Below are 230686 nucleotides of genomic sequence, written 5' to 3' on the forward strand. Positions count from 1 at the left end.
AGCAGCGGCATGATCTGCTCGTTGGACTGCGCCAGGGCGGACAGCAGCAGGCCGAGCATGGCCGAGGCCACACAGGTGCCCGCGACGGTGACGAACAGCGAGAAGGTGGAGTTGCCGAAGAACTGCGGGTGCGCGGTCGGCGCGCCCTTCCCCAGCCGCACGATGATGGTCGCGATCGCCGCCTGGCCCGTGGCGAAGACGCAGAACACCGCGATCTTGGCCAACAGATAGGCGGTGGTCGACAGGCCGACGGCCTGCTCCCGCTTGAAGATGGCGCGCTCGCCGATGAGATCCCGGATGGTCAGCGCGGTGCCCATGAAGACGGCGCCGATGTTGAGCAGCACCATGATGTACTGCGGCTGGGTGGGTGCGGGGCCCATCGGGTCGGCCGGCCCGAGGCCGGGGTGCGGGCCCTTAACCGTCAGCGACAACGCGCCGATGAGGAACGGCAGGATCGCCAGGAAGATCGTGTAGCCACGGTCGGACACGACGAGGCGAACCTGGCGGCGCGCGATCGTGGACAGCTGCCGCCACAGGTTGGTTTGGGGTGGTTCGCCCAGGTCCGCCGGGCTCTGCGGGGTCGGCGGCTGCGACGACTGCTGATTGCGCTCCTTGAAGCGCCGGTTGGCCTCGTCCGGGTCGGCGCCCACCTTGGCGAAGATGTCGGCCCAATTGCGGGTGCCCATGGCCGCCTCGACCTGGTCGGGTGGCCCGCAGAACGCGGTCTTGCCGCCGGGCGCGACCAGCAGGATCTGGTCGCACACGTCCAGGTAGGACACCGAGTGGGTCACCACCAGCACCACGCGGCCCGCGTCGGCGAGCTGGCGCAGCATCAGCATGACCTGGCGGTCCAGCGCCGGGTCCAGCCCGGACGTCGGCTCGTCGAGCAGCAGCAGCGACGGCTGGGTGAGCAGCTCGAGCGCGACCGAGGCGCGCTTGCGCTGGCCGCCCGAGAGCTTGTCGACCCGCGTCTCGGCGTGCTGGGTCATGTCGAGTTCCTCGAGCACCTGGGCGACGACGCGGGCGCGTTCCTCTTTGCTGGTGTCGGGCGGCAGGCGCAGTTCGGCGGCGTAGTTGAGGGCCTGGTTGACCGTGAGCTGGCGGTGCACGACGTCGTCCTGGGGGACCATCCCGATCCTGCTGCGCATGGACGCGTACTCGGTGTGGATGTTGTGGCCCTCGAAGGTCACCGTGCCCGACGTGGGGCTGGTGTAGCCGACGATCAGCCGCGACAGCGTGGTCTTCCCGGCGCCCGAACCGCCGATGATGGCCGTGAGTGTCCCGGGCCGGGCGGTCAGTGAGATGTGGTCGAGCAACTGCTTGCCGTGGTCGACGGTGTAGCAGACGGAGTTGACCTCCAGGCCGCCGGTCCGCGTCGCCGCCTCGGTGCGCCGGACCAGGCCGTCGCCCGTGAACACCAGGTCGACGTTGCCGATGGTGACCACGTCGCCCTCGGTCAACACCGCGGACCCGACCCGGACGCCGTTGACGAAGGTGCCGTTCACGCTGTGCGCGTCGCGGATCTCGGTGCCCAGCGGCGTCTGGATCAAGAACGCGTGATGGCGCGAGGCGAGCACGTCCTGGATGACGATGTCGTTGTCGGTGGCCCGCCCGATGGTTTGCGACCCGGCCGGTTTCTGGATCGCGCCGGACCGCGACGGCCGCAGCGCCTGGAACATCTTGGTCGCCAGGTTCGCCACCTCGGGCGGCTTGGCGTTGGCGGGTGCGGCCCGGGTGGGCGCGGGGATGTGCTGCGCCGGCGGGGGGCTGTGGACGGGTGCTTGCAGGGGGGAATTGTGCGGCGGGGGTGGCGCGGCGGGCGGGTAGGCGGGCGGTCGCCCACCGCCGGCGCCGTACATGGTTTGGCCCGCCGGGCCGGGCCGGGGAGCGGGCTGCGGCCGCCGCGGCGGCGCCGCCCAGTTGGGCGTGCGCCCGGCTGGAGGCGGCGGCGGCCCGGGTGGAGCGGCGACGGGCGGGCCCGGTTGCGCCGACCACGCCGCCGGCTGCGGCGGGGCCGCCACCGGGATGTTCATCGATTCGGTCTTGGGCGGGCGCCCGGCCATGCCTTGGTGGCGGCCGACGTCGAACGTCAGCAGCGGCCCGTCGGGGTTGCCGATGTTGAGGGTCTGCCCGTCGTGGATCTCGACGACGGGCACGCGCCGGCCGTTAACGAAAGTTCCGTTGAGCGAACCGTTGTCGATGGCCAGCCACTTGCCCTGGTCGAAACGCAGCAACAGGTGGGCCCGCGAAATCAGCGGATGCGTGATGCGCATGTCGGCCCGCAGATCGCGCCCGACGACCACATCGTGGCCGGCTGCGAAGGTACGTTCGGACCCTTCGTGATGGACGGTTAGCGCTGGCGGGGCTGGTGCTGACATCGCCACAACTGTAGCTTGCGGCCCTGTGGATCAGCGTGGAGCGGCCGCGGCGTCGGGCGCGCCGGTCACGACGCAGTGCGTCCGGCTGTAGATCGTCGGCATGCACTGATTGCAGTGCGTGCAGGCGGAGTGCACCCGGTGCTGGGCGTCCTCGGCGGCGATCCGGTTGATCAGGTCAGGCTCGGCGAGCAGCGCGCGGGCCATCGCGACGAACTCGAAACCCTCGGCCATCGCCAGGTCCATCGTCTCGCGGTTGGTGATGCCGCCGAGCAGGATCAACGGCATCTTCAACTCGGCGCGAAACAGCTTGGCGTCGCGCAATAAATAGGCCTCGCGGTAGGGGTATTCGCGCAGGAACTTCTTGCCCGTCATGCGCATGCCCCAGCGCAGCGGCGGCTTGAACGCGCCAGCGAACTGCTTGAGCGGCGCGTCGCCGCGGAACAGGTACATCGGATTGACCAGCGAGCTGCCCGCGGTCAGTTCGATCGCGTCGAGCCCACCGTCCTCTTCCAGCCACTTGGCGGTGGTCAGCGATTCGTCGGTGCTGATGCCGCCGCGAACGCCGTCGGCCATGTTCAGCTTGGCGGTCACCGCGATCGGCGTGCCTTCCTTTTCGACCGCGCGGCGGACGGCCATCACCATCCCGCGGGCGACCTTCGCCCGGTTCTGCAGCGATCCGCCGAATTCGTCGTCGCGGCGATTGATCAGCGGGGACAGGAACGAACTCGCCAAGTAGTTGTGGCCCAGGTGGATTTCGACGGCGTCGAAGCCCGCTTCGATGGCCAGCCGGGCGGCGTTCGCGTGGCCTTCGATGACGTCGTCGATATCCTCACGGGTGGCCTTCTTGGCGAACCGCATACCGATCGGGTTGAAGAATCGGACCGGCGCCAGCGCCTTCGCCTTGTTGGACTTGGCGTTGGCGACCGGGCCGGCGTGGCCGATCTGCGCGCTGACCGCCGCGCCCTCGGCGTGGATCGCGTCGGTGAGCCGCCGGAACCCGGGCACGGCCTCGGGCCGCATCCAGATGCCGTTGCCCTCGGTGCGACCGCCGGGGGAGACGGCGCAGTAGGCGACGGTCGTCATGCCGACCCCGCCGGCGGCCGGCAGCCGGTGGTATTCGATGAGGTCGTCGGTCACCAGCGCCTCGGGCGTGCGCGCCTCGAACGTGGCTGACTTGATGGTGCGGTTACGCAGCGTTATCGGACCGAGCTTCGCGGGGCTGAAGACGTCCGGAGGGGTAGACATACCGGGAGCCTAATGGCGATCGCGAGCGCGGCGTAGCCGGGCGCGGCGGGTCGCCATCATCGAGATCTGCCAGACTGTCAGCGTGGGAGCAATCACGCTGGACGGCAAGGCCACCCGGGACGAGATCTTCGTCGACCTCAAGCAGCGCGTGGCCGTATTGACCGCATCGGGACGCACCCCCGGTTTGGGCACCATCCTGGTGGGCGACGACCCGGGCTCCCAGGCGTACGTGCGGGGTAAACACGCCGACTGCGCCAAGGTCGGGATCACCTCGATCCGCCGCGACCTGCCCGCCGACATCAGCACCGCCACGCTCAACGAGACCATCGACGAGCTCAACGCTAACCCCGACTGCACCGGCTACATCGTGCAGTTGCCGCTGCCCAAGCACCTGGACGAGAACGCGGCGCTGGAGCGCGTCGACCCGAACAAGGACGCCGACGGGCTGCACCCGACCAATCTGGGCCGGCTGGTGCTCAACAACCCTGCCCCGCTGCCGTGCACGCCGCGCGGCATCGTGCACCTGCTGCGCCGCTACGACGTCGAGATCGCCGGGGCGCACGTGGTCGTCATCGGCCGCGGTGTGACTGTCGGTCGCCCGTTGGGGCTGCTGCTGACCCGCCGTTCGGAGAACGCGACGGTGACGTTGTGCCACACCGGAACTCGCGACCTGCAGGCGTTGACCAAACAGGCCGACATCATCGTGGCCGCCGTCGGGGTCCCGCACCTGCTGACCGCCGACATGGTGCGTCCCGGCGCCGCGGTGCTCGACGTCGGGGTGAGCCGGACCGACGACGGACTCGTCGGCGACGTGCATCCCGACGTGTGGGACGTGGCCGGGCACGTATCGCCCAACCCGGGCGGCGTGGGCCCCTTGACCCGGGCGTTCCTGCTGACCAACGTCGTCGAGCTGGCCGAACGGGAATGACCGCGCGGACCGTGCTGCGAGCCCAGTGGCCGATTCTGTTGGTGGGCTTGATCTTTGCCGCGGCACTGGTATTGGTGGGAGCCAACTTCTGGCGGCGGGGCTCGCTGTTGATCGGCATCGGTGTGGGCGTGGCCGCGCTGCTGCGATTGGTGCTATCCGAGGAGCGGGCCGGCCTATTGGTGGTGCGCGGCAAGGGAATCGACTTCATCACCACCGCGGCGGTCGGGGCGGCGATGGATTACATCGCCTGGACGATCGACCCGCTGGGCACCGTCTAGTAACTCGGCAGCGCCGGAATCTGTCCCGGCATCTGGCCGGCCATGCCCGGGATTTGGCCCGTCATTCCGGGGACCTGGCCACCCATGCCCGGGATCTGGCCCCCCATGCCCGGGATCTGGCCCCCCATTCCCGGGATCTGGCCGGGCATTCCCGGAACCTGCGGCATGGCGCCGGACAGGTTGCCGCTGGCGATGTTCGCCATCTCCTGGGGGCAGTACGTCTGGATCGCGATCGTGGTGAACATGCTCGCCATCTGCGGGGACATGCCACGGCCGGAGATGCTGGACGCTGCCCCGGCGAAGCTGCCGCCCGGCTGCGCGAGCATCGGGCAGATCGACTCGCCTACGGCCATCGCGTTTCCGGGTTCGCCGAAGTCGATGCCGGCGTGATTGAGCGCGTCGATGAAGTCGTCGCCGTTGCCCTCCGCTTCGGCCGGCGCCGCAAAGGCCGAGGCCACGGTGAGCAGGCCGGCGGCCGCGGCGAGCAGGCGAATGGTGAGGGGCTGTTGGCGCAAGACCCAGATCCATTGATGAGTTCGTGCAAGTGCCTTCACGCCAGCCTCCCCGTCCGCATGGAGTGCACCGACGGCACTCGAATCACGCCTACGAACTCTGATCTATCACTGTCACGTTTACGAAACGGTGGGGTAAAGGTTCGCACAATAAGCGTTTCGTGAGGTCGTTGTGTTCGCGATGTGGCTTATTGAGCAGCCGGAGGATCGGCCTTGTTCTCGGGATGGGATTTTTCGAAACCAATTGCGCGAGTGTGAATCTAGGGCGGCCTCAGAGCCGATTTTTGTCGGTGTGTGTCGATAGTTTGGCGGTGTGAGTTCCACTGGTCTGCCCGATGTCGACGCGGTGTTCGACGCGCTCGATGCTGAGGTGGACCGCGCGTGTGCGTTGGTGCTCGACGCGTTGACCGTGCAGCAGCAGCTGGCGGTGTTGGAGCGCTGTGAGAGGCTGCGCCGGCGCATTCCGGTCATCGAGTATCCGCTGCTCAATTCGCTGGCCCGCCAAGTCCCGTCCCAGGATCTGGGCGGCGGCTTGTCCCATGCTTTGACGGAACGCACCCTGATCAGCCGTCACGAAGCGTCTCGGCGTATCCAGGAAGCCCGCGACCTGGGACCCCGCCATGGACTGACCGGTGAACCCTTGCCGCCCGCCTTGGCCGCGACGGCCGCCGCCCAGCGCGCCGGAGACCTGGGCGCGGGTCAGGTGGCCGTGATCCGCAAGTTCTACCACCAACTTCCCGGCTGGGTGAGCGCTGCGGCCCGTGAGTTCGCCGAAGCCCAACTGGCCGGGTTCGGCACCCAGTTCGGTCCCGAACACCTCAAAGAATTGGCCCGCGGGCTCACCGATGCGCTTAACCCCGATGGCACGTTCACCGACGAGGACCGCGCCCGTAGCCGCGGGGTGACCCTGGGCAACCAACAAGCCGACGGCATGTCGGAGCTGCGGGGCCTGATCACCCCCGAACTACGCGCCACGCTGGAGGCCGTGGAAGCCAAACTCGGTGCGCCGGGCATGTGCAACCCTCTCGACGACATCCCGTGCGTGGAGGGGACGCCCAGCCAAGAGGCCATCGATCGTGATACCCGCTCGGCTGCTCAGCGCGGCCACGACGCCCTGCTGGCCGGGCTGCGTGGGCTGTTGGCCTCCGGGGAGTTGGGTCAGCACAACGGGTTACCGGCCTCGATCATCGTCACCACTACCCTGGCCGAGTTGGAGGCCGCCGCCGGGCGGGCCCTGACCGGTGGGGCACCATCCTGCCGATGAGTGAGGTGATCCGCCTGGGCCGCCACGCGCATCACTACTTGGCGATTTTCGATAAGGGCAAGGCCCTGGCGTTGTATCACACCAAGCGGCTGGCCTCCCCGGGGCAGCGAATTGTGTTGTATGCGAAGGACCGCGGCTGCACCGCCCCGGGCTGCACCGTGTCGGGCTATTACTGCGAAGTCCACCACACCACCGACTACGCCACCTGCCACAGCACCGACATCAACGACCTCACCTTCGCCTGCGGCCCGCATCACCGCATGCTCGACCCCGGCGGCTGGACCACCCGCAAGAACGCCAAGGGCGAGACCGAATGGAAACCACCACCCCACCTCGAGCGTAATCGGCCACGCACCAACACCTTCCACCATCCGGAGAAACTACTGCGTGACGACGACGATGACGGGTGGTAACCGGGCTGGGGTACTTGAACGACGGATCAGGCTTCCGAGAAGTCGGGCACTGTGATCGCGCCGTCGTCGGCTAGCGCGAACCCGGGGTTGTGGGCGATCTCCCATGCGTGACCATCGGGATCGCGGAACGCGCCCGCATACCCGCCGTAGAACGTTTCGGCAGCGGCGCGGGTGATGGTGGCTCCGGCATCTGTTGCCGCGGCCAGGATCTCGTCCACTTCGGCGCGCGACCGCACGTTGTGAGCCAAGGCGATGCCGCCGAAACCGTCATCGCCTTGATCGGCGATGCCGAGATCGGCCGAAAGCTTCTCTCGCGCCCACAGACTCACCGCGATGCCGCCCGCCTGAAAGAAGACGGTCTCCTGCACCACTTGACCGTGCCAGCCCAGGCGCTCATAGAAGCGGCGGGCGCGGTCCAGATCGGCAACGCCCAGGGTGATGAGACTCAGTCGCTGCTCCATGCGACGAGACACTACGCGGGCGCTCAGCCGGCCAGCGTCGCCCGGGTGCACATGGTGATATAGGGCAGCGCCAGCCCGGTCGCATTCGCCAGGGCCGGATGGGTGGCCAGCAACTGGCGCACCTCGTCGAGCGTTCTGGAGCGAACCTCGGTCGGCGAGGTGATGCAGTAGCTGCGCGACGCGACGAGGTCGATCAATGCTTGCGGCGTAAGGTAACTCGTCCACTCGACCCGATGCTGCGCGAGGTCGGTGAACGGCTCGGGCAGCTGCACCTGGGTGCGGCCGCCGTCGCCGTCGCTGCCGATGATCCGGCCCAGTTCGCGCACCCAGCCGAGCCGTTCGTCGCGGGTGTTCCACACCAGGCCCAGCCGCCCGCCCGGCCGTAGCACGCGGGCCACCTCGGGTATCGCGCGCTCGGGGTCCACCCAATGCCAGGCCTGGGCCACCAGCACCACGTCAACGCTGTTGTCTTCCAACGGAATCTCTTCGGCCGTGCCCAGCAGGGCGCGGGTCTCGGGCAGCGAGGTCCGCAGCACCTCCAGCATGTCCGGGATCGGATCGACGGCCACGACGTCCAGGCCGCGCTCCACCAGCCGGGTCGTCAGCTTGCCGGTGCCCGCCCCCAGGTCGAGCACCTGGCGCGCGCCGACCGGCAACAGCCAGTCGATCGCTTCCGGGGGATAGGACGGGCGGCCACGCTCATAGGCCGCGGCCGCCGAGCCGAATGACAAGGAGCGGTCGTGCCGCGAGCGGGTCACCGTTGCGACGTGCCTTCCCTGCTGTCCGCGCCGGCCAAAACCAGTGTCTTGCGGATCAATTCGCCCACCGCGTCGGATTCCACCAGGAAGCCGTCGTGCCCGCAGAGGGAGTCGACCACCTGCAAAGCGGTGCAGCCCGGCAGGTGCTCGGCCAACTCCTCCTGCAGACGCAGCGGGTAGAGCCGGTCGGATGTGATGCCGCCCACCACCGCCGGCACCGGGCAGCCGCGCAGCGCCTTGGCCACCCCGCCGCGGCCACGGCCGACGTCGTGAGTGTTCAGCGCCTCGGTCAATACCACGTAGCTGCCCGCGTCGAAGCGCTCGAGCAGCTTGTCGCCCTGGTACTCCAGGTAGCTCTGCACCGCGTAGCGGCCGCCGGCGGCGGGATCCTCGTCGCCCTGCGCGTCATTGGCGAACCGGGTGTCCAGGTCCACCTCGCCGCGGTAGGTCAGGTGCGCGAAGCGCCGCGCGATCGCCAGCCCGGTGTCGGGCGCCAGCCCGGTGTCGTGATAGTCGCCGCCCTGCCAGTTCGGGTCGGCCTCGATCACCGCGATCTGCGTGGACTGGGTACCGATCTGATCGGCGGTGGCGCGCGCGCCCACCGCCAGCAGCAGCCCGGACCGGACCCGGTCCGGGTGACCGACCATCCACTCCAAAGCCCTTGCGCCGCCCATGGATCCACCGACCACCGCGGCGACCTCGTCGATCCCCAGCGCGGCCAGCGCGGCGATGTCGGCCTCCACCTGGTCGCGGATCGAAATCCGCGGGAACCTTGAGCCCCAAGGCTTTCCGTCCCGGGTCCGCGAGCTGGGCCCGGTGGAGCCGCGGCAACCGCCGAGCACGTTGGTGGCCACCGCGCACCACCGGTCGGTGTCGATCGGGGCTCCCGGCCCGACCATGCCGTCCCACCAGCCGCCGGTGGGATGTCCTGGTCCGGCCGGGCCGGTGACGTGCGAGTCACCGGTCAGCGCGTGCAGCACCACCACCACGTTGTCGCGCGTGGGCGACAACTCGCCCCAGCGCTGCACGGCGATGTGCACGTCGTCGATCACCGCGCCGCTTTCGGTGGTCAGCGAGCCGATGTGGACAAAGCCGATTTCGCCTTCGTCGGGCAGCGTTTGGGTGGGCGCGTCGGGGATCGTCATCGGGGCGGTCTCCTTCAGAACGCCGCCACGGCGTGCGGATCGGTGCCCGAGGCTCCGGCGGTCGCGCCGAATTTGGCCGCCGCGGCGAAGCCGAGCTCCAGGTCGGCCAGGATGTCGTCGATCCCCTCGATGCCGACCGCCAGCCGCACCAGGCCCGGGCTGACCCCGGTGCTCAGCTGCTCCTGCGGGGACAGCTGGGCGTGCGTCGTGGAGGCCGGGTGGATCACCAGGGAACGCACGTCGCCGATGTTGGCGACGTGGCTGTGCAACTTGAGCGCGTTCACGAAGGCCTTGCCGGCCTCGATGCCGCCGGCCAGCTCGAACGACAGCACCGCCCCGGTTCCCTTGGGCGCCAGCTTCTTTGCCCGCTCGTGCCAGGGCGAGCTGGGCAGTCCCGCATAGTTCACCGAGAGCACGCCGTCGTGGCCGGACAAGAACTCGGCCACGCGCTGGGCGTTGGCGACGTGACGCTCGACGCGCAGGCTCAGCGTCTCGATGCCCTGGGCGACCAGGAACGCGTTGAACGGCGCGGCGGCCGAACCGAGGTCGCGCAGCAGCTGCACGCGCGCCTTGAGCGCGTAGGCCGGCGGACCGAGCTCGGCGAACACCACCCCGTGGTAGCTCGGGTCCGGGGTGGTGAACCCCGGGAAACGGCCCTGCGTCCAGTCGAACGTGCCGCCGTCGACGACGACCCCGGCGATCGCCGAGCCGTGGCCGCCGAGGTACTTGGTGGCCGAGTGCACGACGATGTCCGCGCCGTGCTTCAGCGGCTGGATCAGGTAGGGCGTGGCGATCGTGTTGTCGACGATCAGCGGGACGCCCGTGTCGTGGGCGACCCCGCCGACACCGGGGATGTCCAGGATGTCGATCTGCGGATTGGAGATGGTCTCGGCGAAGAACGCCTTGGTGTTCGGCCGCGCCGCGGCCCGCCACGAATCCAGATCGTCGGGGTCCTCCACGAAGCTGACCTCGATGCCGAGCTTGGCCAGCGAGTAGTGAAACAGGTTGTAGGTCCCGCCGTAGAGCCTGGGGCTCGAGACGATGTGATCTCCGGCACACGCGATGTTCAAGATGGCGAACGTGGCCGCCGCCTGGCCGGAGCTCAGGAACAGCGCCGCCACACCGCCCTCGAGCGCGGCGATGCGCTGCTCGACGACGTCGGTGGTCGGGTTGCCGATCCGGGTGTAGATGTTGCCCGGCACCTCCAGCCCGAACAGGGCGGCGGCGTGCGTGGTGTCGTCGAAGACGTACGAGGTGGTCTGGTAGATCGGCAGGGCGCGGGCGTTGGTGGCCGGGTCCGGCTGCTGCCCGGCGTGCACCTGCTTGGTCTCGAACGACCAATGCGCGGTCGGATCGGTGTTCTCGCTGGTGGTGCCGTTGGAAGAAGAACTGTCGGAACTCACGTGGGTTGGCTTTCTCCTGAAATATGGGCTCGGGTCTTCAGCGGGGCCTTACGGCCGGCCGGCTAGCAGCGGCGCACGGTCGCGCACATCAGCGGCTCCACCAAGGCGAGCCGATGATCGCAAGGAGCTGGACAGAAGCACATCACGTGTCCCCTCTAGTCAGGGGTCCGTTATGGCGGACCCGCGCTTGCCGCGCAGCCTGTGGCTACTAGACCTGGTCATCACCCGGGGCACCCCACCGCGGTTGGAGGGTTGCCGGCCAGCAAGCCGGGGCTTGTCGCTGGCGCTCATGACCAATACGAAGACTATCTTACTGTGCCGACCCGCTGCCAACTGTCGCGGTGCAGACGCAGGTCGACACCTGTCCAAACACCCTTGATAACGTGGCAGTTAGATTGCTGAGCCCCCCACAGATCTGACCATAATCACGCCGGGAGAGGGACCGTGAGCGCCGAAAAGCCGACCGTCATCTACACGCTGACCGACGAGGCGCCGCTGCTGGCGACCTACGCGTTCCTGCCGATCGTGCGTGCCTTCGCCGAACCCGCGGGCATCGAGATCAAGACCAGCGACATCTCCGTGGCCGCCCGGATCCTCGCCGAGTTCCCCGAACACCTGACCGAAGAGCAGCGGGTCCCGGACAACCTCGCGGAGTTGGGCCGGCTGACCAAGCTGGCCGACACCAACATCATCAAGCTGCCCAACATCAGCGCCTCGGTGCCCCAGCTGATCGCCGCCGTCAAGGAACTGCAGGGCAAGGGATTCAAGATTCCGGACTTTCCGCAGAGCCCGAAGACCGACGAGGACAAAGAAATTCGCGACCGCTACGCCAAGTGCCTGGGCAGCGCCGTGAATCCCGTACTGCGGCAAGGCAACTCGGACCGACGCGCACCCAAGGCCGTCAAGGAGTATGCGCGCAAGCATCCGCACAGCATGGCGCCCTGGTCGCCGGCGTCGCGCACCCATGTCGCGACCATGCGCGGCGGCGACTTCTATCACGGCGAGAAGTCGATGACGCTGGACCGCGCGCGCAACGTGAAGATGGAGCTGGAGACCGAAAGCGGCGAGACGATCGTGCTCAAGCCGATGGTGTCGCTGCGCAACGCCGACGTCATCGACTCCATGTTCATGAGCAAGAAGGCCCTCGTCGAGTTCTACGAGGAGCAGATGCAGGACGCCTACGAGACCGGCGTGATGTTCTCGCTGCACGTCAAGGCGACGATGATGAAGGTCTCCCACCCCATCGTCTTCGGCCACGCCGTGAAGATCTTCTACAAGGAGGCCTTCGCCAAGCACCAGGAGCTCTTCGACGAACTCGGCGTCGACGTCAACAACGGATTGGTCGATCTGTACAGCAAGATCGAGTCGCTGCCGGCGTCGCTGCACGAGGAGATCATCCGCGACCTGCACGCCTGCCACGAGCACCGGCCCGAGCTCGCGATGGTCGATTCGGCCAAGGGCATCACCAACTTTCATTCGCCCAGCGACGTGATCGTCGACGCGTCGATGCCGGCGATGATCCGCGCAGGCGGCAAGATGTGGGGCGCCGACGGTCGGCAGAAGGACACCAAGGCCGTCAACCCCGAGTCCACCTTTTCCCGGATCTACCAAGAGATCATCAACTTCTGCAAGACCCACGGGCAGTTCGATCCGACGACGATGGGCACGGTCCCCAACGTCGGGCTGATGGCGCAGCAGGCCGAGGAGTACGGCTCGCATGACAAGACCTTCGAGATCCCCGAGGGCGGCGTCGCCAACATCGTCGACCTCGACACCGGGGAGGTCCTGCTCACCCAGAACGTGGAGGCCGGCGACATCTGGCGCATGCCCATCGTGCGGGACGAAGCGATCCGGGACTGGGTCAAGCTGGCCGTCACCCGGGCGCGCAACTCGGGCATGACCGTGGTGTTCTGGCTCGACACCGAACGCCCGCACGAGGTCGAGCTGCGCAAGAAGGTCAAGGAGTACCTCAAGGAACACGACACCGAGGGCCTGGACATCAACATCATGCCGCAGGTGTGGGCCATGAGGTACACGCTGGAGCGCGCGATGCGCGGCCAGGACACGATCGCCGCCACCGGAAACATCCTGCGCGACTACCTCACCGACCTGTTCCCGATCCTGGAGCTGGGCACCAGCGCCAAGATGCTGTCCATCGTGCCGTTGATGGCCGGCGGCGGAATGTACGAAACCGGCGCGGGCGGTTCGGCGCCCAAGCACGTCCACCAGCTCGTCGAGGAGAACCACCTGCGCTGGGACTCCCTCGGTGAATTCCTGGCTCTGGGAGCGTGTTTCGAGGACATCGGCATCAAGACCGACAACGAGCGCGCCAAGCTCTTGGGCAAGACGCTGGATGCCGCGATCGGAAAGCTGTTGGACAACAACAAGAGTCCGTCGCGCAAGACCGGTGAACTCGACAACCGCGGCAGCCAGTTCTACCTGGCGCTGTACTGGGCCCAGGAACTCGCCGCGCAAAACGACGACGAGGATTTGCGCGAGCGCTTCGCCGCGCTGGCTGACTCGTTGGCCGAGAACGAGGACACCATCGTGGGCGAACTCGCTGAGGTGCAGGGTGAGTCGGTCGACATCGGTGGGTACTACTACCCGGACAGCGAGAAGACGACGGCGGTGATGCGGCCGAGCAAGACGTTCAACGAAGTGCTGGCCGCCGCACAAGGCTGACGCCGCAGGAAAGGCACCGATGTCGAGCCCGGGTTCCAAAGAAGCCAAGATCAAGGTCAAGGGCCGCGTGGTCGAGCTCGACGGCGACGAGATGACCCGCGTCATCTGGAAGCTGATCAAGGACCAGCTGATCCTTCCGCACCTCGACATCGATCTGGACTACTACGACCTGGGCATCGAGCACCGCGACCGCACCGACGACCAGGTGACGATCGACGCGGCCTACGCCATCAAGAAGCACGGCGTGGGCGTCAAGTGCGCGACGATCACCCCCGACGAGGCTCGCGTCTCGGAGTTCAACCTCAAGAAGATGTGGCTCTCGCCGAACGGGACGATCCGGAACATCTTGGGCGGCACCATCTTCCGCGAACCGATCGTCATCTCCAACGTGCCGCGCCTGGTTCCGGGCTGGACCAAACCGATCGTCATCGGCCGCCACGCGTTCGGCGACCAGTACCGGGCGACCAACTTCAAGGTCGACAAGCCCGGCACCGTCGCCATCACGTTCACCCCGGCCGACGGCAGCGAGCCGATGGTCCACGAGATGGTGTCCCTGCCCGACGACGGCGGCGTGGTGATGGGGATGTACAACTTCAAGGACTCCGTGCGCGACTTCGCGCGCGCGTCGTTCAAGTACGGCCTGAACGCCAAGTGGCCGGTGTACCTGTCCACCAAGAACACCATCCTCAAGGCCTACGACGGCATGTTCAAAGACGAGTTCCAGCGCATCTACGACGAGGAATTCAAGGAGCAGTTCGAGGCCGAGGGCCTGACCTACGAGCACCGGCTGATCGACGACATGGTCGCCGCCTGCCTCAAGTGGGAGGGCGGCTACGTGTGGGCGTGCAAGAACTACGACGGCGACGTGCAATCCGACGCCATCGCCCAGGGCTACGGCTCGCTGGGGCTGATGACCTCGGTGCTGATGACGGCCGACGGCAAGACGGTCGAGGCCGAGGCCGCGCACGGCACCGTCACCCGGCACTTCCGCCAGTACCAGGCCGGCAAGCCGACCTCGACCAACCCGATCGCCTCGATCTTCGCCTGGACGCGGGGACTGGCGCACCGCGGCAAGCTGGACGACACCCCCGAGGTGGTCGAGTTCGCGCAGACGCTGGAAAACGTCGTCGTCTCCACCGTCGAGAGCGGGAAGATGACCAAGGACCTCGCCATCCTGATCGGGCCCGACCAGGAGTGGCAGCAGAGCGAGGAATTCCTCGACTCGATCGCGGAGAACCTGGAAAAGGAACTGGCTAGCTAGCCGGCGGCCGGTGCCGGTCGGAAAGCCGGTCCGGGCCCGCGGTGCACTCGTCGATGAAGTCGGCGATGGCCGCGGTGATCCGCTCCGGCGCCTCGAACATCGGCACGTGCCCGACGCCGTCGAGCTTGGTGATCTTCGTTCCCTCCGGCAAAAAGTCGGTGAAATGCCGGCTGAACCTGCTGGGCGGCACCACCCGGTCCTTCTCGCACAGCACCAGCTGCACGGGCACCGCGGTCTGCGCCAGCTCCAGCAGGCCGGGCTGCAGCAGCGACTTGATCAGCAGCTGGAAGTACGCCGGGCAGTGCGCGGCGTCGTCGACCACACCGCGCAGTTGCTCGTCGCTGACCCCTTCCGGGGTGGCGCTCAGCGGCAGGGTGGCCAGGCGGCGGCTCAGCGGCAGCCGCAGCGCGCGCGGGCCCAGCAGCCGGGCCAGTCCCAGGATCGGCATCCCGGCGATGAACTTGCTGATGACCTCGAATTTGACCGGGCTCCAGCGCGTCCACCCGCCCGCGGCGCCGACGCCGGTGACGCTGCGCGCCCGCCCGCGTCGCTCGAGCTCGAAGGCCACCCAGCCGCCCAGCGAGTTGCCCACCAGGTGCGCGCTCTCCCAGCCGAGCTGGTCGAGCTGGCGTTCGACGTGGTCGGCCAGCACCGACGAGCTCAGCAGCCAGGTGCCCGCGTAGGGGCCGCCGTTGTGCCCGGCCATGGTCGGGGCGAAGACCTCGTAGCGGCCGGTGTCGGCCAGCCGCGGCGCCACCGGATCCCACACCGTCTGCGACATCAAAAACCCGTGGAGCAGCACGACCGGCTCGCCGGAACCGAGATGAATCGGGGGACGGGCCGAGTGCGACGCCGAGTGAGCGGGGCTCACGAGCGAGGAGCCAAGCAGACGAGGTTGTGCATAGCCCGACATTAAAGGCGGTACCGCCGGTATCGCAAGGCGGGCCGATCGCGAGCGGCCGGCACGCCGCACATTCGGCATCGAGGGTGAGGCTGGCCGCACACCGGGCGGGGCGGCCGCGCGTGAAAAGATCGGTGCATCATGAGCACCGCTACCGGATCCAGCCGCATTTTCTCCGGCGTGCAGCCCACGTCCGATTCGCTTCACCTGGGTAACGCGTTGGGCGCCGTCACCCACTGGGTCGAACTGCAGGACGACCATGACGCGTTCTTCTGCGTGGTCGACCTCCATGCCATCACCGTCGCCCAGGATCCCGAGGCGCTGCGGCGACGGACCCTGGTCACCGCCGCCCAATACCTGGCGCTGGGCATCGACCCGGCGCGCAGCACCGTGTTCGTGCAGAGCCACGTGCCCGCCCACTCCCAGTTGGCGTGGGTGCTGGGCTGCTTCACCGGCTTCGGGCAGGCGTCGCGGATGACGCAGTTCAAGGACAAGTCGCTGCGCCAGGGCGCCGACTCCACCACCGTGGGTTTGTTCACCTATCCGGTGCTGCAGGCCGCCGACGTGCTGGCCTACGACACCGACCTGGTGCCGGTGGGCGAAGACCAGCGCCAGCACCTCGAGCTGGCCCGCGACGTGGCGCAGCGGTTCAACGCCCGATTCCCGGACACGTTCGTGGTGCCCGACGTGCTCATCCCCAAGGCGACCGCGAAGATCTACGACCTACAAGACCCCACGTCGAAGATGAGCAAATCCGCGGCCACCGACGCCGGGCTGATCAACCTGCTCGACGATCCGGCGTTGTCGGCCAAGAAGATTCGGTCGGCGGTGACCGACAGCGAGCGCGAGATCCGCTTCGACACCGACGCCAAGCCCGGCGTGTCCAACCTGCTGACCATCCAGTCGGCGGTCAGCGGCGTCGGCGTCGACAAGCTCGTCGAGGGCTATGCCGGAAAGGGTTACGGCGATCTGAAGAAGGACACCGCCGAGGCGGTGGTCGAGTTCGTCGCCCCGATCAAGGCCCGCGTCGACGAACTGACGGCCGACTTGGCCGAATTGGAGGCCGTTTTGGCGGCCGGCGCCGAACGGGCCCAGGATGTCGCCGGGAAGACGGTCCAGCGGGTTTACGATCGGCTTGGGTTCCTTCCGCAACGGAGGTAAGACGTTTCACCATGAGCGAGCCGGCCGAGGAGGGGTTTCTTGATCGGCTGCGGTCCCGGCACGGGTGGCTCGACCATGTCATCCGCGCCTACCAGCGTTTCGACGAGCGCAACGGCGGGTTCTTCGCCGCCGGCCTCACGTATTACACGATTTTCGCGTTGTTCCCGTTGCTCATGGTCGGTTTCGCGGTGTTCGGCTTCGTGCTGGCCCGGCGGCCGCACCTGCTGAGCACGATCGACGACCACATCCGGTCCCAGGTGTCGGGCACGCTGGGTAATCAGCTGCAGGAGTTGATGAACTCGGCCATCGACGCCCGGACTTCGGTCGGTGTCATCGGTCTGGTCACCGCGGTGTGGGCGGGGCTGGGCTGGATATCGCACCTGCGGCAGGCGCTGACCGAGATGTGGTGGGACTCGCACGTGGAGTCGCCGGGCTTCGTGCGGAGCAAGTTCTCCGATCTGCTGGCGATGGTGGGGACGTTCGCGGTGATCCTGGCCACCGTCGCGCTGACCACCGTCGGCCACGCCGCGCCGATGGCCGCGTTGCTGAAATGGCTTGGCGTGCCGCAATTCGCGGTGTTCGATTGGCTGTTCTGGCTTTTCTCGATCCTGATCGCGACCTTGGTGTCGTGGCTGCTGTTCACGTGGATGATCGCGCGCCTGCCCCGGGAGAAGGTCAGCTTCGTCGATTCGATGCGGGCCGGGCTGATCGCGGCCGTCGGCTTCGAAGTGTTCAAGCAGGTGGGGTCGATCTATTTGAAGACGGTGTTGCGCAGCCCCGCGGGCGCGGCGTTCGGCCCGGTGCTGGGGTTGATGGTGTTCGCTTACATCACCGCCTATCTCGTGTTGTTCTGCACTGCGTGGGGGGCGACGGCATCCACCGACCCGCGCGACCGCCCTGTGGAGCCCCCGGCCCCGGCGATCATCGCGCCGCGGGTGCACATGGACGAAGGTCTGAGCACCCGCCAGACGCTGACCGCAATGGGGCTGGGAGCCGTTGGGGCGCTGGCACTTTCGCGGATCGCAGGGTTGGCCCGCCGTGGCCGCTAGCTGACCAACTTCAAGCCCGCGATGCAGGCCACGATGCCGCCGATCAGCAACAGCTTGGTCAACGACGCCGGTTCCTCGCCGATCAGCGCCGCGTAGCCCACCGTCAGCACGGCCCCGACGCCGACCCAGACCGCGTAACTGGTTCCGACCGGCAGCGTGCGCATCGCGGTCGCCAGCCCGGCCATCGAAAGCGCCAGTGCGACAACGAAGACCAGCGAAGGGCCGAGCCGGGAGAAGCCGTCGGACTTGTTCAGGGCGGTCGCCCACACCGCCTCCAGGACGCCCGACGCGATCAAGACGAGCCATGCCATTGCGCACCTCCACGGCGCCCGTCTTGTCGCTGGCCGGGTACGGGGCCCCTCGTCCGGTGTCAGGTGCTGACGTCTCCGATGTTAACGCTCAGAGCCAGTCGCCGCGCACCATGACGTCGCTCACCCGCAGATCACGGTCGAGCACCACAAGATTGGCGTCGTAGCCGGGCCGCAGGCTACCGACCCGTTCGAGCCCGAGCGCGCGCGCCGGGGTCGCCGACGTCACCTGAACCGCCGCGGCCAGCCCGGCGTCGCGGTTCGCGCCGAACCCGGCCACGGCGCGAAAGAGCCGATCCATGGTGGCCGTGCTGCCCGCGATGGTCGACGTCCCCTGCACCCGCGCGACGCCGGAGACCACGTCGATGCGTACCGCGCCGAGCCGATACGCGCCGTCGGCGCGGCCCGCCGCGGCGATCGCGTCGGTGATCACGGCGACGCGGTCCGCGCCGGCGGCCTCGATCACCGCGCGCGCCACGTCCGGGTGTAGGTGCACGCCGTCGGCGATGAGCTCGACGGTCACCCGTGGGTCCCGCAGCAGCGCGAGCGCCGGGCCGGGCTCCCGATGGTGCAGCGGCGGCATCGCGTTGAACAGATGCGTGCCGAGCGTGGCGCCCAGCTCGATGGCGCGGCGGGTCTGCTCGTAGGTCGCGTCGGTATGGCCCACCGCCACAACGACTCCCGCGTCCAGGAAACGCCGGATGGCGGCGTCGGCACCGGGCAGCTCCGGCGCCAGGGTGACCATCTTGATCGCGTCGCCGGCGGCGGTCAGCAGCGCGTCGATCTCGTCGGGGTCCGGGTCGCGCATCTGGGTGTGGTCGTGGGCCCCGCACCGTGCCCGGTTCAGCCAGGGGCCTTCGAGGTGGATGCCCGCGATCGTGCCACTCCTGGTGGCGTCGGTGAGCGCGCGCACCCCACTGAGCAATTCCGGGGGAGCGGCGGTCACCAGGCTGGCCAGCGTCGTGGTGGTGCCGTGACGCAGGTGGAAGGCGGCGGCCTCGCCGATGCCGTCGGCGTCGGTGTAGGAAGCGCCCCCGCCGCCGTGCACGTGCATGTCGATAAATCCCGGCACCACAGTGCAATCGGGGTAGTCGCGGTCGGGCGGGCGCGGCGGCGGCCCGGGCGCGGCGGCCGCGATCCGCCCGCCAGCGGTCTCGAGCCAGCCCGGTCGGCAGAGTCGCCCGTCCACGACCATGGTTCCCGCGGCGATCAGTCCCACCGGCCGCCATTCTCCCAGAAGTGGCGGATGTCCTCGAGCTGGCGGCCCTTGGTCTCCGGCGCATACCGATAGACGAAGACGAACGCGATCAACGCGAACGCGGCGAACGCCGCGAAAGTCCCTGCGCCGCCCAAGGAATGCAGCATGGTCAGGAAGACGGCGGCGATGATGGCGTTGGCCACCAGGTTGGAGGTCAGCATGGTGCTCGACCCGATGGAGCGCAGCCGGGACGGGAAGCTTTCGCTGGCGTACACCCAGCCCAGGGAGCCGAAACCCATGGTGTAGCCGAAGATGAACAGCAACACGCCGGCGAACCCGGCGACCGCGCCGCCGATCCCACGGCCGAACACGGCCATCAGCACGACATCGGCGCCGATCATCATCGCGGTGCCGCACAACAGGATTGGCCGCCGGCCCACCCGGTCGACCAGCAGCAGCGCCGTGCCGACGGCGGCCAATCCGGCCACCTGGACCAGCGCCGGCAGACCCAGCAGCGCGAAATTTCCGGTGAAGCCCATGGCCTCGAAGATCCGGGGGCTGTAGTAGATGATCGCGTTGATGCCCGTGATCTGGATCAGGAAGCCGAGAACGACGACGAAGACAGTCGCCCGAAGATAGGGCCTGCGAACCATTTCCGGCAGCATCTCGGAGAGCCGGCCGCCACCTTCGCTGACCGCCCGGCCGATATCGGCCAGCTCGTCGTCCACCCGCGCGTCGGGCTCCACCCGCAGCAGCGCCCGCCGGGCGTCGTCGACCCGGCCTTTGAGCACGTACCACCGGGCCGTATCGGGCATCCGAATCACCAACGGCGCCAACAGCAGTGCGGGCACGCACGCCAACCCCAGCATCCACCGCCAGCTGTGCGTGCCGGCCAGCAGGTAGCCGGTCACGTATCCGACAATGAGCCCGCTGACGATCGCCAGCTGGTAAGCCGTCAGCAGCGAGCCACGCACCGCCGTCGGCGCCGATTCCGCCACGTACACCGGGACGACCACGACCGTCACGCCGATGGTCAGCCCGACGAGCAGGCGCGCCCCCAGCAGCATCGTCAGCGACACCGAGAACGCGGCCAGCAGCGCGAAAGCCGCGTAGGCGAACAGGATCAGCACGACCGAGCGTTTGCGGCCGATCACGTTGGCCAGCACACCGGCGCCGAGCGCCCCGATGATCTGGCCGATCACCACCATCGTCGTCAGCAGTTCCTGTTGCCGCGTGGACAGCCCGAAATCCTCGGTGACGAACAACTGCGCACCGGCGATGATGGACAGGTCATAGCCATAGATGACGCCCACGCTGGCGGCGGTCAGCCCGACCAGCAGGCCGCGCCGCGATCCGGTGCCCACCGGCGCTCAGCGGTGTTGGGGTCGGCGGTTCATCGAGCGTGCGGCCATGATCAAGCTAAACACGATGATGGCGCCGATGACAGCGACGCCCACCCGGACCGGCATGGCGTCCGCCGAGCCGATGATCGCGCCGGCCGCAGCGTTATTGGCGAGCCGGTCGGCGGCGGTGTCGCTCTTGGCGGGCGCCAGCGACGGGTCGGGAGCGACCAGCGAGCCGACCTGCGTGCCCTGCGGGGTGGCGAACCCGTAGTCCAGCAGATGGGCGGCCTGTTCCCACGGCGCGATCGGTTGCCGCGTCCCGTGCAGCAGCACCGCCACCAGCCGCCGCCCGTCATGGTTGGCCGCGCCCACGAACGTCTGGCCCGCGTCGTCGGTGTAGCCGGTCTTGCCGCCCAGGGCGCCGGGATACTTGTAGAGCAGCTGGTTGTCGTTCTCCAGCTCGTAGCCGGGGTGGTCGCCGTGGCCGGGGAAGTCGAACGTCCGGGTCGCGACGATGTTGGCGAACGTGGGGTTCTGCCACGCGTAGCGATAGAACAGCCCGATGTCGTAGGCCGAGGTGCTCATGCCGGGCGCGTCCAGCCCGGACGGCGTCGCCACCCGGGTGTCCTGGCCGCCGAGCTTGGCGGCCAGCACGTTGATCTTCTCCAGCGCTTGCTGCATGCCGCCGAGCTGCATGGCCAGCGCGTGGGCGGCGTCGTTGCCGGAGTGCATCAGCAGCCCGTGCAGCAGCTGGTTGACGGTGAACACGCCGCCTTCCTGGACGCCGACCTTGGTGCCCTCGGCGGCCGCGTCGTCGGCGGTTCCGGCGACCGACTTGTTCAGGTTGAGCGTGTTGATGGCGGCCATTGCCACCAACACCTTGATGATGCTGGCCGGGCGGTGCCGGCCGTGCGGGTCTTTGGCGGCGATGACCGCGCCGCTGTCCAGGTCGGCCACCAGCCAGGCCTCGGCGGACACATCGCCCGGGAGCGGCGGCGTGTTGGGTGCGGCGACAATGCCGCAACTGGCCAGGGCGTCACCCCCCACCGGCTTGGCGGGCACCGCCAGCGGGATCGGGGGATCCCCGGCCGTGGGGACCTCCGACGAGTCCACCGCCGGCGGGGTGTTCACCTTGTACGGGCAGCTCGCGGGCGCGGCGTTGGGTTCGGCGCCGGGTTCGGCCTTGGCGAGTGGCAAGGCAATCGTGGCGGGAGCCCAGGCCACGAAACCCGCTGCGACCAGGCACGACATCGAACGTAGGAAGCTCATCGTCTGTGCACATTAAGCGATCGGGGGCCCGAATTCGGGGAGCCGCGCTGTGACTGATGAGACGGAAGTTACTCAGCCGGGGCGGCGGCCCCGGGATACGCTGGGCGCGCGGTCCGCGGGAAGCGCCCGCCCGCACCGACTTCAGAGGATTCGCCATTCCCGACGACCGATTGTGGGCCAGGCTGCGGCGCCGGCGCGACGGCGCGGCCGGTGTCGTCCCGCGCGCGCTGAAGGATCTGCTCAAACAGGTGGAGAAGGCGACCCAGGTGCGGCGTTCCGGGCTCGATCAGGTGCTGGCGGAACTCACGCTGCATCGTGACGCCGCCACCGAGCCGGAGCTGCGCTCGGCGCTGGCATGGTTGTGCAATGCCGTCTCGCGGTTCGGGCGCAACCCGAGCGCCCCGCACGCCCGCGAGGTGATGCTGGCCGCCGACGCGGTCAGGCGCGCGGGCTAGTGTCTAGTGGCGATCGCAAGCGCGGCGAAGCCGGGCGCAGCGGGTCGCCACCATCCGGCTAGAGCCGCGCCGACTCCTCGTGCAGCACCTCGCGCAGGATGGCCTCGATGGTGTCGAACTCGGCCTGGCCGCTGATCAGCGGCGGCGCCAGTTGAATGACCGAATCGCCACGGTCGTCGGTGCGGCAATACAACCCGGCATCGAACAGTGCCGAGCCCACCCGCGCCAGCAGCGGCCGGCGCTCATCGTCGCTGAACGTCTGCTTGGTCGCCTTTTCCTTGACCAGTTCCACGCCGTAGAAAAACCCCTCGCCGCGCACGTCGCCGACGATCGGCAGGTCGTAGAGCTTTTCCAGGGTGGCGCGCAAGGCCGGCGCGTTGGCCCGGACGTGATCGTTGAGCCCCTCGCGCTCGAAGATGTCGAGGTTGGCCAGCCCGACGGCCGCCGAAACCGGGTGGCCGCCAAAGGTATAGCCGTGCGGGAACATCGTCGCGCCGTCGTTGAACGGCTCGAACAGGCGCTCGCTGGCGATCATCGCGCCGATCGGTGAGTAGCCCGACGTCATTCCCTTGGCGCAGGTGATCATGTCGGGCACGTAGCCGAAGTCGTCACAGGCGAACATCGACCCGATGCGGCCGAACGCGCAGATCACCTCGTCGGAGACCAGCAGCACGTCGTATTCGTCGCAGATTTCCCGCACGCGCTCGAAATAGCCTGGGGGAGGCGGGATGCTGCCACCGGCGTTCTGCACCGGTTCCAGGAATACCGCCGCCACGGTGTCGGGGCCCTCGAACTCGATGGCCTCGGCGATGCGGTCCGCGGCCCACTGCCCGAAGGCTTTCGGGTCGGTGCGCAGCGGTTCCGGTGCCCGATAGAAGTTGGTGTTGGGCACCCGGAAGCCGCCGGGCGTCACCGGCTCGAAGGGCGCCTTGTACCGGGGCAGCCCGGTGATCGCCAGGGCGCCCTGGGTGGTGCCGTGGTAGGCGACCGATCGCGAAATCACCTTGTGCTTACCGGGTTTGCCGGTGAGCTTGAAGTACTGCTTGGCCAGTTTCCACGCGGTCTCGACGGCCTCGGTGCCGCCGGTGGTGAAGAAGACGCGGTTGAGGTCACCCGGGGTGTAGCCGGCGAGGCGCTCGGCGAGCTCGATCGCCGTCGGGGTGGCGTATCCCCACAGCGGAAAGAACGCCAGCGTGCCCGCCTGCCGGACGGCGGCCTCGGCGAGCTCGGCGCGGCCGTGACCGACCTGCACGGTGAACAGCCCGGATAGGCCGTCGAGGTAACTCTTGCCGCGGTCGTCGAAGATGGTGACGCCCTCACCGCGGGTGATGATCGGCGGCGTGATTCCCGGGCCGTGCCGGGAGAAGTGCAGCCACAGGTTGTCGGTCATTGGTGGTGAGCGTAGCGCCCGCTTCGGGCTCGGTTGGATTGCCCGACTCCTCACTCGCGCCGTTTCGGTGCTCGCCGTCGCCGGGCTTGGTTGGATTGCCCGGCTCCTCACTCGCGCCGTTTCGGCGCTCGCCGTCGCCGGGCTTGGTTGGATTGCCCGGCTCCTCACTCGCGCCGTTTCGGTGCTCGCCGTCGCCGGGCTTGGTTGGATTGCCCGGCTCCTCACTCGCGCCGTTTCGGCGCTCGCCGTCGCCGGGCTAGGCTCGGCGATATGACCTCAGCGCAACAGGTCAGCGAATTCGAGTCGTTGCGACCGCATCTCATGTCGGTCGCCTACCGGCTGACCGGCACGGTCGCCGACGCCGAGGACATCGTCCAAGATGCCTGGCTGCGCTGGCACCGCCAGGACCCCGACAAGGGAACGCAGATCACCGACCTGCGGGCGTGGTTGACCACGGTGGTGAGCCGGCTTGGTCTGGACAGGCTGCGCTCGGCGGCGCACCGGCGCGAGACCTACACCGGAAACTGGCTGCCCGAGCCCGTCGTCACCGGATTCGGCCCGCCTGCTTCCGAAGCCGACCCGCTGTCCGCGGTGGTGGCCGGCGAGGACGCCCGGTTCGCGGCGATGGTGGTGCTGGAGCGCCTCTCGCCTGACCAGCGGGTCGCGTTCGTCTTGCACGACGGGTTCGACGTGCCGTTCGCGGAGGTTGCGGAGGCGCTGGGTACCAGCGAGGCCGCCGCCCGGCAGCTGGCCTCGCGGGCCCGCAAGGCCGTCGCGGCCGAGCCACCGCCCGAACCCGACCCATCGCACAACGAGGTGGTGGGAAAGTTGTTGGCCGCCATGGCCGCCGGCGATCTGGAGGCCGTGGTCTCCTTGCTGCACCCGGACGTCATCTTCACCGGCGATTCAAATGGCAAGGCGCCCACGGCCGTTCACGTCATCCACGGCCCGGACAAGGTGGTCCGGTTCATGCTCGGCCTGGCAAACCGCTACGGGCCCGCCTTCTACACGTCCTATCAAGCAGGACTGGTCAACGGCGAGCTGGGCATCTACACCGCCGGCTTCCCCGCTGCCGACGGCTACCGCGAGATGTGCCCGCGGATCATGGCGATGACGGTGCGCGACGGAAAGGTTTGCGCCTTATGGGATGTCGCCAATCCCGAGAAGTTCACCGGCTCTCCGCTGCGGCGCGAGCAGCCGTAAGTCAGTCGAGTCAGGCGCAGATTGGAGAGAGCACATGGGCAGCAGCGTCACCGAAACGATGGGCAAATTGATGTTCCGCGGTATGGACATGATGCGCCACCGCAGCGCCTTCGACGTCGGCGCTGCGACCCCGCAAGGTAAGGACTTCACCGGTTTCGACAAAACGCGGCAAATCTTGTTGGTGACGTTCAAGCGTTCCGGCGAGGCGATGCCGAGCCCGATCAACCACGGTGTCGCCGACGGAAAGATCTACGTGCGAACGGATGCGTCCACCGGAAAGGTGAAGCGGATCAACAACAATCCGCGTGTCGTAGTGGTGCCCAGCAGTCTTCGCGGCAAGCCAAAAGGGCAAGCGGTCGCCGGGAAGGCCAGGATCTTGCCCGAGTCCGAACACGCCCACGCGTACAAGGTGATTGCGGCGAACTGGAGCCTGCCGATGAAGTTATTCGAGCGCGGTCTGGACAAGGGCAGCGCGGCGCTCAGTATTCCGACCACCTACATCGAGATCGAACTCGCCCAAGAGGGCTGATCAGCCCACGCCCTGGTTTGCTAGCCAACGGGCGACGACCCGCTGCGCCCGGCTACGCCGCGCTTGCGATCGTCGCTAGCCAACGGGCGACGACCCGCTGCGCCCGGCTACGCCGCGCTTGCGATCGTCGCTAGCCAACGGGCGACGACCCGCTGCGCCCGGCTACGCCGCGCTTGCGATCGTCGCTAGCCAACGGGCGACGACCCGCTGCGCCCGGCTACGCCGCGCTTGCGATCGTCGCTAGCCCAGGGAATCCGGCACGCGTCACCCGAATTGAAGCCTTGCTCGGTGATGCCCAGCGCGGTGTTCACCCGCGCCCGCATGTTCTCCAACCCAATTTGATAGGTCAGCTCGAATACCCCGGCGTCGCCGAAGCGGGCCCGCAGGTCGTCGACCTGCTCGTCGGTGACGGTGTGCGGATCGGTGGTCATCGCGTCGGCATAGGCGATGGCGGCGCGCTCGTCGTCGGTATAGGCCGGCGAGGTGGCGTAGTTGTCGATCTCCTTGAGCCGCTCCACGTCCAGGCCGTCCAGGCGCTGCAGCATCGATCCGAAGTCGACGCACCACGAGCAGCCGATCTGGCGCGCGGTCCACAACACCGCCAGCTCACGCACGCTGGCCGGAAGGGTTTTCGACGCCCGCTCGACCATCGTCTCGTGCATGGCGCTCGCGGTCATCAGCTTGCGATGATGCGCGGCCACGGCGAACGGTTCGGGAACTTGGCCGTAGCGACGCTTGGCTATCCGGTACATGGCCCGGATCAGCAATCCGGCGCGCTTGGGGGGCAGGGGCTCGATGCGGGTTTTCTGTGTCATACCCCTCAGACGAGACAGCCCGGCGATGTGTGACGAGCAGACGCGGCAGGTCAGCGCGAGAACATGATCGCGCGCTTGACCTCCTGGATCGCCTTGGTGATCTGGATGCCGCGCGGGCAGGCCTCGGTGCAGTTGAACGTGGTGCGGCACCGCCACACGCCGTCGACCTCGTTGAGGATGTCCAGGCGCTCGGCGGCGGCCTCGTCGCGGCTGTCGAAGATGAACCGGTGGGCGTTGACGATCGCGGCCGGGCCGTAGTAGCTGCCCTCGTGCCAGAAGATCGGGCAGCTGGTGGTGCACGCCGCGCACAGGATGCACTTGGTGGTGTCGTCGTAGCGGGCGCGGTCGGTCGGGCTCTGAATGCGTTCGCGCGTCGGCGGGTTGCCGGTGGTGATCAGGTACGGCTTGACCGCGCGGTAGGCGTCGAAGAACGGCTCCATGTCGACCACGAGGTCCTTCTCGACCGGCAGCCCGCGGATCGGCTCGACCGTGATGGTCAGCGGTTTGCCCGCCTTCTTGGGGAGCAGGTCGCGCATCAGCACCTTGCAGGCCAACCGATTGACACCGTTGATCCGCATGGCATCCGACCCGCACACCCCGTGCGCGCAGGAGCGCCGGAAGGTCAGCGTCCCGTCCAGGTAGCTCTTGATGTAGATCAGCAGGTTGAGCATCCTGTCGCTGGGCAGGCAGGGCACCCGAAAGCTTTGCCAGCCACCGGTTTCCGCGTAGGCATCGGGCTGGTCGGGGTTGAACCGGGCGATCTTGACGGTCACCATCACCGCCTCGTCGGGAACCGGCGGAAGGGGCGGTTCCAGACTTTCGGCCTGCGGCTCTGCAACGTCCGTCATCAGTACTTCCGTTCCTTGGGTTCGTAGCGCGTCTGCACCACGGGCTTGAAGTCCAGCGCGATGTCGCTCAAAAGGTCGGTGCCCTGCTTATAGGCCATGGTGTGGCGCATGTAGTTGACGTCGTCGCGGTTGGGGTAGTCCTCGCGGGCGTGCCCGCCGCGGGACTCCTTGCGGTTCAGCGCGCCGACCACGGTGACCTCGGCCAGCTCGAGCAAGAAGCCCAGCTCGATGGCCTCCAGCAGGTCGCTGTTGAATCGCTTCCCCTTGTCGTGCACGGTGATTCGCGAATAGCGCTCCTTCAGGGCGTGGATGTCGGTCAGCGCCTGCTTGAGCGTCTCCTCGGTGCGGAACACTGCGGCGTTGTTGTCCATCGACTGCTGCAACGCGTTGCGGATGTCGGCGACGCGCTCGTTGCCGTGCTCGGAGAGGATGTCGCCCACCCAGCCGACGACCATCGCCGCCGGATCCGGCGGCATGTCCACGAAGTCGTGTCCCCGTGCGTAATTGGCGGCGGCGATGCCGGCCCGGCGGCCGAACACGTTGATGTCCAGCAGCGAGTTGGTGCCCAGCCGGTTGGCGCCGTGCACCGACACGCACGCGCATTCGCCCGCCGCGTACAGGCCTGGGACCGTCGAGGTGTTGTCCCGCAACACCTGTCCGGTGACGGTGGTCGGGATGCCGCCCATCACGTAGTGACACGTCGGGTACACCGGGACCAGCTCCTTGACCGGGTCCACGCCCAGATAGGTGCGGGCGAACTCGGTGATGTCGGGCAGCTTGGCCTCGAGTACGTCCTCGCCGAGGTGGCGGACGTCGATGTAGACGTAGTCCTTGTGCGGGCCGGCGCCGCGGCCCTCCAGGACTTCCAAAACCATTGAGCGAGCGACGATGTCGCGCGGTGCCAGGTCGACGATCGTCGGTGCGTAGCGTTCCATGAACCGCTCACCCTCGCCGTTGAGCAGCCGGCCACCCTCGCCGCGCACGGCCTCGGAAATCAGGATGCCCAAACCGGCCAGGCCGGTCGGATGAAATTGGTGAAACTCCATGTCCTCCAAGGGAAGTCCCTTACGGAAGACGATGCCTATGCCGTCGCCGGTCAGCGTGTGCGCGTTGGAGGTGGTCTTGTACATGCGGCCCGAACCGCCGGTCGCGAGCACGATCGCCTTCCCGTGGAAGACGTGGATCTCGCCGGTGGCCAGTTCGTAGGCGACCACGCCGGTGGCCACCGGCCCGCTCGGCGTCTGCGTCAAAACCAGGTCCAGCGCGTAGAACTCGTTGAAGAACTGCACGTCGTGCTTTACGCAGTTCTGGTACAGCGTCTGCAGGATCATGTGGCCGGTGCGATCGGCGGCGTAACAGGACCGGCGCACCGGGGCCTTGCCGTGGTCGCGGGTGTGTCCGCCGAACCGGCGCTGGTCGATGCGGCCCTCGGGGGTGCGGTTGAACGGCATCCCCATCTTTTCCAGGTCGAGCACCGCGTCGATGGCTTCCTTGCACATGATCTCCACCGCGTCCTGGTCGGCGAGGTAGTCGCCGCCCTTGACGGTGTCGAAGGTGTGCCATTCCCAGTTGTCCTCTTCGACGTTGGCCAGCGCCGCGCACATGCCGCCCTGGGCGGCGCCGGTGTGGCTGCGGGTGGGGTAGAGCTTGGTCAGCACCGCGGTGCGCACCCGGGGACCCGCTTCCACCGCGGCGCGCATCCCTGCGCCGCCCGCGCCGACGATCACCACGTCGTACCGGTGTTGCTGGATCACGGGTCAGCCTCCCTCCGTCAGGCGTGAATGTTGGGGTCGAACGTCAGCAGCACGTAGGTGCCCAGCACCAACGTGAACCCCATCGACAGCAACAGCAGGCTGTTGAGCCAGAACCGGGTGCTGTCCTTGCGGCTGTAGTCGTCGATGATCGTGCGCAGGCCGTTGCCGCCGTGCAGCTGCGCAAGCCACAGCAGCGCGAGGTCCCAGAATTGCCAGAACGGCGACGCCCAGCGCTGCGCCACATAGTTGAAGTCGATGCGGTACACGCCGTTGTCCCACATCAGCATGATGAACAGGTGGCCGATCGCCAGCACGAACAGCGCGATGCCCGAGAACCGCATGAACAGCCAGGCGAACTTCTCGAAGTTGGGGATGCCGGCCCGGCGCCGCGGCGAGCGGGGATTGTCCAGGCTGGCGGGCCGGTCGTAGCTGCGTTGTTTGACCGGCGCCGTCTGGCCGCGGGTCAGCTGAAGGTCGGGGCTGCTCATCGGAAGTGCTCCATCATGTGGATGACGGTCACGACGCCGGCCGGGACCATCAGCAGCAGGAACACGACGCCGACGACCCAGAACATCAGGCGCTGGTAGCGCGGGCCCTCGGACCAGAAGTCGATCAGGATCACCCGGATCCCGTTCAGGCCGTGGAAGAGCACCGCGGCGATCAGGCCGTATTCCATCAGGCCGACGATGGGCATCTGATAGTCGTGGATCACCGCGTTGTAGGTCTGCGGGCTGACCCGCAGCATCGCCGCGTCCAGGACGTGCACGAACAGGAAAAAGAAAATGGTCGCGCCGCTGATGCGATGCAGCACCCACGACCACATTCCGGGATCGCCCCGGTAGAGGGTCCGCGGCGGCCTGCGTTTGCGCGAGGTCGCCGGTGCGGGTGCCGCCGGATCCGCGGTTGTCGGTTGTGTAGTCACCCCAGTCCTCACCAGCCTTCTTGCGACCTTCTTGCGACGTTGCGCGACAGTCACGCCGGGCACTTGAGCTTAGCTCGCGCACGGTGTGGCTTGCGTCAATGTCCGTCAAGCGAAATGCCGTTTTGCGGCTAGGGTGACTGTCGGAAACGGCCACCGACGAGCGGGGTTGCGCGATGCCGGAGATCGACTGGAAAACGTTGCGGGACAAGGCAATCCAGGCATCCGAAGGGGCCTATGCGCCGTACTCGCGGTTCGCAGTGGGTGCGGCCGCGCTGGTCGACGATCACCGCGTGGTCACCGGGTGCAATGTGGAGAACATCTCATATGGCCTTGGTCTCTGTGCCGAGTGCGCCGTGGTGTGCGCCCTGCATTCCACCGGCGGCGGCCGGCTGGTCGCGCTGGCGTGCGTGGACCAGCGCGGATCGGTGCTCATGCCGTGCGGGCGATGCCGCCAGGTGCTGCTCGAACACGGCGGTCCCGAGTTGCTGATCGACCATCCGCGCGGGCCGCGCCGGCTCGGCGACCTCCTGCCGGATGCCTTCGGTCCCGACGACGTGGCCGCAGGGCGCCGCTGATGCCGCCCGCCTTCGACGCGCCCACGGTGATCAGGACCAAGCGCGACGGCGGCCGGTTGTCCGACGCCGCCATCGACTGGGTCGTCGACGCCTACACCGCCGGCCGGGTGGCCGAGGAGCAGATGGCGGCCCTGCTGATGGCGATCCTGTTGCGGGGCATGGATCGCGGCGAGACGGCCCGGTGGACGTCGGCGATGCTGGCCTCGGGCGAGCGGCTCGACTTCAGCGACCTCGGCGTGCCCACGGTCGACAAGCACTCCACCGGCGGGGTGGGGGACAAGATCACCCTGCCCCTGGTGCCCGTCGTCGCCGCGTGCGGCGCCGCGGTGCCGCAGGCGTCGGGCCGCGGGCTCGGCCACACCGGCGGCACGCTGGACAAGCTGGAATCCATCGCCGGATTCACCGCCGCGCTGTCCAACCGGCGGGTGCGCGACCAACTGCGCGACCTCGGCGCGGCCATCTTCGCCGCCGGTGACCTGGCCCCGGCCGACGCCAAGCTGTACGCGCTGCGCGACATCACCGCCACCGTCGAGTCGCTGCCGCTGATCGCGAGCTCGGTGATGAGCAAGAAGCTGGCCGAGGGGGCCGGCGCGCTGGTGCTCGACGTGAAGGTCGGTTCCGGGGCGTTCACCGACTCGGAAGCGCAGTCCCGCGACCTGGCGAGCGCCATGGTCGCGCTGGGCGCCGCGCACGGGGTGCCCACCCGCGCGCTGCTGACGGACATGAACACCCCGCTGGGCGCGACCGTCGGCAACGCCCTCGAGGTCGCCGAGTCGCTCGAGGTGCTGGCCGGGGGCGGGCCGCCCGACGTCGTCGAGCTGACGCTGCGGCTGGCCTCCGAGATGCTCGAGCTGGCCGGGGTCGACGGCCGCGATCCCGCCGAGACACTGCGGGATGGCACCGCGATGGACCGGTTTCGCCAGCTCGTCGCCGCCCAGGGCGGCGATTTGTCGGTGCCGCTGCCGATCGCTCGGCATGCCGAGACCGTGACCGCCACCCGGGGCGGCACAATGGGCGATATCGACGCGATGGCAGTGGGGCTGGCGGCTTGGCGGCTCGGAGCGGGCAGATCCCGTCCGGGCGATCGCGTGCAGTTCGGCGCCGGCATCCGGCTGCATCGCCGCCCCGGCGAGCCGGTCACGGCCGGTGAGCCGCTGTTCACCCTGTACACCGACACCCCGGGGCGCTTCGGCGCGGCGCTCGCCGAGCTGGACGGCGCCTTCGGCGTCGGCGACGCCGCCCCAGCTTCGCGTCCGCTGATCATCGATCGGATCGCGCAATGACCGCGCCGCTGGGCCTTGAGCAGATCCGCAAGGCCCCCAAGGCCCTGCTGCACGACCACCTCGACGGCGGGCTGCGCCCGTCGACCGTGCTGGAGATCGCCGGGCAGACCGGCTACGACGAGCTGCCCGCCACCGACGTCGACGAGCTGGCGACGTGGTTTCGCACGCGTTCGCACAGCGGCTCGCTGGAGCGCTACCTGGAGCCGTTCTCCCACACCGTCGCGGTGATGCAGACCCCCGAGGCGCTGCACCGCGTCGCCTACGAGTGCGTGGAAGACCTGGCCGCCGACTCGGTGGTCTACGCCGAGGTGCGGTTCGCGCCCGAGCTGCACATCGACCGCGGGATGTCCTTCGACGCGATCGTCGATGCCGTGCTGGCCGGATTCGCCGACGGCGAGAAGGCCTGTGCCGGTGCGGGCCGTCCGATCGTGGTGCGCCTACTGGTCACCGCGATGCGGCACGCCGCGGTGTCCCGCGAGATCGCCGAGCTGGCAATCCGGTTCCGGGACAAGGGCGTTGTCGGCTTCGACATCGCCGGCGCCGAGGCCGGCAACCCGCCGACGCGCCACCTGGACGCCTTCGAGTACATGCGAGACCACAACGCGCGCTTCACCATTCACGCCGGCGAGGCGTTCGGCCTGCCGTCCATCCACGAGGCGATCGCGTTCTGCGGCGCCGACCGGCTGGGCCACGGGGTGCGGATCGTCGACGACATCGACGTGCTGCCCGACGGACAGGTCCGGTTGGGTCAGCAGGCGGCGATCCTGCGGGACAAGCGAATTCCGCTGGAACTGTGTCCGAGCTCGAACGTGCAGACCGGCGCCGTCAAGAGCATCGCCGAGCATCCGTTCGACCTGCTGGCCCGCGCCCGGTTCCGGGTGACCGTCAACACCGACAACCGGTTGATGAGCGATACCTTCATGAGCCGCGAGATGCTCCGCCTGGTGGAGGCGTTCGGCTACGGCTGGAGCGACCTCGAACGGTTCACCATCAACGCGATGAAGTCCGCGTTCATCCCGTTCGACGAGCGGCTGGCCATCATCGACGAGGTGATCAAGCCGCGATACGCGGTGCTGATCGGCTGAGCCGCCGGTGCGACGTTCTCAGATGTGCCCGGGCATCCCCATCGACGGGTCGGCCGCCGGCATGGGTGGTGGCTCCACCATCGGCGGCGGGGCCATCGGCGGTGGTTCTACGGGGGCCGCGGCCATGGGCGCCAGCGGTTCCGGTGGCGGCGCGATGGGCGGCGGGGGTGGCGGCGGGGCGTACGGGCCACCCGCGCACACCGGGTCGCTGGGCATGCTGATGCAGCTCAAATCCGCGGGGCCGGTGGGCGCCCCGCCCATGGCGTACGGGCCGCCCTGGCACTGCGCCAGCCCCGGCATCCCCGCACATCGGGGATCCGACGGATTGGTGGGAAGGCCGGGATCGGGATCGTCGAGCGGCGCGGCGGGTGTGCGCGCGAAGCCGGGTGCCGCGTTCGCCGGGATCGTCGCACCCGCCGTGGCCGCCCCCAAAATCGACAGGGCCACAACCGTTTTCGTCATCGTGCCGCGCAACCTCGATGCCGTTACCCAGGTCATCGTTCCCCCCGATACATGCGGACCGGGAGCGCTGCGCCCCCGCGTTATTCGATCAGTCTGCTCCATCGCGGCCAAATCCGTTAGCCCAGAACGGATCCGGGTCGACGGTCAGGCCGATGGCGCGCACCGTGCCGGCCAGGTGGGTCTGCACCGCGGTCGCCGCCCGCGCGCGATCGCCGTCGCGCAGGGCTTCGGCGATACCCCGATGCTCCTCGAGAATCGTGGCCACCCGGTCGGGGTCGCGCAGCGTCGATTCGCCGATCATCCGCATCTGGCGGTCGCGCAGGGACGCGTAGAAGCCGGACAGGATGGCGTTGCCCGACTCCTGCAGCGTGATGGCGTGGAAGGCGCGGTCGGCCTCCACGAATTCTCGCCAGTCCGCCGCGGCGGCCGCGTCGCGTTGCCGAGCAAGCTCGCCGGATAGGCGCCCGAACACGGCGGCGCATGCGGCGCCGCCGCGCCCGATCACCTTGCCCGCCGCGAACTGCTCGAGCACCAGCCGCGCCTCCATCACCGCGCGCACCTCGTCGGGCGACACCGGAACCACCAGGGCCCCCCGCTGGGGATACAGGCGCAGCAGTCCCTCGGCCTCCAGCCGCAAAAACGCCTCGCGCACCGGCGTGCGCGACATCCCCAGCGCGCTGGCCACGTCGCCCTCGCTGATCAGCTCGCCGCCGGGGAACTCGCCGGTGAGCACCCGCGTCTTGACGTAGTCCAGCGCGCGGTCCTTGGCCGTCGCCGTCCGCCTGTCCTTCGCAGCCACGCCCGGCCTCTTCTCTGGTAGCTAAGTCGTATCTCAACCGACCAATTGACCGTACACCGGCCGTGTCTAGCTGCGACGTTTGACGCTTAGATACAAGATAAATACTATTTAGATACCAGATCCACCTGAGCGGCAAGGGAGACCGATATGCAGCAACTAGTGACCCCGAACCTGGACCCGACGGTCCCCGCGCCGATGGTCAACGTCGCCGAGTACGCGTTCGAGGGGCGGTTCGAAGAGTGGGCCGAGCAGGCCGAATACTTCGAGTACTCCAGGGCCGCCAACCCGATCGGCTCGGGGCTGACCCCGCGGGTGCCGATCCGGCGGTTCGGTCCCGAGCTCTACCTCGACGCGCCGACCGGCGTGATCGCGCTGGACCTGTCGGCCGAGCTGGGTGGCCCGGCCAGCGCGGCGACCAGCCCCGCGCTGCTGGCCAACTTCGTGTCCATTCGTGCGAACGAGCACGTCGACACCCACCCCAACGCCACCTCGCAGCTGTATTACGTGCTCTACGGGCGGGGGTTCGCGGCGGTCAACGGCCGCCTGATCGAGTGGGAGAAGGGCGACTTCGTGACGCTGCCCGCCGGCGCGCACTCGGTGTTCTACGCCGGCGCGGACACGGTCATGTACTGGGTGCACGACGAGCCCCTGATGCGTTACCTCGGGGCCGACGCGACCCGGCCCCGCTTCCGGGCGACCAAGTTCCGCCGCGCCGACGCCGTCGCCAAGCTGACCGAGATCGCGTCGCGCCCCGGCGCCAACGAGAAGAGCCGTGTCAGCGTCCTGCTGGCCAACGCCGAGCAGGAGCAGACCCTCACCATCACGCACGTGCTGTGGGCCATGTTCGGCGTGCTTCCGCCCCATCAGGTCCAGCGCCCGCACCGGCACCAGTCGGTCGCGCTGGACCTCATCCTGGACGCGCCCGCGGCCGGCTGCTACACGCTGCTGGGCACGCGTCTCGACGAGCGGGGCGACATCGTCGATCCCATCCGGGTGGACTGGCAGGCCGGTGGCGCCTTCACCACCCCGCCGGGCATGTGGCACGCCCACTACAACGAGACCGACGAACCGGCCCACCTGATCCCGGTCCAGGACGCCGGGCTGCAGACCCACCTGCGCAGCCTCGACATCAAGTTCACCCAGCGCCGCGATCTCGCCGCGGGCTGAGCCGGGGCCCGATGCGGGGCCCGGATTCGACGCCTAGTGTGGCTCGACATGAAGGTGCCGCTGCTGGGCCCGGTGTCGCTGACTGGATTCCAGAACCCCTGGTTCTTCCTCGCGCTGCTGGCCGTGCTGCTGGTGATCGGCCTTTATGTCGTGCAGCAATTCGCCCGCCGTCGCCGGGTGCTGCGGTTCGCCAACATGGAGGTGCTGGAGCGCGTGGCCCCGCCGCACCCGAGCCGGTGGCGGCACGTGCCGACCATCCTGCTGGCCACGTCGCTGGTGCTGCTGACCACGGCGATGGCCGGGCCGACGTCGGATGTCCGGATCCCGCTCAACCGCGCGGTCGTGATGCTCGTCATCGACGTCTCGGAATCGATGGCCTCCAACGATGTTCCGCCCAACCGCCTGGCCGCGGCGAAGGAGGCCGGCAAGCAGTTCGCCGATCAGCTGACGCCGGCCATCAACCTGGGGCTGGTGGAATTCGCGGCCAACGCCACGCTGCTGGTGCCCCCGACGACGAACCGCGGCGCGGTGAAGTCGGGCATCGACAGTCTGCAGCCCGCCCCGAAAACCGCTACGGGAGAAGGCATTTTCACCGCGCTGCAGGCGATCGCGACGGTCGGCTCGGTGATGGGCGGCGGCGAAGGCCCGCCGCCGGCGCGGATCGTGCTGGAGTCCGACGGCGCCGAGAACGTGCCGCTGGACCCCAACGCCCCGCAGGGGGCGTTCACCGCCGCCCGAGCCGCCAAGGGCCAAGGCGTGCAGATCTCGACGATCTCGTTCGGCACCCCGTACGGGACCGTCGACTACGAGGGCGCCACCATTCCGGTCCCGGTGGACGATCAGACCCTGCAGAAGATCTGCGAGATCACCGACGGTGAGGCGTTCCACGCCGACAGCCTGGACTCGCTGAAGAACGTGTACACGACGCTGCAGCGCCAGATCGGCTACGAAACCGTCAAGGGCGACGCGAGCCTGGCGTGGATGCTGCTCGGTGCCGTCGTGATGGCCGGCGCCGTGCTGGCCGGCCTGCTCCTGAACCGCAGGCTGCCCGCCTGACCCGCCGGGCGGGCTCGGTCGGTGGACGGGCGCTAGGCCGGCAGGCGCCGGTTGATCAAGAGCGCCAACGCCGTCGCGATCAGCGCCGCGAGCACCCCCAGGCGCAGCCAGCCGGAACTGCCGGGTCCCGGCACGGTGCGGTAGCCGATCTCGTTCTCGATCGCGTTGTAGCTCTTGTTGAGCTCGCCGATGTTGGTGGCGGTGTAGGGCTGCCCGCCGGAGAGCCGGGCGATCGTCTTCATCTGGTCGGTCGACACCGGGACCGCGACGCGCTGCCCGTCCATCTCGATCTCGCCGCCCTTGGTGCCGAACGAGATCGTCGAGATGGGCACGCCCTCGTCCTTGGCCAGGCGGGCCACGGTGTAGACACCGTCGTGCGGATCGCTGGGGTTGGACGGCTTGTTCTCGCGGCCGTCGGAGAGCAGCACGATGCGGGCCGGCGGCGGATTGTCGCCCCCGGTGACCGCCGTGGCGCCGATCGCGTGCAGGGCGGTGAAGATGGCCTGGCCGGTGGCCGTGCTGTCGGCGAAGTCCAGCTTCTTGAGTGCGTCGATGGTCGCCTGGTGCTGCGGCGTGGGCGGGACCAGCAAGTAGGGCGTGCCGGCGAAGCCGACCAGCCCGAGGTTGATGCCGGGTGTCAGCTGGCTGGCGAATTGGCTGGCCGCTTGTTCGGCGGCCTTGAGCCGGTTGGGTTCGACGTCGGTCGCCCGCATTGACTGCGACATGTCGATGACGAGCATGATGACGGCGCGGTTGCGCGGGATGCGCATGTCGTGGGTGGGGGTGGCCAGCGCGATCGTCAGCAACGCCAGGCTGAGTAGCGACGCGGCGATCGGCAGGTGCCGCCACGGCGACTGCGCCACGGGGGCGTCGGTGTAGCGGTGCAGCCGTCGGTTGCGACGGGCCTGCACCACGACGTAGACGGCCAGCAAGGCCAGGGGCACCAAACCGAACAGCAACATGGCCGGGCGCTGGAACCCGTACAGCGGCAGCGGGCCGATTCCGGGAAGCGACACGTCACCAACCTAGCCCGTGAAACGCCCTACTCGCGGCGGAGCCGGCCCTCGACGAATTGCTCCAGCTTCTCCCACTCGCGCACCGCCGCGGCGTACGGCGGCGACGGCTTGGTGACCGAGCCGGGTTCGAGCACGGCGGCCACCAATTTGCCCAGCGGCCGGTTGGTTTCGAGCGCCTTGTCCACCGCGGGATCCTCGGAGTAGTCGCCGATGTCGCGGAGCACCTCGACGGCCAGTTCCAGTTGCTCCCGGTCCACGGCCTCGGGCCCGTCGGCCAGGTCGTCGGCCAGGCCGGTGAGCACGTAGATGTTGTCGTCGGTGACCTCGACCGTGAGCGACCCGTCGGTGGCGGCGGTGCGGATGTCGTCGTAGGTGCTCAGATCGGACAGGTCGTGGTCGTGCTCGTCGGCCAGGTAGCGGGCCAGCGCGCGCTCGGACGGGAACACGCTGATCCGTCCGTTGCGGCCCAGGAAGATCGGCTCGTCGTCGAGGTAGCAGCGCAGGGTGAAGAAGGTGCCCGAGCTCGTCATGATCCGGATCGGATCGATGCCGACCTGCAGCCAGAAGTCCTTGTCGCCGCCGAGCACCGCGGTGTCGCCGGCCGCCCGGGCTTCGGTGTCGTCGTCCTCGTCGTCTTCGTCAACTTCGTCGTCAACGTCGTCGTCAATGTCGTCGGCCGCGGATTCCTCGACGGCGTCTTCGGTCTCGTCCTCTTCGCGCTCCTCGGCCAGTTCGTCTTCGGCCTTGGCCGACAACTTGGCGTCGACGTCGGGGGTGGTGGCGATGTCATCGATCGCGCCCAGCACGTCGTCCCAGCTGCGCCCGATGACCTCGGCGATCGCATGCCAGCGTTTGGCGCCGGCCTTGCCGGTGAAGTGCTCGACCCCGCCCGACACCGTGCCCAGGCTGGGGTTGCCGTTGAAGAACTTCGACACCGCCGCCAGCTCGCACACCGATCCGATGGACGACACGATGGCCAGCGTGCCCGCCAGCGCGGACACCGATTCCGCGGTGGGCTTCTCGGAGACCAGCTCCTCGACCGCGACCAGATCGAACTGCTTGTCCTCGGCGGGCTCGAAGTCATGCGCGTGCGCCGACGTCAGGGCCTTCCACGCCGGGTGGTCGGTCAGGTCGTTGTCGGTGTCGGACCGCACGAACGCCACCAGGTCGGCGACGGAGGAGAAGACGAACAGGTCCTCGTCCTTGCCCAGGAAGGCCTCCCACTCGTCGCCGGAGTCACGCCAGCGGGGCGCCCACACGGTGTAGCGGTCGCCGGCGGACAGGCTCAGGCGAATGGGCACGAGGTCAGCAGCCATGCGGCACAGAATAGCGACGACCGGCCAAGGCGCCGCCGGGCAGTGGTCTAGTCCCAGATGTCGGTGATGGGCGCGGCGCTGGCGGCATAGCCCGTCTTGGGTAGCCCGTACATCTGCTCCACCGTGGAAAGCACGTTGTAGTGGTTGATCTGCTCGCTGTAGTTGCCGGGGCGGACGTGCGCGCCGTAGAACACCGTGGGGATTTGGTTGTGGCTGCCGTTGTCGTCCTCGTCGAACGTCAGGATCAGCAGGCTGTTGTTGGCCACCGCCCAATTGGCGTAACCGGACAGCTGGCGATTCAGCCAGGCGTCGGCCTGCGCGATGGACCCGTCGTGCATGTTGTTGTCGTTGTTGGGGATGACGAACGACACGGTCGGCAGGCTGGCGTAGTTGCCCATCGGGAACGCGGAGAACGGCATCGAGTTCGCCGCCGGCACGTTGGTGAAGTTGGCCCACGGCACGTGCTTGCGCGCGTACTTGCCCGCGGTGCACACCGGCGAGCCGACGGTTGGCAGGCCTTCGGCGAAGCCGACGAACGTGTGGCCCGCGGCCAGCAATTCGGAACCGAGATTGGGGGCCGCGCCGGCGTTGATCGGGCACAGGTCCTTGGTCACCCCGAAGGTGTTGCCCGCGAACAGCGCCAGGTAATTCGGTTCGCTGGGGTGTGTTTCGGCGTATGACTGCGTCATATTGGCGCCATTGGCGGCCAGAAAGGTGATGAAGGGCGCCGACTTGTTGCCGATGATGCCGTTCTCGGAACGGTTTTCCTCCACCACGATCACGATGTGCGCCGGTTGCGGAATGGCCGCTGCCGCAAGGCCTATGCGCGGGGTCAGCGGACTTGCCGCCAGTGCCACCAATGCGACCACCCCGAGCGCCGGCAGGAGGCGATGCGCCCTGCCGAGTAGGCTTCTCGGACTTCGATTTTCGCGCGACACCCCGGGAGTATACGAACGTGCGTGCGGCGTTGCCGGGACGAACGCAAGCGTGTCAGAAGGGCTTTGCCCGATCGTTATATACCCTTCATGGGATGGACGTGCGCGTGATCGACCACCCGCTGGCCGCGGCCCGGCTGACGGTGCTGCGCGACGAACGCACCGACAATGCCGGGTTTCGGGCCGCGCTGCGCGAGCTCACGCTGATGCTGGTGTACGAGGCCAGCCGGGAGGCGCCGCGAAAGTCGGTCAGGATCCGCACCCCGGTGGCCGCGACGGCCGGGACGCGACTGGTCAACCCGCCGCTGCTGGTTCCGGTGCTGCGGGCCGGGTTGGGCATGGTCGAGGCCGCCCAGGCCGCGATACCCGAGGCGGAAGTGGGTTTCGTCGGTGTCGCCCGCGACGAGGAAACCCACCTGCCGGTCCCGTATCTCGAGGCGCTGCCCGACAAACTCGCGCGCCGGCCGGTGATGGTCCTCGACCCCATGCTGGCCACCGGCGGGTCGATGGCCCACACCATAGGCCTGCTGCAGCGCCGCGGCGCCACCGACATCACTGCGCTGTGCGTGGTGGCCGCGCCGGAAGGCCTTGCGGCCGTGCAGAAAGCGGCGCCGGACGCGCGAGTGTTCACCGCCGCGGTCGACAAGGGCCTCAACAAGTCGGCCTATATCGTGCCTGGCCTTGGCGACGCGGGGGATCGCCAGTTCGGGCCGAACCTGTTCACCAGCCCCGCATCGCAGCGACCAGCTCGGCGCGCAGGGCACCGGCGCGCCGCCGCGAAGAATCCAGATCGTCGCTAGGCGCGCAGCGAATCTCCAAGTAGCACTTCAGTTTCGGCTCGGTCCCGGAGGGCCGCACCACCACCCTGACCGACGTGTGGTCGTCACCGCCGGTGAAGATCAGCGCATCGGTGACGTCGGTGAGCTCGGCGGGGAACCCGGCCAGCGTGTCCGGCGGGGTGGTCCGCAGCCGGTGCATCAGCGCGGCCGTCTCGGCGGGGTCGGCGACCCGGCGCGAGACCGCGGCGACGTCGTGCACGCCGTATCGGCGCGCCAGCTCGTCGAGCAGGTCGACGACCGAACGGCCTTGGCGCAGCAGCGTGGCCACCAGGTCGCACACCAGCACCGCGGCGCTGATGCCGTCCTTGTCGCGCACGGCGTCCGGGTCGACGCAGTGCCCGATCGCTTCCTCGTAGGCGTATACCAGGGTGCCGCCGGGGACCTCGGCATCGGCGCGCGCCAGCCATTTGAAGCCGGTGAGGGTTTCGACGTGGACGGCGCCGCGGTGCGCGGCGATGGCCGACAGCATCCGCGAGGACACCAGGGTGCTGGCCACCACCGGAGTTTCGGCGCGCTGCGGCTGGGAAAGAATGTAATCGCCCAGCAGCCAACCGGTTTCGTCGCCGGACAGCATCCGCCACCCCGCTTTGTCGGGGATGCCGACGGCGCACCGGTCGGCGTCGGGATCCAGCGCGATCGCCACGTCGGCGCGCACGTCGGAGGCCAGGGCCAACAGCGCGTCGGCGGCACCCGGCTCCTCGGGGTTGGGGAACGCGACGGTGGGGAAGTCCGGGTCAGGAGCGAATTGCGCTGCGACGGTGTGCACTTGGGCGAAGCCGGCGCGGCGCAGCGTCTCCACGGCCACCGCGCCGCCCACCCCGTGCAGGGCCGTCAGGGCGACCCGCGCCGAGCCGGCCCCGCGCCGCAGCCCGGACGCGCGCTCGACGTAGCGCTCGACCAGATCGGCCTGGCCCGGTTCGACGGGGGCCCTGCCGATCTGGTCGGCGGGCGGGGCGTCGGCCATCGCGGCCTCGATCTCGCGGTCGGTGGGGGAGACGAGCTGGATGCCGCCGTCGACGTACACCTTGTAGCCGTTGTCGGCCGGCGGGTTGTGCGACGCCGTGATCTGGATCCCGGCCAGCGCGCCGGTGTGGCGCACCGCGAACGCGACCACCGGGGTCGGCACCGGACCGGGCAGCAACAGCACCGAAAACCCTTGATCGGCAAGCACTTCGGCGGCCACCGTGGCGAATACCGCCGAACCGTGCCGGGCGTCGCGCCCCACGATCACCCGCGCACCGGCCGGGGCGCGCCGCTTGAGCACCTGCGCCACCGCCCAGGTGGCGCGCGACACCACCGCGACGTTCATCGCGTCGGGGCCGCCGCGCACCGGGCCGCGCAGGCCCGCGGTGCCGAACCTCAGGGGACGGGCGAACCGCGCGGCTAATTCTCCCGCGTCGCACGCGGCGAGCTCGGCGGCCGTCCGCGGGTCGGGGTCGTGGGCGATCCACTCCTCGGGCGTCATGGCCCTAAAACCGGGGCAGCCGCTCGAGGATCAGGGCCAGGAGGGCGCCCATCCGGCTGGCGGACGCGGCCCCCGCGGAGAGCACCTCGGCGTGGCTGAGCGGCTCGCCGCCGATGCCGGCGGCCAGGTTGGTCACCAGCGACACCCCGAGCACCTCGGCGCCGGCCGCCCGCGCCGCGATGGTCTCGTGCACCGTCGACATGCCGACCAGGTCGGCGCCCAGCGTGCGCAGCATCCGGATTTCCGCGGGGGTCTCGTAGTGCGGGCCGGGCAGGCCGGCGTAGACGCCCTCGGTCAGCGTCGGGTCGGCCTGGCGGGCGAATTCGCGCAGCCGCGGGGAGTAGGCGTCGGTCAGGTCCACGAATTGCGGGCCGACCAGCGGGGAACGCGCGGTCAGGTTCAGGTGGTCGCTGATCAACACCGGTTCGCCGACGGCCATGTCCGGGCGCAGTCCGCCCGCCGCATTGGTGAGCACGACCGCGCGCACGCCGGCCGCGCAGGCCGCCCGCACCGGGTGCACGACGTGGCACAGGTCGTGGCCCTCGTAGGCGTGGATGCGGCCGACGAGCACCAGCACCCGGTGTGCGCCGATGCGCATCGACAACAGCTCGCCGGTGTGCCCGATCGCGGTGGGCGGCCGGAAGCCGGGCAGGTCGGCCTGGGGCAGCACGGCGGTCTTCCCGATCGCCTCGGTGCCGAGCGCGGCGACCGCCGGCGACCATCCCGAGCCGAGCACGATGGCGACGTCATGCTCGTCGATTCCGGTGCGCTCGGCGATGACCGCGGCGGCGCGGCGCGCGAGGTCGCCTGGGTCGGACGAGGTTTGGGTCACAGCGGGAGCCTAGCCCGGGGACGGCGAGCGCAGGTGAGGCGCGAGTGAGGAGCCGGGCGATCGAACCTGGCCCGGCGACGGTGTCGCCGGTATGTGTCAAGATCTGGCGTATGAGTCTTCGTAGGTGGCCGGTGGTTGGCCCGGTCATTGCAATCGCCGTTGGTGTTGTGCTGTCAGTGGTTTCGGTCACATTCGGCCCGGCGCCGTCGGCCAAGGCGGACTGTCCGAACGTCCAACTGATCTTCGCCCGCGGCACCGCCGAGCCGCCGGGCCTGGGTGTGGTGGGCGACGCGCTGTTCGCCGCCCTGCAGCCCGCGCTGGGGTCGCGCACCGTCGATTCCTATGCGGTGAATTATCCGGCCAGCTACAACTTCCTGACGACCGCCGACGCCGCCAACGACGCACGCGACCACATCGCGGAGATGGTCGACCAGTGCCCGTCCACGCGGCTGGTGCTCGGCGGCTTCTCGCAGGGCGCCGCCGCGATCTCGATGCTCGCCGGGGTGCCGCCCGTCGGCCAGCGCATCGGGAACTTCGGATCGGCGCCCCCGCTGGATCCCGCCCTGGCCAACAAGATCAGGGCCGTCGCGGTGTTCGGCAATCCCGGCAACCGATTCGACACACCCCTGTCGTCGACGGGCGCGTTCGCCGGCCGCACCATCGACCTGTGCAGCGAAGGCGATCCCGTCTGCGTCGTCGGCGGTCGCGACCGGGATGCGCACCACGACTACTCCGCCCCGCCCTACCCGGGCCAGGCGGCGAGTTTCATCGCCGGGCTGGTGTAGCCCTCAGGGCCTCAGGGCCGTAGGCCGGTGAGTGACATACTGCGAGAGTGCCCACCGCCCCGTTAGACAGCCTGCTGGACAGCGTCGAAGCTGTCGTGCGGCGGCGCGGCGGCGACCTCGTCGAGTTGTCGCACGCCATCCACGCCGAGCCCGAGCTGGCGTTCGCCGAGCACCGCAGCTGCGCCAAGGCGCAGGCACTCGTCGCCGAGCGTGGCTTCGAGATCACCGCCGCCCCCGGCGGTCTGGACACCGCCTTCCGCGCCGACTACGGCAGCGGGCCGCTGACCGTCGGGGTGTGCGCCGAATACGACGCGCTGCCCGAGATCGGGCACGCCTGCGGCCACAACATCATCGCCGCCTCGGCGGTGGGCACCGCGCTGGCGCTGGCCGAGGTCGCCGACGAGCTGGGCCTGCGGGTGGCGCTGCTGGGGACTCCCGCCGAGGAGGCCGGCGGCGGCAAGGCGCTGTTGTTGCGGGCGGGGGTGTTCGATGACATCGCCGCCGCCGTCATGCTCCATCCCGGGCCGACGGATATCGCCGCGGCCCGCTCGCTGGCCCTGTCCGAGGCGACCATCACGTACCGCGGCACGGAATCCCACGCCGCCGTCGCGCCGCACCTCGGGATCAACGCCGCCGACGCCGTGACCGTCGCGCAGGTGGCCGTCGGGCTGCTGCGCCAGCAACTGGCGCCCGGGCAGCTGGTGCACGGGATCGTCACCGACGGCGGGCAGGCGGTCAACGTCATCCCCGGGCGCGCGACGCTTCAGTACGCGATGCGCGCGGTCGAAGCCGACTCGCTCCGGGAACTCGAGGGCAGGATGTACGCCTGCTTCGCCGCGGGCGCGCTGGCCACCGGCTGCGAATACGACATCGACAACCCGGCACCCGCCTACGACGAACTCACCCCCGACCAATGGCTGGCCGACGTCTTTCGCGAGGAGATGCGCCGGCTCGGCCGCGAGCCGGTGGCCCGCGAGTACGAGGCGGCGCTGCCCATGGGCAGCACCGACATGGGCAACGTGACCAAGGCGCTGCCGGGGATCCACCCGGTGATCGGGCTCGACTCCGGCGGGGCCATGGTGCACCAGCGCGGCTTCGCCAAGGCCGCCACCAACCCCAGCGCCGACCGCGCCGTGATCGAGGGCGCGATCATGCTGGCACGCACGGTGGTCCAGCTGGCCCAGACGCCCGCCGAACGCGACCGGGTGATGGCGGCGCACGAACGCAGACGCGGCGAGGGGCGCGCATGAGACTCGCCGACGCCGCCGAATCCTGGCTGGCCGCGCATCACGCAGACCTGGTCGAATGGCGCCGGCACATCCACCGCTACCCCGAGCTGGGCCGCCAGGAGTACGCCACCACCCAGTTCGTCGCCGAGCGGCTGGCCGAAGCGGGGCTCAACCCGAAGGTGTTGCCCGGCGGCACGGGACTGGTCTGCGACATCGGCCCCGAGCACGAGCCCCGGATCGCGCTGCGGGCCGACATGGACGCCCTGCCGATGGCCGAACGCACTGGCGCCCCCTACACGTCCACCATGCCCAACGTCGCGCACGCCTGCGGCCACGACGCGCACACCGCCATCCTGCTGGGCACGGCCCTGGTGCTGGCGTCGGTCCCCGAGCTGCCGATCGGGGTGCGGTTGCTCTTCCAGGCCGCCGAGGAACTCATGCCCGGCGGGGCGATCGACGCCATCGCGGCCGGTGCCATCAGCGGGGTGTCCCGGATCTTCGCGCTGCACTGTGATCCCCGGCTGGAGGTCGGCAAGATCGCGGTCCGGCACGGCCCCATCACCTCGGCCGCCGACCAGATCGAGATCACGCTGTACTCACCCGGCGGCCACACCTCGCGCCCCCACCTGACCGCCGACCTGGTGTATGGGCTGGGCACGCTGATCACCGGCCTGCCCGGGGTGTTGTCGCGGCGCATCGACCCGCGCAACGGCACCGTGCTGGTGTGGGGCGCGGTCAACGCCGGCGTGGCCGCCAACGCCATCCCGCAGACCGGCGTGCTGGCCGGCACCGTGCGCACCGCCAGCCGGCAGACCTGGGTGGGGCTCGAGGAGATCATCCGCGAGACCGTGGCCGGGCTGCTGGCGCCGCTGGCCATCGAGCACACGCTGCAATACCGCCGCGGCGTGCCGCCGGTGGTCAACGAGGACGTCTCGACGCGCATCCTCACCCACGCGATCGAGGCCGTCGGCCCCGACGCGCTGGCCGACACCCGCCAGTCCGGGGGCGGCGAGGACTTCTCCTGGTACCTGGAGGAGATCCCCGGCGCAATGGCGCGGCTGGGGGTGTGGCCCGGGGTGGGGCCGCAGCTGGACCTGCACCAGCCGACGTTCAATCTCGACGAGCGGGCCCTGGCGATCGGGGTGCGGGTGCTGGCCAACATCGTCGAGCAGTCGGCGGCGTTCGAGCGGTCTTAGCGGGCGCCACCGCGGTTGGTGGCGCGCACGACGTGGCCGGCGATGTGGGCGTACGCGCGGCGCGTGACCTCGCCGGCCCGGCTCATGATGTTGTATCCGTGGTCGACGCCGGCCACCTCGTAGTACTCCGCCAACGCGCCTGCCGCGTCCAGCTTCTCCGCGTACCGGCGGGCCTCGCCGCAAAGGCGGTCGTGCTCGGCCGTCACGACCAGCGCCGGCGCGATGCCGGCGATGTCGTCGGCGTTGTTCCCCCAGGCGGGAGAGGCCAGGTGGTCGCGCCGCTGCGCCCGCTCGGGTATGTACGCGGTGTCGAAGACCTCGCCCATCCACGGCTTCATGATCGCCCGGCGGCCTAGCGTGGACGGCTTGTCGCGGGTGGGCGTGACCAGGTCAAGCGGGGCGTAGTGCAACACCTGCAACGCGATCGGCGGGCCGCCGTTCTCCCACGCGAGCCGGGCCGCCGCGGCGGACAGGTTGCCGCCCGCGCTCTGGCCGCCGACGCACAGCCGGGCACCGTCCCAGTCGGGGTGCGGGCCGGCCGCCCAGCGCACCACGTCATAGACCTGGTGCACCGCGGCGGGAAAGCGGTGACGCGGCGCCAGCACGTAGTCGGGGTTGATCACCACCACGCCCGCGCTGGCGGCCAGGTAGCGGCACCACGGGTCGTCCTGTTCGGGGTGCCCGACCACGAACCCGCCGCCGTGCACGTTGACATAGACGGGCGGGTCGGTGGTGCCGGCCGGCGGGTGATAGACGGTCGCGCGGGTGGGGCCGTGCCGGGTGGGGACGGTGATTTCGCTCGTGCGGCCCGAAACCTCGGGGAAGCGCACGGCGGCCCTGGGGGCCGGGTTGACCGCGGCGGCGAACGCTCGCGCCAGTGCGTCGGCGACCGGCGGTGCGGACAGGATTGACAGTCGAATTTCCTTCCGTGGAAGTATGCGTAGGTTTTCGGTCTGTCTGTTTACACTCCTGATCGCCCAGAGGCGAGTGATTTTTCAAGCGCTGGTGCCCGGGCCGATGTTGCGGGCCGGGCGAGTGCGCAGACTGTGCACGTAATCGCTTGGCGCGCCGGCGATTTCGGCGGCGTCCGCCATGACCCCGAGGTACCGGGCCGACGGAAGTCCGCCCTCCCACGCGTCCAGCACGTACAGCCACGCCAGGACCGGGTCGGTGGTGGTGTCCGACGAGATGCGCTCGACCCGGCAGCGGATCTTCTGGTGGACGCCGAACTCCGAGCCCTCCCAGCGGTCCAGGTTGACCTCGTCGGCCGGTGTCATGTCGTAGAGGACGACGAACACCTTGGAGTCCGGATCCTCGACCACGGTCGCCAGCGCGCCCTCCCAGCCGATGTCCTCGCCGCCGAACGTCAACCGCCACCCGTGCAGCCAGCCCGTTCCGGCCATCGGCGAATGGGGTGCGCGCTTCAGCATCTGTTCGGGGTCCATGTTCGACCCGTACGCGGCGTAGAGCGGCACGGGGAAAGCTTAGACGTCCGAGCTGGCCCGGTCTTCCCCCGAGCGTTGGGCGGCGTGCGCCCCGCTTCGTTAGGTTAGGGCTGTGGCGACGCGCATCGTGATCCTCGGTGGCGGCCCGGCCGGTTACGAAGCCGCGCTGGTGGCCGCCACTTCCCACCCCGACACGACGCACGTCACCGTCATCGAGTCCGAGGGCATCGGCGGGGCCGCCGTCCTGGACGACTGCGTGCCGTCCAAGACGTTCATCGCGTCGACCTGGCTGCGCACGGAGCTGCGCCGCGCGCCGCGGCTGGGCTTCGAGATCGACATCGACGACGCCAAGCTCTCGCTGCGGCAGATCCACTCCCGCGTCAAGCAACTCGCCACCGATCAGTCGGCCGACATCGCCGATCAGCTGCTCGGCGTGGGCGTGCACGTGGTGGCCGGCCGCGGCGAGCTGATCGACCCCACGCCCGGGCTGGCCCGCCACAACATCAAGGCAACCGCCCGGGACGGCACCACCAGCGAGTACGAGGCCGACGTGGTGCTGATCGCCACCGGCGCCAGCCCGCGGGTGCTGCCGTCGGCCCAGCCCGACGGCGAGCGCATCCTGACCTGGCGCCAGCTCTACGACCTGGAGGCGCTGCCCGAGCACCTCATCGTGGTCGGGTCGGGGGTCACCGGGGCGGAGTTCGTGCACGCCTACACCGAATTGGGTGTGCCGGTGACGGTCGTCGCCAGCCGCGACCGGGTGCTGCCGTATGAGGACGCCGACGCCGCCCGGGTGCTGGAGGCCGCGTTCTCCGAGCGCGGCGTGAAGCTGGTGAAGAATGCCCGCGCCGCGTCGGTCACCCGCACCGCGGACGGCGTGCTGGTCACCCTGGCCGACGGGCGCACCGTGGAGGGCAGCCACGCGCTGATGACCATCGGTTCGGTGCCCAACACCGACGGCCTGGGCCTCGAACGGGTCGGCATCGAGCTGGGCCGCGGCGGCTACCTGACCGTGGACCGGGTGTCGCGGACCTCGGTGTCCGGCATCTACGCCGCCGGCGACTGCACCGGCCTGCTGCCGCTGGCCTCGGTCGCGGCCATGCAGGGCCGCATCGCGATGTATCACGCGCTGGGCGAGGGCGTCAGCCCGATCCGGTTGCGCACGGTGGCGGCGACGGTGTTCACCCGGCCCGAGATCGCCGCCGTCGGGGTGCCGCAGACGATGATCGACGACGGTTCGGTGTCCGCGCGCACGATCATGCTGCCGCTGCGCACCAACGCGCGCGCGAAGATGTCCGGGCTGCGGCAGGGCTTCGTGAAGGTGTTCTGCCGCAAGTCCACCGGCGTGGTGATCGGCGGCGTGGTGGTGGCGCCGATCGCCTCCGAGCTGATCCTGCCGATCGCCGTGGCAGTGCAGAACCGCATCACGGTCAACGAGCTGGCGCAGACGCTGGCGGTGTATCCGTCGCTGTCCGGCTCGATCACCGAGGCGGCGCGGCGGCTGATGGCGCACGACGATCTGGACTAGCGGTTAGCCTTGGTGCAGCACGCCCCTACTGACGAGTAACCCAGTGAGGAGTCCAGGTCGTGACTGATTCCATCCACGCGTCCACCCAGCGAAGCTCGCCGGTGTCCGTGCTGGGTCCGGAACAGCGACAGGCGGCCTGGGACCGGCTGGGCGCCGAGCAGTTCGACGTGGTCGTGATCGGCGGCGGCGTGGTGGGTTCGGGCTGCGCGCTGGACGCCGCGACCCGCGGGCTCAAGGTGGCGCTGGTGGAAGCGCGCGACTTCGCCTCGGGCACCTCGAGCCGCTCGTCGAAGATGTTCCACGGCGGCCTGCGCTACCTCGAGCAACTGGAGTTCGGCCTGGTCCGCGAGGCGCTCTACGAGCGCGAGCTGTCGCTGACCACGCTGGCACCGCACCTGGTCAAGCCGATGCCGTTCCTGTTCCCGCTGACCAACCGCGTGTGGGAACGGCCCTACATCGCAGCCGGCATCTTTCTCTACGACCGGATGGGTGGCGCGAAATCCGTTCCGGCGCAAAAGCATTTGACCCGTGCAGGCGCGTTGCGATTGAGTCCGGGCCTCAAGCGCAGCTCGTTGATCGGCGGAATCCGTTACTACGACACGGTCGTCGACGACGCCCGGCACACCATGACCGTCGCGCGCACCGCAGCGCATTACGGCGCGGTGGTGCGTACCTCTACCCAGGTCGTCGCCCTGCTGCGCGAGGGCGATCGTGTGACCGGGGTGCGGGTCCGCGACTCCGAGGACGGCGCGGTCACCGAAGTCCGCGGCCACGTGGTGGTCAACGCGACCGGGGTGTGGACCGACGAAATCCAGGCATTGTCCAAGCAGCGCGGGCGATTTCAGGTGCGGGCCTCCAAGGGCGTGCACATCGTGGTGCCGCGCGACCGCATCGTCAGCGACGTCGCGATCATCCTGCGCACCGAGAAGTCGGTGATGTTCGTCATCCCGTGGGGCAGCCACTGGATCATCGGCACCACCGACACCGACTGGAATCTCGACCTGGCCCATCCCGCGGCCACCAAGGCCGACATCGACTACATCCTCACCACGGTCAACACGGTGCTGGCCATCCCGCTGACCCACGCCGACATCGACGGGGTGTACGCCGGGCTGCGGCCGCTGCTGGCCGGGGAGAGCGAGGAAACCTCGAAGCTGTCCCGCGAGCACGCCGTGGCGGTGCCCGCGCCGGGATTGGTGGCCATCGCGGGCGGCAAGTACACCACCTACCGGGTGATGGCCGCGGACGCGATTGACGCTGCGGCCCAATTCATTCCGGCGCGGGTGGCACCGTCGATCACCGAGAAGGTCAGCCTGCTGGGCGCCGACGGCTACTTCGCGCTCATCAACCAGGCCGAGCACGTCGCCGAGCTGCAGGGGCTGCACCCCTACCGGGTGCGCCACCTGCTGGACCGCTACGGCTCGCTGATCGGTGACGTGCTGGCGTTGGCGGACGACCGCCCCGACCTGCTCGACCCGATCAAGGAGGCGCCGGGCTACCTGCGGGTCGAGGCGCTCTATGCCGTGACCGCCGAGGGGGCCTTGCATCTGGAGGACGTCCTGGCCCGCCGGATGCGCATCTCCATCGAATACTCACACCGCGGTGTCGACTGCGCCCGCGAGGTCGCGGATGTGGTTGCGCCGGTGCTGAATTGGTCCGCGGCGGACATCGACCGCGAGGTCGCCAACTACACCGCCCGGGTGGAGGCCGAGGTGCTGTCCCAGGCCCAGCCCGACGACGTGTCGGCCGACGAATTGCGGGCCAGCGCGCCCGAGGCCCGCGCCGAGATCCTCGAGCCGGTCCCGCTCAAGTGAGGCCCGCCCCGCTTCCCGTGCGTGACGGGCTCGGCCCGGCGCGGGTGCGGCTGCGGGGCGGACCGGTGCTGGCCGAGCTGAGCGCCCGGTTCGGCGCGCCGGCCCGCGCCAAGGTGCTGGCCGGGGAGGTGGTGGGCGCCGACGGCGCGGTGATCGATGCCAAGACCGTGCTGCCCGCCGGGGCCAGCGTCTACCTCTACCGCGAGCTGCCCGACGAGGTGCCGGTGCCGTTCGAGATCCCGGTGCTCTATCGCGACGACGACATCGTGGTCGTCGACAAGCCCCACTTCGTGGCCACCATGCCGCGGGGACGACACGTCGCGCAGAGCGCGCTGGTGCGGCTGCGCCGGGAGCTGGAGCTGCCCGAGCTGAGCCCGGCGCACCGGCTGGACCGGCTGACCGCCGGCGTGCTGGTGTTCACCGCGCGCCGCGAAATGCGGGGCGCGTTCCAGACGCTGTTCTCGCGGGGCCTGGTGGACAAGACGTATCTGGCCCGCGCCGCCGTGGACCCGGCGCTGCGGTTGCCCCGCGTGGTGAAAAGCCGCATCGTCAAGCGCCGGGGTCAGCTGCAGGCGGTCTGCGAGCCGGGAGCGGCTAACGCCGAGACGCTGGTGGAGCTGGTGAGCGCGGACGGCCTCTACCGGCTGACCCCGCGCACCGGGCGTACCCACCAGTTGCGCGTGCACATGGCCTCGCTGGGGATACCGATCGAGGGGGATCCGTTGTACCCCAACGTGATTGACGTTGCGCCCGACGACTTCAGCACACCGCTGCGGTTGTTGGCACGGCGCATCGAGTTCACCGACCCGCTCTCGGGCGTGCGGCGCGAGTTCGTCAGCCGCCGTGATCCCTACGCGGACAGGGTGCGCAAGCGGTAGCGTCACAAGCAGTCGGCAACGCCGCAGGGCCCCAGGGGCGAGGTGACGGGAGGCGACCATGAAGCGCGGCATCGTGTCGGGATCGGCGGCCCTGCTGACGGCCGCCGGGCTCATAGCCTGGGCACCGCCGGTGAGCGCCGGCTGCCAGTACGGGGGAGGCGTGCTCAGCAAGTGCGACGGGCCCGTCCAGCCCGACGGCACCTGGCAACGCTGCGTGGCCGTCACCCGCCTGATTCCCAACGGCGCCAGTTCCTACCTCGTGCCCGACGGGCACTGCGACGTGATGGGTCCCGACCAGCGCCCGTCGGACCTCGCGTTCGCCGACCCCCCGTCGCACATCGACTGAGGCGGGCAACCCGCGGCGTGGACCGCCCGGGATCGGGTAGCCCGCGCGTATGGACATCGCCGTCACGTTCGTCGGCAACGCCACCACGCTGATTTCCGTCGGCGGGCTGACGCTGCTGACCGACCCGAATTTCCTGCACCGCGGGCAACGCGCCTACCTCGGCCACGGGCTGGTGTCCAAGCGCCTGAAGGAGCCGGCGTTGGGCATCGACGAACTTCCGCGCCTCGACGCCGTCGTGCTCTCCCATCTGCACGGCGACCACTGGGACAGGGTGTCGCAGCGGGGTCTCGACCACGACCTGCCCATCATCACGACGCCGCACGCCGCCAAACGCCTGCACCACCGCGGTTTCGCGCACGCGCGCGGCCTGCAAACCTGGCAACAGCACACGATCACCAAGGGCGACACCACCGTGACCCTCACGTCGCTGCCCGGGCGCCACGCGCCGGGGTGGAGCCGGCGCCTGCTGCCGCCGGTGATGGGCACCATGCTCGAAATCGGCTCCGCCGACCGCTCACCCCGGCGCCGGCTCTACATCTCCGGGGACACCCTGCTGATCCAGGAGCTCGACGAGATCCCGGCGCGGTTCGACCCGATCGACGTCGGCATGCTGCACCTCGGCGGCACCCGGCTGCCGGCCGGCCGGCGGCTTCCGTTCGGGCTGACCGTAACCATGGACGGTCGCCAGGGGGCCGAACTCGTCGCGATGCTGGGCCTGCCGAAGGCCATCCCGGTGCACTTCGACGACTACGCGGTGTTCGCGTCGCCGCTGTCCGACTTCACCCGGCAAATGCAGCGTCGCGGGCTGGGCGACCGGATCGTCACGGTGAACCGCGGCGACTCGGTGACCGTCTGATAGACGGCCCCGCTCCCGACCAGCGGCGGGTGCCAAGTCCCCGGCTCGATTAAATGGGAAGAGGAGGCCGTTGCTGGGGGTATAGGGTGTCCTAGCGGCTTGCGGTCGAACTGGGAGGTACCGACGGCAGGTAGCAGGCATCGACGTACAGAGTTTGGGGCTTTTTCGCGGCCTGGTTAACGGAAATTTGCTGAGGCGTTCTCAGCGTGGGCATTGTGAGACGAGATGGATCTACTAGCACCCCCCGAGGTCACCTCGACACTCATCCACACCGGGCCCGGAGCGGGCTCGCTGATCGAGGCCGCCGGCGCCTGGCAGCGCCTGGCCGTCGAACTGGAGAATTCCGTCTCCACCTATACCTCCACGTTGACCTCGCTCATCGAATCGTGGGACGGCCCGTCCGCGACGGCCATGCTGCAGTCCGTCCAGCCTTACCTGCTGTGGTTGCGCGAGACCGCGCTGCAGTCCGCGCAGATGGCCACCTCGGCGGAGGCGGCGGCCTCGGCCTTCAGCGCCACTCGCGCCACGGTGGTCCACCCCTCGGTCGTCACCGCCAACCGGACGCGCCTGCGGCAGTTGCTGGCGACCAACCGGTTCGGGACCAACACCGCGGCGATCGCCGAGGCCGAAAACGAATACCAGACCATGTGGGCGAACAACGCCGCGGCGATGACCCGCTATCAGGCGACGACGTCGCAGGCGACGGGGCAACTGTCCCGGTTCACCTCGCCGGTTCCCGACACCAATCCGGACGGGACGGCCAACCAAGAGGCGGCGGTGATGAACGCCAACCTTTTGGACGCCGGCTCGGGCGGCGGTACGAACCTTCTGGACAGCGTCACCGGCTTCGACCCCAACGCCAGCTGGTTCGGCTGGGCGAGCACCTGGGGCAACCAGTTCATCTCGTCGGGTTTCCCCATCAATCTGCTCGGTGTGTGGGCGCAGTTGGCGACCGCGCAAGGGGTCGCGTCCGTGGGCGGTGACATCGGCTCCGGCCTGTCGGAGGGCCTGGGACTGACCTCGGCCACCCTGGCCAACGCGATCAAGGGCATCGGCGCGGGAGCGTCGGCGCCGACCGGCGCGCTGGGCGTCGGCGTCTCGCTGGGCAAGTTGACCGCGCCCCCCGCCGTGGTGGGCCTGCTGCCGGGCACGCAGACCGGGGTGCAACTCGCGTCCGCGGCGTCCCCGCTGCCCGCCGCGGAATCCGGATTTCCCATGATGCCGATGATGGTGCCGCCGCCGACCGCCTCGGCGGGCACCGGCTGGCGAAAACGCAAACAGCAAAAGTACGAGGACGTTGCCGTGGGCCGGGAGGTCAAAGGCAAAGTGATGCCTCGAAACCCGTCGGCCGGATGACATTGACGGTGGCGCCGCACGACTGCCGGCGCCGATCGCATTCACCGGGTAGGCCGGGTCTGTCAGGTCCCTCAGCGGCCACCAGCACCAGCGCCGACGCGCGGCGTTCGCCCCACCCACTTCTTCCCCAAGGTAAAGGTTCATGGATTTTGGGATACTGCCGCCCGAGATAATCTCGGCGCTGATCCACTCCGGACCCGGCGCTTGGTCACTTATCGAAGCCGCCGGCTTCTGGCAGGAATTGAGCGCCGAGCTGGAGCAATCGGCGAGTAGCTACACCGCGGAGCTGTCGTGGCTGTCCACGACGTGGCACGGTCCGTCGTCGATGGCGATGGCCCAGGCGCTAGAACCCTATCTCGCCTGGCTGCGCCTGACCGCGCAGCAGTGCCAGCAGACCGCGGCGTCGGTGCAAGTCGTTGCCGCGGCGTTCGAATGGACCCACTGGACGGTCGTTCATCCCTCGCTGGTCGCCGCCAACCGGGCGCGCCTGGCGATGTTGTTGGCCACCAACTTCTTCGGGGTCAATTACCCGGCCATCGCCGAAACCGAGGCCGAGTACCACACCATGTGGGTGAACAACTCCGCCGCAATGTATCGCTACGCCGCGACCTCGGCGGGCGCGGTCAAGCTGCCCCAGTTCTCGCCGCCGCCCCAGGTGACCAACCCGTCGGGGGCCACGGCGCAGGCCACCATGATGCACGCGGCGACCACGGGAAATTCCGGGGCGCAGCTCCTGGCCGCCGACTCGATCGGCCAAGGGTCAAGCGCCGCAGACGCTTTCGACCCAAACGAGGGCTGGTTCGGGTATTGGAGCACCTGGGGGAACCAGACCATCGCGGGTGGGATGCCCGTCAACATCCTGGGTGTGTGCGCGCAATTGGCCACCGCGCACGCGTTTGCGTCGCTGGGGGAGGACATCGGTCCGGGTTTGGCGGACGGCGCCGCGGCGCTTGCGTCGGCCGAGACGCGGCTCGTCAGCGCGGTCGGCGCCGCGGGGTCGTCACTGGCGCCCCGAGCGGCGCTGGGTGTGGGAATTTCGCTGGGCCACCTGACCATGCCGCCCGCGACGGTGGGAATGCTGGGAACCTCGCAGGCGCCGGTGCAGCTCGCCACGGCGGTGTCGCCGCTCCCCCCGGGCGGCGCGGAGCCGCCCATGCTCCCGATGGCCCCGGTGCGCCCCGGCCTGGGTGCGAGCGGCGCTCGCCGCCGCAAGGGCCGCGACTACGACGACATCGAGTACGGCGCGGAGCTTCCGGGCACGGTGATGCACCGTCCGCCGTCCGCGGGCTGAGAAGATCGCGTGGTGCAGACCGCTCCGCAGATCCAGGGCCGCGTGTGGCGCGGTGGCAACGCGCAGGACGACTTCGAGTTCGGCAAGATATCGGACTACCTCGCCGAGCCCGACACCCTGGTGTGGGCCGACCTGTGCAATCCCGACCACGACACCCTGGGCGGCCTGGCCGGCGAGCTCGGCCTGAACCGCTGGGCGGTGGAAGACGCCGTGGCGGCGGCCGAACGGGTCAAAGCCACCGGCTACGAGACCCACACCTTCTTCACCGTGTACGCCGCCGAGATCGCCGGCGCCGCAACGAACGTCGTCGACGCCCCCGGTCGCACGCTGTCGATGCGCCGCATCTCGGCGTTCGTGCTGCCGCAGGGGTTGATCACCGTGCGCCTGACGCCCGACTTCGACATGGCGCTGGTGACCCGGCGGTGGGAGGAGATCGGCGGCCAGGCCTACGGCGTCGGCGCCCTGGTGCACGGCCTGCTCGACGTCGTGGTCGACAGCCATTTTGCCGCCGTCGAGGCCCTCGACGACGGCATCGAGGCCATCGAGGACGAGTTGTTCGACGGCACGTCGCGCAAGGGCGACTTTGCGCGCCGCACCTTCGGGTTGCGCCGGGACCTGGTGAACCTGCGGCGGGTGGCGTTACCGATGCGCGAGGTGGTCAATTCGATTCAGCACCACCGCATTTCGGACGGCGCCGACCGCCAGCTCGATCCGCTGTACGCCGACCTCTACGACCACGTGCTGCGGGTGTCCGAATGGACGGAGTCGCTGCGCGACATGGTCACCACGATTTTCGAGACCAACCTGTCGCTGCAGGACGCCCGGCTGAACACCGTCATGAAGAAGTTGACGGGATGGGCGGCCATCATCGCCGTGCCGACGGCGATCACCGGGTTCTACGGGCAGAACGTTCCCTACCCGGGCTTCGGTACGGCGGCCGGATTCGCCGCCAGCACCAGCGTGATAGCCGTCCTGATGGTGGTGCTGTACGTGATGTTCAAACGTCGCGACTGGCTCTAGACCGCGCTCACTGTGCGACCGGGGGTGCGGCGGAAAGACCGTGCTGGATGCCCTGGCTGATTTTGTCCCGCTGGGCGGAGCCGCCCGGTGGATCCAACTCCTTGCAGGCGCAGCTGAGATGACTGAAGGGATTAGGGTCGGTGCTGGCCGATGCTGCGGTCCAACCGGAAGCGCCAAGAACGATGGCAACACCCGCAACACCGACCAAAAGTTTCGGAATCATTTTGGCCTTGTGGTCGTCACATTAGTTTCGGATGTTCCAACTTTAGCCGCGAATTGGTCACCAGTCTGTCAACCGGCTGTAAATTTCAGGACCCGGATGCCGCCGCCGCGTACTTGGGGCAGTACGCCTTGATGCTGACGCCGACGAAGTAACCGGCGTGATAGCTGTCCAGCGAACTGCTGGACAGCACGTTGTTGGCAACCTGTTCCGGCGTTTGGCCCGAATCGAGTTCGTGGCACACGGTATGACCGGAGTTGACCACCGCCTCGGGCGACTCGAAATTGATCCCCTTGGCTTTCAGCGCGGCGAGAAACGCGTCATCGGCGGAGGTGGCGTGCGCGCTCGCCGGTGCCGTCATCGCGCTGAGTAGGCCGGCAACCGGCACGGCGCCGATAGCCAGGAGCGACCGCGCCCGGCCGGGCTTGCGGATCTGGGTGCTCGTCATTTGTGATACTCCCGTGGAACAGAAGAGCCGTAGCTTGCTGAGGGCGGGGCCAGTTCGAATGCTCGCACGCCGCGGCGTTACCCGATGGAGGATCGCCGATAATGCGGTCCGTGCCACATCAATGTTTGCTCTGTCTTCGGCGGCGCGTAACCGTTCGTTGTCCGTCGCTGCGCCGTCGGCGACCTGACAACATGCCGTACGCGCGATGGCTTTGGCTGGCTGTGGTGGCGATATGCGTGCTCGGCTGCGGGGTGCGGCACGTGTCGGCGGCAAGCGCTCGAGACGTTTCCGGTACGTTCCGATCCGGCGGCATGGACCGAACCTACATGTTGCACGTGCCGGCGGGCGACCCCATCGGCCTGGTGCTCAGTTTGCACGGCGGCGGCGGAACCGGGATCGCGCAGCGCGCGCTGACGGGGTTCAACTCCGTTGCTGACGCCCACGACCTGTTGGTCGTCTACCCCGACGGGTACGACAAGAGCTGGGCCGACGGGCGCGGCGCGTCACCCGCGGATCGCCGCCACATCGACGACGTGGCCTTCCTCGTCGGGCTCGTGGGCAAGCTGCGCAACGACTTCAACATCGCGCCCGGACACGTTTTCGTCACGGGGATGTCCAATGGGGGCTTCATGTCCAACCGGCTGGCCTGCGACCGGGCCGACGTCTTCGCCGCCGCGGCGCCGGTGGCCGGCACCCTGGGCGTGGGTGTGGCCTGCAACCCGTCGCGGCCGGTGTCGGTGTGGGAGGCGCACGGGACCGCCGACCCGCTGGTGCCGTTCAAGGGTGGCGCGGTCCGCGGCCGTGGCGGGCTCAGCCATTCCATCTCGGCGGATGCCATGGTGGCCAAGTGGCGCGCGGCGGACGGGTGCGCCGGCGAACCGTCGATGGAGCTGCTGCCCGACGTCCGCGACGGCACGGTCGTCCGCCGGTTTGTCTCCGCGGCGTGTGCGGCGTCCACCGAGGTGGTGTTCTACAAGATCGACAAGGGCGGGCACACCTGGCCGGGCGGCAAGCAATATCTGCCCGCCGCCGTCATCGGGCCCACCACGCACGCGCTCGACGGGTCGGAGGCCATCGCCCAGTTTTTCCTCGCGCACGCACGGGACTAGCGCTGACACGACGGGCACCAGTAGGCCACCCGCTCTTTCGTGTCGTCGACGTCGATGGGGGTGGCGCAGCGACGGCAGCGCTGCCCGGCGCGCCCGTATACCCAGAGCTGGCGCCCGCTGCGGGTGTCACCGGTGGTGCACCGATTCCAGCGAAAGCGGTTGAGCCACAGCATTTCTCGTGCGCGGGAGACCACCCGGAGCGGATCGGCGATCGCGCTTACCGGCGCGGTGGGCAGATGCCCGCTGACAAAACACAATTCGTTGCAATAGACGTTGCCGATCCCGGCCAGCACCCGCTGGTCCAGGAGCGCCTCGGCGATCGGCCGGTGCGGGTCGGCCGTCAGGTTGGCCGCGGCACGCGCGGCGTCCCAATCCTCGCCCAGCAGATCGGGACCCAGGTGCGCGACGGCCTCGCCGTCCCGGTCGCGGTCCAGGATCTCCAGCACGCCCAGGTCGACGCCGACGGCCCGGACGGTGCCGGTCTCCAAGACGATGCGCGCCCGATGGTCGACCCGCACCGGGCGCTCGCCGACCCGCCAGCTGCCCTCCATCTTCAGATGCGAGTGAATGCTGGCGCGTCCCACCCGGATGAACAGGTGCTTGCCGCGGCTGACGACCTCGTCGACCACCTCGCCGGTGAGGTCGACGGTGGCGAACCGCGGCACCCGAACGTCGCATCGGGTCAGCGTCGCGCCGACCAGGTGCTCGCGCAGCACGGCGGCGGTGTGCCAGACGGTGTCACCTTCGGGCATCTCAGCGCAGCCGCAGTCCGCGTGGCGTCGTGTGGAATCCGGCCTCGGTGAGCGCGCCCAGCGGGCCGGACGCGTCCGCGCGGCGCGCCAGGGCCGGCACCCCGTCGATGCGCTCCACCAGCATCCCCGCCACGCGGCGGGAGGCGACCAGGTCGGCCAGGGCCGACGCCGCGGCGTGGTGGGCCCCGGGATCGTCGGTGAAGGTCAGCAGCGAGCGCCCACCGCGTTCCAGGAACCAGGCCAGCTCGCCGTCGACCAGCACGACGAGCGCGCCGGCCTTGCGGCCGGGGCGCGCGCCCTCGCCGCCGGAGGTGGGCCAGGGCAGCGCCGCGCCGTAGGGGTTGGCCGGGTCCGCGGCGGCCAGCACGACCGCCCGGTACTGCGGTCGTTCCGGATCGACCCCCTCGCTGAAGTTGCGCAGCCGATCGACCGTCGACGCGACGGCGAACTGCGCCCCGCCCAGCGACTCGATGAAGTAGCCGCGCTGGCAGCGGCCCGCGTCCTCGAAGGCGCTTAGCACCTTGTACAGGGTGGCGAACCCGCCGGGGACGCCCTCGGTGGCCACGGCGCCCCGGGTCAGCACGCCGTGGCGGCCCAGCAACAGCTCGGCCTGGTAGTGGGCGCGCAGCGTGGAATCCGGCTCGGGGGCCGCCAGGATGGACCAGCGGCCGGCGACGGTGGGGTCGGCGGGCCGGGACTGCGCGTGCGCGACGCTGTACCGGCTCAGCCGGGGCGGGCGTTGCGAGCGGTGCGCGGGCGCCGAGCGCTTGCGGGCGCCGGCGCCGCCGAGGACGGCGCGCACCGGGGCGAACGTGTCGCCGGTGATCCAGCCGGCCCAGATCAGTTCCCACAGCGCGGTTTTGAGCGCGGCGTCGGGCACCCCGCTGTGCGCGAGTTGGCGGAAGAAGTAGGCGCCGCCCCCGGCGAGCGTGTCCAGGATGGCGCGGTGGGCGTCGCCGAGCTCGATGTCGGCGGGCCCGGCCAGTGTCAGCGGCGCGGATTCGCCGGCGTGCAGCGCGATCCAGCCGTCGCTACCCGAGATCGACCCGGCGCCCGACCAGGTGACCTCGCCGGTGGCCAGCAATTCGTCGAGCATCGCGGGGGAGTAGTCGCGGACCCGGGGGGCCAGCACCAGCGGCTCGATCGCCGATGCGGGGATCCGCACGCCGGCCAGCTGATCGATCACCGACATCAGCCCGTCCAGCCCGGAATGGCCGGGGGCGCGCGGGGATTCGGCCGCCCCCACGTGATGCCAGGCGGGCAGGAAGCGCCCGTAGGCGGCGGTGCTGACCGGCTCGACCTGGGCCCGCAGCGCCGCCAGCGATCGCCGCCGCAGGATGCGCAGCACGTCGGCATCGCACCACTGCTCGGCCCCGGCGACACCGCCGGACGGCCCCGGGGTCTCGGCGACGAAGTCGCCGCGCACCAGCCTCCCGTCGGCGGCCAGCCGGCCCAGGACATCGGAGGTCACCCGCAGCCCCAGGCCGAATCGGGCCGCCACTTCGGCCGTGGTGAACGGGGTGTGGGTGCGCGCGTAGCGGCCCAGCAATTCGCCCAGGGGATCGGCGACCTCCCCGGTGAAGGCCGTCGGCACGCCCAGCGGAACCGGGATGCCGATGCCGTCGCGCAGCCGCCCGATGTCCTCGATGGCCACCCACCAGCCGCGGCCGGCGAACGACACCGTCAGCGCGCGCCGCGCCGCGCGCAGGCCCTCCAGCCAGCCCCCCACGTCGGCGCCACCCGCGCGGGCGGCCACCTCCTCCTCGGTCAGCGGGCCCAACAGCCGCAGCAGGTCGGCGACGCCCTCGGCGTCGCGCGCGGCCCGTTCCGCAGAGAGGTGCTGCAGCTGGCGGGCGGTGGCGGCGATGACCTCGGGGTCGAGCAGGTCGCGCAGTTCCACCCGGCCCAGCAGCTCGGCCAGCAGCGTGCTGTCCAGCGAGAGCGCGGCGGCGCGGCGCTCGGCCAGCGGGCTGTCGCCCTCGTACATGAACGCGCCGACGTAGCCGAACAGCAGCGAGGCCGCGAACGGCGAGGGCCGCGCCGTTTCCACCTCGACAACCCGCACCCTGCGCTGGGCGATGCCGGTCATCAGCGCCACCAGGGCGGGGACGTCGTAGACGTCCTGCAGGCATTCGCGGATGGTCTCCAACACGACGGGGAAGTCGGGGTATTTGCGGGCCACCTCGAGCAACTGGGCCGCGCGCTGGCGCTGCTGCCACAGGGGCGAGCGGCGGCCCGGGTGCCGGCGCGGCAACAACAGGGCGCGCGCCGCGCATTCGCGGAACCGCGATGCGAACAGCGCCGAGCCGCCCACCTCGTCGGTGACGATGGGGTCGATCTCGTCGGCGTCGAAGACGAAAAGGTCCGCGCCGGGCGGGGTTTCGATCCCCGTGTCCGACGCGAAATCGGACACGGTGTCGGGCAGGCGCACCACGACGCCGTCGTCGGAGGCGGTGGGCTTCTCGTCGATGCCGTAGCGTTCCCGCAGCCGCCGTCCCACCGCCAGCGCCAGCGGACCGTTCACCGGCAGCCCGTAGGGCGAGTGCAGGATCACCCGCCAGTCGCCGAGCTCGTCGCGGAACCGCTCGACGAGCAGGGTGGTGTCGGTGGGCACCACCCCGGCGGCGGTACGCTGCTCGTCGAGCAGGCGGGCCAGGTTGTCGGTGGCGTAGGCATCGAAACCCAGTCCGGCGCAGCGGGTTTCGAATTCCTCCCGGGTGAGCCCGGCCAGCTCACCGGTGAACGCGCCCAGCGCGGCGCCCAGCTCGGCCGGGCGGCCGACCCCGTCGCCGCGCCAGAACGGCAACCGGGCCGGCTGGCCGGGCGCCGGGATCACCAGCACCCGGTCGTGGGTGATCTCGGTGATGCGCCAGCTGGTGGCGCCCAGCGAGATGACGTCGCCGGGGCGGGACTCGTAGACCATTTCCTCTTCGAGTTCGCCGACCCGCGAAGGCTTTTCGGCCTCGGAGGCCAGATACACCGTGAACAGCCCCCGGTCGGGGATGGCGCCGCCGGAGGTCACCGCCAGGCGTTGCGCGCCGGGGCGCGCGGTCAGCGTGCCGGTATCGCGGTCGTAGACCAGCCGCGGACGCAGCTCGGCGAAATCGGTGGAGGGGTACTTGCCGCTCAACAAGTCCAGGGTGGCCTCGTACACGCTGCGCGGCAGCGTCGCGAACGGGGCGGCCCGGCGCACCGTGTCGAACCATTTGTCGGCGTCCAGCGGCTCGAGCGCGGCGGCCGCCACGGTCTGCTGCGCCAGGATGTCGAGCGGATTGGCCGGCACCCGCATCGTCTCGATCTGGCCGGCCAGCATGCGCTGCACGCTGACCGCACAGCCGATCAGGTCGGTGCGGTGCTTGGGGAACAGCACCCCCTGGGAGACCTCGCCGACCTGGTGCCCGGCCCGGCCGATGCGTTGCAGCCCGCTGGCCACCGACGGCGGCGCCTCCACCTGGATCACCAGATCGACGGCGCCCATGTCGATGCCGAGCTCCAGGCTGGAGGTCGCCACCACCGCCTTGAGCAGTCCGCGTTTGAGGTCCTCCTCGACCAGGGCGCGTTGTTCCTTGCTGACCGAACCGTGGTGGGCGCGCGCCAGTATCGCCTCGGCCCCGTAGGTCTGGCCGGAGCCCATGATGTGGGCCGGGGCGCCGCCCGCCACCTTCGGGTTGGCCTCCGTGGATAGCTCGACGCCGCTGCGCTCGGCATGAATCTCGTTGAGGCGGGCGGTAAGTCGTTCGGCCAGCCGACGCGAATTGGCGAACACGATCGTCGAGTTGTGCGCCTCGATCAGGTCGACCAGGCGGTTCTCCACGTCGGGCCAGATCGTGTTGTTCGCCAGGTTCGCCATGTCAGGCACCGGCACGGCCACGGTGAGCTCGACGGTCTTGGCCGACGCCGGCGCGACGATCGTGGTCGGCTGCCCCCCGGACAGGAACCGGGCGAGTTCCTCGGGTGGCCGCACCGTCGCCGACAGCCCGATCCGCTGGGCGGGTTTGTCCTCCCGCAGCGCGTCGAGGCGCTCCAGCGACACCGCCAGGTGCGCGCCGCGCTTGCCCGCGGCGATGGCGTGGATCTCGTCGACGATCACCGTCTGCACCCCGGCCAGGGTCTCGCGCGCCGCGGAGGTGAGCATCAAAAACAGCGACTCCGGTGTGGTGATCAGCACGTCGGGAGGCCGGTTGATGAGCTGGCGGCGGGTGGCGGGCGGGGTGTCGCCGGAGCGCACGCCGACGCTGATGTCCGGCGGCGGCAGGCCCCGGCGTTCGGCGATGCGGGTGAGCCCGGCCAGCGGGGTGCGCAGGTTGCGCTCGACGTCGACGGCCAGCGCCTTGAGCGGGGACACGTAGAGCACCCGGGTGCCCGGCGGGCGGCCGGCCGCGCCGGCGAGGCTGTCCAGCGCCCACAGGAACGCCGCCAGCGTCTTGCCGGACCCGGTGGGGGCGATCACCAAAGTGTGGTGACCGTCGGCGATGGCCTCCCAGGCCTCGGCCTGCGCCGTGGTCGGCGCGTCGAAGGTGCCGGTGAACCACTCTCGGGTGACGGCGCTGAACCGGCCCAGCGGGTCGGCGGGGCCGGGCGGCCCGGAATCAGCGCGAGTGCTCACCCATCCATGGTGCCAACGGGGACCGACATGCCGCGCCTAGAGCCGCGAGGTGGACATCGCCTCGCCGAGCTTCTCCGGGATCTCGGGCACCCGCGCGATCGCGTCGAGCAGCGCGTGCGCGCAGGCGTCGGCGAGCTTGTCGGCGTCGGTGGTGGGGTCGATGATCCGTTGCCGGCAGATCTCGAAGGTCAGCGCCAGCCAGCCGTGCAGGATCACCCGCAGATGCCGCTCGACGTCGGGTTCCATGCCCGTGTTCAGCTCGGTGAGCAGCTGGTTGATCCGGGACATGATGTGTTCCATCTGGCGGTTCTTGGCGTCGTCCTCGACGCCCAGCAGCACCGGGTCGGACCGGCCCAGCCCGACGTACGCCGCCCAGGCGGCCTCCGGGTTCTGCTCGTGGTAGGCCATGTAGGCCAGCACGCCGACTCGGATCTCCTCGTACATGGTCAGACCGGTGACGTCGTCCATGTTGGTGTTCTCGTACAGGCGGTCGGCCTCGTCCTTGACCACCGCTGCGAAGAACGCTCGCTTGTCGGGGAAATAGTGGTACATCAGGGCCCGCGACACCCCGGCGCGTTCCGCGATCTCATCGATGCGGACCTCGTCGTAAGGTCGCTTCCCAAAAACCTCTGCCCCTAAAGCGAGCAGCTCAGCGCGCCGATCCTCGGGGGATAGACGCCTTCGGGCTGTCGGCATGTGTCAGATAGTACTCACACGACATGAGACGACCGCCACAATGGATTCACAGGCTTCATCCGAACTCCACGCCCTGGGCCAGCGGCAACTCACCGGAATAATTGACGGTATTGGTACTTTGGCGCATGTAGGCCTTCCACGAGTCCGTGCCGGATTCCCGCCCGCCGCCGGTTTCCTTCTCGCCGCCGAACGCGCCGCCGATCTCGGCGCCCGAGGTGCCGATGTTGACATTGGCGATTCCGCAGTCGGATTCGGCCAGGAACCGTTCGGCCTCGCGCAGGTCCGTGGTGAAGATGGACGACGAAAGCCCCTGTGGCACGGCGTTATTGAGGGCGATCGCGTCGCCCAGCCGGTCGTAGGTCAGCACGTAGAGGATGGGCGCGAAGGTCTCGGTCGCCACGACGGCGGTCTGAGCGGGCATGCGCACCACGGCCGGCGCGACGTAGTAGGCGCTCGGCTGCTCGCGACCCTGCGGGTGCCTGCGGTCGCCGTCGATGACCTCGCCGCCGTCGGCGCGCGCGGATTCCAGCGCCCCCACCATGTCGCGGTAGGCGGTCTCGTGGATCAGCGGCCCGACGAGCGTGCCCGGTGCGGACGGGTCGCCGATGGGCAGTCGCCGGAAGGCGGACACGACGCGGTCCACCACCTCGTCGGCCACCGATTCGTGGACGATGAGCCGGCGCAGGCTGGTGCAGCGCTGGCCGGCGGTGCCGGCGGCGGCGAACACCACGGCGCGCACCGCGAGGTCCAGGTCGGCCGACGGGGTCACGATGGCGGCGTTGTTGCCGCCCAGCTCCAGCAGCACCCGGCCGAACCGCGCGGCGACGCGGGGGCCCACCTCGCGGCCCATCCGCACCGAACCGGTCGCGGACACCAGCGCGACCCGGGGGTCGTCGACCAGCAGCCCGCCGAGGTCGCGGTCGCCGAGCACCAGGGAGCTCACCGCGGGCGGGGCGCCGACGTCGGCCGCGGCGCGGGCGATCAGCGCCTGGGTGGCCAGCGCCGTCAACGGCGTCAGCTCCGAGGGCTTCCACACCACGGGGTCCCCGCACACCAGGGCCAGCGCGGCGTTCCACGCCCACACGGCGACCGGGAAGTTGAACGCGGTGATCACCCCGACCACGCCGAGCGGGTGCCAGGTCTCCAGCAGCCGGTGCCCGGGCCGTTCCGACGCGATGGTGCGCCCGTACAGCTGGCGCGACAGGCCGACGGCGAACTGGCAGACGTCGATCATCTCCTGCACCTCGCCGGCCGCCTCGGAGGTGATCTTGCCGACCTCGACGGTCACCAGGGTGGCCAGTTCGCGCTTGTGTTCGGTCAGCAACTCGGCCAGCCGCGCCACCAGCGCGCCGCGCACCGGCGCGGGCGTGGTTCGCCACACCGAAAACGCTTGGGCCGCTTCGGCGATCGCCCGCTCGGCGCGCTCGGGCGTGGTGGGGGCGACGGTGAAGAGCACCTCGCCGGTGATCGGCGTGCTGGCCGGCAGCCCATGAGCGTCCGGCTCGCCGAGGCTCGCGGTGACGCCGATCGCGTCGAATGCCCCCAGCACCCGGGCGCGTAACTGTTCGGTGGTCATCTGCAGGCCTCCTCGTAGAGCGCGTAGGGGTCGGCGATGTCGCGGCCGATCGCCCCGGCCAGGCACTGCGCGTCGTAGCCGGATTCGTCTGGCGCGTCGGCGGTTTCGGCGTCGCTGTCCAGGTTCGACCGGAAGATGCCCGCCGCCGACGCCGGCAGGAAGTCCTCGTAGACGATCGGCGCCGACGGGTCACCGCCGCGGTAGTAGCCCAGCCCCTCGGCGGCCATCTGCTCGTCGGTGGGCGGAAAGTGCTCCGCCCACACCGCGGCCGGGTCGGCGGCGCTCATCGCGGCGTCGTAGCGCGCGCGGCCCTTCGGGGTCAGCGCGACACCGCGGGCCTCCACCTCGCCGAAGCGCACCCGCAGCGCCCCCTCGGTGATCCGGCCGTCGGCGCCGCGGAACCGGCGGGGTTCGGCCAGGGCGCGAAAAGAGGTCTGGCGCAACAGAACCGCCGGCCCGTCGGTGCGCGGCGGCCCCTGGATGGCGTCGATCATCGTGATGCCCCGCCCGGTCATCCGCCGGTACAGATCGTCGATGTCGAGGACGCGCGGCGTCAGGTGGTTGAGGTGGGTGGAGCCGACGCCGGCGATGTCGGCGGCCACCGCGGACACCCGCGACAACTCGTCGTACCAGGACTTGTCGATGGGCTCGGCCGACAAGGCGAACGCCGCCACCGCCGCCGCGACGAACTCGTGCGCGCAGTCGCGGGCGCAGCCGCCGTCGGCGGCGATGGTGCGCGCGCCGGCGAGCAACGCGGGATCGAACAGCCGGCGGCGCGCCAGGAAGGCCTCGACGCGGCGGCGCAGGTCATGGTCGAAGAAGCGCGCGTCGCGCGTGGCCAGCATCGAGGTGAACACTCGAAAAGGGTTGAGCGACAGCTCGTTTGCATCGACGGGCCGGAAGGCGGTCGACACCACCGGGACGGGGGAGGCCGCGCAGCGCAGGTCGTAATAGCCGACCGGGAGCATGCCGAACGCGGCGAACAGGTCGGCGACCGCGGCCAAATCGGCCGGGCTGCCGACACGGATGGCGCCGTGCCGCTCGGCGGTGACGCGCCGCAGCGAGCCGAACCGTTCGGCGTCGGGCTGGCGCGCCACGACATCGGCGTTGACCTGCTCGCTCACCGCGACCAGGGTGCCGTAAGCGGGCACCTCGGCGGCGTACATCGCCGAGAGGCCCGCCGCGAACAACGCGCGAAGCTGCCACGCCGGCAGCCATTTCGCGCGGGTCACGGCGCGCCGTTCCTGCGATAGTCTCCGGCCATGAGTGAGACGCTCGACGATGTCGACCGGATCCTGGTGCGCGAACTGGTCGCCGACGGGCGCGCGACGCTGGCGGAGCTGGCGGCCAGCGCCCGGCTGTCGGTGTCGGCGGTCCAGTCGAGGGTGCGCCGCCTCGAGGCCCGCGGCGTGATCGCCGGATACTCGGCGCGCGTCGACCCGGAGGCCGTCGGGCACCTGCTGTCGGCGTTCGTGGCCATCACTCCTCTGGATCCCTCTCAACCCGATGATGCGCCCGCCCGCCTCGAGCACATCGAGGAAATCGAATCGTGTCACTCGGTGGCCGGCGAAGAAAGCTACGTCCTGCTGGTGCGCGTCGCGTCCGCCCGGGCGCTCGAGGACCTGCTGCAGCGGATCCGGACGGCCGCGAACGTCAAGACCCGCAGCACCATCATCCTGAATACTTTTTACGCGGATAGGCAGCATATTCCATAAATTATCCTGGCACAGCGCCATAATAGTGTAAAAATACGTCGTCATGCCCGTAGCATGGGCGTCATGACGGCCGCCCTGGAACGTTTCGCCCGCGCCGGTCGCCGCCCGGACGGCGACCGCGATCCCGGCCGCGTCCATGAGGTGCTGGCGCGCAGCATGCTGATCGACGGCTTCGACTTCGTCCTGGATCTGGACCGCTCGCGCGGCTCCTACCTCTATGACGCCCGCGACGGCCGGCGCTACCTCGACATGTTCTCGTTCTTCGCCTCCTCGGCTTTGGGCATGAACCACCCGGCGCTGGCCGGCGACGACGCATTCCGGGCGGAGCTCGTCGCCGCCGCGCTGAACAAGCCCAGCAATTCCGACGTGTACTCGGTGGCGATGGCCCGTTTCGTCGAGACGTTCGCCCGGGTGCTGGGCGACCCGGCGCTGCCGCACCTGTTCTTCGTCGACGGCGGGGCGCTCGCGGTGGAGAACGCGCTCAAGGTGGCGTTCGACTGGAAGAGCCGGTTCAACGAGGCGCGCGGCCTCGACCCCGCGCTGGGCACCCGGGTGCTGCACCTGCGCGGCGCCTTCCACGGCCGCAGCGGCTACACGCTGTCGCTGACCAACACCAACCCGGTCACCGTGGATCGCTTCCCCACGTTCGACTGGCCGCGCATCGACGCCCCCTATATCCGGCCGGGGGCCGACGTGGCCGCGCTCGAGGCCGCGTCGCTGGCCCAGGCCCGCGCGGCCTTCGAGGCCCACCCGCACGACATCGCCTGCTTTGTGGCCGAACCGATCCAGGGCGAAGGCGGGGACCGCCACTTCCGGCCGGAGTTCTTCGCCGCCATGCGCGAGCTGTGCGACCGGCACGATGCGCTGCTGATCTTCGACGAGGTTCAGACCGGTTGCGGCCTGACCGGAACCGCTTGGGCCTACCGGCAATTCGGCGTGCAACCCGACGTGGTCGCATTCGGCAAGAAGACCCAGGTGTGCGGCATCATGGCGGGCCGCCGCGTCGACGAGGTCGCCGACAACGTGTTCGCGGTGCCGTCCCGGCTGAACTCCACGTGGGGCGGCAACCTGGCCGACATGGTGCGCGCCCGCCGCATCCTGGAGGTGATCGAGGCCGACGAACTCTTCGATCGCGCCGCCGCCCAGGGCGCCTACCTGCTGGGCTGCCTCGAGCAACTCGCCGCCGAGTTCCCCGGCGTCGTCCTCGAGCCCCGCGGCCGCGGGCTGATGTGCGCGTTCAGCCTGCCGAGCGCCGCCGACCGCGACGAGCTGATCCGCCGGCTGTGGCGGCGCGCGGTGATCGTGTTGCCCTCGGGCCGCGACGGCGTCCGGTTCCGCCCGGCGCTGACCGTCACGCGCGCCGAGATCGACGCCGCGATGCGGGCCATTCGCGGCGCCCTGACCGACCGGCCCTGACGGCCTGACCAGAGCCCCGGGCCGTTTGCCCCGGTTTGTCCGGGGGTATTTCTTAGACCCGCCGCCGGGGGGCGTCGCCGCGAGGGTTGTAACCAAAACGACGCGGCTAGCGATGAACGTAGGCGGGGCCGAATCCGGGGAGGTGAGGACGATGCAGAAAGCAGGCCAGCGACCAGGCGGTGACCGCCTGGGACAGGAAGACCGCGAGGTGCTCGCCGCCGTCCGGTTCGCCGCCGCGGCGACGGCCGGCGCCGTCGGCTTCCTGCTGATCGCCGCGGTGTGGGTGAGCACGTGTCCGGCCGGGGGCGTCGACACGGTGGCCTGCGGCCCGCCGCAGCGCACCCTGCTGGCGATCGGCGGTCCGATGATCGCGCTGGCCGGCGGGATCTGGGCGTTCGTGCGCACCTACCGCGTGTGGAAGGCCCGCGGAACCTGGTGGGGGTGGCAGGGCGCCGGGTGGTTCCTGCTGACCGTCATGGCGCTGATGGTCGCCATGGGCGTCGCCCCGATCGCCGGTCCGGTGCTGGCTCTTTAGGTTTGCCTCCCCGGGATCTAACGTTGATGGTGCGCTGAGGAGCAGGGAGCAGCCATGGGAGACACCTATCACGACCCCGTCGACCATCTCAGGACCACGCGGCCGCTCGCCGGCGAGTCGCTGATCGACGTCCTGCACTGGCCGGGGTACCTGTTGGTGGTCGCGGGGGTGATCGGCACCTGCGGGAGCCTGGCGGCCTTCGCGACCGGACACCACCATGAGGGCATGACCGCGGGCGTCACCGCCGTCGTCGCCGCGGTGCTGGGTCTGATCTGGCTGGGCTTGGAGCACCGGCGGATACGCAGGCTCGCGGATCGCTGGTACTCCGAACATCCCGAGGTGCTGCGGCAAAGGCCCGCCAGCTAGGGGGCCGTCCGCGCATGCGGCGCCCCGCTTTTCCCGGGTGACCTGCCACGACGTCGCCCGCGGTCAGATCCTGCCGGAAACCCGAATCCGAGATTACGGGCGCCGTCGAGTGGGTATCAGGTGTGCACCATGATGAGTGCCGAAACGGTTGCGTTTGCTTGGACAAAAATGGCGTCACCCCATCATGGGGGACAGAAACACGAGCACATCGACATAAATGCCCACTGCGACCACCAGCAAGACGATCAGCGTGACCCCGGCGATTACTGCGACGCGCCTAAGCCGGCGCGTCCGGTCTGTATCGGTCGCGTCAGGCCCGTCCATGGCGGGCCGGATACCCGGCGGCGATCATGACTGACCGGCTCGAACGCACGGTCCACGGCGGGCTGCGGAGCAGTAGTAGTGTCAGTCAAACCATGCCGGGAGACCATATGAACGATGCTGGATCGCACGCTAACAAGCGTCCGCGCGGCCATCGCGCCGTCGAACTTCACGTCGCAGCTCGGCTGGAGAACCTCGCGATGCTGCGCACCCTGGTCGGCGCGATCGGCACCTTCGAGGACCTGGATTTCGATGCGGTGGCGGACCTGCGACTCGCGGTCGATGAGGTGTGCACCAGGTTGATTCGCTCGGCCACTCCCGACGCGACGCTGAGCGTCGTGGTCGATCCGCAGGACGACCAATTGGTGGTGGAGGCTTCCGCGGCATGCGACACCCACGATGTGGTGTCGCCCGGCAGCTTCAGTTGGCATGTGCTGACGTCGTTGGCCGACGACGTGCAGACTTTTCACGATGGTCGCGAACCCAATGAAACCGGCAGTGTTTTCGGCATCACACTGACGGCGCGACGGGCGGCCTCCAGCAGGTGACACCGCGAGCTGCCGGCGGTTCGGTCTCGCGTCCGAACGAGTACGCCGATGTTCCGGACATGTTCCGTGAGTTGGCCTCCGTCGCGGCCGATTCCATGGAACTTCAGCGCCAACGGGACAAGATCGTCGAGCGCTGCCTTCCGCTGGCCGACCACATCGCGCGCCGCTTCGAGGGCCGCGGCGAGCCGCGCGACGACCTCGTCCAGGTGGCGCGCGTCGGGTTGGTCAACGCGGTGGTGCGTTTCGACGTCGACGCCGGCTCCGACTTCGTTTCGTTCGCGGTGCCCACGATCATGGGCGAGGTCCGCCGCCACTTCCGCGACAACAGCTGGTCGGTCAAGGTGCCACGGCGCCTCAAGGAACTGCACTTGCGGCTCGGCACCGCCACCGCCGATCTGTCCCAACGGCTGGGCCGTGCGCCCACCGCGACCGAACTCGCCGCCGAGCTCGAGATGGACCGCGAAGAGGTGGTCGAGGGCCTGGTCGCCGGCAGCTCCTACAACACCTTGTCGATCGACAGTGGGGGCGGGGGCGAGGAAGAGGAAGCTCGCGCGATCGCCGACACCCTCGGCGACGTGGACACCGGCCTGGACCGCATCGAAGACCAGGAATCGTTGCGCCCGTTGCTCGAGGCGCTGCCCGAGCGGGAACGAACGGTGTTGGTGCTGCGGTTCTTCGAGTCGATGACGCAGACGCAGATCGCCGAGCGGGTCGGCATCTCACAGATGCACGTCTCGCGCCTACTGGCGAAATCGCTAACGCGGCTGCGGGACCAATTGCAATAGCGGCCGGGGGTTTTCGCCCTCATCGACCCGCAGCGGCTCGAGCAGCGGCTCGGCCTTCGGCGTCGTCACCGGGAGCGTGCCGTCCGGATCGCAGACGCGCAGCAACCTCGACACCGCCGGGCTCGGCGCCATGGCCCACGACACCTGCGCGGCCGAGCACACCACGTTGATCCGGTGCAGGGTCGAAAAGCCCGCGGTGCCAATGAACTTCAGGCCGCGCAGGTCGAGGATCACCCGCCGGGAGCGGTTGACGCTCTGTTGGACGTACGCGGCGAGCTGATCCGCATTGGCCGCGTCGAGCTCACCGTCGACCGTGATCAGGGTGCCCGTCGGGCCCCACCGGGCGGTGAACTGCGCCGTGCGGCTTTGTTGCCACGATTGCGCCACAGACATTGCTGACTCCATCCGTGCGGAGGATTCCTGCTGTGGAATACGTCAGCCGACTGCAAAAAGTTCGCAGAAGCAGGGAGTTTCGCCTGTCCCCACGCCAACAACGTACCCCGGGCGGCGGCTGTGAACTCAACCTTGCCCGCCACCCTACTCGTGGTGGCCAGGGGCGACAACGCTCCCGGTGATCCCGGTGAAGTCCGTCGGGCCGCTACTTGATCTCGGCCAGCACCGTGCCCTGCGTGATGGCCGCACCGGGCTCGACCGCGAGCCCGGTGATGACGCCGTCCTTGTGCGCGGTGACCGGGTTCTCCATCTTCATCGCCTCGAGGACCACCACCAGGTCGCCGGCGGCAACCTCCTGGCCCTCCTCGACGGCGACCTTGACCACGGTGCCCTGCATGGGCGCGGTGACCGCGTCGCCGGAGGCGGCCGCACCGGCGTGCGCCCCCCGCTTACGGGCCTTGGGCTTCTTGCGGATGACACCCGCCTCGCCGCCGCCGGAGCCCCCGCCCGACAGCGCCAGGTCACCGGGCAGCGACACCTCGAGCCGGCGGCCGCCGACCTCCACGACGACCTTCTGGCGGGGCCGGGCGTCGGCTTCGTCGTCCAGGGGCTCGCCGGCGGTGAACGGTTCGATGGTGTTGTCCCACTCGGTCTCGATCCAGCGCGTGTGGACCGAGAAGCTCTCGCCGTCACCGATGAACGCCGGGTCACTCACGACGGCGCGGTGGAACGGGATGACCGTGGCGAGCCCCTCGACGTGGAATTCGTCCAGGGCGCGACGGGAGCGGGCCAGCGCCTCCTCGCGGGTGGCGCCGTACACGATCAGCTTGGACAGCATGGAGTCGAACTGCCCGCCGATGACCGAACCGGCCTCGACGCCCGAATCCAGCCGGACCCCGGGCCCGGTCGGGATGTCGTAGCGGGTGACCGGGCCGGGCGCCGGCAGGAAGCCTCGCCCGGCGTCCTCGCCGTTGATCCGGAACTCGATGGCGTGCCCGCGCGGGGTGGGGTCCTCGGTGAGGTCCAGCTTCTCGCCGTTGGCGATCTTGAACTGCTGCAGCACCAGGTCGATGCCGGCGGTCTCCTCGGTGACCGGGTGCTCGACCTGCAGGCGCGTGTTGACCTCCAGGAAGGAGATCAGGCCGTCCTGGCCGACCAGGTATTCGACGGTCCCGGCGCCGTAGTAGTGGGCCTCCTTGCAGATCCGCTTGGCCGACTCGTGGATCTCCTTGCGCTGCGCGTCGGTCAGGAACGGCGCGGGCGCCTCTTCCACCAGCTTCTGGAACCGGCGCTGCAGCGAGCAGTCGCGGGTGCCGGCGACGATGACGTTGCCGTGCTGGTCGGCGATCACCTGCGCCTCCACGTGGCGCGGCTTGTCCAGGTAGCGCTCGACGAAGCACTCGCCGCGGCCGAACGCCGCGACGGCCTCACGCACGGCCGACTCGTAGAGGTGCGGGATCTCCTCGATGGTGCGGGCCACCTTCATGCCGCGGCCGCCGCCGCCGAAGGCGGCCTTGATCGCGATCGGCACGCCGTACTCCTTGGCGAATGCCACCACCTCGTCGGCGTCCTTGACGGGGTCGGGGGTGCCGGGCACCAGCGGCGCCTGGGCGCGGGCGGCGATGTGGCGGGCGGTGACCTTGTCACCGAGGTCGCGGATGGACTGCGGGCTGGGGCCGATCCAGATCAGGCCCGCGTCGAGCACAGCCTGAGCGAAATCGGCGTTCTCCGAGAGGAATCCGTAGCCGGGGTGCACGGCGTTGGCGCCGGACTTGGCCGCCGCGTCGAGGAGCTTGCCGAAGTCCAGGTAGGACTCCGCGGACGTCTGACCGCCCAACGCGAACGCCTCGTCGGCCAGCCGCACGTGCGGCGCGTCGGCGTCGGGTTCGGCGTACACCGCCACGCTGGACAGGCCCGCGTCGCGGGCCGCGCGGATCACCCGGACAGCGATCTCGCCGCGGTTGGCGACGAGGACTTTGGAGATCCTCGAGCTGGCGTGACTGGCCACAGCGCCTCCTGTATGGCATCGGTCGCAGACGTATTTCTGCGGGGCTTCTCTAAGAGAATTTCTTACAACGAGTTCTCGGGAAGTCTAAGCGCCGCGCCGTTGGGCCGACGAGGCGGTCCGGGTTTATCCGGTCGACTCGCGCAGCCTGCGCTTGATGCGCGCGAGCATCGCCGACAGGCCGCGCAATCGCAGCGGGCTGATCAGCGCGGCCAACCCGAGGTCGTCGTAGAAATCCTCGGGCACCGCCAGGATTTCGGCGGCGGGCTGCTCATCCAGGCCGGTGGCCAGGATCGACGCGAAACCCCGGGTGGTCGGCGATTCGGCGGGCGCGCTGAAGTGCAACCGCACCCGGTTCGGGTCGCTGGCGTCGACGTGCAGAAACAGCGGCGTCTGGCACTCGGGCACCGGCTCCATGGCCCGCTCTTCGAGCTCGGGCGGCAGGTCCGGCAGCTCGTCGGCGAATTCCAGCAGCAGCTTCAGCTTGTCCTGGCCCTCGACCTCGGCGAAGTCGGAGACCACCTCGGCCAGCGGCGCGGGCATGCTCATGACGAACCCATCAAACGGAGACGGGCCCCGGTGCCGGTCCCGGTTCGGGGCCCGCGACGATCGGGGTGCGCACGGTGTTGCCCCACTCGGTCCACGACCCGTCGTAGTTGCGCACGCCGGGCTTGCCCAGCAGGTGCGTCAGGACGAACCACGTGTGGCTGGACCGTTCGCCGATGCGGCAGTACACGACGGTCTTGTCGTCGGGCTCGAGGAAGCCATAGAGCTCCTCGAGTTCCTCGCGGCTGCGGAAGCGGCCGCTCTCGTCGACCGCCTTGGCCCACGGGATCGACCGGGCGGTGGGGATGTGGCCGCCGCGCAGCACGCCCTCCTCGGGGTACTCGGGCATGTGCGTGCGTTTGCCGGTGTACTCGTCGGGCGAGCGCACGTCGATCAGCGGCTGGCTGCCGAGGATCCCCAGCACGTCGTCCTTGAAGGCGCGGATGGGCTCGTCGTTGCGCGTGACGACGGGGTAGCCGGTGGACGTCTTGGTGGGGACGTCCAGCGTGGTCTCCCGGCGTTCGGCCAGCCACAGGTCGCGGCCGCCGTTGAGTAGGCGCACGTCCGGGTGGCCGAACAACGTGAACACCCACAGCGCATAGGCGGCCCACCAGTTGCTCTTGTCGCCGTAGATCACCACGGTGTCGTCGCGGGCGATGCCCTTGCGGTCCATCAACTCCGCGAACTGCGCACCGTCGATGTAGTCGCGGACCCGCGGGTCGTTGAGATCGGTGTGCCAGTCGACTTTCACCGCACCGGGGATGTGGCCCACGTCATAGAGCAGCACGTCCTCGTCGGACTCGACGATCACCAGGCCGGGGGTGCCCAGGTGGGCCGACAGCCAGTCGGCCGTGACCAGTCGCTCGGGGTGGGCGTAGTTCGACAGTGTCGGGCTTGGATCGGGGGGTAATGCCACGCTGCCGAGCCTACTCATCCCGGGATTTCGTCACCAACCTCGACTAGTTGCCGCGGTTGGAGCGGGATTCGCCCCACAAGTCGGCGCTCGGGGTCAATCGCCGGCCCACAGCGCGGCCACCGACAGCCCGGCCCGCCCCAGCAGGCGCCGCAGCAGCGGCAGGCTCACGCCGATCACGTTCGACGGGTCGCCGTCGATGCCGTCGACGAACCAGCCGCCCAGCCCGTCGAGGGTGAAGCCGCCAGCCACGTGCCACGGTTCGCCGCCGGCCACGTAGGCGCGCAGATCGGTCTCCGTCGGTTCGGCGAAATAGACTGTGGTGCAAGCGGATTCGACCTCGCAATGGGTGATCGCGCCGTCGGACATCCGCAGCAGGCAGTGCCCGGTGTGCAGCCCGCCGGAGCGCCCGCCCATGCGGCGCCACTGGCTCGCCGCGGCGTCGGCCGACCCGGGCTTGCCGCACAGCCGGCCGTCGAGGGAAAGCATCGAATCACAGCCAAGGACAACGCAATCGGCCGCGACGGCGCCGTCCAGCCCGCCGGCGACCTGTTCGGCCTTGGCCCGGGCCAGGGCGCACACCACGTCGGGCGGCTCCGCGCCGGGTCCCAGCGCGGCCGCGACCGCGTCCTCGTCGACGCCGGACACCACGACCAGCGGGTCGACGCCGGCCTGACGCAACACCTTGAGCCGGCCGGCCGAGGCCGACGCCAGCGCCAGGCGGGTCAACGCCTCATGTGGGTCATTTGCTGGAACGTGAGCCGCTGGTAGTTCGACATCGCGAACCGCAGCCGGTCGACCGGCAGGCCCCAGCGGGTCTCCTCGGGCTGTTCGGGCTCGGGCGCACCGCCGACGCTGCCCAGCACCGCGACCAGCGCGGCCACCTCCTCGACGGTGGGTTCGCCCTTGAGGATCTGGATGTGCGGCTCATGCGCCTCGGGCGCGGCTTCGGTTGCCGCAGAACCGTTTTCGTCACTCACAGCGGCCGAATTGTTCGTCTCGTTCCCGTCGCTCACTCGACTCACAGCGGAATGTTCCCGTGCTTCTTGGGGGGCAGGTGGGCGATCTTGCGTTCCAGCAGGCGCAGCGCCGTGCCAATGTAGCCGCGGGTGTGCGACGGCGGGATCACCGCGTCGACGTATCCGCGCTCGGCGGCGACGTACGGGTTGACCAGGGTGTCCTCGTACTCCTGCTGCAGCTGCAGGCGCAGCGCGTCGACGTCCTTGCCCTCCTTGGCCGCCTCGGAAAGCTGCTTGCGGTAGACGAATCCGACGGCGCCGGAGGCCCCCATCACGGCGATCTGCGCCGACGGCCAGGCGATATTGACGTCGCAGCCCATGTCCTTGGAGCCCATGACGCAGTAGGCGCCGCCGTAGGCCTTGCGGGTGATGACGGTGATCTTGGGGACGGTGGCCTCGCCGTAGGCGTACAGCAGCTTGGCGCCGCGCCGGATGATGCCGTTGTACTCCTGGCCGGTGCCCGGCAAAAAGCCCGGCACGTCGACCAGCATGATGATCGGGATGTTGAAGCAGTCGCAGGTCCGCACGAACCGGGCCGCCTTCTCCGAGGCGTTGATGTCCAGGCAGCCGGCGAACTGCGTCGGCTGGTTGGCCACGATCCCGACCGGGCGGCCGTCGATGCGGCCGAACCCGACGACGATGTTCTGCGCGTAACCCCCCTGGACTTCCAGGAATTCGTCGTCGTCGAGGATGCGGGTGATCACCTCGTGCATGTCGTAGGGCTGGTTGGGCGAGTCCGGGATCAGCGTGTCCAGCTCGAGGTCCTCCTCGGTGAGGTTGTCCTCGATGGCGCCGGGCGGGTGCGGCTCGGCGTAGCGGGGCGGGTCGGTCGCGTTGTTGGGCGGCAGGTAGCTCAGCAGATCGCGGACCCAGTCGAAGGCGTCCTGCTCACCGGAGGCGACGTAGTGCAGCGTGCCCGACTTGGCCATGTGGGTGTGGGCGCCGCCCAGCTCCTCCATGGTGACGTCCTCGCCGGTCACGGTCTTGATGACGTCGGGCCCGGTGATGAACATCTGGCTGGTCTGGTCGACCATGACCACGAAGTCGGTCAGCGCGGGGGAGTAGACGTGCCCACCGGCGGCGGCCCCCATGATCAGCGAGATCTGCGGGATGACGCCGGAGGCCAGGATGTTGTTGCGGAAGATGCGGCTGTAGAGGCCGAGCGAGACGACGCCCTCCTGGATGCGCGCCCCCGCGCCGTCGTTGATGCCGATCAGCGGGCGCCCGGTCTTGATCGCCAGCTCCTGGACCTTGACGATCTTCTCGCCGTACACCTCGCCGAGGCTGCCGCCGAACACCGTGGCGTCCTGGCTGAAGATGCACACGTCGCGCCCGTCGATGGTGCCGTAGCCGGTGATCACGCCGTCGCCGAGCGGGCGGTTGTTCTCCAGGCCGAAGTTCTTGCTCCGGTGCCGGGCCAGCGCGTCGAGCTCGACGAACGAGTCCTCGTCGAGCAGGGCGAGGATGCGCTCGCGGGCGGTCAGCTTGCCCTTGGCGTGCACCTTCTCGACGGCCTCTTCACCCACCGGGTGCAGCGACTCCTCGCGGCGCTTGTGCAGTTCGGCCAGCTTGCCCGCGGTGGTGTGGATGTCGATGGTGTGTTCGGCAGCGGGTTCCGCGGTGTGGTCGGTAACGCTCGTCATGGGAGTCGAGCTTAGCGTGGCTGGTAGCCCGTCCCTTTCATGGGCTTTAAAGGGGTTTGAAGGGCTTTGACGGTAACCTCCGCTGATGAACGCCGATCCGGCGCGCATGTCGCAACTGGGTTCCGATTCCGCCTCTGTGCTGCGGATCATCTCCCACTTCGACCGGCTCCACGAGTCGGCGGCCGACGCCGACACCGTGGTGCGCTGCGCGGCGTTGCTGGCCGAGTGCCCGATCGGCGCGCGGTGGGCGTCGGGCACCGTGATTCGTTACGACGCGACGGGCGGCCTGGAACCGGGCAGGGATGTGCCGCCGCCGGCACCGGCGGACGAGCCGAGCGTGTGGCTGGAGCGCGACGGTCCCGGGCACGCCCTCGATCCGGTGCTGCTCGATCGGTTGGCCCACACGCTGCGCGCGGTGCCGGCGCGCGCCGGGGCGTCGGGCGAGTTGCACATCGGGGACCCGGCGCTGCTCGAAGTCGTGCTGTCCGGCAAGGAGCGCCGGGAGGATCGGGTGCGGGCGGTCCGCCTGCTCGGGCTGGACGAGAAGCGCAACATCTGCGTGCTGGCGGTGTCGGCGCACTCGCCGCCCGAGGCGCTGCGGATCATCGCCCGCCAGCTTCCGGGCTCGTCGGTGCGCTCGACCGCCATCGGGAACGCGACGGCCGTGCTGTGCCAGGGGCCCATCGACACCCGGGCGCTCTCCGACGGGCTGGAGGGCGCGATCACCACCGCGTTCCCGGGACGGCGCACCGAGGGGGCGAACCGGGGTCCCTGGGTCGGCATCGGTGCCAGCGTCGAAGCGCTGGCCGCGGCCACCTCCTGGCAGCAGGCGCTGGGCGCGCTGCGCTTCGCGTCGTCGACCGGTTACGGCAGGCGCGCCGTGGCCTACGAGCGGCTCAGCGCGCTGGAGCTGTTGGCCGACATCCCCCTGGAACGTGTGCGCCGGCAACGAGATGTGTTGCGGATCAACGAGATTGCCGCGACACCTACGGGTGCGCTCGACGTCGACACCGTGGAGGCCTTCCTCGTATTCGGGTCGCTGCGGCGCACGGCCGCCGAACTGCATCTGCATCACAGCACCGTCGCGGCGCGGCTCGCGCATGTGGGGTCGCAGATGGGGTGGGATCTCAACGATCCGATGGACCGGTTCATCGCCACGCTGGTGCTCATGATCCGGCGGATCGCGCTGTCCTCGACCGAACTCGACGAACCGGAACAGGCCTGACCGACGATCGTCGGGCGGATCGGCGAATACGGGCGACGGCTGGCGGATGACCGCGGGCCGGCGGATTCGTGATGATGACCGCATGGCGATCATCGACCCCAACCGGACCTGGGAACCGCTGGAGAGGCGGTTGGCCGAAACCACCAACGAGCGGCACCGGGCGGTGCTGAGCGTGGTGATCGAACATATGAAGGCCGAGGCCGCACCGGATTTGGAGCGGTTGATGGCGACGCTGAGCCCCGATCCCGCCTACCACTTTTGGCACGGGGCCCAGGATGTGGGCGCGAAAACCACCGACGGGGTGCGCAGCTACTACGTCGACTTCCTGGCGACCCGCACCAACATTCTCGAGTTCGAGGTGCAGCGGCTCGTCGTCGACGACGACTGCCTGGTGACCGAGGGTCTGCTCAAGCAGCTCTACCCGGCGGCGGAGCTGACGCGCATCCTCGGGATGCCGGTCGACGACCCCGACGGGGATTACCTGGTGGTGTTCCGGCAGCTGCTGCTGTGGCCAATCGACAAGAGCGGCAAGATCATTGGTGAGGACTCCTACAACCCCGGTGTGGTCAGCGTGACCAAGCTGTCCCGCGACGAGCTGCCGCAGGAGTACCTGGACCTCGTGCACGCGTCGGCCTGAGATGGCCGCCGACATCGCGACGATGCTCCTCGATCGCCTCGGTGACGAACACGTCGGGCTGCGCACCCGCGACCGCGACTGGACGTGGGACGAGGTGGTCCGCGAATCCGCCGCGCGCGCCGCGCTGGCCCGATCGATGCGCCGTGACGGCCCGTTTCACATCGGGGTGCTGCTGGACAACGTGCCCGACTTCGTCTTCTGGCTCGGCGGCGCGGCGCTGGCGGGGGCGACCGTGGTGGGCATCAACCCGACCCGCGGCGCCGCCGAGCTGGCCGAAGAGATCCGGCACACCGATTGCCAGATGATCGTCACCGACGCCGCGGGCGCGGAGCGACTGCGCGGGCTCGGCCTGGAACTGGCGGCGGACCGTTTTCTGCAGGTCGACGACCCCGGCTACCGCGAGCGCGTGGACCCCCTTCGCGGCCAACCCGACGTCGCGCCCGGGGTCGGCCCGGAGTCGTTGTTCCTGCTGCTGTTCACCTCGGGGACGACGGGCGCGTCGAAGGCGGTCAAATGCAGCCAGGGGCGGCTGGCCTTAATCGCGCACACGGCCACCGAGAAGTTCGGGCATGTCCGCGACGACGTCGACTACTGCTGCATGCCGCTGTTCCACGGCAACGCGATCATGGCGCTGTGGGCGCCGGCGCTGGCCAACGGCGCCACGGTGTGCCTGACGCCGGTGTTCTCGGCGTCCCGGTTCCTGCCCGACGTGCGCTACTTCGGCGCGACGTTCTTCACCTACGTGGGCAAGGCGCTCGCCTATCTGATGGCCACACCCGAGCGGCCCGACGACGCCGACAACGCGCTGGTCCGCGGCTTCGGCACTGAGGCGTCACCGGACGACCAGGCGCAGTTCCGGCGCCGCTTCGGCGCGGAGCTGCTGGAGGGCTACGGCTCGAGCGAGGGTGGCGGCGCCGTCGCGCACGCCCCGGACGCACCGCCGGGGGCGCTGGGCCGGCCGGCCCACCCCGGTGTCGCGGTGGTCGATCCGGAGACGCTGACCGACTGCCCGCCCGCGCTCCTCGACGAGCACGGCCGGGTGCTCAACCCCGACGAGGCCGTGGGCGAAATCGTCGACAAGGCCGGCACCCGGACGTTCGAGGGCTACTACAAAAACGACGACGCCGACGCCGAGCGGATCCGCAACGGCTGGTATTGGACCGGCGACCTCGGGTACCGGGACGAGGCGGGGTTCCTGTACTTCGCCGGCCGCCGCGGCGACTGGATCCGGGTCGACGGCGAGAACACGTCCGCGCTGACCATCGAGCGCGTGCTGCGCCGGCACCCGGACGTGGTGGCGGCCGGGGTCTACGCGGTGCCCGATCCGCGCTCGGGCGATCAGGTGATGGCGGCCCTCGAGGTGGCCGATCCCGAGAGTTTCGACGCCGCCGGGTTCGCCGCCTACCTGTCCGCCCAGCAAGATTTGGGCAGCAAGGGCGCTCCCCGGTTCCTGCGGCTGTCGACGAGCCTGCCCGTCACCGGCTCCAACAAGGTGCTCAAGCGCGTGCTGCAACGACAGCGCTGGCATACCGACGAACCGGTGTATCGGTGGGCCGGGCGGGGAGCGCCCGCGTACCACCGGATGAGCGCCGACGAAAAGCGCTCGCTCGACGCGGAATTCGCGTCGCACGGCCGGCAGCGCTACCTGTGAACGCGGCGAGGTAGTCTCCGCTGATGGACGCCCGCCTCTTGGGACCCGCGGACTGGACGGCCGAATGCGACGTACTGGTCGCGGGATCGGGCGGCGGCGGCGTGACCGGCGCGTACACCGCGGCGCGCGAAGGCCTCAACGTGCTCCTGGTCGAGGCCACCGCGAAATTCGGTGGCACCACGGCGTATTCCGGCGGTGGCGGCGTGTGGTTCCCGTGCAATCCGGTGCTGCTGCGCGCCGGCACCGACGACACCATCGAGGACGCGCTCACCTACTACCGCGCCGTGGTCGGCGATCGCACCCCGCGCGAGCTGCAGGAAACCTACGTCCGCGGCGGCGCGCCGCTGATCGAGTACCTGGAGGCCGACCCGAACCTGAAGTTCGTGCCGCTGCCGTGGCCCGACTACTACGGCAAGGCGCCCAAGGCGCGCCTCGACGGCCAGCGCCACATCGCGGCCAAGCCGCTGGCGGTGGCCGCCGCCCCCGAGTTCCGCGACGCGATCCGCGGGCCGCTGGACACCGACCGGCTCGGCGCCGAACCGCCGTCGGACTACTACGTCGGGGGCCGCGCGCTGATCGCCCGCTTCCTCAAGGCCATCGGCGAGTACCCGGGCGCGTCGCTGCAGCGCGACACCGCGCTGGTCGACCTCGTGGTAGACGACGGCCGGGTCACCGGCGCGATCGTCGAGACCGGCGGGCAGCGCCGCGCCGTCCGCACCCGCCGGGGCGTGCTGCTGGCCGCCGGCGGCTTCGAGGGCAACGACGAGCTGCGGCGGAAGTACGGGGTGCCGGGCAGCGCGCGAGACACCATGGGGGGCCCGGGAAGTCGCGGTCTGGCGCTGCAGGCCGGCATCGCCGCGGGCGCGGACACCGACCTGCTGGACCAGGCCTGGTGGTCGCCGGGCATGACCCATCCCGACGGCCGGTCCGCCTTCGCGCTGTGGTTCACCGGCGGCATCTTCGTCAACCAGGACGGCGACCGGTTCGTCAACGAGTCCCGGGCCTACGACCGGGCCGGCCGCGAGATCATCGCGCAACTGCAGGACGGCTCAATCACGTTGCCGTACTGGATGATCTACGACGACTCCGAGGGCGAGGTGCCGCCGGTCAAGGCGGCCAACGTCTCCATCGTCGAGACCGAGAAGTACGTCGCCGCCGGCCTGTGGCACTCCGCGGACACCCTCGAGGAGCTGGCCGCCAAGATCGGGGTTCCGGGCGAGCGGCTCGCGGCAACGGTGAAGCGGTTCAACGGTTTTGCCGCCTCCGGCGTCGACGAGGACTTCGGCCGCGGCGACGAGGCGTTCGATCGCGCGTTCTCGGCGGGCGCCTCGCCGCTGGTGCCCATCGACTCGCCGCCCTATCACGCCGCCGCGTTCGGCATCTCGGACCTGGGCACCAAAGGCGGCCTGCGCACCGACGCCGCGGCGCGGGTGCTCGACACGTCCGGCCACCCGATTCCGGGCCTGTACGCGGCGGGCAACACGATGGCCGCGCCCAGCGGCACCGCGTATCCCGGTGGGGGCAACCCGATCGGAACCAGCATGCTGTTCAGCCACCTGGCCGTCCTGGACATGCGCGACCGTCGGTCCTGAGTTCTAGGCTGGGTCCGGTGACAGACCGAGATCAACTTCGAGCACCACTGGACGCCGCCGCGCTGCGCGCCGAGTTGATCGGCACCGGGCTGGGCTGGCGTCAGCTCGACGTCGTCGAGCAGACCGGATCCACCAACGCCGACCTGCTGGCGCGGGCGGCGTCGGGCGCCGACGTCGCCGGCGCCGTGCTGATCGCCGAGCACCAGACCGCCGGCCGCGGGCGGCACGGCCGCGGCTGGTCGGCCACCCCGCGCGCCCAGATCACCATGTCGGTCGGCGTCAGCGTCGTCGACGTCCCCAGCACCGGGTGGGGCTGGCTGCCGCTGGCCACCGGGGTGGCGGTCGTTGACACCGTCGCGCCGCTGCTGGAAGGGTCCGCGGCCCGGGTGGGGCTCAAGTGGCCCAACGACGTGCTGGCCGGGCCGGGCGATTCGCCGGGCAAGCTGGCCGGGATTCTCGCCGAGGTGGCAAAGCCGGTGGTGGTTATCGGCTTGGGGCTCAACGTGACTCAGTCCGCCGAGGAGATCGACGGCCCTGGCGCGACGTCGCTGCTCGATCTCGGCGTGGCCGAACCCGACCGCACGCGGTTGGTGTCGGACCTGCTGCGGGAGCTGGGGCGGCGGATCGTGGCCTGGCGCGCCGCGCGCGGCGCCGACTGGGCGCTGGCCGCCGACTACCGGGCGCGCAGCCTGACCCTCGGCAACCGGGTGCGCGCGCACCTGCCCGGCGGCAAGCAGATCGACGGCACCGCGACCGCCATCGACGATCAGGGCCGGTTGTGCCTGGACAGTGGCGGGCAGACCGCCGTCGTCGCGGCCGGCGATGTGGTGCATTTGCGCTAGTTAGTCGCGCCGCGCGGCTAAGGTCGGCGGGCATGGGCTATCCGGACAACGTGCTGGCCGCCGGCGAGCACGTCATCGTGCATCGGCACCCGCACTGGAAGCGGTTGATCTGGCCGGTGCTGGTTCTCATCGTGGTGACCGGGCTGGCGGCGTTCGGCTCGGGATACCTCAACTCGACGCACTGGGAGCAGCTCGCCAAGAACATCATCCACGGCGTCATCTGGGGGATCTGGCTGGTGATCGTCGGGTGGCTGACGTTGTGGCCCTTCGGAAGCTGGCTGACGACCCATTTCGTGGTGACGAACCGGCGGGTGATGTTCCGGCACGGGGTGTTGACGCGCACCGGGATCGACATCCCGCTGGCCCGGATCAACAGCGTGGAATTCCGCGACCGGATCACCGAGCGAATGTTTCGCACCGGGACGCTGATCATCGAATCGGCGTCACAGGATCCGTTGGAGTTCTACGACATTCCGCGGCTGCGCGAGGTGCACGCGCTGCTGTATCACGAAGTCTTCGACACCCTCGGTTCCGAGGAATCGCCGAGCTGACCCAGGCGGCCGGCCCGATTGCGCCAGGCGCGCAGCAGGGTGACGTTTCCGCCCTCGATCTCGTCTTCGAAGATCTCGGCAATACCGCCGGCGGTGAGGGCGGATTCCAGGGCCTTGTCGGGGGTGCGGGCAAACTGGTCCGGAAATACCCAGCGGCGGAACGCCCAGAAGCGGAACGCCATCTGCAGCAGGTTTCCGATGATGTAGGCCGAGATGAAGTCGGCGAGGTTTTCCACCGCCAGCGACACCGTCGGCACGCGCAGTTGCAGCACGTAGCTGGAGAACCACAGCGGCGCCATGGACAGCAGCACCCCCACGCCGCTGAACGCGAAGAACAGCAGGGCCTCGTGGTGGCGCTCGCGGCCGCCGCGGTTGCGGAAGCTCCATTCCCGGTTCAGCACGTAGGAGGCGATGACCGCCACGATCCCGGCGATCACCTTCGCGGTGACCGGTTTGGGTTCAAGAATTGTCAGCTTGAGCGTGTAGAAAATCGCCGAGTCGATGACGAACGTGGTGCCGCCGACAATGGCGAATTTGATCAGTTCGTGGTGGCGTAGCAAATAGGGCTGCAAAACCCTTGGCAGACGCGCGATCGTGGCTTCGGCGAAGGACACAACACGTCAGTGTACGGACGGACACAAATTCGACGCAAAATCGTACATAACAATTCAGTGTCAGCGCCGGTCACACGCCTTGGCGGCGGTGTGCGCGGCCGTGACACGATGATGGCCGTGCCGAGTACACGCCCCCCGGGCGCAGCCCCCCTCGAAACGCGCCCCCCGGCCGCCCGAGCCGTTCCCCGGGTCATCCCCGTCGTCGCGATGGTCGGAGGCGGTCAGCTCGCCCGGATGACCCACCAGGCGGCGATCGCCCTGGGGCAGACGCTGCGGGTGCTGGCCACCGACGCCGACGAATCGGCCGCGCTGGTCGCCCCCGACGTGGTGATCGGTTCGCACACCGATCTCGAGGACCTGCGCCGGGTGGCCGAGGGTGCCGACGTGCTGACGTTCGACCACGAGCACGTGCCGACCGAACTGCTGGACAAGCTCGTCGCCGAGGGCATCAACGTGGCGCCACCGCCGCAGGCGCTGGTGCACGCGCAGGACAAGCTCGTGATGCGGCGGCGGTTGGAGGCCCTCGGCGTGCCGGTGCCCCGCTACGCCGAGATCCGCAGCGTCGACGAACTCGACGAGTTCGCGCGGGGGATCGCCGGGCCCGTGGTGGTCAAGGCGATCCGCGGCGGTTACGACGGGCGCGGGGTGCGGATGGCCCGCGACCCGGTGCACGCCCGCGAGATCGCGGCCGCCTTCCTGGCCGACGGCGTGCCGGTGATGGCCGAGGAGCAGGTGAACCTGCGCCGCGAGCTCTCCGCGCTGGTGGCCCGGTCGCCGTTCGGGCAGGGGGCGGCGTGGCCGGTCGTCGAGACCGTGCAGCGCGACGGGATCTGCGTGCAGGTGATCGCCCCCGCGCCGGACCTGCCCGGCGACGTCTCCGCCGAGGCGCAGCGGCTGGCGTTGCGGCTCGCCGGCGAACTCGGGGTGGTCGGCGTGCTCGCGGTCGAGCTGTTCGAGACCGGTGACGGGTCGCTGCTCGTCAACGAGCTGGCGATGCGGCCGCACAACTCGGGGCACTGGACCATGGACGGGTCGCGCACCAGCCAGTTCGAGCAGCATCTGCGCGCGGTGCTCGACTACCCGCTCGGCGACACCGACGCGCTGGCGCCGGTGACCGTGATGGCCAACGTGCTGGGCGCCGCGACGCCCCCGCAGATGAGCGTCGACGAGCGGCTGCACCACCTGTTCGCGCGGATGCCCGACGCGCGGGTGCACCTGTACGGCAAGCAGGAGCGCCCCGGCCGCAAGGTCGGCCACATCAACTTCGTCGGCCTGGACCCGGCCCGCGAAAGCGTGGCGAAGCTGCGGGAACGCGCCCACCTGGCGGCACACTGGTTGTCACACGGGCAGTGGACGGACGGATGGGATCCACACGCCGGCGACGATGCGGAGCGCAGTCGATGAGGAGCGGCGCAAATGACCATGACCATGAGTGAGCAGGAGGCTCGCGTCGGCGTGATCATGGGCAGCGACAGCGACTGGTCGGTGATGCAGGACGCCGCGGCGGCGCTGGCCGAGTTCGACGTGCCGGCCGAGGTCCGGGTCGTCTCGGCGCACCGCACCCCGCAGGTGATGTTCGACTACGCCCGCGACGCGGCCGGGCGCGGCATCGAGGTGATCATCGCCGGCGCCGGCGGGGCGGCGCACCTGCCCGGCATGGTCGCGTCCGCGACGCCGCTGCCGGTGATCGGCGTGCCGGTGCCGCTCGCGCGGCTCGACGGCCTGGACTCGTTGCTGTCGATCGTGCAGATGCCCGCCGGTGTCCCGGTGGCCACGGTCTCCATCGGCGGCGCCCGCAACGCCGGCCTGCTCGCCGTGCGCATCCTCGGATCGTCGGACCCGGCGCTGCGTGCCCGGATCGTCGACTTCCAGCAGCAGCTGGCCGAGACCGTGCGGGCCAAGGATGAGGCGCTGCAGCAGCGCCGGGGTAAAGTTACCGACTAGTAGCTTGGCGACGAGGCGCGCCGCGCCCGCGCAGGAGTCGGGCGGTTCGGCAGGGCGCCACAGGAGAGCGTAGGAGGCTCGAGATGGCTGGATGGGCCGGAAATCCCACCTTTGATCTGTTCCAGTTGCCCGAGGAACACACCGAATTGCGGGCGGCGATCCGCGCGCTGGCGGAAAAGGAAATCGCCCCGCACGCCGCCGACGTCGACGAGAACTCGCGCTTCCCGCAGGAGGCGCTGGAGGCCCTGAACGCGTCGGGCTTCAACGCCGTGCACGTGCCCGAGGAGTACGGCGGGCAGGGCGCCGACTCGGTGGCCGCGTGCATCGTCATCGAAGAGGTCGCCCGCGTCGACGCCTCGGCGTCACTGATTCCCGCGGTCAACAAGCTCGGGACGATGGGGCTGATCCTGCGCGGCTCCGACGAGCTGAAAAAGCAGGTGCTGCCCTCGATCGCGGACGGCTCGGCGATGGCGTCCTACGCGCTGTCCGAGCGCGAGGCCGGCAGCGACGCCGGATCGATGCGGACCCGGGCCAAGGCCGACGGGGACGACTGGATCCTCAACGGCGCCAAATGCTGGATCACCAACGGCGGCAAGTCCAGCTGGTACACGGTGATGGCGGTGACCGATCCGGACAAGGGCGCCAATGGGATTTCGTCGTTCATGGTGCACAAGGACGACGAGGGATTCAGCGTCGGGCCCAAGGAAAAGAAGCTGGGTATCAAGGGTTCGCCGACCACCGAGCTGTACTTCGAGAACTGCCGGATCCCCGGCGACCGGATCATCGGCGAGCCGGGCACCGGGTTCAAGACGGCGCTGGCGACGCTGGACCACACCCGGCCCACCATCGGCGCGCAGGCGGTCGGCATCGCCCAGGGCGCGCTGGACGCGGCCATCGCCTACACCAAGGACCGCAAGCAGTTCGGCCGCCCGGTCAGCGACAACCAGGGCGTGCAGTTCATGCTCGCCGACATGGCGATGAAGGTGGAGTCCGCCCGGCTGATGGTGTACCACGCCGCCGCCCGCGCCGAGCGCGGCGAATCGCACCTGGGCTTCATCTCGGCGGCGTCGAAGTGCCTGGCGTCCGACGTCGCGATGGAGGTCACCACGGACGCGGTGCAGCTCTTCGGCGGCGCCGGCTACACCGTCGATTTCCCCGTCGAGCGGATGATGCGTGACGCCAAGATCACCCAGATCTACGAGGGCACCAATCAGATTCAGCGCGTGGTGATGTCGCGGGCGCTGCTGCGCTGATTCGTTCCGCGGGTCCGTTGGGAAAACCCCGCCCGCACCGCATAGGATCTCCACGGCGCGTGAAGTCCAAGCCGACGGTCGGTAAACAGGCACCGGCAATCCCGTCCGACCACCGCCAACGAGCAAGGGTCTTATCGCGGCCAGGGGGTCTGCAAGTGCAGAACGTGACTTCCCACACCCGTCCACAGATGGCCGGGAATTGATTCCGGCACGTGCTCCGGTCACGCCGACGGCGAGTTGGCAATCCTTGTCGTTGCTCTTGGTCGAGGACGACCGCGCCGACGCGGTGCTCGTGGAAGACCTGATCTCCGACGCGGCCGCCGACATCCGGGTGGTGTGGGCCAAGTCGATGGCGGACGCCGAACGCGAGCTGGAATCCGCCCGCCCCGATTGCGTGCTGCTGGATCTGCACCTGCCCGACGCCAGCGGGATCGACGCGTTGGACCGCGTGGCCAAGCTGGACGCCACCGTGCCGATCGTCGTGCTGACCGGGCTCAACGACGAGTATTTCGGGGCGTCGGCAGTCGCCGCCGGCGCCCAGGACTACCTGGTCAAGGGCCGCGTCGAGCCGGAAATGCTGCGTCGCGCGCTGCTGTACGCGATCGAGCGCAAGCGCGCCGAGCTGATCGCCGCCGACCTGCACGCGACCCAGCTGCGGGCCCGGGAGAACGCGCTGCTGGAACGCGGACTGCTGCCCTCCCCGCTGCTGCTGGACGACCCGGGCGTCGACATCGTCGCCCGCTACCGCCCCAGCCGCGAAGGCGCTTTGCTCTGTGGCGACTTCTACGACGTCGTCCAGACGCCCGACCGGATCGTGCACGTCCTGATCGGCGACGTCGCCGGGCACGGCCCGCACGAGGCGGCCCTGGGCGCGGCGCTGCGGATCGCGTTTCGCACGCTCACCTTCGCCGGCGTGCACGGCGTCGACCTGATGCGCCAGCTCGAGCGGGTGCTGTATTCGGAACGCACCGGCACCGGCATCTTCGCGACCGTGCTCAGCCTCGAGATCTGCCCGGAGCGCCCGGAGGTCAGCGTCATCCGCGCCGGGCATCCGGGGATGTTGCTGCAGGGCGGCGGCGCGGTCCAGTGGGTGGAGCCGCCGGGCGGCCCGGCGCTGGGCCTGCGCGCCGACGGCTGGCCGCGCCACGAGCTGGAGGTGCCCGCCGGCCACGGCCTGCTGTTGCTGACCGACGGTCTCTACGAAGGCTATTCGGGGCAGGGGACCGAGCGGCTCGGCGAGGACGGTCTGCTCGAGCTGGCCCGCTCGCACGCCAACCGACCCGGCCCGGCGTTCGTCGACGCCCTCATCGACGGCGCCCAGGAACTCGCCGAGCCGCGCGGCGGCCTCACCGACGACATCGCCGTGCTCCGCATCGAGAGGACCACCACGTGACGGCACCGGCTCCGCTTCGGCTCGCGCAGCTCACCGTGCGGGGGTGGCTGGCCCTCGTCCTGTGGATCATGGGTGCGACGGTGCTCCTCGGCGCGGTCGTCGGCGGGGTGCTGCTGGATCGCACCGACCAGGTGTCGCGCCAGGTGGGCGAGGACATCCAGCCGGCGCGCGTCGCCGCGACCCATTTGCAGGCGGCCCTGCGGGACCAGGAAACGGGTGTGCGCGGTTACCTGATCACCGCCGACCGGCAGTTCCTCGCGCCGTATTACGACGGGCAACGCGCCGAACGGGCCGCCGCCGACGAGATTCGGCGGCTGGTGGGCGGGCGCGCGGAGCTGATCGCCGACCTGGAGGCGGTCGAAACCGCCGCCGCGGACTGGCGCACCAGCTACGCCGAACCCGTCATCGCGGCCGTGACCCCCAAGGTTCCCAGCGTCGTCAGCACCTCGATGGCCGACCTCGGCAAAGCCAAATTCGACCGTCTGCGAGTGCTTTTCGACACGCAGAACACGCACCTGGCCGACGCGGCGGCCAGCGCCGTCGACGAGCTCAACGACATCAACGGCTGGCGCGACTGGGTGCTGGGCGCGATGGTGCTGATCGTTTTGGGCGCGGCCGTGCTGTTGGGGTTGCTGAGTCGCGCGGCGATCACCCGGCCGATCGCGAGCCTGGCCGCGGCCTGCCGCCGGATCACCCAGGGCAACTTCGACGAAGTGATCTCGGCGCCCAAGCGGCCCAAGGACATTCGCAACATGGCCATCGACGTCGAGAACATGCGCAAGCGCATGGTCGAAGAGCTCGACGTGTCCCGTTCGGCCCAAACCCTGCTCGATGAGCAGACCGCCGAATTGCGCCGGTCCAACACCGAACTCGAGCAGTTCGCCTATGTCGCCTCGCACGATCTGCAGGAGCCGCTGCGCAAGGTGGCCTCCTTCTGTCAGCTGCTCGAGAAACGCTACGCCGACAAGCTCGACGAACGCGGCATCGAATACATCGGGTTCGCGGTCGACGGCGCCAAACGCATGCAGGCGCTGATCAACGACCTGCTCACCTTCTCCCGGGTCGGCCGGCTGGGCACCACGGAGACCGAGGTGCAGCTCGACGCGACGCTCGACGCCGGCCTGGCCAACCTGGCCGTCGCGATCGAGGAGACCGAAGCCCAGATCGTGCGCCCGACGGAGCCGCTGCCGGAGATCGTGGGGGATCCGACGCTGCTGACGATGCTGTGGCAGAACCTGATCGGCAACGCGATCAAGTTCCGGCACAAGGATCGCCCGCCCCGCGTCGTCATCGAATGCGCGCCCGGCGAGGGCACCCACGACGGCGAATGGTTGTTCAGCGTGTCGGACAACGGCATCGGCATCCCGGAGGAATTCTCCGACAAGGTCTTCGTCATCTTCCAGCGGCTGCACGGCCGGGAGGTGTACGCGGGAACCGGCGTGGGTCTCGCGTTGGTCAAGAAGATCGTCGAGCACCACGGCGGCACCGTGCGGATCGACACGTCCTACACCGAGGGGACGCGATTCGAATTCACGTTGCCCATGCCCGGGCCCGTCGAGGAAGAGGACTCAGTCGCTTTGGAAGGAGCGCATCAGTGACACTCGAAGGAAGAGCGATCGACATCCTGCTGGTCGAAGACGACCCGGGGGACGAGCTCATCACGCGAGAAGCGTTCGAGCACAACAAACTCAAGAACCGGCTGCACGTCGCGCACGACGGGGAGGAGGGACTCAACTACCTGTACCGGCGCGGCGAGTTCGCCGACGCGCCGCGGCCCGACCTGATCCTGCTGGATTTGAACCTGCCCAAATACGACGGCCGCCAGCTTTTGGAGAAGATCAAGTCCGACCCCGAGCTCGCCCAGATCCCGGTCGTCGTGCTGACCACCTCCTCGGCCGAGGAGGACATCCTCAAGAGCTACAAGCTGCACGCCAACGCCTACGTCACCAAACCCGTCGACCTGGACCAGTTCATGAAGGCGGTCCGGCAGATCGACGAGTTCTTCGTTCAGGTGGTGCGGCTGCCGACCGCCTGAACGAGGCTGTGGCGCAACCGAATCGGGCTACCCGGATTCCGAGTGCCGCCGCGCGAACCAGGTGATCATCCGCCCGAGGATGATCAGCAGGAACACGAACACGATCAGCAGGAACGCGGCGTCGTAGGACAGGTCGCGGGCCGCCTTCGACGGCAGGTTGTAGAACGTCCAGATCGGGTAGGTCAGGTAGCCCACCGGTGAGTCGGTGAGCTTGCCGGTCGGGGCCGAGTTCGACCAGCCCGCCGTGTACAGCATCGGCGCCGTCTCGCCCACCGCCAGCGCGAGCGCCACCAGCAGCCCGGTGACGATGCCGGGGATCGCCGACTTGAGCACGATCTTGCGCAGGGTCCAGCCGAGCGGCAACCCGAGCGCTTCGGCCCCCTCCCGGTAGGCCGTGGGCACCTGCGCCAGCGCGGACTCGGTGGCCTTGGCGATGTACGGAATGCTCATCGCCGAGAGCGTCAGCACCCCGGCCGCCAGGGAGAAGCCCCAGTGGAATTTCACCACCAGGGCCAGGTAGCCGACGTAGCCGAGCACGATCGACGGGATGCCGGACAGGATCTCGTAGGCGCCGCGCAGGATGGAACGCGTTCTGCCGCCGGCGAATTCGGAGAGATAGATCCCGGTCAGCACGCTGACGGTGCCCCCGACCAGCATGACGCCGACGCCGATGACCACGGTGCCGATGATGGCGTTGCGCAGCCCGCCGCCGTTGCCGCGGGTGTTCTCGGTGAGCACGCTCCATTTGAAGACCGGCAGGGCGCGCCCGACGACCTCGACCAGCATCCACAGCGTCGGCACGACCACCACCGCCAGGCAGCACACGCAGCCGATCCAGAACAGCGCGTTGACGATCTTGCGTCGGGTACCGACCATGTCAGACACCCCGTCCCACCGGCAGCGCCGTGCCCGACACCCGGCGCACCATCGCGCGGGCCGCGACGTTCGTGAGCAACGTGATCACCATCAACACCAGGGACACCTCGGCGAGGGTCTTCACGGCGAAGTCGGTGAAGTCCGTCATCGCCGAATCCAGCTGCGACACAACGGTGGCCGCGATGGTGGTCATCGTCGCGTAGATGTTGGCGGGTATCGCGCCCAACACCGCACCCGACACCATGGCGACGGCCATCGTCTCTCCCAACGCGCGGCCGAGCCCGAGCACCACCGCTCCGACGATGCCGCTCGACACCCACGGCAGGGTGACCCGCCGCGCGCACTCCCAGTCGGTCATCCCCAGCGCGACCGCGCCCTCGCGGGGCAGCACCGGCACCTGGCGGATCAGGTCGCGGGTGGTGCTGGCGATGATGGGAATGACCATCACCGCCAGCACCAGCCCGGACACCAACAGGCCCTCCCCGTTACCGGTGTTGCCGCGCAAGTAGCTGAGCACCGGCACGTCGGGCGCGTTGCGGGCGATCACCGGGGCCACGTAGTGGGCGATGAACGGCCCGAATGTCATTGCGCCCCAAAGGCCGACGATGACGCTGGGGATGCCGGCGAGCAATTCGAGCACCATCCCGATGGCCGACGCGAGACGCTTCGGCAACCGCTCCACGATCACCAGCGCCGCCCCGATCGACACCGGCACCGCGATGACCAGGGCGATCGCCGAGGTCGCCAGGGTGCCCACGATCAGCGGCAGCGCCCCGTAGTAGGCGCCGACGGGATGGCGGACGCCGCGGGTGACGACGGCGTCGCCGTAGGTGTTGCCGGGGTTCCACTCGGTGGCGGTGAAAAAGTGCAGCCCGTTGACCCTGATCGCGGGCAGCGCCTCGAGAAGCAGGGTCGCGAGGACGAACACGAGCGCGAGCAGCGGAACCACCGCGCCCGCCGCACCCAGGGAACGGATGGCCAGGCCCGGGCGGCGCGCGCCGCGGATCCGCGCCCGCGCGCCGCCCATCGCGATGTCGGTCACCAAACCCCTACTGGCCGCTGATCTTGGCGATCTGGGCGTCCGACAGCTTCGCCACGTCGGCCGGCAGCGGCTGGAAGTGAACCTTGTCCAGGAACGAGGCGTTGTTGCCGTCGCTGATCGCCCAGTGCAGGAAGGCCTGCAGGGTCTGGGCGGTGGCGGCGTCCTTCTGACCGCTGTTGACGATGGCGTACTCGTAGTTGACGATCGGATAGCCGTCCGGCGCCGGGCCGTTGATCAGCGAGATCGCTTGGTTCGCCGGGGTTTTCGAGGCGAATCCGGCGGCCGCGGCCTGAATGCTCTTGGCGTCGGGCAGCAGGTACTTGTCGGAGGCGTTGGCCAGCTGCGCCTCGCCGAGCCCCTTGCCCTGCGCCTGGTCGAGGAAGCTGATGCCGATGTAGGCCACGCAACCCGGGGTGTCCGCGCAGCCGGTCACCATGCCGCCGTTGCCGTTCTCCCCGAGCGCGCCGGGCACCGTCGGGAAGGCGACGGTGGTGCCGAAGCCGGGCGATTTGCCCCAGCCGTCGGGGTCCTGCTTGGACAGGTACTGGGTGAACAGGAAGGTGTCACCGGAGCCGTCGGAGCGGTGCAGCGGAACCACCGGTGTGGCAGGCAGATTCACGCCGGGGTTCAGCCCGGCGATCTGCGGGTCGTTCCAGGTCTTGACGGAGCCGTTGTACATGCCGGCCAGCACCTTGCCGTTGAGCTTGATGTGTTCGGTGACACCGGGCAGGTTGTAGTTGACCTGCTGCGCGGAAATGGCCAGCGCGATGTTCATCAGTCCCTTGTGCGCGGCCATGTCGCCCTCGGACAGGTAGGCGTCGGAGGCGCCGATCTCGACCGCCCCGGCCGCGGCCTGGGAGATCCCGGTCCCGGAGCCGGTGCCCTGGGTGGTGATCGTGACGTTCGAGTACTTGTCGTGATAGGCGGGGCCCCACAGGTTGAACAGCGGGTACAGCAGCGTGCTGCCGGTCTCCGACAACGTCACCGGCGATGACGCCGGCGTCGTCGCGACCGGGCCGCCGCCGCCCTGACTCGGCGCACCGGTCTGCGAGTTCGAACCACACGCAGCCGCGGCGAAAACCAGGGGCGCGGTCGCGGCCATCGCCAGCAACCTACTCATACGAACTTTCACGGCCTTCTCCCTTTCTCTTTCCTTTAGGTCCCTTGCGTCCCTTTGCTTTTCTGCGCTCATCCGCCGATCTTGGCGATCTGGGCGTCCGACAGCGTCACCACCTCGGCAGGCAGCGGCTGGAAGTGAACCTTGTCCAGAAACGACGGGCCGTTGCCCTCGGTGATCGCCCAGTGCAGGAACGCCTGCAGCGTCTGGGCGGTGGCGTCGTCGCGCTGGTCCGCGTTGACGATCGCGTACTCGTAGTTGACGATCGGGTACCCATCCGTGGCCGGGCCGTTGATCAGCGAGATCGCCTGGTTCGCCGGGGTTTTCGAGGCGACGCCGGCGGCCGCGGCCTGAATGCTCTTGGCATTGGGCAGCAGGTATTTGCCGGAGGCGTTGCCCAGCTTGGCCTCGCCGAGGCCGTGCTGGTCGGCCTCGTCGAGCGAGCCGATGCTGGTGTAGGCCACACAGCCCGGGTTCGCGGCGCAGCCGGTCACCATGGCGCCGTCGCCGTTCTCGCCCAGCGCTTCGGGCACGGCCGGGAAGGAGACGGTGGTGCCGAACCCGGGCGAGCGGCCCCAGCCGTCGGGGTCCTGCTTGGACAGGTACTGGGTGAACTGAAACGTGCTGCCGGACCCATCGGAGCGGTGCAGCGGCACCACCGGGGTCGCGGGGAGCTGCAGGCCGGGGTTGATGCCGGCGATCTGCGGGTCGTTCCAGGTCTTGATCGTGCCCCGGTACATGCCGGCCAGCACCTTGCCGTTGAGCTTGAGGTGCTGATGCACCCCGGGCAGGTTGTAGTTGACCTGCTGCGCCGAGATGGCCAGCGCGATGTTCATCAGTCCCTTGTGCGCGGCCATGTCGCCCTCGGACAGGTAGGCGTCGGAGGCGCCGATGACGACCGCCCCGGCGGCGGCCTGGGAGATCCCGGCGCCCGAGCCGCTGCCCTGTGTGGTGATGGTGACGTTCGGGTGCTTGGCGCGGTAGGCGGCGCCCCACTCGCTGAACAGCGGGTAGAGCAGCGTGCTGCCGGTCTCGGAGAGCTCGATCGTGGACGTCGCCGGGGCGGTGGCGACGCTGCCGGCGGCCGGCCCGGTGCTCGGCGCCCCCCGCGTGGCGTGCGCACCGCAAGCCGCGATCCCGAGGACCGGCGGCGCGATGGCCACCAGACCCAGCAGCGTACCCAGACGACTCTTCACGTCCCCGCTTCCTCTTCCCGGCGAGACCCTTTCCCGCTATTGGCTTTCCGCGACCCCGGCCGTTTGCGAGGAGCCCCGATCCGAGCCCTGTGCCGGCCGGAACGGCGCGAAGTAGCGGACGGTCTCCTCGTGCTGCGGCGACAGGAACAACTGCTTGGTCGGCCCCTCCTCGACCAGCCTGCCCTCGAAAAAGAAGGCGGTCCGGTCGCCGGTGCGGGCGGCCTGCGCGAGATCGTGGGTGACCATGATCACGGTCAGTCGGTCGGCGAGGGAGCGGATGAGTCCCTCGATCTTCTCGGTGGTGGTCGGGTCCAGCGACGAGGTGGGCTCGTCGAGCAACAGCACGTCCGGGTTGACCGCGAGCGCGCGGGCCAGGCACAACAACTGCTGCTGGCCACCGGAGAGCCGGAACGGCGAATCCCCGAGGCGATCCTTGACCGCGTCCCAGAGGCCGACCTCGGTGAGCCGGGCCTCGGCGACGGTTTTGAATTGCTTGCGCGGCGCCATTTTGTGCGCGCGCACGCCGGCCACCACGTTGTCCATGATCGACATCGGGAACGGGTTGGGACGCTGGAACAGCATGCCCACGCTGCGGCGGAACTCCATCAGGTCGCGGTCGGCGAAGATGGTGCGCCCGCCCAACAGGACGTCACCGCTGTGCCGGAATCCGGAGACCTTGTCGTTCATCCGGTTCAGGGTGCGCAGGAAGGTGGTCTTGCCCGAGCCGGTCGGCCCCAGCAGGGTGGTGACGGAACGGGCGGGGAAGTCGAGGCTGACCTGCTCGAGGACCGTTTTGGGGCCGAACCCCAAAGTGAGGTCGACGGCCCGCATGAGCTGGCCACCATCGGCGACAGGAGCCGCAACTGCGGCCGGTAACTGTTGTTCGCGACGCATTGACAACCGATGCTACGTGTTTGCGCCCGGCACGCGGTCACCGGCCATTAACCTCTTATTCTTTGTCAAGGGTTTGTATATTCGCGATTGGTTAACTTTTGTTGACGATCGAAGGAGTTTCGTGAGGTTCGCTCGATCTGGCGTCGCCCTGAGCGTGGTGGCCGCCGTCGCCCTGGCGCTGGCGGGATGCGGCGACAACAACTCGTCGTCGGGATCGAGCGGCAAGCAGGCGTCGGTGGACTGCGGCGGTAAGAAGGTCCTCAAAGACAGCGGCTCGACCGCGCAGCAAAACGCCATCGAGCAGTTCGTCTACGCCTACGTTCGGGCCTGCCCGGGTTACACGCTCGATTACGACGCCAACGGCTCCGGCGCCGGCGTGACCGAATTCCTGAACAACCAAACGGATCTCGCCGGTTCCGATGTCCCGCTGGACCCGTCCACCGGTCAAAATGACCGGGCGGCGCAGCGGTGCGGTTCGCAGGCCTGGGATCTGCCCACGGTGTTCGGACCGATCGCGGTCACCTATCACCTGACCGGGGTGAGCGGGCTGAAACTGGACGGGCCCACCGTGGCGAAGATCTTCAACGGCACCATCACCAAGTGGGACGATCCGGCGCTGAAGGCGATCAACTCGGGCCTCAACCTTCCGTCGACGCCCATCACGGTCATCTTCCGCAGCGACAAATCCGGCACCACCGCCAACTTCCAGAAGTACCTCGACGGCGCGTCGGACGGCGCCTGGGGCAAGGGCGACAGCGAGGTGTTCAACGGCGGCGTCGGGCAGGGCGCCAGCGGGAACAACGGCACATCGGCGCTGCTGCAGAACACCGAGGGGTCGATCACCTACAACGAGTGGTCGTTCGCGGTGGGCAAGCAGCTGAACATGGCGTCGATCATCACGTCGGCGGGCCCGGACGCGGTGCCGATCACCAAGGACAGCGTCGAGAAGACGATCGCCGGGGCGACCTTCAAGGGGCAGGGCAACGACCTGGTGCTGGACACCTCGTCGTTCTACAAGCCGACACAGTCCGGCGCGTACCCGATCGTGCTGGCGACCTATGAAATCGTCTGTTCGAAGTATCCGGACGCGGCGACGGGCAAGGCGGTGAAGGCGTTCATGCAGGCCGCGATCGGGCCGGGCCAGGAGGGGCTGGACCAGTACGGTTCCATCCCGCTGCCCAGCTCGTTCACGGCGAAGCTGTCGGGCGCGGTCAATGCGATTTCGTGACATGGAGACTCGACGGTGAGCGATAGCGGACCGGCCTCGCGGGCCGGGTCCTGGTTCGGGCCCTATCGGCTGGTGCGCCTGCTGCGCCAGGGCGGCATGGGCGAGGTGTACGAGGCCGAGGACACCCGCAAGCACCGCATGGTGGCCCTGAAACTGATCTCACAACAGTTCTCCGGCAACTCGGAGTTCCGTGCGCGCCTGCAGCGCGAGGCCGATATCGCCGGACGGCTGACCGAACCGCATGTGGTGCCGATCCACGACTACGGCGAGATCGACGGGCGTTTCTATGTGGACATGCGCCTCGTCGACGGCGTCGATCTGGGCACACTGTTGCGCCGGGACGGGCCGCTGGCCGCGCCGCGGGCGATCGCGATCATCAGCCAGGTCGCCGCCGCCCTGGACGCGGCGCACGCCATCGGGGTGACGCACCGCGACGTCACACCGGGCAACATCCTGATCACCGGCAGCGACTTCGCGTACCTGGCGGATTTCGGAATCGCCCGGGCCGCAACCGATCCGGGGTTGACCCAGTTCGGGACCGCGATCGGCACGTATTACTACATGGCGCCGGAACGCTTCACCGACGACACCGTCACCCACAGCGCCGACATCTATTCGCTCGCATGCGTTTTGAGTGAGTGCCTGACCGGCTCGCCGCCGTATCGGGCCGACACGATCGAACGGCTGGTCGCCGCGCACCTGACGAAGGCACCCCCGTCGCCCAGCCAACTGCGCCCCGGGGCGTTTCCGCCCGCCCTGGATCAGGTGATCGCCAAGGGCATGGCCAAACGTCCCGAGGAGCGCTATCGCACCGCGGGCGAATTCGCCGCCGCCGCGCATGACGCGCTGACCACGTCCGAGCAGCGCAAGGCGACCACGATCCTGCGCGAAGGGGAGGACGCGGTCCAGCGTGCGGAGGCGTCGGCCCAGCTCCCGGAGCGCGAGCCGCAGTCCTGGCCCGCCGCCGAGACCATGGCCGGTCCGGTGGCCCCGAGGCCCGGCGGCACCGGCTGGTCCGAGCGCTCCGGCCATCACCCCTCGATGATCCGTCCCGCCCCAACGACGTTCGGCCACACCTACGGGTCCGGGCCGGACTTCAGGAGTCCCGCCGTGCCGATCGACAGCAAGCGAAAGCAGTGGATCATCGTCGGCGCCATCGCGCTCGTCGCCCTCGTGGCGTTCATCGTGGCGGTCGCCGGTTACCTGTCCACGCGGTCCTCGGGGCCGGCACAGGAGGCGTCCGGTCAAAGTGTGTTGCCCTTCAACGGGATTGACTTCCGCCTGTCCCCGGGCGGGGTGGCGCTGGACAGTGCCGGCGACGTCTACGTCACCAGTGAGGGCATGTACGGGCGCGTGGTGAAGCTGACGGCCGGTTCGAACGCCACGACGGTGCTGCCGTTCCACGGGCTCTACCAGCCGCAGGGTCTGGCCGTCGACGGCGCGGGCACGGTGTACGTCGCCGATTTCAACAACCGGGTGGTCAGCCTGGCCGCGGGCTCCAACGACCAGAAGGTGCTGCCGTTTTCCGGTCTGAGCTACCCCGAGGGCGTCGCGGTCGACAGCCAGGGCGCGGTGTACGTCGCCGACCGCGGCAACAGCAGGGTGGTGAAGCTGGCGGCGGGATCCAAGACCCAGACCGAGTTGCCGTTCAACGGACTGAAGAATCCCGACGGTGTCGCCGTCGACGCCGCGGGCACCGTGTACGTCGCCGACACCGACAACAACAGGATCGTCAAGCTCGACGCCAATTCGAATACCCAGGCGGAGTTGCCATTTCAGAACGTCTCCGTGCCGTGGGGCATCGCGGTGGACAACAGCGGCACCGTCTACGTCACCGAACACGACAAGAGTGACGTGCTGAAGTTCCCGGCGGGCTCGAACACGCCGACCGTCCTGCCGTTCGACGGGCTCAACACGCCCTTGGCGGTGGCGGTCGACAAGGAACGAAGCGTCTATATCGCCGACCGCGGCAACGACCGGGTGGTCAAGCTGACGCCCTGAGGCTCACGACGCGGGTTGCGGTGCGCCCAGATACTCCTCGGTGTGCTGCCCGAGGGCCGGTGGAGGGTCGGTGGCGTCAGCGTCGAAGCTGGAATAGCGTGCCGGGGTGCGGATCACCGTGACCGCGTCCTCACCCTCACCGACCGGCAGGGCGAGCTCGTTCTCCGCGAACAGCGCGGTGCCGACCACCTGCTTCCAGGTGTAGGCGTGGCAGGCCATCAGGCCGCCGTCCTGCAGCAGCCGGACCCATTCGTCGGCGGTCTTGGCGGCCAGCGCCTTCTCGAGTTCCTCGGTGAGTTCCGGATAGTTGAGCGCCCGGGCGCGCTGGTCGATGAACCGCTCGTCGTCGCGCATGTCGGGGCGGCCGATGATCTCGCACAGCTTGTCCCAGTGCTTGGGCACGTACGCGCTGATCACCAGGTATCCGTCGGCCGCCTTGAAGGCGTCCGACGGCTGGGTGGCGAACCCGACACCCTTGCGCCGCTTGGGCTTTGGCGTTGAGTCGGACGGCTTGGGTTCCGCGTTGGGCTTGTTCAGGTGGATGGTCAGCTGGCTGGCCTGCAGGCTGACCGCGACGTCGTACATGGCGACCCGCACGACGTCGGCCACGCCGTGGCGCTCGCGGTTGAGCAGCGCGGCCAGCACCGCCTGCGCCAGCACGTGTCCGCTGGCGGCGTCGACGAGCTGGAACGGGATGATCTGGGGTTTGCCGGTGGGCGTGGGCATCCCGGTGGTCATGCCGGACTCGGCGGCGACCATCAGGTCCACGCCGGGCCGGCTGCCCTCCGGGCCGTTGCCGCCGTAGGCCGAGAGGCGCGCGTAGATGAGTTTGGGGTTGCGGGATTGCAGCTCGTCGGGTCCCAGTCCCATGCGTTCCATCACCCCGGGCCGAAACCCTTCCAGCACAACGTCTGCGGTGTCGACCAGCCGCATGATCTGCTGCTTGGCCTCGTCGTCGCGCAGGTCCGCCATCACCGACTTCTTGCCGCGGTTGTGGGGGAGGAACAGGGTGGCCAGCGGCGGGCGGCCGGGCAGCACCGCGGTGATGTGGCGGGCCGCCTCGCCGACGGGCGCCTCGACCTTGATGACCTCGGCCCCCAGGTCGGCCAGCACCTGGCCGGCCATCGGCCCGGCGATGTTCTGGGTGAAGTCGAGCACCCGAAATCCGTCAAGTGGCTTGGGTGGCTTGCTGTTTGGCACTGGTGCCTGCCTTCCTCAACGCGCCGCGCTGCGCACCGCGGTGCAGTAGTAGTTCTGGGCGAAGGGCGCCTCGGGGTCGGTCGATTGCAGCGGGAGCCCGGTGTTGGCCAGCAGCTGATTCAGCGGCGTGCGCACCGGCTGCCAGCCCTTCTGCTGCAGGTAGGTCGCCACGTCGTTGCGCGGCCCGGGGAAGCCCAGGTCGCCCAGCGCGATGTCGAGGCCGCCCTGCCGCCACTTTTCGCTCGCCGCGTTCAGCGCGTCCCCGCTGGTGCCTGTGTTCGCGAACACCTCGGCAACCAACTGGCTGCCGTCGGCGGACAGGTCGGTGATGTTGTCCAGCAACCGATCCTGGGCTTCCGGCGGCAGGAAGCCGATCAGCCCCTCGGCGGCCCAGGCGGCGGGTCGCCCGGCGTCGAAGCCGGCCTGGCGCAGCGCCGACGGCCAGTCGTGGCGCAGGTCGACCGGGACGTTGCGCACCTCGGCGGTCGGCTCGGCGCCGAGGTCGGCGATGGTGGCGGCCTTGAACTCGAGCACCTGCGGCTGGTCGATCTCGAACACCGTGGTGCCCGCGGGCCAGGGCAACCGGTAGGCGCGCGCATCCAGGCCGGAGGCGAGGATGACCACCTGACCGATGCCGGCCGCGCCCGCCTCGGCGAAGAACGCGTCGATGTAGCGGGTGCGGGCGGCCATCATGTCGGTCATGCGCTGCATGCCCCACGCGGCACCGGGCTCGTCGACGTCGGCGGAGTCGAGTTCACCGGCCGCCCACCGGGTCATGAAGTCGACGCCCACCGCGCGGACCAGCGGCTCGGCGAACCGGTCGTCGATCAGGCCGTCCCGGGTGGCCCGGGCCCGTCCCGCGGCCACCATGGTGGCGGTCGCGCCCACGCTGGTCGCCAGGTCCCAGGTGTCGTCGTCGGTGCGCGCCATCGCGGAAATCCCTTCGGGTCTACTGGTTAGCCACAATAACTACCAACGCCGGGCGGCGGCCGGCGGGCCGGGCCCCGCCGTGCCGGCGGCGCGACACAGATCGATCACGGCCGGGTGTTGCGACCCCGGCCCCGCCGCGCGCTCGCTAACCTGGCCCAATGACCACATCGGCCGCCCTGACGCAGGAATGCACCGCCGCGCACGACGCCGGCTGGCGGCGCGGCGCCGCGTGGGCGCGCCGGCTGGCGTGGATCAGCCTGGCCGTGGTGCTCGTCGAGGGCGCCGTCGGGCTGTGGCAGGGGCTCTCGGTCGGCTCCATCGCCCTGACCGGCTGGGCCCTCGGCGGGGCGTCGGAGGCGCTGGCCAGCGCGATGGTGGTGTGGCGGTTCAGCGGCGCGCGCACCTTTTCCCCGAGCGCCGAGCGGCGCGCACAACGCGGCGTCGCGGTGTCGTTCTGGCTCACCGCCCCATACATCGCCGCCGAATCCATCCGCGAGCTGGTCGGCGAACACCGCGCCGAGACGTCGATGATCGGCATCGCCCTGACCGCCCTGGCCCTGCTGCTCATGCCGGTGCTGGGCCGGGCGAACCACCGCTTGGGCGCGCGGCTGGGCTCGGGCGCCACCGAGGCCGAGGGGATTCAGAACTACCTGTGCGGCGCCCAGGCGGCCGGGGTGCTGATCGGCCTCGCGGCGACGGCGCTGTGGTCGAGCGCCTGGTGGATCGACCCCGCCGTGGGGCTCGCGATCGCCGGTGTCGCCGTGTGGCAGGGCGTGCGCGCCTGGCGCGGCGAGCAGTGCGGCTGCTGAGCCGGGTCAGTTGCCGCTGCCGTTGCGCGGCGCATCCAACCGGTATCTGATCAGCCGGGAGCTGTTGGCCACCACCGCCACCGACGACGCGTTGTGCAGGATCGCGGCCAGCACCGGGGACAGCGCGCCGCCCGCCCCGATGATCAGCCCGGCGGCGTTGACGGCGATGGACATGCCGTAGTTCTCGCGGATGACGTCGACGGCGCGGGCCCCGAGGTCCCGCACGTCGAGCAGGCGATGCAGGTCGTCGTTGGCCAGGGCCACGTCGGCGGTCTCCACGGCGACGTCGGTTCCGGCCAGCCCCATCGCGATGCCGATGTCGGCGGCCGCGAGCGCGGGCGCGTCGTTGATGCCGTCGCCGACCATCCCGACGATGAAGCCCTCGTCCTGCAGCTCGCGCACCGCCGCGAGCTTGTCCTCCGGCATCACCTCGGCGTGCCACTCGTCGATCCCGAGTTCGCGCGCCACCACCTCGGCGATGTCCGGGTGATCCCCGGTGAGCATGACCACCCGGCGAATACCGTTGGCGCGCAGCTTCTTCAGCACGTCGGCGGCCTCCGGCCGCACCTCGTCGCGCAGGCTGATCAAACCCACCAGCGTGCCGTCGACGGCCAGCAGCAGCGGCGTCTCGGCCTGGCGGCGCAGCCTGTCCACCCATTCCGACGCCTTCTTGGACACCCTGACCTTTTCGGAGCGCAGCAGCCCGGGGCTGCCCAGCAGCAGGGTCCGGCCGTCGGCCCAGGTCCGCATGCCCAGCCCGACCAGCACCTCGCACTCCTCGTGCGGCGGGATGGTGATGTGGCGTTCCTCGGTGGAGCGGATCACCGCCTCGGCCAGCGGGTGCCGCGAGTGGATCTCCGAGCTGGCCGCGTAGGCCAGCACCTGTTCGGGCTGCCAGTCCTTGTGCAGCGCAATGATGTTGGTGACCACCGGGCGTCCGACGGTGAGCGTGCCGGTCTTGTCGAACACGATCGCGTCCACCTGGCCGGCCTGCTCGAGGTGCGAACCGCCCTTGATCAGGATGCCGCGGCGCGCGCCGTTGCCGATCGCCGCGCTGATCGCCGTCGGGGTGGCCAAACCCACCGCGCACGGGCAGGCGATCAGCAGCATCGTCATCGCCCGGCGGACGTCACCGGTGATCGCCAGCGTGATGGCCGAGACGATGAACGAGGTGGGAACGAAACGGCGGGAGAAGTTTTCGCCGACGGTCTGAATCGGCGCCCGGTCGTGTTGCGCCTCTTCGACCCGGGCGATGATGCGCCCGATGGTGGTCTGGTTGCCGACCGCGCTGGCCCTCACCACCAGGCGTCCGCGCACCACCACCGAACCTGCGTGCACGTGCGCGCCGGCCACGATGCTGACCGGCAGGTTCTCCCCGGTGATCGCGGACTGGTTGACGACGGCCTCGCCGTCGACCACCTCGCCGTCGACCGGGATCGCGACGTGGTCGTGCACCACGACCTCGTCGCCGATCTGCACGGTGTCGATCGGCACCTGGACCTCGCGCGGGGTGGGGCCGTCGTCGAGCCGCAGCCACGCCGTGTCCTGGTTGCCGCGCAGCAACTCCGAGATGGCCCGACGGGTCCGTCGCAGCGTCAGATCCTGCAGGTACTCACCGATGTTGAGCAGCCATAGCACCGTCAGCGCGACCACGTTCTCCCGCAGCACCAGGCTCGCCACGGTCGCCGCGGAGACCAGCGCGTCGGTCCCGGCCTTGCCGGAGCGCAGCGAGCGCAGCGCGCCGCGCAGGAAGGGGTAGCCGGTGAAGACGGTGACACCGGTGGCGAACAGCCGGCCGCTGGGGCCGAGCAGCGGCGGCCGCGCGAACACGTAGCGGCGCATCCCGAGCAGCGCCAGCGCCGCGCCGCCGATCACCATGCGCAGCACGTCGGCGTTGCGGATCTCGGTGGAGTGCGGCGCGCGCGCCGGGATCAGTTCGGCGGCGACGTGCGCCGCGTCGCCGATGGCCGCCAGCACCGAGGAGCGGTCGCAGCGCCGCGGCGAATACCAGACGACCACCGACCCGGTGCGCGGGTAGGCGTGCACCACGCGCACGCCCTCGCACTTGGCGACGGCCTCCTCGACCGCCACGGCGCGCCGCGAATCGGCGCGCACCCAGGCGACCGCGACCCGCATACGTCCGGCGGCGTCGGAAATCACCTGCAGCGCGGGGTCTTTCGCCCGCACCTCGTCGTCAACGTCGGGGACTAGGGCGAGGTCCATAGCGGCGATCAGTGCTCGTGGTCGTGGGGTTCTGCGATCGACGGCGTGGGCGCCTCCTCGCCGATGCGCTCGCGGGCCTCGGCCATGACGTCGGCGAGGCGCAGGCGCGCCGACTCGGCGGCCTCCTCGGCCCTGCGGGTGCCGCGCAGACCGAGCTCGGCGCCCTTCACCGCGGTCTCGTGCAGCGGCGCCTTGGCCACGGCCTTGCGCACCACCTCGTAGGCCGTCACGCCGACCAGCCCGGTGACGACCGTCCCCGCCGCCTTCGCCAAGAGCCCGTACACCGCCATTGCCGCAACCTTCCTCGTCGTCCGCGTGTTCAGCCCGTGCTCGCTCGACGTTAACATCGAAATATTGCGATATCAATATGAATCGTGCCGGGGCGGGTGGCGCCGCCTCAGAGCACCCGGGTGACCTTTTCGGTCTCGATGCGGCGCGACTGCGCGTCCGGATCGGCGTTGGCCACCTGCACCAGCGAGGCGCCGACGGCCATGATCGCCAGCAGGTTGTCCACCAGCTCGGCGGGTTCGGTCCACGGCTTGCCGGACAGCACGCGGTCGCTCGACGTCAAACCCCTTGCCGCCGCGGATGTTTGACAATCCGCCAGCACGTCGTCGACCGAGCGGCCACCCAGCGCGGGCCCCGGGCGCGGTTCGGGAACGATCTGGTCGCCGTGCACCCGCACCGCGGTGGCGTAGTCGGTCACACCGATCGGCAGGTCGGGTGCCGGGCGGCCGAACGCGTCCAGCGACAGCACCGCGACCTCGCCCCCGGCCACCGCGTCGTCGGCTTCGTCAAGGCGCTCGGTGGTGCAGAGCGCCAGGTCGGCCGGCCCCGCCAGCACCGCCTCGGCGCCGATCCACCACACCCCGAACAGCACCGCGGCCGTCTGCCAGTGCGCGGGCAGCAGGATCGCGACGCGACTGGCCGGCCCGGCCCCCAGTTCGTCGCGCAACAGGTTGCCGGTCTTGGCGGCCCAGTTGGCCAGCGTCACCCCGGACAACTCGATGCGCTCGCCGGTCGCGTCGTCGTAGTAGGTGATCCGCGGGCCGACCGGGTCGGCCCGCAACATCGGATCGAGGATGGCCCCGCTCAGCGTGCTCGGTTGCTGCACGGGTCGTTAGTTTATGCACTCCGGTTTGTCGGAGCCGGCGGTCAGGATCGGCGACGGCGGGGGGACGTTGGGGTTGGTGGCCACCGCGCCGGCGGTGGACACCCGCGCGGGCATGATCGTCTCGGTGCCCGACAGGCCCGAGCCCGGGCCGCTGTAGTCGTTGGCCAGCACCACCCGCACCGCGCCCGGCGCCAGCGAGGCGTCGGCGATCACCGGCAGCCCACCCAATTCCTTGGAGACCTCCTTGGCCCCCATGTCGTCGCTCTTGGCGGCGCGGACCTGGCTGGCCTTGACGTGCCCGCCGTCGTTGTTGCCCACCGTGCCCGTGGCAAAACCCTTGGCGCTCAACACGTCTGACACGGCCGCGGCCAGCCCGTTGATGTCGGTGTCGTTGACGACGCTGGCGGTGGTCTTCGCGGGCGTGTAGGCGATCTCCTCGGTCTTGCCCTCCTCCTGCTCGTGCAGGAGTCCGTTCACCCAGTCGGCCACCTGGTGTGGGTCCACCCGCACCACGCTCTGCATGCCGTCGTCGCTCCAGCCGGCGCCGTCGAGCACCGGGATGGTGGCGAACGCGACGTTGCCGCCGGCCAGCTTCTGCATCTGCTGCACGAAATCCATCACGTCCCACCCGGCCGAGATCACCACCGAACGCTGCACGGCGGCTTCCAGGCGCCGCACCGTGGTGGGGCTGGACAGCGTCTTGCCGGAGATGACCCGGTGGGCCAGCGAGGCCATCACCACCTGCTGGCGCACCACCCGGTCCAGGTCGCCGCGCGGCAGTTCGTGGCGCTGGCGCACGAAGCTGAGGGCTTCGGGGCCGCTGAGCCGTTGCGGGCCCGCCGGGAAGTCGGCACCCGAAAGGGGCTCGAACACCGGCTCTTTGAGGCAGACGTCGACGCCGCCGAGGGCCTCGGTGATCAGCGAGAAGCCGAGCAGGCCGATCTCGGCGTAGTGGTCGACGGTGACGCCGGTCAGGTCGGCGACGGTCTTGATCAGCGCCTCGCGGCCGGCCTCGGTGCCCTGGGCGGCCGCGTCCGCCGCGGCGTCGCCGGCGCGGACCAGGCTGGCGCGCTTGGCCTCCCGGGTCTGGCCGTAGACGCCGTTGATCTTCGTCTTGCCCAGGCCGGGGGCGGCGACGTAGGAGTCGCGCGGGATCGAGATCGCGGTTGCCGACTTCCCGTTGTTGGGGATCCGGATCAGGATGATCGTGTCGGTGTTGGTGGCTTCCTCGTCGCCGGCCCGCAGCGTGTCCAGTTCCTCTTGGGACAGCGGGTTGCCGTGCGCGTCGGTGCGGCTGTCGAGGCCGACCAACAGGATGTCGATCGCGCCGTCGTCGCCGCCCTTGCCCAGCGAGGGCGCCGACATGTGAAAGATGCCGTCTTCGAAGGACCGGACATTGCTCCACGCGATCCCGGTGCCGACGACGACCGCGAGCGTCAGCACGGTGGCAATCACACGAACCACACGTTGCACAGGCATCCCACTACATTACTTGCGACACACGAGCTTCACGGGTAGCCGATCGCGGCGTGGCCCGCGCTACCCCGCGATTTCTTGGGCCCCGCGCTTTTCTGGGCTTCGCCGGGCCATGCCAAACTCGAACCATGTCAGGCAGGATCGTGATCGCCGGCGCCGGTGGGCAGCTGGGCGGCTATTTGAGCTCGCTGGCGGCGGATCAGGGCCGGGAGGTCCTGGCGCATTCGTCGTCGCAGTGGGACATCACCGACCCCGCGGCCGCCGAACGGATCGTGCAGCGCGGTGACGTGGTGATCAACTGCGCGGCCTACACAGACGTCGATGGCGCCGAGACCGACGAGGCGGGCGCCTTCGCGGTCAACGAGGCCGGTCCCGGGCACATCGCGCGGGCCTGCGCGCGGGCCGGCGCCCAGTTGATCCACGTCTCCACCGACTACGTCTTCAACGGCGATTTCGGCGGCGCCGCACCGCGGCCGTACGAGCCCAGCGATCAGACCGCGCCGCAGGGCGTGTACGCCCGCAGCAAGGCCGCGGGGGAGCAGGCCGTCCTGGCCGCGCTGCCCGAGGCGGTCGTCGTCCGCACCGCCTGGGTCTACACCGGCGGCGCCGGCAAGGACTTCGTCGCCGTCATGCGCCGGCTGGCCGCCGGGGACGGCCCGGTGGACGTGGTCGACGACCAGATCGGCTCGCCGACCTACGTCGGCGACCTGGCCGCCGCGCTGCTGCAGATCGTCGACGACCGCGTGCCCGGCCCGATCCTGCACGCCGCCAACGAGGGCGCGGTCTCGCGGTTCGAGCAGGCCCGCGCCGTCTTCGAGGAGTGCGGCGCCGACCCGGCGCGGGTGCGTCCGGTCGGCACCGACCGCTTTCCCCGGCCGGCGCCGCGACCGGCCTACTCCGCGCTGTCGGGTGGCCAGTCCGCGGCGGCCGGGCTGCGGCCGCTGCGGCCCTGGCGCCCCGCGCTTGTCGCGGCCCTGGCCGCGGCCGATCGACCGTTACCCTCTACGCGTGACTGACGTGCTGCCGGTCGTGACGGTGACCTACTCGCCGGGCCCGCATCTGGAGCGCTTCCTGGCCTCGCTGTCGCTGGCCACGGAGCGGGAGGTGTGCGTGCTGCTGGCCGACAACGGCTCCACCGACGGCACCCCGCAGGCGGCGGTCGATCGCTATCCCAACGTGCGGCTGTTTCACACCGGAGCCAACCTCGGCTACGGCACCGCGGTGAATCGCGCCGTCGCGCAGCTGGACCGCGACGACGAGTGGGTGATCGTGGCCAACCCGGACGTGCAGTGGGGACCGGGCAGCATCGACGCCCTGCTGGACGCCGCATCGCGCTGGCCGCGCGCCGGTGCGCTGGGCCCGCTGGTCCGCGATCCCGACGGCTCGGTGTATCCGTCGGCGCGGCACCTGCCCAGCCTGATCCGCGGCGGCATGCACGCGGTCGTCGGGCCGTTCTGGAAAACCAACCCGTGGTCGGCGGCGTACCGCCAGGAGCGGCTGGAGCCCAGCGAGCGCCCGGTGGGCTGGCTGTCGGGGTCGTGCCTGCTGGTGCGGCGGTCGGCGTTCGGCCAGATCGGCGGGTTCGACGAGCGCTACTTCATGTATATGGAGGACGTCGACCTCGGCGACCGGCTCGGCAAGGCGGGCTGGCTGTCCGTCTACGTGCCGTCGGCGGAAGTCCTGCACCACAAGGGCCACTCCACGGGCGGGGACCCGGCCAGCCACCTCGCCGCCCATCACAAGAGCACGTATATGTTTCTGGCCGACCGGCATGCCGGTTGGTTGCGCGCGCCGCTGCGCTGGGCGCTGCGCGCCTCGTTGGCGGTACGTTCCCGCCTGATGGTGCGCAGCGCGGTGCGCGCGTCGGGCCGGGCGAAACTGGTAGAAGGGCGACACTGAGGTGGGAACTCCGCAAGTCGACGTCGTGATCCTGGTCGGCGGCAAGGGCACCCGGCTGCGGCCGCTGACGCTGTCGGCGCCCAAGCCCATGCTGCCCACGGCCGGACTGCCGTTCCTCACCCATCTGCTGTCGCGGGTCGCCGCGGCGGGCATCGAGCACGTCATCTTGAGCACGTCGTATCGGGCCGGCGTCTTCGAGGCGGAGTTCGGTGACGGCTCAAAGCTGGGCCTGCAGATCGAATACGTCACCGAGGAGAGCCCGCTGGGCACCGGCGGCGGCATCGCCAATGTCGCCGGCCACCTGCGGCACGACACCGCCATGGTGTTCAACGGCGACGTGCTCTCCGGCGCCGATTTGGGCCAGATGCTCGACTTCCACCGCGCCCAGGAATCCGACGTCACCCTGCACCTGGTGCGGGTGGGCGACCCGCGGGCCTTCGGCTGCGTGAGCACCGAGGACGGCCGGGTCACCGCCTTCCTGGAGAAGACGCAGGATCCGCCGACCGACCAGATCAACGCCGGCTGCTACGTGTTCTCGCGCCGCGTGATCGACCGGATCCCGCGCGGCCGTGAGGTTTCGGTGGAGCGCGAGGTGTTCCCCGCGCTGCTTTCCGATCCCGGCGTCAAGGTCTGCGGCTACGTCGACGCCAGCTACTGGCGCGACATGGGCACCCCGGAAGACTTCGTCCGGGGATCGGCGGATCTGGTGCGCGGCATCGCGCCGTCTCCCGCCCTGCATGGCCACCGCGGCGAGCAGCTGGTGCACGACGGCGCGGCGGTGTCGCCGGGCGCGGTGCTGATCGGCGGGACCGTGGTGGGGCGCGGCGCCGAGATCGGGCCCGGCGTCCGGCTGGACGGCGCGGTGGTCTTCGACGGGGCCAAGGTCGAGGCGGGCAGCGTCATCGAGCGCTCGATCATCGGGTTCGGCGCGCGCATCGGCCCGCGGGCGCTGATCCGCGACGGGGTGATCGGCGACGGCGCCGACATCGGCGCGCGGTGCGAACTGCTGCGCGGCGCCCGGGTGTGGCCCGGTGTCTCGATTCCCGACGGCGGGATCCGCTACTCGTCCGACGTCTGAAGGCCGTTCCCGACGAGTGCCCGGCTAGCCGGGCACTCGGCTGCGAATGTGCGGCTAGCCGGGCGCTCGACCGAGCGCCCGCGACACCAGGTACGCCAGCGCGTGATCGGTGCCCTCCGGCAACTCGTCGGCGGGCCACCAGCGCAGGTCCTCCGACTCGTCGCTGATCGCGATCCGCGCGCCGGCCGGCGCGTGCGCCACGAACTGCAAATCCAGATGCCGGGTCGGCACGCCCAGCGAGCACACCACCGGGTGCACGTGCACGGCCGCCAATTCGGGCTCGATCCGCAGCCCGTCGACCCCGGACTCCTCGGTGGCCTCGCGCAACGCCGCGGCGACGATGTCGGCGTCGTCGTCGTCGCAATGGCCGCCCAGCTGCACCCACCGGCCCAGGCGGCGGTGCAACGTCAGCAGCACCCGGTCGCCGGCGTCATCGAGCACCAGCGCCGAGGCGGTGACATGCCCCGGCACACACTCGCGGCGGCACGCGTCGTCGCGGGCCGCGACGAACGCCAAGACGGCGTGCCGCAACGAATCCTGGCCCGCGTCGGGGGGTTCCCAGCCGGACAGGGTCGCGATCACCGACTCCCGCAGGCTCACCGGGTGCGCCGCCGTTTCCTGCGATCGGCCAGCGATGCCCACGCCCGGCGGCAGTCCGCCACCGCCTCGGCCGGCAGTCCCAGCCCGTCGATCAGCACGCGACGGTCGACGAGGTCGAGCGCCTTGTCGATCTCGCCCGCCTTCAACAGCAGGTCCACATCGACGGCGAGGTCGGGATCGGCGTGTGCCGGCGCGGGGATGGGCAGCTGCTCGGCCTCGCGGGGTTCGAGCTCCAGCACGCCCCCGCCGTAGCTGCGGCCCATGATCTCGGCGAAGGCGAACGTCACGCTGTTGTGGAACACCGCGGCCAGCGCCGCTGGGTCGGCGGGGTCCTCACCGGACAGGCGCACCCGATGCACGGTGTCGGTACTCACCGCGCCCACGCCGTTGACGGTCAGCCGCGGCGCCCGGTGAATCTGGCGCAGCAGGAACAGATCCGGCGCCCACAGCGACGGCGTCCGCCACCAGGGCGTGCGGATCGAGCACTTGTAGCCGCGGTGCACGCCGGCGGCTTCCCCGGCGAGGATGTGGGCGATCAACGCGGGATCGGCCGGCTCGCGTGGCGCGTTGAGCAGCCAGCCGCGGTGCCCGGCCGCGAGATCGCTTGCCCGGCAATCGGTGTCGTAGACCAGCCCGGACAACTGGGCGCTGCGCGAGACCAGCGGGACGCAGTGCGGCCGCAAACCCAGCTCCGCCGCCTGGGCGTCGGTCAGGGTGAAGAACGCGTTGCGCCCGGTCACGATGCCGACGTCGACCTCGGCGACGGACCCGAGCGGGAGCAGGGCGCCGGAGCCCTTGAGCGCGCGCAGCAGCCGGATCGCGGCGGGGTCCAGAAAGTACTTGGTCCACTTCTCGTTTTCGTGCAGCAGCGCGGGCGCCCAGCCGGCCTCGAGGTCCGCCCGCGCCAGCGCGTCGGCGTTTGGCAGGTGCACGGTCCGGATGCGGGCGGGGCCGGACCCGACCGTGTCCCTTATGCCGCAGAACAGCACGACCTCTTGCAGGATGCCGTCGAACACCAGGCGCTGGAAGGTCAGCAGCGTGATGTCGCGGAATCGGCTCACCAGAAAGTCGCGCAGCGGCGCGGCGTAGGAGACCTGCAGCAGCTCGGCCGGCAGCACCAGGCCCACCCGCCCGCCGTCGCGCACCAGCAGTGCGGCGGCCACGACGAACGGCACCCACGCGTTGGTCAGCCTGGTCGGGCGCAGCCCCGCGCGGCGCATCAGCTCCAGGGCCGGGTCGCGGTGCTGCGACGCCCAGTTGCCGAACCGGATGTAGGGCGGATTGCCGGCGACCCCGTCCCAGCCGCCGGCGCCGGCTTCGGCGGCGCGGGTCATCCAGGTGAACAGGCTGTCGGTGTCGACGGGCGCGAACCGGCGGGCCTTGGCCGCCTCGCGCGCGATCAGCTCGACGCCTTGGGCGCGGTCGCTGAGCGCGGCCAGCTCGCGCAGGATCGCGCCGTCACCGCAGGAGGGTTCGACGATCTTGGGGCCGGCCTCGCGAACCCAGCGGGCCAAAAAGCGCGCCACCGGCGCCGGGGTGTAGTAGCCGCCGCGGACTTTGTCGGCCGAGGCCGCCGCCTTGCCCGCGAAGTTCATGGGCTTAGTATCTCGGAAAAACGACGGCTCACTTGCGGATCAGCAGGTCCCCGGGATCCGCGGCGTCGCGCGGGCCGGCGGGCTCGGCGGCGTAGCCGATGGCGATGGCGCCCAACGGCTCCCAGTCGGCGGGCAGGTCGAGCTCGGCGCGCACCAGGTCGGCGGCGAAGATCGTCGACCCGATCCAGCAGCTGCCCAGCCCGCGCACCGCCAGCGCGACCAGCAGGGCCTGCACGGCCGCCCCGACGGCCACGGTGAACATGGTGTGCTCGGCGTCGGTGCGGGCGGCGTCCGGATAGGAGTGGGCGCCGTCGGGAACCAGGATCGGGATGACGACTTCGGGCGCGTCGTAGAGGATCTGGCCGCGCGCCACCCGGCGCTCGATGGCCTCGGCGGGCCTGCCGTCGCCGGCGAGGTCGCTGCGCCACTTGTCCTTCATGCGGTCCAGCAGCCGGGCCCGGGTGCCCGGGTGCTGCAGCCAGACGAACCGCACCGGGCGGGTGTGGTGGGGGGCCGGCGCGGTGAGGGCCTCGGCGACGGCCGCCTCCACCAGATCGGCCGGGACCGGCTCGGCGCTGAACCGGCGCACCGATCGGCGCAGCAGCTGCGCCTCGCGGCGGCCCATGTCGATCGCCTCGGCCGTGCCGAGCCAGAACAGGTCTTCGGTGCCGGGCCGCAACAAGTCCCGTGCCGTCGAGCCGTCGTCGGTCACGGACAGGCCGCGCACCACCGCCACCGGCATCGCGGTCAGTTTGCCCTTGACCAGGTCGGCGGCCGCGGCGATCTCGTCGGCGATCGCGACCTCGGTGACCAGCAACTCGTTGCCGTGCTGGTCGAGCGCCCCCGAATAGCCGTGCAGCACAGCCAGTCCCGCGGCGCCCACCGCCGCGTCGGTCTGGCCGTTGCGCCAGGCGCGGCCCATGGTGTCGGTGATGACGACGGCGACCTCGACGCCGAGCCGCTCGCGCAGCGCGGCGCGCAGCGTGGCGGCGCTGCCGTCCGGGTCGACGGGCAGCAGGGCCAACTCGTCGCGCCCGACGTTGGAGCCGTCCACGCCCGCGGCGGCCTGCACCAGCCCGATCCGGCTCTCGGTGATCAAGGTCTTGCCCTTGCGGGCCAGCACCCGAACGGCCTCGTCGTCGACCAGCTTGCGCCGCAGCCGATCGCGCTCCTCCGGGTCGCGGGGCGCCGGCACCAGCCGGCCCTCGCATTTGGACACCGCCTTGCTGGTGACCACCACGACGTCGCCGTCGCGCAGCCACGGCGCGGCCGCGGCGACGGCCGCGCCCAGATCGTCGCCCGGCCGGAATTCGGGCAGCCCGGCGACGGGCAGGATCTCGATCGCGGCGGCGGTGCCGTGCTCGCCGGGGGAGGGGGTCAAAACGCCACCCCCGCCAGCTCCAGCCCGGCGCGGACCATCTCGGCGGTCGCCTCGGGGTCGGTCATCACCAGCGGCACCGAGCGCACCGCGACGCCCTCGATGTCGGCGCCGTCGCCTTCACTCACCAGCCAGCCATCCAGGATGCCGGTGCCCCGACGCGCGCCGTAGTGGCGGCCGACGGCCTCGGCGGTGGACTCGACGCCGATCACCGACAGGCAGGCATCGGCCATGCCGCGCAACGGCTTTCCACCGATGATCGGCGAGTAGCCGACGACCGGGGCCTTCGCCGCCCGCAGCGCGCCGCGAACGCCGGGGACCGCCAGGATGGCGCCGACGCTCACCACCGGATTCGACGGGGCCAGCAGGATGACGTCCGCCTCGGCGATGGCCGCTGTGGCTTCGGTTGTGGCCGCTGCCTTTTCGGCGCCGACGAACGCGAAGCTGTGGGTGGGCACCTGGGCGCGGTAGCGCACCCACCATTCCTGGAAGTGGATGGCCCGCCGGCCGCCGTCGTCGGGATCGGTTATCACCACGTGCGTCTCGCAGCGGTCGTCGGTGACGGGCAGCAGCCGCGCGCCCGGTTGCCAGCGGTCGCACAGCGCCGTGGTGATCTGCGACAGCGGGTAGCCGGCGTTGAGCATCTGGGTGCGCACCAGGTGGGTGCCCAGGTCGCGGTCGCCGAGTCCGAACCAGTCCGGCTGCACCCCGTAGCGCGCCAATTCCTCTTTGGCGTGCCAGGTTTCGTCGCGGTGCCCCCACCCTCGCTCCGGGTCGACACCTCCACCTAAGGTGTACATGCAGGTGTCCAAATCGGGGCAGACTCGCAGTCCGTGGATCCAGGCGTCATCGCCAACGTTGACGATCGCCGTCAGCTCGTGACTGCCGGCTTTCGTGTCTGGGCGCCCTTGCGTGTGAAACTGACCCAGCCCGAACAACTGTTGAATCCCCAGCAGGAAGCGGGCGCCGCCAACCCCACCGACCAGGACGGTGACCTTCACTTGAGCCTCACACAGCACGACAGTACTGCCCGACGAGCGTGCGGTGGTGGGCCCGTCGGGCCTGCCTCAAAGTCGGGGCTCCCCACGACTTGTGGGGAAGTTGTGAGCTATGTGATCAACACGCCGACGGCCCAAAGCAACAGAAACGCCGAAATTCGATCACGAGATGGTATGGAAATGCGCCGAAGTGCTTGACCCGGCAGATCAACCCGTGTCTAATCACATCAGTGTCATTTCCCGGTTGGCCGGCCGACTCCGGTGTCGCAGACCGAGATTCGATCACTTGTTCGAATTGTCTGTACATCAGAACAGTGGGAAATCAATCACTCTTTCTCAATCAAGCTGAGGAGGCGGACGACCGTATGTCTTACGAAACTTTTCGAGGCGCAATGGCGAGCACGCCGCACACCCCGATCGACTCGGCGCCGGCCCGACCCGCCCGGCCGCATTTGACCGTGGTTCCTGATGCGCCAGGCGCATTCGAGCCCGAGCCGTTGCCGGCGCCCGTCGCCGACCAGTGGCAGGACCGGGCGCTGTGCGCCCAGACCGACCCCGAGGCCTTCTTCCCGGAAAAGGGTGGTTCCACCCGCGAGGCCAAGAAGATCTGCCTGGGTTGCGAGGTGCGCCACGAGTGCCTCGAGTACGCCCTCGAGCATGATGAGCGCTTCGGGATCTGGGGCGGTCTCTCCGAACGCGAGCGCCGCCGCCTCAAGCGCGGCATCATCTAAAAGCCGCGCACCGTCGTTATTCGTCGTCGATCGTCGGATCGATGACCGATGGCTCAACGTCGAGATAGATGGCGACCTGGGCCACCAGGATTTCGTGCAGCAAGTCGCCGAGTTCGATGGTGTCCTTCGCCCGTCGCTCAATTGGCTTGCGGAACAGGACAATTCGCGCCCGCGTGGAGTTGCCGCGGATGTCGACACCGGCCGGGATCAACCGGGCCAGGGGGATCGGCCCGTCGGCGATCACCTCGGCCGGCCACTGCACGCTGTCGGGATCCTTGGCCGCGATCCGCGGAATCTCATCGACCGCCACGTCGAGGTCGGCCAGCCGGTCGTGCCAGCTCCGCTCGATGGGCTCGTAGGCCTCCAGCACCGCCATGTCGAACCGCTCGGCGCGGCTGCGCCACCCCGGCACGCTGGGGGGCAGCAGCGCCCCGCGCATCTCGCGACCCCGGCGGAACCGTCGATGGCCGGCGGGCCGGCGCGGAGCCGATCCGTCCGAAAACCGATCTCTTTGCGGGGAGCTGCGCGAATCGCCGCGGGATTCACTCATTGGGCCGATGGTAACGGTTGGACATCGGCGGCCGTCCGGTTGCGCGTGTCCGGCGCTTCGGCGGCGTTTGCGCACGATAGCCTTTCGAGCGTGAACGTTCCCCGTCGCTGTTGCCGGCCCGGGTGCCCGCACTACGCCGTGGCGACCCTAACGTTCGTCTATTCGGACTCGACGGCAGTCGTCGGCCCGCTGGCGACCGCTCGGGAACCGCACTCCTGGGATCTGTGCGTCAACCACGCCGGCCGCATCACCGCCCCCCGCGGATGGGAGCTGGTGCGCCATGCCGGCCCCCTGCCCACCCACCCCGACGAGGACGACCTGGTCGCCCTGGCCGACGCCGTCCGCGAAGGAGGTTCGGGGGATCGCGGCGCGCCGTACGGCGGCGCCCCAACGCCCGTGAACGGCTTCGCCGACCCGCACCTCCATCACGGCGGCACCCAGGCCACCGCGCCCAGCAGCAGCGTGCTCGCCCCGCCGGAGCATCGGTCCGGAAGGCGCCGCGGGCACCTGCGTGTGTTGCCCGATCCCAGCGACTAGGCGAATCCGCCCGCACCGCGGCTCGTGTTCTCTTCGGCCCGATAGGCTGACGGCCAAGAGTTCACGTCGTCAGGAGTCCCGCATGTCTCGGCCCGCCGCGACTGTCCACCGTGTCGTCAAGGCGTACGACGTGCGTGGTCTAGTCGGCGAAGAGCTCGACCAGCCGCTGGTCACCGATTTGGGCGCAGCCTTCGCCAGACTGATGCGCGCCGAGGGCGCCCGCCAAGTCGTGATCGGCCACGACATGCGCGACAGTTCGCCCACCCTGGCCGCGGCCTTCGCCGCCGGCGTCACCGGCCAGGGCCTCGACGTGGTGCGCGTCGGTCTGGCCTCGACCGATCAGCTCTACTTCGCCTCCGGGTTGCTGGACTGCCCCGGCGCGATGTTCACCGCGAGCCATAACCCCGCCGCCTACAACGGAATCAAGCTCTGCCGGGCGGGGGCCAAACCGGTCGGCGCCGAGAGCGGATTGCGCGTCATCGCCGACGACGTCATCGCCGGCGTGCAGGGTTACGACGGCCCACCCGGCACCGTCTCCGACCGCGACGTGCTGGCCGACTACGGGCAGTACCTGCGGTCCCTGGTGGACACCTCGGGGCTGCGCCCGCTGCGCGTGGCCGTCGACGCCGGCAACGGCATGGCCGGCCTGACCACCCCCGCGGTGCTCGGCCCGATCGCCTCGATCACGTTGTTGCCGTTGTACTTCGAGCTCGACGGCTCCTTCCCCAATCACGAGGCCAACCCGCTCGAACCCGCCAACCTGGTGGACCTGCAGACGTTCGTGCGCGAGACCGGCGCCGACATCGGGCTGGCCTTCGACGGGGACGCCGACCGCTGCTTCGTGGTCGACGAACGCGGCAACCCCGTGTCGCCGTCGACGGTGACCAGCCTGGTGGCCGCGCGCGAGCTGGGCCGCGAGATCGGCGCGACGATCATCCACAACGTGATCACCTCGCGCGCGGTGCCCGAACTGGTCAGCGAGCGCGGCGGCACACCGCTGCGCTCGCGGGTGGGCCACTCCTATATCAAGGCGCTGATGGCCGACACCGGCGCGATCTTCGGCGGCGAACATTCGGCCCACTACTACTTCCGCGACTTCTGGGGCGCCGACTCCGGGATGCTGGCCGCGCTGTACGTGCTGGCCGCGCTCGGCGAGCAGGACCGCCCGCTGTCCGAGCTGACCGCGGACTACCAGCGCTACGAATCGTCCGGCGAGATCAACTTCACCGTGGCCGACGCCGCGCAATGCACCGAGGCGGTGCTGAGATCGTTCGGCACCCGCATCCACTCCCTCGATCACGTGGACGGCGTGACGGTCGACCTGGGCGACGGCAACTGGTTCAACCTGCGCAGCTCGAACACCGAGCCGCTGCTGCGGCTCAACGTGGAGGGCCGCACCGCCGAGGACGTCGGCGCCGTGGTCGCCCAGATCAGCGCCGAAATCGCCGCGCAGACCCCGCGCGCGGAGGCCGCCCCGTGAACGCCACCCAGGCAATCGATCTCGAAGACACCGACGGCCTGCTGACCGCCGACCGCGACGGCCTGCTGCGGGCGGCGTCGTCGGCCGGCGCGCAGGTGCGTGCGATCGCCACCGCGGTCGAGGAGGGCGCACTGGACCCGCTGCGCGCCGAGGACCGTCCGCGCAGCGTGATCTGGGTGTCGGGCCGTGGCACCGCGGAGACCGCCGGGGCGATCCTGGCCGCGACGTTGAATTCGGTGGCGTCCCAGCCGTTCACGCTGGCCGGCGAGGCGCCCCCGTGGGTGGGGCCGCTCGACGTGCTGATCGTCGCGGGCGACGACCCCGGCGACCCCGCGCTGGTCGCCGCCGCCGCGACCGGGGTGCGGCGTGGCGCGCGGGTCGTGGTGGCCGCGCCCTACGAGGGTCCGTTGCGCGACGCCACGGCCGGGCACGCGGCGGTGCTGGCGCCCCGGCTGGGGGTTCCCGACGAATTCGGGCTGTGCCGGTATCTGGCCGCCGGGCTCGCGGTGGTGCACGCCGTCGACCCACGGCCCAGCGTGGACCTGGCGTTGCTCGCCGACGAGCTCGACGCCGAGGCGCTGCGCAACAGCGCCGCCCGCGAGCTGTTCACCAATCCGGCCAAGCTGCTGGCCGCGCGCATCGCCGACCGCCAGATCGCGCTGGCCGGCGACGGAGCCGCGACGCTGGCCCTGGCTCGGCACGGCAGCTCGGTGCTGCTGCGGATCGCGAACCAGGTCACCCCGGCCACCGGGCTGGCGGACGCGGTGGTCGCCCTGCGCGCCGCGGCCTCGTCCGGTTTCGGGGGTGCCATCGCCGATCCGGACGCCGCCCTGTTCCACGACGAGGAGATCGACGGGCCGTTGCCGCCGCGGCTGCGGGTGCTGGCGATCATCCTGGCGGCCGAGCAGACCGTGGTGGCCGCCCGGACGGCCGGGCTCGACGACGTGTACCTGCTCGCCGCCGAGGATGTGCCCGACGGACCCGGCGGCTCGGCCGGCTCCGGTGTTTCGCCTGCGCTGGGGGGTCCCGGTCGCGTCGAGCAGCAGCTGGCAGTATTAGCCGTCCGGCTGGAGATGGCCGCGGTTTACATGCGACTGGTGCGGGGATAAATAGAACAGTGGAACTGCTTCGCGGGGCCTTGAGAACGTACGCGTGGGGTTCGCGTACCGCGATCGCCGAGTTCACCGAACGTCCGGTGCCGGCGGCGCATCCGGAGGCCGAGCTCTGGTTCGGCGCCCACCCGGGCGACCCGGCCTGGCTGGAAACCGACAACGGTGAGATCACGTTGCTCGAGGCGCTCGACGCCGACCCCGAGGGCCAGCTCGGCCCCGGGTCGCGGGCCCGCTTCGGGGACGTGCTGCCGTTCCTCGTCAAGGTGCTGGCCGCCGACGAGCCGCTGTCGCTGCAGGCGCACCCGAGCGCCGCGCAGGCGGCCGAGGGCTACCTGCGCGAGGAGCGGGTCGGCATCCCGCTGACCTCGCCGGTGCGCAACTATCGCGACACCTCGCACAAGCCGGAGCTGCTGGTGGCGCTGCACCCGTTCGAGGCGCTCGCGGGCTTCCGCCAGGTGTCGCGCACCGTCGAGCTGCTGCGGGCCCTGGCGGTCTCCGACCTCGACCCCTTCATCGATCTGCTGAACGACCAGTCCGACGCCGACGGCCTGCGCGCGTTGTTCACCACGTGGATCACCGCCCCGCAGCCCGACATCGACGTGCTGGTGCCCGCCGTGCTGGACGGCGCGATCGCGTACCTCAGTTCGGGGGCAACCGAATTCGCGGCCGAGGCCAAGACGGTGCTCGAGCTCGGCGAGCGCTATCCCGGCGACGCCGGCGTGCTGGCGGCGTTGCTGCTCAACCGCGTCAGCCTGGGACCGGGTGAGGCCATCTTCGTGTCGGCCGGCAACCTGCACACCTACCTGCGGGGTTTCGCGGTGGAGGTGATGGCCAACTCCGACAACGTGTTACGGGGCGGGCTGACCCCCAAGCACGTCGACGTGCCCGAGCTGCTGCGGGTCCTGGACTTCGCGCCCACCACCGAGGAGCGGTTGCGGCCGCACATCCGCCGCGAGGGCTTCGGGCTGATCTATGAGACGCCGACCGACGAGTTCGCCGTCGCGCTGCTGGACCTCGAAGACGAGTACGTCGGCCACGAGGTGGATGCGACGTGCAGCCACGACGGCCCGCAGATCCTGTTGTGCATCCAGGGTTCCACGACGGTGCACGGCAAGTCCGGCTCGCTGACGCTCAAGCGGGGGATGGCCGCGTGGGTGGCGGCCGACGACGCCCCGATCCGGCTGGTCGCGCACGAGCCGAGCAAGCTGTTCAGGGCGACGGTGGGGCTGTAGCGGCTAGGCCTGATGGTGGCGACCCGCAGCGCCCGGCTGGTGCCGAGCGCGGCGACCCGCTTCGCCCGGCTCCGCCGCGCTTGCGGTCGCCGCGGCCGCGCTTGCGATCGCCACGCGCCGCTGCCTGACCGCCTGACGACGCTCGCCTAACCACAGCCGCGCGTTGTGCGCGATGGCGCGGCCGATGATCCGCGGCGGCGGCACCATGTAGAGGCTGTCCAGCAGGGAGAACCGGCGCAAAAACCATTCCGCCAGAACGGGTTCGGTTTCGGCGGCGCCGAGGAATTGGTCGAACAGCGCGCCGGAGGGCCGCCACCACCAAGGAATCGGCCCCTTCGTGCCGGCGTGGTGGAAGGTGATGTCGCCGATGGCGTTCATCATCCACACCGGGAAGGTGCTCCTGGCGGTGGCGCGGTGCAGCGTCGCGGCGAGTTGATCGTCGGGGCCTTGCAGCGCGCGGCGCAGATGGCCGGCCTGCAGGGAGGTCATCGTCATGCCCTGGCCGAAGGTGGGATTGAAGCTGGCCACCGCGTCGCCGAAGGCGATGATGCCGCCGGGGAAGCGCTCCAGTTTGTCGTAGCGGCGCCACCGGCTGGCCGGGAACGCGTGGAAGGCCGGATCGCCCAGCGGCTCGGCCTGTGCCAGCGCCACGCTGAAGCGGCCCGGCAGCAGCTGCCCGGCCAGACCCAGCATTTCGGGAAAGGTTCTCGGCGGTTTGACGTCGGCCACACCGAACGTCGTCAGGACCCAGGTGCCGTCCTCGTAGCACAGCATGCCCAGCCCCAGGGACTGGTCGTGGGAGGCGCCGGCGACCACGACCTTCTCCGCGATCAGCCCGTCGGGGATGCGGAACTGCTGGGTGGCGTAGTTGATGCCGATGTCGACGGCCTGTTCCACGGGCCGCTCAAAACCCCACTGCGCCAACCACACCGGCAGCCGGGTGCCCCGCCCCGCCGCGTCGACGACGAGATCCGCGCCGACGAACTCCGGCTCGCCGCCGTCGGGATCGGCCGGATCCACCAGCGCGCCGGTCACCCGTTGTCGCGCGGGGTCGAACCGAGGTTCGGCCACCGAGCGCCGCACGATGGTGACGTTGTCGAGGTCGTGAACCCGTTTGCGCAGCTGCCATTCCAGGTGCGGCCGGCTCGGCACGTAGGCGGTGAATTCGTCGCGCAGGGTTTGCCCGGTGCCCAGGACGTGGCCCGCGGCGCCCAGGTGGATGCAGTCGGGCCGGTTCTTGAGCTTGGGCACGCCGGCGGCCACCATGTCGTCGAGCAGGCCGGGAAAGAGGTTCTCGAATTCGATCGCGCCGCGCGCCATCAACATGTGCAGGTGCCGGTCCTGGGGGACCGTCGCCCGGTTCGCCGGGAAGGCCGGCAACTCGTCGCGCTCGTAGACGGTGACCCGCGAATACGCGTCCGACAGCACCCGCGCGGCGCACAGCCCGGCGATGCTCCCCCCGATGACCAGCGCGTGGTCCCGCGCGTCTGCTTTGCTGTCCGGCATCTGGGGGGAGTACCCAGTACTGTGTCGGACCAATGGCTCCCAGCGTTGGGAAAGGGCGGTTGCATGGCCAATCGGTGGCGCACGAAGTCGGTGGAACAGTCGATCGCCGACACCGACGAGCCGGACACCAAGTTGCGCAAGGACCTGACCATGTGGGACCTGGTCGTCTTCGGCGTCGCGGTGGTGATCGGCGCCGGCATCTTCACGGTCACCGCGTCGACGACCGGCGACATCACCGGGCCGTCCATCTGGCTGTCGTTCGTGATCGCGGCGGGCACCTGCGCGCTCGCGGCGCTGTGTTACGCCGAGTTCGCCTCGACGCTGCCGGTGGCCGGTAGCGCCTACACCTTCTCGTATGCGACCTTCGGTGAGTTCTTGGCCTGGATCATCGGCTGGAACCTGCTGCTGGAATTGGCGATCGGCGCCGCCGTGGTGGCCAAGGGCTGGTCGAGCTACCTGGGCACCGTGTTCGGGTTCGCCGGTGGCACAGCCGAATTCGGATCGGCCCAGGTCGACTGGGGCGCGCTGGTGATCGTCGCGGGGGTGGCGACGCTGATCGCGTTGGGCACCAAGCTGTCGTCGAGGTTCTCCGCGGTGGTCACCGGCATCAAGGTGTCGGTCGTGCTGTTCGTCGTGGTGGTCGGGGTCTTCTACATCAAGCGCGCCAACTATTCGCCGTTCGTTCCCAAACCGGAGGCCAGCAGCGAGGCCAAGGGCATCGACCAATCGGTCTTGTCGTTGCTGACGGGGGCGCACAGCAGCCACTACGGCTGGTATGGCGTGTTGGCGGGGGCGTCCATCGTCTTCTTCGCGTTCATCGGATTCGACATCGTGGCCACCATGGCCGAGGAGACCAAGCATCCGCAGCGCGACGTCCCCCGCGGGATCCTGGCGTCGCTGGGCATCGTGACCCTGCTCTACGTCGCGGTCGCGGTCGTGCTGTCGGGCATGGTGTCCTACACGCAGCTCAAGACGGTCCCGGGCCGCGGGCAGGCCAACCTGGCGACCGCCTTCACCGCGAACGGCATTCACTGGGCCAGCAAGATCATCTCGATCGGCGCGCTCGCGGGGCTGACCACCGTGGTGATGGTGCTGATGCTCGGCCAGTGCCGGGTGCTGTTCGCGATGGCGCGCGACGGGCTGTTGCCGCGCTCGCTGGCCAAGACCGGTTCGCGGGGCACCCCGGTGCGGATCACCGTGCTGGTCGCCCTGGTGGTGGCCGTGACCGCTTCGGTGTTCCCCATCACCAAGCTCGAGGAGATGGTCAACGTGGGCACGCTGTTCGCGTTCGTCCTGGTCTCCGCCGGCGTGATCGTGCTGCGCCGGACCCGGCCGGACTTAGAGCGCGGCTTCAAGGCGCCGTGGGTGCCGCTGCTTCCGATCGCCTCGATCGCGGCCTGCGTGTGGCTGATGCTCAACCTCACCGCGCTCACCTGGGTCCGGTTCGGGGTCTGGCTGGTGGTCGGCACGGCGATCTACGTCGGCTACGGCTACCGGCATTCCGTGCAGGGCGAGCGTGAGGCGGTGGCGCCCGAGCCCAGCGACTCGCTCGAGGCGGACCCGAACAGCCCGGTGCCGTAGCGGCTGCTGGTTTACAAAATCATGGCGTTTGTCTAGACAGGAGACGCAAACGCCGGTATTGTCCAACCTCAACGTGGTGTGACTCACAAGGAGGTTGGGCAGATGACCACACTCGAACCGCAGGTAGAACAGGCAGCCGGCGCGCCCGCGTGGCGGGACAAGAAGCGCCGACTCTGGCTGATGGGGCTGATCGCGCCGACGGCGTTGTTCGTGATGCTGCCGCTCGTCTGGGCGCTCAACCGGCTCGGCTGGCACGCCGCCGCGCAGGCGCCGCTGTGGATCGGGCCGATCCTGCTCTACGTCCTGCTGCCGATCCTGGACCTGCGCTTCGGGCCCGACGGGCAGAACCCGCCCGACGAGGTGATGGAGCGCCTCGAGAACGACAGGTACTACCGCTACTGCACCTACGCGTTCCTGCCGTTCCAGTACCTCAGCGTGGTCTTCGGCGCCTACCTGTTCACCGCGTCGAACCTGAGCTGGCTCGGCTTCGACGGGCCGCTGGGCTGGGCGGGCAAGCTCGGCGTGGCGCTGTCGGTCGGGGTGCTGGGCGGCGTCGGCATCAACACCGCCCACGAGATGGGCCACAAGAAGGATTCGCTGGAGCGCTGGCTGTCCAAGATCACGCTGGCGCAGACCTGCTACGGCCACTTCTACATCGAGCACAACCGCGGCCACCATGTGCGGGTCGCCACCCCGGAGGATCCCGCGTCGTCGCGCTTCGGGGAAACGTTCTGGGAGTTCTTGCCGCGCAGCGTCTTCGGGAGCCTGCGCTCGTCGCTGCGGCTGGAGGCCCAGCGGATTCGCCGGCTGGGCAAGAATCCCTGGAACCCCCTCACGTACCCGTCCAACGACGTGCTCAACGCCTGGGCCATGTCGGTGGTGCTGTGGGGGATCCTGATCGCGGTCTTCGGGCCGGCGCTGATCCCGTTCGTGATCGTCCAGGCGGTCTTCGGCTTCAGCTTGCTCGAGGCGGTCAACTACCTCGAGCACTACGGCCTTCTGCGGCAACAGAATTCGAGCGGCCGCTACGAGCGGTGCACCCCCGCGCACAGCTGGAACTCCGACCACGTGGTGACCAACCTGTTCCTGTATCACCTGCAGCGGCACAGCGATCACCACGCCAACCCGACGCGGCGCTACCAGACGCTGCGCAGCCTGGACGGCTCGCCCAACCTGCCCAGCGGGTACGCGTCGATGATCTCGCTCACGTACTTCCCGCCCCTGTGGCGCAAGGTCATGGACCACCGGGTGCTGGCGCACTACGACGGTGACATCACCCGGGTCAACATCCAGCCGCGGCTCCGCGAGAAGCTGCTCGCGCGCTACGGGGCCCAGGAGGCCCGCGCATGACCGCCTACCGCTGCCCCGGCTGCGACTACATCTACGACGAGGCGAAAGGCGCTCCGCGGGAAGGCTTTCCGCCGGGCACGCCCTTCAGCGACATTCCCGACGACTGGTGCTGCCCCGATTGCGCGGTGCGCGAGAAGGTCGATTTCGAAACTAGCCCGATAGGAGTGAACCGATGAGCGAGGACTACAAGCTTTTCGTCTGCGTCCAATGCGGATTCGAGTACGACGAGGCGAAGGGGTGGCCGGAGGACGGCATCGCGCCCGGAACCCGGTGGGCCGACATCCCGGAGGACTGGAGCTGCCCGGATTGCGGCGCGGCCAAAACCGACTTCGAGATGGTGGAGGTCGCCCGTTCGTGATTCGTTCGGCCGCCACCGCCAGTAGCGAAAGAGCCGATTTCGGCTCGCGAGCCACTATTGTCGCGCCTGTGAAGCGGATGCCGTACGCCGAGGCGTCGCGCGCCCTGCTGCGTGATTCGGTGCTCGACGCGATGCGCGAGGAGCTGCTGACCCGGGACTGGTCGGCCATCACCCTGTCCGACGTGGCCCGCGCCGCGGGCATCAGCCGGCAGACCATCTACAACGAGTTCGGCTCGCGGCAGGGGCTGGCGCAGGGGTACGGCCTGCGCCTGGCCGACCGCCTGGTCGACGCCGTCAACGCCGCGCTGGGTGCCCACGTCGGCGACATCTATGCGGCGTTCCTGCAGGGCTTCCGCGACCTGTTCACCGAGCTGTCGGCCGATCCGCTGGTGATCTCGCTGCTGACCGGCGTCGCCAAGCCGGACCTGCTGCAGATCATCACCACCGGCAGCGCGCCCATCATCACGCGGGCCTCCGAGCGGCTGACCACTGCGCTCACGCACAGCTGGGTGGCCACCAGCGACGAGGATGCCGGTGTGCTGGCGCGCGCCATCGTGCGGCTGGCGCTGAGCTATGTGTCGATGCCGCCCGAGGCCGACCACGACGTGGCCGCCGACCTGGCGCGGCTGATGACCCCGTTCGCCGAGCGGCACGGCGTCGTCAAGGTTCCCTGAACGTTCCCTGGCCCGTGCGGCGCGCGGGCGCACGACTACAGTGGCGCAAGAACATACCTAAGCTAATTACCGCTTGGATCCGAGCGAGCCCCGAGACGGCAGGAAAAAGGAAGAGAAGCCATGACGACGACCGAAAACGCACTCACCCCCGACGTTCGAAACGGCATCGACTTCAAGGTCGCCGATTTGTCGTTGGCGGATTACGGTCGCCGGGACATCGAGCTCTCCGAGCAGGAGATGCCCGGTCTGATGTCGCTGCGCCGCGAGTACCACGACGTGCAGCCGCTCAAGGGCGCGCGCATCTCGGGTTCGCTGCACATGACCGTGCAGACCGCGGTGCTGATCGAGACCCTCGTCGCGCTGGGCGCCGAGGTGCGGTGGGCGTCCTGCAACATCTTCTCCACCCAGGACCACGCCGCCGCGGCCGTCGTCGTCGGCCCGCACGGCACCCCCGAAGAACCCAAGGGTGTGCCGGTGTACGCGTGGAAGGGCGAGACGCTCGAGGAGTACTGGTGGGCGGCCGAGCAGGTGCTGACCTGGCCCGACGAGCCGGCCAACATGATCCTGGACGACGGCGGTGACGCCACCATGCTGGTGCTGCGCGGCGCGCAGTACGAGAAGGCCGGCGTGGTGCCGCCCGACGACGAGGACGACTCGACCGAGCACCGGGTGTTCCTCAACCTGCTGCGCAAGCGCTTCGAGACCGACAAGGACAAGTGGACCAAGATCGCCGCGTCGATCAAGGGCGTCTCGGAGGAGACCACCACCGGCGTGCTGCGGCTCTACCAGTTCGCCGCCGCCGGCGACCTGGCGTTCCCGGCGATCAACGTCAACGACTCGGTCACCAAATCCAAGTTCGACAACAAGTACGGCTGCCGGCACTCGCTGATCGACGGCATCAACCGCGGCACCGACGTGCTGATCGGCGGCAAGAAGGTGCTGATCTGCGGCTACGGCGACGTCGGTAAGGGTTCGGCCGAGTCGGTGGCCGGCCAGGGCGCCCGGGTGACGGTCACCGAGATCGACCCGATCAACGCCCTGCAGGCGCTGATGGAGGGCTTCGACGTCAAGCGGGTGGAGGACGTGATCGGCGAGGCCGACATCATCATCACGACCACCGGTAACAAGGACATCATCACCCTCGAGCACATGAAGGCGATGAAGGACAAGGCCATCCTGGGCAACATCGGCCACTTCGACAACGAGATCCAGATCGCCCGGCTGGAGAAGTCCGGCGCCACCAAGACGAACATCCGCCCGCAGGTCGACCTGTGGACCTTCCCGGACACCGGCAAGTCGATCATCGTGCTCTCCGAGGGCCGGCTGCTGAACCTGGGCAACGCCACCGGCCACCCGTCGTTCGTGATGAGCAACAGCTTCTCCAACCAGGTCATCGCGCAGATCGAGCTGTGGACCAAGAACGACGAGTACGACAACGAGGTCTACCGGCTGCCCAAGCACCTCGACGAGAAGGTGGCCCGCATCCACGTCGAGGCGCTCGGTGGCAAGCTGACCAAGCTGACCAAGGAGCAGGCCGAGTACATCGGCGTCGACGTCGACGGCCCCTACAAGGCCGACCACTACCGCTACTGAGCCGGCTTTGGCCGAACGCCCGGCCAAGCGGGCGTTCGGCACCGAGTGCCCGGCCAGCCGGGCACTCGGCGAGGGACTAGGCTCGCGCCGTGCTGATCGCGATCGAAGGCGTCGACGGCGCCGGCAAGCGGACGTTAGCCGAAGGGTTGCTGTCCGCTTTCGAAGCGGCCGGGCGGTCGGTGGCCACGCTGGCCTTCCCGCGGTACGGGCAATCGGTGACCGCCGACATCGCGGCCGAGGCGCTGCACGGCGAGCACGGGGACCTGGCGTCCTCGGTCTACGCGATGGCGACCCTCTTCGCGCTCGACCGCGCCGCCGCGGTCCAGCAGCTCGAGGGGCTGCGCCGCGACCACGACGTGGTGATCATGGACCGTTACGTCGCGTCCAACGCGGCCTACACCGCCGCGCGCCTGCATCAGGACGCGGGCGGGCCGGCGGTGGCGTGGGTGCACGGCCTCGAATACCAGCGCCTGGGTCTGCCCGCGCCCGACTGGCAGGTGCTGCTGGCGGTGCCGGCCGAACTGGCCGGGCAGCGGGCGCGCAGCCGCGCCGCATCCGATCCGGGCCGGGCGCGCGACAGCTACGAACGCGACGACGAGCTCCAGCAACGCACCGGCGACGTCTACGCGGGGCTGGCGGCCGCGGGCTGGGGCGGCCCGTGGCGGGTCGTCGACAAAGACGTCGATCCGGGTGGTTTGGCCGCCAGTTTGATGGCCAGATAGCACAGATTTGTCACGATTCGGCCGTATCGGAGAAGAAACGCCCGTGTGGCGCCCGAGTTTTGTCCCGATCTGGTGACACCATGGACTCCATGAGGCAAAGGATTTTGGTCGTCGATGACGACGCTTCGCTAGCCGAGATGCTCACCATCGTGCTTCGTGGGGAGGGTTTCGACACTGCGGTCATCGGTGACGGCACCCAGGCCCTGACTGCGGTGCGCGAACTGCGCCCCGATCTGGTGTTGTTGGACCTGATGCTGCCCGGCATGAACGGCATCGACGTGTGTCGGGTGTTGCGCGCCGATTCCGGCGTGCCGATCGTGATGCTGACCGCCAAGACCGACACCGTCGACGTGGTCCTTGGCCTCGAGTCGGGCGCCGACGACTACATCATGAAGCCGTTCAAGCCCAAGGAGCTGGTGGCCCGGGTGCGGGCGCGGCTGCGGCGCAACGACGACGAGCCCGCCGAGATGCTCTCCATCGCCGATGTCGAGATCGACGTGCCCGCGCACAAGGTCACGCGCAACGGCGAGCAGATCTCGCTGACCCCGCTGGAGTTCGACTTGCTGGTGGCGTTGGCGCGCAAACCGCGGCAGGTGTTTACTCGTGATGTGCTGCTCGAACAGGTGTGGGGCTATCGTCACCCGGCGGATACCCGCCTGGTGAACGTGCACGTCCAGCGTCTGCGGGCCAAGGTCGAGAAAGACCCTGAGAACCCGACCGTGGTGTTGACCGTTCGAGGAGTTGGGTACAAGGCCGGACCTCCGTGACCGGTAGGAACACGTGATCTGGGGCTCCCGGCGACGCACACGGAGCCGCTGGGGGCGCTCCGGCCCCATGACTCGCGGCATGGGCGCAGTGAGTCGGGCCGTCGCCATCGCCTGGCGCCGCTCGCTGCAGTTGCGGGTCGTCGCGCTGACGCTTGGGCTGTCGCTGGCGGTCATCCTGGCGCTCGGCTTCGTGTTGACGTCTCAGGTCACCAATCGCGTGCTCGACGTCAAGGTCAAGGCCGCCATCGAACAGATTGAGCGGGCGCGGACCACGGTCGGTGGGATCGTGAACGGCGAGGAGGCGCGCTCGCTGGACAGCAGCCTGCAGCTGGCCCGCAACACGCTGACGTCCAAGACCGACCAGGCCTCCGGCGCGGGGATGGCCGGCGCCTTCGACGCGGTGCTGATGGTGCCGGGCGACGGACCGCGCGCCGCCACCACGGCCGGCCCCGTCGACCAGGTGCCCAATTCCTTGCGCGGCTTCGTCAAGGCCGGGCAGGCGTCCTACCAGTACGCGACCGTGCACACCGACGGGTTCTCGGGCCCGGCGCTGATCGTCGGCACCCCGGCGTCCTCGCAGGTGGCCAACCTGGAGCTGTACCTGATCTTCCCGCTGAAGAACGAGCAGGCCACCATCCAGCTGGTGCGCGGCACCATGATCACCGGCGGCGCGGTGCTGCTGGTGCTGCTGGCCGGGATCGCGTTGCTTGTGTCGCGCCAGGTCGTCGTGCCGGTGCGGTCGGCATCGCGCATCGCCGAACGGTTCGCCGAGGGGCACTTGTCCGAACGGATGCCGGTGCGCGGCGAGGACGACATGGCGCGGCTGGCGATGTCATTCAACGACATGGCCGAAAGCCTGTCGCGACAGATCACCCAGTTGGAGGAGTTCGGTAACCTGCAGCGCCGCTTCACTTCTGACGTGAGCCACGAGCTGCGCACCCCGCTGACCACTGTGCGCATGGCCGCCGACCTGATCTATGACCACAGCGCGGACCTCGACCCGACGCTGGCGCGCTCCACCGAGCTGATGGTCAGCGAGCTGGACCGGTTCGAGTCGCTGCTCAACGACCTGCTGGAGATCTCCCGGCACGACGCCGGTGTCGCCGAGCTGTCCGTCGAGGCGGTCGACCTGCGCACCACCGTGCGCAGCGCGCTGAGCAACGTGGGGCATCTGGCCGAGGACGCCGGCATCGAACTGCAGGTGGATTTGCCCACGCACGAGGTGATCGCCGAGGTCGACACCCGCCGGGTGGAGCGGATCCTGCGCAACCTGATCGCCAACGCCATCGACCACGCCGAGCACAAGCCGGTCAAGATCCGGATGGGCGCAGACGAGGACACGGTCGCGGTCACCGTCCGCGACTATGGGGTCGGGCTGCGCCCGGGCGAGGAGAAGCTGGTCTTCAGCAGGTTCTGGCGCGCGGACCCCTCGCGGGTGCGCCGGTCCGGCGGCACCGGGCTCGGCCTGGCGATTAGCATCGAGGACGCGCGGCTGCACCAGGGCCGGCTGGAGGCGTGGGGCGAACCGGGCGACGGCTCGTGCTTCCGGCTGACGCTGCCGTTGGTCCGGGGCCATAAGGTCACCACCAGCCCGTTGCCCATGAAACCGATCCCGCAGCCTTCCCAGCCGGGTGGTCAATCCGCCCCGCAGTCCGGGTCCGAGCGCAAGGAACGTCCGCAGCGCCAGCGTGAGCACGCCGAGAGGACCGTGTGATGCGGCGCCTGCTGGGCCTGCTGATGCTGGCCGTCCTGCTGGCGGGCTGCGCCGGGGTGCCCAGTTCGTCGGCGCCGCAGGCGATCGGCACCGTCGAGCGGCCGGCGCCGTCGAACCTGCCCAAGCCGACCCCGGGCATGGACCCCGACGTGCTGCTGCGCGAATTCCTCAAGGCCACAGCCGATCCGGCGAACCGGCACCTGGCCGCCCGCCAGTTCCTCACTCAGTCGGCGTCCAACTCGTGGGACGACGCCGGTAGCGCGCTGCTGATCGATCACGTCGTGTTCGTCGAAACCCGTGCGGCCGAACGTGTTTCGGCAACCATGCGGGCGGACATCCTGGGCTCGCTGTCCGACATGGGGGTGTTCGAAACCGCCGAGGGCGTGCTGCCCGATCCCGGGCCGATCGAGTTGGTCAAGACCTCCGGCGGCTGGCGCATCGACCGCCTGCCGAACGGGGTTTTCCTGGACTGGCAACAGTTCCAGGCGACCTACAAACGCAATACTCTTTACTTCGCCGACCCGACCGGCAAGACCGTGGTCCCCGATCCGCGCTATGTCGCGGTGCCCGACCACGACCAGCTGGCGACCGAGCTGGTGTCCAAGGTGATCGCCGGGCCGCGGCCGGAGATGGCGCACACGGTCCGCAACCTGCTCGCCCCGCCGCTGCGGCTGCGCGGGCCGGTGACCCGGGCCGACGGCGGCAAGAACGGGATCGGGCGCGGGTATGGCGGGGCGCGCGTCGATCTGGAGAAGCTGTCCACCACCGACCCGCACAGCAGGCAATTGGTTGCGGCGCAGATCATTTGGACGCTGGCCCGCGCCGATATCCGGGGACCGTACGTGATCAACGCCGACGGCGCGCCGCTGGACGACCGATTCCGCGACGGGTGGACCACCTCCGATGTCGCGGCCACCGATCCCGGCGTGGCCGACGGCGCGGGCGCCGGGCTGCACGCCCTGGTGAACGGGTCACTGGTGTCGCTGGACGGGCAGCACACCTCGATGGTGCCGGGCGCGTTCGGTCGCATGGGGGATCAGACCGGTGCCGCGTTGTCGCGCAGCGGCCGGGAGGTGGCGTCCGTGGTGACGCTGCACCGCGGCGCCCCGGACATGGCGGCCTCCTTGTGGATCGGTGATCTGGGTCAGGAGGCGGTGCAGTCCGCCGACGGGCACAGCCTGTCGCGCCCCACCTGGTCGCTGGACGACGTGGTCTGGGTCGTGGTCGACGGCAACAACGTGCTCCGGGCGATCCAGGAGCCGGCGTCGGGGCAACCCGCGCGCATTCCGGTGGATTCGGTGGCGGTGGCCACCCGGTTCCCGGGGCCGATCACCGACCTGCAGCTGTCCCGCGACAGCACGCGGGCCGCGATGGTGATCGGCGGGCAGGTGATCCTCGCCAGCGTGGAGCAGACCCAGGCCGGCCAGTACGCCCTCACGTATCCACGCCGGCTGGGCTTCGGGTTGGGCAATTCGGTGGTGTCGCTGTCGTGGCGCACCGGCGATGACATCGTGGTGACCCGCACCGACGCCAACCATCCTGTCTCGTACGTGAACATCGACGGGGTGAACTCCGACGCGCCGGCCCGCGGACTGCAGATGCCGGTGACCACCGTGGTGGCCAACCCGTCCACGGCCTACGTCGCGGGACCCGAAGGGGTGCTTCAGTATTCGCCGTCCGCCGACGGTCAGCAGGGCTGGTCGGACGTGCCCGGGCTGACGATTCCCGGCGCGGCGCCGGTGCTGCCGGGCTAGCTGTACGGCCGGCGATGTCGGCCCCGCCCGCCACACTGGCGGCGTGCTCGATCTCATCCTGCCGGCCGAATGCGGCGGCTGCGGCGCGCCGTCGTCCCGGTGGTGCGAAGCCTGCGCCACGGAGCTGGCCGTCAGGCCGGACGAGCCGCACGTGGTGAACCCGCGCATCGACGCGGGCGTCCCGGTGTTCGCGCTCGGCCGCTACGCCAACGCCCGCCGGCAGGCGATCCTGGCGCTCAAGGAACACGGCCGCGCCGATCTCGTCGCGCCGCTGGCGCGCGCACTGGCCCTCGGGGTGCACCGGCTGCTGTCGTGGGGGATCCTCGACACCCCGCTCACGATCGTGCCGGCACCGACCCGGCGTTCGGCCGCGCGCCGGCGCGGCGGTGACCCCGTTCTCCGGTTGGCCCGCGCCGCGGTGGCGCAGCACCCGGAGATCGCCGTGGCCCAGGCACTGCGGATCAAGGCCTTGACCCGCGACTCGGTGGGGCTGGGCACCGCCGCGCGGGAACGCAACATCACCGGCCGGGTCGTGCTGTGCGGCCGGCCGCCTGCCGCCGACGTCATGGTCGTCGACGACATCGTCACCACCGGGGCGACGGCGCGCGAGTCGGTGCGCGTCCTTCAGGCCGCGGGGGTCCGGGTCGTCGCGGTGCTGACGATCGCCGCCGCGTGAGGCGGTGAACCGGCCAAGAGGTTGTGAAGAACTCGCAACAGCTCTGCGAAATTAGTGGCATGGGTAGGCGAACACGAGCTAACGTCGGAATCAACATTCATTGACTCACTTGGTCGGGATATTCCCAGGTTGAGCCCCACTTGCGGGAAGGGGTGAGTAATCGACACCTTGCACCGGCGGGCAGCCTGCGGCGGTAGCCAGTCTCGAACCGCTCTCACCTCGTCGGCGCATCAAGCCAGCCGGGCACGCAACGCGCGTGCGACGTGTAAAGAGAAATGAGTTGTCACGTATGTCAAGGCTATCCGTGGATTCCGGTCAGATTCTGGACCAACCTCCCTCCGCCCCCGATGGGCAAGCCCAACCGACAACCACCGCCGACGTTGTGTTCAAAGGCCGCAACGTAGAAATCCCCGATCATTACCGCCTGTACGTCTCCCAAAAACTCGCCCGCCTCGAGCGGTTCGATCGCTCCATCTACCTCTTCGATGTCGAGCTCAAACACGCTCCCAACCGGCGGCAGCGCAAATCCTGTCAACGCGTGGAGATCACCGCCCGTGGCCGGGGCCCGGTGAGCCGGGCGGAGGCCTGCGCCAACAGCTTCTACGCCGCGTTCGAGTCCGCGGTGGACAAGCTGGAGAGCCGGCTGCGCCGCGTCAAGGACCGCCGCAAGGTCCACTACGGCGACAAGACGCCGGTCTCGCTGGCCGCCGCCACCGCGGTGCCGCCCCCCGAACCGGCGCGCGGCGCGCCCGAGGCGCCCGTCGACCACGGCGCATCGAATGACGGCGTGGACCAGGACCACGAACCCGGACGGATCGTGCGGACCAAGGAGCACCCGGCCACGCCGATGACGGTCGACGACGCGCTCTACGAGATGGAGCTCGTCGGGCACGACTTCTTCTTGTTCCACGACAAGCACACCGAGCGGCCGTGCGTGGTCTACCGGCGCCACGCCTACGACTACGGCCTGATCCGACTGGGCTGATCCCGTCACCCCGCCGAACGTCGACTTATTGCGAGATTTCAAGCAAATTGGCGCAAGAAGTCGACGTTCGGCGCCCAAAGAGCGACGTCACCTAGGATGGGTGTCGCCAAAGACTCCGATCCGGCCCGGTGACGATGCAGAGCGCGTAGCGCGATGAGGAGGAGCCGGGCGATCAAACCGTAGAGGACATAGCTGTGCTGTCGAAGTTGCTGCGCCTTGGCGAAGGTCGCATGCTCAAGCGTCTCAGGCGGGTGGCTGACTACGTCAACACCTTGTCCGACGAGATCGAGAAGCTCACCGACGCCGAGTTGCGGGCCAAGACCGACGAGTTCAAGAAGCGGCACGCCGACGGCGAGAGCCTCGACGACCTGCTGCCCGAGGCCTTCGCCGTCGCCCGCGAGGCGGCCTGGCGGGTGCTCGACCAGCGCCCCTTCGACGTGCAGGTGATGGGCGCGGCCGCGCTGCACTTCGGCAACGTCGCCGAGATGAAGACCGGTGAGGGCAAGACCCTGACCTCCGTGCTGCCGGCCTACCTCAACGGCATCGGCGGCAAGGGCGTGCACGTCGTCACCGTCAACGACTACCTGGCCAAACGTGACAGCGAGTGGATGGGCCGCGTGCACCGCTTCCTCGGGCTGGATGTCGGCGTGATCCTCGCCCAGATGACGCCCGACGAGCGGCGGGTGGCCTACAACGCCGACATCACCTACGGCACCAACAACGAATTCGGGTTCGACTACCTGCGCGACAACATGGCGCATTCGCTCGACGACCTGGTCCAGCGCGGACACAACTTCGCCATCGTCGACGAGGTCGACTCCATCCTGATCGACGAGGCCCGCACCCCGCTGATCATCTCCGGCCCCGCCGACGGCGCCTCCAACTGGTACCTCGAGTTCGCCCGGCTCGCGCCGCTGATGGAAAAGGACACCCACTACGAGGTGGACCTGCGCAAGCGCACCGTCGGCGTGCACGAGCTCGGCGTGGAGTTCGTCGAGGACCAGCTCGGCATCGACAACCTCTACGAGGCCGCGAACTCGCCGCTGGTCAGCTACCTCAACAACGCGTTGAAGGCCAAGGAGCTGTTCAACCGCGACAAGGACTACATCGTGCGCGACGGCGAGGTGCTCATCGTCGACGAGTTCACCGGCCGCGTGCTCTACGGCCGCCGCTACAACGAGGGCATGCACCAGGCCATCGAGGCCAAGGAGCACGTCGAGATCAAGGCCGAGAACCAGACGCTGGCCACCATCACCCTGCAGAACTACTTCCGGCTCTACGACAAGCTCGCCGGCATGACCGGTACCGCCCAGACCGAGGCGGCCGAGCTGCACGAGATCTACAAGCTCGGCGTGGTGCCCATCCCCACCAACAAGCCGATGATCCGCGCCGACCAGTCCGACCTGATCTACAAGACCGAAGAGGCCAAGTACATCGCGGTCGTCGACGACGTCGTCGAGCGCTTCGAAAAGGGCCAGCCGGTGCTGATCGGTACCACCAGCGTCGAGCGTTCCGAGTACCTGTCGCGGCAGTTCCAGAAGCGCCGCGTCCCGCACAACGTGCTCAACGCGAAGTTCCACGAGCAGGAGGCGACCATCATCGCGGTCGCCGGCCGCCGCGGCGGCGTCACCGTGGCGACCAACATGGCCGGTCGAGGCACCGACATCGTGCTGGGCGGCAACGTCGACTTCCTCACCGACCAGCGGCTGCGTGAGCGCGGCCTCGACCCGGTGGAGACGCCGGACGAGTACGAAGCGGCGTGGCACGAGGAATTGCCGAAGGTCAAGGAGGAGGCCTCCAAGGAGGCCGAAGAGGTGATCGAGGCCGGCGGCCTGTACGTATTGGGCACCGAACGGCACGAGTCGCGGCGCATCGACAACCAGCTGCGCGGCCGCTCCGGCCGGCAGGGTGACCCGGGCGAGTCGCGCTTCTACCTGTCCCTGGGCGACGAGCTCATGCGCCGCTTCAACGGCGCCGCGCTCGAGGCGATGCTCAACCGGCTGAACCTGCCCGACGACGTGCCCATCGAGGCGAAGATGGTCACCCGGGCGATCAAGAGCGCCCAGACCCAGGTGGAGCAGCAGAACTTCGAGGTCCGCAAAAACGTCCTCAAGTACGACGAGGTGATGAACCAGCAGCGCAAGGTGATCTACGCCGAGCGCCGCCGCATCCTGGAGGGCGAGAACCTCAAGGAGCAGGCGCTGGACATGGTCCGCGACGTGGTCACCGCCTACGTCAACGGCGCGACGGCCGACGGCTACGCGGAGGACTGGGACCTGGAATCCCTGTGGACGGCCCTGAAGACGCTGTATCCGGTGGGCATCGACCATGCGCCGCTGACCCACCACGACGCCGACTCCGAGCGCGACGACCTCACCCGCGAGGAGCTGCTCGAGGCGTTGCTGAAAGACGCCGAAAACGCTTATGCCGCAAGGGAAGCCGAGCTCGAGGAGATAGCGGGCGAGGGCGCGATGCGTCAGCTGGAGCGCAACGTGCTGCTCAACGTCATTGACCGCAAGTGGCGCGAGCACCTCTACGAGATGGACTACCTCAAGGAGGGCATCGGGCTGCGCGCGATGGCCCAGCGCGACCCCCTGGTCGAATACCAGCGCGAGGGCTACGACATGTTCATGGCCATGCTCGAGGGCATGAAAGAGGAGTCGGTCGGCTTCCTGTTCAACGTCACTGTCGAGGCGGTGCCCACCCCGCAGGTCGCCCCGGTCCAGGCGCCCGAAGGGCTCGAGGAATTCGCCACCGCCGCGGCCGCCCAGCAGGGCGGTACCACGACCGCCGTGCGCGAAGAGGCCCCAAGTACGCTGCGCGCCAAGGGGATTGACAACCAGGCGCCGGCGCTCACCTATTCCGGCCCCTCGGAGGACGGCTCGGCGCAGGTGCAGCGCAACGGCGGTGACGCCAAGACACCGGCGGGGGTTCCCGCCGGGGCCAGCCGCCGCGAGCGGCGAGCGGCGGCGCGCCAACAGGGCCGCGGCGCCAAGCCACCCAAATCGGTGAAGCGGCGCTAGCGGGGCGCACTCGCCTTTTCGGCTTTCCGCCCGCCGCCCGACTGTCCGGGCGCTCCGCGGCCCAACGCCCGGCTGGCCGGGCGCTCGGGGACCGGGGACTCGTCGCCGAATTTGAGGCATCCGCCCCATGCGCCGGGGCGGTGGCCGCGCGGACCATCCATGGATGACCACAGCACGCACCCCCCTCGACGCCGCCACCGCCGTCCTGCACCACCCCGTCCTGCCCGCCGGGGATGACGAACGATTCGTCGGATTCGGCGTGCTGGGGCTCCCCTTCGCCAGCGGGCACTACCTGGCGCTGCGGCAGTTCCCGGCGACGTCGTTCTCGCCCGGCTATCGCTCGGTGTGGCACCGCGACCCCCACGGCGCCTGGACCTTCTACGCGACCACGCCGGGCCCGCAGAGCTGCGCCCGCTTCTTCAGCGCGGCGACCAGCCGCGACGCGGTCCAGTGCGACATCGACGTCGCGTGGGTCACCCCGTGGTCGTTGTTCGTCGCCATCCCGGGGCTGCTGGCCTGGCAGATCGACCTGCACGCCACGTGGTCGACGCGGCTGATGAGCGCGGTGGGCGCGCGACTGCCCGCCTGGGCGTGGACCAACCGGGCGGCCCTGGCCGTCCTCGGCCGCGTCGCCGGGCCGACGCTGCGGGCCGGGCGGATCCGGCTCGCCGGAACCGCGCCCAACGGCCAGCGATTCATGATCGCGCCCGCACAGGTGTGGGCGGTGGGACACTCGCGCGCGGTCTTGCGCGAGGTGGACCTCGGGCCGGTGGGGCCGCTGCGCCCGCAGGCGCGGCTGGCCGGCTTCCGCCCGCCGCAACGCGGCGTGTTCGCGGTGGGTTCCGGGCATTTCGACAGCTTCGACGCCGCCCGGCACGAGGCCGTGCGGCGCACCGCCGCAATCGGGTAACACCGCGGCCGCCGGCTGGGCACAATGAGGCTCATGCCAGAATCCGAACTACCGACGCGGGCGGAGCTGCTCGCGGCGTTGTCGGTGGCGATCGATCTCGGCCTCGGCCAACCCGCCGAGCACATGCTGCGCGCGGCGCTCATCGCGACCCGGCTCGCCGACCGGCTCGGGCTGTGTGCCGACGAGCGCGACTGTGCCTACTACACCACGCTGATCATGTGGGTCGGCTGCCACGCGGACTCCCACGAATACGCGCGCTGGTTCGGCGACGACATCGCCGTCCGCCACGATTCTTATCTGGTCGACTGGTCCGGGATCCCGTACCTGCGCTTCCTGGCGAGCAACGTCGGCCGCGGCCAGCCCCTCGCGCATCGAATGGCCGTGCTGGCAACGCTTTTCGCCAACGCGCGCGGTCACATCTCCCGGCTGATCCACTCGCACTGCGCGTCGGCGGCGCTGCTGGCAGACCGGATCGGGTTGAGTCCCGACGTGCAGGCCGCGCTCGCGTTCGCCTTCGAGCGCTACGACGGCGGCGGGCTGCCCGCGGGAGCGCGGGGGGAGACCATCCCCATCCAGATGCGCATCGCGCAGCTCGCCGACATGGTCGAGGTTCATCACCGCACGTACGGCGTCGCCGGCGCCGTGGCCATGGTGAGCGGCCGGCGCGGCGGGCAGTTCGATCCCCGGGTCGCTGACGCGTTCCTGCGCGACGCCGACGCGATCCTGGCCGGACCGCCCGCAGGCGATGCATGGGCGGCGGCGCTGGGCGAGGCGCCCGATCGCCATCAGCGGCTTGACGACTCGTCGCTGGACGCGTTGCTCGTCGCGCTGGGCGACTTCGTCGACCTGAAATGCCCGTTCACCCTTGGGCATTCGCGCGCGGTGGCCCGGCTCGCGGGCGACGCCGCGCTGGCCGCCGGAATGGACACGGACGCGGTGGCGCTGACCCGGCGCGCGGGCCACGTCCATGACCTCGGCCGCATCGGGGTGTCGAATCACATCTGGTCGCGGCAAGGCCCGTTGAGCGCATCGGAATTCGAGCGGGTACGGCTGCACCCGTATCTGACGGTGCGCATCCTCAACCAGGTCCCCGGCCTGGGCCGGCTGGCCGAGGTCGCCGGCAATCACCACGAATGCCTCGACGGCTCGGGATATCCGCGCGGACTGGCCGGGCCCGCGCTGCACATGCCGGATCGCATCCTGGCCGCCGCCGTCTGTTACCAGTCCGCCCGCGAGCCGAGGCCGTACCGGGAGCCGATGTCGGCCGGCGCGGCGGCCCGCCGGCTGCGCGGGCGTGCGCAGGCCGGGGAACTCGACGCGGTCGCGGTCGAAGCGGTGTTGCACGCGGCCGGACAACCCGCGCAACGACCGAACCTGCGGCCGGACCGGCTGACCCCCAGGGAGGTCGAGGTGCTGTGCCTGGTCGCCCGCGGCGCGTCCAACAAGGAGATCGCGGCGTCGCTGGTGATCAGCGAGAAAACGGCCCGCAATCACGTCGAGCGGACGTACGCCAAGATCGGCGTTTCGAACCGCATCGGCGCCAGCATGTACGCGCTGCGGCACGGCCTGGTGAACCCGGTGCCCAGCTAACCCGACGGGCGTCTGGAAACGTGCCGTGCGCGGCCGAAAATGAGGCATCCGCCCCATGTTCAAACGCGCCGGCGAGGCGCACAATCAGCGAATGAAGCGATTCTTGATTGTCGGTTACGGCGCCGCCGCTTACCTGCTCTTTCTTGCCGCATTTCTGTACCTCGTGGCGTTCTTGGGAAACTTCTGGGTGCCGCGAACCGTCGATCACGGCCTGCCGGCGCCGATCGGTGAGGCGGTGCTGATCAACATCGGGCTGCTTGCCGTGTTCGCCGTCCAGCACAGCGTCATGGCGCGGCCGTCGTTCAAGGCGTGGTGGACGCGGATCGTGCCATCGCCGATCGAGCGCAGCACCTACGTGGTGCTGTCCAGCGCCGTGCTGGTGCTGCTCTACTGGCAATGGCGGACGATGCCGGCCGTCGTCTGGGACGTGCGGCCACCGGCCGGGCGCCTGGCGCTGTGGACGTTGTTCTGGCTCGGCTGGGCCATCGCGCTGGCCGCGACGTTCATGGTCAGCCACTTCGACCTGTTCGGCCTGCGCCAAGTGTATCTGGCGTGGCGCGGAAAACCCTACACGCACATAGGTTTTCACGCCCGGATGCTGTACCGGTTGGTGCGCCACCCGCTCATGCTCGGCTTCGTGATCGTCTTCTGGGCGGTGCCCACGATGACGGCCGGACACCTGCTGTTCTCGGTCGCCATGACGGGCTACATCCTGGTCGCCACCCACCTGGAGGAGCACGACCTGGTGGAGGCGCTGGGTGAGCATTATCGCGACTACCGTCGCCGGGTGCCGATGTTGCTGCCGCTGGGACACCGCCCACGGCGCGACCCGGCCCAACCGGCGGAGCTGCATTAGCTTTCGGGCGAGCGGTTCACCGCGGACGGCTGCTCGCTGCGAGGTGACCGGTGCGGTCACCCGATGTGTAGGGCCACGACCATCCACCGGGCGCCGCTCGCCGCGCCCACCTGCTCCACCCGGCAGGCGATGGCGTGGACTCGGTTCCCGCGGCTGTAGGAGCCGAAGACCTCGGCGGCCGCGTCCGGGTCCCGGTGGCCCGCCGGCTGCAGTCGCATGCGCCGCAACACGGCGGCACCCGCGTGGCCGGGCGCCCGCCCGGCCACCGAACGCCCCACCGCGACAACCGAATCCACCAGGCTGGGCGACAGCAACGGATGCAGCTGGGCGGCCGGGCGGCGCCGGTCGATGACCTCCAGCACGCGCCGCAGCGCCGCGTCGGCGAAGGTCGCCGCCTGGCGCATCCGCGCGGACATGACCGGCGCCGGCGCTCTGCTGAGTTGCCCGGTGTAGGACCGGGGCGTGGCGTGGCCGCCGCGGCGGCGTAGCGGAGTGCGCGAGGACGGCCGGCACGACGGGACGGTGCGCGGCACATCCTGGGTTTCCGGTTCGTAGTCGACGACCGGCATGACGGTGAAAGCGCCGGATGGATTCGCAACGGGGCTAGTGTTCAACGCGCACTCTCCAACTTCTCGGCCGGACCGGAAGCCTGCTGGAGAGGGGCAGACAGTCGTCATCATGGCATAAGTCGCAATCGCGCGTCCCCATGCCGACGTGCGCCGCGGGCTGGACGATTACCGTTGGCCAGACATCGTTTGAGGCGACAGGGCGATGAATCGACGAGGAGGACTGCGCCGTATGGTGACCCGGTTGTCCCCGCCGGACGCGTCGTTCTATCGGCTGGAAAACACCGCCACCCCCATGTACGTCGGATCGCTGGCCATCCTGCGCCGTCCGCGGGCCGGGCTGAGTTATGAGACGCTGCTGGCCACCGTCGAGCAGCGGCTGCCCCAGATCCCGCGCTACCGGCAGAAGGTCCGCGAGGTGCCGGTCGGCACGGCCCGGCCGGTGTGGATCGACGACGCCGACTTCGACATCACTTATCACGTGCGGCGCTCGGCGCTGCCCTCGCCGGGCAGCGACGGTCAACTGCACGAACTGATCGCGCGGCTGGCCGCGCGGCCGCTGGACAAGTCGCGGCCGCTCTGGGAGATGTACCTGGTCGAGGGCCTGTCCAAGAACCGGCTCGCCCTCTACACCAAATCGCATCAAGCCCTGATCAACGGGATGGCGGCGCTGGAGATCAACCACGTCATCAGCGACCGGACGAGGCGCCCGCCCCCGGCCCCCGAAGACATCTGGATCCCGGAACGCGACCCGGGCAACACCCGGCTGGTGCTGGGTGCGATCGGTGAGTGGCTGACCGGTCCGAGCGCGCAGCTGCAGGCCGTCGGGTCCGCGATCGGCGGCCTGGTGACCAACTACGGCGAGCTCGTCGGCGCCGGGCGCCGGGCGTTCGATTTCGTGCGCAACCTGGCCCGGGGCGACGCGCCCAGCAGCCCGCTCAACGCCACCGTTTCGCGTCATCGCCGGTTCACCGTCGCCACCGGCAGCCTCGAGGACTACCGCGCCGTGCGCGCCCGCTATGACTGCGACGTCAACGACGTGGTGCTCGCGGTGATCGCCGGCGCGCTGGGCAACTGGCTGATGTCGCGTGGGGTGGCGGTGTCGCCGACGGCGACGGTGCGGGCGATGGCGCCGCTGTCGGTGTACGACGACGGCGACCTCGACGCGAGCGGCCCCGGCCAGGCGATCAGCCAGGTCATGCCGTTCCTCGTCGACCTGCCGGTGGGGGAGCCCAACGCCGTGGTGCGGCTCTCGCAGATCGCGCACGCCACCGAGTCCAACCCGACGGCCGCCCAGCTGGTGGACGCCAGGACCATCGTCACGCTGTCGGGGTTCGCCCCGCCCACGCTGCACGCCATGGGAATCCGCGTCGCGACCAGTTTCCCGAGCTTCTCCAAGCGCACGTTCAACCTCCTGATCACCAACGCGCCGGGGGCCCAGTCGCAGATGTACGTCGCCGGCACCAAGTTGCTGGAGACCTACACGGTGCCGCCGCTGCTGCAGAACCAGGCGCTGGCGATCGGGGTGACGTCGTACAACGGCATGCTCTATTACGGAATCAACGCCGACCGCGAGGCCATGAGCGACGTCGACCTGCTGCCGGGACTGCTGAGCCAGGCGCTCGAGGAGCTGCTGGAGGCTTCCCGGTCCTAGCCGGCGGTGAAAACCCCTGCGTGCGGCTATCCTTCGTTGCTGTGAAGCCAGCCGCGCCCGAGATCTCCGACGCCTCCACGCCGATCTAGCCAACATGACCGTCGTCTACATCCCCGCCACGCTGGCCATGCTGCAGCAGCTCGTCGCCGACGGCTCGCTGCGTCCGGTCAGCGGCACGGCGTTCGCGCTGACGCCAAAGTTGCGCGAGGCCTACGCCGCGGGCGACGACGACGAGCTCGCCGACGTGGCGCTGCGCGAGGCGGCGCTGGCCTCTCTGCGCCTGTTGGCGGGCGAAGCGCCCTCGGATTCCCGGCCGCCGCGCCGCGCGGTGCTGGCCGCCGACGTCGACTTCGACGCATCCGGGGTCACCTACCGTCCCGACCTCGACGACGCCGTCGTCAGGCTGCCCGGCGCGGTCCCGATCGAGGACGTGATCGCCGCGTACGTCGACAACGCGGGTGCCGAGGAGGCGGTGGCCAGGGCCATCGAGGCCGTCGACGCCGCGGACCTGGGCGACGAGGACGCCGAGCTGATCGTCGGCGACGCGCAAGACCACGACTTGGCCTGGTACGCCAACCAGGAGCTGCCGTTTTTGCTGGAGCTGATGTGACGCTGTGAGGCATTCCCGCCCCGAGCGCTAGCTACGACACCGTAGGTTACGGTACCGTAGGTTTCGTGAAGCACACAGAATCGATCACAATGTGAGCGTAAGTAAAGCGCCACGTCGTGAGCAGGAGCTTCCTCTGGGCAAACGGAACCCATCGATCGCGGGCAACGTCGTCGACACCAAGCGGCCCGTGGTCGCCGGTGCCGACCGGCATCCCGGCTGGCACGCCCTGCGCAAGCTCGCCGCGCGCATCACGACGCCGCTACTGCCCGACGACTATCTGCACCTGGCCAATCCGCTCTGGTCGGCGCGCGAACTGCGAGGACGCGTCCTGCAGGTGCGTCGCGAGACGGAGGACTCCGCCACCCTGGTCATCAAGCCGGGTTGGGGCTTCAACTTCGACTACCAGCCGGGCCAGTACATCGGCATCGGACTGCTGATGGACGGGCGCTGGCGCTGGCGGTCGTATTCACTGACCTCGACCCCGGCGGCGACGCCCGCGCGCTCCGGTTCGGCGCGCACCGTGACCATCACCGTCAAGGCGATGCCGGAGGGATTCCTCTCGTCGCACCTGGTGGCCGGCGTTGAACCGGGCACCGTCGTCCGGCTGGCCGCGCCGCAGGGCAACTTCGTCCTGCCCGACCCCGCGCCCGCCTCGATCCTGTTCCTCACCGCCGGCTCCGGGATCACGCCCGTGATGTCGATGTTGCGAACCCTGGTGCGCCGCAACCAAATCGGTGACATCGCCCACCTGCATTCGGCCCCCACGGAATCGCACGTGATGTTTCGCGGCGAGCTGGCCGCGCTGCAGGCCGACCACCCGGGCTATCGGTTGCAGCTGCGCGAGACGCGCACCCAGGGCCGGCTCGACCTGTCCGCGCTGGACGCCGACGTGCCGGACTGGCGCGAGCGCCAAACCTGGGCCTGCGGGCCGGAGGGCCTGCTCACCGCGGCCGAGCGCGTGTGGTCGGCCGCGGGCATCGCCGAGCGGTTGCATCTCGAGCGGTTCGCGGTGTCCAAGGCCGCGCCCGCCGGTGCGGGCGGGACGGTCACCTTCGCGCAAAGCGGACGCACCGTCGCCGCCGACGCCGCGACGTCGTTGATGGATGCGGGGGAGAGCGTCGGCGTGCAGATGCCGTTCGGGTGCCGCATGGGTATCTGCCAGTCCTGCGTGGTCGGCCTGGTGGAGGGCCACGTCCGCGACCTGCGGACCGGCCAGGAGCACGACCCGGGGACCCGGGTGCAGACCTGCGTGTCGGCCGCGTCCGGCGATTGCGTGCTCGACATTTAAAGGCTACTCACAGGTAACCTACGGATTCGTAGGTTACGATAGCGTAGGTCTAGTACCGAACAAACGACCGCAGGGAGATGACGACGATGGCGATCAGTGACGTCGACGTATTCGCCCATCTGACGGACGCCGATATCGAAAACCTGGCCGTTGAGCTCGATGCCATCCGCCAGGACGTGGAAGACTCGCGCGGCGAGCGGGACGCTCGCTACATCCGCCGCACCATCGCGGCCCAGCGCGCGCTCGAGGTAACCGGCCGGCTGCTGCTGGCCGCCAGCTCGCGGCGCTCGGCCTGGTGGGCGGGGACGGTGACGCTGGGCGTGGCCAAGATCGTCGAGAACATGGAGATCGGCCACAACGTCATGCACGGGCAGTGGGACTGGATGAACGATCCGGAGATTCACTCCTCGACGTGGGAGTGGGACATGAGCGGGTCGTCCAAGCACTGGCGCTACACCCACAACTTCGTGCACCACAAGTACACCAACATCCTCGGGATGGACGACGACGTCGGCTACGGCCTGCTGCGCGTCACCCGCGACCAGCGCTGGAAGCGCTTCAACATCTTCAACCTGGTGTACAACACTCTGCTGGCCCTCCTCTTCGAGTGGGGCGTCGGCCTGCAGCACGTGGAGCTCGGCAAGATCGCCAAGCGACGCATGGACAACGACGAAGCCCGGGAGCGGGTCGACGAGTTCCTGGCCAAGGCCGGGCGGCAGGTGTTCAAGGACTACGTGGCGTTCCCCGCGCTGACCTCGTTGTCACCCGGAGCCACCTACATGTCCACGCTGAAGGCCAACGCGCTTGCCAACGTGATTCGCAACGTGTGGGCCAACGCGGTGATCTTCTGCGGCCATTTCCCCGACGGCGCAGAGAAATTCACCAAGACCGACATGATCGGCGAGACCAAGGGGCAGTGGTACCTGCGCCAGATGCTGGGCAGCGCCAACTTCGAGGCGGGCCCCGCCCTGCGCTTCATGAGCGGCAACCTGTGCCACCAGATCGAGCACCACCTGTACCCGGACCTGCCGAGCAACCGGCTGCACGAGATCTCGGTGCGGGTGCGCCAGGTCTGTGACAAGTACGACTTGCCTTACACCACAGGGTCTTTCCTGTTCCAGTACGCGAAGACGTGGCGCACGCTGGCCAAGCTGTCGCTGCCGAACAAGTACTTGCGCGACGACGCCGACAACGCCCCGGAGACCCGCAGCGAGCGGATGTTCGACGAACTCGAGCCGGGTTTCTTGGGTACCGATCCGGCCACCGGCCGCCGCCGCGGTTTGAAGTCCGCGATCGCCGCCGTGCGCGGTTGGCGGCGCGGGAAGCGCGCGGCCGTCGCGCGCAGTGTCGACGACGGCCTCGCCGCCTAGGGCGCTTGCTGCCTAGAGGTTCTCGCCGAACGTGTTCTGGCGGCGACTATTTCGCTGGCTATTCGCCCTGAGTGCACGCTCGCCGCGGGCGTCGTCAGGGATGCGCGACGAGGTAGGTCTCGTTGCCCAGGTCGGCGGTGAGTTCGTCGACGTCGAAGGGGCGGTCGAGCCGCGCGGCCAACGCCTCCTTGTCGACGAGCAGGCCGATCTCCGCGGTCTGGCGCGCGAAAAGCCGACCGATGTACGGGTAGATGCGGCGCATGATCGCCCGCTCGGCCGACGTGCAGCGTGACGCGCAGTAGCCGACGTGGCCGATTTCGTCGGTGAGGATTTCGCTGTAGAGCAATTCGATTCGCTGGGCGACGTCCGGTTCGTCGGCGAAGAGCCTTCCGCCCACGCGGCGCAGTTCGTCAAACATGATGCAGCCGGCCATCTCTGCGGCCCCGACGAACAGGAAGCCGAGCCGTTCGGGCAGGAATACGCTCGTCTTGACGAACTGGCGCATCACGAAAGGCGGGGGCACAACCTGGAAGGTGAGATCGAAGACGTCCAGCGCGTAGGCGAGCAGCCGCGTGTGGTAGTGCTCCTCGAGTTCGAGGTAGACGTTCTCGGGCGGCAGGCTCTCGTCGCTGTTACGCCCATAGGTTTCGCCGAGTCCCACGCCGAACCGCTCGGCCTGATTCAGCTTGGCGGTCGCCAGCAGGAACAGCATTTTCGGGTCCAGGCCGGGTTCGGGTCGCCGGCGGCGCAGGTTGCGCAGGAACGTCTGCCGGTCGGCCGGTTGGGCCGACCGGACGGGGTTGGCTTCGAGTTCGCCGAAGAACCGCTCTCGGTTCGCCAGCCGCCTGTTGAGCAGGTCGGCCTCGCCGTCGCGGCGGGCCAGGAAGTCCCGGTAGCCCTCGATGCCCGTGCGATTCATCGTCTCTCCATTCCCTTGACAATCGTTGCCACGTAACGGCCCAACAGCGCTTCGTCGTGCGCTCCGGTGGACAGCAGCGCGAAAAGCCCGGTGAGGAAGAACGTTCCGAGTTCCGCCGCGTCGGCGTCGGCGGGCACCTGTCCCTCGTCTTGGGCCCGGCCGATCACGCCCACCAGGAACTGGGCGAGGGGATGCTGCGTCAGTTCGTCTTCGACCGGACGGGTCGAGGAGAAATGCAACCCGAGCATGTCGCGGAAAACGGCGTCGCCCAGCCGGCGTTCGGCACGCAGAACGTGCTGTACAACTTGTGACAGCACGGAGGCCAGATCGCCCTTGGCATCGCCGAGTTCGCTGATGATCCGGGTCTCCTCGTTGCGCTCCACCTCGATAAGGACGTGCTCCTTGGTGGGGAAGTGGAAGTAGAACGTCCCCCTCACCAAGCCCGCCGCGGCGGCGATGGCGCTGACGTCGGCGGCGGCGAACCCGCGTTGCGAGATCTCGGACAACGCCGCGTCGAACAGGCGCGCCCGCGTCTCGAGCCGCCGGGCCTCCCGGACGCTCGCGGCTGCAGAGTTGGCCGGGGATGCTGCGCGTGCCGACGCCATGCAGGCACGGTACGCCAATCGCTGACGCCCGTCAATGACGGGCGTCAGCGAATTTGGTCGTCAGGAGCCGCCGGTCGCCTTTTCGGCCAGTGCCGCCAGCTTGGCGTCGAGTTGCTCGGCGGCGCTGAGCAACTCGGGATTGGGCTCGACGACCATCAGTGACGACGGCTTGACATAGGTCACGCTGCTGCCATCGTCGCCCTCGTCGGCGACCAACAGCTCGACCGGGGCGAACAATCCGGCCTTGACGTCGTGGCGCAGCATGGTGATGGCGATCAGCGGGTTGCCGAGGATGACGCGCAACGCCTTGCGGTCGATGCCGGCCTTGGTGATCCAGGCGCCGTGGTCGACCGTGCCGAATAACATGAATCCACTTGGGCCGGCGTGGTTTTGGATTCGACCCTCGTATTCCTGCCAGTCGCCGGTCGTCGTCGTAATGTCGTCGATCGGCACCGGGCTTTCTCCGATGTCGGCGAGCAGCGCGCCGACCAGCGCGTCATAGCTCTTGGCGCTGTCGTAGCGCACCCGAATGCCCTCGAACTTGGTTTCAGACGCAGACACTTTCGACCTCCTCTGGTCCGATGCTCTCGTGTACCTGGGTACGTGGGGTGCGATCGATGAGCAGGCTGAGCGTTTCGGGCCGGCTGTAGTGGCCGCCGGCATCCATCAGCGCCTTCCGCGTGTTGATCAACGACAAGTCGAGGTCAGCGATGACGTCGCCCTCGCCCGTGCGCAGCGGCTCACCCACGTATTCGCCCTGGGGCGTGATGATCGCGGTGAAGTGGCCGCCCGAGATAGGTCCGATCGGACAGTCGGTGTCGGCCATGATCTGCGCCTGCTGATCCGCTTCGAGCCACGCGGTCGCGTTGACGACGAAGGCGCCCGACTCGAGCGCGTGATTGCGCACGCTGATCTCCATCTGCCGCGCGAACAGGTCGCCGCCGAAAGATCCGGGGAACATGCTCGAGTGGATCTGCTCGTCGTCGGCGATCAAGGCGTAGCGGGCCAATGCATTGAAGTGTTCGTAGCACGCCAACTGTCCGACGCGCCCGACTGCGCTGTCGACCGCGCGCAGCCCACTACCGTCGCCCTGGCCCCAGACCATCCGTTCGTGGTAGGTCGGCATGATCTTGCGGCGGCGCTGCAGCAGGGTGCCGTCGGCGTCGAACAACAACTGCGTGTTGTACAGCGAAGCACCGTCGCGCTCGTTGACACCGATCGATACGACCATGCCTGCCGCACGGGCGGCCTCGGCGATCGCGTCGACCGCCGGCGACGGGATCGCCACGGCCTGGTCGAGGAGCCGCAGGTGCTCCGGTCGCATCTCGAAGGGGCGCTGGACGAACGAGAAGTACGGGTAGTAGGGAATCACCGTTTCCGGGAATGTCGCGAACTGCACGTCGCGGCGTGCCAGCTGCGCGATCTTGCCGACCACCTTTTCCACGGTGCCCTCGCGACTGTAAAGGACGGGGCTGAGCTGCACTGCGGCGGCGCGGATTACGTCCATCGCCCCGTCTCCTAGCCCAGTCGCTCGATGATGGTGGCGTTGGCCATGCCGCCGCCCTCGCACATCGTCTGCAGCCCATACCGGCCACCGCGCTGCTCCAAAGCGTTCACCAGCGTCGTCATGATGCGAGCGCCGCTGGCGCCCAACGGATGACCAATCGCGATCGCTCCGCCGTTGACGTTGGTCTTGGCCAGATCGGCTCCGGTGTCGTGCGCCCAGGCCAGCACCACGGGCGCGAACGCCTCGTTCACCTCGAACAGGTCGATGTCGGCCAGCGTGAGCCCGGCTTTCGACAACACCTTCTCGGTGGCGGGAATGACGCCGGTCAGCATGTAGAGCGGGTCGGAGCCCACCACGGTGGTGGTGTGGATCCGGGCCAGCGGGCGCAGGCCCAGTTTCTGGGCGACCTCGCTGCTGGTGATCATGACCGCGGCGCTGCCGTCGGACAGCGGCGACGAGTTGCCCGGGGTGATCTCCCAATTGATCTGCGGGAAACGGGCTTTGGCCGCCTCGCTGTAGAACGCCGGCTGCAATCCGGATAGGGTCTGCACCGTCGTACCGGGGCGGATGATCTCGTCGGTGGCGAGCCCGGCAATCGGGATGAGCTCGTTGTCGAATAGCCCGTCCTTGGTGGCGCGGGCCGCCTTCTCGTGGCTGCCCGCGGAGAACTCGTCGAGTTCGGTGCGCGAAAAGCCCCACTTCGCGGCGATCAGTTCGGCGCTGATGCCTTGGGGCACCAGGCCCTCGGGATAGCGCGCGTCCATCCCCTCGCCGAACGGGTTGCTGCCCGGTGACACCTGGCTGCCCATCGGGACGCGCCCCATCGATTCCACGCCGGCGGCGATCACCAGGTCGTAGGCGCCGGCGATCACACCCTGTGCCGCGAAGCTGATGGCCTGCTGGCTGCTACCGCACTGGCGGTCGATGGTGACACCGGGCACCGTCTCCGGGAATCCCGCGCCCAGCAGGGCATTGCGGGCGATGTTGACGGCCTGGTCACCGACCTGGGTGACGGCGCCGGCGATGACATCGTCGACCTGTGCCGGATCGACACCGGTGCGCGTCACCAGCTCGCGCAGGCTGTGCGCGAGCAGGTCGGCGGGCAGCACATCGTGCAGCGCGCCACTGGCCTTGCCCTTGCCGATGGGCGTGCGCACTGCTCCGACGATGACGGCGTCGCGACCCTGGTTCATGGCTCCTCCTCGAGTCCATCTGGGTATATCAAGCTATACTCAGATAAACACCTCGGTATGCTGAAAGCAACCCAGCCGGGGAGGTGATTTAGATGACACTGCTGCAGGGGCCGCTGGCCGACCGCGACGCCTGGTCGGCGGTGGGCGAGTGCGCGATCGAAAAGACGATGGGGGTCGTCGGTACCAAATCCGCGATGCTGATCATGCGCGAGGCGTACTACGGCACCACTCGTTTCGACGACTTCACCCGCCGGGTGGGCATCACCAAGGCCGCCACCTCGGCGCGGCTGGCCGAGCTCGTCGAGCTCGGACTGCTACGGCGCCAGCCCTATCGGGAGCCCGGCCAGCGCAGCCGCGACGAGTATGTGCTCACCCAGGCGGGCATCGATTTCATGCCGGTGGTGTGGGCGATGTTCGAGTGGGGGAGGCATCATCTGCCGGGGCGTCACCGGCTGCGGCTGACACACGTGGGCTGCGGTGCCGAGGTCAGCGTCGAAATCCGGTGCGCCGAGGGACATTTGGTGCCGCCGGATGAGCTCGGCATGCGGCTGGCTAAGAAGCCTGGTTGAGTGCGGCCAGCAGTCGGCGGGCGGCCGCGACGCGGCGGGCGGCGGGCCCGGTCAGTGTGTCCAGCGCGCACTCGGGGTCGGCCGGCGGGCCCATGTGCCCGCAGCCGCGCGGACAGTCCTCGATGGCGTCCGCCAAATCCGAGAACGCCATCATGACGTCGTCGGGCTGGATATGGGCCAGCCCGAAGGAGCGGATGCCCGGCGTGTCGATCACCCAGCCCGACGTCGCCAGTGGGAGCGCGACCGATTGCGTGGAGGTGTGCCGCCCCCGGCCGATGTCGGTCACGTCGCCGACGGCGCGGTCCGCGTCGGGCACCAGCCGGTTCACCAACGTTGACTTGCCGACGCCGGAATGCCCGAGCAGCACGGTGATCTTGCCGGCGAGCAAATCCGCCACGGCGAGCAGGGGATCGTCGCGGCCCGCGACGACCACCGTCAGATCCAGGTCGACGAACTGCTCCGCGAACGGCTCCGGCGGGGCGAGGTCGGTCTTGGTCAGGCACAGGATCGGGGTGAGTCCGCCGGCATAGGCGGCGATCAGCGTCCGGTCCACCAGCCCGGTGCGGGGAGGCGGGTCGGCGAGCGCCACCACGATCAGTAGCTGGTCGGCGTTGGCGACGACCACCCGTTCGGTCGGATCGGTGTCATCGGCGGTGCGCCGCAACACAGTTCGGCGCTCACCGCGGCGCACGATGCGGGCCAGCGTGTCCGTCCGCCCGGACAGATCGCCGACCACATCGACCTCGTCGCCGACGACGATCGGCGTGCGGCCCAGTTCCCGGGCCCGCATGGCGGTGACCCGACGGTCGACGTCGCCGCCCAGCACGCACCCCCAGCGGCCGCGGTCGACACTGACCACCATGGCGGCCTGGGCGTCGGCGTGCTCGGGACGCGTCTTCGTCCGCGGCCGCGAACCCCGGCCGGAGCGGATCTTGACGTCGGACTCGTCGTAGTCGCCGGGCTTCACATGCCGCGGTCTTCCTGTGCGGTCAGCATGTCGGCCCACAGCCGCGGAAAGTCGGGCAGCGTCTTGGTGGTGGCGCCGATGTCGTCGACCTCGACGCCGGCTACCCGAAGCCCGACGATTGCGCCCGCCATCGCCATCCGGTGGTCGGCGTACGCGCGCCAGACGCCCGGCCGCAGCGGTGTCGCGGTGATCACCAGGCCGTCGGGCGTTTCGGTGCAATCGCCGCCCAGGCGGTTGATTTCGGCGCTCAGCGCGGCGAGCCGATCGGTCTCGTGGCCGCGCAGGTGGGCGATGCCGGACAGGCGCGACACCGAGCCCGGGGCCGCCAGCGCCGCCAGGGCGGCCACCGACGGGGTCAGCTCGCCGACCGCGCGCAGGTCGACGTCAAAACCGCCGTAGTCCCCGGAGCCGCGCGCCTCCAGGTGCGAATCATGTTGGGTGACAACAGCATTCAACTTGCCCAACACGGCCAGGATGTGCTCGGCGGGTTGCACGCTGTTCGCCGGCCAGCCCGTGATGCGCACCGCGCCGCCGGTGACGACGGCCGCCGCCAGGAACGGGACGGCGTTCGTCAGGTCCGGCTCGACCACCCAGTGCCGGGCCGCGACCGGCCCGGGTCGCACCCGCCAGCGGTTGGGGACGGAGTCGTCGACGTCGACGCCGGCCTGGCGCAGCATCGTCACCGTCATCGCGATGTGCGGCGCCGACGGCAACGCCGAACCGGTGTGCCGCACCGTCAGCCCCTCGGCGAAAGAGGCCGCGCACAACAGCAACCCGGAGACGAACTGTGACGAGGCCGAGGCGTCGATCTCGACGGTGCCCCCGGGGACCGCGCCGGTGCCCAGGACCCGAAACGGCAGACCCGAGCCATCGATCCGCACGCCCAACCCGCGCAGCGCGTCGAGTAGCGGCGCGATGGGCCGCGCCCTGGCCTGCTCGTCGCCGTCGAACTCGACGATCGATTCGGCGAGCGCCGCCAGCGGCGGGACGAACCGCAGCACCGTGCCCGCCAGGCCGCAATCGACCTGTGCCATCGGTTCCGGCACCACGCGGCCGCTGACCGTCAACTCCGTCCCGTCGCCGTCGACGCGCAGGCCCAGCGTGCGCAGCGCGCCGATCATCAAGTCGGTGTCCCGGCTGCGCAGTGCCCCGCTGATGGTCGGGGTGCCCTGGCCCTGCGCCGCCGCCAGCGCCGCCAGCACCAGGGTCCGGTTGGTCTGCGATTTCGAACCGGGAACGGTCACGGTCGCGTGCACCGGTTGCGGTGCCCGGGGGGCCGTCCACGTAGTCACCGGTCCATCATCGCCTGTCACCGGTTGTTGCCACCAATAGGAGTTCGCGACTTCTGCCACCCACAGGAGTTCGGTGGCTTCTGCCACCCATAGGAGTTCCGTGGCTTCTGCCACCCATAGGAGTCCCGTGGCTTCTGCCACCATGGAGGTATGTGCGGACGGTTTGCGGTCACGACCGACCCGGCCCTGTTGGCCCAGAAGATCAAGGCGATCGACGAGACCACCGGCGCCGACGCCGATTCGAGCGCGCCCAACTACAACGTGGCTCCGACCTCGACCATCGCGACCGTCGTCAGCCGGCATTCCGAACCCGAGGACGAGCCGACGCGGCGGGTGCGGCTGATGCGCTGGGGCTTGGTGCCGCCGTGGGCCAAGGCGGGCGCCGACGGCGCGCCCGAAACCAAGGGTCCGATGCTGATCAACGCCCGCGCCGACAAGGTCACCAGCTCGCCGGCCTTCCGGACCAGCGCCAAGTCCAAGCGTTGCCTGATCCCGATGGACGGCTACTACGAATGGCGGGTCAATTCCGACGCCGCGGCCGGCAAGAAGTCTCGCAAGACACCGTTTTTCATGTACCGGGAGGACGGCGAGCCGCTGTTCATGGCGGGCCTGTGGTCGGTATGGAAGCCGGCCAAGGACGCGTCGCCCCTGCTGAGCTGCACAATCATCACCACCGACGCGCCCGGGGAGCTCGCGCAGATCCACGATCGGATGCCGTTGGTGATGCCCGAACGCGATTGGGACCGATGGCTCGACCCCGACGCCCCGATCGACGAAAAACTGCTGGCCCGCACGCCCGACGTGCGCGCCATCCGCACGCGTGAGGTGTCGACGCTGGTCAACAACGTGCGCAACAACGGCCCGCAGCTACTCGAGCCGGCCGAGCCGGAGCCCGAGCAGGCACGGCTTCTCTAGCGCGCTAGGCGCGGGTTATGGCTCGCTGCCCAGGGCGGCCGCGGAGTCGAAATACCTTGCCTGAGAGTGGATTGAGAGGTGTCGACGAAGATGCCCGGTAAACCGATCATCTGATGCTGTCCATCGCTCTGGCCGTCGTGTAGAAACTCGGGCCACCGGAAAGTCCGCCGGTCCGCTAGGGGGAGTTGACCAAATCGGACGTCAGTTACTGAATCTCCAGTGATCAACTGCGCGCTGGGCTACTCTCCTGGATTTGTTAACGAGACGTTAACAAGCGCTCACAGCAGGGCAGTGGTCGAAGTCCGACCCGAACGTCAGTGGTGAGCGCCCTACGAGCTGGAGGCCGCGCGATGACACCCGAGTCAGCGAACATCAATATGAAGCTGGCCAGAGCGAAGAAGTTCGCCACTAATCGGTCGGCTGTGATCGCCGGGATCCTCATAAGCACACTGGTCTTGATCAGCGCGCTCGCCCATAACGGCCGGGCCGACTCGATGCCCGGCTCGGCGCCTACCTCGCTTGCGACATTCGCGTCCAGCCCGCCGGCGTCGTCAGATCCTCTGGACGCCTCGGCTGCGTCGGCCAAACTCGCCACACTGGCGATCAAGGGACGCGCACCGATAACGGGGTATGACCGCAGCCAGTTTGGACCGGCGTGGACCGACGACGTGACGGTGACGTACGGGCACAACGGCTGCGACACACGCAACGACATTCTTCGGCGTGACCTCGTTGCGGTCGAACTCAAACCCGAATCGAACGGCTGCACCGTGCTCGCCGGGGTATTACACGATCCCTATACCGGCAGCACTGTTGAGTTCCATCGCGGCCAGGGCACGCCTTCACAGGTGCAGATCGACCACGTTGTCGCGTTGTCGGATGCATGGCAGAAAGGGGCGCAGCAGTGGGACGCCGGCCAACGCCGCAACTTCGCCAATGACCCGATCAATCTTCAGGCCACGATCGCGTCGGTCAACGAACAGAAAGGTGACGGCGATGCTGCAACGTGGTTGCCGCCCAACAAGTCCTATCGCTGCACGTACGTTTCCCGCATCGTCGACGTGAAGTCCACCTATGGGCTGTGGGTGACGCAGGCGGAGCACGATGCCATCGCTCGGGTACTCGCGACCTGTGGTGGGGCCGCCGTCGCTCCCGCGACAGACATGATCACACCTGCTGCGCCGGAAACCAGTACTCAAGTCGTTCCGTCGCCAACCACCCCGGCGTCCAGTAGTGATTCGTCTGTGTACTACCCGAACTGCAAGGCCGCAAGGGCCGCGGGCGCCGCACCCATCTATGCCGGACAACCCGGATACCGACCTGGGTTAGACCGTGATGGCGATGGCGTAGCTTGCGAATAATCCATCGGATCGGCCGCAAGGCGTAGTCAAGTTTCGGACGTCGCGGATTCCCTTACGTCGCAGTGGTGTTCGGGGCGCATCGGCTCCGTCTTCGACCGCACGCGCCCATCGACATGCATCGCTGGCTGCGACTGCGGCATACCTCATGGAGGAGGACCTCGAAGGTCTGGGCAATGCCGACTGCGGCGTACCGGCGGGGTCGTTTCAATGGTGGATCTAGTCGCGCGTGACGCAAATTGGTCACGCCGCGCCTGGGTTGTCGGCTTCGTCGTCGTCGTGTTCGTGGTGGAGGAGTTTTTCGGGGTGGTGGTAGGTGTTGGTGCGGGGTTGGCCGCGCTCGAGGTGGGGTGGGGGTTTCCATTCGGTGTCGCCGCGGGTGTTTTTGCGGGTGGTCCAGCCGCCGGGGTCGAGCATGCGGTGATGCGGGCCGCAGGCGAAGGTGAGCTGGTTGATGTCGGTGCTGTGACAGGTGCTGTAGTCGGTGGTGTGGTGGACTTCGCAGTAGTAACCCGACACGGTGCAGCCCGGGGCGGTGCAGCCGCGGTCCTTGGCGTACAACACGATTCGCTGTCCCGGGGAGGCCAGCCGCTTGGTGTGATACAGCGCCAGGGCCTTGCCCTTATCGAAAATCGCCAAGTAGTGATGCGCGTGGCGGGCCAGGCGGATCACCTCACTCATCGGCAGGATGGTGCCCCCGCCGGTCAGGGCTCGCCCGGCGGCGGCCTCCAACTCGGCCAGGGTGGTGGTGACGATGATCGAGGCCGGTAACCCGTTGTGCTGACCCAACTCCCCAGAGGCCAACAGCCCACGCAGCCCGGCCAGCAGGGCGTCATGGCCGCGCTGAGCAGCCGAGCGGGTATCACGATCGATGGCCTCTTGGCTGGGCGTCCCCTCCACACACGGCATCTCATCAAGCGGGTTGCACATGCCCGGCGCACCGAGTTTGGCTTCCACGGCCTCCAGCGTGGCGCGTAGTTCGGGGGTGATCAGGCCCCGCAACTCCGACATGCCGTCGGCCTGTTGGCGGCCCAGGGTCACCCCGCGGCTACGGGCCCGGTCCTCGTCGGTGAAAAGGCCGTCGGGATTGAGGCAATCTTCCAGGACGTGGGCCAGGCCGTCGAGTTCGTCGGGCCGGTGATACGCGGCGTGACCGGCCAGCTCGGCCTCGACCCGCTCGCGGGTGGCCGGGTCGATCCAGCCGGGCAGGCGGCGAAAGAATCGGCGGATCACCGCCACATGGGCGGCGCCGAGTTCACCGCGGGCCTGGGCGGCGGCGGTGGCCGCCAACACCGGGGGCAAGGGTTCACCGGTCAGGCCGTGGCGCGGGCCCAGATCGGCGGCGTCTTTGACCCGCCGGGCGGCCTCGGTGTGGCTGATCCGCAGCCGGTCGGCGATCGCCTGGTCGAGTTTGGCGCCAAGTTCTTCGATGCCGGCTTGGCGGGCCAGGTGATTGATCAACGCATGCTCAGCCACCGGCAGCCGGCGGCGCGCCCTTTCGCAGCGCTCCAACAGCGCCAGGCACTCCCGAGGAGCCAGCGCATCAAAACTCAGCCCCGCCACGCCCTCGATCGCGGCATCAAGCGCATCGAAGGCCGCGCTGATCGCGTCCCGATCGATGATGCCGCCCGAACCCATACCGTCAAACTATCGAGGCCCACCGACACAAAACCCCGCAATGTGACCACAGAAACCACAGTGACACAAGGGAATTCAATATCCGTTTCCGATATCCGAAACCGGGCGCGGCGTCCCGGGTGGGGGCCGATTGCGCGCTCAGTCCGAGACCCGGCACCAAGTCTGTTGGAATTATCAAGCGCCAGTTGCCGGCCGTCGCAAGGTCGGGGTCGGGTAGAGGGCGCCAGTGCAAGGTCGGGCCACGGCGGGCCGCCACATCAGGGATCACGGACGGCAGGCCCCGATTCCCCGTAGACATTCAAAGTTGGTGGAAGGGTCGGTGCGCGGTTGGCCGATGACGATTTTGGCCAGACGGGAACGGCACGGTCGTACGTGCGCGGACTTTTATCCGTATTCGTCGCGTGCTGTCGAGTGCGGGTGGGCAAATAGGGCCGCTCGGCGGCAGTACTACGGTTCTTTTTCACCGATTTTTTACAATTCCTAATGTGAGTAATCCACCGAGCGCCTACTCTTCCTCACAGCCGGTTCGCGTCATCCCGTTGTAAAGGGAGGTTGGAGCATGTTTCTTCGTGCGAGCTCACCGCCAGCGAGCATGACTACCGCGATCGGGATCGTCTCGCCGCGCGCATGCAGCGGAGACATCAGTGTAGGGAGTCAAAGGAAATGAAAATCTATTACGTTGCGCCCCTTGGCATGCTGGCGTCTATTTTTGTCGCCGCGCCGGCCCATGCAGACACCACGCAGTTCCTGGCAGATGTGCAGAACGCGGGCTTCACCGACGGCTCTTTCGGCGCCACCGGCCTGGCGGAGATGGGCGCAGCCGTTTGCGCCCAGATGGACCAAGGCATGGACCCCGTCGCCGTGGCCCAGCAGATGTACGCGGATACGCCCGTGAACTTTACGCAAGATGAGACCGACCATTTCGTTGCGATTGCGATCCGGGACCTGTGCCCGCAGCACATCGCCCAGGTCGCGCGTGACGCGCAGGAGGGCACCTGACTTCTAAACGGAAGTGGCACAAATGATTTCAATATGCGTTTCAATACCGATGTTGTCCCGTGCAGCGGGGCGGTGGCGCCAGTCGCCGAGCCAGCCCCTGTCGGCAATTTGCGTGCTGAGCTCACCGTGGAGACGCGAACCGGCCCAACGGCAGTATCGCAAGGGTATTCGCCGCGGCGCCTAACCCCGCTGCGCCGCGAGCGCCACGGCGGTGGCCACCGCCTCCAGCAGGCGGGTGAGTTGCTCGGCGTCGCCGACGGTGCGGTCGCCGGCGGCCAGCCGGGTGAAGATGCCGGCGATGAAGGTCGTGACGGCGGTGGTCTGCGCGGCCAGCAGTTCGGGGTCGCGGGTGTCCGGCTGCAGATGGGCGATGGCGTCGCGGGCCATCGCGTTGATCCGGGCGACGAACACCTGCGCCGTCTCGGCCAGATCGGGATCGCGCGCGGCGCCCAGCAGCAACTCGTGGCGCGCCCGGTTCAGCATCAGCCCGGTCCCGTCGGCCTGCATCATGGTCAGCCGGGCCAGGTGCGCGAACGGCGAGACCGGGTCGACCGGCTCATCGATCACCGACTGCAAATTTGCGACGTCGATCTCGGCCACCCGCTTGCCGACGCCGCGCAGCAGGGCCGTGCGGGTGCGGTAGTAGTACGACGTGGTGCCCTCGGGGACGCCGGCGCAGCGGTCGACCTGCCCATGGGTGAGTCCACGCGATCCGTGCTCGGCCAGCACCCGGATCGCCGCGTCGCACAGGTCGCGGCGGCGTTCATCGCCGTCGCGCTTGCGGGATCTCGTACTGGCGGCCATGGGTCACCGAAGGACGGTGCCGCCGTCGATGTTGACGACCTGACCGTTGATCCACTCGCCCTCCCTGGACAGCAGGAAGGCGACCAGCGCGGCGATGTCGCCGGGCTCGCCGACGCGCGGTCCGCGAATGCGCTTGAGCGCGCCGGCCTCCAGGTCCGGCCACTGCGGCACCGAGCGGATGGTCTCGGTCGCGGTGAAGCCGGGCGCGACCGCGTTGCACCGGATGTTGTCCTTCCCCCACCGCGACGCGACGTGGCGAGTGAGCGCGCCGATGCCTGCCTTCGCGGTGGCATAGGCCGGGCGCGCGGGCTCTCCTTGGAACGCCGCCGCCGACGACATGTTGACGATGGCCCCGCCGCCGCGGTCCAGCATTCTCGGGATGGCGTATTTCATCGCGGCCACATACCCGCGCAGGTTCACCGCCATCACCCGATCCCAGACGTCGAAATCGATGTCCACCACGTCGGTGTCGGCCCGGATGATGCTCATGTCGGCGCCCACGTTGAACAGCAGGTCCACGCCGCCGAAAGTCGTTGCGGCGGTGTCGATCAGCGCCGCGACCGACGCGGGATCCGCCAGGTCGAAGGCCACGTGCGTCGCCGCGCCGCCGGTCGCGGCGATGCGTTCGGCCGTCCGCCGCGCGCAATCGTCGGCGACGTCGCCGACGATTACCCGGCAGCCTTCGCCGGCGAGACGGGCGGCCGTCGCCGCGCCGATGCCGGTGGCGCCGCCGACCACGACCGCCACCTTGTCGATCAGACCCTGCAATCCCATGGATATTGACTTTACCTCTAGAACTGTAGAGGATCGCCAGTCATGGCTGGGATTCATCGGGAGCGGCCCGGGGCCGGCGACCTGTCGGCGGCGACGGACACGCCCGCGCTGGCCCTCGGCGACGGCGTGTGGATGTCGCCGGGCGTCTCCAACGCCTACGCGGTGGCCACCGACGAGGGGCGGGTCATCGTCAACAGCGGGCTGGTCTTCGAGGGGCCGCTGCACCGCAAGGCTTTTGCCAAGGTGCCGGGCCCGACACGGGCCATCATCGTCACCCAGGGGCACGCCGACCATTGGGGCGGGGTGAAGGCGCTGCGCGACGAGGGCACCAACGTCGTGATGCACCGCAACTACCGGTACTGGCGCGACGACAACACACTGCTCATGGGCTACCGGGTGCCCAAGACGTCGTTCGCCTTCCAGAAGTTCTCCGACGCCGTGCTCGAGCACTTCAAGACCCTCGACCCCGCGACCATCGACTTCTCGTTCCCCGAGCCGACGACGACCTTCGACCAGCGCCACAACATCACCGTCGGAGGGCGTACCTTCGAGCTGGCGTGGACGCCGGGCGGCGAGACCACCGACGCACTGGTGGTGTGGCTGCCGCAGGAGCGAATCCTGTTCACCGGCAACCTGTTCGGCCCGCTGTTCGGGCATGTCCCGAATCTGATGACCATCCGCGGCGACCGCTATCGCGATCCCATTCTCTACATCGAGTCGTTGAACACCGTGCTCGACTACGGACCGCAGCGGCTGATCACCGGCCACTTCGACCCGATCGAGGGCGCCGACCGCATCGCGGAGGAAGTCAGCGCGATGCGTGACGCCATGCAGGCCGTGCACGACCGCACCGCCGAACTGATGAATTCCGGCGCCGACGTCCATACCGCGATGCGCGAGGTCACCGTGCCCGAGCACCTCGACATCGGTGAAGGGTACGGCAAGACCTCGTGGAATGTGCGCGCCATCTGGGAGATGTACACCGGGTGGTTCCGGCATCGCTCCACCACCGAACTGTATGGGATCGCACCGGATTCCGTTGCGGCCGATGTGGTGAGCGCCGCCGGGGCCGACGCGCTCGTGGACGCGGCCCGCGCGCACCTGGCGGTCGGGCGGCCGGTGCAGGCCATCCACCTCACCGACCTGATCCTGGCCGCCCAGCCGTTGCACGCGGCGGCACGTGCCGTCGCCGCCGAAGCCCACGAGGCACTGTTGGCCGACGCCGACAACTTCTGGGAAAAAGCGTGGCTCACCAAATCCATCAACGAACTGAGGTCACCCGAATGAACACCGTCAACTTCGATTTCACCGGCGCCACCGTGCTGGTGACCGGCGGCACCAGCGGCATCGGCAACGCCATCGCCGCCGCATTCGCCGGGGCGGGCGCGGCCGTCACCGTCACCGGCACCCGCGGGTCCGCCACGGACTATTCCGAGACGGATCTGAGCGCCTACACCTACCGCCAATGCCAGATACAGGACCCGAAATCGGTTGACGCCCTGGCGGATTCGCTGGGTGAACTGGACATCTTAATCAACAACGCCGGCGGCCCCTACCCGGCGGGTGACGAATACGACCCGGACGGATACGTCGCGTCGGTGACGCAGAACATGTTCGGCCCGATGCGGCTGACCATGCGCTGCCATGACCTGCTCAAGTCCAGCCAGGCTCCCGGCGGGGCGAGCGTCGTCAGCGTCGTGTCGATGTCCGCGTTCCGCTCCGCCGTGTTCGTCCCCGGCTACGCCTCGTCGAAGATGGGCCTGCTCGCCCTCACGATGAACCTGTCGCGGCGGTGGGCCAACGACGGGATCCGGGTCAACGCCATCGCACCCGGGCTCATCGACACCCGAATGACCCACCCGGCCATGGGCATTCCCGAGGTGATGGACGTCGAGATCGGCTTCCACACGCCCCTGGGCAGGCCCGGCACGCCCCAGGACTGCGCCGGCGCGACGCTGTTCCTGTGTACCGACGCCGCCTCGTACATCACCGGCACCACCATCGCCGTCGACGGCGGATACCTGACGGTCTGAAACGATGAGCGACAACAACTTCGACAACGTCTCGACCACCGACGACGTCTTCAAGCTGGCCGCACAGCGCACCGGCCTCACCGAAATCGATTCCGATTCTTGGCGAGACGGCCTGGCCATCATGCTCGACGAGCTCAACAGTTCGGCCGCGTTCACCCCCTTCGGCCGCGAACGGGTCCTCACCGACGCCACCGACGCGCTCGGGCGGCGCATGCAGGTCCACGCCTACATCCAGGAGCACCCCGAAGTCCTCGACGCGCCCGTCGAGCGACCGCTGATCGTGCTGGGCATGCCCCGCACTGGAACCACGGTCATCAGTTACCTGCTCGACCAGGATCCGGCCCGGCGCTCGCTGCTGCACTGGCAGTGCGTGCACCCGATCCCGCCGGCCACCACCGAGGCGCTGCGCACCGACGCGCGCTGCCTGGCCCTGCTGGAGGAACAGCGCAAGATTTTGGACATGGTCACGCAGGCCAAAGTGCCGCTGCCGCACTGGGAAGACGCCGATGGGCCCACCGAGGACATGTTCATCCACAATCAGGATTTCAAGGGGCTGTCCTGGGACTCGTTCCTGTCGACCTCGCGCTACGCCGAATGGCTGTTCCACGAGGCCGACATGACCAGCACGTACGAATATCAGAAGCGTTACCTGCAGGTGTTGCAGTCCACCGCGCCCGGCAACTGGAGCCTCAAGATGCCGTCGCATTCGGTGCACATCGAGGCGCTGCTCAAGGTGTTCCCCGACGCCCGGCTGATCTGGGCGCACCGGGACCCCTACAGGGCGACGGGGTCGCTGTGCAACCTGTGGAAGCTGCCCAAGGGGATGGTGCTGCATCCCGATGCCATCGACCTGAATGCCATGGGGCGCAACGCCATGGCGCAGATGCGCTACCACGTCCAGCGGCCGCTGCGCGCCCGCGATCGCATCGGCGACGAGCGCTTCTTCCATATGTACTACCACGAGATGATGCGTGACCCGATGGACGTCATGCGGCGCATCTACGAATGGGCCGACGAGCCGCTGACCGCAGAAACCGAAGCGCGGATGCGCAATTGGCTCGCCGGGCACCCCCAGGACCGGTTCGCGCTCAATGCCTACACCCTCGACCAGTATGGCCTGACCGTCGAAGCGCTCGAACCGATCTTCGCCGAATATCTCGATACGTTCGACATCGAACTGGAAGGCACAGCATGAACCCGGCGGACTGCTATCACACCGGGCTGGTGGTTGACGATATGGCCGCCGCCGCCGAACGGCTCACCAGGGTGATGGGGTACCGGTGGACCAAACCGGTCGATGCCGCGTTGAGCGTGGCCACCGCGGACGGCGACATCGAGGTGCCGTTCCGCTTTGTGTACTCGGTGGACGCACCGCACCTGGAAGTGATTCAGGCGGTGCCCGGCACGATCTGGACCCCGCCGCCCAGGGGCGGCGCCCACCACCTCGGCTACTGGGTCGACGACATGGCCGGTGCCGCAGCGCAACTCGAACGCAGCGGGTACCGGCTGGAGGCGCGACCCAGCGGCGAGACGCTGTCGATGTTCGCCTACTACGTCGACCCGGCTGGAGTCCGCATCGAGATCGTGGACCGGGCACTGTTTCCCGACTGGCCGGGGTTTCTGCAATCCATGGCGGCTTGACCGTAAGACCGAGGAGTCACCGATGAAGATGTCAATGGTCACCGGCCCGGGCAAGGCCGAGGTGCTCGACGCCGAGCGTCCCACGGTGGGCCCCAACGACGTACTGGTCCGGATGCGCGCCTGCGGCATCTGCGGCTCGGACGCCTTCTACATCACCATCGGCGGGCTGCCCCCGCGCCAGGGACACACGCCGCTCGGACACGAGCCCGCCGGGGAGATCGCCGAGGTCGGCGCGAAGGTGAGCGGCCTGGCCGTCGGCGACCACGTCGTCATCAACCCGATGGCCGCCCCGAGCGGCATCATCGGCAACGGCGGGCCCAGCGGCGCGCTCGCCGACTACCTGCTCATCGAAAACGCCGTACGCGGAACGAGTCTCGAGGTCATCCCCGACCACGTCCCGTGGGAGGTCGCGGCGCTCAACGAGCCGATGGCCGTCGCGCGCCACGGCGCCAACCGGTGCCGACCCAAGCCGACGGACAAGGTCGCCGTGTTCGGCGCCGGACCGATCGGCCTGGGCGCCACGCTGGCCTTCAAATCCCTTGGCGTGAGCCACGTCGTCGTCGTGGACCTGCTCCCCGGCCGGCTGGACAAGGCGCTGCAGATCGGCGCCGACGCCGTCATCAACTCCGCCGACGAGGACGTGGTGGCGCGGCTGATCGAACTGCACGGCGCGGGCGATTCCATGTACCCCGGGAAGGCCGGCACGAACATCTATCTCGACGCGGCCGGTGTGCCCGCCGTCGTCAACACCGCGCTCGCCGCGGCGCAAAAGGGCGCCACCGTCGGCATCGTCGGCGTCCACAAGGAGCCGGTGCCCGTCGACCTCATCAACCTGATGAGCAACGAGATCACCCTGCTCGGGAGCATGGGCTACCCCGACGAAATCTTCGAGGTGACCAAGGATCTCGTCGCGAACTGGGAGAAGTACGCGCTGATCGTCAGCCACACCATCCCGTTCGGCAGCGTCGGTGATGCGCTCGAGCTCGCCCAGACTCCGGGCGCCGCGGACAAGGTCGTCGTCACGTTCGGCTGATGTCGGCGGTGATCGCGCCGGTGAGGCGGATCAGGTCCCGGGGCGCGACCGCGACGTCGTAATGCCGCTTGCCGGCGCTGCACAGGATCCGATCCCAGCGCAGCGCGGAGCCGTCCAGGACCGTGCGGAGCCGCTTGCGCTGACCGAACGGCGAAATGCCGCCCACCACATAGCCGGTGGCCCGCTCGGCGGCGGCCGGCTCGGCCATGACGGCCTTGGGCACACCCAGCGCCGCGGCGACCGCCTTCAGCGACAACCGCCACGGCACCGGCACGATCGCGACGGCCAGCTCACCCGGCAGGGCGACGATCAGGGTCTTGAAGACCTGTTCGGGCGCGACGTCGGACGACTCGGACAGGTCGGTGACCGCGTCGAAGTGCAGAACCTGGTGCGGCACACCGGCTTTCATCAACGCGGCGATGCCCGGAGTGGCCGCGCCGCCCACCGGCTACCTCCGCTGGTCGTGACCCGCGGCGCCCGGCTGCGCCGCGCTTGCGATCACGACTAAGGCCCCGAGTACCCCGGCGGGTTGACGCCGTCGACCCAGAAGTCCACGCCCAGCTTCGAACCGGGCACACAGTCGTATGTCGAGAGGTCCTTGACGCCGGATTCCACCAGCACGTCCTCGCACAGCAGCATGTTGCCGGTGTACTCCCTGGACGGCTTGTTGAGGACGACGTAGGCGGCGTCCGAGTACACCTCGGGCTTGCGGGCCCGGCCCATCGCCTCGTCGCCGCCGAGCAGGTTCTGCACCGCGGCCGTCGCCACCAGCGTGCGCGGCCACAGCGTGTTCGACGCGATGCCCTCGTCCCGCATTTCTTCGGCGATGCCCAGCGCGCACAGCGTCATCCCGAACTTGGCCATCATGTACGCCGTCGGCTTCAACCACTCGCGGCCCAGCAGCACCGGCGGCGACAGCGTCAGGATGTGCGGGTTCTCGCGGCCCTTCAGATGCGGGATGCATGCCTGCGACACCGCGTACGTGCCCCGCACCTGGATGCCGTTCATCAGGTCGAACCGCTTCATGGGCACCTCGGTGACCGAACCCAGGTTGATCGCCGACGCGTTGTTGACGCAGATGTCGATGCCGCCGAACTGCTCGACGGTCTTGGCCACGGCCGCCTCGACCGAATCGGGATCGCGGACGTCCCCGACGATCGGCAGGGCCTGCCCGCCCGCCTCTTCGAGCTCCTTCGCCGCGGTGAACACCGTTCCCGGCAGCTTCGGGTGCGGCTCGGCGGTCTTGGCGATCAGGGCGATGTTGGCACCGTCCTGCGCGGCGCGCTTGGCGATCGCCAGGCCGATGCCGCGGCTGGCGCCGGAGATGAACATGGTCTTGCCATTCAGGGACATGGCGTCACACTAACGCCACGCCCGAATCGGTCCGATCGGGGTCTACGCCGGGGAGCGGGCACCGATATCGCGGGCCGAATTCCGCCCGGAAATAGTCGGATCGCGCGCGCGGTTGATCCAATTGGTTTTCGATGCGGTGGGTCACACCCGGGCAAAAGCTGTCGGGGTGAGCCTTTAGATTGGGAGGAGCAGCGTGGTGTCAACGGCGACGAGCCTGTTAGGCGAGGAGCAGTTGGCTGGCGTCCTTGCGAGTCCGGTGGCACTTTCGGTGCTTTCCGGTAACACCGCAGCAGAAGGGACCGGGTTAATCGATATGGCCGATTCTCTAGATGGCCGCGATAGCGCGGCGGGGCCGTCCATCACCGAACCCGCGGCGCCCGAAGAGACGGACGCGGAACTGACGGCGCGGTTCGAGCGCGACGCGATTCCCCTGCTGGACCAGCTTTATGGCGGTGCACTGCGCATGACGCGGAATCCCGCCGACGCCGAGGATTTGCTGCAAGAGACGATGGTGAAGGCCTACGCGGGCTTCCGCTCGTTTCGCGCCGGGACCAATCTCAAGGCGTGGCTGTACCGGATCCTGACCAACACCTACATCAACAGCTACCGCAAGAAGCAGCGCCAGCCCGCGGAGTACCCGACCGAGGAAATCACCGACTGGCAGCTGGCCGCCAATGCCGAGCATTCCTCCACCGGGCTGCGTTCGGCCGAGGTGGAGGCGCTGGAGTCGCTGCCGGACTCCGAGATCAAAGACGCGCTGCAGGCCTTGCCGGAGGAATTCCGGATGGCGGTCTATTACGCCGACGTCGAGGGATTTCCGTATAAGGAAATCGCGGAAATCATGGACACGCCCATCGGAACGGTAATGTCACGGCTGCACCGCGGTCGACGGCAACTGCGCGGCCTGTTGGCCGACGTTGCCAAGGAGCGGGGCTTCAACCGCGGTCAGCAGGCGCACGAGGAGGTGTCGTCATGAGCGAGTTCGCCGGCCAGGGCGGTGCTTCGGCGGATGCCTGCCCCAACGACGAGTCCCACGGCAGCGTCGGCTGCGCGGAGGTCATCCGCCAGGTATGGCTGCTGCTCGACGGTGAATGCGGCCCGGATACCCGCGAACAACTGCGCAGGCATCTCGAGGCGTGCCCCGGCTGCTTCAAGCACTACGGGCTCGAAGAGCGGATCAAGGCGTTGATCGCCACCAAGTGCAAAGGTGAGAGGGCCCCGGAGGGCCTGCGCGAGCGGCTACGGCTCGAGATTCGGCGCACCACCATCATCCGGGGTACGCAGTAGCGTCCTCAGGAATTGGGCCGCTTGCCGTGGTTGGCCTTGCTGTGCTTGCGGTCGCGCTTCTTACGGCCTCGTTTGGCCATGGGTCGAACCTCCGTTGATTGCTGTCAAACCAGGCGCCTGGCGCCGGTTGGCTTGTCGTCCAGTCTCTCATGAGACGCGCCGCGCACTGTCTTCGCCCTGGTGCGGCCCGCGGGAGGGGCCGGGCGCCGTCGTCGCGGTGGGGCCTGTGGTTCGATGTAGGCGACCTGATAGAACGTTGATGGACCAACCAGCGATGGACCAACAACCAGCGATGACCAGCGGCCAGCCTGCGCAGAGGCCGAAACGAGTGGGGTGAAGATGGCCGAGGATGTGCGCGCCGAGATCGTGGCCAGCGTGCTCGAAGTCGTTGTCAACGAGGGTGATCAGATCGGCAAAGGCGACATCGTGGTGCTGCTTGAGTCGATGAAGATGGAGATTCCCGTCCTTGCGGAGGTCGGCGGCACCGTCAGCAAGGTGAGCGTGTCGGTGGGCGACGTCATTCAGGCGGGCGACCTCATCGCGGTGATCAGCTAGCCGGTCGGGCCCTTCGACCAGCCGCCGGGGAACGACCCGGGGAGTAAGCGATGTCAACTCTCGGTGATCTGCTCGCCGAACACACCATGCTGCCGGGCAACGCGGTCGACCATCTGCACGCGGTGGTAGGGGAGTGGCAGCTGCTGGCCGACCTGTCGTTCGCCGACTACCTGATGTGGGTGCGTCGCGACGACGGCGTGCTGGTGTGCGTGGCGCAATGCCGCCCCAATACCGCGCCCACGGTGCTACAGACCGATGCGGTGGGCACCGCCATCGCCTCCGAGCGGCTGGCCCTCGTCGCCGACACCTTCGCGTCGGGCATCGCCCAGAGGGATGACGTTGCGGGTCAAGAGAATTCGTGGTTGCCGGGCACGCACGTCGAGGCGTCCCCGGTGCGCTACGGCGGCCAGGTGGTCGCCGTGCTCACGCATCATCAGACCGCGGTGGCCGCCGACCGCGCGTCCGGCCAGTTGGAGATCGCCTACCGGCAGTGCGCCGGCGACCTCGTCCACATGCTCGCCGAGGGCACCTTTCCCGACGCGGGGGACGTGGTGATGTCGCGCTCCACCCCCCGGGTCGGCGACGGCTTCATCCGCCTCGACGTCAAGGGCGTCGTCGACTACGCCAGTCCCAACGCGCTGTCGGCCTACCACCGCATGGGCCTGACCGCCGACCTGGAGGGACACAACCTCATCGAGGTCACGCGCCCGCTGATCTCGGATCCGTTCGAGGCGCAGGAAGTGGCCGAGCATGTGCGGGATCTGGTGGCCGGCGGGCGCAGCATGCGCATGGAGGTCGACGCCGGGGGAGCCACCGTGCTGCTGCGCACGCTGCCGCTGGTGGTCGACGGCGCCAGCGCCGGCGCGGCGGTGCTGATCCGCGACGTCACCGAGGTCAAGCGCCGCGACCGGGCCCTGATCTCCAAGGACGCCACCATTCGCGAAATCCACCACCGGGTGAAGAACAACCTGCAGACCGTCGCGGCGCTGCTGCGCCTGCAGGCCCGCCGCACGGCCAACGCGGAGGGGCGGGAGGCGCTCATCGAGTCGGTGCGCCGGGTGTCGTCGATCGCGTTGGTGCACGACGCGCTGTCGATGTCGGTGGACGAGCAGGTCAACCTCGACGAGGTCATCGACCGGATCCTGCCGATCATGAACGACGTGGCCTCGGTGGACCGGCCGATCCGCATCAACCGGGTCGGCGATCTGGGCGTGCTGGACTCGGACCGCGCGACGGCGCTGATCATGGTGATCACCGAGCTGGTGCAAAACGCGATCGAGCACGCCTTCGACCCGGCGGTCGAGGAAGGGTCGGTGACGATTCGGGCCGAGCGCTCCGCGCGCTGGCTGGATGTGGTCGTGCATGACGACGGCCGGGGGCTGCCTGACGGCTTCAGCCTCGAGACCTCCGACAGCCTCGGGCTGCAGATCGTGCGGACGCTGGTGTCGGCGGAACTCGACGGCACCCTGGGGATGACCCAGGCCCCGGCCCGCGGCACCGACGTGGTGCTGCGCGTCCCGATCGGTCGGCGGACCCGAATGCTGCTGTAGGCACACGCAAGAGTGCGGCCCCGACAATCGTCGAGGCCGCACCGTTTTGCGTTATCTGGGTTAAACCCCGCTGCGGGCTTTCGTCCGGGCGTTGCGACGCTTCAGCGCACGCCGCTCGTCTTCGCTCATGCCGCCCCAGACGCCCGAGTCCTGGCCCGTGTTCAGGGCCCAGCCGAGGCACTCTGTCGTCACCGGGCACCGATTACAGACCAGTTTCGCGTCAGCGATCTGCGCGAGCGCCGGACCACTGTTCCCCACCGGGAAGAACAGCTCCGGGTCTTCGTCGCGACAGACCGCCTTGTGGCGCCAATCCATACGTCTTTACTCCTTACTGAGTGCGCAGCAAGGCGCACGGCTATTTTCTTCGGCTGTTAAACGCGTGCAGAAGAAAAGGGGCCGCACCCCTACGTAATTTCTGCATGCAACCTTTTGATCGTTTCACAGGCTCAACAGATGTCAATAGTGTGAGTTCGCTCGTGGGCTATCTCACTTTGATCATCTCGTAGTCAAGCCCTTACTCCGTTGTACTACACTGACGGGCCTCTCCCCGTCCGTGTTTATGTCGCGTGCGCCACAGGCCACGCGTTGCCGCAGGTCAGCGTCGTTTTTGCTGAGGAGGGGCGGCCACCGCAAGCGCGTCGGGCACCGACTTGAACGTCATGGTTTCGCGCACGCCGAGGTAATCCCCGTCGAACTGGCAGGCGACGGGGCCCCCGGTCGAGGTAACTCGCACGCACGGCAGGTCGTCCTCGGTGACGAGGTGCTTGAAGTTGAACGTGGGCCGTTTTGCGAACATCTGCCGGACGATCCGCAGCGTCGGGATCGTCTTCAGGTTGGTGGGCGCGAATACCCCGAGTCCCGACTCGAAGCTGCAGCCGGGGTTGGTCCACACCGGCCGCTCGTTGGCGAACGTCCACGGGCTGGAGTTGGAAACGAACGCGAAGCTCACCCCGGTGATGGGTTCGCGGCCGGGAAGTTCGAGCGTCAGCATCGGCTCGCGGCGGGTGTAGGCCCACACGGCCGGCACCGATGCGCGGATGTAGCGCCACGCGGTGACCTTGCCGCCCTTGCTGCGTTCGGCCTCGACCGCGGCCACCACCTCCGCGTCGACGCCCATGCCGGTGTTGAACACGGCCCACCGCTCGCCGCAGTCGATCAGGCCGATCCGGCGCCACGTGCCGCGCCGCTGGTAATCGTCGAGCAACTGGATGAGCTGGTTGGTGGCCGCGACCGGATCCGCAGAGATGCCCAGCGATCGCGCCAGCACGTTCGCCGAACCGCCGGGCACCACGGCCACCGCGGGAACCGGGCCGCTCGGAAGCGTGCCGGGGCGGCCGAGCAGACCGTTGACCACCCCGCTCACCGTGCCATCGCCGCCGTGCACGACCACCAGGTCGACGCCGTCGGCGACGGCCTTCTGCGCGAGCTCGGTGCCGTGCCCGCGGTGGTTGGTGTGTTCGACGCTGAGCTGTAGCCGGCTCTTGAGGGCGTGGGCCAGCAGATCGCGACCGGCCGGTGTGGTGGAAGTGGCTGTGGGGTTGACGATCAGCACGGCCCGCATGAAGGACGAGCTTAGGCGGTGCGACGATGCGCGCCGCAGCGCGGCGTGAGGAGGAGCGCCGCAATCGGGTTAGGCGGTGCGACGATGCGCGCCGCAGCGCGGCGTGAGGAGGAGCGCCGCCGCCCTGACTACGCTGGCGCTGTGACGCCGCCATCCGCCCCGACCGCCGTCCGCCGCGCCGGCGTCGTCGTCGCCGTGCAGGGGATGGCCGCGCTTATCGTGGCCGTGGTCCTGGTGGTGCGCGGGATCGCCGGGGCCGACCAGCACGTGGCCAACGGTCTGGCCACCGCCGGCTGGTTCGTCCTCGTCGGCGCCGGGGTGATCGCCGCGGGCCGCGCGCTGATGCTGGGCAAGCGCTGGGGCCGCGGCCTGGCCGTGATCACCCAGCTGCTCCTGCTGCCGGTGGCCTGGTACCTCGCGGTCGGATCACACCAGCCCGGCTACGGGATCCCGGCGGGGCTTGTCGCGCTGGTCGTGTTGGGGTTGCTGTTCAGCCCGGCCGCGGTGCGCTGGGCCGCCGGCGGTCAGGGCGACTCCGCCAGCCCCGCCAACCGCGACCCCGACAGCCGGTAGGTGGTCCATTCGTTCTGCGGTTCCCCGCCGATCCCGTCGTAGAGCGTGATGGCGTCGGTGTTCCAGTTCAGCACCGCCCAGGACAACCGGGTGTAGCCCCGCTGCACGCATTCGTTGGCCAGCGCCGCCAGCAGCGCCCGGGCCAGCCCGCGGCGGCGAAATCCCGGGCGCACGAACAGATCTTCCAGATAGATGCCCGCCACGCCGTCCCAGGTGGAGAAGTTGACGAACCACAGCGCCATCGCCGCGACCTCGCCGTCCACCTCCGCCACGTGTCCGTACACCGTCGGGCGGTCGCCGAAAAGCGCTGCGGATATTTGTGTTTCGGTGACCGTGCACTGATCGGCGGCGTGCTCGAATTCGGCCAGCGCGTGGATCATTTCGGTGATGGCGGCGACGTCGTGGGGCGCGGCGCGACGGATGTCTGTGGTCATCGTTGGACTTCTAGTGCGTTGAGTATCGTGGCGAATTTGGTTGTGGTCTCGGCGACTTCGTCGTCGGGATCGGACTCGGCGACGATACCACCGCCGGCGCGAGCCAGCGCGCTGCGCCGGTCCGCCGACAGCTGCGCGCAGCGCAGCGACACCACCCAGCGGCCGTCGCCGGCGGCGTCGCACCAGCCGACCGCCCCCGCATAAAACCCGCGGTCGCCCTCCAGCTCGGCGATCAGCTGGACCGCCGCTTCGGTCGGGACCCCTCCGACAGCCGGGGTGGGGTGTAGCGCTAGCGCCAAATCGATTGCGCTCGTTGAGGTATCGCGAAGCCGTCCGCTGATCGGTGTGCACAGGTGCCAGACCGCGGCGGTGCGGCTCAGTTGCGGCTCGGCGGCGATCGACAGGTCGTCGCACAACGGCTGCAGGGCCGCCCGGATGGTCTCGATCACCAGCTGATGCTCGTGCCGGTTCTTGGCCGAGGCGGCCAGCGCGGCGCCGTTGGCGGCGTCGGCATCCGGGTCGGCGGCCCGCGGGGCCGACCCCGCGAACGGCCGGCACTCGACGCGGTCGCCGCTGCGCGCCACCAGGAGTTCGGGGCTGGCGCCCACCAAGGCCACGCCCGCGTAGCCGTCGCCGGCGGCGCTCAGATCGACGAGGTAGCCGTAGGCCGCCGGGTCCGCGGCCACGAGCCGGCGCAGGACGGCCCGCGCATCCATGGGGGCGTCGGCCACCAGCTCCAAGGCGCGCGCCAAGACCACCTTGTGCAGCGGGTTGTCGGCTGCGGCGAGCTGATCGCGGGCGCGGCGGACCCGGTCGCGGTAGTCACCCGGCGGCGGAAGCGCCGCGGCCACCCGCACCGGCGGCAGCGGGCCCGTCGGCCAGTCCGGGAGCCCGTGGGTGACGTCGACGGCGCGCGGCGTCAGCAACGCGGCCGGGCTGCTGAGGTCAAAAGCCAACGCGCCCAACACAATCGGCGCCTGATTCGACCGCAGCGCCGCCTGCGCCGCGCCCACGTCGCAGTAGCGCCGCAACACGCCGTCGGCGATCAGGGTTCGGGTCGGCCCGCACAGCGCGAACGGCGGTTCGCGGTTCACTGGCCGGTCAACCCGAGCGCCCGCAGCTGTCGCACCCCGTGCTCGAACCCGCAGACCGCGATCGACGCGGTGATCATGCCGAAGCGACTGCCCTCGACCAGCGGCAGTTCGACCCAGCGGGTGATCACCGCGCGCGAGAAGTGGCCGTGGCTGACGAAGACCACGTCGCGCGACTCCATGTGCCGCAGCGCCGTCGTGACCGCCGCGTCGGCGCGCTCGCTGACCTGCGCGACGCTCTCGCCGCCCGGACATCCGTGCGTCCACACCAGCCAGTCGGGCACCGACTCCCGGATCTGTTCGGTGGTCAGGCCCTCATAAGAGCCGTAGTCCCACTCGGCGAGCTGTTCGGTCACGTCGTCGACGGACAACCCGGCCAGCTCGGCGGTGACCAGCGAGCGTCGCCGTGGGCTGCTGATCACCAGTGGGTCAACAAGTTTGAGCTCGCCCAGCACCCCGGCGGCCAGCTGGGCCTGTTCACGGCCGGCGTCGGTCAGCTCGACCTCGGTGCGGCCGGTGTGCTGGCCAGACTTCGACCACTCGGTCTCGCCGTGGCGCAGCAGCACCAAACGGTGATCATGCAAGCCCATAGAGAATGATTCTGCCGGACGACATGCGGTGGCTGCCGGGCCCGAGCGCATGGTGGACGAACATGCCAGGATGGCACTGTGAGCGCGCGGCGATGCGGAGGGGCGGGCGGCCAGTGAGTAGGACCCGGGTATTGGCGGTGGCCAACCAGAAGGGTGGCGTCGCCAAGACGACCACCGTTGCCTCGCTGGGGGCGGCGATGGTGGAGGAGAAGAAGCGGGTCCTGCTGGTCGACCTCGACCCGCAGGGCTGCCTGACCTTCTCGCTGGGCCAAGACCCGGACAAACTCCCGGTCTCCGTGCACGAGGTATTGCTCGGTGAGGTCGAGCCCAACGCCGCGCTGGTTGAGACGGCCGAGGGAATGACGCTGCTACCGGCCAACATTGACCTGGCGGGCGCCGAGGCGATGCTGCTGATGCGGGCGGGGCGCGAATACGCGCTCAAGCGAGCGCTGGCCAAACTCGCAGACCGGTTCGACGTGGTGATCATCGACTGTCCGCCGTCGCTGGGTGTGCTGACCCTCAACGGGCTGACGGCCGCCGACGAGGTCATCGTGCCGCTGCAGTGCGAGACGCTCGCGCATCGCGGTGTGGGCCAATTCCTGCGGACGGTCGCCGATGTCCAGCAGATCACCAATCCGGAGCTGCGCCTGCTCGGCGCGTTGCCGACGCTGTACGACTCGCGCACCACCCACACCCGCGACGTGCTGCTCGATGTCGCCGACCGCTATAGCCTGCCGGTGCTGGCCCCGCCGATTCCCCGCACGGTGCGTTTCGCCGAGGCCAGCGCCTCGGGTTCGTCGGTGATGGCGGGCCGCAAGAACAAGGGCGCGTCGGCGTACGGCGAGTTGGCGACGGCGCTGCTCAGGCATTGGAAGAACGGCAAGCCGCTGCCGACCTTCGCGGTGGAGGTCTAGCGGCGATCACCCGCCCCGCGCTCAACCCAGAGCCGCAATCTTGAGTGTGAACTGACGGCTTTGAGTGTGCACTGGCGGCGCGCCCGATCGGCGTGTCGCCGCCGCAGATTCACACCGAAAGCCAACGATTCACACTCGACGGGCCCTGGGCTGCCCGACGGGCTAACTCGGGCGACGGCCGTCGCGGCCCGATGGGCTAAGACGCCCGGGCGGCCGTCGCCGCCCCGAACGCTCAGCCCAGGGCGACCACGGTGTCGCCGCGCTGCTCGAACACCCGCGACCCCGACACGGCCGGGACCACCGCCCTCCCGGGTGGCGGGGGATTGGCCGCACGGTCGACCGGAATGTAGCGTTCGCCGGTCCCGCTGACCGGGTCGTAGACGCCGATCGCGCCGGTGACGGGCACCAGCAGCCGGCCCGCCATCATTACCCCCGGCCCCAGCGGCGCCGTCTTGTCACCCGCGGCGATGGTGTAGCGCAGCGCCAGGGTGTTCACGTCGAAAACCATCAGCGAATCGCCGGTCCACCAGGTCATCAGGCTGCCGGCGTGCGAGACCGCCGCCGAGCGCGACGGCGGCTTGGGCAGCAGGGTGCTCGCCACGGTGGCGCCGGTTTCGTCGATCACGTCCACCCGGGGCTGGGGCGCCGGCAGGTACACCGCGGTGGTGGTGTCCCGGACTGCCAGCACCCGGGCACCCGAATCGGGCGCGATCCCCGGCTCGGCCACGACGTGTTGCTGGGGTTCGTCGTCGTCCTTGCCCGGCCGGAGCAGCACCAGGCGCAGGTCGGCCTGATTCGCGCAGCTCTCCAGCACCGAGACCGCGGACGAGCTGGCCGCGGCCGAGATCAGCCTGCAGCCGGAGTGCAGCCCTCGCGACGACGGCTTCACCCGGGCGTCGGTCTCGCCGTAGGCCACCATCCGGACCATGTCCGAGCGCCACAGCTCCAGGCGGGTGTCACCGACCGACAAGACGGTCATGCCGTCGGAGGAGAGCCGCACCCGCGGGTCGGCGTAGCCACTGCGGGCGGGGCCGCGGTGACCGGTGGAGCCGTCCAGGGTGCTCACCTGCCCGCAGCCGCGGTCGTCGCGGTAGACCCCGACGGCGTAGCGGTACAGCCACGAGACTCCGCAGAGGCTGGTGTCGCGGGCGTAGCTCCAGCGGGACTGGCCCGTGCCGGCGTCGCGCCCGTCGATCCGCACGCCCGCACCGGTGACGACCACCCCGCCCACCACCACCGGCTCGGTGGTGGCCGGACTGGAGGCGGTCCACAGTTGTTTCAGGCCGGCGGGAACCTGCCGGGCCGGGCTCGGGTTGGGCGCCGGGACGGCGGCCGGGCGGCTGCTGGTCGCCCGCGCGTCGCTGGTCCACCAGATGAGGGCCGCCGTCACCGCGACGACGACCGCGATGGTCGCGGCGGCCAGGATGTCGCGCTTGGTCCGGCGCTCGGGTCTGACCATGCGTGGGCGCGGAAAATTAGTTGTTTTGCGCGGTGGGGGCCGCCGCGGCGGCTTCCGCCGGCTTGCGGCGCCGACGGCGGCGACGGCTGGAGCCGGCGTTTCCCGGCGGGGAGCCGGCCGGCGTTTCCGCGGCGGCATCACCGTTGCTGCTCGCGGCGCCGTTGCCCGACGGGTGCGCGCTGACCGGCTGGCCGCCGCGGGTGCGCCGCCGCGTCCCGGACCGCCGCGCGGTCTTCTCCGATTTCTGTCCCGGCTTCTGGGTGGCGCGCTCACCGGTGCGGCGCGCGCCCTGCGCCTTGCGGGCCGCACCGACGGTGCCTCCGGCATCGGCGGGGATGCTCAGCTCGTCGTACAGGTGCGGCGAGCTGGAGTAGGTCTCGGCGGGTTCGGGGTTGTCCAGCCCCAACGCCTTATCGATCAGCGCCCAGCGGGTGAGCTCGTCCCAGTCCACCAGGGTGACGGCGACGCCGGTCTTGCCGGCGCGGCCGGTGCGCCCGATGCGGTGCACGTACGCCTGCTCGTCCTCGGGGATCTGGTAGTTGATGACGTGGGTGACGTCATCGATATCGATGCCGCGCGCGGCCACGTCGGTGGCCACCAGCACGTCGATGTCGCCGGTCCGGAAAGCCTTGAGCGCCTTCTCGCGTGCCACCTGTCCGAGGTCGCCGTGGACGGCGCCCACCGCGAAACCGCGCTCGGCCAACTCGTCGGCGACCTTCTGGGCGGTGCGCTTGGTGCGGGTGAAGATCATCGTGGCGCCGCGGCCCTCGGCCTGCAGGATCCGGCTGACCAGCTCCACCTTGTCCAGGGCGTGCGCCCGGTAGGCGTACTGGACGGTGGTGTCGTGGGTGGCCGCCGAGTGCGGCGCTTCGGCCCGGATGTGGGTGGGCTGGTTCATGAAGGTGCGGGCCAGCGTGATGATCGGGTCCGGCATGGTCGCCGAGAACAGCATCGACTGCCGGTCGACGGGGATCTGCCGCAGGATGCGCTCGATGTCGGGCAAAAAGCCGAGGTCGAGCATCTCGTCGGCCTCGTCGAGCACCAGCACCGAGAGCCCACCGAGCTGCAGGTGGCCCTGCTGGCTCAGGTCGAGCAGCCGGCCCGGGGTGCCCACCACGACGTCGGCGCCGGCGCGCAGCGCCTCGATCTGCGCCTCGTAGGGGCGGCCGCCGTAAATGGGGACGACGGAGAGCCGGCGGCCTTCGTCGGCGGTCAAATGCTTGGCCGCCAGCGCCAGGTCATCGGTCACCTGCAGGCAGAGCTCGCGGGTGGGCACCACGATCAGCGCGCGGGGTGTTCCGTTGAGCGGCCGCGCGGCGGTGCCTGAGGTGATGCGCTGCAGCAGCGGCACCCCGAAGGCGAAGGTCTTGCCCATGCCGGTGCGGGCCTGCCCGATCAGGTCGTCGCCGGCGAGCGCGAGCGGCAGGGTCAGTTCCTGGATGGCGAAAGGGCTTTCGATCCCCTTTTCGGCGAGTGCGCGCACGATTTCGTCGCGGACACCGAGTTGAGCAAAGGTCAGTTCAGTTGTGCTGGTCAGTGTGGTCATGCGTGGGTAGGTAGCCTCTCGAAGACGTATCGGATTGTGTCGGGTGTTTCTCTGTCGCGGTCACGCGCGCACGAGTTCCGACTCCGAATACGTCGCCGAGTCGCGGGCTCCGGCTCAGTCTGGGGGTCCCAGCCCGGGCGGGCCTGCTGTGCACGCACATTTCGCCGATAGCGGCGTGGGAAGAACATTTGGCACAAATAACACCGCCATCTACCTACATGATAGCTGGTCGAGCTCCGGCACCCGTTTCGCGCCAACTCCGCCGACTACAGTGTTGCCATGACCCGGCCCTCTTACCAGCCCTCTTCCACCGACCAAGTGGAGGAGTCGGCTGCCCCGCGATTGTCGGCCGATCACCCCGGGGTCAACGAGTTGTTCGCGGTCTTGGCCTACGGCGAGATCGCCGCGTTCTACCGGCTCACCGACGAGGCGCGGATGGCCCCTGACCTGCGCGGACGGATCTCGATGGCGAGCATGGCCGCCGCGGAGATGCAGCACTACGAGCAGCTGCGCGACGCGCTGGAAAGCCGCGGCGTCGACGTCGTGTCGGCGATGTCGAAGTACGTGTCGGCGCTGGAGAACTACCACCGCCTGACGATGCCCAGCACGTGGCTGGAAGCCTTGGTGAAGACGTATGTCGGTGACGCCCTGGCCGCCGATTTGTACCTGGAGATCGCCGACGGGCTGCCCGACGAGGTTGCCGACGTGGTGCGGGGGGCGCTGGCCGAGACCGGGCACTCGCAGTTCGTGGTCGCCGAGGTGCGCGCCGCCGTCACGTCCAGCGGCAAGCAACGCAGCCGGCTCGCGCTGTGGTCCCGTCGGCTGTTCGGCGAGGCGATCACCCAGGCCCAGTACCTGCTGGCCGACCACGACGAGCTCGTCGACCTGGTGATGTCGGGCGCCGGCGGGCTGGGCCAGCTCAACGCGTTCTTCGATCGGTTGCAGCAGACGCACGACCGCCGCATGCACGAGTTGGGCCTGAGCTGACGGCCGTCAAACTCAGCGCGAGCAGGTCGCCATGTTCGACGGGCTGCCCGACGCCATGATCCGCTGACCGGCGGCGTTGAAGACCGAGCAGCTGAGCTGGCCGTAGAAGCTGGTCGCGACCACGGATTCGGTCTGCACGCCGGGATTGAGGACCACCACCTTCGACCACGGCAGCGAGACGTTGAACTCGCTCTGCGGGACGCCCCGCGCGTCGGTGTAGACCACGTTCACCAGGTCCAGCAGCTGCTTGGTCCCGCTCACGCTGTAGACGACGGTGCGCGGGTTCAGCGCGGCCGTCGGCGGCGCGGGCGCGAGAGGCGGTGCGGCCGTGGGGGTTTGGGCCGCCGGGGTGCTGGGCGCGGCGCTCGGTGTGGTGACGGTCGTCACGGTCTCCGGCGGCAGCTGGGCCACGCGCGAGGGGCTCGGTGGCGCGGACGCCTTGGTGGTCGCGGGTGCCGAGGTCACCGGGTGGGGGGCCGGCGCTCCCAGCGTGGCCTTGGTTGACGCGCTGTCGCCGCTGTTGATGATGACGGCGGTGGCGATGGCGCCGACGGCCACCACCGCGCCGAGGATCGCCGTCGCGGGTCGCCAGCGTGAATCGGCCGGCCAGCCCGTCCAGTTGTAGTCGGCGTTCAGGTAGGGGTCGGTGTCGCAGTCGTCAGCGTCGTCGTCCGGGTAGCTCCGGATCCGGTCGTCGAGGTGCGGCAATGTGGTACCCATGGGGCCGAAGTTAGCCATGCGAAAGCGCGGATCGGGTATCGCGCGGGTGTGTGAGACAACCTGCAAGCGAATCGTTATCGGCGCGCGACCGAAGTTTCGCTGACCGCGAAGTGTGGGGACGCGACGAGGTGGGGGTCGGCCGCGTCAACTAGCCTGCTGCTGACGGGGCTGGGACTTCGCCGCCCGCGCACGACTTCAATGCCTACGGAAGGGGTGACCGTGGAGGTCAAGATCGGGATCACGGATAGTCCGCGCGAGTTGGTCCTTGCCAGCGACCAGACGCCCGCCGAAGTCGAAGACCTGGTCAGCGCCGCGCTCGGCGAGGGGTCGGGGCTGCTGCGACTGAGCGACGAGCGGGGCCGTCGCTTCCTGATCCACACCAGCAAGATCGCCTACGTCGAGATCGGCGTCGCCGACGCGCGGCGGGTCGGCTTCGGGATCGGTGCCGAAATCGAAGCCGGCAAACATGCCGGCAAGGGACGCTAGGAGCGGGTCAGCGGCACGTGTGACAGTCCGCCCCAGGCGAACTGGACGGTGCCCTCGACGGCGTCCGCCTTCGAAATCGGGCGATCGGAGTCGAGCCAGTACCTGGCGCAGTCGACGCTGATGCCGACCAGCCCGACGGCGATCATCCGCGCGCGGTGCGGGTCCAGCCCGGAATCCTCGCTGATCAACGCGAACACCGCGTCGATGCAGGATTCGGTGGCCACGCGCACCTGGGCGGCCACCTCGGGCTCGGTGACGTAGTCGTTTTCGAAGATCAGCCGGTAGCCCTGGCTGTCGTGCTCGATGAAATCGAAGAACGCCTGCACCGCGGCGTGCAACCGCCGGCGGTTGTCCTTGGTGGTGCTCAACGCCTGCTGGACGCCGGAGACCAGGTTTTCCACGTGCCGCGCCAGCACGGCGAGGTACAGCTCGAGCTTGCTCGTAAAGTGTTGGTACAGAACGGGTTTGCTAACCCCGGCGCGATCGGCGATCTCGTCCATGCCGGCCGCGTGGTAGCCGCGGTCGACGAAGACGTCGCTGGCGACGATGAGCAACTGGCCGCGGCGCTCATCGCGGGGCAGCCGGTTGCCCCGCCGGTTGGGGGCCGCGGCGCCGTCCGCCGGCCTGCCGCGGTCAGCCGATCTGACGGCACGCCGTGCCGGCATCTTGGCGAGTTCGCTCATCGAGTCCTCATCTGATTGTCGACGGCCGGCCGTCGGTCCACCGGGGCTAGCCGCTCGCAGCTCGTTGAAAAGACCTTACTACCCGCGGGGTTGGAGCTCCCGCCGTCGGCGTCGTCGTACCTGGCAGAAGCGGTGTCGGGCGCCGGATTCGGGCGCGCCACGGTCGGCGTGGGTGGTCCGCTGTGTAATCCTGGGAAAATGACGTCGCAGCGACCCCCGCGCAGCAGCGGTCGCGTGCCGGTGCTGCGCGACGAGTGGCGCGAGCCGCTGCGGGCGCTGCGTGACCCCCTGGCCGCCCCGGAAGCCGGGCGGGCGCGGGCCGACCGTGAGCGGCAGCGGCAGTGGCGCAAACAAACGTGGCTCGGGCGGTTCGTCTCCACCTACGGCTGGCGCGCGTACGCGCTGCCGGTCCTGGCGGTGCTGACGGCCGTGGTCATGTACCAGACGGTGACCGGCGCCGGCGCGTCGAAGCCCACGAACAGCCAGCCCATCGAGAGTCCGCCCGCGATCGGCGCGGTGGGCACCACGATCATCGACGCGCCGCCGCGTGGGCTCGCCGCGTTCGACGCCAACCTGCCGGCCGGGACGTTGCCCGACGGCGGCCCCTTCACCGAAGCCGGCGACAAGACGTGGCACGCGGTGCCGGGCGCGACGCCCCAGTTCGGCCAGGGCACCGCCAAGGTGTTCCGGTACACCGTCGAGGTGGAGAACGGCATCGACCCGACGATGTTCGGCGACGACGAAGCGTTCGCGCAGATGGTCGACCAGACGTTGGCCAATCCGAAGGGCTGGACGCACAACCCGCAGTTCGCTTTCATCCGGATCGACGGCGCCAGTGGGGCAAAGCCCGACTTTAGGATCTCGCTGGTGTCGCCGGTGACGGTGCGGGAGGGGTGCGGCTACGAATTCCGGCTGGAGACGTCCTGCTACAACCCGGTTTTCGGCGCCAACCGCGAGGCGCGGGTTTTCATCAACGAGGCGCGCTGGGTGCGCGGCGCCGTGCCGTTCGAAGGGGACATCGGTTCGTACCGGCAATACGTGATCAACCACGAGGTCGGCCACGCCATCGGATACCTGCACCACGAGGCCTGCGAACAGCAGGGCGCACTGGCGCCGGTGATGATGCAGCAGACGTTCTCCACGTCCAACAACGACGCCGCGCAGTTCGACCCCGACACCGTCAAGGCCGACGGGAAAACCTGCCGCTTCAACCCCTGGCCGTACCCGATCGCCTAGCGGCCGACTGCCTTCGTTGCCGTCGCTCCGGCGGGCTGCTGTGATGGATTCATAAGCAGAACCACGAAGCTGACCGAGGAGATGTTGTCCGTGTCGTCGTTGCCGCCGCTGGTGGCACCCGCAGACCACCTGACCGGCGACGAGGTGGCCCGCTACAGCCGTCACCTGATCATTCCCGGCCTGGGGGTCGACGGGCAGAAGCGACTCAAGAACGCCCGGGTGCTGGTGATCGGCGCCGGTGGCCTGGGGGCGCCGACCTTGCTGTACCTTGCCGCGGCCGGCGTGGGCACGATCGGCATCGTCGAATTCGACGTCGTCGAGGAATCGAACCTGCACCGCCAGATCATTCACGGCGTGGCCGACGTCGGGCGTCCCAAGGCCGTGTCGGCGCGCGAGTCGATGCTCGCGATCAACCCGCTGGTGGACGTGCGCCTGCACGAGGTGCGCCTGGACTCCACCAACGCCGTCGAGTTGTTCAGTTGCTACGACCTGATCGTCGACGGCACCGACAACTTCGCGACCCGGTACCTGATCAACGACGCGGCGGTGCTGGCGAAAAAGCCGTACGTGTGGGGGTCGATCTACCAATTCGAGGGCCAGATCTCGGTGTGCTGGGAGGACGCGCCGGACGGACGCGGCCTCAACTATCGCGACCTGTACCCGGAGCCGCCGCCGCCCGGCACCGTTCCGTCGTGCGCCGAAGGCGGCGTGCTGGGCATCGTCTGCGCGTCCATCGCCTCGGTGATGAGCACCGAAGTGATCAAACTCATCACCGGCATCGGCGATTCGTTGCTGGGCCGGTTGATGATCTACGACGCGCTGCAGATGACCTACCGCACGATCGCGATTCGCCGGGACCCGTCCGACGCGTCGAGGCCGAAGATCACCGAGCTCGTCGACTATGAGCAGCTGTGCGGCGCGGTGGCCGACACCCCGGCCGGCGACGCGACGGCCATCACCCCGCGGGAGCTGCGCGAGCTGCTGGATTCCGGCAAGGAGCTGGCCCTGATCGACGTCCGCGAGCCCGTGGAGTTCGACATCGTGCACATCGAGGGCGCGCAGCTGGTCCCGCAGTCGTCGATCAACTCGGGTGAGGGTCTGGCAAAGCTGCCGCGGGACCGCATGCCGGTGCTGTATTGCAAAACGGGCGTGCGCTCGGCGCAGGCGCTGGCGGTGCTGAAGCAGGCGGGGTTCGCCGATGCGGTGCACCTGGAGGGCGGAATTGTGGCCTGGGCGCAGCAGATGCAACCCGACATGATCCTGTACTGAGCTTCGCCGCTGTTGGACTCGTTTAGAGTACCGGTGTGACAGTCGAGCCACCGCCGGACCATGTGCTGTCGGCGTTCGGTTTGGCCGGCGTCAAACCCGTCTATCTGGGCGCCAGCTGGGAGGGCGGCTGGCGGTGCGGCGAGGTCGTCCTGTCGCTGGTGGCCGACAACGCCCGCGCGGCGTGGTCCGCCCGGGTCCGCGAGACGTTGTTCGTCGACGGCGTCCGGCTGGCCCGCCCGGTCCGGTCCACCGACGGGCGCTACGTCGTTTCCGGGTGGCGGGCGGACACCTTCGTCGCGGGGACGCCGGAGCCTCGCCACGACGAGGTCGTCTCGGCGGCGGTGCGCCTGCACGAGGCGACGGGCAAACTGGAACGCCCCCGCTTTTTGACCCAGGGCCCCGCGGCGCCCTGGGGGGACGTCGACATCTTCATCGCCGCCGACCGCGCGGCGTGGGAGGAACGGCCCCTGGCCTCGGTGCCGCCCGGCGCGCGGGTGGCCCCGGCCACCGCGGACGCCGAGCGCTCGGTGGAGTTGCTCAACCAGCTCGCCACGTTGCGCAAGCCGACCAAGAGTCCCAACCAGCTGGTCCACGGGGACCTTTACGGCACAGTGCTTTTCGTGGGCACCGCGGCGCCGGGCATCACCGACATCACCCCGTACTGGCGGCCCGCATCGTGGGCGGCGGGCGTGGCCGTCATCGATGCGTTGTCCTGGGGTGAGGCCGACGACGGACTCATCGAGCGCTGGAACGCCCTACCGGAATGGCCGCAGATGTTGTTGCGGGCGTTGATGTTTCGCCTGGCGGTCCATGCGCTGCACCCGCGGTCCACCGCCGAGGCGTTCCCCGGTCTGGCCCGCACCGCGGCGCTGGTCCGGTTGGTGCTCTAGGTTAGTTGCGTGGCGACCCGCTGCGCCCGGCTTCGGCCTGTAGTGGCGACCCGCTGCGCCCGGCTGCACCGCGCTTGCGACCGCCACGGCCGCGCTGGCGATCGCCACTAGCCTCGATCTTTCTTGAGGTGGGTTGGTTGTTGTCGATTGGTCGGTTGTTGCCGGTGCGGTGGGTTGGGCGTGGAGCGTCCCCGGCGCTGGGTCGCCGGTTCTCCTGGGTCCTGGGCCGTAGGGATGTTGTGGTGAATTCAATTGAGTGCGGCGAGGTTTCGTTGACCCCTGGTCAGTAGTTCTGACCAGGGCCATCGTCTGCTCAGGCGCAGGATGCGACGGCGTCCGGTGGTGATGACCCGGCCGGCCACCGAAAGCAGGCGCAGGCGCAGTCGTTTGGGTTCCCAGCTGCGGGCGGGGTGATCGGGCCAGGCCAGTAGTTGGGTCCAGGTCAGCAGCTCGTAGGCCAGAGCGGCCAGCTCGAGCCAGATCTCGTTCTTGCCGAAGGCCTGCAGCGGCAGGTTGGCCAGGCCGGTGTCTTTGAGGGTGCGGATGCGGTCCTCGGCGCGGGCCCGCAGTCGGTGGCGTACTTCGAGGTCGGCGAGTCGCCCGCCGGTGGTGTTGGTGGCGAACATCGTGATGCGCCAGCCGTGGGCATCGGTGATGCGCAGTTGGGCACCGGGATGTGGGCGTTCCCGGCGGGCGATCACCCGCATCCCTGGCGGCCAGCCAACGAACGTCGCCGGCAGCCAGCGGGTCAGTTCGGCAACCTGAGCGCCCTCGCGCAGACACCCATCGGCGTCCTTAGCGCGCCGCCAGGCCTGGCGTGGCAGGGCGGCCAGGGCATCCAGCACGGGTTGGCGACCGTAGACACCGACCGAGTAGGACAGACCCAGGTGGTGGATGTGCCAGAGGAATTCCTTGACTCCCGAACCGGTGTCGCCTCGCACCAGCACCCGATCGCGCACCCCCTGGGGCAGTTGGGCCAACGCGGCATCAAGGACCGCGATCTGATCGGCGGCGTCGCTGGCGTTGGCCCGCCCGGGACGCAACATCGCCGCCAACGGCTCCCCGGTACCGCCGGCACCGTGATCAACGAACGCCATCATCGGATGAAACCCGTATCCCCGCTTGAAGTTCGGGGTCGCGCCTTCTTTATCCGAATGCGCCCCGATCAAGGTGGCGTCCAGATCGACGACGACCTCCCCAGCTACAGGAACCGGGCAGCACAGCTGCCACACCGTCGCCCGCGCGCTCGCCCGCGCATGACGGATCGCGGCGATCGCCGCGGCGGGATCCCCGCCGAGAGTCTCCAGCAGCCGGCTGATCGTGGGATCAGAGGCCACCGCACCGAACAACTCCGGCTGAGCACGCAGCAGCGCCGCATCGGCCAAGCAGTCACCGCCGAGCGCGATCGCCACCGCCAGATCCAGCACCATTTTGCCCGGATCGTGGACCGAGCGCGGCGCCCGCCACGACCGCAGCTGATCCGAGAGAACCGACGTCAAGCCGCTGACCTGCGCAGTCTGCACGAGCAGCGCCGCACCAGTCGAGGAAATCAACGACTCGCGACCAGCCTCGACCCTAAACCCACCACAACGGCTACGCTTCACCTACGGAGTGCCTTCCCGCTTGCAGAACATGGACCCTAGACAAGTCACATTTTCTCAAGCAGGACAGGCACTTCCGTGCATCACACGCCCGTCACCACCCCATCTTCACGAAAGATCGAGGCTAGGCCCCGTCCGGGAATTCGTAGCGAACCTCGCCCAGCGCGATCCGGCCGTCGCGGGCAAGCACGCCTTCGGCGCGCAGCAGCTCCAGCTGCCGGGTGGTCAGGTGGCGCGCCGGGCGCCCGGAGGCGGTGATGACGCGGTGCCACGGCAGGTCCGAGGAGTCGGTCCGCATGATCCAGCCGACGATCCGTGGGCTGGAAAGCCCTGCGACCGAGGCGATGTCGCCGTAGGTGGCCACCCTGCCGGACGGGATGGCGGCGACCAGCGCCCGCACCCGCTCGACCTGATCGTCGGTCACCGGCGCCACGGTCAGCGGGCTTCCAGTAGCTCGCGGGCCAGCGCGGCGACGTCGTCGGGCTTGGCGTAGGGCACCATGTGGTTGCAGTCGAAATCCAGCAGCCGGAAACGCGATCCCAGCCGCTGCGCAAGGCCCGCGATGAGTTCGTCGGTGACATACGGCGGCGATGTTCGCTTGGCGCGCACCAGGATCGTCGGCGTTTGCGCCGGCGGCAGCACCGCGTCGCGGGCGAGCTCGCTCCAGTACGCCATCATCGCCGGCAGGCTGATGCGCCAGCCGTAGCGGCCGTTGGGGAGGGCGACCAGATGCTCGTCGAGCTCGGCCTCGAGCAGCGCGGGCTCGACGTCCGACCACGAGCCGTGCACCTTTTCCAGGCGCGCTTCCTCGGCGTCGGGATAGTCGGGCGAGGACAACATGGCCTCGGCGATCTCGCGCATCCACGCGCCGTCCAACCCGATCGCCGGATCGAGCAGCAGCAGCCCCGAAACCTGGTTCGGCCGGGCCGCGGCCAGGTGCATGGCGAGCCCTGCGCCGAACGAGTGGCCGACCACCACCACCGGCGTGCCGGGCTGCGCGTCGAGCAGCAAGGCCAGCGCCGAGACGTTGGCGTCGATGGTCCACGGCGCCGCCCACGAGGACCGGCCGTGGCCGAGCAGATCCGGTGCGGCCAGGCCGATCTCGGGCAGCAGGCCGGACAGGTGTTGCCACCGCTGCCCGTGCCCGGTCAGCCCGTGCAGCGCGAGGATCCGCGCCGGACCGGACGGACCGTAGCGGTGGACGTACAACTTCGCGGTCACCCGTCGATGGTGCCAGCCGCCGTCACCGGGCGTCGCGGGCGGTCCTCAGCGATCGTCGTCCCGATCGTCGTCCGCGGACACGACGTAGGCCTGCTCGATCACGTCGGCTTCGTTGGCCTCGCGGTCCCGGGCGCTCACGTAATCGGTGTCCAGGCCGGCGTCGTCGTCGGAATCGGCGGGCCGCAGTTGCTCCACCGCGTCGCCCTCGGGCGCCTCGTCGATGGGAAAGCCGTGCTCGTCCGTCATGGTCGTCAACCCCTCCTTTTGCAGCCTTGAGACCATTCTTCGCGCTGCTGCGACTTCCAGGGTAAGAGCTCGCGTCGGCGCTGACCGGGTCCACTTGTCACACCCTGGTGATTGCATGCAGCCATGGCACACACCTGGGAGGCCGACGCGAGCGCTGTGCTGGCGCCCGGCGCGCGCGGGATCGTTCGCGTGCTCGGCGGGCCCGGAACCGGAAAGAGCAGCCTGCTGATCGACGCCGCGGTCGCCCGGATCGACGCCGGGATCGACCCGGAATCGGTTCTGCTGCTGACCGGTTCGGGCCGGCTCGGGATGGCCGAGCGCAGCGCGTTGACGACGGCGTTGCTGCGCTCCCGACCGGGCCGGGTCGCCGTCAGCGAACCGCTGGTGCGGACCGTGCACGGGTATGCCTACGCGGTCTTGCGGCGCGCCGCCGAACGGGCCGGCGATGCGCCCCCGCGGCTGGTCACCAGCGCCGAGCAGGACGCCATCATCCGGGAGCTGCTGGCCGGAGACCTCGACGACGGCCCCCGCGCGACGTCCGCGTGGCCGGCGCAGCTGCGGGCGGCGCTGAGCACTGCGGGGTTCGCCACGGAACTGCGAAACCTGTTGGCCCGCTGCGCCGAACGCGGTATCGACCCAGGGGAACTGGAGCGGCTCGGCCGTCGTTGCCGCCGGCCGGAATGGATCGCCGCGGGGCAATTCGCACGCCAGTACGAGCAGGTGATGTTGCTGCGCGCGGCGGTCGGCACGGCCGCGCCGGAGGCGACGACACCCGCGCTGGGCGCCGCCGAATTGGTGGGCGCGGCGCTGGAGGCGTTCGCCGTCGATCCCGAGCTGCTGGCGGCCGAACGCGGCCGGATCCGGGTCCTGCTGGTCGACGACGTCCAACAGCTCGACCCTCAGGCGGCCCGCCTGGTGCGGGTGCTCGCGGCGGGCGCCGAGCTGGCGCTGATCGCCGGGGACCCCAATCAGGCGGTGTTCGGCTTCCGGGGCGGCGAACCGGCCGGGCTGCTCGACGGCGACGGCCCGGCGGTGACGTTGACGACGTCGCATCGCTGCGCGCCCGCCGTGGCCCGCGCCGTCAGCGGCATCGCCGCCCGGTTGCCCGGCGGCGGCGCCGGCCGCCGGATCGACGGCGCCGGGGCGGGGGAGGGATCGGTCACGGTGCGCCTCGCCGCCTCGGCGCACGCCGAGGCGGCGGCGATCGCCGACGCGCTGCGGCGGGCGCACCTGGTCGACGGCGTGCCCTGGTCGCAGATGGCGGTCATCGTGCGGTCGGTACCGCGGGCCGGCGCGCGGTTGCCGCGTGCGCTCGCCGCCGCCGGGGTGCCGGTGGCCGCGGCCGCCGCCACCGGGCCGCTGGCCGAGGAGCCGGCGGTGCGCGCGCTGCTGACCGTGCTGCTGGCCGCCGCCGACGGGCTGGACGGGCAGCAGGCGCTGGCGTTGCTGACCGGCCCCATCGGCCGCGTCGACCCGGTTTCGCTGCGGCAACTGCGCCGAACCCTGCAGCGCGCCAACCCCGATCGCCCGCCGGGCGACTTCGCCGAGCTGTTGGCCGAGACGCTGTCGGGCGCCGTGCCGCCGGGTCCACAGTTCCGTTCGTTGCGCAAGGTCCGCGCGGTGCTGGATGCTGCCGCGCGGTGCCACGAAGCCGGTGAGGACCCGCGCTACACCCTGTGGGCCGCCTGGCATCGGTCCGGGCTGCAGCGCCGCTGGCTGTCGGTCAGCGAGCGCGGCGGCCCCGCCGCGGCCCAGGCCACCCGGGATCTCGAGTCGGTCACCGCGTTGTTCGACATCACCGACGACTATGTGTCGCGCACTTCCGGCGCGTCGTTGCGCGGCCTGGTCGAGCACGTCGCCGCGCTGCACCTGCCGAACGCCAACCCCGAGCCGGCCGCCACGGCGGGGCAGGTCAGGGTGCTGAGCGCGCACGCCGCGCTGGGACACGAATGGGATTTCGTGGTCATCGCCGGATTGCAGGATGGTTTGTGGCCCAACACCGTTCCGCGGGGCGGTGTGCTGGGCACCCAGCGGCTGCTCGACGAGCTGGACGGGGTCACCGCGGACGCCTCGATGCGCGCACCCCTGGTGGCCGAGGAGCGCCGGTTGCTGGTGGCGGCGATGGGCCGTGCCCGCCGGCGGCTGTTGGTGACGGCGGTCGACAGCGACACCGGTGGGGCGGACCACGCGGCCGCGCTGCCGTCGCCGTTCTTCTTCGACATCGCGCAATGGGCCGACGAAGACGTGGAAACGACTGCGCTGCAACCTGTTGCGGCGCCCCGGGTGCTGTCGGCGGCTGCGCTGGTGGGACGGCTGCGGGGCGTGGTCTGCGCCCCCGACGGGGCGGTGGACGAGCTCGCCCGCGACTGCGCGGCAACGCAATTGGCCCGCCTGGCCAAAGCCGGGGTGCCCGGCGCCGACCCGGCCGGCTGGCACGGCCTGACCCCGGTCAGCACCGGCGAGCCGCTGCGGGGCGGCGGCGACGTCGTGACGCTGACCCCGTCGACCCTGCAGACACTGACCGACTGCCCGCTGCGCTGGCTCGCCGAACGCCACGGCGGGACCAATCCGCGCGACCTGCGCTCCACCATCGGTTCGGTGGTGCACGCGCTGATCGCCGAACCGCATCGAAGCGAATCCGGACTGCTGGCCGAGCTGGAGCGCGCCTGGCAGCACCTACCCTTTGCGGCGCAATGGCATTCGGACAACGAGCTGGCCCGTCACCGCGCGATGCTCGAGGCGTTCGTCGAGTGGCGAAGCCAGAGCCGCGGCGCGCTCACCGAGGTCGGCGTCGAGGTCGAGATCGACGGAACCCTTGAAACCGGTGACGGGGAACAGGTTCGGCTGCGCGGCCGCGTCGACCGGCTGGAGCGCGACGCCGCCGGCCGGCTGGTGATCGTCGACGTCAAGACCGGCAAGTCCCCGGTCAGCAAGGACGACGCCCAACAACATGCCCAACTGGCGATGTATCAGCTGGCGGTGTCCGAAGGCCTGGTGGCCCCCGGAGGCGACACCGTGGAACCCGGTGGGGCGCGGCTGGTTTACGTCGGCAAGGCCGGGGCGGCCGGGGCCGTCGAACGCGAACAGGACCCGCTGACCGCGGACGCCGGCGACGAATGGCGACAGGTCATCCGGCGTGCCGCCGCCGCCACGGCCGGTCCGCAGTTCGTGGCGCGGCGCAACGACGGTTGCACGCACTGCCCCATCCGGCCGTGCTGCCCGGCGCACACCGACGGCGCGACCCGATGAACGCCCGCTACAACCCGAGCGAATTGGCTTGCGCGCTCGGCCTTTTCCCGCCGACCGAGGAGCAGTCCGCGGTCATCGCCGCGCCGCCGGGCCCGCTGGTCGTCATCGCGGGGGCCGGAGCCGGTAAGACCGAGACCATGGCCGCACGGGTGGTGTGGCTGATCGCCAACGGGTACGCCGAACCCGCCCAGGTGCTGGGACTGACGTTCACCCGCAAGGCCGCCGGCCAGCTGCTGCGCCGCGTCCGGTCCCGGCTGGCCCGGTTGGCCGGCGTCGGCCTGGGCCCGGTCGGCGATGCCGCCGCCGAGCCCGAGGGCGCCCCGGTGATCAGCACCTACCACGCGTTCGCGGGTTCGTTGCTGCGCGACTACGGGCTGCTGCTGCCCGTCGAGCCCGACACCCGGTTGCTCAGCGAAACCGAGCTGTGGCAGCTGGCTTTCGACGTGGTCAACGGCTACCGCGGCGAGCTGCACACCGACAAGACCCCGGCCGCCGTCACCTCGATGGTGTTGCGCCTGTGGGGACAGTTGGCCGAACACCTCGTCGACACCGGACAGCTGCGCGATACCCACGTTGAGCTAGAGCGGCTCGTCCATGGCCTGCCCGCCGGGCCCTATCAGCGGGAGCGCGGTCCCAGCCAATGGTTACTGCGCCTGCTGGGCACCCAGACCGAGCGCGCGGAGTTGGTGCCGCTGCTGGACGCGCTCGACGAGCGCATGCGCGCCGAGAAGGTGATGGATTTCGGCATGCAGATGGCCTCGGCCGCGCGGTTGGCCGCGGGCTTCCCCCAGGTCGGTGAGGACCTGCGCGCCCGCTACCGGGTGGTGCTGCTCGACGAGTATCAGGACACCGGCCACGCCCAGCGCATCGCGCTGTCGGCCCTGTTCGGCGGTGGGGTCGACGACGGGCTGGCGCTGACGGCCGTGGGCGACCCCATCCAGTCCATCTACGGCTGGCGCGGGGCCTCGGCGACCAACCTGCCCCGGTTCACCACCGACTTTCCCTGCTCCGACGGCACACCCGCGCCGGTCCTGGAATTGCGGACCAGCTGGCGCAATCCGCCGCGGACCCTGCGGGTCGCCAACGCCGTGTCCGCCGAGGCGCGGCGGCGATCGGTGGCCGTGCACGCGCTGCGCCCTCGCCCGGACGCCCCGCCCGGCACGGTCCGCTGCGCCCTGCTGCCCGACGTGGTGGCCGAGCGCGAGTGGATCGCCGATCACCTCGACGCCCACTACCGGCGGGCCCGGGCCGACGGCGTGAGCCCGCCGACGGCCGCGGTGCTGGTGCGCCGCAACGCCGACGCCGCGCCGATCGCCGACGCGTTGCGGGCGCGCGGCATTCCCGTCGAGGTGGTCGGGCTGGCAGGGCTGCTGTCGGTGCCCGAGGTCGCCGAGGTGGTGGCCATGCTGCGGCTGGTCGCCGACCCGACGGCCGGCGCGGCGGCAATGCGGGTGCTCGCCGGCGCGCGCTGGCGCCTCGGCGCCCGCGACATCGCCGCGCTGTGGCAGCGTGCGCGCGCGCTCGGCGGGACCGCGGGGGACACCGCGCCGCCCTCGCCCGAGGCGATTGCGCGCGCCGCCGACCCCTCGCACGTCGACGCCGACACCGTCTGCCTGGCCGACGCGATCGCCGACCCGGGTCCGGCCGGCTCGTATTCGGCGGCGGGGTATCAGCGGATCACCGCCTTGGGCGCCGAGCTGAGCGCCCTGCGCGCCCACCTCGGCCATCCCCTTGCCGACCTGGTGGCCGAGGTGCGCCGCGTGCTGGGCGTCGACTGCGAGGTCCGGGCCGCGGCGGGGGTGGCGGCGGGTTGGGCCGGCACCGAGCACCTGGACGCGTTCGCCGACGTCGTCGCCGGTTACGCCGAGCGCGCCGACGGCGCGGCCACGCGGCTGGACGCGTCCGCAACCGCCTCGGTGGGCGGGCTGCTGGGGTTTCTGGATGCCGCCGAGGCGGTCGAGAACGGTTTGGCGCCGGCACCTTTGGCGGTCGCGCGCGACCGCGTCCAGGTGCTCACCGTGCATTCGGCGAAGGGACTCGAATGGCAGGTGGTGGCGGTCGCGCACCTCTCGGGTGGGACGTTCCCGTCGACCGCGTCCAGGAGCACTTGGCTCACCGACGCCGCGGAGCTGCCCCCGCTGCTTCGCGGCGACCGCGCCGCCGCCGGGGCGCTGGGCATCCCGGTGCTCGACACCTCGGACGTCACCAACCGAAAACAACTGTCGGACAAGATCTCCGAGCATCGCCGCCAGCTCGATCAGCGGCGCGTGGACGAGGAGCGCCGATTGTTGTATGTCGCGATCACCCGGGCCGAGGACACCCTGCTGGTGTCCGGGCACCACTGGGGCGCCACCGGGGTCAAGCCGCGCGGCCCGTCGGATTTCCTGGTGGAGATCAAGGACGTCATCGACCGTGCGGCCGTGGCGGGCGACCCCTGCGGCACCGTGGAGCACTGGGCGCCGTCGCCCGCCGACGGCGAGCGAAACCCGCTTCGCGACAACGTCATCGAAGCGGTGTGGCCGGCAGACCCGCTGGCCGTGCGGCGCGAGGAGGTCGAGCGCGGTGCGACGCTGGTGAGGCGGGCGCTCGCCGCCGGACCCGGCCGGCCGTGTGCCGATGTCGACGGCTGGGCCGCCGACGTCGATGCGTTGCTGGCCGAACGGGCGCGGTTGATCGAGCCACCGGTCCGGGAACTGCCCGGCCAGCTGTCGGTCAGCTCCCTGGTCGGCCTGGCGCGCGACCCGGCGGGCACCGCGCAGCGGTTGAGGCATCGGCTACCGTCGCGGCCGGATCCGCATGCGTTGCTGGGCAATGCGTTTCACTCCTGGGTCCAGAAGTTCTACGGCGCAGAATGCCTGTTCGATCTCGGCGATCTGCCGGGTGCGGCGGACTCCGACGTCGGCGACAGCGCCGAATTGGCCGCGCTGCAGGCCGCATTCACCGAATCGCCGTGGGCCGCAAGGTCTCCCGTCGCCGTCGAGGTGCCGTTCGAGATGCCGATCGGTGAGACCCTGGTCCGCGGGCGCATCGACGCGGTGTTCGCCGATCCCGACGGCGGCGCGACCGTCGTGGACTGGAAAACCGGCGAACCGCCGCACGGCGCGGAGGCGCTGCGCCAGGCCGCCGTCCAGCTCGCGGTGTACCGGATGGCCTGGGCGGCGCTGGCCGGGGTCGCGGAATCGTCGGTGCGCACCGCCTTCTACTACGTGCGCGCCGGCACCACCGTGGTCCCCGACGAACTGCCGAGCGCCGCCGAGCTGGCCGGGTTGCTGATCGATCCGGACGGTACGCGGTGTGACCCGCGCCGCCCGAGTATTGGGGAGGCGGTGCCCGTGGTTACATAAGACGCGTGCGTGGCTCGTGCGCGGAAATCAAACCGATGACGGGCCGCCGTGGGCAACGGTAGGTCCCGAAAGCTGAGCGGTCTGGACGAAACGCTGACCGCCCAGCGCGGTCACCAGCTGATCGGCGTGGTGCGCATCCCCGAAGAGCACGCCAGCCCCATTCGGGTCATCACCCGCCGCCTGGCCATCGCCCTGGTGGTGCTGTTCGGCGCGGCCGTCATCGTCTACCTGGACCGCGACGGGTTCCGCGATGTGCGCAACGAGCCGCTGACATTTTTGGACTGCCTGTATTTCTCGGCGGTTTCGCTGTCGACCACCGGCTATGGCGACATCACGCCGTACACCGAAACCGCGCGCCTGGTGCACACCCTGATCTTCACCGCGCTGCGGATCGCGTTCCTGGCCGTGCTGGTCGGCACCACGCTCGAAGTGCTTTCCGAGCGGTCTCGCCAAGGGTGGAAGATTCAGCGTTGGAGGAGCAGAGTGCGCAATCACACCATCGTGATCGGTTATGGCACCAAGGGCAAAACGGCGGTGGCCGCGATCCTCGGCGACGAAACCATCCAGGCGGAGGTCGTCGTCGTCGACACCGATCGCAGCACGCTCGAGCACGCCGAGAGCGCGGGCCTGGTCACCGTCCACGGCGACGCCACCAAGGCCGATGTGTTGCGGCTGGCCGGGGCCCAGCACGCCGCGTCCATCATCGTCGCCACCAGCCGCGACGACACCGCGGTGCTGGCGACGCTGACCGCGCGCGAGATCGCGCCCAACGCCAAGATCGTCGCCTCGATCCGGGAGGCCGAGAACCAGCACCTGCTGCAGCAGTCGGGGGCGGACTCGGTCGTGGTCTCGTCGGCGACCGCCGGTCGCCTCCTCGGGCTTGCCACCACGACGCCCAGCGTCGTGGAGATGATCGAGGACCTGCTGACCCCCGACGCCGGCCTGGCGATCGCCGAGCGCGAGGTCGAGCAGAGCGAAGTCGGCGGCTCGCCGCGGCATTTGCGCGACATCGTGCTCGGCGTGGTGCGCGACGGGCACCTGTGGCGCATCGACGCCCCGGAGGTGGACGCCGTCGAGGCCAACGACCGCCTGCTCTACATCCGAAGCGTGGGGCATTGATGGCGATCGCGGATTTTCAGCTGCGCAGCGTCCCGTTGCTGTCGCGCGTCGGAGCCGACCGAGCCGATCAGCTGCGCACCGACGTCGAGGCGGCCACCGCGGGCTGGGCCGAGGCGGCGCTGCTGCGGGTGGACTCGCGCAATCAGGTGCTGGTTTCCGACGGCCGGGTGGTGCTGGGTGCCGCCGCCGAACTCGGCGACAAGCCGCCGTCGGAGGCGGTGTTTCTGGGGCGCCTCGAGGGTGGCCGCCACGTGTGGGCGATCCGCGGCGCGCTGCAGGCCCCGGAGGACCCCGACGCGCGCACCGAGGTGGTGAACTTGCGCAGCCTCGGCCCGATCTTCGACGACACCAGCGGCCAGCTGATGTCATCGGCTGTCGCACTGTTGAATTGGCATGAGAAGTCTCGATTCAGCTCGGTGGACGGTTCACCCACACGTCCGGCCCGGGCGGGTTGGTCACGCGTGAACCCGGTCACCGGGCACGAGGAGTTCCCGCGCATCGACCCGGCGGTGATTTGTCTGGTGCACGACGGCGGCGACCGCGCGGTGCTGGCGCGCCAGGCGGTGTGGCCGGAGCGGATGTTCTCGCTGTTGGCCGGATTCGTCGAGGCCGGTGAGTCTTTCGAGGGGTGTGTGGCTCGGGAGATCCGTGAGGAGATCGGGCTGACCGTGCGTGACGTGCGCTATTTGGGCAGTCAGCCGTGGCCGTTCCCGCGCTCGCTGATGGTCGGCTTCCACGCCGTCGGCGACCCGGCGCAGGACTTTTCGTTCAACGACGGCGAGATCGCCGAGGCGGCGTGGTTCACGCGCGACGAGGTGCGCGAGGCGCTGGCGGCCGGGGACTGGTCGAGTTCCTCGGAGTCGAAACTCCTGCTGCCCGGGTCGATTTCGATCGCGCGGGTGATCATCGAATCCTGGGCCGCGATCGACTGACTGGGCCTGCTCAGCTACCGGTCTCGGCCAGCTTCGCCTTCACCTGGGCCGCGCTCGGGTTGGTCAGCGTCGACCCGTCGGCGAACTTCACCGTCGGGACCGTCCTGTTGCCGCCGTTGACCGAGCTGACGAAGTCAGCGGCCGCCGCGTCGTGCTCGATGTCGACCGCCTCATACGGTATTCCGTTGGACTTGAGCACCGTCATGAGCCGATGGCAGTAGCCACACCAGGAGGTCGTGTAGACGGTGAGCGGGGCAGTGGTCATAGCCCGATAACGTAGCCCGGCGACGATGCATTCCGCGCAGCGGGATGCGGAGGAGTGGGCGCTCGGGGGTAGCCCGGCGACGATGCATTCCGCGCAGCGGTATGCGAAGGAGTGGGACGCGACGCGCCGTGGCGACACGCCAGGCCATCCGATTCGGGCGTGGCGATGCCTCAGCTCGCACGGCGACTTGTCAGTATGGGAAGCCACTATGGACGCCATGCCGACGGTCGCCGATCCACTGACAGCCGGGCTGGACGACGAGCAGCGCGAGGCCGTGCTGGCTCCGCGCGGCCCGGTCTGCGTGCTGGCCGGCGCCGGAACGGGCAAGACCCGCACCATCACTCACCGGATCGCCCAGCTGGTCGCCGGCGGTCATGTCGCCGCCGGCCAGGTGCTGGCGGTCACGTTCACCCAGCGGGCGGCGGGGGAGATGCGCTCCCGGTTGCGGGCGATCGACGCCGCGGCGGGCACGGGGCCGGCCGTCGGCGCGGTCTCGGCCCTGACCTTTCACGCCGCCGCCCACCGGCAGCTGCGGTACTTCTGGCCGCGGGTGGTCGGTGACACCGGGTGGCAGCTGCTGGACAGCAAGTTCGCGGTGGTGGCCCGGGCGGCCAGCCGCACCCGGCTCAACGCCAGCACCGACGACGTGCGCGACCTGGCCGGCGAGATCGAGTGGGCCAAGGCGTCGCTGATCGGCCCCGAGGAATACCCCGCCGCGGTGGCCGCCGCCGGGCGGGACATCCCACTGGACGCCGCCCAGATCGCCGGCGTCTACGCCGCCTACGAGGCCCTCAAAGCGCGCGGCGAACACGTCACCCTGCTCGATTTCGACGACCTGCTGCTGCACACCGCGGCCGCGATCGAAAACGACCCGGCGGTGGCCGAGGAGTTCCGCGACCGCTACCGCTGCTTCGTGGTCGACGAATACCAGGACGTCACGCCGTTGCAGCAGCGGGTGCTGACCGCCTGGTTGGGCGACCGCGACGACCTGACGGTGGTGGGCGACGCCAACCAGACCATCTACTCGTTCACCGGGGCCTCGCCGCGGTTCCTGCTCGACTTCTCCCGCCGCTTCCCCGACGCCACCGTCGTGCGCCTCGAGCGCGACTACCGGTCCACCCCCCAGGTGGTCTCGCTGGCCAACCAGGTGATCGCCGCGGCCCGCGGGCGGGTCGCCGGCAGCAAGCTGCACCTGGTGGGCCAGCGCCCGCCGGGTCCCGCGCCGACGTTCCACGAGCATCCCGACGAGCCGGCCGAGGCCGCCGCGGTCGCGGCGTCGATCGCGCGGCTCATCGAATCCGGCACCCCGCCGTCCGAGATCGCCGTGCTGTACCGGGTCAACGCGCAGTCGGAGATCTACGAGGAGGCGCTGACCGAGGCGGGCATCGCCTACCAGGTCCGCGGCGGCGAGGGATTCTTCAATCGCCAGGAGATCAAACAGGCCCTGCTGGCGCTGCATCGGGCCGCCGAGCGCGGTGCGGAGGGTCCCCTGCCCGACGTCGTCCGCGCGGTGCTGGAACCGCTGGGCCTAACGGCCCAGGAGCCGGTCGGTACCCGCGCCCGCGAGCGCTGGGAGGCCCTGAGCGCGCTGGCCGAACTGGTGGACGACGAAGTCGCCCAACGCCCGCAGCTGGACTTCCCGGGGCTGCTGGCCGAGCTTCGGATGCGCGCCGACGCCCGGCACCCACCGGTGGTGCAGGGCGTCGCGCTGGCATCGCTGCACGCCGCCAAGGGGCTCGAGTGGGACGCGGTGTTCTTGGTCGGGTTGGCCGACGGCACGCTTCCCATCTCACACGCGCTGGCCCACGGCGCCGAGAGCGAGGCGGTCGAGGAGGAGCGCCGCCTGCTTTACGTCGGAATCACCAGGGCCCGAACGCATTTGGCGCTCAGCTGGGCGCTGGCCCGCAGCCCGGGCGGGCGCCAGGGCCGCAAGCCGTCGCGGTTCCTTAACGGCATCGCACCCCAGGCACGGGCCGAGCCGGGGCCGAACAAGTCTCGGCGCAACCGGGCCACCGCGACCCGCTGCCGGATCTGCAATAACAACCTCACGACCCCGGCGGCCGTCATGCTGCGCCGCTGCGAGACCTGCGCGGCCGACATCGACGAGGACCTGCTGCTCCGGCTCAAGGCGTGGCGGCTGGACGTCGCCAAGGAACAGAAGGTGCCCGCCTACGTCGTCTTCACCGACAACACGCTGATCGCCATCGCCGAGCTGCGGCCCGACGACGACGAGGCGCTGATCGCGATTCCCGGCATCGGCGCGCGCAAGCTGGAACAGTACGGCCCCGACGTGCTGGAGCTGGTTCGCGGTCGCTGACCGGCAAACGCGCAGGTCAGAAAATCGGTTGTGACGACGACGGTGACCGTTTACCCTCGATACCGCGACTCGGCACTACGGACGAAGGAGGGTGGCCGCGATGCTCAGCGACGCGTTCGGTGTAGGCGTGGCCCGCGCGGAGCTGTCCGCGGGTACCTCCCATGCCGCACCCGCCGCCGTGTCGGCGGCCGCGCGTAAGCATCGCGCCGCCGCCGCGACCGACGCGTCCGTAGGAGTCGGGGGCCCACCGAAGGCAACGTAAGCAGCAGCCCCGGTTTTCACCCAGATGGCCACGGACCCGAAGTCAAGGATCCGTGGCCATAGTTATCGGTCGGCAACGAAGCGACCTGGTCCGGATCACCGCTCAAGGACAGCAACCCAGACCAGGAAGTAGGTGGTAGGACATGTCGGCACGGATAGCCCCCAGGCCGGACCTGCCGTGTCACGCCGGCGATCCCGATCTCTGGTTCGCCGAAGCGCCGGCCGATCTCGAACGCGCCAAGTCGCTGTGCGTCGACTGCCCGGTGCGCCGCCAGTGCCTGGCGGCCGCGCTGGAACGGGCCGAGCCCTGGGGCGTGTGGGGCGGCGAGATCTTCGACCGCGGTTCGGTGTTGAGCTTCAAACGACCCCGCGGCCGCCCCCGCAAGGCGGCCTAGCGCGCGAGACTAGACGACCGCGTTGTCGGGTTCGGCGAACCCGGGCACCAGCTCTTCGGACAGCGCCTTGATCGGCACGTGGGCGTCCAGCTGACACAGGATCGCGGCCACCGACATGATCACCCGCATCGGGATCACCAGCTTGGGCGGCAGGTCCATCTGCCGGGCCGTGCGGATCTGCGACACGGACCGGTCGATCTCGATGGCCGACATCTTCTGCAGCCACTTGCGGGTGTAGTGGAAGACCTCGACCTCGACCGGTTCGACGTACTGGCGCAGCATGTCGTCGATGTCGCGCACCGACACCTGCTGGCCCTTCTGGATGAACCCGGCCTTCTCCATCGTCGGCAACAGCAGGTCGTAGTTCTTGTCGCGGGCCAGCCGGATGCTCATCCCGAGCTCGATCGGCAGGCCGCCGGGCAGCGGCGCGACGGCGCCGAAGTCGATGACGCCCATGCGGCCGTCGTCGAGCAGCATGAAATTGCCCGGGTGGGCGTCGCCGTGCAGCATCTCCAGCCGGCGCGGCGCGTCGAACGTGAGCTCGAGCAGGCGGGTGCCGACCAGATCGCGCTGCTCGGTGGTGCCGTGGCGGATGATCTCGGCCATCGGGATGCCCTGCATCCACTCCTGGATCACCACTTTCGGTGCGCTGGCCACGATGCGCGGCACCGCGAAGTGCGGGTGGTCGTGATACGCCTTGGCGAACGCGCGCTGGTTCTCGGCCTCGAGCCGGTAGTCCAGTTCCATCTCGGTGCGCTCGATCAACTCGTCGACCACGCCCTGGATGTCGGCGCCCGGCGCGAGCTGCTTGAACACCCCGACCAGCCGCTGCATGGTCTTGAGGTCGGCCCGCAGCGCCTCGTCGGCCCCGGGGTACTGGATCTTGACCGCCACCTCGCGGCCGTCGGACCACACGCCCTTGTGCACCTGGCCGATACTCGCGGAGGCCACCGGGGTGTCGTCGAACGAACTGAACCGCTCGCGCCACTTGGTGCCCAGTTGGGCGTCGAGCACCCGGTGCACCTTGGCCGCCGGCAGCGGCGGGGCGTCCTTTTGCAGCTTGGTCAACGCTTCGCGGTAGGGCTCGCCGAACTCCTCGGGAATCGCGGCCTCGAGCACCGACAGGGCCTGGCCCACCTTCATCGCGCCGCCCTTGAGCTCACCCAGGACGGTGAACAACTGGTGGGCGGCCTTTTCCAGAAGCTCGGCCTGGACCTCGTCCCTGGACTTGCCGGTCAGCCGCTTACCGAATCCGAGCGCTGCCCGACCGGCGAATCCGACCGGAATGCTGGCCAGCTTGGCGTTACGCGCAGCCCGGCCCCGTTTGATGTCTGCCACGTAACCATCATCCATGATGGCCCACGCGATGTGGAGAGAAGCCGACAACGCTTGTTGTCAACTCGCGTCGCCGCAGGTCAGCGCACGGGACCGCCCTCAGCAGGCGCACAACGGGTGCTTGACCCACTGCCGCGCGACGATCGCGCCGGCGTGCAGATCGAATTCCAGCGTCGCGTTCAGCGTCTGGGGCGGTTCGGGCTCGGACGCCGCGCCCTGGCCGCGCACGGCCGCGATCACCCGGTTCACCTGAGACAGCGCCAGCGCCGCGGTCGCCAGCACGGTGGCCCGGTCGGCGACGCCGACGGTTTCCCGCAGCTGCGCACAGATCGCCGGCCACGCCGCGTCGCGGTCGCTGCGGTGCAGGTCCGCGCAGCCCAGGCAGCTCGTCACCCCGGGGATCACCAGCGGACCCACCAGCCCGATGCCGTCGCGCACCCGCACCAACAGATGCGCGACGCCCTGGTCGTGCAGATCGCGCACCATGCGCGGGTCGGCGACGAGGTAGTCCGACAACACCACCAGGTCGACGTCGCCGGCCGACACCGCCGCGTGCGGTTGGCTGCTGTGCGCGATCCGGGCGCCCGAGCAGCGCAACGATTCCACGAGCAACTCCGAGAGCGGCCCGCGGCCGTGCACCCGCACCGACGGCGCCCGGCCGCGCGGTCGCCCGCATTCGGTCGCCACCCCGGCCCGAACCAGTTGCGCCACCAGGCTTCTCAGGCCCTCGGTGTCGGTCAGGCCACGGTCAAGCGCCCGTCGCTGCAACTCCGGCAGCGGGGTCGGCGACGACATGGTCCGCAACAGCGTGGCCAGCTCGGCGGCGGCCAAACCGCCCGGAGGACGTACCAGCACCGCGCGACGGGGATCCCAGCCGACCTGCACCGCGCCGTCGGGGCGCAGCAGCACCGGCATCGCCGGGTCCAGCGCGTAGGTGGACAGCGCGGCCTGGCACTGCTGAGTCACCGCGCCACTGTGTCACGGCGGGGGCGACGGCCCGTTCAGTTGTCCACAGGGCCGTCGGAGTCGGGGTCCTCGCGTTCGAGTTTGGCGATCGCCTCGTCGATGCCGCTGGTGTCACCACCGATGACACGGTCGATGAAACCGGCGGGCTCATCGAGGTCCTCGGCGTTGGGCAGTAGGTCGGGGTGCTGCCAGATGCCGTCGCGCGTGTCGACCCCGGCGGCCTGCGTCAGGCGCTCCCAGAACGCGGCCGCTTCACGCATCTTCCGCGGCCGCAGCTCCAGCCCGACCAGCGTCGCGAAGGTCTGCTCGGCCGGGCCGCCGCTGGCCCGGCGCCGGCGCAGCGTCTCGCCGAGCGCGCCCGCGCCGGGAATCCGGTCGCCCAGCGCGGCGGCCACCACCACCTGCACCCACCCTTCGATCAGGGCGAGCAACGTCTCGAGGCGCTCGAGCGCCTGCGTCTGCGCGGGCGTGGCCTTGGGCTCGAATACGCCTTGCCCCAACAGGTTTTCGATCGCCGCCGGATCCGACAGCGACGCCGGATTGAAGTCGCGGGCCAGCTCCTCGATTCCCGACATGTCGATCTGCATGCCCATCGCGTAGGCCTCGACCGCTCCCAGCAATTGGCTCGACAGCCACGGGACGTGGCTGAACAGCCGGTGGTGGGCGGCCTCGCGCGCGGCCAAAAAGGTCAGGATCTCGCTGCGCGGACGCTCGAGCCCGGTGGTGAACGACTCGACGGCGTCGGGCATGATCGCCGCAATTCCCTTGGGCCCCAACGGTAAACCGATATCGGTCGACGTCAGCACCTCCCGGGACAACCGGCCCAGCGCCTGCCCGAGCTGCGAGCCGAACGCCATGCCGCCCATCTGCGACATCATCTGCAGTAGCGGGCCGGCCATGCTCTTGGCTTCCTCGGGGAGCGACGCCGCCCACACCGTCGAGATCTGTTGGGCCATCGGGTCACACAGCCGCTTCCACGTCGCCAACGTGTTGTCGACCCAGTCGGCGGGAGTCCAACCCACCGCCTTGGCGGTGCCCGCGGGCAGCGCCGTCGCCCCGTCCAGCCAGGTTTCGGCGAGGTGCACCGCGTCGGCGATCGCCGAATTCGTCGTATCCGGCACCGGCGCCACGAAGCCGATCGAGTTCGAGGCGACGCGCCGCGCCAATTCGTAATTGACCGGCCCCGAAGCCGTTCCGCCGGGTCCGACGGTGCCGGCGCTGCTGAACATCTGACCCAGCTGGGTGAAGATCTGGCCCAGGTCACCCATGCCGAAATCACCGCTCATTCCGAACGCGGCGAACGGGTCGGAGGGGTTCGACCCCGAATCGGGATCTTTCTTCCCGTGTTTGTCGGGGTCCTCCCCGGGGGAGAAGCCGAACGGCAGGTCAGCCATGACCCCAACGGTACTCACCGTGGGATCGGAAGGCGCGCGACGGCGGGTCAGCTTGTAGCTGAACCTCGTACGGGGGGCCTTGCAGCCGAATGACCGGCGACGCGCTCCGTCTAGTGTATTCGGCGTGAACAGGCGCATCCTGACCCTGATGGTCGCGCTGGTGCCGATCGTGGTGTTCGGTGTGTTGCTGGCGGTGGTGACGGTGCCGTTCGTGTCGCTGGGTCCCGGCCCCACCTTCGACACGCTCGGCGAGGTCGACGGCAAGCAGGTGGTGGCGATCCAGGGCACCCTGACGCATCCGACCACCGGTCACCTGAACATGACGACCGTCTCGCAGCGCGACGATCTGACGCTGGGCGAGGCGCTGACGCTCTGGCTTTCGGACACCGAACAGCTGGTGCCGCGCGACATCATCTATCCGCCCGGCAAGTCGCGGGAGGAAGTGGACAAGGCCAACAGCGCCGACTTCAAGCAATCCGAGGACAGCGCCGAATACGCGGCATTGGGCTATCTGAAGTACCCGTCGGCGGTCACGGTGGCGAAGGTCCCCGAACCCGGTCCCTCGGCGGGCAAGCTGAAGGCCGGCGACGCCATCGACGCGGTCAACGGCACCCCGGTCGCGACCGTCGACGCCTTCACCGGGCTGCTGAAGAACACCAAACCCGGTCAGACCGTGACGATCGACTACCGCCGCAAGAACGAACCCGCCGGTGTGGCGCAGATCACGCTGGGCTCCAACAAGGACCGCGACTACGGCTACCTGGGCGTCGCGGTGCTCGACGCGCCGTGGGCGCCGTTCGTCGTGGACTTCAATCTCGCCAACATCGGCGGCCCGTCCGCCGGACTGATGTTCAGCCTGGCCGTGGTCGACAAGCTGACCACCGGTGGCCTGGCGGGGTCGAATTTCATCGCGGGAACCGGGACCATCACCGCCGACGGCAAGGTCGGCCAGATCGGCGGCATCACCCACAAGATGGTCGCCGCGCACGCGGCCGGGGCGACGGTGTTCCTGGTGCCGGCGAAGAACTGCTACGAGGCCAGTTCGGACAATCCGTCCGGCCTGCGGCTGGTCAAGGTCGAGACGCTCAGCCAGGCGGTAGATGCGCTGCACGCGATCACGTCCGGTGGGCAGCCGCCGAGTTGCTAGGCAAGCGCGGGATCGCCGGTTGTGCAGTGCGTAGAGTTGTCACCGTCTAGCAATCGATCAGGGAGCGTAGCCAGTGGGGATGCGGCCCACCGCAAGAATGCCGAAGCTGACTCGGCGTAGCCGGATTCTGATCCTGATCGCACTGGGTGTGATCGCTCTGCTGCTCGCGGGCCCGCGGCTGATCGACGCCTACGTCGACTGGCTGTGGTTCGGCGAGCTCGGCTACCGCTCGGTGTTTTCCACCGTGCTCGTCACCCGATTCGTGGTCTTTCTGATCGCGGGCCTGCTGGTGGGCGGCATCGTGTTCGCCGGGCTCGCGGTGGCCTACCGCACCCGGCCGGTGTTCGTACCGAGCAACGACAACGATCCCGTGGCGCGCTACCGCGCCCTGGTCCTTTCCCGGCTGCGGCTGGTAAGCGCCGGCGTCCCGGTGGCGATCGGCCTGCTGGCCGGCATCATCGCCCAAAGCTATTGGGTGCGGATCCAGTTGTTCCTGCACGGCGGCGACTTCGGCATCAAAGACCCGCAGTTCGGCAAGGACCTCGGCTTCTACGCGTTCGAGTTGCCGTTCTACCGGCTGCTGCTCAGCTACCTGTTCGTGGCGGTGTTCCTGGCGTTCGTGGCCAACCTGTTGGCCCACTACATCTTTGGCGGCATTCGGCTTTCCGGACGCACCGGCGCGCTGAGCCGGTCGGCGCGGATCCAGCTGGTCACCCTGGTCGGTCTGTTGGTGTTGCTCAAGGCGGTCGCCTACTGGCTGGACCGCTACGAGCTGCTGTCGCACACCCGCGGCGGCAAGCCCTTCACCGGCGCCGGCTACACCGACATCAACGCCGTGCTGCCGGCGAAGCTGATCCTCATGGCGATCGCGCTCATCTGCGCGGGCGCGGTGTTCTCCGCGGTCGTCCTGCGGGACTTGAGGATTCCCGCGATCGGCCTGGTCCTGTTGCTGCTGTCGTCGTTGATCGTGGGTGCTGGCTGGCCCTTGATCGTCGAGCAGATCAGCGTCAAACCCAATGCCGCGCAAAAGGAAAGCGAATACATCAGCCGCAGCATCGCCGCGACACGGCAAGCCTACGGCCTGACCGCCGACGTGGTCACCTACCGCAACTACACCGGCGACGCGCAGGCCACCGCCCAGCAGGTCGCCGACGACCGCGCCACCACCTCCAACATCCGGCTGCTCGACCCGACGATCGTCAGCCCGGCGTTCACCCAGTTCCAGCAGGGCAAGAACTTCTACTACTTCCCCGACCAGCTCTCCATCGACCGCTACCTGGACCGCAACGGGTCGCTGCGGGACTACGTCGTGGCGGCCCGCGAACTCAACCCCGACCGCCTCATCGACAACCAGCGCGACTGGATCAACCGGCACTCGGTCTACACCCACGGCAACGGGTTCATCGCGTCACCGGCCAACACGGTGCGCGGAATCGCCAACGACCCCAACCAAAACGGCGGCTACCCCGAATTCCTGGTCAACGTCGTCGGCGCCAACGGCAACGTGGTGTCCGACGGTCCCGCGCCGCTCGACCAGCCGCGCGTCTACTACGGGCCGGTCATCTCCAACACGGCCGCGGACTACGCGATCGTCGGGCGCAACGGCGCCGACCGCGAATACGACTACGAGACCAGCAACGAAACCAAGAACTACACCTACACCGGGCTCGGCGGCGTCCCCCTCGGCGACTGGCTGTCGCGCAGCGTGTTCGCCGCCAAGTTCGCCGAGCGGAACTTCTTGTTCTCCAACGTGATCGGCTCGAACAGCAAGATCCTGTTCAACCGTGACCCGGCGCGTCGGGTGGAGGCGGTGGCGCCGTGGCTGACCACCGACAGCGCCGTCTACCCGGCGATCGTCAACAAGCGACTGGTGTGGATCATCGACGGCTACACCACGCTGGACAACTACCCGTATTCCGAACTCACATCGCTGGAGTCGGCGACCGCGGACTCCAACGAGGTGGCGTTCAACAGGCTCGCACCCGACAAGCGGGTCTCCTACATCCGCAACTCGGTGAAGGCGACCGTCGACGCCTACGACGGCACCGTCAGCCTGTATCAGCAAGACGAGCAGGATCCGGTGCTCAAGGCGTGGATGCGGGTGTTCCCCGGAACCGTCAAGCCCAAGAGCGACATCACCCCCGAACTGGCCGAGCACCTGCGCTATCCCGAGGACCTGTTCAAGGTGCAGCGGATGCTGCTGGCGAAGTATCACGTCAACGACCCGGTGACGTTCTTCTCCACGTCGGACTTCTGGGACGTGCCGCTGGACCCGAACCCGACCGCCAGCAGCTATCAGCCGCCGTATTACATCGTCGCGAAAAACATTGCGAAGAACGACAATTCGTCGTCGTATCAGTTGACCAGCGCGATGAACAGGTTCAAGCGCGACTATCTCGCCGCCTACATCAGCGCCAGCTCCGACCCGGCGACGTACGGGCGGATCACCGTGCTGACCATCCCGGGCCAGGTCAACGGGCCCAAGCTGGCCAACAACGCGATCACCACCGACCCGGCGGTGTCCCAGGACCTCGGGGTGATCGGGCGCGACAACCAGAACCGGATCCGGTGGGGCAACCTGCTCACGTTGCCCGTGGGGCAGGGCGGGCTGCTCTACGTCGAACCCGTGTACGCCTCCCCGGGGGCCAGCGACGCCGCGTCGTCCTACCCGCGGCTGATCCGGGTGGCGATGATGTACAACGACAAGATCGGGTACGGCCCGACCGTGCGCGACGCGCTCACCGGGCTGTTCGGCCCCGGCGCGGGGGCGGCGGCGACGGGCATTCAGCCCACCGAGGCGGGGACCCCGGCGAATCCGCCGCCCAGCGCGCCGGCGCCCGCCGCGACGCCGGGATCGCCGCCGCCCGCGGCCGTCCCGCCGGCGCCGGACGGGTCGGTGGCGCTGTCACCGGCCAAAGCGGCTGTGCTGCAAGAGATCCAGGCTGCGATCGGCGCGGCCAAGGACGCGCAGAAGAAGGGCGATTTCGCCGGTTACGGCGCGGCGCTGCAGCGATTGGACGACGCGATCACCAAGTACAACAACACCAAATAGCGTTCAGGCGTAGGCGGTTCGGAACCTGTCCCGATAGGCCTTCGGGCTGATGCCCAGGTGATTGACGAACGCGCGTCGCAGCGTCTCGATGCTGCCGAAGCCGGCCATGCCCGCGGTCTCGGTGACCGATCGGCCGGCCTCGAGCGCGTTACGGGCGAAGTCGACGCGAACCAGTTCGACGTAGCGCGCCGGTGTCATCCCCAGCTCGGATTGAAAGAGCCGGGTCAGCTGGCGGGTGCTCAACGATGCCAGGGCCGCAAGCTTTTTCACGCTGTAGTCGGCGCCGGGGTCCGCCGCGACCGCTTCGGTGACCGCGCGCAGCGGCGACTGCGGCGGGGGATCGGCCTCGACCAGCACCGAGAACTGTGATTGGCCGCCGGCCCGTTTCAGATAGACGACCAGCCACCGGGCGACGTCGCGCACCAGTTCGGTCCCGTGATCCATTTCGACCAGTGCCAGCGCCAGGTCGATACCCGAGGAAATCCCCGCCGAGGTGAACACGTCGCCGTCGCGCACGAAGATCGCGTCGGGCTCGACGGTGACGTCCCGGAAGGCGCGGGCCAACAACCGGGCGTCGTGCCAGTGCGTGGTGGCGCGCCGGCCGTCGAGCAGGCCGGCCTGCGCGAGGATGAACGACCCCGTGCAGATGGACGCCATCCGCCCGGTCCGCGCGGCGACCGACCTGACGGCCTCGACCAGCGCCGGATCGATCGGTCGCCCGGGCAGGTGGTCGCTGCCGGCCACCAGGACGATATCGGCGGAGTCGATGGCCGACAGGCGATCGGTGACCCCCAACCGGGTCCCGATCGAGCTCGTCACGTCGCGGCCGTCCACCGACGCGATCTTGAGCCGGTAGTCGGCGCCGAAGCGGTTGGCCTCGACGAAGACCTCACCCGCCCCCGCGACGTCGAGCAGCGTCACCCCGTCGAAGACGACGATGACCACCACCCGCGAATGCTTTCCCTCGTGCGCCACGTCAGCCATTGTGTCGCTTTTTGAGGAGTTGACGGCTCAAACGAGCGGCGTCGGATCGACCGGACCGTCGCACACTGGGCACAACCGTCACCGCAGAAGGAGACAAGACCATGACCACCAGCTCGATCGACGCCATCGCCGGCATCCACGTGCCCGACACCGCGCTGGCGCGCGAGGTCACCGAATTCATTCGCGACACCGAAGACGAGTTGCTGTTCAACCATTCCCGGCGGGTGTTCTTCTTCGGCGCCCTGCAGGGCCTGCGCCGCGGGATCCACCCCAACCTGGAACTGCTCTACGCCGCCGCGATGTTTCACGACGTCGGCCTGACCGACCACTACCGCAACTCAACCGTCCGCTTCGAGGTCGACGGCGCCAACGCGGCGCGGGACTTCCTGATGGACGCCGGCGCCGACAAGGCCGACGCCGACACCGTGTGGCTCGGCATCGCCCTGCACACGACGCCCGGCGTGCCCGAGTTCCTGGCGCCCGAAGTCGCGCTGCTGCAGGCCGGTGTGGAGGTCGACGTGGTCGGCGTCGGGCGCGAGCAGCTGGCTCCCGAGGCGCTCGCCGCGGTGACCGCCGCCCACCCGCGCCCCGATTTCAAGAACCGCATCCTGGCGGCGTTCAACGACGGCATGAAGCACCGCCCGCACACCACGGCCGGCACCATGAACGCCGACGTCCTGGCGCACTTCGATCCCAAGTTCGAGCGCGTCGACTTCGTCGACAAGATCCTGCACAACAGCTGGCCGGAATAGCCCGGAAGGGAGTAGACAGATGGACATCCACGAGGCGCTGTACACCACCAGGATGATGCGGCGGCTGCGGCCGGATCCGGTTCCGCTGGACACGCAGGCCCGCATCCTCGACGCGGCCATTCGCGCCCCCAACGGGGCCAACACCCAACGCTGGCACTTTGTCGCCGTCGACGATCCGGCGCTCATCGGTGAGTTCGCCCAACTGTTCCGGCGGGCCCGCGCCCTCGAATACGAGAAGTTCGGGGCGGGGACGGGACCGATGGTGGCGCCCGCGCCCGGTGCCGACGCGGCCGCCCACGCCGAGACGATGCGCCGAATCAAGGGGTCGGGGGACTACCTGGCCGACCATTTCGAAGAGATTCCCTTGCTGCTCTTCGTCTTCGCGATCGACGACCTCGGTGGAGCCAACATCTTCCCGGCGATCTGGAGCGTGCTGCTGGCCGCCCGCGCCGAGGGCGTCGGCGGCGTCATGACCATGGTGCTCCGCAACTTCGAGGACAGGGTCAACGAGTTACTGGGCGTCCCCGTCGAGGAGGGCTGGACGATGTCGGCCATGCTGGCCCTCGGCTACCCGCGGGGCAAATGGGGTGTCGCGGCCAATCGGCATCCCGTGCACGAGGTTTCATCCCGAAACGGCTGGAACACGCCGTTCGGTGTCGAAGTGCCGCAACCGCTTTGGCCGCCGCAGGACACGGCGAGCCTGCCCGCGGCAGGATGAATCGGCCGTGCGGGCCAACGCGGCGTCCGGGAAGTCCAGAGGGACGAGAACTAGCCATCGGCGGATGCGATCACCCGATAGGCTAGTCAAGCTTTCCATATGGGTCGCGACGTCATCGTGGTCACCGGTGCATCAAGCGGGTTCGGCCGCCTCAGCGCGGAAGCGCTGGCGTTAGCCGGCCACAGGGTTTATGCGTCGATGCGGGACACGGACGGCCGCAACGCGTCTCAGGTTGAGGCGATCGGCTACTTCGCGAAGGACAATGGCGTCGAGCTGCGGGCTGTGGAAATGGACGTGCAGTCGCAGACTTCGGTGGATGCCGCGATTGAAAGGATCTTCGAGGCCAACGGGCGGATCGACGTGGTGGTTCACAACGCGGGACAGATGGTGTTCGGCCCGGCCGAGGCGTTTCAACCGCAACAGTTGGCAGAGCTCTATGACGTGAACGTGCTGAGCACGCAGCGCGTCAACCGCGTGATCCTGCCGCACATGCGACGGCAACGGCAAGGCCTCCTGGTGTGGGTATCGAGCAGCAGTGCGGCCGGCGGCACGCCACCCTATCTCGCCCCCTACTTTGCGGCGAAGGCCGCGATGGATGCGTTGGCCGTGGCTTACGCCCGGGAGCTCGCGCGGTGGGGCATCGAGACGACCATCATCGTTCCCGGCGCGTTCACCAGCGGCACCAACCACTTCGCACGTGCCGGCTCACCCGCTGATGAGGCGGTGGTCGACGAGTATGAGGGCGGACCGTACGCGGGGTTCGCCGCCCGCATTCGTGAGGCCGTTGCAGCGATCGTGCCTCCGGATGCCGATGCATCCACAGTGGCCGAAGCCGTCGTCAACGTGGTGCAAGAACCCTTTGGGCAGCGTCCTTTTCGGGTCCATATCGACCCTGCCGATGATGGCGCGGAGGTCGGCTTCGCCGTGCTCGACAGGCTCAGGGCCGAGATGCTCCACCGCATCGGGATGCACGACCTGTTGCAGCCGGCCCGGTTGTTTCAGTCGTAGGAGGTGCGGAAACGATCCCGATAGGCGCTGGGGGTGATGCCCAGGCGGCTGAGAAAAACCCGCCTGAGTGTTTCTGTGCTCCCAAAGCCCGCTACCCGTGCGGTCTCGGCAACGGTCCGGCCGGCTTCGAGTGCGGCACGAGCGAAATCGACGCGAACCAACTCGACATAACGTGCCGGCGTCAAACCCAACTCGGACTGAAACAGTCTGGACAATTGGCGCGTACTCAAAGATGCCTGAGCCGCAAGCTTTTTCACGCTGTGGTCGGCACCTGGATCCGCGTTGACGGCATCGGTAACCGCCCTGAGTGGAGAATCCGGCGGAGGGTCGGCCTCCACCATGACGGAGAATTGCGATTGTCCGCCAGCGCGTTTGAGATATACCACCAACGACCGGGCGACCTTACGGACCAACTCGGCTCCATAATCCGCCTCCACCAACGTCAACGCGAGATCAATGCCCGACGACACTCCCGCCGAGGTGAATACATCTCCGTCGCGGACAAAGATCGCATCCGGTTCGACGCTCACCTCGGGGAAGATGCGGGCCAACCGCCCGGTATGCCGCCAGTGCGTGGTCGCCCGCTTGCCGTTGAGCAGGCCCGCCTGCGCCAGGATGAACGAACCCGTGCAAACGGATGCCAAGCGCCGGGTCCGGCCCGGGACGGTCTTGAGTGCTTCGATGAGAGCGGGATCGATCGGCCGCCCGATCAGCGTGTCACCGCCCGCGACCATGACGGTGTCGACGGATTCGAGGGCCGAGAGGGGACACGTCACAGCGAATCGGGTGCCGATCGACGTGGTCACATCGCGTCCGTCTACCGATGCGATTTCGAGCGAATAGCGTGCGCCGAACCGATTGGGTTCGGCGAACACCTCGGCGGGACCCGCAACGTCCAACAGTTTCACGCCGTCGAAGACGACGATCACCACCACACGAGTTGTTGCGTTGGCCTCCGCCATACGCCCATCGTGTCGCGCCGGCGACGACGAGTACAAGCCGGAGGGTGTCACAACGTGTGGATCGGCGACACGAACGGCGATCACCTGAGAAACGCTGCCGGATAAGTGGCGGCGTGCGCGACGCTGGACTCACACTGCGACAAAGAAATTCACCGGAGGGGGAACCTGGGGGCTCAAGCTCTTGTCAGCGCGTGACATCATCGTGAACGACGCCTGGCGCCCGAACAGCATCCTTTGGCCAGCGGGTGGCTGACCACGCGACTATTCTCGACACCGTGGACCCGGTGTCGCCGCCACGGAATGGTGGTGGCCTGATAGGCCGGCACGCGGAATGTGTTGCGCTGGAACAGTTTCTCACCCGCGTGCGCGCCGGTGAGAGCCGTGTTCTGGTACTTCATGGAGAGCCGGGTGTCGGTAAGACGGCCTTGCTGGACTACGTCGGTGAACGGGCCGCCGGCTGTCGCGTCATCCGTGCCAGCGGGGTCGAGTCGGAGATGGAGCTGGCCTACGCCGCGGTGCACCAGTTGTGCGCGGCGATGCTCGATCGTCTCGACTATCTGCCGGTGCCGCAACGCGACGCTTTGAGCACGGCATTGGGTCAAACGATAGGTCCCGCACCGGACCGCCTTCTCGTCGGGTTGGCGGTGTTGAACATGTTCTCCAGCATGGCTGAGGTCGAGCCGCTCGTTTGTTTGGTCGACGATCTGCAGTGGCTCGACCAGGCCTCGTCGCAGACGCTCGTATTTGTCGCCCGGCGGTTGGCCGCTGAATCTGTGGGTTTGGTCCTCACGACGCGGGTTGTGAACCCCGAGCTGAAAAAGCTCCCGACGCTGGAGGTCAACGGGCTCACGGAAAAGGACGCGCGAGCTTTATTGGAGACGGTTTTGGCCACGCCGCTGGATGCGCGGGTGCGCGACCAGATCATCGCCGAGACTCGCGGCAATCCACTGGCGCTGCTCGAATTGCCCCGTAGTCTCGCGGGGCGAGAACTGGCCGGGGGGTTCGGGTTACCAGGGGCGCCGCGGCTGTCAGCTGCGATGGAGGAAAGTTTCCGCCGCGGGGTGGAGGCCTTGCCCGACCAGAGCCGTCGATTGTTGGTGTTGGCGGCGGCGGAGCCGCTCGGCGACCCGGGGCTGCTGTGGCGCGCCGCCGCACGTTTGGAGATCGGTGCGCAGGCCGCCACCCCGGCGATCGAGGCGGGCTTGGCGGAATTCGGTGCGCGGGTGCGTTTCCGCCATCCGCTGGCACGCTCAGCCGCCTACCGAGCGGCCCCGTTGCACATCAGACAGCAGGTACACGCCGCGCTGGCCGAGGTGACCGACCCGGACTCCGATCCTGACCGGCGCGCATGGCATCGCGCACATGCTGCGCCAGGTCCGGACGAGGACGTCGCCGCCGAGTTGGAGCGTTCGGCAGGGCGGGCGCGGGCCCGTGGCGGCATGGCGGCCGCGGCCGCCTTTCACGAGCGGGCGACGATGTTGACCCTCGATCCGGCCCTTCGCGTCGAGCGCGCTCTGGTTGCCGCGGCATTGAAAGCCGACGCCGGCGCGTTCGACTCGACGCTGGATCTGCTTGCCATGGCCGAGCGCGGACCGCTCAGCGAACTGCAGCATGCTCGGGCGGACCTCATTCGTGCCCAGTTGGCATACGCCACGAACCGGGGCGGCGATGCTCCGCTCCTGCTGCTTCGGGCGGCGCGGCGGCTCGAGCCGATTGACGCCAGACTGGCCCGGGAGACGTACCTGGACGCGATTTCCGCCGCTGAGTTCGCAGGCCGTCTCGCCAGTCCGGGGGGTCACGTACTCGAGGTAGCGCGGGCTGCGACCGCGGCCCCCCGATCGGCGGAGCTGCCACGCGCTCCCGATCTCGTGCTTAACGGGCTGGCGGCGAATTTCATCGAGGGGTATTCGGCCGCGGTGCCATACCTGCGTGCGGCGCTGGACGCCACGGGAACCGGTATGTCGATTGATGACGAGCTTCGCTGGATGTGGCTGACTAGCCAAGCGGCACTGCACCTTTGGGATGACGCACACTGGGACAGGCTCTCGCAACGTTACCTCACGTTGGCACGTAAGACGGGCGCGATGAACGCGCTTCCGCTCGCCCTGAGCACACGGGCGATGTTGCTGACGTTCGTTGGCGATCTGACGGCTGTGAGCGTGCTGGTCGAAGAGCAGCACACGGTGACCGAGGCCACGGGAAGCAACCTCGCGCCGTACGCCGCCATGACCCTGGCCTCGATCCGCGGCCATCAAGCAGACGCGGAGGCGCTCATCTCGCGGACCGTTGCAGAAGCCCCTCAACGGGGAGAAGGCATCTCGATCGCCGTGGCCGAGTGGACGAAAGCCCTGCTTCATAACGGCCTCGGCAACTACGCGGAAGCACTGGCGGCCGCCCGCCGCGGGCTCGAGCAACAGGAGTATCCCAGCCTTCGTTACCCGGGGGTGGCCAACTGGGCCGCGGCAGAGTTTGTCGAGGCCGCCGTGCGAAGCGGAATGCGCGAAGAGGCAACCCAAGCGATGGAGTGGATCACCGAGATGACCAGCGCTTCCCGCACCGGATGGGCGCTCGGTGTGGAGACGCGCTGCCGTGCGCTGCTGGCCGACGGTGAGGCCGCCGAGCTGCTGTACCGAGAGTCGATCGCACACTACGGGCACAGTCGTGTCCGTGCCGAGCTCGCCCGCACGCATCTGCTCTACGGTGAATGGCTGCGGCGGGGGCGCCGGCGCACGGAGGCGCGGACGCAGCTGCGTATCGCGCACGAAATGCTCGACGCGATGGGGATGGAGGCATTCGCTGAACGGGCCCGACGTGAGCTGCAGGCCACCGGTGAGACCGCACGAAAGCGCACTGCCGGTGTCGACGGTGAAAAGCTGACGGCGCAGGAAACTCAGGTCGCGCGGCTGGCTCGGGACGGCTTGTCGAATCCGGAGATCGGCGCCCGGTTGTTCATCAGCCCCAGAACCGTCCAGTACCACCTTCGCAAGGTGTTCACCAAGCTCGATATCAGCTCGCGCAGTCAACTTGACCGGGTCTTGCCGACAGATCGTCCAGGTTCAGGGTGACAAACAGATGCCCAAGCGCCGGCGTCAGAGTCCGTGCGCCGTTTTGAGGATGTCGCTGGCGCGCTCACCGATGACGACACAGGGCGCCATGGTGTTGCCGGTGGTGATCCGAGGCATGATTGAGGCGTCTGCAATCCGAAGCCCTTCTATGCCATGAACTTTGAGGTTCGAGTCGACCACAGACATGCTGTCGCGTCCCATCTTCGCCGTGCAGCTTTGGTGGAAATAGCATTCGGCCCCATAGCGGATGAACTGTTCGAGCTCGGCACGTGTGAGATCGCCCGGCATGACCTCGCGCTTGTTGAAACGCCGAAGTACTGTCGAGTTGCCGATCTCACGGGCGAGATCCACGCAGGCGATGGCGGCCGCGAGGTCGTCGTGGTGTGCCAGCATGTTGTCTTCGACCGACACCGGGTCGCATGGCCTTGCTCCGGTAATCCGGACTCGGCCAGAGCTTTTCGGGCGCAGCACCCCGGCGCACGCCGTCCACCCGTGCTCGGGCAGGCCATAAGCGGCAGCGTTCGCGCTGCTGGACAACGGAACTTCGCCGAAGCAGATCTGCAGGTCGGGTGCCTCCAGGTTCTGGTCGCTCTTCCAGAACACCCCGGCGCCCCCGGCGTTGTTCCGTGGCTCGAGTGGCTCGCGGAATTCCCACACGCAGTCGATCCGTGGATGGCTCTGATAGTTTCTGCCGACGCCCGGAAGATGCGCCACGACGGGAATTCCGAAGCGCCGCAGCTCGTCAGCGTCGCCGATACCGGAGTGCATGAGGACTTTTGGCGTGTTGATGGCCCCAAGCGAGACAACTACCTCGTGTGCCGCGACGACCTGGTGCGTCCGATCGTTGTGCGAGAACTCGACCGCCGTAGCCCGGTTTCGGCCGACGACCAACCGAGTCACCGTCGCACCGGTGAGGACTGTCATGTTCGGGCGGTGCAGGTGCGGATGAACGTAGGAGCGATACACGGACTGCCGCAGCCCGTTTCGCAATGTCACGTCCAAGAGCGCTGCGCCGCCGCCGCGGTCCATCATGGCGCCGTTGTTGCTCGGATAGCTCGGGATCCCCAGCGAGCGAGCAGCCTCGACGATGGCCGGAGCGATCGGATTGGGGTCGGGCGGGGACGTCACGGACATGGGGCCCCCGGTGCCGCGGGCGGAGACTGCCGGCCCGTGCCAATCCTCAATGCGACGGTAGATGTCAAGCACCGATTCATAGCCCCAGGCTTCGTCACCCGCCTGGGTTGCGAAGTAGTCCCAGTCGCTTCGATGTCCCCGAGCCCACACCATCACGTTGATGCTCGACCCCCCGCCGAGCACCTTCCCCATCGACAGCAGCACCGATCTGCCCTTGAGATGGGCGCTCGGCTGCGAGACGAAACACCAGTCACGCTCGCTACCCAAGTTCAGCGGCCACTGCGTGGGATCGTGGACTGCCGAAACATCATCGGTTTCACCGGCCTCGAGCAAAAGCACCGTAACGTCCGGATTCTCCGAAAGCCGACCGGCGACGACCGATCCAGAAGACCCTGACCCACAGATCACGAAGTCGTAGCGCGCGGCAACCTCGGGTGCCGGCATTGGTGTCGAAGTCATCTGACGCGGGCTTCGACGACGCTGAAATCCGTTGTAGTGTCGGCTTTCCGGACCATCCGGAACCCGGTTTGGCCGAGCAGCCGCTGATGCCCGTTCACAGGGCGTCCACGCGCGTCGTCGTGGCGTCGAGCGAAAATGCCCTTGTTTGAAGTGATCACGCAATCTCCCCGATTTGATCGATGTGGAATGGAATCCTTGGCTCTCAACACCGGGAGTCGGGATTCACCTGCCGCAACCGATTGCCCAGGATTGGTTCGTCGCTACCGGGCCACAGTGGTCGCGGCACGTCGGTGCCGAAAGAAGCGCCCCAACGGTTACGAGATGAGACTTCGTGCACCGGGCGGCGATTGGCGGCAACGTCCCACCTGCCGAGTGGATACCCGAACGCCACCATGGCCGACATCGTCCACCCCTGCTCGATCGGCACCCCCAAGAGCTCATTCACCGCATCTGGGAAATAGCGAAGCAAAGTTGTCATGGCACCGCCGACGCCTTCGGCGCGGGCGGCCAGCAGCGCGCTCCAGATGGCGGGAAAGATGTTGGCACCGCCGTGGTCGTCGATCGCGAAAACAAAGAGCAATAGCGGTGTCTCGTCGAAATGATCGGCCAGGTAGTCGCCCGAGCGGATGACGCGACGCAGCGTGTCGGCGTGCGCGGTGGGATCCAGGCCGGGCGCGGGCGCGGCCATTGTCCCTGTCCTGAATTCTTCGTGCTCTTTCTCGCGGCCGCGGCGGTACAACTCACCCAGCGAGCGCTTGAGCGCGGGATCGTCGACCGCGAGGAAATGCCAGCGCTGGGTGTTGCCGCCGTTGGGCGCACGGATCGCCGCATCAAGTATGCGGGCCTGCGTGCCCAGGGGTATCGGGTCCGGCCGCATGCGGCGCATCGTTCTGGTCGTGTAGAGCGCTTCATAGATGTCCATTGACCTGTTCCTCTTTGCAGGGCTGGGCGCTGACGTGCGTTTTGTCCTTGGTCGCCCGCCTCGACTTCGTCATGACACGCAACACCATCGAGGGGCGCAGCAGGCGCGACGGACGGTCGACCATGCCAATCAGCCGCATGAATTGCTGGACGACGACGGGGTCGGTTTCCGCGGCTGCCATAACCCGACGGAGGTACGCGTTTGTTATTCGCATGGACAAAGGCCGCGGCCCCTGGATTTGAGGAAGCGTTAGGTCTGCCCCGACGGCGGCCTGCCAAGCGGTCCGGATCTCCCTGGCGGCCGCTCGGAAATACCGCCGCTGAAGGTCGCGGTCGCCGCGCTCAAGGCACGTGCGCAGGATGAGCGCCTCGACAGCGGCGATCGACATTCCTTGCCCGTAAACTGGATTGAAGCTGCACATGGCGTCGCCGATGACGATCAAACCCTGAGGCATCGCCGTCAACTTGTCGTATCGGCGCCACCGATTCGCTGGAAAGCGATGCTGACGCAGCGGTCCGAGTGGTTCGGCGCGACGCACGGCTTCAACGACATGCGCGGGCGCGACTTCTGCCAAGCGGGCCAGCAGCGAGTCGTGGTCGGAGGGCGGCTGGCCTCCCGCCATCATCTGCATTCCAACCATGTAGGTGTCGTTTTCGCCGGCGAACATTGCGAATCCCGTTGGCCGGCCGGGCAATGCGCCACTGACAGCCATGTATTCGCGCAACGTTCCAGGTGGCACGTGCAACAACGTGCTCGCGTAGGCGGCATGCACCATCAGCTCATCTTCGTGGGGGCGACGGTAGCCGAGATCGTCGAGGAATACCGGGGTCCGCGAACCGCGTCCTGTGGCGTCGACCACCAGATCGGCGGCCAAGATTCTTTCCGCACCTGAGTCACGCTGTGCGGTCACGACACCCGTAATCCGGTTACGGGCCGGAGTCGAAGTCAGTCTCACCGCATCGTGGCCAACGAGGAACTCGATATTGGGAATGTGGCGTGCTCTGCGTCCGATGCACCACTCGAGTAGGGGCCTATTGACGTAGTACTTGATCACCGTCTCGGGATCCGGGATGGTGCCGGATTGCAGAAATTTGTGCCCAGCGAACGACATCCAGATTCGCGATAGGTCACCGTCCTTCCACACTCGCGCTCCCATCGCCACCAACTCATCGAGGAGCCCGGGGAACAGCTCCTCCATGGTCTGCGTGGCGCGAACTTGGGGAATGTGCGGGCTAGGGCCATGGGGCACTCCGCGGCGGGCCACTGGGCGTTCGGGCAGAACGTCTCGTTCCACCACGGTCACCGTGGTGTAGTAGTCAGCCAGAACACGGGCGGCCATCAGGCCGGCGATGCTTCCCCCCAGAACGACTGCGGTTTCGCCGAATTCAGGCACACTGAGTCTCCTTCTGATCCGTTTTTGTCGGCGGACGACGCGCGAGGACTAACAGCTGATTGCGAAGGCGGCCATCATCAGCAAGACCGTGGCGAGGCCGTGCAGGACAAGTTGTCGTAAAACGACATCCCGGCCAAGCGAGTCGTCCAATTCGGTCGACCGCGAATAATCCGGGATCACAAAGCGATAGCGCTCTGAGCCGAATCTCGTTCTCGTGCTTCGGTGTGTGTTCATGCCCATCTTCATCGACTGAGGCGGTCAGCCGAGCCCGCCGGGCCGAAGTCGTATTGAACGCAATGTGTGGGAGGCTTGACGAACATGGGAAGCTCGCCGAATGTTGCCGCCCACAACATGGCGCTTGCGAACACCAGCGATAGCGCGACAAAGCTGTGAAAGCATGCTTGCCCTGCAATGCTCGTCACGGACGGCAGGGGCAGGGGGCGGTGCTCCGGAAATCGAGCGTTCGGTCTCGCTTGAGACTTGGCCGATTTCTCCGCCGTGACCGTGGCTGCCGCTTGGGCATCCAACCGATTGACATCCATCGTGTTCCTCCGCGTGTAAAACGAAACGTTCGGACGTGTCTACCGCGACAGGTGGGTCACTGGCGTGTCTGCGGCGCGTACCTTGTGCACGAGACACGCACCGATTTCGGGAATGTCGTGCGTAGCCGGACGATGTCGCTATCTGTGGGAAACGTGTCCCATCATCGGTGGCTGAAGGCCCGACACCGAGTCGAGACTTGTCTGTGTGATCTCGGATGACCGCGACCGGTCCGCGCGCGGCGTCCACACGGCGCCTGGGCAGGGCGTCCAAGCATGACTGGGCCCGCATTCGTCACGCCCGAAGATGTTTCTGAGTGCCTGGGCTTCAAGCCCGGACAACGCATCACAGGCTCCGGCGGTGTTCTTACCGCAGCGATCTGGCGGTTCGAAAACAAATCGGCATACGAATTGGTGGGTCCGGCCGTCGACACCACGGACCTTATCGCCATGCCCCTGAGCGGACATCACCACCACACGTACTTTGGTGACGGGCGCCGCAAATGGGGCCGCGAACATCCGGCTTTCCACATGAACGTTGTGGTCGCCGGCGAACAGCCAAGAGGAGTATTCAGCGCTGAGCGGCCATTTAGTTATCTGCATGTGTATGTGCCGCACGCGATGGTGGAAATGCTCGCGGTGGAAAGCGGCGCCGTCAAGGTGGCTCGGTCGGTCACGTTGATCGATCCAATGTGTTCCCGGGACCCCTTGGCAGAGAGCATATGCCGGCAGATTGTTCGCGAAATGACTCACCGGGACGGGTGTTCCCGGATGATGATTGACTCTCTCGGTCAACAACTCGTTGTTCGACTTATACGCCAGCACTCGAGTGTGTCGGGATCCCCGTCCTTAGCGAAGAAAAGCGGTCCAGGCTATCGGGATTGGCGCCTGCGGCGCGCAATCGACTACCTAGAGGCGCACCTCTCGGATGATGTCGGCCTGAACGAACTGGCGGCGGTGGTGGGCTTGTCGACGACACGCCTTTCAGGACTGTTCCTGGAGGGCACCGGAGAGCCGCCGCACCGGTGGCTGATGAATCGTCGGTTCATGCACGCCTGTGAGCTGCTGGGCAACCCGTCACTGAGCATCACCGATATCGCCCACCAATGCGGGTTCGCGAGTTCTCAGCATTTGGCGGCGGTGATGCGCCGGAGGCTCGCGACGACGCCGACCGCCTACCGCCGGGACTTGCTCGCGTGACGCGTGGGATTTCGACATGCCGGAGGCTGGCGACAGTGCGTGCGTCGAGCGCAATCACCGCGCGCGGCGTGTGCACAACGGCAGCGATTTGCACGGGACTTTCTCGCTTCGGCTGAACAAGGCGGCGCAGCAGAGCGCCCAGGCGTTTGTACGGCCATGGCGCTAATTGTGGGAAAGATGTCCCGTCTGATAAGTGGGCACAACCTTTCGGCAACGCATAGTGAACCGAAGGGTTCCGGAGCATGGGCCGTCGGACCCCTTATGGCGTGAAGATCGACGACCCCGCATGACTAGCCACCGGCGGATGCGACGGCCGTTCGGTTCGCCGCAGACTTGGATCCACGACGGAAGGATTGCCGTGGGTACCGCCACCCGGCCCCCATCTGAAGGGAAGCATGATGACGATCTCACTGTCCGCCAACCGGCGTAACGCCGCCGACGTACGGCCCTTTCGGGCCGCGGCGAGCCTGTTCGAAGACCTGCAGAGGGTCCTGGTCGACCTGATCGAACTGCACCTGCAAGGCAAACAGGCGCACTGGAACCTCGTCGGCACGAACTTCCGCGACCTGCACCTGCAACTTGACGCCATCGTGGACACCGCCCGCGAGGCCAGCGACACAATCGCCGAACGACTGCGCGCGTTGGACGCGGTCCCGGACGGCCGCTCGGACACGGTGGTGGCGACGACGACGGTTCCGGCTATCCCCCCGGGTCTGATCGGCGCCGCCGAAGCCGTTGACCTGATCACCACCCGCATCTACGCCGTCGTCGGCACCATCCGCGCCGTGCACGACGACGTCGACGCTGCTGACCCCGCGACCGCCGACCTATTGCACGCCATCATCGATGACCTCGAGAAAGAGGCGTGGCTGCTGAAGTCGGAAAACGTTACGCCGTAGCTGTTCTCGAGCGGCGATCCGTGAAAGGAGGAGGTCATGAGATTGGTGATTGCCATGACCGGAGCGACCGGTGCCGCTCTGGGCATCCGCCTACTGGAAACCCTCGGGCACTTGGGTGTCGAGACGCACCTGGTGTTGAGTGACTGGGCGCGGGCGACGATCAAGCTCGAGACCGATACCAGCGTCGAGGCGGTTCGGGCGTTGGCCTCACACGCGTACAGCGCACGCGACCTCGCCGCCGGCATCTCCAGTGGATCGTTCCGCACCGACGGCATGGTGGTCTGCCCGTGCAGCATGAAGACGTTGAGCGCCATCCGAATCGGCTTCAGCGACAACCTGATCACGCGCGCCGCCGACGTGACGCTCAAGGAACGACGCAGGCTGGTCCTGGTCGCGCGCGAGGCCCCGTTGAGTGAGATCCACTTGGAGAACATGCACTACCTGGCGCGAGCCGGAGCCGTGATCTTCCCACCGACGGTGGCGTACTACGCGCGGCCCACCTCGGTCGACGAAGTGACCGATTATGTGGTCGGCCGGGTCCTTGATCAGCTCGGCATCGAACACAGTCTGATCAAGCGCTGGAAGGACGATCAGCAACACCCAAACGGCGACTCAGCTCTAACGGAGGCCGACCGGTGGGCCACCCGGATCGAGCAGGAGTTGCGCCAGCCGCTGTGCGCCCCGATCGAGTGAGGAGACCGAAATGACCACGGGCACAAGCCTGCCGGAAACGACGAGTATCACCCAACCGGACGGGGCCGGTGCGGGACCCGACCTGCGTAGCTGGCTGGCAACACTGGAAGCGGCGGACCAGTTGCGTCGGGTCAGAGCCGCTGTCGACTGGGACCAGGAAATCGGTGCGATCACCCGCGCCAACCTGTCTCTGGGCGGCCCGGCTCTGCTGTTCGAAAACATTGTCGGCCATGAGAACACCAGGTGCACAAAGCTGTTGACGTCGGCACTGGGCAGCCGGCGCCAGGTCCAACTGATGCTCGGGCTGCCAGAAGGCACCAGCGATTCGGCCATCGTTCGTCGCTTGCGAGAGGCGTTCAAAAAGCCCATCCCACCACGCGTTGTCGACTCGGGCCCGGTCAAAGAGAACATCGTCGAAGGCGACGACATCAATTTGTGGGAGCTCCCCGTCCCGAAGTGGCACGGTGAGGACGGCGGCCGCTACATCGACACCTTCTGCGGCGTCGTCACCGAAGACAAGGTAACCGGACGCGACAACATTGGTCTCTACCGCGGCCAGATCGTCGACCGCGACAAGATCGCCAAATTGTTGGTGCCCAGCCAGGGCTGGGGCGGCCATATGGAGGAATACAAGCCAGAGCCGATGCCGGTTGCGGTTGTCTATGGGTGGCACGACGTGCTGCCGTTCTGCGCCGGCAGCCCCTTTCCCAAGAACGTCTGTGAGTGGGACATGATGGGGGCGCTGCTCGGCCGACCCGTTGACCTGGTGCCCTGCGAATCTGTGCCGTTGCACGTGCCGGCGACCGCGGAGATCGTCGTCGAGGGCTTCATCGATCCCGACCCCTCGACGTTCGTCGTAGAGGGTCCGTTCGCCGAGTATCCGGGCTTCATCGGCGGCGCGGCACCGGCGCCGGTCCTGCGGGTCACCCGCATCACCCACCGCAACGACCCGGTGCTTCGCGGCACCCTCGAGGGCATCCGGCCGGGGATGTTCAACGAGGACAGCATCACCAACTTCGCACGGTCGGCGATCACCTGGAACGTGCTCGACGATCTTGGCATCGGCGGCATCACCGACCTCTGGATGACCGAGGTGACCAACGGCCAGAACACACTGGTGCAGATCCAGAAGCGGTACCGCGGCCACGCGCAACAGATCGCCGCGGCGCTCTGGGGCACCGGGGGATCGGTGTGGTTCCACAAAAACGTGATGGTCGTCGAGGAGGACATCGACATCCACGATCCGGTCGCGCTGGATTGGGCCATGTCCTATCGGGTCAACGCGGGGCTCGGCGACATCGCTTTCTTTGGACCGGGTTTGGGCTCCTCGCTCGATCCGTCGACCCCGCCGGAGAAGAACGACACCAACAAGTACGGGGCCGGCCAGTGGACGCGGGTGCTCATCGACGCCACCCGTAGCTGGGAGATCGAGCCTCGCGCGGAATGGGGCGGGCGCCGCTTCCCGCCGACCGATCGGTTATCGCCCGAGCTGGAATCCATAATTGCCGGCCGGTGGGAAGAGTACGGGATCGGCATCCCGTACCTCGACGACGAAGGACGCGAAATGCTGACGCTGCAAAAACTCAGCAAGCGAATGCCGGAGGTGTAGAGAGGCGATGACGGATGTTGCGGTAAGCGTCGCGTTACCACCGTCGATCGAGTCGGCTCAGCACATTGCCTCAGCGGAGAAACTTGGCTATCGGCGCGCCTACTGTTACGACAGTCCGTTCGGTGGTGATGACGTCTGGCTGGCCTTGCACCGCGCCGCCGAGCGGACGACGACGATTGAGCTGGGTCCCGCGGTACTGATTCCGACACAGCGTCATCCGTTGGTCAACGCCGCAGAGACCGTCTCACTGCACCGAGTGGCACCCGGACGCATTCTGACGTCGTTCGGCACAGGATTCTCCAGCCGCGCGGCCATCGGCCAGCCCCCGATCGCATGGTCGTACATGGAGGCCTATATCCGTGCCTACCAGGCGCTGTTGGCCGGCGAGGTGGTCGACTGGGAAGGTGCGGCCATAAAATTGATGCTCAGCTCATCGCAATCGGAGGTGCTGCCCCTGCGAATCCCGTTGCTGCTGGCGGCAACCGGTCCCAAGGGTGCAGGCGTCGCCAAGCGGGTCGGCGCCGACGGGATCATCTCGATGTTCAATGTCGTGCCCGGACAGCGTGATTTTGCGCGCACAGTGGTAGCGACAATGGGCACCGTACTCGACGAAGGGGAGAGCCTGGCAGACGAACGGGTCCGCTCGGCGGTGGGTGCCCCCTGGGCGGCGGCATATCATTTCGTCTACACCACGCAGGGTGCCGACGCGTTGCGCGAGATGCCGGGTGGCGCAGCGTGGTTGGACGTGATCGAGCGGATCCCGCAACGCCTGCGCCACTTACACATTCACCAGGGGACCATGGTCGAGATGAACACGGCCGACATGGCGGCCTGGCATGCCGGAGGCTACGCCTCGGTTCCGTCGGTCACCCTGAGCGGATCGGCCGACGCGGTCGGGAGGGCCGTCGCGGCGATGGCGGAGGCCGGTGCCACCGAGGTCATGATCGAGCCCTCGGGACCCGACATCCCATGCGAACTCGAAAGATTCATGGCGGCCGTGCGTGGTTAGCACGGCCGGTTCGGTCGCCCCGATGGGGTCGCTGATCTGCTCGCCTTCCTTGGCGGCATAGCGCCGGCCAAATCCCTACTCGTTCGAAAGGACTCCCACGAATGCCCGTCTACCAGTGTTACAGTCCGCCAGGACTGCTGAGCGAGTCGGCGAAGGCTCGAATCGCCGACGAGATCACCACCATTCACACCAGCGCCACCGGAGCACCGGAATTATTCGTCAACGTTCTTTTCCACGAGATCCCGGTGGGTGACTGCTTCGTTGGCCGCAAACAGGCGAGCCACTCCTACCTGTTCGGCGCCATCCGCCACGGGCGCGATGCCGCGACCCGCCAAACGATGCTGCGCGAATTCTCGCGGATGTGGAGTCGTGCCACCGGCCAGTCTGAAGCCGAATTTCTCGTCGCGTTGACCGAAGTCGACCCGGCAAATGCAATGGAGGCTGGATTGGTTTTGCCTGAGCCTGGTCGCGAACAGGAGTGGTTCGACGAGAACCGGGTCAGACTGACGCAAATGGGGATGGCGCTCTGACGCGCCCGGCGCAGTCCTGTCAGCGAACGCCGGGCCGCTCACCCCGCTGAGCGCGCGATTTGGTCGCCGTGACACCGGTTCGGTAACCTGGCATTCACCAACGCGGGGTGGAGCAGCTCGGTAGCTCGCTGGGCTCATAACCCAGAGGTCGCAGGTTCGAATCCTGTCCCCGCTACCAGGTAAAACGGCCCCCGGAGATTGCTCCGGGGGCCGTTTTCACGCCCGGCGGGGGCGTTGGCGCGAACGTTCGCAAAGCGAATGATCAGTCGGGAACGTGTTCGCCAAGCACGCGATGGCATATCTTTACCTCCGTCCGTCGCATCGGTACCGCGAGTTGTCGGAGGAGATCCCACATGCGCAGCATCCAGGTGGCAGCGTCCGCCACGGCCCTCGTTCTCTTCGGCTCGGCCGGCGTCGCCGCCGCCGCGCCGCCGAAGGACTACTGCGCCGAACTCAAGGGTGCCAACACCGGCCAGGCATGCAAGATCCAGATGGCCGACCCCGGCTACAACGTCGACATCAGCTTCCCGGTCAACTACCCCGACGAGAAGTCGGTGGCGGACTTCATCACCAAGGAGCGCGACGATTTCCTCAACGCCGCCAAATCGTCCGCACCCCGCGACCAGCCCTACCAACTGACCATTTCGTCGACGAATTACGGGTCGGCGATACCACCGCGCGGCACCGAGGCCGTGGTGTTCAAGGTCGTCGAGAACACCGGCGCCCCCAAGACGACGTTCAAGTCGTTCAACTGGGACCAGACCTATCGCAAGGCGATCGTGTGGACCGCCGCCTCAGACGACAAGAACAACACGCCCTTGTGGCGCGTCGACGACCCGCTGCAGACCGTCGCGCCGATCGTGCAGAGCGAGCTGCAGAAGCAGGCCGCGCCGCCCGCGAACCCGCCGCAGACCCCGCCGGGGAACCAGCCGCAGACCACACCTCCCGCGAACCAGACGCCGACGCCCCCGCCGGTGGCCATCGCGCCGGCCGCCGCCTACGACCCCGCCAACTACCAGAATTTCGCGGTCACCAACGACGGAGTGATCTTCTTTTTCGACCAAGGTCGCATGGTGCCCGACGCCACTCAGGTGTTGGTGCCGCGCTCCGCGATCGACCCGATGCTCGCCTAGCGAGCGCCGACCTACCGCGGCAGCACGGCCTCGATGGCGCTGATGACCTCGGGGGCGTCGGGCTCGGTGCGGGGCCGGAAGCGCTGCACCACCGCACCGTCGGGTGCGAGGAGGAACTTCTCGAAGTTCCACTGGATGTCTCCCGCCTGGCCGTCGGCGTCGGCGGCTTTGGTCAACTCGGCGTACAGCGGGTGGCGGCCGTCGCCGTTGACGTCGGTCTTCGCCAACAACGGGAACGTCACCCCGTAGGTGGTCGAGCAGAACTCCTGGATCTCGTCGGCCGTGCCGGGTTCCTGTCCCATGAACTGGTTACAGGGGACGCCGACGACGGTCAGGCCGCGGTCGCGGTAGTCCTTGGCCAGCTTCTCGAGCGCCGTGTACTGCGGAGTGAGCCCGCATTTGGAGGCCACGTTGACGACGAGCGTTGCGCCGTCGGACAATTCGGCCAGCGTGGTGGGCCGGCCGTCGAGGGTGTTCAGGGCGATGTCTTTGAGGGTCACGCCGACGACGCTAACGCAGATCAGAGCCAACCGGTACGGGCGGCGGCAACCGGCTCGGCGGGTTCGGGGGCCAGCTCCCCGTCCCGCACGCCGTCGAGCAACCGCTTCACCGCGGCGACGATCTCCGGCGCCGCGGCGGCGAGCCCCTTCTTGTCGGCCTCGCTGACCGCGTCGGCGTCGACGCCGGCCCGGGTCAGCACGGCGGACGGGTCGGCCAACTGCTCGGCCAGCCACGACACCGGGTCCGCTGAGAGCTCCGGGACGAAGTGCCGGCGTCCGGGTTCCCAGCCGTCGAAACGCGGGTGGTGATGGGCCCGGTCCAGCATCCCCGGTGGGCTTTCCGTCGATCCGAAAAGGTCCACCCGCCACACGGGGCGGGTGAAGGCGATCGGGACACCGGCATAGATCGAGCCCTGGGGCTCGGCCCGGTCGACGAGGCGCAGTTCCAGTCTGACTCCCCGCTCCGGGGTTTCCTGACCTTCGAGCGGGGACGGGTCGACGAAATACATGTCGCCGACGACCACACCCAGGGATTCGAATCCGAACGCTGCGAGCATTGCGCACCTCTCCTTAGTCTCCTTTGAGCGTAGGCCCGGACTGCCGGGCCGCGACGACTAAAGGCGTTTAGGTCGTTGTGATACCGCAGTGTCTTTCGAGAAGGTTGAGAGCTGGAAAAGCGTCAGCCGACCCAGGTTGCGAAAGTTTTCCCGACAATGTGGCTAGTAGAGGTAGACCACTGCGTCGGTCCCGCCGGTGCACATCACTACATGATTTCCTATGCAGGTCATCGGGTAGCTCTGGCTAGTGACTGGGCTGATGACAGTCAATCTCACAGTTGTTGCCCTGAGTCCTTGGCCGAGGTACTGACTGCGTACTGCTTCGGCAAATGGGCAACTGGTGATGTCGGTTCCGGCTGCGGAGTTGTTAAGTGGAATGTTGACCGCGTTAGAAGAGCAACGCGTCGCGTTGGGAGGAACCGTCGGATCGAGCGCAGCCGGTTGTGAAGGAGCTGCCTGGGCAGGCAACGTCAGGGTCGATGGGGATGGTCGCATCGTCACGGTCCTGGTCGCCGTTGCAGGTTCGCTGGTGTGGTTGTCGAGAATTAGCGGGCGGTAGGCGTTGATTAGCGCACATACGAAGATCACTGCCGACGCTCCGATTGCCAGCCACCTCCAACCAGCTGCCCACGCCGCTTGCGAAGGCCGGCCGTAGTCCTGGCTGGCGTTACCCACTTGAACTGCCACGACCGCCCCTGTTATGCAGAGCGCCGCCGAACAAATGACCAGCAGCCACAGTCCCCATCCGACCTGCGCGGCGTGGTCAATCCCGAAATACACTTGCGCAAAGGTCGTCAGCGACGTAACGAAAGCAATGTTTACCAAAGCGATAGCGAGGCAACCTATTCCGGCGACCAGTACTGCCCAGGCGATTGGCACCGCCCATCGAAGGCTGGACCCAGTCCTGCCCCAGTTGACCTGTGCGAATAATGCGATCGCTGAAGCAGAACCCAGGATTAGTGTTATTAGCCCCCAGTGCCCCCGGAAGTCCATGCCGGCAACAAACAGTGTTCCCGTTGACGCGGGCACGGACGCCCATGTACCGATGCTGCCGACGACGATTCCCGCGCTTGCCACGATTGCCGCGATCACATTCGGCAGGTAAAAAGGTGCATCGTTCAGTGCGTTAGGGGACGGCGGGTAAGCCAGAGGGGGAGACCCCTGCGGTGGAGAAGTCCATTGGTTGCCGTGGGACCCGTAGACGAAATCCGTGCGTTCGTTGTCGTCGTTAAAGGTTGACATTTCGGGACCCTCCCATTCTCGGCGAGGAGCGTAAGCCGCTTGGCCGCGGTATCGAGGCGAAACGAACAAACTCGTCGATGGCGCCAGTCAGGGCCGTGGCAGTGAGTGACAACGCCGCCGTATTCTTTGGCAAGTGTCCAGCCGCATCGCCTCCCTGCCCTCGACAACTCATGCGTCGGGGAGGCGGCTTCGGTGAAAGCCGTCGCCGGTCGCGATGTCTCCGATTTTGTTAATGGCGGTTCGCATAAGTGCGGGCGCCGCGGTAGATTTTAGTGGTCTTTCTATCAAGGGCTCCTGGTATCGGCTCTGACCCGGGGGAGAACGTAAGGGGCGGCGACGGTGGTATCGAGACAGCAGAGTCCCGGTTCACCTGTGCAGATCAACTCGCAGCGGACCCCGCCCTATAAGTGGATCGCGGTCGCCACGCTGCTCGTGCTCGCGGTGATCTTGGCCCTGGTGTACATCCAGTTCCGGGGCGGCTTCACGCCGAAGACCGAGTTGACGATGCTGGCGTCGCGGGCTGGGTTGGTGATGGATCCGGGGTCGAAGGTGACCTATAACGGGGTGGAGATCGGGCGGGTTGGCAAGATCGCGGAGACGGTGCGTGATGGTAAGCCGGCGGCGAAGTTCACGCTGGAGGTCTATCCGCGGTATTTGGCGTTGATCCCGTCGAATGTGAATGCCGATATCAAGGCGACGACGGTGTTCGGTGGCAAGTATGTGTCGTTGACGACGCCGGCGCACCCGTCGCCGCAGAAGATCTCGGCGCACACCGTGTTGGATGCGCGTTCGGTGACCACCGAGATCAACACGCTGTTTCAGACGATCACCTCGATCGCGCAGAAGGTCGATCCGGTCAAGTTGAATCTGACGTTGAGCGCGGCGGCGCAGTCGTTGGCCGGGCTGGGGGAGAAGTTCGGGCAGTCGGTGGTCAACGCCAATACGCTCCTCGACGACGTGAATCCGCGGATGCCGCAGGCGCGCAAGGACATTCAGCGGCTGGCGGCGCTTGGGGACACGTATGCGGACGCCTCGCCGGATTTGTTCGACTTTTTGAGCAACGCGGTGGTCACCTCGCGCACGATCAACGCGCAGCAAAAGGATTTGGATCAGGCGTTGTTGTCGGCGGCCGGGTTCGGCAACACCGGCGCGGACCTGTTCACCAAGGGCGGCCCGTACCTGGCGCGCGGGGCCGCCGATCTGGTGCCCACGGCCCAACTGCTCGACACCTACAGCCCCGAGCTTTATTGCACCCTGCACAACTACCACGACATCGTGCCCATCACCGGCGCCTCCGAAGGTGGTTTCAACGGCTACTCGCTGAACATGAACACCGAGGTCACCTCGGGCCTAGGTCTGTTGCTCAATCCGGTCGCCACCGTCCCGGTCATCGCGTCGCTCCTGGGCGGCATCGCCGGGGTGGTCGGCGGGGCGCCCAACCCCTACATCTGGCCCGAGAACCTGCCACGCGTGAACGCCCGCGGCGGCCCCGGCGGCGCCCCGGGTTGCTGGCAGCGGGTCACCCGAGACCTGTGGCCCGCGCCCGAACTCGTGATGGACACCGGCAACAGCCTCGCGCCCTACAACCACCTGGACACCGGATCGCCGTACGCGATCGAGTACGTCTGGGGCCGTCAAGTCGGCGACAACACCATCAACCCGTAGCACGCGAAAGAGTTGCCGGGAACCATCATTCGCGTGCCGCCACGGTCGACGGCCCCGCCGCGCGCGGCGCGATAGTTCGGCGTTGCGTTGTTCGTGCCACCGCGTCGCGGTACATTGCACTGGTCTTCGTTATTGCATCTGTGTACAGAGCCCCTGGTAACGGGCAGTGAGTCGGGGGAGTGATTTGCCGCAGCGCCGCCAGGCCGCGGCACCGACGTGAGGGGCCAGCTGTGGCGACGGTGGGTTATCTGAATAGCCAACCGCATGCCTTGCCGCCCAGCGCAAAATCCACCTTCGGATTCGTGGTGTAGCGCTATGGAAGGTTCACCCGTTCAGATCAACGACCCCCGGGTTCCGCCCTACAAGGTCTACACCTTTGTCGTTGTGGTGGTGCTCGCGGTGATCTTCACCTTGGTGTACATCCAGTTCCGGGGCGGCTTCACGCCGAAGACCGAGTTGACGATGCTGGCGTCGCGGGCTGGGTTGGTGATGGATCCGGGCTCGAAGGTGACCTATAACGGGGTGGAGATCGGGCGGGTCGGCAAGATCGCGGAGACGGTGCGTGATGGCAAGCCGGCGGCGAAGTTCACGCTGGAGGTCTATCCGCGGTATTTGAAGCTGATCCCGTCCAATGTGAATGCCGATATCAAGGCGACGACGGTGTTCGGTGGCAAGTATGTGTCGTTGACGACGCCGGCGCACCCGTCGCCGCAGAAGATCTCGGCGCACACCGTGTTGGATGCGCGTTCGGTGACCACCGAGATCAACACGCTGTTTCAGACGATCACCTCGATCGCGC

The 230686-nt window shown here is 69.0% G+C and carries 213 protein-coding genes, 1 tRNA gene, 2 pseudogenes and 2 riboswitches (2 of these 218 only partly in view); of the genes and pseudogenes, 119 read left to right on the forward strand and 97 right to left on the reverse strand.

Going from position 1 to position 230686, the window contains the following annotated elements:
* Positions 1-2378: the 5' portion of an FHA domain-containing protein gene (locus QGN31_RS04630; protein WP_041785791.1), read on the reverse strand. Its footprint begins 286 nt before the window's first position; only the first 2378 of its 2664 coding nucleotides appear in the window; the start codon lies at positions 2376-2378; its stop codon lies off the left edge, out of view.
* A 30-nt stretch (positions 2379-2408) separates the two neighbouring features.
* The gene (locus tag QGN31_RS04635; protein ID WP_014385734.1) at positions 2409-3623 is read right to left on the reverse strand and encodes an NADH:flavin oxidoreductase; all 1215 of its coding nucleotides are present in this window, start codon (positions 3621-3623) and stop codon (positions 2409-2411) included.
* An 82-nt stretch (positions 3624-3705) separates the two neighbouring features.
* Between QGN31_RS04635 and QGN31_RS04640 the strand changes: the two genes are divergently transcribed.
* Positions 3706-4551 carry a bifunctional methylenetetrahydrofolate dehydrogenase/methenyltetrahydrofolate cyclohydrolase gene (locus QGN31_RS04640; protein ID WP_014385733.1) on the forward strand — a complete coding sequence of 282 codons (846 nt, stop codon included), beginning with the start codon at positions 3706-3708 and terminating at the stop codon, positions 4549-4551.
* Positions 4548-4829, forward strand: coding sequence for a DUF3017 domain-containing protein (locus QGN31_RS04645; RefSeq protein WP_008260053.1), 282 nt, complete (start codon positions 4548-4550; stop codon positions 4827-4829). Before QGN31_RS04640 ends, QGN31_RS04645 begins: the two co-directional genes overlap by 4 nt.
* Here the strand turns inward: QGN31_RS04645 and QGN31_RS04650 are convergent.
* The gene (locus QGN31_RS04650) at positions 4826-5383 is read right to left on the reverse strand and encodes a DUF732 domain-containing protein (protein WP_014942848.1); all 558 of its coding nucleotides are present in this window, start codon (positions 5381-5383) and stop codon (positions 4826-4828) included. The two genes, QGN31_RS04645 and QGN31_RS04650, sit on opposite strands and share 4 nt — an antisense overlap.
* A gap of 385 nt (positions 5384-5768) precedes the next feature.
* On the opposite strand from QGN31_RS04650, the pseudogene QGN31_RS04655 reads away from it, so the two are divergent.
* Positions 5769-7018, forward strand: a pseudogene (locus QGN31_RS04655) (HNH endonuclease signature motif containing protein).
* 26 nt (positions 7019-7044) lie between these two features.
* On the opposite strand, the gene QGN31_RS04660 reads toward QGN31_RS04655, so the two are convergent.
* Genes QGN31_RS04660 through QGN31_RS04675 form a run of 4 tightly spaced genes read right to left on the reverse strand, consistent with a single transcriptional unit; the run spans position 7045 to position 10785 of the window.
* Positions 7045-7479 (reverse strand): VOC family protein, encoded by a 435-nt coding sequence (locus tag QGN31_RS04660; RefSeq protein WP_014385730.1) that lies wholly within the window; start codon positions 7477-7479, stop codon positions 7045-7047.
* A gap of 23 nt (positions 7480-7502) precedes the next feature.
* A complete protein-coding gene (locus QGN31_RS04665) occupies positions 7503-8237 on the reverse strand; it encodes a class I SAM-dependent methyltransferase (RefSeq protein ID WP_009954115.1) in 735 nt (244 codons plus the stop codon).
* The gene (gene metX, locus QGN31_RS04670; RefSeq protein WP_009954114.1) at positions 8234-9382 is read right to left on the reverse strand and encodes a homoserine O-acetyltransferase MetX; all 1149 of its coding nucleotides are present in this window, start codon (positions 9380-9382) and stop codon (positions 8234-8236) included. The genes QGN31_RS04665 and metX overlap by 4 nt, the downstream gene beginning before the upstream one ends.
* Positions 9383-9396: 14 nt before the next feature.
* Positions 9397-10785, reverse strand: a complete 1389-nt coding sequence (locus QGN31_RS04675; protein ID WP_014385729.1) for a bifunctional o-acetylhomoserine/o-acetylserine sulfhydrylase — start codon at positions 10783-10785, stop codon at positions 9397-9399.
* Between the two features lie 178 nt (positions 10786-10963).
* Positions 10964-11080: riboswitch (SAM riboswitch) on the reverse strand.
* Between the two features lie 149 nt (positions 11081-11229).
* Between QGN31_RS04675 and QGN31_RS04680 the strand changes: the two genes are divergently transcribed.
* Both QGN31_RS04680 and QGN31_RS04685 read left to right on the forward strand, forming a co-directional pair.
* A complete protein-coding gene (locus tag QGN31_RS04680; RefSeq protein ID WP_009954111.1) occupies positions 11230-13467 on the forward strand; it encodes an NADP-dependent isocitrate dehydrogenase in 2238 nt (745 codons plus the stop codon).
* 19 nt (positions 13468-13486) lie between these two features.
* Entirely contained in the window at positions 13487-14728 is a 1242-nt protein-coding gene (locus QGN31_RS04685) for an NADP-dependent isocitrate dehydrogenase (protein ID WP_009954109.1), read from the forward strand.
* Here the strand turns inward: QGN31_RS04685 and QGN31_RS04690 are convergent.
* Entirely contained in the window at positions 14721-15530 is an 810-nt protein-coding gene (locus QGN31_RS04690; RefSeq protein ID WP_014383222.1) for an alpha/beta fold hydrolase, read from the reverse strand. The two genes, QGN31_RS04685 and QGN31_RS04690, sit on opposite strands and share 8 nt — an antisense overlap.
* A 240-nt stretch (positions 15531-15770) precedes the next feature.
* On the opposite strand from QGN31_RS04690, the gene trpS reads away from it, so the two are divergent.
* Positions 15771-16790 (forward strand): tryptophan--tRNA ligase, encoded by a 1020-nt coding sequence (gene trpS, locus QGN31_RS04695; protein ID WP_014381028.1) that lies wholly within the window; start codon positions 15771-15773, stop codon positions 16788-16790.
* 11 nt (positions 16791-16801) lie between these two features.
* Positions 16802-17839 (forward strand): inner membrane protein YhjD, encoded by a 1038-nt coding sequence (yhjD, locus tag QGN31_RS04700; RefSeq protein WP_009954105.1) that lies wholly within the window; start codon positions 16802-16804, stop codon positions 17837-17839.
* Here yhjD and QGN31_RS04705 read toward each other — a convergent pair.
* From QGN31_RS04705 to QGN31_RS04720, 4 genes are all read right to left on the reverse strand, one after another.
* Positions 17836-18150, reverse strand: a complete 315-nt coding sequence (locus QGN31_RS04705; protein WP_008260036.1) for a DMT family transporter — start codon at positions 18148-18150, stop codon at positions 17836-17838. The two genes, yhjD and QGN31_RS04705, sit on opposite strands and share 4 nt — an antisense overlap.
* A gap of 13 nt (positions 18151-18163) precedes the next feature.
* Positions 18164-18226: riboswitch (guanidine-III (ykkC-III) riboswitch) on the reverse strand.
* A 12-nt stretch (positions 18227-18238) separates the two neighbouring features.
* Entirely contained in the window at positions 18239-19342 is a 1104-nt protein-coding gene (nagA, locus tag QGN31_RS04710; protein WP_373307967.1) for an N-acetylglucosamine-6-phosphate deacetylase, read from the reverse strand.
* 14 nt (positions 19343-19356) lie between these two features.
* A complete protein-coding gene (locus tag QGN31_RS04715; protein ID WP_009954102.1) occupies positions 19357-20709 on the reverse strand; it encodes a sugar porter family MFS transporter in 1353 nt (450 codons plus the stop codon).
* Between the two features lie 6 nt (positions 20710-20715).
* Positions 20716-21957 (reverse strand): D-alanyl-D-alanine carboxypeptidase family protein, encoded by a 1242-nt coding sequence (locus QGN31_RS04720; protein ID WP_014942847.1) that lies wholly within the window; start codon positions 21955-21957, stop codon positions 20716-20718.
* 170 nt (positions 21958-22127) lie between these two features.
* On the opposite strand from QGN31_RS04720, the gene QGN31_RS04725 reads away from it, so the two are divergent.
* The gene (locus tag QGN31_RS04725) at positions 22128-22412 is read left to right on the forward strand and encodes a hypothetical protein (protein ID WP_014385726.1); all 285 of its coding nucleotides are present in this window, start codon (positions 22128-22130) and stop codon (positions 22410-22412) included.
* 58 nt (positions 22413-22470) lie between these two features.
* Here QGN31_RS04725 and QGN31_RS04730 read toward each other — a convergent pair whose 3' ends face one another.
* On the reverse strand, positions 22471-23802 hold the full coding sequence (locus QGN31_RS04730; protein WP_014385725.1) for an aspartate aminotransferase family protein: 1332 nt from the start codon (positions 23800-23802) through the stop codon (positions 22471-22473).
* Positions 23803-24072: 270 nt separating this feature from the next.
* On the opposite strand from QGN31_RS04730, the gene QGN31_RS04735 reads away from it, so the two are divergent.
* Together QGN31_RS04735 and QGN31_RS04740 are read left to right on the forward strand one after the other, a co-directional pair.
* Positions 24073-25005, forward strand: a complete 933-nt coding sequence (locus tag QGN31_RS04735; RefSeq protein WP_008260015.1) for a sigma-70 family RNA polymerase sigma factor — start codon at positions 24073-24075, stop codon at positions 25003-25005.
* 34 nt (positions 25006-25039) lie between these two features.
* On the forward strand, positions 25040-25534 hold the full coding sequence (locus QGN31_RS04740; RefSeq protein WP_014942846.1) for a PPOX class F420-dependent oxidoreductase: 495 nt from the start codon (positions 25040-25042) through the stop codon (positions 25532-25534).
* A 185-nt stretch (positions 25535-25719) separates the two neighbouring features.
* Here the strand turns inward: QGN31_RS04740 and QGN31_RS04745 are convergent.
* From QGN31_RS04745 to sdhC, 5 genes and pseudogenes are all read right to left on the reverse strand, one after another.
* Positions 25720-26388, reverse strand: a pseudogene (locus QGN31_RS04745) (carboxymuconolactone decarboxylase family protein); the annotation flags it as partial.
* Positions 26389-26399: 11 nt separating this feature from the next.
* Positions 26400-27197, reverse strand: coding sequence for a succinate dehydrogenase iron-sulfur subunit (locus QGN31_RS04750; RefSeq protein WP_009954091.1), 798 nt, complete (start codon positions 27195-27197; stop codon positions 26400-26402).
* Positions 27197-28951: a succinate dehydrogenase flavoprotein subunit gene (gene sdhA / locus QGN31_RS04755; RefSeq protein WP_008260011.1), complete on the reverse strand. Its 1755-nt coding sequence runs from the start codon at positions 28949-28951 to the stop codon at positions 27197-27199. Before sdhA ends, QGN31_RS04750 begins: the two co-directional genes overlap by 1 nt.
* A gap of 17 nt (positions 28952-28968) precedes the next feature.
* On the reverse strand, positions 28969-29439 hold the full coding sequence (locus tag QGN31_RS04760) for a succinate dehydrogenase hydrophobic membrane anchor subunit (RefSeq protein WP_009954090.1): 471 nt from the start codon (positions 29437-29439) through the stop codon (positions 28969-28971).
* The gene (gene sdhC / locus QGN31_RS04765; protein ID WP_014385723.1) at positions 29436-29774 is read right to left on the reverse strand and encodes a succinate dehydrogenase, cytochrome b556 subunit; all 339 of its coding nucleotides are present in this window, start codon (positions 29772-29774) and stop codon (positions 29436-29438) included. Before sdhC ends, QGN31_RS04760 begins: the two co-directional genes overlap by 4 nt.
* Before the next feature lie 272 nt (positions 29775-30046).
* On the opposite strand from sdhC, the gene QGN31_RS04770 reads away from it, so the two are divergent.
* Genes QGN31_RS04770 through QGN31_RS04780 form a run of 3 tightly spaced genes read left to right on the forward strand, consistent with a single transcriptional unit; the run spans position 30047 to position 32816 of the window.
* On the forward strand, positions 30047-30448 hold the full coding sequence (locus tag QGN31_RS04770; RefSeq protein WP_014712288.1) for a cytidine deaminase: 402 nt from the start codon (positions 30047-30049) through the stop codon (positions 30446-30448).
* Positions 30448-31731, forward strand: coding sequence for a thymidine phosphorylase (locus QGN31_RS04775; RefSeq protein WP_014942845.1), 1284 nt, complete (start codon positions 30448-30450; stop codon positions 31729-31731). The genes QGN31_RS04770 and QGN31_RS04775 overlap by 1 nt, the downstream gene beginning before the upstream one ends.
* A complete protein-coding gene (locus tag QGN31_RS04780; RefSeq protein WP_008260006.1) occupies positions 31728-32816 on the forward strand; it encodes an adenosine deaminase in 1089 nt (362 codons plus the stop codon). The genes QGN31_RS04775 and QGN31_RS04780 overlap by 4 nt, the downstream gene beginning before the upstream one ends.
* Before the next feature lie 18 nt (positions 32817-32834).
* On the opposite strand, the gene QGN31_RS04785 is transcribed toward QGN31_RS04780, so the two are convergent.
* Positions 32835-33278, reverse strand: a complete 444-nt coding sequence (locus tag QGN31_RS04785; protein ID WP_029384552.1) for a hypothetical protein — start codon at positions 33276-33278, stop codon at positions 32835-32837.
* An 88-nt stretch (positions 33279-33366) separates the two neighbouring features.
* A complete protein-coding gene (locus tag QGN31_RS04790) occupies positions 33367-34077 on the reverse strand; it encodes a GntR family transcriptional regulator (RefSeq protein WP_014942844.1) in 711 nt (236 codons plus the stop codon).
* A gap of 147 nt (positions 34078-34224) precedes the next feature.
* Between QGN31_RS04790 and QGN31_RS04795 the strand changes: the two genes are divergently transcribed.
* The gene (locus QGN31_RS04795; RefSeq protein ID WP_014942843.1) at positions 34225-35244 is read left to right on the forward strand and encodes a cupin; all 1020 of its coding nucleotides are present in this window, start codon (positions 34225-34227) and stop codon (positions 35242-35244) included.
* Positions 35245-35292: 48 nt separating this feature from the next.
* Positions 35293-36300: a VWA domain-containing protein gene (locus tag QGN31_RS04800; RefSeq protein ID WP_008259993.1), complete on the forward strand. Its 1008-nt coding sequence runs from the start codon at positions 35293-35295 to the stop codon at positions 36298-36300.
* Positions 36301-36332: 32 nt separating this feature from the next.
* On the opposite strand, the gene QGN31_RS04805 is transcribed toward QGN31_RS04800, so the two are convergent.
* Genes QGN31_RS04805 through QGN31_RS04815 form a run of 3 tightly spaced genes read right to left on the reverse strand, consistent with a single transcriptional unit; the run spans position 36333 to position 39570 of the window.
* Positions 36333-37316, reverse strand: coding sequence for a VWA domain-containing protein (locus QGN31_RS04805; RefSeq protein ID WP_326544677.1), 984 nt, complete (start codon positions 37314-37316; stop codon positions 36333-36335).
* A gap of 26 nt (positions 37317-37342) precedes the next feature.
* On the reverse strand, positions 37343-38632 hold the full coding sequence (gene satS, locus QGN31_RS04810) for a protein export chaperone SatS (protein ID WP_014712282.1): 1290 nt from the start codon (positions 38630-38632) through the stop codon (positions 37343-37345).
* A gap of 47 nt (positions 38633-38679) precedes the next feature.
* On the reverse strand, positions 38680-39570 hold the full coding sequence (locus tag QGN31_RS04815) for an alkaline phosphatase family protein (RefSeq protein ID WP_438803648.1): 891 nt from the start codon (positions 39568-39570) through the stop codon (positions 38680-38682).
* A 92-nt stretch (positions 39571-39662) separates the two neighbouring features.
* On the opposite strand from QGN31_RS04815, the gene upp reads away from it, so the two are divergent.
* On the forward strand, positions 39663-40367 hold the full coding sequence (gene upp / locus QGN31_RS04820; RefSeq protein WP_020188467.1) for a uracil phosphoribosyltransferase: 705 nt from the start codon (positions 39663-39665) through the stop codon (positions 40365-40367).
* Here upp and QGN31_RS04825 read toward each other — a convergent pair.
* Together QGN31_RS04825 and QGN31_RS04830 are read right to left on the reverse strand one after the other, a co-directional pair.
* Positions 40288-41871, reverse strand: coding sequence for a phospho-sugar mutase (locus QGN31_RS04825; protein ID WP_014942839.1), 1584 nt, complete (start codon positions 41869-41871; stop codon positions 40288-40290). The genes upp and QGN31_RS04825 overlap by 80 nt on opposite strands.
* 4 nt (positions 41872-41875) lie before the next feature.
* A complete protein-coding gene (locus QGN31_RS04830; protein ID WP_014385715.1) occupies positions 41876-42703 on the reverse strand; it encodes a purine-nucleoside phosphorylase in 828 nt (275 codons plus the stop codon).
* 170 nt (positions 42704-42873) lie between these two features.
* Here QGN31_RS04830 and QGN31_RS04835 point away from each other — a divergent pair, with 170 nt between their 5' ends.
* From QGN31_RS04835 to QGN31_RS04845, 3 genes are read left to right on the forward strand one after another with little or no spacing between them, the layout of a single operon-like run.
* On the forward strand, positions 42874-43488 hold the full coding sequence (locus tag QGN31_RS04835) for a cutinase family protein (RefSeq protein WP_026071215.1): 615 nt from the start codon (positions 42874-42876) through the stop codon (positions 43486-43488).
* A gap of 47 nt (positions 43489-43535) precedes the next feature.
* Positions 43536-44738: a M20 family metallopeptidase gene (locus tag QGN31_RS04840; protein WP_014942837.1), complete on the forward strand. Its 1203-nt coding sequence runs from the start codon at positions 43536-43538 to the stop codon at positions 44736-44738.
* A complete protein-coding gene (locus QGN31_RS04845; protein ID WP_014942836.1) occupies positions 44735-45913 on the forward strand; it encodes an amidohydrolase in 1179 nt (392 codons plus the stop codon). The genes QGN31_RS04840 and QGN31_RS04845 overlap by 4 nt, the downstream gene beginning before the upstream one ends.
* Here QGN31_RS04845 and QGN31_RS04850 read toward each other — a convergent pair.
* The gene (locus QGN31_RS04850; RefSeq protein WP_014942835.1) at positions 45910-46743 is read right to left on the reverse strand and encodes an alpha/beta hydrolase; all 834 of its coding nucleotides are present in this window, start codon (positions 46741-46743) and stop codon (positions 45910-45912) included. The two genes, QGN31_RS04845 and QGN31_RS04850, sit on opposite strands and share 4 nt — an antisense overlap.
* A 165-nt stretch (positions 46744-46908) precedes the next feature.
* A complete protein-coding gene (locus QGN31_RS04855; RefSeq protein WP_008259963.1) occupies positions 46909-47388 on the reverse strand; it encodes a gamma-glutamylcyclotransferase in 480 nt (159 codons plus the stop codon).
* Between the two features lie 82 nt (positions 47389-47470).
* Between QGN31_RS04855 and QGN31_RS04860 the strand changes: the two genes are divergently transcribed.
* From QGN31_RS04860 to QGN31_RS04895, 8 genes are all read left to right on the forward strand, one after another.
* The gene (locus tag QGN31_RS04860) at positions 47471-48886 is read left to right on the forward strand and encodes an NAD(P)H-quinone dehydrogenase (protein ID WP_014942834.1); all 1416 of its coding nucleotides are present in this window, start codon (positions 47471-47473) and stop codon (positions 48884-48886) included.
* A 59-nt stretch (positions 48887-48945) separates the two neighbouring features.
* Positions 48946-50700 (forward strand): glycerol-3-phosphate dehydrogenase/oxidase, encoded by a 1755-nt coding sequence (locus QGN31_RS04865; protein WP_043955343.1) that lies wholly within the window; start codon positions 48946-48948, stop codon positions 50698-50700.
* Entirely contained in the window at positions 50697-51578 is an 882-nt protein-coding gene (locus QGN31_RS04870) for a pseudouridine synthase (protein WP_043955341.1), read from the forward strand. The genes QGN31_RS04865 and QGN31_RS04870 overlap by 4 nt, the downstream gene beginning before the upstream one ends.
* 58 nt (positions 51579-51636) lie before the next feature.
* Positions 51637-51924 carry a CDGP domain-containing protein gene (locus tag QGN31_RS04875; protein WP_009954619.1) on the forward strand — a complete coding sequence of 96 codons (288 nt, stop codon included), beginning with the start codon at positions 51637-51639 and terminating at the stop codon, positions 51922-51924.
* 49 nt (positions 51925-51973) lie between these two features.
* Positions 51974-52780 (forward strand): MBL fold metallo-hydrolase, encoded by an 807-nt coding sequence (locus QGN31_RS04880; RefSeq protein WP_014383212.1) that lies wholly within the window; start codon positions 51974-51976, stop codon positions 52778-52780.
* A gap of 225 nt (positions 52781-53005) precedes the next feature.
* On the forward strand, positions 53006-54136 hold the full coding sequence (locus QGN31_RS04885) for a PPE family protein (protein ID WP_014942831.1): 1131 nt from the start codon (positions 53006-53008) through the stop codon (positions 54134-54136).
* Between the two features lie 142 nt (positions 54137-54278).
* Complete coding sequence (locus QGN31_RS04890; protein WP_201409346.1) at positions 54279-55427, forward strand: PPE family protein; 1149 nt, start codon at positions 54279-54281, stop codon at positions 55425-55427.
* Between the two features lie 12 nt (positions 55428-55439).
* A complete protein-coding gene (locus tag QGN31_RS04895; RefSeq protein ID WP_043955839.1) occupies positions 55440-56447 on the forward strand; it encodes a magnesium transporter CorA family protein in 1008 nt (335 codons plus the stop codon).
* A 308-nt stretch (positions 56448-56755) separates the two neighbouring features.
* On the opposite strand, the gene QGN31_RS04900 is transcribed toward QGN31_RS04895, so the two are convergent.
* A complete protein-coding gene (locus tag QGN31_RS04900) occupies positions 56756-57115 on the reverse strand; it encodes a DUF732 domain-containing protein (RefSeq protein ID WP_009954626.1) in 360 nt (119 codons plus the stop codon).
* 191 nt (positions 57116-57306) lie between these two features.
* On the opposite strand from QGN31_RS04900, the gene QGN31_RS04905 reads away from it, so the two are divergent.
* Complete coding sequence (locus tag QGN31_RS04905) at positions 57307-58224, forward strand: extracellular catalytic domain type 1 short-chain-length polyhydroxyalkanoate depolymerase (RefSeq protein ID WP_043955339.1); 918 nt, start codon at positions 57307-57309, stop codon at positions 58222-58224.
* On the opposite strand, the gene nei2 is transcribed toward QGN31_RS04905, so the two are convergent.
* Genes nei2 through hglS form a run of 5 tightly spaced genes read right to left on the reverse strand, consistent with a single transcriptional unit; the run spans position 58221 to position 67086 of the window.
* The gene (gene nei2, locus QGN31_RS04910) at positions 58221-58976 is read right to left on the reverse strand and encodes an endonuclease VIII Nei2 (RefSeq protein WP_014942827.1); all 756 of its coding nucleotides are present in this window, start codon (positions 58974-58976) and stop codon (positions 58221-58223) included. The genes QGN31_RS04905 and nei2 overlap by 4 nt on opposite strands.
* A 1-nt stretch (position 58977) precedes the next feature.
* On the reverse strand, positions 58978-63582 hold the full coding sequence (locus tag QGN31_RS04915) for an ATP-dependent helicase (protein WP_014942826.1): 4605 nt from the start codon (positions 63580-63582) through the stop codon (positions 58978-58980).
* 36 nt (positions 63583-63618) lie between these two features.
* Positions 63619-64278 (reverse strand): TetR/AcrR family transcriptional regulator, encoded by a 660-nt coding sequence (locus tag QGN31_RS04920; RefSeq protein ID WP_009953255.1) that lies wholly within the window; start codon positions 64276-64278, stop codon positions 63619-63621.
* 55 nt (positions 64279-64333) lie between these two features.
* The gene (gene amaB, locus QGN31_RS04925; RefSeq protein WP_009953254.1) at positions 64334-65854 is read right to left on the reverse strand and encodes an L-piperidine-6-carboxylate dehydrogenase; all 1521 of its coding nucleotides are present in this window, start codon (positions 65852-65854) and stop codon (positions 64334-64336) included.
* Complete coding sequence (hglS, locus tag QGN31_RS04930) at positions 65851-67086, reverse strand: 2-oxoadipate dioxygenase/decarboxylase (RefSeq protein WP_009953253.1); 1236 nt, start codon at positions 67084-67086, stop codon at positions 65851-65853. The genes amaB and hglS overlap by 4 nt, the downstream gene beginning before the upstream one ends.
* A 30-nt stretch (positions 67087-67116) precedes the next feature.
* On the opposite strand from hglS, the gene QGN31_RS04935 reads away from it, so the two are divergent.
* From QGN31_RS04935 to QGN31_RS04960, 6 genes are all read left to right on the forward strand, one after another.
* On the forward strand, positions 67117-67569 hold the full coding sequence (locus tag QGN31_RS04935; RefSeq protein WP_008259938.1) for an Lrp/AsnC family transcriptional regulator: 453 nt from the start codon (positions 67117-67119) through the stop codon (positions 67567-67569).
* 63 nt (positions 67570-67632) lie between these two features.
* Complete coding sequence (gene lat / locus QGN31_RS04940; RefSeq protein WP_041785784.1) at positions 67633-68985, forward strand: L-lysine 6-transaminase; 1353 nt, start codon at positions 67633-67635, stop codon at positions 68983-68985.
* Positions 68986-69136: 151 nt separating this feature from the next.
* A complete protein-coding gene (locus tag QGN31_RS04945) occupies positions 69137-69520 on the forward strand; it encodes a hypothetical protein (RefSeq protein WP_008259934.1) in 384 nt (127 codons plus the stop codon).
* Positions 69521-69574: 54 nt separating this feature from the next.
* The gene (gene usfY / locus QGN31_RS04950) at positions 69575-69886 is read left to right on the forward strand and encodes a protein UsfY (RefSeq protein WP_008259932.1); all 312 of its coding nucleotides are present in this window, start codon (positions 69575-69577) and stop codon (positions 69884-69886) included.
* A gap of 431 nt (positions 69887-70317) precedes the next feature.
* Entirely contained in the window at positions 70318-70755 is a 438-nt protein-coding gene (locus QGN31_RS04955; RefSeq protein WP_008259930.1) for an ATP-binding protein, read from the forward strand.
* Complete coding sequence (locus tag QGN31_RS04960) at positions 70752-71540, forward strand: RNA polymerase sigma factor SigF (protein WP_008259929.1); 789 nt, start codon at positions 70752-70754, stop codon at positions 71538-71540. The genes QGN31_RS04955 and QGN31_RS04960 overlap by 4 nt, the downstream gene beginning before the upstream one ends.
* Here QGN31_RS04960 and QGN31_RS04965 read toward each other — a convergent pair.
* The 7 genes from QGN31_RS04965 to QGN31_RS04995 all read right to left on the reverse strand — a co-directional run bounded on the left by QGN31_RS04965 (position 71511) and on the right by QGN31_RS04995 (position 78059).
* Positions 71511-71945, reverse strand: coding sequence for an STAS domain-containing protein (locus tag QGN31_RS04965; protein WP_029384334.1), 435 nt, complete (start codon positions 71943-71945; stop codon positions 71511-71513). The genes QGN31_RS04960 and QGN31_RS04965 overlap by 30 nt on opposite strands.
* 193 nt (positions 71946-72138) lie before the next feature.
* Positions 72139-73941: an acetyl/propionyl/methylcrotonyl-CoA carboxylase subunit alpha gene (locus tag QGN31_RS04970; protein WP_009953248.1), complete on the reverse strand. Its 1803-nt coding sequence runs from the start codon at positions 73939-73941 to the stop codon at positions 72139-72141.
* A 123-nt stretch (positions 73942-74064) separates the two neighbouring features.
* Positions 74065-74487, reverse strand: coding sequence for a SufE family protein (locus tag QGN31_RS04975; protein WP_009953247.1), 423 nt, complete (start codon positions 74485-74487; stop codon positions 74065-74067).
* 10 nt (positions 74488-74497) lie between these two features.
* On the reverse strand, positions 74498-75400 hold the full coding sequence (locus QGN31_RS04980) for a sulfurtransferase (protein ID WP_014380993.1): 903 nt from the start codon (positions 75398-75400) through the stop codon (positions 74498-74500).
* Between the two features lie 93 nt (positions 75401-75493).
* Positions 75494-76126, reverse strand: a complete 633-nt coding sequence (locus QGN31_RS04985; protein ID WP_014942824.1) for a Maf family protein — start codon at positions 76124-76126, stop codon at positions 75494-75496.
* The gene (locus QGN31_RS04990) at positions 76123-76413 is read right to left on the reverse strand and encodes an acyl-CoA carboxylase subunit epsilon (RefSeq protein ID WP_014942823.1); all 291 of its coding nucleotides are present in this window, start codon (positions 76411-76413) and stop codon (positions 76123-76125) included. The genes QGN31_RS04985 and QGN31_RS04990 overlap by 4 nt, the downstream gene beginning before the upstream one ends.
* A 5-nt stretch (positions 76414-76418) precedes the next feature.
* Entirely contained in the window at positions 76419-78059 is a 1641-nt protein-coding gene (locus QGN31_RS04995; protein WP_008259921.1) for an acyl-CoA carboxylase subunit beta, read from the reverse strand.
* A gap of 85 nt (positions 78060-78144) precedes the next feature.
* Here QGN31_RS04995 and QGN31_RS05000 point away from each other — a divergent pair, with 85 nt between their 5' ends.
* From QGN31_RS05000 to QGN31_RS05025, 6 genes are read left to right on the forward strand one after another with little or no spacing between them, the layout of a single operon-like run.
* Positions 78145-79284, forward strand: a complete 1140-nt coding sequence (locus QGN31_RS05000) for a PucR family transcriptional regulator (protein WP_014942822.1) — start codon at positions 78145-78147, stop codon at positions 79282-79284.
* A gap of 46 nt (positions 79285-79330) precedes the next feature.
* Positions 79331-79921, forward strand: a complete 591-nt coding sequence (locus QGN31_RS05005) for a nuclear transport factor 2 family protein (RefSeq protein ID WP_014380989.1) — start codon at positions 79331-79333, stop codon at positions 79919-79921.
* A gap of 1 nt (position 79922) precedes the next feature.
* Positions 79923-81572 carry an AMP-binding protein gene (locus QGN31_RS05010; RefSeq protein ID WP_014942821.1) on the forward strand — a complete coding sequence of 550 codons (1650 nt, stop codon included), beginning with the start codon at positions 79923-79925 and terminating at the stop codon, positions 81570-81572.
* A gap of 23 nt (positions 81573-81595) precedes the next feature.
* Positions 81596-83164: an FAD-binding protein gene (locus QGN31_RS05015; RefSeq protein ID WP_201409347.1), complete on the forward strand. Its 1569-nt coding sequence runs from the start codon at positions 81596-81598 to the stop codon at positions 83162-83164.
* Between the two features lie 17 nt (positions 83165-83181).
* Positions 83182-84006, forward strand: a complete 825-nt coding sequence (locus QGN31_RS05020; protein WP_014385695.1) for a biotin--[acetyl-CoA-carboxylase] ligase — start codon at positions 83182-83184, stop codon at positions 84004-84006.
* A gap of 32 nt (positions 84007-84038) precedes the next feature.
* Positions 84039-84557, forward strand: a complete 519-nt coding sequence (locus QGN31_RS05025; protein WP_008259908.1) for a PH domain-containing protein — start codon at positions 84039-84041, stop codon at positions 84555-84557.
* Here the strand turns inward: QGN31_RS05025 and QGN31_RS05030 are convergent.
* Positions 84512-85171, reverse strand: a complete 660-nt coding sequence (locus QGN31_RS05030) for a GtrA family protein (RefSeq protein WP_008259906.1) — start codon at positions 85169-85171, stop codon at positions 84512-84514. The two genes, QGN31_RS05025 and QGN31_RS05030, sit on opposite strands and share 46 nt — an antisense overlap.
* A gap of 108 nt (positions 85172-85279) precedes the next feature.
* On the opposite strand from QGN31_RS05030, the gene QGN31_RS05035 reads away from it, so the two are divergent.
* The 6 genes from QGN31_RS05035 to QGN31_RS05060 all read left to right on the forward strand — a co-directional run bounded on the left by QGN31_RS05035 (position 85280) and on the right by QGN31_RS05060 (position 91796).
* A complete protein-coding gene (locus QGN31_RS05035) occupies positions 85280-86575 on the forward strand; it encodes a 5-(carboxyamino)imidazole ribonucleotide synthase (RefSeq protein ID WP_083863051.1) in 1296 nt (431 codons plus the stop codon).
* A gap of 24 nt (positions 86576-86599) precedes the next feature.
* Positions 86600-87115 carry a 5-(carboxyamino)imidazole ribonucleotide mutase gene (gene purE, locus QGN31_RS05040; RefSeq protein ID WP_026071222.1) on the forward strand — a complete coding sequence of 172 codons (516 nt, stop codon included), beginning with the start codon at positions 86600-86602 and terminating at the stop codon, positions 87113-87115.
* Between the two features lie 83 nt (positions 87116-87198).
* A complete protein-coding gene (locus tag QGN31_RS05045; protein WP_009953234.1) occupies positions 87199-88368 on the forward strand; it encodes an acyl-CoA dehydrogenase in 1170 nt (389 codons plus the stop codon).
* A gap of 247 nt (positions 88369-88615) precedes the next feature.
* A complete protein-coding gene (locus tag QGN31_RS05050; protein ID WP_014380982.1) occupies positions 88616-89761 on the forward strand; it encodes a PP2C family protein-serine/threonine phosphatase in 1146 nt (381 codons plus the stop codon).
* Positions 89758-91359, forward strand: a complete 1602-nt coding sequence (locus QGN31_RS05055; protein ID WP_014942817.1) for a sensor histidine kinase — start codon at positions 89758-89760, stop codon at positions 91357-91359. Before QGN31_RS05050 ends, QGN31_RS05055 begins: the two co-directional genes overlap by 4 nt.
* Entirely contained in the window at positions 91356-91796 is a 441-nt protein-coding gene (locus tag QGN31_RS05060; RefSeq protein ID WP_014942816.1) for a response regulator, read from the forward strand. Before QGN31_RS05055 ends, QGN31_RS05060 begins: the two co-directional genes overlap by 4 nt.
* A 27-nt stretch (positions 91797-91823) precedes the next feature.
* Here the strand turns inward: QGN31_RS05060 and pstA are convergent, their stop codons facing one another.
* The 5 genes from pstA to QGN31_RS05085 all read right to left on the reverse strand — a co-directional run bounded on the left by pstA (position 91824) and on the right by QGN31_RS05085 (position 96858).
* Positions 91824-92672: a phosphate ABC transporter permease PstA gene (pstA, locus tag QGN31_RS05065; RefSeq protein WP_014385692.1), complete on the reverse strand. Its 849-nt coding sequence runs from the start codon at positions 92670-92672 to the stop codon at positions 91824-91826.
* A 1-nt stretch (position 92673) separates the two neighbouring features.
* Positions 92674-93699 (reverse strand): phosphate ABC transporter permease subunit PstC, encoded by a 1026-nt coding sequence (pstC, locus tag QGN31_RS05070; protein ID WP_043955837.1) that lies wholly within the window; start codon positions 93697-93699, stop codon positions 92674-92676.
* 22 nt (positions 93700-93721) lie between these two features.
* Positions 93722-94834: a phosphate ABC transporter substrate-binding protein PstS gene (pstS, locus tag QGN31_RS05075; RefSeq protein WP_373306388.1), complete on the reverse strand. Its 1113-nt coding sequence runs from the start codon at positions 94832-94834 to the stop codon at positions 93722-93724.
* 68 nt (positions 94835-94902) lie between these two features.
* A complete protein-coding gene (pstS, locus tag QGN31_RS05080) occupies positions 94903-96027 on the reverse strand; it encodes a phosphate ABC transporter substrate-binding protein PstS (RefSeq protein WP_014942815.1) in 1125 nt (374 codons plus the stop codon).
* A gap of 36 nt (positions 96028-96063) precedes the next feature.
* On the reverse strand, positions 96064-96858 hold the full coding sequence (locus tag QGN31_RS05085) for an ATP-binding cassette domain-containing protein (RefSeq protein WP_009953225.1): 795 nt from the start codon (positions 96856-96858) through the stop codon (positions 96064-96066).
* 184 nt (positions 96859-97042) lie between these two features.
* Here QGN31_RS05085 and pstS (QGN31_RS05090) point away from each other — a divergent pair, with 184 nt between their 5' ends.
* Both pstS (QGN31_RS05090) and QGN31_RS05095 read left to right on the forward strand, forming a co-directional pair.
* Positions 97043-98149, forward strand: coding sequence for a phosphate ABC transporter substrate-binding protein PstS (gene pstS / locus QGN31_RS05090; RefSeq protein ID WP_026071225.1), 1107 nt, complete (start codon positions 97043-97045; stop codon positions 98147-98149).
* A 15-nt stretch (positions 98150-98164) separates the two neighbouring features.
* A complete protein-coding gene (locus tag QGN31_RS05095) occupies positions 98165-100150 on the forward strand; it encodes a serine/threonine-protein kinase PknD (RefSeq protein ID WP_014942814.1) in 1986 nt (661 codons plus the stop codon).
* Between the two features lie 3 nt (positions 100151-100153).
* Here QGN31_RS05095 and QGN31_RS05100 read toward each other — a convergent pair whose 3' ends face one another.
* Together QGN31_RS05100 and QGN31_RS05105 are read right to left on the reverse strand one after the other, a co-directional pair.
* Positions 100154-101350, reverse strand: coding sequence for a CaiB/BaiF CoA transferase family protein (locus tag QGN31_RS05100; RefSeq protein WP_014942813.1), 1197 nt, complete (start codon positions 101348-101350; stop codon positions 100154-100156).
* 15 nt (positions 101351-101365) lie between these two features.
* Positions 101366-102280: a class I SAM-dependent methyltransferase gene (locus QGN31_RS05105; protein ID WP_014385685.1), complete on the reverse strand. Its 915-nt coding sequence runs from the start codon at positions 102278-102280 to the stop codon at positions 101366-101368.
* Between the two features lie 158 nt (positions 102281-102438).
* Here QGN31_RS05105 and QGN31_RS05110 point away from each other — a divergent pair, with 158 nt between their 5' ends.
* A complete protein-coding gene (locus tag QGN31_RS05110) occupies positions 102439-103089 on the forward strand; it encodes a cation transporter (protein ID WP_014385684.1) in 651 nt (216 codons plus the stop codon).
* Between the two features lie 6 nt (positions 103090-103095).
* Here the strand turns inward: QGN31_RS05110 and ctpC are convergent, their stop codons facing one another.
* The 4 genes from ctpC to QGN31_RS05130 form a co-directional block, all read right to left on the reverse strand.
* Positions 103096-105312 carry a manganese-exporting P-type ATPase CtpC gene (ctpC, locus tag QGN31_RS05115; RefSeq protein ID WP_014383193.1) on the reverse strand — a complete coding sequence of 739 codons (2217 nt, stop codon included), beginning with the start codon at positions 105310-105312 and terminating at the stop codon, positions 103096-103098.
* 8 nt (positions 105313-105320) lie between these two features.
* Positions 105321-105602, reverse strand: coding sequence for a DUF1490 family protein (locus QGN31_RS05120; protein WP_008259830.1), 282 nt, complete (start codon positions 105600-105602; stop codon positions 105321-105323).
* A gap of 107 nt (positions 105603-105709) precedes the next feature.
* A complete protein-coding gene (locus QGN31_RS05125) occupies positions 105710-106426 on the reverse strand; it encodes a TIGR03089 family protein (RefSeq protein ID WP_014385683.1) in 717 nt (238 codons plus the stop codon).
* A 6-nt stretch (positions 106427-106432) separates the two neighbouring features.
* On the reverse strand, positions 106433-107905 hold the full coding sequence (locus tag QGN31_RS05130) for an LCP family protein (RefSeq protein ID WP_036389908.1): 1473 nt from the start codon (positions 107903-107905) through the stop codon (positions 106433-106435).
* Between the two features lie 125 nt (positions 107906-108030).
* Between QGN31_RS05130 and rfbD the strand changes: the two genes are divergently transcribed.
* From rfbD to QGN31_RS05145, 3 genes are read left to right on the forward strand one after another with little or no spacing between them, the layout of a single operon-like run.
* Positions 108031-108918, forward strand: coding sequence for a dTDP-4-dehydrorhamnose reductase (rfbD, locus tag QGN31_RS05135; protein WP_014385682.1), 888 nt, complete (start codon positions 108031-108033; stop codon positions 108916-108918).
* A complete protein-coding gene (locus QGN31_RS05140; protein WP_008259824.1) occupies positions 108911-109801 on the forward strand; it encodes a glycosyltransferase family 2 protein in 891 nt (296 codons plus the stop codon). The genes rfbD and QGN31_RS05140 overlap by 8 nt, the downstream gene beginning before the upstream one ends.
* 1 nt (position 109802) lies before the next feature.
* The gene (locus QGN31_RS05145; protein WP_008259820.1) at positions 109803-110879 is read left to right on the forward strand and encodes a sugar phosphate nucleotidyltransferase; all 1077 of its coding nucleotides are present in this window, start codon (positions 109803-109805) and stop codon (positions 110877-110879) included.
* Positions 110880-110933: 54 nt separating this feature from the next.
* Here QGN31_RS05145 and QGN31_RS05150 read toward each other — a convergent pair whose 3' ends face one another.
* Genes QGN31_RS05150 through cofD form a run of 4 tightly spaced genes read right to left on the reverse strand, consistent with a single transcriptional unit; the run spans position 110934 to position 115453 of the window.
* A complete protein-coding gene (locus QGN31_RS05150) occupies positions 110934-111479 on the reverse strand; it encodes an NUDIX hydrolase (protein ID WP_014385681.1) in 546 nt (181 codons plus the stop codon).
* Positions 111476-113074, reverse strand: a complete 1599-nt coding sequence (locus QGN31_RS05155; RefSeq protein ID WP_014942812.1) for a class I SAM-dependent methyltransferase — start codon at positions 113072-113074, stop codon at positions 111476-111478. Before QGN31_RS05155 ends, QGN31_RS05150 begins: the two co-directional genes overlap by 4 nt.
* Positions 113075-113102: 28 nt before the next feature.
* Entirely contained in the window at positions 113103-114455 is a 1353-nt protein-coding gene (locus tag QGN31_RS05160; protein WP_014385679.1) for a coenzyme F420-0:L-glutamate ligase, read from the reverse strand.
* Entirely contained in the window at positions 114452-115453 is a 1002-nt protein-coding gene (cofD, locus tag QGN31_RS05165) for a 2-phospho-L-lactate transferase (protein WP_014385678.1), read from the reverse strand. The genes QGN31_RS05160 and cofD overlap by 4 nt, the downstream gene beginning before the upstream one ends.
* Positions 115454-115842: 389 nt before the next feature.
* Between cofD and QGN31_RS05170 the strand changes: the two genes are divergently transcribed.
* Entirely contained in the window at positions 115843-116181 is a 339-nt protein-coding gene (locus QGN31_RS05170; RefSeq protein WP_014380966.1) for a WhiB family transcriptional regulator, read from the forward strand.
* 16 nt (positions 116182-116197) lie between these two features.
* Here QGN31_RS05170 and QGN31_RS05175 read toward each other — a convergent pair whose 3' ends face one another.
* Positions 116198-116620 carry a metallopeptidase family protein gene (locus QGN31_RS05175; RefSeq protein WP_009955382.1) on the reverse strand — a complete coding sequence of 141 codons (423 nt, stop codon included), beginning with the start codon at positions 116618-116620 and terminating at the stop codon, positions 116198-116200.
* Between the two features lie 201 nt (positions 116621-116821).
* Here QGN31_RS05175 and QGN31_RS05180 point away from each other — a divergent pair, with 201 nt between their 5' ends.
* From QGN31_RS05180 to manA, 4 genes are all read left to right on the forward strand, one after another.
* Entirely contained in the window at positions 116822-117268 is a 447-nt protein-coding gene (locus tag QGN31_RS05180; protein WP_193375011.1) for a DUF3499 domain-containing protein, read from the forward strand.
* An 82-nt stretch (positions 117269-117350) separates the two neighbouring features.
* Positions 117351-118748, forward strand: a complete 1398-nt coding sequence (locus QGN31_RS05185; RefSeq protein WP_041787100.1) for a phosphomannomutase/phosphoglucomutase — start codon at positions 117351-117353, stop codon at positions 118746-118748.
* Positions 118745-119857, forward strand: a complete 1113-nt coding sequence (locus QGN31_RS05190) for a hypothetical protein (protein WP_014942811.1) — start codon at positions 118745-118747, stop codon at positions 119855-119857. The genes QGN31_RS05185 and QGN31_RS05190 overlap by 4 nt, the downstream gene beginning before the upstream one ends.
* Positions 119858-119865: 8 nt before the next feature.
* A complete protein-coding gene (gene manA, locus QGN31_RS05195) occupies positions 119866-121092 on the forward strand; it encodes a mannose-6-phosphate isomerase, class I (RefSeq protein ID WP_009957368.1) in 1227 nt (408 codons plus the stop codon).
* 3 nt (positions 121093-121095) lie between these two features.
* Here manA and QGN31_RS05200 read toward each other — a convergent pair whose 3' ends face one another.
* Positions 121096-122562 (reverse strand): FAD-dependent oxidoreductase, encoded by a 1467-nt coding sequence (locus tag QGN31_RS05200; protein ID WP_233425339.1) that lies wholly within the window; start codon positions 122560-122562, stop codon positions 121096-121098.
* A 99-nt stretch (positions 122563-122661) separates the two neighbouring features.
* On the opposite strand from QGN31_RS05200, the gene QGN31_RS05205 reads away from it, so the two are divergent.
* From QGN31_RS05205 to mddA, 16 genes are all read left to right on the forward strand, one after another.
* Positions 122662-124179, forward strand: coding sequence for an APC family permease (locus QGN31_RS05205; protein WP_008259797.1), 1518 nt, complete (start codon positions 122662-122664; stop codon positions 124177-124179).
* 102 nt (positions 124180-124281) lie between these two features.
* Complete coding sequence (locus QGN31_RS05210; RefSeq protein WP_008259796.1) at positions 124282-125529, forward strand: alkane 1-monooxygenase; 1248 nt, start codon at positions 124282-124284, stop codon at positions 125527-125529.
* Positions 125526-125705, forward strand: a complete 180-nt coding sequence (locus QGN31_RS05215; RefSeq protein WP_008259795.1) for a rubredoxin — start codon at positions 125526-125528, stop codon at positions 125703-125705. The genes QGN31_RS05210 and QGN31_RS05215 overlap by 4 nt, the downstream gene beginning before the upstream one ends.
* Positions 125702-125887: a rubredoxin gene (locus QGN31_RS05220; RefSeq protein WP_014385674.1), complete on the forward strand. Its 186-nt coding sequence runs from the start codon at positions 125702-125704 to the stop codon at positions 125885-125887. The genes QGN31_RS05215 and QGN31_RS05220 overlap by 4 nt, the downstream gene beginning before the upstream one ends.
* Before the next feature lie 77 nt (positions 125888-125964).
* Entirely contained in the window at positions 125965-126561 is a 597-nt protein-coding gene (alkX, locus tag QGN31_RS05225; protein WP_009957362.1) for a TetR family transcriptional regulator AlkX, read from the forward strand.
* A 120-nt stretch (positions 126562-126681) separates the two neighbouring features.
* On the forward strand, positions 126682-128154 hold the full coding sequence (ahcY, locus tag QGN31_RS05230) for an adenosylhomocysteinase (protein WP_008259773.1): 1473 nt from the start codon (positions 126682-126684) through the stop codon (positions 128152-128154).
* An 89-nt stretch (positions 128155-128243) separates the two neighbouring features.
* The gene (locus tag QGN31_RS05235) at positions 128244-128876 is read left to right on the forward strand and encodes a dTMP kinase (protein ID WP_014942809.1); all 633 of its coding nucleotides are present in this window, start codon (positions 128244-128246) and stop codon (positions 128874-128876) included.
* 80 nt (positions 128877-128956) lie between these two features.
* Positions 128957-129643, forward strand: a complete 687-nt coding sequence (gene mtrA, locus QGN31_RS05240) for a two-component system response regulator MtrA (RefSeq protein WP_007168097.1) — start codon at positions 128957-128959, stop codon at positions 129641-129643.
* Between the two features lie 13 nt (positions 129644-129656).
* Positions 129657-131357 (forward strand): MtrAB system histidine kinase MtrB, encoded by a 1701-nt coding sequence (mtrB, locus tag QGN31_RS05245; protein WP_083863021.1) that lies wholly within the window; start codon positions 129657-129659, stop codon positions 131355-131357.
* Positions 131357-133111, forward strand: a complete 1755-nt coding sequence (gene lpqB / locus QGN31_RS05250) for an MtrAB system accessory lipoprotein LpqB (protein WP_014383182.1) — start codon at positions 131357-131359, stop codon at positions 133109-133111. Before mtrB ends, lpqB begins: the two co-directional genes overlap by 1 nt.
* A gap of 43 nt (positions 133112-133154) precedes the next feature.
* Complete coding sequence (locus QGN31_RS05255) at positions 133155-133787, forward strand: ComF family protein (protein WP_014385653.1); 633 nt, start codon at positions 133155-133157, stop codon at positions 133785-133787.
* Positions 133788-134091: 304 nt separating this feature from the next.
* Complete coding sequence (hpf, locus tag QGN31_RS05260) at positions 134092-134772, forward strand: ribosome hibernation-promoting factor, HPF/YfiA family (protein ID WP_014942806.1); 681 nt, start codon at positions 134092-134094, stop codon at positions 134770-134772.
* 194 nt (positions 134773-134966) lie between these two features.
* Positions 134967-137795, forward strand: a complete 2829-nt coding sequence (gene secA, locus QGN31_RS05265) for a preprotein translocase subunit SecA (protein WP_009957356.1) — start codon at positions 134967-134969, stop codon at positions 137793-137795.
* 163 nt (positions 137796-137958) lie between these two features.
* Complete coding sequence (locus QGN31_RS05270) at positions 137959-138705, forward strand: hypothetical protein (RefSeq protein ID WP_014383180.1); 747 nt, start codon at positions 137959-137961, stop codon at positions 138703-138705.
* Positions 138706-138738: 33 nt separating this feature from the next.
* Positions 138739-140295: an HD domain-containing phosphohydrolase gene (locus tag QGN31_RS05275; protein WP_014942805.1), complete on the forward strand. Its 1557-nt coding sequence runs from the start codon at positions 138739-138741 to the stop codon at positions 140293-140295.
* 91 nt (positions 140296-140386) lie between these two features.
* On the forward strand, positions 140387-141151 hold the full coding sequence (mddA, locus tag QGN31_RS05280; protein WP_193375516.1) for a methanethiol S-methyltransferase: 765 nt from the start codon (positions 140387-140389) through the stop codon (positions 141149-141151).
* A gap of 56 nt (positions 141152-141207) precedes the next feature.
* On the opposite strand, the gene QGN31_RS05285 is transcribed toward mddA, so the two are convergent.
* Positions 141208-141720: an Rv3235 family protein gene (locus tag QGN31_RS05285; RefSeq protein ID WP_009957352.1), complete on the reverse strand. Its 513-nt coding sequence runs from the start codon at positions 141718-141720 to the stop codon at positions 141208-141210.
* A gap of 229 nt (positions 141721-141949) precedes the next feature.
* Between QGN31_RS05285 and QGN31_RS05290 the strand changes: the two genes are divergently transcribed.
* From QGN31_RS05290 to QGN31_RS05305, 4 genes are all read left to right on the forward strand, one after another.
* Entirely contained in the window at positions 141950-143371 is a 1422-nt protein-coding gene (locus QGN31_RS05290) for a WS/DGAT/MGAT family O-acyltransferase (RefSeq protein ID WP_008259749.1), read from the forward strand.
* Positions 143372-143465: 94 nt separating this feature from the next.
* Positions 143466-143981 (forward strand): DUF6912 family protein, encoded by a 516-nt coding sequence (locus QGN31_RS05295; protein WP_009957351.1) that lies wholly within the window; start codon positions 143466-143468, stop codon positions 143979-143981.
* A 133-nt stretch (positions 143982-144114) separates the two neighbouring features.
* A complete protein-coding gene (locus tag QGN31_RS05300; protein WP_043955835.1) occupies positions 144115-145269 on the forward strand; it encodes a ferredoxin reductase in 1155 nt (384 codons plus the stop codon).
* An 86-nt stretch (positions 145270-145355) separates the two neighbouring features.
* On the forward strand, positions 145356-146639 hold the full coding sequence (locus tag QGN31_RS05305) for a fatty acid desaturase family protein (protein ID WP_009952833.1): 1284 nt from the start codon (positions 145356-145358) through the stop codon (positions 146637-146639).
* 94 nt (positions 146640-146733) lie between these two features.
* Here the strand turns inward: QGN31_RS05305 and QGN31_RS05310 are convergent, their stop codons facing one another.
* From QGN31_RS05310 to QGN31_RS05330, 5 genes are read right to left on the reverse strand one after another with little or no spacing between them, the layout of a single operon-like run.
* Positions 146734-147558, reverse strand: a complete 825-nt coding sequence (locus QGN31_RS05310; protein WP_014942802.1) for a hypothetical protein — start codon at positions 147556-147558, stop codon at positions 146734-146736.
* Complete coding sequence (locus QGN31_RS05315; protein ID WP_014942801.1) at positions 147555-148163, reverse strand: TetR/AcrR family transcriptional regulator; 609 nt, start codon at positions 148161-148163, stop codon at positions 147555-147557. Before QGN31_RS05315 ends, QGN31_RS05310 begins: the two co-directional genes overlap by 4 nt.
* Positions 148164-148223: 60 nt before the next feature.
* Complete coding sequence (locus QGN31_RS05320) at positions 148224-148724, reverse strand: DUF302 domain-containing protein (protein ID WP_014942800.1); 501 nt, start codon at positions 148722-148724, stop codon at positions 148224-148226.
* Positions 148711-149670, reverse strand: a complete 960-nt coding sequence (locus QGN31_RS05325; protein WP_008259741.1) for a carbon-nitrogen hydrolase family protein — start codon at positions 149668-149670, stop codon at positions 148711-148713. Before QGN31_RS05325 ends, QGN31_RS05320 begins: the two co-directional genes overlap by 14 nt.
* Before the next feature lie 11 nt (positions 149671-149681).
* On the reverse strand, positions 149682-150863 hold the full coding sequence (locus QGN31_RS05330; RefSeq protein ID WP_009952826.1) for a thiolase family protein: 1182 nt from the start codon (positions 150861-150863) through the stop codon (positions 149682-149684).
* Positions 150864-150955: 92 nt separating this feature from the next.
* Between QGN31_RS05330 and QGN31_RS05335 the strand changes: the two genes are divergently transcribed.
* Complete coding sequence (locus QGN31_RS05335; protein WP_014942798.1) at positions 150956-151432, forward strand: winged helix-turn-helix transcriptional regulator; 477 nt, start codon at positions 150956-150958, stop codon at positions 151430-151432.
* Here the strand turns inward: QGN31_RS05335 and rsgA are convergent.
* Both rsgA and aroA read right to left on the reverse strand, forming a co-directional pair.
* Positions 151416-152399 (reverse strand): ribosome small subunit-dependent GTPase A, encoded by a 984-nt coding sequence (gene rsgA, locus QGN31_RS05340; RefSeq protein WP_014385648.1) that lies wholly within the window; start codon positions 152397-152399, stop codon positions 151416-151418. The two genes, QGN31_RS05335 and rsgA, sit on opposite strands and share 17 nt — an antisense overlap.
* On the reverse strand, positions 152396-153691 hold the full coding sequence (gene aroA / locus QGN31_RS05345) for a 3-phosphoshikimate 1-carboxyvinyltransferase (protein ID WP_029384202.1): 1296 nt from the start codon (positions 153689-153691) through the stop codon (positions 152396-152398). Before aroA ends, rsgA begins: the two co-directional genes overlap by 4 nt.
* Positions 153692-153841: 150 nt before the next feature.
* Between aroA and QGN31_RS05350 the strand changes: the two genes are divergently transcribed.
* Together QGN31_RS05350 and QGN31_RS05355 are read left to right on the forward strand one after the other, a co-directional pair.
* A complete protein-coding gene (locus QGN31_RS05350; protein ID WP_014942797.1) occupies positions 153842-154606 on the forward strand; it encodes an SOS response-associated peptidase in 765 nt (254 codons plus the stop codon).
* 377 nt (positions 154607-154983) lie between these two features.
* Positions 154984-155967 carry a GmrSD restriction endonuclease domain-containing protein gene (locus tag QGN31_RS05355; protein ID WP_014942796.1) on the forward strand — a complete coding sequence of 328 codons (984 nt, stop codon included), beginning with the start codon at positions 154984-154986 and terminating at the stop codon, positions 155965-155967.
* Positions 155968-156207: 240 nt separating this feature from the next.
* On the opposite strand, the gene QGN31_RS05360 is transcribed toward QGN31_RS05355, so the two are convergent.
* Positions 156208-157602 carry an HNH endonuclease signature motif containing protein gene (locus QGN31_RS05360; RefSeq protein WP_014942795.1) on the reverse strand — a complete coding sequence of 465 codons (1395 nt, stop codon included), beginning with the start codon at positions 157600-157602 and terminating at the stop codon, positions 156208-156210.
* A 663-nt stretch (positions 157603-158265) separates the two neighbouring features.
* On the opposite strand from QGN31_RS05360, the gene QGN31_RS05365 reads away from it, so the two are divergent.
* A complete protein-coding gene (locus tag QGN31_RS05365) occupies positions 158266-158601 on the forward strand; it encodes a DUF732 domain-containing protein (RefSeq protein WP_014942794.1) in 336 nt (111 codons plus the stop codon).
* A gap of 180 nt (positions 158602-158781) precedes the next feature.
* Here QGN31_RS05365 and QGN31_RS05370 read toward each other — a convergent pair whose 3' ends face one another.
* Together QGN31_RS05370 and QGN31_RS05375 are read right to left on the reverse strand one after the other, a co-directional pair.
* Entirely contained in the window at positions 158782-159405 is a 624-nt protein-coding gene (locus QGN31_RS05370; RefSeq protein WP_014942793.1) for a TetR/AcrR family transcriptional regulator, read from the reverse strand.
* A 3-nt stretch (positions 159406-159408) separates the two neighbouring features.
* Entirely contained in the window at positions 159409-160179 is a 771-nt protein-coding gene (locus tag QGN31_RS05375) for an SDR family NAD(P)-dependent oxidoreductase (protein WP_009952815.1), read from the reverse strand.
* 42 nt (positions 160180-160221) lie between these two features.
* Here QGN31_RS05375 and QGN31_RS05380 point away from each other — a divergent pair, with 42 nt between their 5' ends.
* The 5 genes from QGN31_RS05380 to QGN31_RS05400 are packed head-to-tail and all read left to right on the forward strand — an operon-like array spanning position 160222 to position 164886.
* Positions 160222-161466, forward strand: coding sequence for an alkyl sulfatase dimerization domain-containing protein (locus QGN31_RS05380; RefSeq protein WP_014385646.1), 1245 nt, complete (start codon positions 160222-160224; stop codon positions 161464-161466).
* The gene (locus tag QGN31_RS05385) at positions 161463-162212 is read left to right on the forward strand and encodes an SDR family NAD(P)-dependent oxidoreductase (RefSeq protein WP_014380935.1); all 750 of its coding nucleotides are present in this window, start codon (positions 161463-161465) and stop codon (positions 162210-162212) included. Before QGN31_RS05380 ends, QGN31_RS05385 begins: the two co-directional genes overlap by 4 nt.
* A 4-nt stretch (positions 162213-162216) precedes the next feature.
* Complete coding sequence (locus QGN31_RS05390) at positions 162217-163407, forward strand: sulfotransferase family protein (RefSeq protein ID WP_014385644.1); 1191 nt, start codon at positions 162217-162219, stop codon at positions 163405-163407.
* Positions 163404-163853 carry a VOC family protein gene (locus QGN31_RS05395; protein WP_014380933.1) on the forward strand — a complete coding sequence of 150 codons (450 nt, stop codon included), beginning with the start codon at positions 163404-163406 and terminating at the stop codon, positions 163851-163853. Before QGN31_RS05390 ends, QGN31_RS05395 begins: the two co-directional genes overlap by 4 nt.
* 22 nt (positions 163854-163875) lie before the next feature.
* Positions 163876-164886: a zinc-dependent alcohol dehydrogenase gene (locus tag QGN31_RS05400; RefSeq protein WP_009952809.1), complete on the forward strand. Its 1011-nt coding sequence runs from the start codon at positions 163876-163878 to the stop codon at positions 164884-164886.
* Here the strand turns inward: QGN31_RS05400 and QGN31_RS05405 are convergent.
* A complete protein-coding gene (locus tag QGN31_RS05405) occupies positions 164873-165331 on the reverse strand; it encodes an aminoacyl-tRNA deacylase (RefSeq protein ID WP_014385643.1) in 459 nt (152 codons plus the stop codon). The genes QGN31_RS05400 and QGN31_RS05405 overlap by 14 nt on opposite strands.
* A 59-nt stretch (positions 165332-165390) precedes the next feature.
* Complete coding sequence (locus tag QGN31_RS05410) at positions 165391-166239, reverse strand: SDR family oxidoreductase (protein WP_008259702.1); 849 nt, start codon at positions 166237-166239, stop codon at positions 165391-165393.
* A gap of 313 nt (positions 166240-166552) precedes the next feature.
* Here QGN31_RS05410 and QGN31_RS05415 point away from each other — a divergent pair, with 313 nt between their 5' ends.
* Together QGN31_RS05415 and rsrA are read left to right on the forward strand one after the other, a co-directional pair.
* Positions 166553-167215 (forward strand): sigma-70 family RNA polymerase sigma factor, encoded by a 663-nt coding sequence (locus QGN31_RS05415; RefSeq protein WP_008259701.1) that lies wholly within the window; start codon positions 166553-166555, stop codon positions 167213-167215.
* A complete protein-coding gene (gene rsrA, locus QGN31_RS05420) occupies positions 167212-167526 on the forward strand; it encodes a mycothiol system anti-sigma-R factor (protein ID WP_008259700.1) in 315 nt (104 codons plus the stop codon). Before QGN31_RS05415 ends, rsrA begins: the two co-directional genes overlap by 4 nt.
* A gap of 5 nt (positions 167527-167531) precedes the next feature.
* On the opposite strand, the gene QGN31_RS26315 is transcribed toward rsrA, so the two are convergent.
* Positions 167532-167606, reverse strand: a complete 75-nt coding sequence (locus QGN31_RS26315) for a 50S ribosomal protein bL37 (protein WP_085976515.1) — start codon at positions 167604-167606, stop codon at positions 167532-167534.
* A gap of 259 nt (positions 167607-167865) precedes the next feature.
* On the opposite strand from QGN31_RS26315, the gene QGN31_RS05425 reads away from it, so the two are divergent.
* Together QGN31_RS05425 and QGN31_RS05430 are read left to right on the forward strand one after the other, a co-directional pair.
* Positions 167866-168081 (forward strand): biotin/lipoyl-binding carrier protein, encoded by a 216-nt coding sequence (locus tag QGN31_RS05425; protein WP_007773063.1) that lies wholly within the window; start codon positions 167866-167868, stop codon positions 168079-168081.
* A 50-nt stretch (positions 168082-168131) separates the two neighbouring features.
* Positions 168132-169631, forward strand: coding sequence for a sensor histidine kinase (locus QGN31_RS05430; protein ID WP_201407436.1), 1500 nt, complete (start codon positions 168132-168134; stop codon positions 169629-169631).
* Between the two features lie 60 nt (positions 169632-169691).
* Here QGN31_RS05430 and whiB1 read toward each other — a convergent pair whose 3' ends face one another.
* Both whiB1 and QGN31_RS05440 read right to left on the reverse strand, forming a co-directional pair.
* The gene (gene whiB1, locus QGN31_RS05435) at positions 169692-169946 is read right to left on the reverse strand and encodes a transcriptional regulator WhiB1 (protein ID WP_003874607.1); all 255 of its coding nucleotides are present in this window, start codon (positions 169944-169946) and stop codon (positions 169692-169694) included.
* 280 nt (positions 169947-170226) lie between these two features.
* The gene (locus QGN31_RS05440; RefSeq protein WP_014380928.1) at positions 170227-171192 is read right to left on the reverse strand and encodes a diacylglycerol/lipid kinase family protein; all 966 of its coding nucleotides are present in this window, start codon (positions 171190-171192) and stop codon (positions 170227-170229) included.
* 141 nt (positions 171193-171333) lie between these two features.
* Between QGN31_RS05440 and QGN31_RS05445 the strand changes: the two genes are divergently transcribed.
* Positions 171334-171765 carry a hypothetical protein gene (locus QGN31_RS05445; RefSeq protein WP_014380927.1) on the forward strand — a complete coding sequence of 144 codons (432 nt, stop codon included), beginning with the start codon at positions 171334-171336 and terminating at the stop codon, positions 171763-171765.
* Here the strand turns inward: QGN31_RS05445 and QGN31_RS05450 are convergent.
* Genes QGN31_RS05450 through QGN31_RS05460 form a run of 3 tightly spaced genes read right to left on the reverse strand, consistent with a single transcriptional unit; the run spans position 171717 to position 173880 of the window.
* Positions 171717-172199: a GNAT family N-acetyltransferase gene (locus QGN31_RS05450; RefSeq protein ID WP_009952801.1), complete on the reverse strand. Its 483-nt coding sequence runs from the start codon at positions 172197-172199 to the stop codon at positions 171717-171719. The two genes, QGN31_RS05445 and QGN31_RS05450, sit on opposite strands and share 49 nt — an antisense overlap.
* Complete coding sequence (locus tag QGN31_RS05455; RefSeq protein WP_014942791.1) at positions 172196-173293, reverse strand: isochorismate synthase; 1098 nt, start codon at positions 173291-173293, stop codon at positions 172196-172198. Before QGN31_RS05455 ends, QGN31_RS05450 begins: the two co-directional genes overlap by 4 nt.
* On the reverse strand, positions 173290-173880 hold the full coding sequence (locus QGN31_RS05460) for an acid phosphatase (RefSeq protein ID WP_014383165.1): 591 nt from the start codon (positions 173878-173880) through the stop codon (positions 173290-173292). Before QGN31_RS05460 ends, QGN31_RS05455 begins: the two co-directional genes overlap by 4 nt.
* A gap of 113 nt (positions 173881-173993) precedes the next feature.
* On the opposite strand from QGN31_RS05460, the gene QGN31_RS05465 reads away from it, so the two are divergent.
* Positions 173994-174794: a ParA family protein gene (locus tag QGN31_RS05465; RefSeq protein ID WP_009956179.1), complete on the forward strand. Its 801-nt coding sequence runs from the start codon at positions 173994-173996 to the stop codon at positions 174792-174794.
* 232 nt (positions 174795-175026) lie between these two features.
* Here the strand turns inward: QGN31_RS05465 and QGN31_RS05470 are convergent, their stop codons facing one another.
* Together QGN31_RS05470 and QGN31_RS05475 are read right to left on the reverse strand one after the other, a co-directional pair.
* Positions 175027-176253: an Rv3212 family protein gene (locus QGN31_RS05470; RefSeq protein WP_009956180.1), complete on the reverse strand. Its 1227-nt coding sequence runs from the start codon at positions 176251-176253 to the stop codon at positions 175027-175029.
* A 16-nt stretch (positions 176254-176269) separates the two neighbouring features.
* A complete protein-coding gene (locus QGN31_RS05475; protein ID WP_014380922.1) occupies positions 176270-177799 on the reverse strand; it encodes a DEAD/DEAH box helicase in 1530 nt (509 codons plus the stop codon).
* Positions 177800-178078: 279 nt separating this feature from the next.
* Here QGN31_RS05475 and QGN31_RS05480 point away from each other — a divergent pair, with 279 nt between their 5' ends.
* Positions 178079-178786, forward strand: coding sequence for a ferritin-like fold-containing protein (locus tag QGN31_RS05480; protein WP_026071232.1), 708 nt, complete (start codon positions 178079-178081; stop codon positions 178784-178786).
* Between the two features lie 12 nt (positions 178787-178798).
* Here the strand turns inward: QGN31_RS05480 and QGN31_RS05485 are convergent, their stop codons facing one another.
* The gene (locus tag QGN31_RS05485; RefSeq protein ID WP_014712237.1) at positions 178799-179506 is read right to left on the reverse strand and encodes an MmpS family transport accessory protein; all 708 of its coding nucleotides are present in this window, start codon (positions 179504-179506) and stop codon (positions 178799-178801) included.
* 219 nt (positions 179507-179725) lie between these two features.
* Between QGN31_RS05485 and QGN31_RS05490 the strand changes: the two genes are divergently transcribed.
* Complete coding sequence (locus QGN31_RS05490) at positions 179726-179992, forward strand: DUF3107 domain-containing protein (protein WP_036389938.1); 267 nt, start codon at positions 179726-179728, stop codon at positions 179990-179992.
* Here QGN31_RS05490 and QGN31_RS05495 read toward each other — a convergent pair.
* Positions 179989-180675 carry a TetR/AcrR family transcriptional regulator gene (locus tag QGN31_RS05495; RefSeq protein WP_008259670.1) on the reverse strand — a complete coding sequence of 229 codons (687 nt, stop codon included), beginning with the start codon at positions 180673-180675 and terminating at the stop codon, positions 179989-179991. The two genes, QGN31_RS05490 and QGN31_RS05495, sit on opposite strands and share 4 nt — an antisense overlap.
* 198 nt (positions 180676-180873) lie before the next feature.
* Between QGN31_RS05495 and QGN31_RS05500 the strand changes: the two genes are divergently transcribed.
* From QGN31_RS05500 to QGN31_RS05510, 3 genes are all read left to right on the forward strand, one after another.
* Entirely contained in the window at positions 180874-181911 is a 1038-nt protein-coding gene (locus tag QGN31_RS05500; protein ID WP_014712236.1) for a DUF3152 domain-containing protein, read from the forward strand.
* A gap of 81 nt (positions 181912-181992) precedes the next feature.
* Positions 181993-183180, forward strand: coding sequence for an adenylyltransferase/sulfurtransferase MoeZ (moeZ, locus tag QGN31_RS05505; RefSeq protein WP_014942789.1), 1188 nt, complete (start codon positions 181993-181995; stop codon positions 183178-183180).
* Between the two features lie 35 nt (positions 183181-183215).
* The gene (locus QGN31_RS05510) at positions 183216-184070 is read left to right on the forward strand and encodes a TIGR02569 family protein (protein ID WP_008259667.1); all 855 of its coding nucleotides are present in this window, start codon (positions 183216-183218) and stop codon (positions 184068-184070) included.
* A gap of 248 nt (positions 184071-184318) precedes the next feature.
* Here the strand turns inward: QGN31_RS05510 and QGN31_RS05515 are convergent, their stop codons facing one another.
* From QGN31_RS05515 to QGN31_RS05530, 4 genes are all read right to left on the reverse strand, one after another.
* On the reverse strand, positions 184319-185674 hold the full coding sequence (locus tag QGN31_RS05515) for an IS1380 family transposase (protein WP_155254931.1): 1356 nt from the start codon (positions 185672-185674) through the stop codon (positions 184319-184321).
* Between the two features lie 121 nt (positions 185675-185795).
* Positions 185796-186104 (reverse strand): MGMT family protein, encoded by a 309-nt coding sequence (locus QGN31_RS05520; RefSeq protein WP_009955653.1) that lies wholly within the window; start codon positions 186102-186104, stop codon positions 185796-185798.
* 2 nt (positions 186105-186106) lie between these two features.
* Positions 186107-186892 (reverse strand): alpha/beta fold hydrolase, encoded by a 786-nt coding sequence (locus tag QGN31_RS05525; protein ID WP_014942788.1) that lies wholly within the window; start codon positions 186890-186892, stop codon positions 186107-186109.
* A gap of 45 nt (positions 186893-186937) precedes the next feature.
* Complete coding sequence (locus QGN31_RS05530) at positions 186938-187138, reverse strand: hypothetical protein (protein ID WP_041785165.1); 201 nt, start codon at positions 187136-187138, stop codon at positions 186938-186940.
* Positions 187139-187261: 123 nt separating this feature from the next.
* Here QGN31_RS05530 and QGN31_RS05535 point away from each other — a divergent pair, with 123 nt between their 5' ends.
* Genes QGN31_RS05535 through nudC form a run of 4 tightly spaced genes read left to right on the forward strand, consistent with a single transcriptional unit; the run spans position 187262 to position 195782 of the window.
* The gene (locus tag QGN31_RS05535; protein WP_014942787.1) at positions 187262-190387 is read left to right on the forward strand and encodes an ATP-dependent helicase; all 3126 of its coding nucleotides are present in this window, start codon (positions 187262-187264) and stop codon (positions 190385-190387) included.
* Positions 190384-193731 carry an ATP-dependent helicase gene (locus QGN31_RS05540; RefSeq protein ID WP_014942786.1) on the forward strand — a complete coding sequence of 1116 codons (3348 nt, stop codon included), beginning with the start codon at positions 190384-190386 and terminating at the stop codon, positions 193729-193731. The genes QGN31_RS05535 and QGN31_RS05540 overlap by 4 nt, the downstream gene beginning before the upstream one ends.
* A 48-nt stretch (positions 193732-193779) precedes the next feature.
* The gene (locus QGN31_RS05545) at positions 193780-194850 is read left to right on the forward strand and encodes a potassium channel family protein (protein ID WP_008259653.1); all 1071 of its coding nucleotides are present in this window, start codon (positions 193780-193782) and stop codon (positions 194848-194850) included.
* Positions 194850-195782, forward strand: coding sequence for an NAD(+) diphosphatase (nudC, locus tag QGN31_RS05550; RefSeq protein ID WP_008259652.1), 933 nt, complete (start codon positions 194850-194852; stop codon positions 195780-195782). The genes QGN31_RS05545 and nudC overlap by 1 nt, the downstream gene beginning before the upstream one ends.
* Before the next feature lie 10 nt (positions 195783-195792).
* Here the strand turns inward: nudC and mrx1 are convergent, their stop codons facing one another.
* Positions 195793-196047, reverse strand: coding sequence for a mycoredoxin Mrx1 (gene mrx1, locus QGN31_RS05555; protein ID WP_008259646.1), 255 nt, complete (start codon positions 196045-196047; stop codon positions 195793-195795).
* Between the two features lie 217 nt (positions 196048-196264).
* Between mrx1 and QGN31_RS05560 the strand changes: the two genes are divergently transcribed.
* Both QGN31_RS05560 and QGN31_RS05565 read left to right on the forward strand, forming a co-directional pair.
* Positions 196265-198364 carry an ATP-dependent DNA helicase UvrD2 gene (locus QGN31_RS05560; protein WP_162130201.1) on the forward strand — a complete coding sequence of 700 codons (2100 nt, stop codon included), beginning with the start codon at positions 196265-196267 and terminating at the stop codon, positions 198362-198364.
* Between the two features lie 404 nt (positions 198365-198768).
* Entirely contained in the window at positions 198769-199020 is a 252-nt protein-coding gene (locus tag QGN31_RS05565; protein WP_008259632.1) for a WhiB family transcriptional regulator, read from the forward strand.
* Between the two features lie 9 nt (positions 199021-199029).
* On the opposite strand, the gene QGN31_RS05570 is transcribed toward QGN31_RS05565, so the two are convergent.
* The 3 genes from QGN31_RS05570 to QGN31_RS05580 form a co-directional block, all read right to left on the reverse strand.
* Complete coding sequence (locus QGN31_RS05570) at positions 199030-200373, reverse strand: macrolide-binding ATPase MABP-1 (RefSeq protein ID WP_008259631.1); 1344 nt, start codon at positions 200371-200373, stop codon at positions 199030-199032.
* Positions 200374-200454: 81 nt separating this feature from the next.
* Entirely contained in the window at positions 200455-201270 is an 816-nt protein-coding gene (locus QGN31_RS05575; RefSeq protein ID WP_179300182.1) for a cyclodehydratase, read from the reverse strand.
* An 86-nt stretch (positions 201271-201356) separates the two neighbouring features.
* Positions 201357-202733 (reverse strand): zinc-dependent metalloprotease, encoded by a 1377-nt coding sequence (locus QGN31_RS05580; RefSeq protein ID WP_162130200.1) that lies wholly within the window; start codon positions 202731-202733, stop codon positions 201357-201359.
* 106 nt (positions 202734-202839) lie between these two features.
* Here QGN31_RS05580 and QGN31_RS05585 point away from each other — a divergent pair, with 106 nt between their 5' ends.
* Positions 202840-203862, forward strand: coding sequence for a YlbL family protein (locus tag QGN31_RS05585; RefSeq protein WP_009955776.1), 1023 nt, complete (start codon positions 202840-202842; stop codon positions 203860-203862).
* Between the two features lie 73 nt (positions 203863-203935).
* A complete protein-coding gene (locus QGN31_RS05590) occupies positions 203936-206914 on the forward strand; it encodes a UPF0182 family protein (RefSeq protein WP_026071234.1) in 2979 nt (992 codons plus the stop codon).
* Between the two features lie 3 nt (positions 206915-206917).
* On the opposite strand, the gene QGN31_RS05595 is transcribed toward QGN31_RS05590, so the two are convergent.
* A complete protein-coding gene (locus QGN31_RS05595) occupies positions 206918-207898 on the reverse strand; it encodes a GlxA family transcriptional regulator (RefSeq protein WP_009956596.1) in 981 nt (326 codons plus the stop codon).
* Positions 207899-207999: 101 nt separating this feature from the next.
* On the opposite strand from QGN31_RS05595, the gene QGN31_RS05600 reads away from it, so the two are divergent.
* The 3 genes from QGN31_RS05600 (at position 208000) to QGN31_RS05610 (ending at position 210376) form a co-directional block, all read left to right on the forward strand.
* Positions 208000-208650: an HD domain-containing protein gene (locus QGN31_RS05600; protein ID WP_009956598.1), complete on the forward strand. Its 651-nt coding sequence runs from the start codon at positions 208000-208002 to the stop codon at positions 208648-208650.
* Positions 208651-208669: 19 nt separating this feature from the next.
* The gene (locus QGN31_RS05605) at positions 208670-209368 is read left to right on the forward strand and encodes a nitroreductase family protein (protein WP_014380908.1); all 699 of its coding nucleotides are present in this window, start codon (positions 208670-208672) and stop codon (positions 209366-209368) included.
* A gap of 99 nt (positions 209369-209467) precedes the next feature.
* Positions 209468-210376 (forward strand): SDR family oxidoreductase, encoded by a 909-nt coding sequence (locus tag QGN31_RS05610; protein ID WP_014385632.1) that lies wholly within the window; start codon positions 209468-209470, stop codon positions 210374-210376.
* Here the strand turns inward: QGN31_RS05610 and QGN31_RS05615 are convergent.
* Positions 210367-211338, reverse strand: a complete 972-nt coding sequence (locus QGN31_RS05615; protein WP_193375515.1) for a GlxA family transcriptional regulator — start codon at positions 211336-211338, stop codon at positions 210367-210369. The two genes, QGN31_RS05610 and QGN31_RS05615, sit on opposite strands and share 10 nt — an antisense overlap.
* 275 nt (positions 211339-211613) lie before the next feature.
* Here QGN31_RS05615 and QGN31_RS05620 point away from each other — a divergent pair, with 275 nt between their 5' ends.
* Positions 211614-214403 carry a helix-turn-helix transcriptional regulator gene (locus QGN31_RS05620; protein WP_014942784.1) on the forward strand — a complete coding sequence of 930 codons (2790 nt, stop codon included), beginning with the start codon at positions 211614-211616 and terminating at the stop codon, positions 214401-214403.
* A gap of 24 nt (positions 214404-214427) precedes the next feature.
* Here the strand turns inward: QGN31_RS05620 and QGN31_RS05625 are convergent, their stop codons facing one another.
* The 3 genes from QGN31_RS05625 to QGN31_RS05635 all read right to left on the reverse strand — a co-directional run bounded on the left by QGN31_RS05625 (position 214428) and on the right by QGN31_RS05635 (position 218311).
* Positions 214428-215981 carry a GMC family oxidoreductase gene (locus QGN31_RS05625; RefSeq protein ID WP_014385628.1) on the reverse strand — a complete coding sequence of 518 codons (1554 nt, stop codon included), beginning with the start codon at positions 215979-215981 and terminating at the stop codon, positions 214428-214430.
* Positions 215982-216198: 217 nt separating this feature from the next.
* Complete coding sequence (locus QGN31_RS05630; RefSeq protein ID WP_014712220.1) at positions 216199-216918, reverse strand: nitroreductase family protein; 720 nt, start codon at positions 216916-216918, stop codon at positions 216199-216201.
* Positions 216905-218311: an FAD-dependent oxidoreductase gene (locus QGN31_RS05635; protein ID WP_014380901.1), complete on the reverse strand. Its 1407-nt coding sequence runs from the start codon at positions 218309-218311 to the stop codon at positions 216905-216907. Before QGN31_RS05635 ends, QGN31_RS05630 begins: the two co-directional genes overlap by 14 nt.
* An 815-nt stretch (positions 218312-219126) precedes the next feature.
* Between QGN31_RS05635 and QGN31_RS05640 the strand changes: the two genes are divergently transcribed.
* From QGN31_RS05640 to QGN31_RS05675, 8 genes are all read left to right on the forward strand, one after another.
* Positions 219127-220050: a helix-turn-helix domain-containing protein gene (locus QGN31_RS05640; RefSeq protein WP_014385625.1), complete on the forward strand. Its 924-nt coding sequence runs from the start codon at positions 219127-219129 to the stop codon at positions 220048-220050.
* Positions 220051-220445: 395 nt separating this feature from the next.
* Positions 220446-220949, forward strand: coding sequence for a Dps family protein (locus QGN31_RS05645; protein ID WP_014380898.1), 504 nt, complete (start codon positions 220446-220448; stop codon positions 220947-220949).
* Between the two features lie 36 nt (positions 220950-220985).
* Complete coding sequence (locus QGN31_RS05650) at positions 220986-221642, forward strand: UbiX family flavin prenyltransferase (RefSeq protein ID WP_014385624.1); 657 nt, start codon at positions 220986-220988, stop codon at positions 221640-221642.
* A 10-nt stretch (positions 221643-221652) separates the two neighbouring features.
* On the forward strand, positions 221653-223251 hold the full coding sequence (locus tag QGN31_RS05655; RefSeq protein ID WP_014942781.1) for a UbiD family decarboxylase: 1599 nt from the start codon (positions 221653-221655) through the stop codon (positions 223249-223251).
* 7 nt (positions 223252-223258) lie between these two features.
* Positions 223259-224260, forward strand: coding sequence for an LLM class flavin-dependent oxidoreductase (locus QGN31_RS05660; RefSeq protein ID WP_014385622.1), 1002 nt, complete (start codon positions 223259-223261; stop codon positions 224258-224260).
* A gap of 101 nt (positions 224261-224361) precedes the next feature.
* Positions 224362-224790 carry a tautomerase family protein gene (locus QGN31_RS05665; protein WP_014383140.1) on the forward strand — a complete coding sequence of 143 codons (429 nt, stop codon included), beginning with the start codon at positions 224362-224364 and terminating at the stop codon, positions 224788-224790.
* 101 nt (positions 224791-224891) lie between these two features.
* Positions 224892-224968, forward strand: a tRNA-Met gene (locus tag QGN31_RS05670).
* Positions 224969-225143: 175 nt separating this feature from the next.
* The gene (locus QGN31_RS05675; protein WP_014942780.1) at positions 225144-225923 is read left to right on the forward strand and encodes an RsiV family protein; all 780 of its coding nucleotides are present in this window, start codon (positions 225144-225146) and stop codon (positions 225921-225923) included.
* A gap of 11 nt (positions 225924-225934) precedes the next feature.
* Here QGN31_RS05675 and QGN31_RS05680 read toward each other — a convergent pair whose 3' ends face one another.
* From QGN31_RS05680 to QGN31_RS05690, 3 genes are all read right to left on the reverse strand, one after another.
* Complete coding sequence (locus QGN31_RS05680) at positions 225935-226423, reverse strand: glutathione peroxidase (RefSeq protein WP_008259599.1); 489 nt, start codon at positions 226421-226423, stop codon at positions 225935-225937.
* Positions 226424-226443: 20 nt separating this feature from the next.
* The gene (locus QGN31_RS05685; RefSeq protein WP_014380894.1) at positions 226444-226980 is read right to left on the reverse strand and encodes a hypothetical protein; all 537 of its coding nucleotides are present in this window, start codon (positions 226978-226980) and stop codon (positions 226444-226446) included.
* Positions 226981-227142: 162 nt separating this feature from the next.
* Positions 227143-228222, reverse strand: coding sequence for a hypothetical protein (locus QGN31_RS05690; RefSeq protein WP_158020470.1), 1080 nt, complete (start codon positions 228220-228222; stop codon positions 227143-227145).
* A gap of 372 nt (positions 228223-228594) precedes the next feature.
* Here QGN31_RS05690 and QGN31_RS05695 point away from each other — a divergent pair, with 372 nt between their 5' ends.
* Both QGN31_RS05695 and QGN31_RS05700 read left to right on the forward strand, forming a co-directional pair.
* The gene (locus QGN31_RS05695; RefSeq protein WP_014942779.1) at positions 228595-229887 is read left to right on the forward strand and encodes an MCE family protein; all 1293 of its coding nucleotides are present in this window, start codon (positions 228595-228597) and stop codon (positions 229885-229887) included.
* A 315-nt stretch (positions 229888-230202) separates the two neighbouring features.
* A protein-coding gene (locus QGN31_RS05700) for an MCE family protein (RefSeq protein ID WP_014942778.1) crosses the window boundary here: on the forward strand, positions 230203-230686 show its 5' portion. Its footprint extends 824 nt past the window's final position; the window shows 484 of its 1308 coding nt (coding positions 1-484); its start codon is at positions 230203-230205; its stop codon lies beyond the right edge, outside the window.

Origin of the sequence: Mycobacterium sp. 2-64 (assembly GCF_035918375.1) — a bacterium.
Taxonomy (GTDB): Bacteria; Actinomycetota; Actinomycetes; order Mycobacteriales; family Mycobacteriaceae; genus Mycobacterium; species Mycobacterium intracellulare.

Bases quoted from the DNA above. Each gene is read 5' to 3' on its own strand.
- yhjD (WP_009954105.1), top strand. From the start codon at position 16,802: ATGAGCGAGCCGGCCGAGGAGGGGTTTCTTGATCGGCTGCGGTCCCGG.
- QGN31_RS05155 (WP_014942812.1), bottom strand. From the start codon at position 113,074: ATGAACTTCGCGGGCAAGGCGGCGGCCTCGGCCGACAAAGTCCGCGGC.
- QGN31_RS05665 (WP_014383140.1), top strand. From the start codon at position 224,362: ATGCCCGTCTACCAGTGTTACAGTCCGCCAGGACTGCTGAGCGAGTCG.
- QGN31_RS05660 (WP_014385622.1), top strand. From the start codon at position 223,259: ATGACGGATGTTGCGGTAAGCGTCGCGTTACCACCGTCGATCGAGTCG.
- QGN31_RS05130 (WP_036389908.1), bottom strand. From the start codon at position 107,905: ATGCCTGTGCAACGTGTGGTTCGTGTGATTGCCACCGTGCTGACGCTC.
- QGN31_RS05285 (WP_009957352.1), bottom strand. From the start codon at position 141,720: ATGCCGGTCGTCGACTACGAACCGGAAACCCAGGATGTGCCGCGCACC.
- QGN31_RS05025 (WP_008259908.1), top strand. From the start codon at position 84,039: ATGGGCTATCCGGACAACGTGCTGGCCGCCGGCGAGCACGTCATCGTG.
- QGN31_RS05295 (WP_009957351.1), top strand. From the start codon at position 143,466: ATGACCGTCGTCTACATCCCCGCCACGCTGGCCATGCTGCAGCAGCTC.
- QGN31_RS05205 (WP_008259797.1), top strand. From the start codon at position 122,662: ATGGCCAATCGGTGGCGCACGAAGTCGGTGGAACAGTCGATCGCCGAC.
- metX (WP_009954114.1), bottom strand. From the start codon at position 9,382: ATGACGATCCCCGACGCGCCCACCCAAACGCTGCCCGACGAAGGCGAA.
- QGN31_RS05210 (WP_008259796.1), top strand. From the start codon at position 124,282: ATGACCACACTCGAACCGCAGGTAGAACAGGCAGCCGGCGCGCCCGCG.
- QGN31_RS04705 (WP_008260036.1), bottom strand. From the start codon at position 18,150: ATGGCATGGCTCGTCTTGATCGCGTCGGGCGTCCTGGAGGCGGTGTGG.
- QGN31_RS05375 (WP_009952815.1), bottom strand. From the start codon at position 160,179: ATGGGATTGCAGGGTCTGATCGACAAGGTGGCGGTCGTGGTCGGCGGC.
- pstC (WP_043955837.1), bottom strand. From the start codon at position 93,699: ATGGGCGGCGCGCGGGCGCGGATCCGCGGCGCGCGCCGCCCGGGCCTG.
- QGN31_RS05185 (WP_041787100.1), top strand. From the start codon at position 117,351: ATGTCTCGGCCCGCCGCGACTGTCCACCGTGTCGTCAAGGCGTACGAC.
- usfY (WP_008259932.1), top strand. From the start codon at position 69,575: ATGGGAGACACCTATCACGACCCCGTCGACCATCTCAGGACCACGCGG.
- QGN31_RS05415 (WP_008259701.1), top strand. From the start codon at position 166,553: ATGGCCGATTCTCTAGATGGCCGCGATAGCGCGGCGGGGCCGTCCATC.
- ahcY (WP_008259773.1), top strand. From the start codon at position 126,682: ATGACGACGACCGAAAACGCACTCACCCCCGACGTTCGAAACGGCATC.
- QGN31_RS05370 (WP_014942793.1), bottom strand. From the start codon at position 159,405: ATGGCCGCCAGTACGAGATCCCGCAAGCGCGACGGCGATGAACGCCGC.
- QGN31_RS05215 (WP_008259795.1), top strand. From the start codon at position 125,526: ATGACCGCCTACCGCTGCCCCGGCTGCGACTACATCTACGACGAGGCG.
- QGN31_RS04900 (WP_009954626.1), bottom strand. From the start codon at position 57,115: ATGACGAGCACCCAGATCCGCAAGCCCGGCCGGGCGCGGTCGCTCCTG.
- QGN31_RS05600 (WP_009956598.1), top strand. From the start codon at position 208,000: ATGACCACCAGCTCGATCGACGCCATCGCCGGCATCCACGTGCCCGAC.
- QGN31_RS05565 (WP_008259632.1), top strand. From the start codon at position 198,769: ATGTCGGCACGGATAGCCCCCAGGCCGGACCTGCCGTGTCACGCCGGC.
- QGN31_RS04800 (WP_008259993.1), top strand. From the start codon at position 35,293: ATGAAGGTGCCGCTGCTGGGCCCGGTGTCGCTGACTGGATTCCAGAAC.
- QGN31_RS04730 (WP_014385725.1), bottom strand. From the start codon at position 23,802: ATGACCGACAACCTGTGGCTGCACTTCTCCCGGCACGGCCCGGGAATC.
- QGN31_RS05350 (WP_014942797.1), top strand. From the start codon at position 153,842: ATGTGCGGACGGTTTGCGGTCACGACCGACCCGGCCCTGTTGGCCCAG.
- QGN31_RS05035 (WP_083863051.1), top strand. From the start codon at position 85,280: ATGATGGCCGTGCCGAGTACACGCCCCCCGGGCGCAGCCCCCCTCGAA.
- QGN31_RS05390 (WP_014385644.1), top strand. From the start codon at position 162,217: ATGAGCGACAACAACTTCGACAACGTCTCGACCACCGACGACGTCTTC.
- QGN31_RS04945 (WP_008259934.1), top strand. From the start codon at position 69,137: ATGCAGAAAGCAGGCCAGCGACCAGGCGGTGACCGCCTGGGACAGGAA.
- QGN31_RS05595 (WP_009956596.1), bottom strand. From the start codon at position 207,898: ATGGCTGACGTGGCGCACGAGGGAAAGCATTCGCGGGTGGTGGTCATC.
- QGN31_RS05315 (WP_014942801.1), bottom strand. From the start codon at position 148,163: ATGGCGTCGGCACGCGCAGCATCCCCGGCCAACTCTGCAGCCGCGAGC.
- QGN31_RS05355 (WP_014942796.1), top strand. From the start codon at position 154,984: ATGAAGCTGGCCAGAGCGAAGAAGTTCGCCACTAATCGGTCGGCTGTG.
- QGN31_RS04760 (WP_009954090.1), bottom strand. From the start codon at position 29,439: ATGAGCAGCCCCGACCTTCAGCTGACCCGCGGCCAGACGGCGCCGGTC.
- QGN31_RS05630 (WP_014712220.1), bottom strand. From the start codon at position 216,918: ATGGACATCTATGAAGCGCTCTACACGACCAGAACGATGCGCCGCATG.
- QGN31_RS05640 (WP_014385625.1), top strand. From the start codon at position 219,127: ATGACTGGGCCCGCATTCGTCACGCCCGAAGATGTTTCTGAGTGCCTG.
- QGN31_RS05385 (WP_014380935.1), top strand. From the start codon at position 161,463: ATGAACACCGTCAACTTCGATTTCACCGGCGCCACCGTGCTGGTGACC.
- QGN31_RS05045 (WP_009953234.1), top strand. From the start codon at position 87,199: ATGGCTGGATGGGCCGGAAATCCCACCTTTGATCTGTTCCAGTTGCCC.
- QGN31_RS04750 (WP_009954091.1), bottom strand. From the start codon at position 27,197: ATGACGGACGTTGCAGAGCCGCAGGCCGAAAGTCTGGAACCGCCCCTT.
- mddA (WP_193375516.1), top strand. From the start codon at position 140,387: ATGAAGCGATTCTTGATTGTCGGTTACGGCGCCGCCGCTTACCTGCTC.
- QGN31_RS05305 (WP_009952833.1), top strand. From the start codon at position 145,356: ATGGCGATCAGTGACGTCGACGTATTCGCCCATCTGACGGACGCCGAT.
- QGN31_RS05005 (WP_014380989.1), top strand. From the start codon at position 79,331: ATGACCGCGGGCCGGCGGATTCGTGATGATGACCGCATGGCGATCATC.
- QGN31_RS05485 (WP_014712237.1), bottom strand. From the start codon at position 179,506: ATGGGTACCACATTGCCGCACCTCGACGACCGGATCCGGAGCTACCCG.
- QGN31_RS04885 (WP_014942831.1), top strand. From the start codon at position 53,006: ATGGATCTACTAGCACCCCCCGAGGTCACCTCGACACTCATCCACACC.
- satS (WP_014712282.1), bottom strand. From the start codon at position 38,632: ATGGCTGCTGACCTCGTGCCCATTCGCCTGAGCCTGTCCGCCGGCGAC.
- QGN31_RS05615 (WP_193375515.1), bottom strand. From the start codon at position 211,338: ATGGCGGAGGCCAACGCAACAACTCGTGTGGTGGTGATCGTCGTCTTC.
- QGN31_RS04880 (WP_014383212.1), top strand. From the start codon at position 51,974: ATGGACATCGCCGTCACGTTCGTCGGCAACGCCACCACGCTGATTTCC.
- QGN31_RS04875 (WP_009954619.1), top strand. From the start codon at position 51,637: ATGAAGCGCGGCATCGTGTCGGGATCGGCGGCCCTGCTGACGGCCGCC.
- QGN31_RS04975 (WP_009953247.1), bottom strand. From the start codon at position 74,487: ATGAGCATGCCCGCGCCGCTGGCCGAGGTGGTCTCCGACTTCGCCGAG.
- QGN31_RS05685 (WP_014380894.1), bottom strand. From the start codon at position 226,980: ATGCTCGCAGCGTTCGGATTCGAATCCCTGGGTGTGGTCGTCGGCGAC.
- QGN31_RS05500 (WP_014712236.1), top strand. From the start codon at position 180,874: ATGACGTCGCAGCGACCCCCGCGCAGCAGCGGTCGCGTGCCGGTGCTG.
- QGN31_RS05400 (WP_009952809.1), top strand. From the start codon at position 163,876: ATGAAGATGTCAATGGTCACCGGCCCGGGCAAGGCCGAGGTGCTCGAC.
- QGN31_RS05010 (WP_014942821.1), top strand. From the start codon at position 79,923: ATGGCCGCCGACATCGCGACGATGCTCCTCGATCGCCTCGGTGACGAA.
- QGN31_RS05290 (WP_008259749.1), top strand. From the start codon at position 141,950: ATGGTGACCCGGTTGTCCCCGCCGGACGCGTCGTTCTATCGGCTGGAA.
- QGN31_RS05085 (WP_009953225.1), bottom strand. From the start codon at position 96,858: ATGCGGGCCGTCGACCTCACTTTGGGGTTCGGCCCCAAAACGGTCCTC.
- QGN31_RS05690 (WP_158020470.1), bottom strand. From the start codon at position 228,222: ATGTCAACCTTTAACGACGACAACGAACGCACGGATTTCGTCTACGGG.
- QGN31_RS05310 (WP_014942802.1), bottom strand. From the start codon at position 147,558: ATGAATCGCACGGGCATCGAGGGCTACCGGGACTTCCTGGCCCGCCGC.
- QGN31_RS04685 (WP_009954109.1), top strand. From the start codon at position 13,487: ATGTCGAGCCCGGGTTCCAAAGAAGCCAAGATCAAGGTCAAGGGCCGC.
- nagA (WP_373307967.1), bottom strand. From the start codon at position 19,342: ATGGTCGTGGACGGGCGACTCTGCCGACCGGGCTGGCTCGAGACCGCT.
- QGN31_RS04635 (WP_014385734.1), bottom strand. From the start codon at position 3,623: ATGTCTACCCCTCCGGACGTCTTCAGCCCCGCGAAGCTCGGTCCGATA.
- QGN31_RS05120 (WP_008259830.1), bottom strand. From the start codon at position 105,602: ATGGCGGTGTACGGGCTCTTGGCGAAGGCGGCGGGGACGGTCGTCACC.
- QGN31_RS05645 (WP_014380898.1), top strand. From the start codon at position 220,446: ATGATGACGATCTCACTGTCCGCCAACCGGCGTAACGCCGCCGACGTA.
- pstS (WP_373306388.1), bottom strand. From the start codon at position 94,834: ATGAGTAGGTTGCTGGCGATGGCCGCGACCGCGCCCCTGGTTTTCGCC.
- QGN31_RS04795 (WP_014942843.1), top strand. From the start codon at position 34,225: ATGCAGCAACTAGTGACCCCGAACCTGGACCCGACGGTCCCCGCGCCG.
- QGN31_RS05625 (WP_014385628.1), bottom strand. From the start codon at position 215,981: ATGCCGGCACCCGAGGTTGCCGCGCGCTACGACTTCGTGATCTGTGGG.
- QGN31_RS05365 (WP_014942794.1), top strand. From the start codon at position 158,266: ATGAAAATCTATTACGTTGCGCCCCTTGGCATGCTGGCGTCTATTTTT.
- QGN31_RS05170 (WP_014380966.1), top strand. From the start codon at position 115,843: ATGGCGAGCACGCCGCACACCCCGATCGACTCGGCGCCGGCCCGACCC.
- QGN31_RS04780 (WP_008260006.1), top strand. From the start codon at position 31,728: ATGACCGCGCCGCTGGGCCTTGAGCAGATCCGCAAGGCCCCCAAGGCC.
- QGN31_RS05495 (WP_008259670.1), bottom strand. From the start codon at position 180,675: ATGAGCGAACTCGCCAAGATGCCGGCACGGCGTGCCGTCAGATCGGCT.
- lpqB (WP_014383182.1), top strand. From the start codon at position 131,357: ATGCGGCGCCTGCTGGGCCTGCTGATGCTGGCCGTCCTGCTGGCGGGC.
- QGN31_RS05360 (WP_014942795.1), bottom strand. From the start codon at position 157,602: ATGGGTTCGGGCGGCATCATCGATCGGGACGCGATCAGCGCGGCCTTC.
- QGN31_RS04740 (WP_014942846.1), top strand. From the start codon at position 25,040: ATGGGCAGCAGCGTCACCGAAACGATGGGCAAATTGATGTTCCGCGGT.
- pstA (WP_014385692.1), bottom strand. From the start codon at position 92,672: ATGGTCGGTACCCGACGCAAGATCGTCAACGCGCTGTTCTGGATCGGC.
- rfbD (WP_014385682.1), top strand. From the start codon at position 108,031: ATGTCAGGCAGGATCGTGATCGCCGGCGCCGGTGGGCAGCTGGGCGGC.
- QGN31_RS05220 (WP_014385674.1), top strand. From the start codon at position 125,702: ATGAGCGAGGACTACAAGCTTTTCGTCTGCGTCCAATGCGGATTCGAG.
- QGN31_RS04955 (WP_008259930.1), top strand. From the start codon at position 70,318: ATGAACGATGCTGGATCGCACGCTAACAAGCGTCCGCGCGGCCATCGC.
- QGN31_RS05605 (WP_014380908.1), top strand. From the start codon at position 208,670: ATGGACATCCACGAGGCGCTGTACACCACCAGGATGATGCGGCGGCTG.
- upp (WP_020188467.1), top strand. From the start codon at position 39,663: ATGGACGTGCGCGTGATCGACCACCCGCTGGCCGCGGCCCGGCTGACG.
- QGN31_RS05425 (WP_007773063.1), top strand. From the start codon at position 167,866: ATGGCCGAGGATGTGCGCGCCGAGATCGTGGCCAGCGTGCTCGAAGTC.
- trpS (WP_014381028.1), top strand. From the start codon at position 15,771: ATGAGCACCGCTACCGGATCCAGCCGCATTTTCTCCGGCGTGCAGCCC.
- alkX (WP_009957362.1), top strand. From the start codon at position 125,965: ATGCCGTACGCCGAGGCGTCGCGCGCCCTGCTGCGTGATTCGGTGCTC.
- QGN31_RS05440 (WP_014380928.1), bottom strand. From the start codon at position 171,192: ATGCGGGCCGTGCTGATCGTCAACCCCACAGCCACTTCCACCACACCG.
- QGN31_RS05540 (WP_014942786.1), top strand. From the start codon at position 190,384: ATGAACGCCCGCTACAACCCGAGCGAATTGGCTTGCGCGCTCGGCCTT.
- QGN31_RS05650 (WP_014385624.1), top strand. From the start codon at position 220,986: ATGAGATTGGTGATTGCCATGACCGGAGCGACCGGTGCCGCTCTGGGC.
- QGN31_RS05475 (WP_014380922.1), bottom strand. From the start codon at position 177,799: ATGACCACACTGACCAGCACAACTGAACTGACCTTTGCTCAACTCGGT.
- QGN31_RS05450 (WP_009952801.1), bottom strand. From the start codon at position 172,199: ATGACCACAGACATCCGTCGCGCCGCGCCCCACGACGTCGCCGCCATC.
- QGN31_RS04660 (WP_014385730.1), bottom strand. From the start codon at position 7,479: ATGGAGCAGCGACTGAGTCTCATCACCCTGGGCGTTGCCGATCTGGAC.
- QGN31_RS04890 (WP_201409346.1), top strand. From the start codon at position 54,279: ATGGATTTTGGGATACTGCCGCCCGAGATAATCTCGGCGCTGATCCAC.
- ctpC (WP_014383193.1), bottom strand. From the start codon at position 105,312: ATGGACCTCGCCCTAGTCCCCGACGTTGACGACGAGGTGCGGGCGAAA.
- QGN31_RS04785 (WP_029384552.1), bottom strand. From the start codon at position 33,278: ATGACGAAAACGGTTGTGGCCCTGTCGATTTTGGGGGCGGCCACGGCG.
- QGN31_RS05655 (WP_014942781.1), top strand. From the start codon at position 221,653: ATGACCACGGGCACAAGCCTGCCGGAAACGACGAGTATCACCCAACCG.
- QGN31_RS04920 (WP_009953255.1), bottom strand. From the start codon at position 64,278: ATGCCGACAGCCCGAAGGCGTCTATCCCCCGAGGATCGGCGCGCTGAG.
- QGN31_RS05275 (WP_014942805.1), top strand. From the start codon at position 138,739: ATGCCAGAATCCGAACTACCGACGCGGGCGGAGCTGCTCGCGGCGTTG.
- mrx1 (WP_008259646.1), bottom strand. From the start codon at position 196,047: ATGACCACTGCCCCGCTCACCGTCTACACGACCTCCTGGTGTGGCTAC.
- QGN31_RS05110 (WP_014385684.1), top strand. From the start codon at position 102,439: ATGACCACATCGGCCGCCCTGACGCAGGAATGCACCGCCGCGCACGAC.
- QGN31_RS05410 (WP_008259702.1), bottom strand. From the start codon at position 166,239: ATGTCCCTGAATGGCAAGACCATGTTCATCTCCGGCGCCAGCCGCGGC.
- QGN31_RS05430 (WP_201407436.1), top strand. From the start codon at position 168,132: ATGTCAACTCTCGGTGATCTGCTCGCCGAACACACCATGCTGCCGGGC.
- QGN31_RS05000 (WP_014942822.1), top strand. From the start codon at position 78,145: ATGAACGCCGATCCGGCGCGCATGTCGCAACTGGGTTCCGATTCCGCC.
- moeZ (WP_014942789.1), top strand. From the start codon at position 181,993: ATGTTGTCCGTGTCGTCGTTGCCGCCGCTGGTGGCACCCGCAGACCAC.
- QGN31_RS05395 (WP_014380933.1), top strand. From the start codon at position 163,404: ATGAACCCGGCGGACTGCTATCACACCGGGCTGGTGGTTGACGATATG.
- QGN31_RS05335 (WP_014942798.1), top strand. From the start codon at position 150,956: ATGACACTGCTGCAGGGGCCGCTGGCCGACCGCGACGCCTGGTCGGCG.
- lat (WP_041785784.1), top strand. From the start codon at position 67,633: ATGACGGCCGCCCTGGAACGTTTCGCCCGCGCCGGTCGCCGCCCGGAC.
- QGN31_RS04935 (WP_008259938.1), top strand. From the start codon at position 67,117: ATGAGTGAGACGCTCGACGATGTCGACCGGATCCTGGTGCGCGAACTG.
- QGN31_RS04735 (WP_008260015.1), top strand. From the start codon at position 24,073: ATGACCTCAGCGCAACAGGTCAGCGAATTCGAGTCGTTGCGACCGCAT.
- QGN31_RS04775 (WP_014942845.1), top strand. From the start codon at position 30,448: ATGCCGCCCGCCTTCGACGCGCCCACGGTGATCAGGACCAAGCGCGAC.
- purE (WP_026071222.1), top strand. From the start codon at position 86,600: ATGAGTGAGCAGGAGGCTCGCGTCGGCGTGATCATGGGCAGCGACAGC.
- QGN31_RS05015 (WP_201409347.1), top strand. From the start codon at position 81,596: ATGGACGCCCGCCTCTTGGGACCCGCGGACTGGACGGCCGAATGCGAC.
- QGN31_RS04995 (WP_008259921.1), bottom strand. From the start codon at position 78,059: ATGACGAGCGTTACCGACCACACCGCGGAACCCGCTGCCGAACACACC.
- QGN31_RS05460 (WP_014383165.1), bottom strand. From the start codon at position 173,880: ATGGGCTTGCATGATCACCGTTTGGTGCTGCTGCGCCACGGCGAGACC.
- nei2 (WP_014942827.1), bottom strand. From the start codon at position 58,976: ATGCCCGAAGGTGACACCGTCTGGCACACCGCCGCCGTGCTGCGCGAG.
- QGN31_RS04645 (WP_008260053.1), top strand. From the start codon at position 4,548: ATGACCGCGCGGACCGTGCTGCGAGCCCAGTGGCCGATTCTGTTGGTG.
- QGN31_RS05575 (WP_179300182.1), bottom strand. From the start codon at position 201,270: ATGCCGGTGCTGCTGCGCCCCGACGGCGCGGTGCAGGTCGGCTGGGAT.
- QGN31_RS05330 (WP_009952826.1), bottom strand. From the start codon at position 150,863: ATGAACCAGGGTCGCGACGCCGTCATCGTCGGAGCAGTGCGCACGCCC.
- QGN31_RS05560 (WP_162130201.1), top strand. From the start codon at position 196,265: ATGCCGACGGTCGCCGATCCACTGACAGCCGGGCTGGACGACGAGCAG.
- rsrA (WP_008259700.1), top strand. From the start codon at position 167,212: ATGAGCGAGTTCGCCGGCCAGGGCGGTGCTTCGGCGGATGCCTGCCCC.
- QGN31_RS05175 (WP_009955382.1), bottom strand. From the start codon at position 116,620: ATGCGCGGGGCGCTGCTGCCCCCCAGCGTGCCGGGGTGGCGCAGCCGC.
- QGN31_RS04825 (WP_014942839.1), bottom strand. From the start codon at position 41,871: ATGACGCCCGAGGAGTGGATCGCCCACGACCCCGACCCGCGGACGGCC.
- QGN31_RS05470 (WP_009956180.1), bottom strand. From the start codon at position 176,253: ATGGTCAGACCCGAGCGCCGGACCAAGCGCGACATCCTGGCCGCCGCG.
- QGN31_RS04845 (WP_014942836.1), top strand. From the start codon at position 44,735: ATGAGACTCGCCGACGCCGCCGAATCCTGGCTGGCCGCGCATCACGCA.
- QGN31_RS04770 (WP_014712288.1), top strand. From the start codon at position 30,047: ATGCCGGAGATCGACTGGAAAACGTTGCGGGACAAGGCAATCCAGGCA.
- nudC (WP_008259652.1), top strand. From the start codon at position 194,850: ATGGCGATCGCGGATTTTCAGCTGCGCAGCGTCCCGTTGCTGTCGCGC.
- sdhC (WP_014385723.1), bottom strand. From the start codon at position 29,774: ATGTGGTCGTGGGTGCTGCATCGCATCAGCGGCGCGACCATTTTCTTT.
- QGN31_RS05380 (WP_014385646.1), top strand. From the start codon at position 160,222: ATGGCTGGGATTCATCGGGAGCGGCCCGGGGCCGGCGACCTGTCGGCG.
- QGN31_RS05570 (WP_008259631.1), bottom strand. From the start codon at position 200,373: ATGGATGATGGTTACGTGGCAGACATCAAACGGGGCCGGGCTGCGCGT.
- amaB (WP_009953254.1), bottom strand. From the start codon at position 65,854: ATGACCACCGAACAGTTACGCGCCCGGGTGCTGGGGGCATTCGACGCG.
- QGN31_RS05610 (WP_014385632.1), top strand. From the start codon at position 209,468: ATGGGTCGCGACGTCATCGTGGTCACCGGTGCATCAAGCGGGTTCGGC.
- QGN31_RS05325 (WP_008259741.1), bottom strand. From the start codon at position 149,670: ATGGACGTAATCCGCGCCGCCGCAGTGCAGCTCAGCCCCGTCCTTTAC.
- QGN31_RS05530 (WP_041785165.1), bottom strand. From the start codon at position 187,138: ATGACGGACGAGCACGGCTTTCCCATCGACGAGGCGCCCGAGGGCGAC.
- QGN31_RS05270 (WP_014383180.1), top strand. From the start codon at position 137,959: ATGACCACAGCACGCACCCCCCTCGACGCCGCCACCGCCGTCCTGCAC.
- QGN31_RS05480 (WP_026071232.1), top strand. From the start codon at position 178,079: ATGACCCGGCCCTCTTACCAGCCCTCTTCCACCGACCAAGTGGAGGAG.
- QGN31_RS04720 (WP_014942847.1), bottom strand. From the start codon at position 21,957: ATGAGCTTCCTACGTTCGATGTCGTGCCTGGTCGCAGCGGGTTTCGTG.
- QGN31_RS05675 (WP_014942780.1), top strand. From the start codon at position 225,144: ATGCGCAGCATCCAGGTGGCAGCGTCCGCCACGGCCCTCGTTCTCTTC.
- QGN31_RS05105 (WP_014385685.1), bottom strand. From the start codon at position 102,280: ATGGCGCGCACCGACGACGACACCTGGGACCTGGCGACCAGCGTGGGC.
- whiB1 (WP_003874607.1), bottom strand. From the start codon at position 169,946: ATGGATTGGCGCCACAAGGCGGTCTGTCGCGACGAAGACCCGGAGCTG.
- QGN31_RS04905 (WP_043955339.1), top strand. From the start codon at position 57,307: ATGCCGTACGCGCGATGGCTTTGGCTGGCTGTGGTGGCGATATGCGTG.
- mtrA (WP_007168097.1), top strand. From the start codon at position 128,957: ATGGACTCCATGAGGCAAAGGATTTTGGTCGTCGATGACGACGCTTCG.
- QGN31_RS04965 (WP_029384334.1), bottom strand. From the start codon at position 71,945: ATGGAGTCAGCAATGTCTGTGGCGCAATCGTGGCAACAAAGCCGCACG.
- QGN31_RS05535 (WP_014942787.1), top strand. From the start codon at position 187,262: ATGGCACACACCTGGGAGGCCGACGCGAGCGCTGTGCTGGCGCCCGGC.